The sequence below is a fragment of the Marinobacter gudaonensis genome (assembly GCF_900115175.1).
Taxonomy (GTDB): Bacteria; Pseudomonadota; Gammaproteobacteria; order Pseudomonadales; family Oleiphilaceae; genus Marinobacter; species Marinobacter gudaonensis.
The window spans coordinates 631,059-861,744 of record NZ_FOYV01000001.1 but is presented as its reverse complement, the minus strand read 5'-3'; the positions used below and the strand labels follow the sequence as shown (position 1 = coordinate 861,744).

General features: G+C 59.8%; 201 protein-coding genes, 8 tRNA genes and 2 pseudogenes (2 of these 211 only partly in view). 127 read left to right on the top strand and 84 right to left on the bottom strand.

Annotated elements, in window-relative coordinates; translation table 11 throughout:
- From BM344_RS03905 to BM344_RS03895, 3 genes are all read right to left on the bottom strand, one after another.
- Positions 1–206, bottom strand: partial view of an NAD(P)H-dependent flavin oxidoreductase gene (locus BM344_RS03905; protein WP_091986247.1) — the 5' portion only. Its footprint begins 820 nt before the window's first position; only the first 206 of its 1,026 coding nucleotides appear in the window; it begins with the start codon at positions 204–206; the stop codon falls past the left edge of the window.
- A 35-nt stretch (positions 207–241) separates the two neighbouring features.
- Positions 242–865: an HPP family protein gene (locus tag BM344_RS03900; protein WP_091986244.1), complete on the bottom strand. Its 624-nt coding sequence runs from the start codon at positions 863–865 to the stop codon at positions 242–244.
- 97 nt (positions 866–962) lie between these two features.
- Positions 963–1,427: an acyl-CoA thioesterase gene (locus tag BM344_RS03895; RefSeq protein WP_091986243.1), complete on the bottom strand. Its 465-nt coding sequence runs from the start codon at positions 1,425–1,427 to the stop codon at positions 963–965.
- 169 nt (positions 1,428–1,596) lie between these two features.
- Between BM344_RS03895 and BM344_RS03890 the strand changes: the two genes are divergently transcribed.
- Positions 1,597–2,400: an SDR family oxidoreductase gene (locus BM344_RS03890; RefSeq protein ID WP_091986241.1), complete on the top strand. Its 804-nt coding sequence runs from the start codon at positions 1,597–1,599 to the stop codon at positions 2,398–2,400.
- Positions 2,401–2,466: 66 nt separating this feature from the next.
- The gene (locus BM344_RS03885) at positions 2,467–3,381 is read left to right on the top strand and encodes an AEC family transporter (protein WP_091986238.1); all 915 of its coding nucleotides are present in this window, start codon (positions 2,467–2,469) and stop codon (positions 3,379–3,381) included.
- Here BM344_RS03885 and BM344_RS03880 read toward each other — a convergent pair.
- The gene (locus BM344_RS03880; RefSeq protein ID WP_091986236.1) at positions 3,334–4,344 is read right to left on the bottom strand and encodes a zinc ABC transporter substrate-binding protein; all 1,011 of its coding nucleotides are present in this window, start codon (positions 4,342–4,344) and stop codon (positions 3,334–3,336) included. The genes BM344_RS03885 and BM344_RS03880 overlap by 48 nt on opposite strands.
- Positions 4,345–4,467: 123 nt before the next feature.
- Between BM344_RS03880 and gltX the strand changes: the two genes are divergently transcribed.
- The 3 genes from gltX (at position 4,468) to BM344_RS03865 (ending at position 6,224) form a co-directional block, all read left to right on the top strand.
- On the top strand, positions 4,468–5,949 hold the full coding sequence (gltX, locus tag BM344_RS03875) for a glutamate--tRNA ligase (protein ID WP_091986233.1): 1,482 nt from the start codon (positions 4,468–4,470) through the stop codon (positions 5,947–5,949).
- A gap of 116 nt (positions 5,950–6,065) precedes the next feature.
- A tRNA-Ala gene (locus BM344_RS03870) sits at positions 6,066–6,141 on the top strand.
- A gap of 7 nt (positions 6,142–6,148) precedes the next feature.
- Positions 6,149–6,224: transfer RNA gene (locus tag BM344_RS03865), tRNA-Glu, on the top strand.
- A gap of 109 nt (positions 6,225–6,333) precedes the next feature.
- On the opposite strand, the gene BM344_RS03860 is transcribed toward BM344_RS03865, so the two are convergent.
- Positions 6,334–7,185, bottom strand: coding sequence for a 6-carboxytetrahydropterin synthase (locus BM344_RS03860; protein ID WP_091986231.1), 852 nt, complete (start codon positions 7,183–7,185; stop codon positions 6,334–6,336).
- Between the two features lie 55 nt (positions 7,186–7,240).
- Here BM344_RS03860 and BM344_RS03855 point away from each other — a divergent pair, with 55 nt between their 5' ends.
- A complete protein-coding gene (locus tag BM344_RS03855) occupies positions 7,241–7,966 on the top strand; it encodes a nucleotidyltransferase family protein (RefSeq protein ID WP_091986229.1) in 726 nt (241 codons plus the stop codon).
- On the opposite strand, the gene BM344_RS03850 is transcribed toward BM344_RS03855, so the two are convergent.
- The 3 genes from BM344_RS03850 to BM344_RS03840 form a co-directional block, all read right to left on the bottom strand.
- The gene (locus BM344_RS03850) at positions 7,926–9,017 is read right to left on the bottom strand and encodes a response regulator (RefSeq protein ID WP_091986227.1); all 1,092 of its coding nucleotides are present in this window, start codon (positions 9,015–9,017) and stop codon (positions 7,926–7,928) included. The genes BM344_RS03855 and BM344_RS03850 overlap by 41 nt on opposite strands.
- Before the next feature lie 53 nt (positions 9,018–9,070).
- Entirely contained in the window at positions 9,071–10,435 is a 1,365-nt protein-coding gene (locus BM344_RS03845) for an MORN repeat-containing protein (RefSeq protein WP_091986225.1), read from the bottom strand.
- A 113-nt stretch (positions 10,436–10,548) separates the two neighbouring features.
- Positions 10,549–11,010, bottom strand: a complete 462-nt coding sequence (locus BM344_RS03840; RefSeq protein WP_091986223.1) for a hypothetical protein — start codon at positions 11,008–11,010, stop codon at positions 10,549–10,551.
- Between the two features lie 100 nt (positions 11,011–11,110).
- On the opposite strand from BM344_RS03840, the gene BM344_RS03835 reads away from it, so the two are divergent.
- A complete protein-coding gene (locus tag BM344_RS03835; RefSeq protein ID WP_091986221.1) occupies positions 11,111–14,035 on the top strand; it encodes an insulinase family protein in 2,925 nt (974 codons plus the stop codon).
- A gap of 58 nt (positions 14,036–14,093) precedes the next feature.
- Here the strand turns inward: BM344_RS03835 and ppsR are convergent, their stop codons facing one another.
- Positions 14,094–14,909, bottom strand: a complete 816-nt coding sequence (ppsR, locus tag BM344_RS03830; RefSeq protein WP_091986219.1) for a posphoenolpyruvate synthetase regulatory kinase/phosphorylase PpsR — start codon at positions 14,907–14,909, stop codon at positions 14,094–14,096.
- 158 nt (positions 14,910–15,067) lie between these two features.
- On the opposite strand from ppsR, the gene ppsA reads away from it, so the two are divergent.
- Entirely contained in the window at positions 15,068–17,440 is a 2,373-nt protein-coding gene (gene ppsA / locus BM344_RS03825; RefSeq protein ID WP_091986216.1) for a phosphoenolpyruvate synthase, read from the top strand.
- Positions 17,441–17,470: 30 nt separating this feature from the next.
- Positions 17,471–17,950 (top strand): ribonuclease E activity regulator RraA, encoded by a 480-nt coding sequence (gene rraA / locus BM344_RS03820; protein WP_091990775.1) that lies wholly within the window; start codon positions 17,471–17,473, stop codon positions 17,948–17,950.
- Between the two features lie 55 nt (positions 17,951–18,005).
- Here rraA and BM344_RS03815 read toward each other — a convergent pair whose 3' ends face one another.
- The 3 genes from BM344_RS03815 to BM344_RS03805 form a co-directional block, all read right to left on the bottom strand.
- Positions 18,006–18,296 (bottom strand): PilZ domain-containing protein, encoded by a 291-nt coding sequence (locus BM344_RS03815; RefSeq protein ID WP_091986215.1) that lies wholly within the window; start codon positions 18,294–18,296, stop codon positions 18,006–18,008.
- 4 nt (positions 18,297–18,300) lie between these two features.
- Complete coding sequence (locus BM344_RS03810; protein ID WP_091986212.1) at positions 18,301–18,972, bottom strand: TIGR04211 family SH3 domain-containing protein; 672 nt, start codon at positions 18,970–18,972, stop codon at positions 18,301–18,303.
- A gap of 121 nt (positions 18,973–19,093) precedes the next feature.
- Positions 19,094–19,393 carry a YciI family protein gene (locus tag BM344_RS03805; RefSeq protein WP_091986211.1) on the bottom strand — a complete coding sequence of 100 codons (300 nt, stop codon included), beginning with the start codon at positions 19,391–19,393 and terminating at the stop codon, positions 19,094–19,096.
- Between the two features lie 151 nt (positions 19,394–19,544).
- Here BM344_RS03805 and BM344_RS03800 point away from each other — a divergent pair, with 151 nt between their 5' ends.
- Entirely contained in the window at positions 19,545–20,399 is an 855-nt protein-coding gene (locus tag BM344_RS03800) for a PHP domain-containing protein (RefSeq protein ID WP_228143547.1), read from the top strand.
- On the opposite strand, the gene BM344_RS03795 is transcribed toward BM344_RS03800, so the two are convergent.
- Both BM344_RS03795 and rne read right to left on the bottom strand, forming a co-directional pair.
- Positions 20,396–20,938: a YecA/YgfB family protein gene (locus BM344_RS03795; protein ID WP_091986206.1), complete on the bottom strand. Its 543-nt coding sequence runs from the start codon at positions 20,936–20,938 to the stop codon at positions 20,396–20,398. The two genes, BM344_RS03800 and BM344_RS03795, sit on opposite strands and share 4 nt — an antisense overlap.
- Positions 20,939–20,941: 3 nt before the next feature.
- Complete coding sequence (rne, locus tag BM344_RS03790; RefSeq protein ID WP_091986204.1) at positions 20,942–24,160, bottom strand: ribonuclease E; 3,219 nt, start codon at positions 24,158–24,160, stop codon at positions 20,942–20,944.
- 606 nt (positions 24,161–24,766) lie between these two features.
- Here rne and rluC point away from each other — a divergent pair.
- The 3 genes from rluC (at position 24,767) to BM344_RS03775 (ending at position 27,598) form a co-directional block, all read left to right on the top strand.
- Positions 24,767–25,828 carry a 23S rRNA pseudouridine(955/2504/2580) synthase RluC gene (rluC, locus tag BM344_RS03785; protein ID WP_091986203.1) on the top strand — a complete coding sequence of 354 codons (1,062 nt, stop codon included), beginning with the start codon at positions 24,767–24,769 and terminating at the stop codon, positions 25,826–25,828.
- Positions 25,825–26,472, top strand: coding sequence for an HAD family hydrolase (locus BM344_RS03780; protein WP_091986200.1), 648 nt, complete (start codon positions 25,825–25,827; stop codon positions 26,470–26,472). The genes rluC and BM344_RS03780 overlap by 4 nt, the downstream gene beginning before the upstream one ends.
- Before the next feature lie 76 nt (positions 26,473–26,548).
- Positions 26,549–27,598, top strand: a complete 1,050-nt coding sequence (locus BM344_RS03775) for a S49 family peptidase (RefSeq protein WP_091986198.1) — start codon at positions 26,549–26,551, stop codon at positions 27,596–27,598.
- Here the strand turns inward: BM344_RS03775 and BM344_RS03770 are convergent.
- On the bottom strand, positions 27,595–28,212 hold the full coding sequence (locus BM344_RS03770; RefSeq protein ID WP_091986197.1) for a Maf family protein: 618 nt from the start codon (positions 28,210–28,212) through the stop codon (positions 27,595–27,597). The two genes, BM344_RS03775 and BM344_RS03770, sit on opposite strands and share 4 nt — an antisense overlap.
- Before the next feature lie 140 nt (positions 28,213–28,352).
- Here BM344_RS03770 and BM344_RS03765 point away from each other — a divergent pair, with 140 nt between their 5' ends.
- From BM344_RS03765 to BM344_RS03690, 16 genes are all read left to right on the top strand, one after another.
- Positions 28,353–28,907, top strand: coding sequence for a YceD family protein (locus BM344_RS03765; protein WP_091986195.1), 555 nt, complete (start codon positions 28,353–28,355; stop codon positions 28,905–28,907).
- 100 nt (positions 28,908–29,007) lie between these two features.
- On the top strand, positions 29,008–29,187 hold the full coding sequence (rpmF, locus tag BM344_RS03760) for a 50S ribosomal protein L32 (protein ID WP_008174968.1): 180 nt from the start codon (positions 29,008–29,010) through the stop codon (positions 29,185–29,187).
- Positions 29,188–29,230: 43 nt separating this feature from the next.
- Complete coding sequence (gene plsX / locus BM344_RS03755) at positions 29,231–30,232, top strand: phosphate acyltransferase PlsX (protein ID WP_375193498.1); 1,002 nt, start codon at positions 29,231–29,233, stop codon at positions 30,230–30,232.
- Positions 30,233–30,348: 116 nt separating this feature from the next.
- Complete coding sequence (gene fabD / locus BM344_RS03750) at positions 30,349–31,287, top strand: ACP S-malonyltransferase (protein WP_091986191.1); 939 nt, start codon at positions 30,349–30,351, stop codon at positions 31,285–31,287.
- Between the two features lie 18 nt (positions 31,288–31,305).
- Positions 31,306–32,049: a 3-oxoacyl-ACP reductase FabG gene (gene fabG / locus BM344_RS03745; RefSeq protein WP_091986189.1), complete on the top strand. Its 744-nt coding sequence runs from the start codon at positions 31,306–31,308 to the stop codon at positions 32,047–32,049.
- A 134-nt stretch (positions 32,050–32,183) separates the two neighbouring features.
- On the top strand, positions 32,184–32,417 hold the full coding sequence (gene acpP / locus BM344_RS03740) for an acyl carrier protein (protein ID WP_008174976.1): 234 nt from the start codon (positions 32,184–32,186) through the stop codon (positions 32,415–32,417).
- 130 nt (positions 32,418–32,547) lie between these two features.
- Positions 32,548–33,795 carry a beta-ketoacyl-ACP synthase II gene (gene fabF / locus BM344_RS03735; protein ID WP_091986186.1) on the top strand — a complete coding sequence of 416 codons (1,248 nt, stop codon included), beginning with the start codon at positions 32,548–32,550 and terminating at the stop codon, positions 33,793–33,795.
- 7 nt (positions 33,796–33,802) lie between these two features.
- Entirely contained in the window at positions 33,803–34,618 is an 816-nt protein-coding gene (pabC, locus tag BM344_RS03730; RefSeq protein ID WP_091986184.1) for an aminodeoxychorismate lyase, read from the top strand.
- Positions 34,619–34,622: 4 nt separating this feature from the next.
- Positions 34,623–35,699, top strand: a complete 1,077-nt coding sequence (mltG, locus tag BM344_RS03725; protein WP_091986182.1) for an endolytic transglycosylase MltG — start codon at positions 34,623–34,625, stop codon at positions 35,697–35,699.
- Positions 35,696–36,325 (top strand): dTMP kinase, encoded by a 630-nt coding sequence (tmk, locus tag BM344_RS03720; protein WP_091986179.1) that lies wholly within the window; start codon positions 35,696–35,698, stop codon positions 36,323–36,325. The genes mltG and tmk overlap by 4 nt, the downstream gene beginning before the upstream one ends.
- A 92-nt stretch (positions 36,326–36,417) precedes the next feature.
- Positions 36,418–37,197: an AraC family transcriptional regulator gene (locus tag BM344_RS03715; RefSeq protein ID WP_091986178.1), complete on the top strand. Its 780-nt coding sequence runs from the start codon at positions 36,418–36,420 to the stop codon at positions 37,195–37,197.
- A gap of 222 nt (positions 37,198–37,419) precedes the next feature.
- Positions 37,420–38,910 (top strand): sodium/proline symporter PutP, encoded by a 1,491-nt coding sequence (gene putP, locus BM344_RS03710; protein ID WP_091986175.1) that lies wholly within the window; start codon positions 37,420–37,422, stop codon positions 38,908–38,910.
- Positions 38,911–39,153: 243 nt separating this feature from the next.
- On the top strand, positions 39,154–40,161 hold the full coding sequence (locus tag BM344_RS03705; RefSeq protein ID WP_091986174.1) for a TAXI family TRAP transporter solute-binding subunit: 1,008 nt from the start codon (positions 39,154–39,156) through the stop codon (positions 40,159–40,161).
- A 2-nt stretch (positions 40,162–40,163) separates the two neighbouring features.
- On the top strand, positions 40,164–42,320 hold the full coding sequence (locus BM344_RS03700; protein WP_228143546.1) for a TRAP transporter permease: 2,157 nt from the start codon (positions 40,164–40,166) through the stop codon (positions 42,318–42,320).
- An 11-nt stretch (positions 42,321–42,331) separates the two neighbouring features.
- Positions 42,332–43,084 carry a sulfite exporter TauE/SafE family protein gene (locus tag BM344_RS03695; RefSeq protein ID WP_228143545.1) on the top strand — a complete coding sequence of 251 codons (753 nt, stop codon included), beginning with the start codon at positions 42,332–42,334 and terminating at the stop codon, positions 43,082–43,084.
- A gap of 33 nt (positions 43,085–43,117) precedes the next feature.
- Positions 43,118–44,101 (top strand): zinc-dependent alcohol dehydrogenase family protein, encoded by a 984-nt coding sequence (locus tag BM344_RS03690; RefSeq protein ID WP_228143626.1) that lies wholly within the window; start codon positions 43,118–43,120, stop codon positions 44,099–44,101.
- A 70-nt stretch (positions 44,102–44,171) separates the two neighbouring features.
- Here BM344_RS03690 and BM344_RS03685 read toward each other — a convergent pair whose 3' ends face one another.
- Positions 44,172–46,766 carry a bifunctional aconitate hydratase 2/2-methylisocitrate dehydratase gene (locus tag BM344_RS03685; protein ID WP_091990770.1) on the bottom strand — a complete coding sequence of 865 codons (2,595 nt, stop codon included), beginning with the start codon at positions 46,764–46,766 and terminating at the stop codon, positions 44,172–44,174.
- 258 nt (positions 46,767–47,024) lie between these two features.
- On the opposite strand from BM344_RS03685, the gene miaE reads away from it, so the two are divergent.
- Complete coding sequence (gene miaE, locus BM344_RS03680) at positions 47,025–47,630, top strand: tRNA-(ms[2]io[6]A)-hydroxylase (protein WP_091986167.1); 606 nt, start codon at positions 47,025–47,027, stop codon at positions 47,628–47,630.
- Here the strand turns inward: miaE and BM344_RS03675 are convergent.
- Entirely contained in the window at positions 47,622–48,506 is an 885-nt protein-coding gene (locus tag BM344_RS03675) for a LysR substrate-binding domain-containing protein (RefSeq protein WP_091986165.1), read from the bottom strand. The genes miaE and BM344_RS03675 overlap by 9 nt on opposite strands.
- A gap of 143 nt (positions 48,507–48,649) precedes the next feature.
- On the opposite strand from BM344_RS03675, the gene BM344_RS03670 reads away from it, so the two are divergent.
- The 6 genes from BM344_RS03670 (at position 48,650) to BM344_RS03645 (ending at position 56,392) form a co-directional block, all read left to right on the top strand.
- Positions 48,650–49,420 carry a ferredoxin--NADP reductase gene (locus BM344_RS03670; RefSeq protein ID WP_091986162.1) on the top strand — a complete coding sequence of 257 codons (771 nt, stop codon included), beginning with the start codon at positions 48,650–48,652 and terminating at the stop codon, positions 49,418–49,420.
- Between the two features lie 121 nt (positions 49,421–49,541).
- Entirely contained in the window at positions 49,542–51,944 is a 2,403-nt protein-coding gene (locus BM344_RS17740) for a PQQ-dependent sugar dehydrogenase (protein ID WP_322853410.1), read from the top strand.
- A gap of 254 nt (positions 51,945–52,198) precedes the next feature.
- Positions 52,199–53,230, top strand: coding sequence for an amino acid ABC transporter substrate-binding protein (locus BM344_RS03660; protein WP_407656796.1), 1,032 nt, complete (start codon positions 52,199–52,201; stop codon positions 53,228–53,230).
- A gap of 92 nt (positions 53,231–53,322) precedes the next feature.
- Positions 53,323–54,510, top strand: a complete 1,188-nt coding sequence (locus BM344_RS03655; RefSeq protein ID WP_091986158.1) for an amino acid ABC transporter permease — start codon at positions 53,323–53,325, stop codon at positions 54,508–54,510.
- A complete protein-coding gene (locus BM344_RS03650; RefSeq protein ID WP_091986156.1) occupies positions 54,510–55,595 on the top strand; it encodes an amino acid ABC transporter permease in 1,086 nt (361 codons plus the stop codon). The genes BM344_RS03655 and BM344_RS03650 overlap by 1 nt, the downstream gene beginning before the upstream one ends.
- Positions 55,596–55,606: 11 nt before the next feature.
- Positions 55,607–56,392: an amino acid ABC transporter ATP-binding protein gene (locus tag BM344_RS03645; protein WP_208603371.1), complete on the top strand. Its 786-nt coding sequence runs from the start codon at positions 55,607–55,609 to the stop codon at positions 56,390–56,392.
- 39 nt (positions 56,393–56,431) lie between these two features.
- Here BM344_RS03645 and lpxH read toward each other — a convergent pair whose 3' ends face one another.
- Both lpxH and BM344_RS03635 read right to left on the bottom strand, forming a co-directional pair.
- Positions 56,432–57,160, bottom strand: coding sequence for a UDP-2,3-diacylglucosamine diphosphatase (gene lpxH, locus BM344_RS03640; RefSeq protein WP_091986153.1), 729 nt, complete (start codon positions 57,158–57,160; stop codon positions 56,432–56,434).
- Positions 57,157–57,657 (bottom strand): peptidylprolyl isomerase, encoded by a 501-nt coding sequence (locus BM344_RS03635; protein ID WP_091986151.1) that lies wholly within the window; start codon positions 57,655–57,657, stop codon positions 57,157–57,159. The genes lpxH and BM344_RS03635 overlap by 4 nt, the downstream gene beginning before the upstream one ends.
- 146 nt (positions 57,658–57,803) lie before the next feature.
- On the opposite strand from BM344_RS03635, the gene BM344_RS03630 reads away from it, so the two are divergent.
- The 3 genes from BM344_RS03630 (at position 57,804) to BM344_RS03620 (ending at position 63,199) form a co-directional block, all read left to right on the top strand.
- A complete protein-coding gene (locus tag BM344_RS03630) occupies positions 57,804–59,483 on the top strand; it encodes a glutamine--tRNA ligase/YqeY domain fusion protein (protein ID WP_091986149.1) in 1,680 nt (559 codons plus the stop codon).
- On the top strand, positions 59,480–60,868 hold the full coding sequence (gene cysS / locus BM344_RS03625) for a cysteine--tRNA ligase (RefSeq protein WP_091986147.1): 1,389 nt from the start codon (positions 59,480–59,482) through the stop codon (positions 60,866–60,868). The genes BM344_RS03630 and cysS overlap by 4 nt, the downstream gene beginning before the upstream one ends.
- A 150-nt stretch (positions 60,869–61,018) precedes the next feature.
- Positions 61,019–63,199 (top strand): malate synthase G, encoded by a 2,181-nt coding sequence (locus BM344_RS03620; RefSeq protein WP_091986144.1) that lies wholly within the window; start codon positions 61,019–61,021, stop codon positions 63,197–63,199.
- 83 nt (positions 63,200–63,282) lie between these two features.
- Here the strand turns inward: BM344_RS03620 and folD are convergent, their stop codons facing one another.
- Positions 63,283–64,140: a bifunctional methylenetetrahydrofolate dehydrogenase/methenyltetrahydrofolate cyclohydrolase FolD gene (folD, locus tag BM344_RS03615; protein ID WP_091986142.1), complete on the bottom strand. Its 858-nt coding sequence runs from the start codon at positions 64,138–64,140 to the stop codon at positions 63,283–63,285.
- Between the two features lie 226 nt (positions 64,141–64,366).
- Between folD and BM344_RS03610 the strand changes: the two genes are divergently transcribed.
- The 10 genes from BM344_RS03610 (at position 64,367) to BM344_RS03565 (ending at position 73,713) form a co-directional block, all read left to right on the top strand.
- Positions 64,367–64,443, top strand: a tRNA-Pro gene (locus BM344_RS03610).
- Between the two features lie 72 nt (positions 64,444–64,515).
- Positions 64,516–64,592: transfer RNA gene (locus BM344_RS03605), tRNA-Arg, on the top strand.
- A 96-nt stretch (positions 64,593–64,688) separates the two neighbouring features.
- A tRNA-His gene (locus tag BM344_RS03600) sits at positions 64,689–64,764 on the top strand.
- Positions 64,765–64,843: 79 nt separating this feature from the next.
- Positions 64,844–64,928 (top strand) — tRNA-Leu (locus BM344_RS03595).
- Positions 64,929–65,144: 216 nt separating this feature from the next.
- Positions 65,145–66,449: a trigger factor gene (tig, locus tag BM344_RS03590; protein ID WP_091986140.1), complete on the top strand. Its 1,305-nt coding sequence runs from the start codon at positions 65,145–65,147 to the stop codon at positions 66,447–66,449.
- A gap of 169 nt (positions 66,450–66,618) precedes the next feature.
- Complete coding sequence (gene clpP / locus BM344_RS03585) at positions 66,619–67,254, top strand: ATP-dependent Clp endopeptidase proteolytic subunit ClpP (protein WP_091986137.1); 636 nt, start codon at positions 66,619–66,621, stop codon at positions 67,252–67,254.
- Between the two features lie 77 nt (positions 67,255–67,331).
- Positions 67,332–68,615, top strand: a complete 1,284-nt coding sequence (gene clpX, locus BM344_RS03580; RefSeq protein ID WP_091986136.1) for an ATP-dependent Clp protease ATP-binding subunit ClpX — start codon at positions 67,332–67,334, stop codon at positions 68,613–68,615.
- A 165-nt stretch (positions 68,616–68,780) separates the two neighbouring features.
- A complete protein-coding gene (gene lon / locus BM344_RS03575; RefSeq protein WP_091986133.1) occupies positions 68,781–71,198 on the top strand; it encodes an endopeptidase La in 2,418 nt (805 codons plus the stop codon).
- Positions 71,199–71,436: 238 nt separating this feature from the next.
- Positions 71,437–71,709, top strand: a complete 273-nt coding sequence (locus BM344_RS03570) for an HU family DNA-binding protein (RefSeq protein ID WP_008174603.1) — start codon at positions 71,437–71,439, stop codon at positions 71,707–71,709.
- A 156-nt stretch (positions 71,710–71,865) separates the two neighbouring features.
- Positions 71,866–73,713 (top strand): SurA N-terminal domain-containing protein, encoded by a 1,848-nt coding sequence (locus BM344_RS03565; protein ID WP_091986131.1) that lies wholly within the window; start codon positions 71,866–71,868, stop codon positions 73,711–73,713.
- Between the two features lie 49 nt (positions 73,714–73,762).
- On the opposite strand, the gene BM344_RS03560 is transcribed toward BM344_RS03565, so the two are convergent.
- The 4 genes from BM344_RS03560 to BM344_RS03545 all read right to left on the bottom strand — a co-directional run bounded on the left by BM344_RS03560 (position 73,763) and on the right by BM344_RS03545 (position 80,106).
- Positions 73,763–74,191 carry a hypothetical protein gene (locus tag BM344_RS03560; protein WP_091986129.1) on the bottom strand — a complete coding sequence of 143 codons (429 nt, stop codon included), beginning with the start codon at positions 74,189–74,191 and terminating at the stop codon, positions 73,763–73,765.
- Positions 74,192–74,258: 67 nt separating this feature from the next.
- Complete coding sequence (gene pulA, locus BM344_RS03555) at positions 74,259–77,414, bottom strand: pullulanase-type alpha-1,6-glucosidase (RefSeq protein ID WP_091986127.1); 3,156 nt, start codon at positions 77,412–77,414, stop codon at positions 74,259–74,261.
- Between the two features lie 218 nt (positions 77,415–77,632).
- The gene (locus BM344_RS03550) at positions 77,633–78,958 is read right to left on the bottom strand and encodes a carbohydrate porin (protein ID WP_091990762.1); all 1,326 of its coding nucleotides are present in this window, start codon (positions 78,956–78,958) and stop codon (positions 77,633–77,635) included.
- A 275-nt stretch (positions 78,959–79,233) separates the two neighbouring features.
- On the bottom strand, positions 79,234–80,106 hold the full coding sequence (locus BM344_RS03545; protein ID WP_091986124.1) for a MurR/RpiR family transcriptional regulator: 873 nt from the start codon (positions 80,104–80,106) through the stop codon (positions 79,234–79,236).
- Positions 80,107–80,315: 209 nt separating this feature from the next.
- Here BM344_RS03545 and zwf point away from each other — a divergent pair, with 209 nt between their 5' ends.
- From zwf to BM344_RS03530, 3 genes are read left to right on the top strand one after another with little or no spacing between them, the layout of a single operon-like run.
- Positions 80,316–81,791: a glucose-6-phosphate dehydrogenase gene (zwf, locus tag BM344_RS03540; protein ID WP_091986122.1), complete on the top strand. Its 1,476-nt coding sequence runs from the start codon at positions 80,316–80,318 to the stop codon at positions 81,789–81,791.
- A complete protein-coding gene (gene pgl, locus BM344_RS03535) occupies positions 81,784–82,497 on the top strand; it encodes a 6-phosphogluconolactonase (protein ID WP_091990759.1) in 714 nt (237 codons plus the stop codon). The genes zwf and pgl overlap by 8 nt, the downstream gene beginning before the upstream one ends.
- Before the next feature lie 30 nt (positions 82,498–82,527).
- A complete protein-coding gene (locus BM344_RS03530) occupies positions 82,528–83,175 on the top strand; it encodes a bifunctional 4-hydroxy-2-oxoglutarate aldolase/2-dehydro-3-deoxy-phosphogluconate aldolase (protein ID WP_091986120.1) in 648 nt (215 codons plus the stop codon).
- A 535-nt stretch (positions 83,176–83,710) separates the two neighbouring features.
- On the opposite strand, the gene pyk is transcribed toward BM344_RS03530, so the two are convergent.
- Together pyk and gap are read right to left on the bottom strand one after the other, a co-directional pair.
- Positions 83,711–85,159 (bottom strand): pyruvate kinase, encoded by a 1,449-nt coding sequence (pyk, locus tag BM344_RS03525; protein WP_091986118.1) that lies wholly within the window; start codon positions 85,157–85,159, stop codon positions 83,711–83,713.
- Between the two features lie 29 nt (positions 85,160–85,188).
- The gene (gene gap / locus BM344_RS03520; RefSeq protein ID WP_091986116.1) at positions 85,189–86,193 is read right to left on the bottom strand and encodes a type I glyceraldehyde-3-phosphate dehydrogenase; all 1,005 of its coding nucleotides are present in this window, start codon (positions 86,191–86,193) and stop codon (positions 85,189–85,191) included.
- A gap of 169 nt (positions 86,194–86,362) precedes the next feature.
- Here gap and edd point away from each other — a divergent pair, with 169 nt between their 5' ends.
- The gene (edd, locus tag BM344_RS03515) at positions 86,363–88,183 is read left to right on the top strand and encodes a phosphogluconate dehydratase (RefSeq protein WP_091990756.1); all 1,821 of its coding nucleotides are present in this window, start codon (positions 86,363–86,365) and stop codon (positions 88,181–88,183) included.
- Positions 88,180–89,145, top strand: a complete 966-nt coding sequence (locus tag BM344_RS03510) for a glucokinase (protein WP_091986114.1) — start codon at positions 88,180–88,182, stop codon at positions 89,143–89,145. The genes edd and BM344_RS03510 overlap by 4 nt, the downstream gene beginning before the upstream one ends.
- Before the next feature lie 7 nt (positions 89,146–89,152).
- On the opposite strand, the gene BM344_RS03505 is transcribed toward BM344_RS03510, so the two are convergent.
- Positions 89,153–89,893: a nitroreductase family protein gene (locus BM344_RS03505; protein WP_091986111.1), complete on the bottom strand. Its 741-nt coding sequence runs from the start codon at positions 89,891–89,893 to the stop codon at positions 89,153–89,155.
- Positions 89,894–89,985: 92 nt separating this feature from the next.
- On the opposite strand from BM344_RS03505, the gene BM344_RS03500 reads away from it, so the two are divergent.
- The gene (locus BM344_RS03500; RefSeq protein ID WP_091986109.1) at positions 89,986–90,597 is read left to right on the top strand and encodes a uracil-DNA glycosylase family protein; all 612 of its coding nucleotides are present in this window, start codon (positions 89,986–89,988) and stop codon (positions 90,595–90,597) included.
- On the opposite strand, the gene BM344_RS03495 is transcribed toward BM344_RS03500, so the two are convergent.
- The gene (locus tag BM344_RS03495; protein ID WP_139229623.1) at positions 90,594–92,345 is read right to left on the bottom strand and encodes an ABC transporter substrate-binding protein; all 1,752 of its coding nucleotides are present in this window, start codon (positions 92,343–92,345) and stop codon (positions 90,594–90,596) included. The two genes, BM344_RS03500 and BM344_RS03495, sit on opposite strands and share 4 nt — an antisense overlap.
- A 343-nt stretch (positions 92,346–92,688) precedes the next feature.
- Between BM344_RS03495 and BM344_RS03490 the strand changes: the two genes are divergently transcribed.
- Positions 92,689–93,816 carry a porin family protein gene (locus BM344_RS03490; RefSeq protein ID WP_091986105.1) on the top strand — a complete coding sequence of 376 codons (1,128 nt, stop codon included), beginning with the start codon at positions 92,689–92,691 and terminating at the stop codon, positions 93,814–93,816.
- Between the two features lie 294 nt (positions 93,817–94,110).
- On the opposite strand, the gene glpD is transcribed toward BM344_RS03490, so the two are convergent.
- Together glpD and BM344_RS03480 are read right to left on the bottom strand one after the other, a co-directional pair.
- Entirely contained in the window at positions 94,111–95,640 is a 1,530-nt protein-coding gene (gene glpD, locus BM344_RS03485; RefSeq protein ID WP_091986102.1) for a glycerol-3-phosphate dehydrogenase, read from the bottom strand.
- A gap of 194 nt (positions 95,641–95,834) precedes the next feature.
- Positions 95,835–96,593, bottom strand: coding sequence for a DeoR/GlpR family transcriptional regulator (locus BM344_RS03480; RefSeq protein WP_091986100.1), 759 nt, complete (start codon positions 96,591–96,593; stop codon positions 95,835–95,837).
- 205 nt (positions 96,594–96,798) lie between these two features.
- On the opposite strand from BM344_RS03480, the gene glpK reads away from it, so the two are divergent.
- Positions 96,799–98,271: a glycerol kinase GlpK gene (gene glpK / locus BM344_RS03475; protein ID WP_091986098.1), complete on the top strand. Its 1,473-nt coding sequence runs from the start codon at positions 96,799–96,801 to the stop codon at positions 98,269–98,271.
- Positions 98,272–98,309: 38 nt separating this feature from the next.
- Here glpK and BM344_RS03470 read toward each other — a convergent pair whose 3' ends face one another.
- Positions 98,310–100,187, bottom strand: coding sequence for a sigma-54-dependent Fis family transcriptional regulator (locus tag BM344_RS03470; protein WP_091986095.1), 1,878 nt, complete (start codon positions 100,185–100,187; stop codon positions 98,310–98,312).
- A 332-nt stretch (positions 100,188–100,519) separates the two neighbouring features.
- Here BM344_RS03470 and BM344_RS03465 point away from each other — a divergent pair, with 332 nt between their 5' ends.
- From BM344_RS03465 to tpiA, 9 genes are all read left to right on the top strand, one after another.
- The gene (locus tag BM344_RS03465) at positions 100,520–101,614 is read left to right on the top strand and encodes an ABC transporter ATP-binding protein (protein WP_091986093.1); all 1,095 of its coding nucleotides are present in this window, start codon (positions 100,520–100,522) and stop codon (positions 101,612–101,614) included.
- The gene (locus BM344_RS03460; RefSeq protein ID WP_091986090.1) at positions 101,614–102,714 is read left to right on the top strand and encodes an ABC transporter ATP-binding protein; all 1,101 of its coding nucleotides are present in this window, start codon (positions 101,614–101,616) and stop codon (positions 102,712–102,714) included. Before BM344_RS03465 ends, BM344_RS03460 begins: the two co-directional genes overlap by 1 nt.
- The gene (locus BM344_RS03455) at positions 102,714–103,580 is read left to right on the top strand and encodes a carbohydrate ABC transporter permease (protein ID WP_091986089.1); all 867 of its coding nucleotides are present in this window, start codon (positions 102,714–102,716) and stop codon (positions 103,578–103,580) included. Before BM344_RS03460 ends, BM344_RS03455 begins: the two co-directional genes overlap by 1 nt.
- Before the next feature lie 10 nt (positions 103,581–103,590).
- Complete coding sequence (locus tag BM344_RS03450) at positions 103,591–104,397, top strand: carbohydrate ABC transporter permease (RefSeq protein ID WP_091986086.1); 807 nt, start codon at positions 103,591–103,593, stop codon at positions 104,395–104,397.
- A gap of 12 nt (positions 104,398–104,409) precedes the next feature.
- Positions 104,410–104,685, top strand: coding sequence for a DUF2160 domain-containing protein (locus BM344_RS03445; RefSeq protein ID WP_091986084.1), 276 nt, complete (start codon positions 104,410–104,412; stop codon positions 104,683–104,685).
- A gap of 224 nt (positions 104,686–104,909) precedes the next feature.
- Positions 104,910–106,652 carry an ABC transporter substrate-binding protein gene (locus tag BM344_RS03440; RefSeq protein WP_091986083.1) on the top strand — a complete coding sequence of 581 codons (1,743 nt, stop codon included), beginning with the start codon at positions 104,910–104,912 and terminating at the stop codon, positions 106,650–106,652.
- A gap of 211 nt (positions 106,653–106,863) precedes the next feature.
- On the top strand, positions 106,864–108,855 hold the full coding sequence (locus tag BM344_RS03435; RefSeq protein WP_091986081.1) for a methyl-accepting chemotaxis protein: 1,992 nt from the start codon (positions 106,864–106,866) through the stop codon (positions 108,853–108,855).
- Positions 108,856–109,019: 164 nt separating this feature from the next.
- Positions 109,020–110,321 carry a phosphopyruvate hydratase gene (eno, locus tag BM344_RS03430; protein WP_091986078.1) on the top strand — a complete coding sequence of 434 codons (1,302 nt, stop codon included), beginning with the start codon at positions 109,020–109,022 and terminating at the stop codon, positions 110,319–110,321.
- A 22-nt stretch (positions 110,322–110,343) separates the two neighbouring features.
- Positions 110,344–111,150 carry a triose-phosphate isomerase gene (gene tpiA, locus BM344_RS03425; RefSeq protein WP_091986076.1) on the top strand — a complete coding sequence of 269 codons (807 nt, stop codon included), beginning with the start codon at positions 110,344–110,346 and terminating at the stop codon, positions 111,148–111,150.
- A 53-nt stretch (positions 111,151–111,203) separates the two neighbouring features.
- Here the strand turns inward: tpiA and BM344_RS03420 are convergent, their stop codons facing one another.
- The 3 genes from BM344_RS03420 to BM344_RS03410 form a co-directional block, all read right to left on the bottom strand.
- On the bottom strand, positions 111,204–112,454 hold the full coding sequence (locus tag BM344_RS03420; protein WP_091986075.1) for a substrate-binding protein: 1,251 nt from the start codon (positions 112,452–112,454) through the stop codon (positions 111,204–111,206).
- 161 nt (positions 112,455–112,615) lie between these two features.
- On the bottom strand, positions 112,616–113,494 hold the full coding sequence (locus BM344_RS03415; protein WP_228143544.1) for an aldo/keto reductase: 879 nt from the start codon (positions 113,492–113,494) through the stop codon (positions 112,616–112,618).
- A 6-nt stretch (positions 113,495–113,500) separates the two neighbouring features.
- Positions 113,501–115,360 carry an alpha-amylase gene (locus tag BM344_RS03410; protein WP_091986072.1) on the bottom strand — a complete coding sequence of 620 codons (1,860 nt, stop codon included), beginning with the start codon at positions 115,358–115,360 and terminating at the stop codon, positions 113,501–113,503.
- A 263-nt stretch (positions 115,361–115,623) separates the two neighbouring features.
- On the opposite strand from BM344_RS03410, the gene malE reads away from it, so the two are divergent.
- From malE to malG, 3 genes are all read left to right on the top strand, one after another.
- Positions 115,624–116,823, top strand: coding sequence for a maltose/maltodextrin ABC transporter substrate-binding protein MalE (gene malE, locus BM344_RS03405; protein WP_091986069.1), 1,200 nt, complete (start codon positions 115,624–115,626; stop codon positions 116,821–116,823).
- A 157-nt stretch (positions 116,824–116,980) separates the two neighbouring features.
- Entirely contained in the window at positions 116,981–118,474 is a 1,494-nt protein-coding gene (gene malF, locus BM344_RS03400) for a maltose ABC transporter permease MalF (protein WP_091986067.1), read from the top strand.
- Between the two features lie 10 nt (positions 118,475–118,484).
- Positions 118,485–119,375, top strand: a complete 891-nt coding sequence (malG, locus tag BM344_RS03395) for a maltose ABC transporter permease MalG (RefSeq protein WP_091986064.1) — start codon at positions 118,485–118,487, stop codon at positions 119,373–119,375.
- A gap of 258 nt (positions 119,376–119,633) precedes the next feature.
- Here malG and malK read toward each other — a convergent pair whose 3' ends face one another.
- The 3 genes from malK to BM344_RS03380 form a co-directional block, all read right to left on the bottom strand.
- Positions 119,634–120,749 (bottom strand): maltose/maltodextrin ABC transporter ATP-binding protein MalK, encoded by a 1,116-nt coding sequence (malK, locus tag BM344_RS03390; protein ID WP_091986061.1) that lies wholly within the window; start codon positions 120,747–120,749, stop codon positions 119,634–119,636.
- Between the two features lie 32 nt (positions 120,750–120,781).
- Positions 120,782–122,395: an alpha-glucosidase gene (locus tag BM344_RS03385; protein WP_091986060.1), complete on the bottom strand. Its 1,614-nt coding sequence runs from the start codon at positions 122,393–122,395 to the stop codon at positions 120,782–120,784.
- 254 nt (positions 122,396–122,649) lie between these two features.
- The gene (locus BM344_RS03380) at positions 122,650–124,017 is read right to left on the bottom strand and encodes a sodium:solute symporter family transporter (RefSeq protein WP_091986057.1); all 1,368 of its coding nucleotides are present in this window, start codon (positions 124,015–124,017) and stop codon (positions 122,650–122,652) included.
- Between the two features lie 177 nt (positions 124,018–124,194).
- Here BM344_RS03380 and BM344_RS03375 point away from each other — a divergent pair, with 177 nt between their 5' ends.
- From BM344_RS03375 to BM344_RS03350, 6 genes are all read left to right on the top strand, one after another.
- Complete coding sequence (locus BM344_RS03375; protein ID WP_091986056.1) at positions 124,195–124,515, top strand: TraR/DksA family transcriptional regulator; 321 nt, start codon at positions 124,195–124,197, stop codon at positions 124,513–124,515.
- Positions 124,516–124,628: 113 nt separating this feature from the next.
- Positions 124,629–125,273 carry an ABC transporter ATP-binding protein gene (locus BM344_RS03370; protein WP_228143543.1) on the top strand — a complete coding sequence of 215 codons (645 nt, stop codon included), beginning with the start codon at positions 124,629–124,631 and terminating at the stop codon, positions 125,271–125,273.
- A 21-nt stretch (positions 125,274–125,294) separates the two neighbouring features.
- Positions 125,295–127,661, top strand: coding sequence for an ABC transporter permease (locus BM344_RS03365; protein WP_091986052.1), 2,367 nt, complete (start codon positions 125,295–125,297; stop codon positions 127,659–127,661).
- Positions 127,662–127,686: 25 nt separating this feature from the next.
- Positions 127,687–128,892 (top strand): efflux RND transporter periplasmic adaptor subunit, encoded by a 1,206-nt coding sequence (locus BM344_RS03360; RefSeq protein ID WP_091986049.1) that lies wholly within the window; start codon positions 127,687–127,689, stop codon positions 128,890–128,892.
- Positions 128,893–129,009: 117 nt separating this feature from the next.
- On the top strand, positions 129,010–130,779 hold the full coding sequence (locus tag BM344_RS03355) for an N-acyl-D-amino-acid deacylase family protein (protein WP_091986046.1): 1,770 nt from the start codon (positions 129,010–129,012) through the stop codon (positions 130,777–130,779).
- On the top strand, positions 130,780–131,412 hold the full coding sequence (locus BM344_RS03350) for a DUF2238 domain-containing protein (protein ID WP_091986043.1): 633 nt from the start codon (positions 130,780–130,782) through the stop codon (positions 131,410–131,412).
- Positions 131,413–131,446: 34 nt separating this feature from the next.
- On the opposite strand, the gene malT is transcribed toward BM344_RS03350, so the two are convergent.
- Positions 131,447–134,203 (bottom strand): HTH-type transcriptional regulator MalT, encoded by a 2,757-nt coding sequence (gene malT / locus BM344_RS03345; protein WP_091986041.1) that lies wholly within the window; start codon positions 134,201–134,203, stop codon positions 131,447–131,449.
- Positions 134,204–134,452: 249 nt separating this feature from the next.
- Here malT and BM344_RS03340 point away from each other — a divergent pair, with 249 nt between their 5' ends.
- The 4 genes from BM344_RS03340 to BM344_RS03325 are packed head-to-tail and all read left to right on the top strand — an operon-like array spanning position 134,453 to position 139,071.
- On the top strand, positions 134,453–135,253 hold the full coding sequence (locus BM344_RS03340; RefSeq protein WP_091986039.1) for a C39 family peptidase: 801 nt from the start codon (positions 134,453–134,455) through the stop codon (positions 135,251–135,253).
- A gap of 54 nt (positions 135,254–135,307) precedes the next feature.
- Entirely contained in the window at positions 135,308–136,318 is a 1,011-nt protein-coding gene (locus tag BM344_RS03335; RefSeq protein ID WP_091986037.1) for a flagellar protein FilC, read from the top strand.
- A gap of 38 nt (positions 136,319–136,356) precedes the next feature.
- Complete coding sequence (locus BM344_RS03330) at positions 136,357–137,982, top strand: OmpP1/FadL family transporter (protein WP_091986034.1); 1,626 nt, start codon at positions 136,357–136,359, stop codon at positions 137,980–137,982.
- A gap of 33 nt (positions 137,983–138,015) precedes the next feature.
- Positions 138,016–139,071, top strand: a complete 1,056-nt coding sequence (locus tag BM344_RS03325; RefSeq protein WP_228143542.1) for a MalM family protein — start codon at positions 138,016–138,018, stop codon at positions 139,069–139,071.
- Between the two features lie 4 nt (positions 139,072–139,075).
- Here the strand turns inward: BM344_RS03325 and BM344_RS03320 are convergent, their stop codons facing one another.
- From BM344_RS03320 to BM344_RS03310, 3 genes are read right to left on the bottom strand one after another with little or no spacing between them, the layout of a single operon-like run.
- A complete protein-coding gene (locus tag BM344_RS03320; protein ID WP_091986029.1) occupies positions 139,076–140,110 on the bottom strand; it encodes a polysaccharide deacetylase family protein in 1,035 nt (344 codons plus the stop codon).
- A 58-nt stretch (positions 140,111–140,168) separates the two neighbouring features.
- Positions 140,169–140,843: a DNA-J related domain-containing protein gene (locus BM344_RS03315; protein ID WP_091986026.1), complete on the bottom strand. Its 675-nt coding sequence runs from the start codon at positions 140,841–140,843 to the stop codon at positions 140,169–140,171.
- A 19-nt stretch (positions 140,844–140,862) separates the two neighbouring features.
- Positions 140,863–141,507: a TetR/AcrR family transcriptional regulator gene (locus tag BM344_RS03310; RefSeq protein ID WP_091986024.1), complete on the bottom strand. Its 645-nt coding sequence runs from the start codon at positions 141,505–141,507 to the stop codon at positions 140,863–140,865.
- Positions 141,508–141,579: 72 nt separating this feature from the next.
- Here BM344_RS03310 and ttcA point away from each other — a divergent pair, with 72 nt between their 5' ends.
- Positions 141,580–142,506, top strand: coding sequence for a tRNA 2-thiocytidine(32) synthetase TtcA (gene ttcA / locus BM344_RS03305; RefSeq protein ID WP_091986022.1), 927 nt, complete (start codon positions 141,580–141,582; stop codon positions 142,504–142,506).
- A gap of 4 nt (positions 142,507–142,510) precedes the next feature.
- Here ttcA and BM344_RS03300 read toward each other — a convergent pair whose 3' ends face one another.
- The 9 genes from BM344_RS03300 to ccoN form a co-directional block, all read right to left on the bottom strand.
- Complete coding sequence (locus tag BM344_RS03300) at positions 142,511–143,200, bottom strand: sulfite exporter TauE/SafE family protein (RefSeq protein WP_091986020.1); 690 nt, start codon at positions 143,198–143,200, stop codon at positions 142,511–142,513.
- Complete coding sequence (gene ccoS / locus BM344_RS03295; RefSeq protein WP_091986017.1) at positions 143,197–143,454, bottom strand: cbb3-type cytochrome oxidase assembly protein CcoS; 258 nt, start codon at positions 143,452–143,454, stop codon at positions 143,197–143,199. The genes BM344_RS03300 and ccoS overlap by 4 nt, the downstream gene beginning before the upstream one ends.
- A gap of 37 nt (positions 143,455–143,491) precedes the next feature.
- Positions 143,492–145,939, bottom strand: coding sequence for a heavy metal translocating P-type ATPase (locus BM344_RS03290; protein ID WP_091986015.1), 2,448 nt, complete (start codon positions 145,937–145,939; stop codon positions 143,492–143,494).
- Complete coding sequence (locus tag BM344_RS03285; protein ID WP_091986012.1) at positions 145,936–146,451, bottom strand: FixH family protein; 516 nt, start codon at positions 146,449–146,451, stop codon at positions 145,936–145,938. The genes BM344_RS03290 and BM344_RS03285 overlap by 4 nt, the downstream gene beginning before the upstream one ends.
- A 44-nt stretch (positions 146,452–146,495) precedes the next feature.
- On the bottom strand, positions 146,496–147,926 hold the full coding sequence (ccoG, locus tag BM344_RS03280) for a cytochrome c oxidase accessory protein CcoG (protein WP_091986010.1): 1,431 nt from the start codon (positions 147,924–147,926) through the stop codon (positions 146,496–146,498).
- Positions 147,927–148,052: 126 nt separating this feature from the next.
- Positions 148,053–148,943 carry a cytochrome-c oxidase, cbb3-type subunit III gene (gene ccoP / locus BM344_RS03275; RefSeq protein WP_091986008.1) on the bottom strand — a complete coding sequence of 297 codons (891 nt, stop codon included), beginning with the start codon at positions 148,941–148,943 and terminating at the stop codon, positions 148,053–148,055.
- Positions 148,940–149,125: a cbb3-type cytochrome oxidase subunit 3 gene (locus BM344_RS03270; protein WP_091986005.1), complete on the bottom strand. Its 186-nt coding sequence runs from the start codon at positions 149,123–149,125 to the stop codon at positions 148,940–148,942. The genes ccoP and BM344_RS03270 overlap by 4 nt, the downstream gene beginning before the upstream one ends.
- Before the next feature lie 4 nt (positions 149,126–149,129).
- Positions 149,130–149,738: a cytochrome-c oxidase, cbb3-type subunit II gene (ccoO, locus tag BM344_RS03265; RefSeq protein WP_091986003.1), complete on the bottom strand. Its 609-nt coding sequence runs from the start codon at positions 149,736–149,738 to the stop codon at positions 149,130–149,132.
- A gap of 15 nt (positions 149,739–149,753) precedes the next feature.
- Positions 149,754–151,184 carry a cytochrome-c oxidase, cbb3-type subunit I gene (ccoN, locus tag BM344_RS03260; RefSeq protein WP_091986001.1) on the bottom strand — a complete coding sequence of 477 codons (1,431 nt, stop codon included), beginning with the start codon at positions 151,182–151,184 and terminating at the stop codon, positions 149,754–149,756.
- 221 nt (positions 151,185–151,405) lie between these two features.
- Here ccoN and BM344_RS03255 point away from each other — a divergent pair, with 221 nt between their 5' ends.
- On the top strand, positions 151,406–152,053 hold the full coding sequence (locus BM344_RS03255; protein WP_091990751.1) for an alpha/beta family hydrolase: 648 nt from the start codon (positions 151,406–151,408) through the stop codon (positions 152,051–152,053).
- Here BM344_RS03255 and BM344_RS03250 read toward each other — a convergent pair.
- Complete coding sequence (locus BM344_RS03250; protein ID WP_091985999.1) at positions 152,023–153,897, bottom strand: sensor domain-containing diguanylate cyclase; 1,875 nt, start codon at positions 153,895–153,897, stop codon at positions 152,023–152,025. The genes BM344_RS03255 and BM344_RS03250 overlap by 31 nt on opposite strands.
- 113 nt (positions 153,898–154,010) lie before the next feature.
- Here BM344_RS03250 and rlmM point away from each other — a divergent pair, with 113 nt between their 5' ends.
- Positions 154,011–155,087 carry a 23S rRNA (cytidine(2498)-2'-O)-methyltransferase RlmM gene (gene rlmM / locus BM344_RS03245; RefSeq protein WP_091985996.1) on the top strand — a complete coding sequence of 359 codons (1,077 nt, stop codon included), beginning with the start codon at positions 154,011–154,013 and terminating at the stop codon, positions 155,085–155,087.
- On the opposite strand, the gene BM344_RS03240 is transcribed toward rlmM, so the two are convergent.
- Positions 155,084–155,374 carry an antibiotic biosynthesis monooxygenase family protein gene (locus BM344_RS03240; protein ID WP_091985995.1) on the bottom strand — a complete coding sequence of 97 codons (291 nt, stop codon included), beginning with the start codon at positions 155,372–155,374 and terminating at the stop codon, positions 155,084–155,086. The genes rlmM and BM344_RS03240 overlap by 4 nt on opposite strands.
- A gap of 86 nt (positions 155,375–155,460) precedes the next feature.
- Between BM344_RS03240 and tusA the strand changes: the two genes are divergently transcribed.
- A complete protein-coding gene (gene tusA, locus BM344_RS03235) occupies positions 155,461–155,700 on the top strand; it encodes a sulfurtransferase TusA (protein WP_091985992.1) in 240 nt (79 codons plus the stop codon).
- Here tusA and dsbD read toward each other — a convergent pair.
- Positions 155,697–157,556 (bottom strand): protein-disulfide reductase DsbD, encoded by a 1,860-nt coding sequence (gene dsbD, locus BM344_RS03230; RefSeq protein ID WP_091985990.1) that lies wholly within the window; start codon positions 157,554–157,556, stop codon positions 155,697–155,699. The genes tusA and dsbD overlap by 4 nt on opposite strands.
- A gap of 155 nt (positions 157,557–157,711) precedes the next feature.
- On the opposite strand from dsbD, the gene BM344_RS03225 reads away from it, so the two are divergent.
- Genes BM344_RS03225 through pdxB form a run of 3 tightly spaced genes read left to right on the top strand, consistent with a single transcriptional unit; the run spans position 157,712 to position 160,731 of the window.
- Positions 157,712–158,266, top strand: a complete 555-nt coding sequence (locus BM344_RS03225; protein WP_322853408.1) for an elongation factor P hydroxylase — start codon at positions 157,712–157,714, stop codon at positions 158,264–158,266.
- A 6-nt stretch (positions 158,267–158,272) separates the two neighbouring features.
- A complete protein-coding gene (locus BM344_RS03220) occupies positions 158,273–159,550 on the top strand; it encodes a DEAD/DEAH box helicase (protein WP_091985986.1) in 1,278 nt (425 codons plus the stop codon).
- 17 nt (positions 159,551–159,567) lie between these two features.
- Positions 159,568–160,731 (top strand): 4-phosphoerythronate dehydrogenase PdxB, encoded by a 1,164-nt coding sequence (gene pdxB, locus BM344_RS03215; protein ID WP_091985984.1) that lies wholly within the window; start codon positions 159,568–159,570, stop codon positions 160,729–160,731.
- 68 nt (positions 160,732–160,799) lie between these two features.
- On the opposite strand, the gene htpX is transcribed toward pdxB, so the two are convergent.
- The 3 genes from htpX to BM344_RS03200 all read right to left on the bottom strand — a co-directional run bounded on the left by htpX (position 160,800) and on the right by BM344_RS03200 (position 163,473).
- On the bottom strand, positions 160,800–161,681 hold the full coding sequence (htpX, locus tag BM344_RS03210; protein ID WP_091985981.1) for a protease HtpX: 882 nt from the start codon (positions 161,679–161,681) through the stop codon (positions 160,800–160,802).
- 95 nt (positions 161,682–161,776) lie between these two features.
- On the bottom strand, positions 161,777–162,247 hold the full coding sequence (locus BM344_RS03205) for a hypothetical protein (protein WP_091985980.1): 471 nt from the start codon (positions 162,245–162,247) through the stop codon (positions 161,777–161,779).
- 11 nt (positions 162,248–162,258) lie between these two features.
- Positions 162,259–163,473, bottom strand: a complete 1,215-nt coding sequence (locus BM344_RS03200) for a pyridoxal phosphate-dependent aminotransferase (RefSeq protein WP_091985977.1) — start codon at positions 163,471–163,473, stop codon at positions 162,259–162,261.
- Positions 163,474–163,737: 264 nt separating this feature from the next.
- Between BM344_RS03200 and BM344_RS03195 the strand changes: the two genes are divergently transcribed.
- A complete protein-coding gene (locus BM344_RS03195; RefSeq protein ID WP_091990749.1) occupies positions 163,738–164,229 on the top strand; it encodes a glutathione peroxidase in 492 nt (163 codons plus the stop codon).
- A 21-nt stretch (positions 164,230–164,250) separates the two neighbouring features.
- On the opposite strand, the gene BM344_RS03190 is transcribed toward BM344_RS03195, so the two are convergent.
- Both BM344_RS03190 and BM344_RS03185 read right to left on the bottom strand, forming a co-directional pair.
- Positions 164,251–166,602 (bottom strand): hybrid sensor histidine kinase/response regulator, encoded by a 2,352-nt coding sequence (locus BM344_RS03190; protein WP_208603370.1) that lies wholly within the window; start codon positions 166,600–166,602, stop codon positions 164,251–164,253.
- A 53-nt stretch (positions 166,603–166,655) separates the two neighbouring features.
- Positions 166,656–167,429, bottom strand: a complete 774-nt coding sequence (locus BM344_RS03185; RefSeq protein WP_091985975.1) for a hypothetical protein — start codon at positions 167,427–167,429, stop codon at positions 166,656–166,658.
- Between the two features lie 238 nt (positions 167,430–167,667).
- Between BM344_RS03185 and BM344_RS03180 the strand changes: the two genes are divergently transcribed.
- Positions 167,668–168,678 carry a LysR family transcriptional regulator gene (locus tag BM344_RS03180; protein WP_091985972.1) on the top strand — a complete coding sequence of 337 codons (1,011 nt, stop codon included), beginning with the start codon at positions 167,668–167,670 and terminating at the stop codon, positions 168,676–168,678.
- On the opposite strand, the gene BM344_RS03175 is transcribed toward BM344_RS03180, so the two are convergent.
- The 8 genes from BM344_RS03175 to BM344_RS17735 form a co-directional block, all read right to left on the bottom strand.
- Complete coding sequence (locus BM344_RS03175; RefSeq protein WP_091985919.1) at positions 168,667–169,632, bottom strand: GNAT family N-acetyltransferase; 966 nt, start codon at positions 169,630–169,632, stop codon at positions 168,667–168,669. The two genes, BM344_RS03180 and BM344_RS03175, sit on opposite strands and share 12 nt — an antisense overlap.
- Positions 169,633–169,656: 24 nt before the next feature.
- Positions 169,657–170,808 carry a cupin domain-containing protein gene (locus BM344_RS03170; protein ID WP_091985917.1) on the bottom strand — a complete coding sequence of 384 codons (1,152 nt, stop codon included), beginning with the start codon at positions 170,806–170,808 and terminating at the stop codon, positions 169,657–169,659.
- Between the two features lie 16 nt (positions 170,809–170,824).
- Positions 170,825–172,192 (bottom strand): adenylosuccinate lyase, encoded by a 1,368-nt coding sequence (gene purB, locus BM344_RS03165; RefSeq protein ID WP_091985916.1) that lies wholly within the window; start codon positions 172,190–172,192, stop codon positions 170,825–170,827.
- 103 nt (positions 172,193–172,295) lie between these two features.
- The gene (gene hflD, locus BM344_RS03160; RefSeq protein ID WP_091985913.1) at positions 172,296–172,940 is read right to left on the bottom strand and encodes a high frequency lysogenization protein HflD; all 645 of its coding nucleotides are present in this window, start codon (positions 172,938–172,940) and stop codon (positions 172,296–172,298) included.
- On the bottom strand, positions 172,937–174,121 hold the full coding sequence (gene mnmA / locus BM344_RS03155) for a tRNA 2-thiouridine(34) synthase MnmA (protein WP_139229622.1): 1,185 nt from the start codon (positions 174,119–174,121) through the stop codon (positions 172,937–172,939). Before mnmA ends, hflD begins: the two co-directional genes overlap by 4 nt.
- Before the next feature lie 68 nt (positions 174,122–174,189).
- Complete coding sequence (locus tag BM344_RS03150; RefSeq protein WP_091985911.1) at positions 174,190–174,648, bottom strand: NUDIX hydrolase; 459 nt, start codon at positions 174,646–174,648, stop codon at positions 174,190–174,192.
- Positions 174,645–175,262: a pseudouridine synthase gene (locus tag BM344_RS03145; RefSeq protein ID WP_091985909.1), complete on the bottom strand. Its 618-nt coding sequence runs from the start codon at positions 175,260–175,262 to the stop codon at positions 174,645–174,647. Before BM344_RS03145 ends, BM344_RS03150 begins: the two co-directional genes overlap by 4 nt.
- Positions 175,263–175,415: 153 nt before the next feature.
- Complete coding sequence (locus tag BM344_RS17735) at positions 175,416–175,721, bottom strand: cold shock domain-containing protein (protein WP_091985906.1); 306 nt, start codon at positions 175,719–175,721, stop codon at positions 175,416–175,418.
- A gap of 325 nt (positions 175,722–176,046) precedes the next feature.
- On the opposite strand from BM344_RS17735, the gene clpS reads away from it, so the two are divergent.
- Both clpS and clpA read left to right on the top strand, forming a co-directional pair.
- Positions 176,047–176,406 (top strand): ATP-dependent Clp protease adapter ClpS, encoded by a 360-nt coding sequence (clpS, locus tag BM344_RS03135; RefSeq protein WP_091990741.1) that lies wholly within the window; start codon positions 176,047–176,049, stop codon positions 176,404–176,406.
- A gap of 18 nt (positions 176,407–176,424) precedes the next feature.
- Entirely contained in the window at positions 176,425–178,695 is a 2,271-nt protein-coding gene (clpA, locus tag BM344_RS03130) for an ATP-dependent Clp protease ATP-binding subunit ClpA (RefSeq protein ID WP_091985903.1), read from the top strand.
- 110 nt (positions 178,696–178,805) lie between these two features.
- On the opposite strand, the gene infA is transcribed toward clpA, so the two are convergent.
- From infA to BM344_RS03085, 9 genes are all read right to left on the bottom strand, one after another.
- On the bottom strand, positions 178,806–179,024 hold the full coding sequence (gene infA / locus BM344_RS03125) for a translation initiation factor IF-1 (protein WP_014421226.1): 219 nt from the start codon (positions 179,022–179,024) through the stop codon (positions 178,806–178,808).
- Positions 179,025–179,133: 109 nt separating this feature from the next.
- Positions 179,134–179,841, bottom strand: a complete 708-nt coding sequence (locus BM344_RS03120) for an arginyltransferase (protein WP_091985900.1) — start codon at positions 179,839–179,841, stop codon at positions 179,134–179,136.
- Positions 179,842–180,555 carry a leucyl/phenylalanyl-tRNA--protein transferase gene (gene aat / locus BM344_RS03115; RefSeq protein ID WP_091985897.1) on the bottom strand — a complete coding sequence of 238 codons (714 nt, stop codon included), beginning with the start codon at positions 180,553–180,555 and terminating at the stop codon, positions 179,842–179,844.
- A gap of 205 nt (positions 180,556–180,760) precedes the next feature.
- A complete protein-coding gene (gene trxB, locus BM344_RS03110) occupies positions 180,761–181,714 on the bottom strand; it encodes a thioredoxin-disulfide reductase (RefSeq protein WP_091985895.1) in 954 nt (317 codons plus the stop codon).
- Between the two features lie 172 nt (positions 181,715–181,886).
- A complete protein-coding gene (locus BM344_RS03105; RefSeq protein WP_091985892.1) occupies positions 181,887–182,798 on the bottom strand; it encodes an AAA family ATPase in 912 nt (303 codons plus the stop codon).
- A 7-nt stretch (positions 182,799–182,805) separates the two neighbouring features.
- Positions 182,806–183,729: a carbon-nitrogen hydrolase gene (locus BM344_RS03100; protein WP_091985889.1), complete on the bottom strand. Its 924-nt coding sequence runs from the start codon at positions 183,727–183,729 to the stop codon at positions 182,806–182,808.
- Complete coding sequence (locus tag BM344_RS03095) at positions 183,729–184,778, bottom strand: agmatine deiminase family protein (RefSeq protein WP_167363206.1); 1,050 nt, start codon at positions 184,776–184,778, stop codon at positions 183,729–183,731. Before BM344_RS03095 ends, BM344_RS03100 begins: the two co-directional genes overlap by 1 nt.
- A 101-nt stretch (positions 184,779–184,879) precedes the next feature.
- Positions 184,880–185,182: a hypothetical protein gene (locus BM344_RS03090; RefSeq protein WP_091985884.1), complete on the bottom strand. Its 303-nt coding sequence runs from the start codon at positions 185,180–185,182 to the stop codon at positions 184,880–184,882.
- Between the two features lie 95 nt (positions 185,183–185,277).
- Complete coding sequence (locus BM344_RS03085) at positions 185,278–185,865, bottom strand: PilZ domain-containing protein (RefSeq protein WP_091985881.1); 588 nt, start codon at positions 185,863–185,865, stop codon at positions 185,278–185,280.
- 148 nt (positions 185,866–186,013) lie between these two features.
- Between BM344_RS03085 and BM344_RS03080 the strand changes: the two genes are divergently transcribed.
- A complete protein-coding gene (locus BM344_RS03080; protein WP_091985878.1) occupies positions 186,014–187,255 on the top strand; it encodes a lipoprotein-releasing ABC transporter permease subunit in 1,242 nt (413 codons plus the stop codon).
- Positions 187,256–187,268: 13 nt separating this feature from the next.
- Positions 187,269–187,958: an ABC transporter ATP-binding protein gene (locus BM344_RS03075; protein WP_091985875.1), complete on the top strand. Its 690-nt coding sequence runs from the start codon at positions 187,269–187,271 to the stop codon at positions 187,956–187,958.
- Here the strand turns inward: BM344_RS03075 and BM344_RS03070 are convergent.
- The gene (locus tag BM344_RS03070; protein ID WP_091985873.1) at positions 187,946–188,491 is read right to left on the bottom strand and encodes a DUF2062 domain-containing protein; all 546 of its coding nucleotides are present in this window, start codon (positions 188,489–188,491) and stop codon (positions 187,946–187,948) included. The two genes, BM344_RS03075 and BM344_RS03070, sit on opposite strands and share 13 nt — an antisense overlap.
- Before the next feature lie 81 nt (positions 188,492–188,572).
- On the opposite strand from BM344_RS03070, the gene BM344_RS03065 reads away from it, so the two are divergent.
- The 9 genes and pseudogenes from BM344_RS03065 to murB all read left to right on the top strand — a co-directional run bounded on the left by BM344_RS03065 (position 188,573) and on the right by murB (position 197,492).
- Positions 188,573–191,017, top strand: coding sequence for a DNA internalization-related competence protein ComEC/Rec2 (locus BM344_RS03065; protein ID WP_228143540.1), 2,445 nt, complete (start codon positions 188,573–188,575; stop codon positions 191,015–191,017).
- 74 nt (positions 191,018–191,091) lie between these two features.
- Positions 191,092–191,718: a MotA/TolQ/ExbB proton channel family protein gene (locus BM344_RS03060; RefSeq protein ID WP_008169179.1), complete on the top strand. Its 627-nt coding sequence runs from the start codon at positions 191,092–191,094 to the stop codon at positions 191,716–191,718.
- 5 nt (positions 191,719–191,723) lie between these two features.
- Positions 191,724–192,149 carry an ExbD/TolR family protein gene (locus BM344_RS03055; RefSeq protein WP_091985870.1) on the top strand — a complete coding sequence of 142 codons (426 nt, stop codon included), beginning with the start codon at positions 191,724–191,726 and terminating at the stop codon, positions 192,147–192,149.
- A complete protein-coding gene (gene msbA / locus BM344_RS03050) occupies positions 192,146–193,924 on the top strand; it encodes a lipid A export permease/ATP-binding protein MsbA (protein ID WP_091985867.1) in 1,779 nt (592 codons plus the stop codon). Before BM344_RS03055 ends, msbA begins: the two co-directional genes overlap by 4 nt.
- Positions 193,921–194,967 carry a tetraacyldisaccharide 4'-kinase gene (gene lpxK, locus BM344_RS03045; protein WP_091985865.1) on the top strand — a complete coding sequence of 349 codons (1,047 nt, stop codon included), beginning with the start codon at positions 193,921–193,923 and terminating at the stop codon, positions 194,965–194,967. The genes msbA and lpxK overlap by 4 nt, the downstream gene beginning before the upstream one ends.
- Positions 194,968–194,982: 15 nt before the next feature.
- Positions 194,983–195,171: a Trm112 family protein gene (locus BM344_RS03040; RefSeq protein ID WP_091985862.1), complete on the top strand. Its 189-nt coding sequence runs from the start codon at positions 194,983–194,985 to the stop codon at positions 195,169–195,171.
- 24 nt (positions 195,172–195,195) lie between these two features.
- Positions 195,196–195,975, top strand: a pseudogene (kdsB, locus tag BM344_RS17540) (3-deoxy-manno-octulosonate cytidylyltransferase); the annotation flags it as partial.
- Positions 195,961–196,461, top strand: a complete 501-nt coding sequence (locus BM344_RS17590; RefSeq protein ID WP_208603406.1) for a low molecular weight protein-tyrosine-phosphatase — start codon at positions 195,961–195,963, stop codon at positions 196,459–196,461. The pseudogene kdsB and the gene BM344_RS17590, both read left to right, overlap by 15 nt.
- On the top strand, positions 196,458–197,492 hold the full coding sequence (murB, locus tag BM344_RS03030) for a UDP-N-acetylmuramate dehydrogenase (RefSeq protein WP_091985856.1): 1,035 nt from the start codon (positions 196,458–196,460) through the stop codon (positions 197,490–197,492). The genes BM344_RS17590 and murB overlap by 4 nt, the downstream gene beginning before the upstream one ends.
- Positions 197,493–197,505: 13 nt before the next feature.
- Here the strand turns inward: murB and BM344_RS03025 are convergent, their stop codons facing one another.
- Positions 197,506–199,239: a proline--tRNA ligase gene (locus tag BM344_RS03025; protein ID WP_091985853.1), complete on the bottom strand. Its 1,734-nt coding sequence runs from the start codon at positions 199,237–199,239 to the stop codon at positions 197,506–197,508.
- A 111-nt stretch (positions 199,240–199,350) separates the two neighbouring features.
- Positions 199,351–199,848 carry an Lrp/AsnC family transcriptional regulator gene (locus BM344_RS03020; protein WP_091985851.1) on the bottom strand — a complete coding sequence of 166 codons (498 nt, stop codon included), beginning with the start codon at positions 199,846–199,848 and terminating at the stop codon, positions 199,351–199,353.
- Between the two features lie 145 nt (positions 199,849–199,993).
- Between BM344_RS03020 and leuA the strand changes: the two genes are divergently transcribed.
- Complete coding sequence (gene leuA, locus BM344_RS03015) at positions 199,994–201,688, top strand: 2-isopropylmalate synthase (protein WP_091985848.1); 1,695 nt, start codon at positions 199,994–199,996, stop codon at positions 201,686–201,688.
- Between the two features lie 95 nt (positions 201,689–201,783).
- Here the strand turns inward: leuA and BM344_RS03010 are convergent, their stop codons facing one another.
- From BM344_RS03010 to xseA, 3 genes and pseudogenes are all read right to left on the bottom strand, one after another.
- Positions 201,784–201,993 carry a cold-shock protein gene (locus BM344_RS03010; protein ID WP_091985846.1) on the bottom strand — a complete coding sequence of 70 codons (210 nt, stop codon included), beginning with the start codon at positions 201,991–201,993 and terminating at the stop codon, positions 201,784–201,786.
- A gap of 332 nt (positions 201,994–202,325) precedes the next feature.
- Positions 202,326–204,212, bottom strand: a pseudogene (locus BM344_RS03005) (propionyl-CoA synthetase); the annotation flags it as partial.
- Positions 204,213–204,289: 77 nt separating this feature from the next.
- Positions 204,290–205,681, bottom strand: a complete 1,392-nt coding sequence (xseA, locus tag BM344_RS03000) for an exodeoxyribonuclease VII large subunit (RefSeq protein ID WP_091985840.1) — start codon at positions 205,679–205,681, stop codon at positions 204,290–204,292.
- Between the two features lie 192 nt (positions 205,682–205,873).
- On the opposite strand from xseA, the gene guaB reads away from it, so the two are divergent.
- The 6 genes from guaB to BM344_RS02970 all read left to right on the top strand — a co-directional run bounded on the left by guaB (position 205,874) and on the right by BM344_RS02970 (position 212,349).
- A complete protein-coding gene (gene guaB / locus BM344_RS02995; RefSeq protein WP_091985838.1) occupies positions 205,874–207,337 on the top strand; it encodes an IMP dehydrogenase in 1,464 nt (487 codons plus the stop codon).
- 62 nt (positions 207,338–207,399) lie between these two features.
- Positions 207,400–208,977 (top strand): glutamine-hydrolyzing GMP synthase, encoded by a 1,578-nt coding sequence (gene guaA / locus BM344_RS02990; RefSeq protein ID WP_091985836.1) that lies wholly within the window; start codon positions 207,400–207,402, stop codon positions 208,975–208,977.
- A gap of 20 nt (positions 208,978–208,997) precedes the next feature.
- On the top strand, positions 208,998–209,498 hold the full coding sequence (gene tadA, locus BM344_RS02985; RefSeq protein WP_091985834.1) for a tRNA adenosine(34) deaminase TadA: 501 nt from the start codon (positions 208,998–209,000) through the stop codon (positions 209,496–209,498).
- Between the two features lie 8 nt (positions 209,499–209,506).
- Complete coding sequence (galE, locus tag BM344_RS02980) at positions 209,507–210,502, top strand: UDP-glucose 4-epimerase GalE (RefSeq protein ID WP_091985831.1); 996 nt, start codon at positions 209,507–209,509, stop codon at positions 210,500–210,502.
- 54 nt (positions 210,503–210,556) lie between these two features.
- Positions 210,557–211,900 (top strand): UDP-glucose dehydrogenase family protein, encoded by a 1,344-nt coding sequence (locus BM344_RS02975; RefSeq protein WP_091985829.1) that lies wholly within the window; start codon positions 210,557–210,559, stop codon positions 211,898–211,900.
- A 14-nt stretch (positions 211,901–211,914) separates the two neighbouring features.
- The gene (locus BM344_RS02970) at positions 211,915–212,349 is read left to right on the top strand and encodes an HIT domain-containing protein (RefSeq protein WP_091985827.1); all 435 of its coding nucleotides are present in this window, start codon (positions 211,915–211,917) and stop codon (positions 212,347–212,349) included.
- A gap of 151 nt (positions 212,350–212,500) precedes the next feature.
- Here BM344_RS02970 and fabR read toward each other — a convergent pair whose 3' ends face one another.
- On the bottom strand, positions 212,501–213,121 hold the full coding sequence (gene fabR / locus BM344_RS02965) for an HTH-type transcriptional repressor FabR (RefSeq protein ID WP_091985826.1): 621 nt from the start codon (positions 213,119–213,121) through the stop codon (positions 212,501–212,503).
- Between the two features lie 336 nt (positions 213,122–213,457).
- On the opposite strand from fabR, the gene aspS reads away from it, so the two are divergent.
- The 15 genes from aspS to nadA all read left to right on the top strand — a co-directional run bounded on the left by aspS (position 213,458) and on the right by nadA (position 225,403).
- Positions 213,458–215,257 (top strand): aspartate--tRNA ligase, encoded by a 1,800-nt coding sequence (aspS, locus tag BM344_RS02960; protein ID WP_091985824.1) that lies wholly within the window; start codon positions 213,458–213,460, stop codon positions 215,255–215,257.
- 57 nt (positions 215,258–215,314) lie between these two features.
- Positions 215,315–216,058 (top strand): YebC/PmpR family DNA-binding transcriptional regulator, encoded by a 744-nt coding sequence (locus BM344_RS02955; RefSeq protein WP_091985821.1) that lies wholly within the window; start codon positions 215,315–215,317, stop codon positions 216,056–216,058.
- Positions 216,059–216,076: 18 nt separating this feature from the next.
- Positions 216,077–216,604: a crossover junction endodeoxyribonuclease RuvC gene (gene ruvC / locus BM344_RS02950; RefSeq protein ID WP_091985819.1), complete on the top strand. Its 528-nt coding sequence runs from the start codon at positions 216,077–216,079 to the stop codon at positions 216,602–216,604.
- Between the two features lie 30 nt (positions 216,605–216,634).
- Positions 216,635–217,264 carry a Holliday junction branch migration protein RuvA gene (gene ruvA / locus BM344_RS02945; RefSeq protein WP_091985817.1) on the top strand — a complete coding sequence of 210 codons (630 nt, stop codon included), beginning with the start codon at positions 216,635–216,637 and terminating at the stop codon, positions 217,262–217,264.
- 125 nt (positions 217,265–217,389) lie between these two features.
- Positions 217,390–218,421 (top strand): Holliday junction branch migration DNA helicase RuvB, encoded by a 1,032-nt coding sequence (gene ruvB, locus BM344_RS02940; protein WP_091990736.1) that lies wholly within the window; start codon positions 217,390–217,392, stop codon positions 218,419–218,421.
- Entirely contained in the window at positions 218,414–218,875 is a 462-nt protein-coding gene (gene ybgC / locus BM344_RS02935; RefSeq protein WP_091985814.1) for a tol-pal system-associated acyl-CoA thioesterase, read from the top strand. The genes ruvB and ybgC overlap by 8 nt, the downstream gene beginning before the upstream one ends.
- Positions 218,876–218,878: 3 nt before the next feature.
- On the top strand, positions 218,879–219,568 hold the full coding sequence (gene tolQ, locus BM344_RS02930; RefSeq protein ID WP_091985811.1) for a protein TolQ: 690 nt from the start codon (positions 218,879–218,881) through the stop codon (positions 219,566–219,568).
- A gap of 34 nt (positions 219,569–219,602) precedes the next feature.
- Positions 219,603–220,049, top strand: coding sequence for a protein TolR (gene tolR / locus BM344_RS02925; protein WP_091985809.1), 447 nt, complete (start codon positions 219,603–219,605; stop codon positions 220,047–220,049).
- 79 nt (positions 220,050–220,128) lie between these two features.
- Positions 220,129–221,130, top strand: coding sequence for a cell envelope integrity protein TolA (gene tolA / locus BM344_RS02920; protein ID WP_091990734.1), 1,002 nt, complete (start codon positions 220,129–220,131; stop codon positions 221,128–221,130).
- A 16-nt stretch (positions 221,131–221,146) separates the two neighbouring features.
- Positions 221,147–222,460, top strand: coding sequence for a Tol-Pal system beta propeller repeat protein TolB (gene tolB / locus BM344_RS02915; protein ID WP_091990732.1), 1,314 nt, complete (start codon positions 221,147–221,149; stop codon positions 222,458–222,460).
- Between the two features lie 67 nt (positions 222,461–222,527).
- Positions 222,528–223,097 carry a peptidoglycan-associated lipoprotein Pal gene (pal, locus tag BM344_RS02910; protein WP_091985806.1) on the top strand — a complete coding sequence of 190 codons (570 nt, stop codon included), beginning with the start codon at positions 222,528–222,530 and terminating at the stop codon, positions 223,095–223,097.
- 16 nt (positions 223,098–223,113) lie between these two features.
- Positions 223,114–223,854 carry a tol-pal system protein YbgF gene (gene ybgF, locus BM344_RS02905; RefSeq protein WP_091985803.1) on the top strand — a complete coding sequence of 247 codons (741 nt, stop codon included), beginning with the start codon at positions 223,114–223,116 and terminating at the stop codon, positions 223,852–223,854.
- Between the two features lie 81 nt (positions 223,855–223,935).
- Positions 223,936–224,011, top strand: a tRNA-Lys gene (locus BM344_RS02900).
- Between the two features lie 68 nt (positions 224,012–224,079).
- Positions 224,080–224,155, top strand: a tRNA-Lys gene (locus tag BM344_RS02895).
- 186 nt (positions 224,156–224,341) lie between these two features.
- The gene (gene nadA, locus BM344_RS02890) at positions 224,342–225,403 is read left to right on the top strand and encodes a quinolinate synthase NadA (protein ID WP_091985801.1); all 1,062 of its coding nucleotides are present in this window, start codon (positions 224,342–224,344) and stop codon (positions 225,401–225,403) included.
- 7 nt (positions 225,404–225,410) lie between these two features.
- Here the strand turns inward: nadA and BM344_RS02885 are convergent, their stop codons facing one another.
- Positions 225,411–226,889 carry a M48 family metalloprotease gene (locus tag BM344_RS02885; protein WP_091990729.1) on the bottom strand — a complete coding sequence of 493 codons (1,479 nt, stop codon included), beginning with the start codon at positions 226,887–226,889 and terminating at the stop codon, positions 225,411–225,413.
- Between the two features lie 168 nt (positions 226,890–227,057).
- Between BM344_RS02885 and BM344_RS02880 the strand changes: the two genes are divergently transcribed.
- Both BM344_RS02880 and BM344_RS02875 read left to right on the top strand, forming a co-directional pair.
- Complete coding sequence (locus BM344_RS02880; protein ID WP_091985798.1) at positions 227,058–227,288, top strand: sulfurtransferase TusA family protein; 231 nt, start codon at positions 227,058–227,060, stop codon at positions 227,286–227,288.
- A 13-nt stretch (positions 227,289–227,301) separates the two neighbouring features.
- Positions 227,302–228,387 carry an AI-2E family transporter gene (locus BM344_RS02875; RefSeq protein ID WP_091985796.1) on the top strand — a complete coding sequence of 362 codons (1,086 nt, stop codon included), beginning with the start codon at positions 227,302–227,304 and terminating at the stop codon, positions 228,385–228,387.
- A 32-nt stretch (positions 228,388–228,419) separates the two neighbouring features.
- Here BM344_RS02875 and BM344_RS02870 read toward each other — a convergent pair whose 3' ends face one another.
- Positions 228,420–228,887, bottom strand: coding sequence for a peroxiredoxin (locus BM344_RS02870; RefSeq protein ID WP_091985794.1), 468 nt, complete (start codon positions 228,885–228,887; stop codon positions 228,420–228,422).
- 74 nt (positions 228,888–228,961) lie between these two features.
- Between BM344_RS02870 and dapA the strand changes: the two genes are divergently transcribed.
- Positions 228,962–229,840, top strand: a complete 879-nt coding sequence (gene dapA, locus BM344_RS02865) for a 4-hydroxy-tetrahydrodipicolinate synthase (protein WP_091985791.1) — start codon at positions 228,962–228,964, stop codon at positions 229,838–229,840.
- Between the two features lie 68 nt (positions 229,841–229,908).
- Positions 229,909–230,686, top strand: partial view of an outer membrane protein assembly factor BamC gene (gene bamC, locus BM344_RS02860; RefSeq protein WP_228143537.1) — the 5' portion only. The gene runs 305 nt beyond the window's last position; the window shows 778 of its 1,083 coding nt (coding positions 1–778); it begins with the start codon at positions 229,909–229,911; the stop codon falls past the right edge of the window.

Sequence of the window (230,686 nt, the reverse complement as noted above, 5' to 3'; positions counted from 1 at the left end):
TGGGCGAAGAAGTTGACGTTAAATGGGCGCCCGGTGGCTGCTTTCAATGTTTCAAGTTCAGCGCGCAGGGCATCGGCGCCAAGCATGGCGCAAGGGAGAGAACCCAAGCCGCCTGCGTTCGAGACCGCCGCGGCCAGCCTGTGGTCCTGAACACCCGCCATGGGCGCCTGGATAACTGGTAGCTCTGTTCCGAAAAAATCACTCATGGCCTCGTCTCCTCATTGGCCCTGCTATTCCATCCTCACGGCAAAGATACCGTCGTAGCCGGTGCCGTTGGTCGGGTCGACCAGACCGGATAAGGAATGCCGGCAAGCCGGTTCATTATAAAGGCATGAACGAGAAGCAAACCAACGCCGGCCATCAGTATAGGCAGTTGGGCCGGGTCGGGCATCAACCCCAGGGACACAATCAGTGCCGTCGCGCCCGCAGGTGGGTGGGCCACTCGCAGCAACACCATCAGGCACCCCGTCAGCCCCAGCGAGAGCGACGCGGCACCCACGCGTGCCAGGTCGACACCCGTGACAAAGGCGGAAGGGTGGTGCTGCAGGCCAAACAGGTACAGGCTCAGTAGCCCCGCCAACGCCCCGATCAGGTGGCCGCACAGTGTGTTTCTTGGTGACGCCGGCTGGGCAAGAGGAACATAGAACAGGATAAAGGCCGTAGCGCCCAGGGATGGAAAGATAAAGGCTTCCTGGGTGACCAGGGCAACAAAGGAGACCAGCGCAATGCTCAAACCACCGTTGATCAGATTGAATACGGCCATCACCGTGGTTCGGCTGTAACGGTTTGCCAATCGCTCGAGATGTAAGGTCCGGACCAGTCCCCGGACCAGTTGCCAGCGCAGTTGCTCGTTCCGTAATCCCATAACCGGTTATGCCCTGATTTGGTGCAGTGAAAGGCGGGCGATCCTAATCAATGAGTAAAATCAAGGCAAACCGGTATTTTCGATAACCCTAAACGATTCAGGGCAGTCCGTCCTCGCCCGCGTGGCTGATCAGAACGCCGGGCGCGCCTTGCTCGAGCCGAGCCCGGATAGAATCCGGAACGGCCAGCTTGGACATGCTCGAAGGCCGGATCATCACATCGGTGATCGAGGAATCCGCGATGAACTGGCCGTCACTGTATCGGTAAAACTCCAGGTGCAGGGTGAACGAGGTGTTCCCGATCCGCCCGGTGCGCACCCGGGCTTCCAGAACATCATCAAACCGGGCCGGCGCTTTCCAGTTCACGGTAAAACTCACCACCTGAAAGTCCAGGTCCTGATCCAGCAGGCGCTGATAGTCCCCGAACAGTACCCGAATGTATTCGTTAACGGCGATGTCTACAAAGTCCCCGTAGCGGGCATTGAAGACCACGCCCTGGGCGTCGCACTCGCCGTAGCGCACGCGGAAGCGGAATCTGAAGGGTGTGCTCGGTTGCTGATTCATGTGGACACTCTTTACATCGCTGATTACATCGCTGAAAAACGGCGCTCTTCTGAGTGGTCGCTCGAAGCGCGTTGACTCTCCGACACGACGGGTCGGTCATCGCGGACAAAGGTTTTGGAGCTCGGTCCGACTATTATTCTGGGTAACTCCTGAACCCCAGGGCGAAAGTATGTCCCAAATTTATCCAACGACCAAAGAAGTGGCCCACATCTTCATCACCGGCGGCGCCAGTGGCATCGGCCTCCAGCTCGCCCGTGACTATGCGGGCTCTGGCTGTGCAGTTACCCTGTTTGATATCCAGCCCACCCAAGGTGCGGTCGCCGAGCTTTCAGCCATCCCCGAAGCGGGACCGGTGCGGGCGTTCGCCATGGACGTCTGTGACCCCGCACAGGTTCGCAAAGTCATCGCCGAGGCTGCGGCGGAGCAGGGGCCGGATCTGGTCATTCACTGTGCAGGCATCTGCATCGCAGCGCCCTTTGAGGAGATTAGTGATGAGGCCTACACGCGACTGATCAATATCAACCTGCTGGGTTCCCGGCACGTGGCCGCGGCAGTGTTGCCATATCTGCAGTCCGGCTCCCAACTGGCATTCGTGGCGTCCATCGCCGGGTTGCTGGGGTGTTACGGATATTCGGCATACTGCGCCGCCAAATACGGCGTAGTGGGTCTGGCCGAGGTTTTGCGTATCGAGTTGGCGCCCCGTGGCATTGCTGTGTCTCTGGTCTGTCCGCCGGAGGTCGAGACGCCGCTGGTGGTTGAAGAGCGCAAGAACCGTCCCAAACAGACTGAAACTCTGAAGTTGATGGCAGGTACACTGCCGGTGGAATATGCCGTTGAGCAGATTCGTCGTGGCATCGACCGGCGACGGTTTCTGATCATTCCAGGCAAGCGGGCACGGTTGCTCTGGTTCACCAATAAGCTGCTCCCGGGGAGCCTGACGCGCCGGCTGACGGATTTTCTGGTCAGCCGTTGATCCTATAGCAGCAGGGCAGGCCTGCGAGTAGACTGGCGCCTGTTTCCCCGGATTGGAGTAGTAGCGATGCCACTGATGGTCCAGGCCCTGTTGCCGGTGTTTGTCCTGATCATGTTGGGGCACTTGTTCCGGCGTCTGGATTTTCCGGGAGGCGATTTCTGGCCCCAGGCGGAGCGTTTTACCTATTATGTGCTCTTTCCGGCCATGCTGGTGTTCAAGCTGGGGCAGGCTCGATTGCCGGTGTCTGCCTACGGCGATATTGCTGTGCTGATAGTAGCCATGCTCTTGAGCATGACATTGGTATTGGTGCTGGCGCAGTGGATCTGGCGCTGGCAGGGGCCTGTGTTCTCGTCAGTTTATCAGGGGGCGATCCGGTTCAACTCCTACGTGGGGCTGGCGGCAGGCGGTATGCTTCTGGGCGATCAGGGGCTCTCTCTCACCGCCATTGCGGTGGCCATTATGGTGCCGCTGCTGAACCTGCTGTGCATACTCATGTTCTCGCTGGTGGCCTCAGACGGCCCGGTTCGGCTTGGGCCAGTGCTTCGGGCTATCATCACCAACCCGCTCATTGTGGGATCTGTGGTGGGGGTTATCTGGAGTTTCTTCGAGTTCGGTTTCCATCCGCTGCTCGCCGGCATTCTGGAACCCCTGAGCAACCTGGCATTGCCCATGGGGCTGATGACGGTTGGGGCCGGGCTGCAATTGAAGGCGCTTCGCGGTGCTTCCATGCCCTTTATCGTGTCCTCGGTGTTGAAGCTGGTGGCGTTCCCGCTGATGACGGCCGGGCTGGCCTGGATGTTGGGGCTCGACGGCCTGATGGTTCAGGTCGCGGTGCTTCTTTCGGCGCTGCCTACGGCCACCTCGGCGTATATCCTGGCGCGCCAGCTGGGAGGCGATGCCCCCCTGATGGCGGGCATCATCAGCGGCCAGACCTTACTGGCGATTGCCTCCATTCCCCTGATGTTGAGTATTCTCTGGTAGGCATTTGAGCACGGCGTCGACGATGCGTTGCTGGAACTGGTTGTAGCCGTCCGCTGACACCGCCACGTCCGTGGCCAGGGGGTCCCAGGTGCTGAAGGTGACATTCAGGCCCTGGGTGATCGAACGCCACCATTGGCGATTGAACTGGGGCTCGGTGAGCAGGCAGGGATGATTGGCCTTGCGCAGCTTGTCCTGCACCCCGGCGATATGGCGTGCGCCGGGAGAAAGCTCTGGATTGAGGGTGAGGACGCCGTCCAGCTGCAGATCGTAATGCCCGGCGAACCGGTTGAAGGCGTTGTGGTAGGCAAACAGGCTGATCTCGTGGGCGGGTGCCAACTGCCTGCGGATTGTTCCGTCCATTTCCCGCACGCTGTCCGTGAAACGCGCCAGGTTGCTGTCCAGCGCACGAGTGTCCACGCCTTCAAGCGCTGACAGGGTCTGGTGGATGGTCCGCGCCATCTCAATGGCCAGTTCCGGATCAAGCCAGATGTGCGGATCTTCGCCGTCCCCGTGGTTGTGGCCGTCGTCGTGTGCCGGCGCATCGTGGCCGTGATCGTCATCACCAGCGTGGTCCGCGTGCTCGCGGTGGGTGTTGTCGTGGTCGTCGTGCCCGTGTCCATCGTCCTCAGTAATCGTCTGGTCTGGGACCATGAGGGCCACAGCCCGGTGCCGGAACTCCTTTCCGGAAACCAGTCGACTCAGGAATGTTTCCATTTCCGGCCCCACCCAGAAGATCACCTCTGCTTCCTCGAGCGCCCGGCGTTCGGACGGCTTCATGCTGTAGGTGTGCGGGCTTGAGCCGGGTGGTACCAGGGTGGTGGACTGCATGTCGTCCGTGGCCACGGCGCGAACGATCAGTTCGACCGGTTTGATGGAGGCGACGATCTGAATGGCTGCCTGTGAGGCGTTGCTGAACGCCAGGGCGCCAAACGCCAGGCTGATGGCTTTTAGGGAAACGCGCATGGGCACTGAGTCCTGTGTCTGAAAAGTAATGTTATAATATAACAAATATGAGGGTCATGCGAAAGTGGGCGATGGCCGGTATAATGCGTGCCTTTTAACGGCCACTGATTTCAGGAAGGTTTCATGACTGTACGTACCCGAATTGCTCCGTCACCCACCGGTGATCCTCACGTTGGTACCGCCTACGTGGCCCTGTTTAATCTTTGTTTCGCCCGCCAGCACGGTGGCCAGTTTATTCTTCGGATTGAAGACACTGACCAGGCCCGGAGCACCGCCGAATCCGAACAGGATATTTTGAAGGCGTTGCGCTGGCTGGGCCTGAACTGGGACGAAGGTCCCGATGTCGGTGGCCCCCACGGTCCGTATCGCCAGTCTGAGCGCAAGCATTCCTATCGCCAGTATGCCGAAGACCTGGTAACGGCGGGCCATGCCTTCTATTGCTTCCGTACGCCTGAAGAGCTCGAGGCCATTCGCGAGGAACGCAAGGCCCAGGGACTCAACCCCGGTATAAAGGGCGACCTGGAGTTGCCGGAAGAGGAGGTGAAGCGTCGTCTGGATGCGGGCGAGGCCTACGTGATCCGGATGAAGGTGCCTGATGAAGGTGTCTGCGAAATCGACGACATGCTCCGCGGCACCATCGAGATCGACTGGGCTCAGGTGGATTGCCAGATCCTGCTCAAGTCTGACGGCATGCCCACCTATCACCTGGCCAACGTGGTTGACGATCACCTGATGGGCATCACTCACGTGCTGAGGGGTGAGGAGTGGATCAACTCCGCCCCCAAGCACAAGCTTCTGTACCAGTATTTTGGCTGGGACATGCCGGTGCTGTGCCACTTGCCGCTGCTGCGCAATCCCGACAAGAGCAAGCTGTCCAAGCGCAAGAACCCTACCAGCATCAACTTCTACGAGCGGATGGGTTTCCTGCCGGAGGCGGTCACCAACTATCTGGGCCGGATGGGTTGGTCCATGCCCGACGAACGGGAGAAATTCACCCTGGATGAAATGATCGAGAACTTCGACATTCAGCGTGTTTCCCTGGGCGGCCCGGTGTTTGATGTCGAGAAGCTTCGCTGGCTGAACGGCCAGTGGCTGCGTGACGAGCTGAGCGAAGAACAGTTCATCGAGCGCATGCGCCAGTGGTGGTTCAATGAAGATGCCCTCCGGGCCCTGGTGCCGCATATCAAGGGTCGGGCGGAAGTGTTCTCCGATGTGGCACCCATGGCCCAGTTCATGTTCTCCGGCATGCTCAACCTCAAGCCCGAGGATTTTGCCCACAACAAACTGGACGAAGCCCAGATCAAGCGGGTGTTGCAGTTCACTCTCTGGAGGCTGGAGGCTCAGCGCCACTGGAGCAAGGACACCATCTTTGCCGACATCAAGGCGCTGGCCAAGGCCATGGATCTGAAGATGGGGGATTTCATGTTCGCCATCTTCGTGGCGATTGCCGGAACACCCAACTCCTGGTCGGTGATGGACTCCATGGCCCTGCTGGGACCCGATATGACCCGCTCGCGACTGCGGCACGCGCTGGACGTGATGGGTGGGTTCTCCAAGAAGGAAACCAAGAAAGTGGAAAAGGAATACGCCGCACTGGGCGCGTAATAACCGGTTTGGCGAAGAAGTAATCGATCTGGACAGGGACGTTCAGAAAACTGAAAAAAAGTGTGTTCAAAAGGTTGACGCCCATAGGGCGGATCCTTAATATACGCAGCCGTTGAGGGGCCATAGCTCAGCTGGGAGAGCGCAACACTGGCAGTGTTGAGGTCAGCGGTTCGATCCCGCTTGGCTCCACCAATTTCTAGTCCCCTTCGTCTAGTGGCCTAGGACTCCGCCCTTTCACGGCGGCAACAGGGGTTCGAACCCCCTAGGGGACGCCAATACGGCTTGACGGTTTAGTCCACCGGTAAGCCATCAAAAAAACCGCCTTCGTGGCGGTTTTTTTGTGTCTGTCTGATTGATTCCGGGAAGGGAGAGGTGCGCCCTTCGTCAGCGGATGGCAATTGCCCCTTTGCCCACTCCCTCAAAAGCCTTCACACGGATACTGTCGGTCGGGAATTCCACCTTCAGCTTGTCCGCCATGTGAGCGGCAATGAGTTCCACGGTGGTGTCCGTATCCAGCATGTACACCCGCTCTTCCGGAAGAACGAGTGCAAATTCGCCCTGATTGGCTTCGTACTCGAAGGTGACATACCGAACACCGTCTTCGCCCACGTGACGACGCACCACGTCTTCTTCAGAACCGACGTAGATGTCCCGCCACAGGGTCGCCCAGCGGCGCTCCAGGTCGTAATCGCGATGGCCGTTTCGATCAATCCGGATCGGTGAGCGGTGGCCGTGGGCGATGCGCTGGCAATTGCCCAGATGCTTTTTGAGTCCGTGCACGTAGTGATAGTAGGCACCATCTATCTCCTCTTCGCGGAGATTGATTTCCACCGACGTCACGTTGGCGGGAAGTACGGCTTTGATTTCCCGCTCGAGCAATTCTGCAACCGCCGAAGGTACTACACGGTCCGCGGATAGCCAGACAATGGCCTCATCCGGGGAACGGTGAAGGATCTCGCTGCCGTCGGTGAGGGCCCAGGAAAAGGTGTCTGGCTTCTCCTCGTTCCAGGACAGCCCCTGATACCCGCGGGGAATCACCAGCCGGTGGTCAACCCGCTCATCAATGACCCGTTTGATGGTGCGTTTCACGTTACTGAAATCGAACACCATGCCCTGTTCGTCCAGCTCACCACCGAGCACCACATCCGCAATCCAGCTTTCACCCACCAGGCCCCGGGTCGGGTCAAGGTAGGCAAAATCGATAACGGTCAGGTTGTCTACAAACAGATGGTTCATCAAATTTCCGGCGGGTATGGTTGATTGATGGGCGGATTCTAGCAAAAATCACCGAATACAGCAGTCTGGCAAACGGCCAGAGCCTCATTTCTTTTGGACCATCGGAACTGTCATTCTGAACCTCGTCAGGCGCAGCCAAAATCACCAATTCCCGGCACTGGTTCTGGCGGCCGGCGCCGCGCGCCGGTTCGGGCGCCCGAAGGCGTTGTTGCCGCTGGGTTCCGATCGGGCATCCCAACAGCATGCCGGCAATCGCACCCTGCTCGATGCTGCGATTGCGCAGGGGCGGATGCTCAGTTCTGATGTCAGGGTGTTATGCGGTGCCTGGTACCCTCTGATCCGGTTTCGTGGCTATCGACAACCGTCGGCGTGGCTGCGGGTGCCGGAGTGGCATGAGGGGCTCTCGGCGTCGCTGCAGGCGGGTTTGCGCAGTGTCGGGCCGCAGGCCAGGGGCGTGTTTGTGCTGGTGGCAGACCAGCCGCTGCTGGATCTGAACGCGCTGGCAGCCTTGGGCGAGGCGGCCCGCTGTTTTCCGGATCAGCCCATCGCCGCGGATTATGGCGACCGGCCGGGCGTTCCTGCCTACTTGCCACGGTGGCTTTGGCCGTTGGTGATGGATCTTGAGGGGGACCGGGGTGCGGGTGGCCTGCTGGCGGAAGTGCAGGCGACCCGGGTCGTGATCCCGGGGGTTCACGAGGACGTGGATACCCCCGGGGATTGGTTGAGGGTCAAGGCACTACTCAGCCAAACAGGCCGGAAAGCCAGGCAATCCCGACGCTGAAAATGCCGAGGCTGACGGCCAGGCCGATCGTGTAAACCCGTGACGAGGCGGAGCGCTGCTGCGCCACGAACAGATCGATGGTGCGCTGGGCGATGTCTTCAGCGGTTTCCCTAGAGATCTCGTGTGCCTGTTGAATGGCTTCGGATTGCAGCGTTTGCCAGAACTCCGTGTCTATGGTCTGAACGCTGGTGATGTGGTCTTTGAGTTCAGCCATGTGTTCGCTGGTAAACCCGGAGTTCTTCTTCAGTTCCTTTCTCAGGGTGGCCAGTTCGCTGCCGAGGTTGAGATTGACCTCGGCGGCGACATCATCCCTGAGATTGCGAGTGCGTTCTTCCACGGTCTGTGTCAGTGCCTGCAGGCGTTCCTCGATGGCAGACTCCTGTTTGCTTCGGGTTTCGTCGAGGGCGCGCTTGAGGTGGTCAAACTGTTCGTCGAACAGGGAGCTGAGTAGCTCGTGCAGACGGTTGTTGATGTGGGTTTTTACTGCCGAACGGGCAATCTGCTCGATCAGTTCACTGGTCAGGGGCACCACGCTGGACTGGGTAGTCTCACGCCCAAGAGCATCGGAGGGTTTGGGGGAAAGTTCCACCGAGGCGTCCCCAGGAACGTTCAGCCAGTCATCCTGCTCGGCCGGTTGCGGGCTCTGGGCCGGTGGTTCAGGCAGGTTGCCACTGGTTACGTCGCTGGCAAGCTGGTCCAGCACTTCCATAAGCCCTTGGGTTTGCGGCGGTTTGGTAAGAATATTGTACACCCCGAAATTTTTTGCCTCTTCCATAAAGGTCGAGGACTTCTTGGAGGTGCACATGATGATCGGTATGCCGGCGGTTTCCGGGTTGCCCTTGATCGCCTTGGTGGCCTCCACGCCGTTCATTCCGGGCATCAGGTGATCCATGAAAATAACGTCCGGGCGGCCATGACTGTTCAGGAAGTCCAGTGCCTCTTCCGCCGAACCCGCCATGTTGACTTCCATGTCACGACTCTCCAGCAGTTTGCTCAGTGCAAAGCGTGCCACTTTGGAGTCATCGACCAGCAGAGCGTTTTTGATCGCCATGTCACTACCTCAATCGTTTACTGCAAACGCGTGTGTCATCGGGCTGTGAATGTCTACCAGCCTTCCAGTGTCGGGCACTCGGTGGCCCGGTAGCTCTTGTCCCGATAACAGACGCCGGGCTCGGTGGTGCGGGCAGTGAAAATCTCCCCTGCCGCGGTGGTCAGGCGCACCTGGCCGTAGGGCTCTCCGTGTCGGAATGTGGCTTCGATGGAACTGCCATTTGGGTTCTTGATCAACCCCTTGCCGTGGAACTTGCCCTCAATGTACTGACCCTCGTACTTCTTGCCGTTGGCGAAGACTTCGGAGCCGGAGCCATGGAACGCCCCGTTGGAAAATTCGCCCTCGTAATGGCGGCCGTCAGGGTAGGTAAGGGTGCCGTTGCCATGGAATTCGTCGTTGCGAAAGCCACCGACATACAACATGCCGTCGGCGGTGGTCAGGGAGCCGTGGCCGTTGAGCTGGCCGCTCTGCCAGTGGCCCGTGAGTATGTCGCCGTTGGCGAGGGTTAGAGTTCCCTTGCCATTGAATTGATTGTCCTGGAAGTCTCCGGAATAGCGGGCGCCGTCGGCACTGCGCCAGACGCCCTCGCCATGACGCTTGCCGCCGGACCACTCGCCCTCGTAGCGGCTGCCGTCCGGGTACCAGGCGGTGCCGTCGCCATCGAACTCGCCGTCGACAAAATGGCCCTCGTAACGCAGGCCGTCGGAATTCTCGTAAGTGCCGTCCCCGGTCTTCACGCCGCCGATCCAGGTGCCGTCCCGGAAGTTAACCGTGGTGTAGGCTTCCAGCTCACCAACCAGCGTCATTTCGCGGCCGGCTTCCAGGGTGACCTTGCGGGACCAGGACCGGTAGCCATCCTTGGAAATGGTGACGTCGTAGTCGCCGGGCTCCAACTCCAGATCCAGGCGGGTAGCGCCATAGGTCTTGCCATTGATGGTGACCTGGTCGCCCACCACGTTGGATCGAAGCACCAACGTGCCCGTGGTTGGGGGTGCCGGCGTTGGTTTGTTCCGGGCCTGTGGAGCAGGAGCGGCATCCATGCGGGCGGTCATGGCGCTGTGCGGCTCGGCGACCGCAAGCATCTGCGGATCTTCCGACATCGGGGCAATGGTAAACGGTGCGTTGGCAGGGCTCTCGTCAATGTCTGTAGAGGCAGTTTCGTCACGGGCGCCAGGATCTGCCCTGGAAATCACGCTGGCCGTGGCCGGGGCATCCCTCTGGGGTTTCGTGCTCGTTACCGGAGCAGGATTGGTTGCTTCGGACGGTACCTCTGTGGCGGTGGCAACGGCTTGCGCAACAGGTGGCGAATCAAGGGTTTCCGTTAGCCGAAACTCATCACGTACCGACGCAAACCCGGCCGTAACCAGCAGCATGAGCGCGAGGGCGTTGATGAACAGAAGCGGTCTGAAATCGACCATGGAGAAACCCCTTGATCCTGCATTCTGGAATTCTGTCTACCGCTTCATCTTAACCAGTGATTGCAACCTTATGTAACAGAAAGTGTCCGGAGTTAACGAGAATGCAGGCCAAATCACACTTTGTCCGGAAGCTGGTCATGGTTGAGCTGCTCCCATGATCTCATGTACACGTCGGCTTCGTATTGATAGGGCGATCGGAACGGGGTGAGGACAAAATCAAACACCAGGAAGAAAAAGCCGATGGACGCCCATGCGATCACCAGCGTACTGATGGTGGTGGCCTGAACTTCCGGATTGGAGTTGACGAACTCCTGCAGCAGTGGAATGAGATCTGAAGCCATCACCACCGGGTTGAAACTGGCCAGAACGAAGGGCACCCAGAAGGCGATGAAGACTGGGAAAAACCCGAACGACCACAGCAGACGGCGCAGCAGGTAAACGGCAACTTCGCGCCAGAACCGCTGTCGTATTTCCGGCACCTTGCGGATGCGTTCGAGGTAGCGGCGGCGCTCTGCCCAGTAGGCGGCAACTTCCGGGGCATCAATGGCCCTCGATTCGGGTGCGGGTGTGGTCATGGGTGGGCAGGGTACCTTCTGGCTACTCGACGGGTGCATGATAATCGATACTACGTGTTACCCTACAATTCTCCAATTGTTTAAAGACAGGATAGATTGAATGGCTGCAGTGATCGACAACGCAATTCATCCGGCCTTTGAGAAGCTTCGCAGTCACCGGATCGACACCCTCAACCTTGAGGTCGAGGAGTATCGCCACAAGAAAACCGGGGCCCGGCACCTGCACCTGGCGGCCGACAACGATGAGAATGTGTTCTTCGTTGCGCTTCGGACCTTCCCGATGGATTCCACTGGCGTTGCCCACATCCTGGAGCACACGGCGCTGTGTGGCAGTGAGCGTTACCCCGTGCGGGATCCGTTCTTCATGATGATCCGCCGGTCGCTGAACACGTTCATGAACGCCTTCACCAGCAGCGACTGGACTGCCTATCCCTTTGCCAGCATGAACCGGAAGGATTTCGACAACCTGTTGTCGGTGTACCTTGATTCGGTGTTCTTCTCGAAGCTGGATCCGCTGGACTTTGCCCAGGAGGGGCATCGCCTGGAGTTCGACAAGCCGGAGGATCCGTCCACGGATCTGGTCTACCGGGGCGTTGTCTATAACGAAATGAAGGGCGCCATGAGCTCGGCCACCTCTCAGCTCTGGCAGAACCTGAGCAGCCACCTGTTCCCGACAACCACGTATCACTACAACAGCGGTGGCGAGCCCGATCACATTGTGGATCTCAGCTATGAGGATCTGGTCAGTTTCTACCGCCATCACTATCACCCGAGCAATGCGATTTTTGCCACCTACGGCAACATCCCGGCCCGGGAGCACCACGAGAAGTTCGAGGAGTTGGCGCTCAAGCGTTTTGACCGTCTTGATATCGAGCTCCCGGTGCGGGACGAGAAGCGCCTGTTCGCGCCGGTGCGCGTCGAGCAGGGTTATGCGGTGAACGAAGGCGAGGGCACCGAGAACAAGACCCACATAGTGGTGGGCTGGCTGCTCGGACACAGCTTTGATCTCCAGGAAAATCTGGAAGGCCAGCTGCTCTCTGCGGTGCTTCTGGAAAACAGTGCATCGCCTCTGATGCGTGCCCTGGAAACCACCGATCTGGGCCATGCGCCATCGCCCATGTGCGGCCTTGAGGATTCCAACCGGGAAATGACCTTCGTCTGCGGCATCGAAGGCAGCGAGCCGGAAAAGCAGAAAGATCTGGAAGCCCTGATTGAATCCACGCTGCTGAATGTGGTGGAGGAGGGCGTCAGCGAAGAACGGCTGGAGGCGATCCTGCACCAGTTGGAATTGCACCAGCGCGAAATTGCCGGCGACAGCTTCCCCTATGGCCTGCAACTGATCATGAGCGCCATCGCGCCGATGGTGCATGGCGGCGATCCTGTGGAGCTGCTGGACCTGGAGCCCGTTCTGGCGAATCTGCGCGAGAAAATTCGTGACCCGCAGTACGTGCCGGACCTGATCCGTCGCAAACTGCTCGAAAACCCGCACCGGGTCACGCTGACCCTGCGTCCGGACGAAAAACTGGAGCACCGCCGGCAGGCGGCGATTCGGGAAGCCCTGGCCCGTCGCAAGGCCGAGCTGACCGAAGACGAAGTCCGGATGATTGTTGAGCGCGCTCGTGCCCTGGAAGAACGCCAGATGCGCAAGGACGACGACTCCATTCTGCCGAAGGTGGACCTGTCGGACGTCCCGCTACAGATGCCCGAACCCGAGGGCCGTTACGACGGCGACATTGCCGCCACGGTCTACGCTCGGGGCACCAACGGCCTGGTCTACGAGCAGGTGGTGGTGCCCATGCCGGCGCTCACCGAGGAAGAGCTGCTGCTGGTGCCGTACTACACGACGCTGATCTCCGAGGTGGGCTGTGGGGAGCTGGATTACCTGCAGATGCAGGACCGGATTTCCGCGGAATCCGGCGGTATCGGTGCGTCGTTCAGTGCCAAGGGCCGCATAGACGATGTTCAGGACCTCTCCGGGTACATCATATTCAACGGCAAGGCCTTGGCCCGGAACCGCAGCGCCCTGACCAGGCTACTTCGGGATGTCTGCTCCGGCGCCCGCTTTGACGAGCATGAGCGGATTCGCGAGATCATTGCCCAGATTCGCGCCCGTCGCGAACAGGCGGTGACCGGCAGTGGTCATGCTCTGGCCATGGGCGCGGCGTCACAGGGCATGAGCCCGGGCGCCTGGCTGTCCTTCCGTCTGGGCGGGCTGGCCGGTATCAAGGGCACCAAGGAGCTGGATCGGGCGCTAAAGGATGCCGGTGAGCTGGCGGCTCTATGCGACAAGCTGGCGGCGCTGCATGACAAGATCCGCCATCAGGCCCGCGAGTTCCTGGTGATTGGTGAAGAGGAGCAGCTGCCGGCCATGGTGGACGACCTCAAGTCCGCCTGGGGTGACGTGCCTGGTGTTTCTGCGTCTGCCTGGAAGATGGATCCGGTCAACTACACCACCCGTCAGGCATGGCTTACCTCAACGCAGGTGAACTTCTGCGCCAAGGCTTACAATACCGTGCCCGTGGATCACCCCGACGCCGCGGCGCTGACTGTGCTGGGTGGTTTCCTTCGTAACGGTTACCTGCACAGAGCCATCCGCGAGAAGGGCGGTGCCTATGGCGGCGGCGCCGGCCAGGACAGTGTGAACGGTACCTTCCGGTTCTTCTCCTACCGGGATCCGAGGCTGGAGGACACGCTGGCGGATTTTGACAAGGCCCTGGAGTGGTTGCAGTCCAATGAGCACGATTATCAGGAGCTGGAAGAATCCATCCTGGGTGTCATTGGTCAGTTGGACCGGCCTCGCTCACCGGCTGGCGCTGCCCGGCACGCTTTCCACAACAAGCTGTTCGGTCGCACGCCGGAGCAACGCGCCCGCTTCCGCGAGCGGGTGTTGTCGGTGACGCTTGACGACCTCAAACGTGTGGCCAGCACCTGGCTGGTGCCGGAAAAAGCCAGCACGGCTGTGGTCACCAGTCCGGAGAACCGGGCCAGGGCGGAAGCGCTTGGCCTGGACATTGAAGAGCTGTAGCAGGCTCAGGGCCGGCTGATTTCGTCAGCCGGCCCTGTTTCACATTACCTCGTTCCGTTCAACGATTGCGCTTCAGTCCTGTGGTCACCATGATCCGCGTGGAAATCTCCTCAATGGAGTAGGCGGTAGTGTTCAGGTAGGGAATCCGCTCACGCCTGTACATCAGTTCGATCTCCTCAATCTCATGCATGCACTGCTGGATGGAAGAATACCGTGAGTTGGGTCGGCGTTCGTTGCGGATGGTGGCCAGACGTTCGGGGTCGATGGTGAGGCCGAAAATCTTCTCTTTATGCGGCTTCAGCGCCGTCGGCATCTGCTGGTCCGCCAGATCTTCCTCGGTAATCGGGTAGTTCGCCGCCTTGATGCCGTATTGCAGGGCAAGATACAGGCAGGTGGGTGTCTTTCCGCTACGGGAAGCACCCACCAGTATCAGGTCGGCCTCATCGTAATGCCGCGTGCGGGCGCCGTCGTCGTTGTCCAGCGCGAAATTCACCGCGTTGATGCGCCGCTCGTAGCTGCCTTCGTTGTTGATCGCGTGGGACTTGCCGACGGAATAGGACGACGAGGATTGCAGCTCCTGTTCCAGCGGATTGAGAAAGGTCCCGAAAATATCCACCATAAAGCCGTCAGCCGTGGCAATGATGTCCCGGATGTCGCTGTTTACGATGGTGTCGAAGACCAGCGGCCTTGCGCCGTCCACCTCGGCGGCCTTGGTAATCCGCTTGACCATCTCCCGGGCTTTGTCCTCGTCGTCAATATAGGGAACGGTGATCCGCTCGAACTCGATCTTTTCAAATTGGGCCAGAAGGCTGTGCCCGAGGGCCTCGGCAGTGAGGCCTGTGCCGTCAGAAATGAAGAAAGCGGTGCGTTTCATGCTGTGAAGTCCAGTTCCTTTGTGCCCTAGGTAATTTCCGCAGGTTACAGTATCATACACGCCAAGTTCGAGACTCCGCAGTGGATATTGCCTGCTTTGCCGCTCTATATCGCTGGCCCGGTTTGCTCTTCGCTACACAGATTCAAGGGAGACGTGCTTTGGAAGATTACATTATTTGGTTTGATCACCTGGGAATGTCCGATGTTGATCGGGTGGGCGGCAAGAACGCCTCTCTCGGCGAAATGATCAGTAATCTCGCCAACGCAGGTGTTACCGTTCCGGGTGGTTTTGCCACCACGGCACACGCCTATCGTGAATTCCTCGCCACCGATGGACTCAAGGAGCGCATCGACAACGCGCTGGACGTTCTGGACATCAACGACGTTAACGAGTTGGCCCGGGTCGGCGCGCAGGTCCGGCAGTGGATTGTTGATACCCCGTTCCCTGACGTCCTCGAGAACGCCCTGAAAGAAGCCTTTGCCAAGCTCCAGGACGGTAACGAGCACATGGCCGTTGCCGTGCGATCCTCGGCTACCGCCGAGGACCTGCCGGACGCTTCCTTTGCTGGCCAGCAGGAAACTTTCCTGAACGTTGTTGGCCTTGAGCAGGTGCGTACGTCGGTCAAGGAGGTGTTTGCCTCCCTGTTCAACGACCGTGCCATTTCCTACCGGGTGCACCACGGCTTCGATCACAAGATGGTGGCGCTGTCGGCCGGTATCCAGAAGATGGTACGCAGTGAAACCGCCGCCAGCGGCGTAATGTTCACCCTGGACACCGAGTCCGGCTTCCGCGACGTGGTCTTTGTCACCGCCTCCTACGGCCTCGGTGAGACGGTGGTGCAGGGTGCGGTGAACCCCGATGAATTCTACGTGCACAAGCCGACGCTTGAAGCCGGGCGCCCGGCGGTGCTGCGCCGCAACCTGGGCAGCAAGGCCATCAAGATGGTTTACCACACCAGCCCGGGCGAGGGTGAGTTTGTGGAAACCGTGAAGGTTGAGCAGGACGACCGCAACCGCTTCTGCATCACCGATGCCGAGGTGGAAGACCTGGCCCGTCAGGCCATGATCATCGAGAAGCATTACCAGCGCCCGATGGACATCGAGTGGGCCAAAGACGGCGATGACGGCAAGATCTACATCGTTCAGGCCCGGCCCGAAACGGTGAAGAGCCGGGCAGCGGCCAACGTCATGGAGCGCTATCTGCTCAAGGAAACCGGCAAGGTGCTGGTGGAAGGCCGCAGTATCGGCCACAAGATTGGCAGTGGCCCGGTGAAGATCATCACCAGTATCAAGGAAATGGACCGGGTGCAGGCGGGCGACGTGCTGGTAACCGACATGACCGACCCGGACTGGGAACCGGTCATGAAGCGGGCGTCTGCCATCGTGACCGATCGCGGCGGCCGTACCTGCCACGCGGCGATCATTGCCCGTGAACTGGGTATTCCGGCGGTGGTTGGCTGTGGCGATGCCACCGAGCTACTGAAGGACGGCCAGGAAGTGACGGTATCCTGTGCCGAGGGTGACACCGGCATGATCTACGAAGGCGCCCTGGATTTCGAACTGCGCGAGAACACCGTGGACTCCATGCCCAACATCCCGTTCAAGATCATGATGAACGTGGGCAACCCGGACCGCGCCTTTGATTTCCAGGCCCTGCCGAACGAAGGGGTTGGCCTGGCCCGCCTGGAGTTCATTATCAACCGGATGATTGGCGTGCACCCCAAAGCGCTGTTGAACTTCGACGGCCTGCCGCGGGACATCAAGCAAACCGTCGAGAAGCGGATCTCCGGCTACAGTTCACCGGTAGATTTCTATGTCGACAAGCTGGTGGAGGGTATCTCCACCCTGGCTGCCGCTTTCGCACCCAAGAAGGTGATCGTGCGGCTGTCGGACTTTAAATCCAACGAGTACGCCAACCTGATTGGCGGCACCCTGTACGAACCGGACGAGGAAAACCCGATGCTCGGTTTCCGTGGTGCGTCCCGGTATATTTCCGAGACCTTCCGGGACTGCTTTGAGCTGGAGTGCCGTGCCTTGCAGAAGGTCCGCAACGAGATGGGCCTGACCAATGTCGAGGTTATGGTGCCGTTCGTGCGTACAGTAGGTGAGGCAGAGCAGGTGGTGAACCTGCTGGCGGAGAACGGCCTGAAGCGTGGCGACAATGGACTGCGCGTGATCATGATGTGCGAACTGCCGGCGAACGCCCTGCTGGCGGACGAGTTCCTCGAACACTTCGACGGCTTCTCCATCGGCTCCAACGATCTGACTCAGCTGACTCTGGGCCTGGATAGGGATTCCGGCATCATCGCGCACCTGTTTGACGAGCGTAATGAGGCCGTCAAGGTGCTGTTGTCCAACGCTATTCAGGCCTGCAAGAAAGCCGGCAAGTACATCGGCATCTGTGGCCAGGGTCCATCCGATCATCCGGATCTGGCGAAATGGCTGATGGAGCAGGGTATTGATACCGTCTCCCTGAACCCGGATTCGGTGCTGGATACCTGGTTCTTCCTGGCCGACGAAAAGATCGACTGAGTTCATTTGCAGGAAAAGGAGAGCAGCAACGTGACCAAGATTATTACCCCGGATCTGTGTGACGAATATCCGGAAGTGCAGGTGGTTGAGCCGGGCTTCAATAACTATGGTGGCAACAAGGCGTTTGGCGGCGAAATCGTGACCGTAAAATGCTTTGAAGACAACTCCGTGGTAAAGGAGCAGGTTGGTCAGCCCGGCAACGGCCGTGTGATGGTCGTGGACGGTGGCGCCTCAAAGCGCCACGCGCTGCTCGGTGACATGCTGGCCGAGAAAGCCGCTAACAATGGTTGGGCCGGCCTGATCATTTACGGTTGTGTACGCGACGTCGACGAGATCGGCAATACCGCTTTGGGCGTCCAGGCGCTGGGTACGCACCCGAGGAAGAGCGAGAAGCGTGGGCTGGGCGACCTGAACGTGCCAGTCACTTTCCACGGTGTGACGTTTCATCCGGGCCACTACGTTTACGCCGACAACAACGGCATCATCGTTTCCGAGAAGCCGCTGGTCTGAGCGATTTCCGCAATCCGGAAACAGAAGCGGCGGCCACTGGCCGCCGCTTTTCGTTTCAGCGAGTGACTTCGCTGATGTTCGTGCCAAGCAGGAATCCGTCTCCCTCGGGCTCACAGCGGATCACCTCACAGACGGTTTCCAGGGGAGGAAACTGGTCACTGCTGGGATGGAGAACGGTCCTGAGTTCCTCACCAGGCGCAATTTCACGGTCCACATACAATTGCATGCCGGTGGCGCTCAGGTCTCGGCACACGCCCCTGAACTGATTGCCCTGACTGTCAGTGATCTCGATCTCAGAGTTCACCTGCATGCGGTGAAAATCACGTTTTTCCGAATAGTCCTTCATGGCATCAGGCCCAGTTGTCGGTCTTTCTTGTTGGTTTGAGCATCGGGATAATCAGCGCTAACAGCACGCCGCCCAGCACCAGGCCAGCTCCCAGCAGCATGAAATCATACTCTTTACTGGCTTCAAGCCGTTCGTTCTCGGCCGTCAGCACTTCGAGGTCGTTACGGATTCGCTGATTTTCCTCCCGAAGCTCCCGGTTACGGCGCTCCAGGTTGATGGAGTCCGCCGCGATGCTCTTGATCCGCTGGAGCTCTTCCTGAAGCTCCTGGGACTTGTTGGAGAGCGAATTCTCGGCGCTCTCGAGGGCATTACGCTCGTTGACCACCTCGCTCAACTGTTCTTTGACCCGGGCAAGTTCTGCGCGGGTATCCTCGAGCTGGCGATTAGCGGTCCTCAGCTGATCGGCGGCGATGGGCGTCTCGCTCAGATATTGGCTGGACACCCAGCCTTCCGTGCCTTTCGGCGTGCGCACGAGTGTATAGCCGGAATCGGAGGTTTCCAGCACCTCCAGAGGGGTACCGCTTGGCACGGCGTTTTCGATAATGCGGAACTGGGAACCGGCACCCGACCTGACAGGGAGATACAACTGGTCGTCGACCCAGACGGTCTTGGCCTGGGCCACGGCGACGGACGATACGGTTAGCAGAGCAATGATGGCAAGGCGAAAAAGCGTCACTGGTTACGTTCCCTGAAATCTGCAATTGAAATCGGAGCCTGATTAAAGGCGCAATTCTGTCACAGATGTCGCCCTGTGCAAGCGGGCCACCATTACAATCCGCTCATGCGGGCGCCGGTAATCACGGCAGCACGGCCTTGAACGGTTTCACGGTGACTTTCTCGTAAACGCCGGCTTCCACATAGGGGTCCGCATCGGCCCAGGCCCGGGCGTCTTCGAGCGAGTCGAATTCAGCAATCACGAGACTACCTGTGAAACCTGCATCACCTGGCTCAGGCGTGTCCAGGGCGGGGTGCGGGCCGGCAACCAGCAGGCGCCCCTCTGCTTTCAACGATTGCAGGCGTTCGATGTGAGCGGGTCGGGCAGGCTGTCGCAGTGGCAGGCTGTTCTCGACATCTTCACTGATAATCGCGTAGTACATTCAGCTCTCCGAAAAGACATTCTGTAAAAGCTACAAGGAATCGATCAGCGGTCGTGCGGTAAAGAGATGGCTGGTAGACTGCAAGGACAGGCTACATTATCGATACGCCACTGATTCAGGATGTTACGTGACTATACCGCAAGACCGGGTTTTGTGCATTGATCTGCATTGCCACAGCACCGCATCGGATGGTGCGTTGTCGCCGGCCGCGCTGGTGGCCCGAGCGGCGGAACAAGGTGTTACTCACCTGGCGCTGACCGATCACGATACCATCACCGGACTGTCCGAAGCGGCTTCCGCCGCCAGGAAACATGATATCCAGCTGATTCCGGGGACGGAGCTATCCTGCCTCTGGAAGAGCCGCACTATTCACGTCGTCGGGCTCGACTTTGACCCGGCCGACCCCGGGCTACTGGCGGCGCTGGAGCAGCAGAACGACAACCGCTGGTCACGGGCACGGATGATCGCCTGTCGGCTGGAAAAGCTGGCGGTGCCGGACCTTTTGGACCGTGCGACCGTAAAGGCCGGCGGCGACGTTCCGGGAAGACCCCACTTTGCAGAGGTTCTGATAGAGCAGGGCGTGGTGCGTAACGCGGCTCAGGCGTTCAAACGCTATCTGGGCACAGGCAAGGCGGGGGATGTAAAAGCCTATTGGCCGGAATTGTCGGAAGTTGTTAACTGGATCAACGCTGCGGGTGGGATTGCGGTACTTGCTCATCCGCGCAAATACCAGCTGACGGCCACAAAGCTGCGGGAACTTACGGCCGATTTTCGCAGGGCAGGGGGACGAGCACTGGAGGTGTCCACCTCCGGCCAGTCAAGCGGAGACCTCGGTTTCCTTGCAGAGTTATGCCGGAAAGAAAAACTGATGGCATCCCAGGGAAGCGATTTTCACTTTCCCGGAGCGCCTTGGTGCGAATTGGGGCGTATCATGAAAATGCCAGACGGGCTTGCACCGGTCTGGCAGAGTTTCAGGCATCCTGTTCTGGAAGCGGCGTCGGCTTAATCCGGCGCGTGGAAGAGCAGGTAAAGGTCGGTCAGCGCGTCCGGGATGGCGTCGGCCATCTGCCGGGACAGCTTCTCGCTGTTACGAACCTTCTGGAAGTCCTCGTCGTCAAATAACCCGGACAGCGTCAGCATGGGCACCATCAGATCCGCGGTCTCCTCCTCGCTCGCGGCCTGAAGCCACTCTTCCTCATGCGCAAGGAAGGTGTCTACAAAGCCCGCGCACCAGTTTTCCAGTGCATTCATCGGGTCACCGTCCTCCGGCTCCGGGAGTTCGAGCGCCTGGCCCATGTCCAGGGCATGAGCCATGTCACGTGCTAATTGCTCGGCGCAGCGCTGGAACACCGGCGGTATGCCGGCGTCGGGGACATCGTCTGTCCCCGTTGCCAACCGGAAGATCTCTTCAGCATCCAGTCCGGTGGGGCCGACCACGCTGGCGCAGACAACCCCGTGGAAGCCGAAGAAGTCCAGGGCGTCATCGCCCCACGGTTCGGCGAAAAGAATGTCTTCCAGCGCTTCAATGTCGGCGTTCGATAACATAGGTCAGTTGCTCCCGGCCTTTTTGGCTTCTTCCGCCGCTCTCTGGCGTTTGCGCACTTCACGCGGGTCATTGTAGGCCCGTCCCGGAGTGACGGGTACGTCCGCAGCCGGTGCTTCGGAAGCCGTGGGCTCTGCTGTCTTCGCCGGCTCGGCTTTGGTCTCGGCGGCTTTTTCAGGTTCAGGCGCCTTGCTGGGTTTCGCCGGCTCAGCCTGGTTTGCTTTGGGTGCCTCGTCCGCCGGCCTGGCAGGACTCTCCGCCTTGGCAGGCTGCTGCTCGGCAGCAGGTGCAGGTTTCGAGGAAGGCTTTGCATTCTCAGCGCCGGTTTTGGCCGGAGCGGCTTCTTTGCCTGACGACGGCTGTTGCTCGGCTGACGGCTCTTTACCCGCTGAAGGCCCTTTATCCGCCGAAGGCTCTTGCCCGACGGCAGGCTTTTGGTCTGCCGAAGGTTTTTTCTCTTCTGACGGCTTACGATCGCTCGCCGGCTTCTGCTCGGCCAATGGCTGGGTCTGCGCTGAGGGCTCTTTATCGGCCGAAGGCGCTTTACCTGCTGAGGGCTCTTTACCAGCTGAGGGCTCTTCACCAGCTGAGGGCTCTTTACCAGCAGAAGATTCCTTACCAGTTGAAGGTTCTGCCTGAGCTGACGGCTCTTTGTCTTTTGCCGGTGCTTTTTCGGCCGACTGGCCCTCGGCTTCGGCTACCTTCTCGTCGGTCTTGGGCGTTGACGTCTCGGTGGCTTCCTGGCGCTTGGGCTCCGGCTTTTCGGTTTTTTCAGTCTTGGGCTCGGGCTTGTTGCCGGAGGTGGCACTCTCTTTCTGAGGCTGTTCCACCTTGCCTTCGACCTTTTCCGGCGCCTTCTGGGCGGCCACCTGCTGTGACGGCTCGTTCCTCAGCTCCTGTTTGTTATCGTCCCGGCCATTCTCGGGCTGGGTGTCCTTCTGGTGCTTCTCGCTGCGGGCCGCCTTGCGGTCTGCCGGAGTGGACGCCGGAGCTTCAGAGGGGGAGCCATCGCGGTTACGCTGACGACGGGGCTTGCGACGCTTGTCGTCGGGGCCGGACTTGTCGGCGGCGCCGGATTTCGCAGCGCTGTCCTGCTGCGCCTGGTCCTTTTGCTCGCGGTTGTCTTTCTGGTCCCTGGACGGCTTGTTGCGACCACGGCCCTGGTTGTCGCGACGATTGTCACGACGGTTGTCAGAACCTTTGTTGTCGCCGCCTTTACCGTCATTACGGTTGTCCGAGCCCTTGTTATCAGAGCTCTTGTTATCAGATCCCTGGCGATTCTGGTTGCCGCGATTCTGGTCGTCGTTGCGACCACGCCCGCGGTTGCGGTTGTCGTCGCCGCGGCCCTGCTGGCCACCCTGGCGCCGGTCGTTACCACTGCGGTTGCCGCCGGAGCGCTGGTCTTCGCCACGGGCAACCCGGGACTTGCGACGGTCCTGGCGACCCTGGTTACGGCGGTCGTCGCGCTGGTTGCGGCCCTGGTCCTGCTGCTCGCCCTGGGTCTGCTCTTCGCCGTTGAAGAAACCGGCAATCTTGCGCCCCAGCCGGCGGAACAGGCCTTCTTCCGGCTCTGTTGTTTCCTCGGCCTTGGTGGCGGCCGGTACCGGAGCTGGTGCGCTCGGACGAATGGCCTTGACGGCCGCCTGTTCGCGAACCGGTTTTTCCGCCGGCGGTGCCTCGAAGATTTCCTCTTCGCGCTCGCTGTATTCCTGGGCCACCTGGTGGCTGGCGATGTGCTCGGGCGTGGTTTCGTCCTGGCGCATCCGGATGATTTCGAAATGCGGTGTTTCCATGTGTGGAACCGGAACCACCACAATGTTTACTTCCTGGCGGGCCTCGATGTCAGCCAGCTGCTTGCGCTTTTCGTTGAGCAGGAAGGTGGCCACGGACACAGGCACCACCGCCCGGACTTCGCCGGTCTTGTCTTTCGAGGATTCCTCGTAGATCAGGCGCATGATGCTCAGCGCCAGGGATTCAATACCACGGATGGTGCCCTGGCCTTCACAACGGGGGCACACCTCGCTGCGTGTTTCACCCAGCGAGGGGCGCAGGCGCTGGCGGGACATCTCCAGCAGGCCAAACCGGGAAATCTTGCCAACCTGAACTCGGGCCCGGTCGATTTCCAGGGCCTCGCGCATCTTCTGTTCAACTTCGCGCTGGTGCTTGGCCGGCGTCATGTCGATGAAGTCGATGACGATCAGGCCACCCATATCCCGCAGACGCAGTTGGCGGGCAATCTCCTCAGCCGCCTCCAGGTTGGTCTGCAGCGCCGTCTCCTCGATGTCCTGGCCCTTGGTGGCCCGGGAGGAGTTGATATCGATTGAAACCAGGGCTTCGGTGGGGTCGATCACGATGGAGCCGCCGGACGGCAACTTCACTTCGCGCTGGAAGGCGGTTTCGATCTGGCCTTCAATCTGGTAGCGGCTGAACAGCGGGATTTCGTCCTTGTACAGCTTGATCTTGTTTTCGAAGGTCGGCATGACTGCGCGCACAAAGGTCAGGACGTCCTCGTAAACGCCATTGGCGTCGATCAGAACCTCACCGATGTCCTGGCGAAGGTAATCGCGGACGGCGCGGATAATGACGTTGCTTTCCTGGTGGATGAGGAAGGGCGCCTTGCGCTCGCCGGCGGCCTGGGTAATGGCTTCCCAGAACTGGACCAGGTAGTCCAGGTCCCACTGCAGTTCTTCGGTGGTGCGGCCGATCCCGGCCGTGCGCACGATGATACCCATTGATTTGGGTACCTGGACATCGTTCATCGCCTCTTTGAGCTGGGCCCGCTCATCGCCCTCGATGCGGCGGGAGATACCGCCGGCTCGCGCGTTGTTGGGCATCAGCACCAGGTAACGGCCTGCCAGGGAGATAAAGGTGGTGAGCGCCGCGCCTTTGTTGCCACGCTCTTCCTTGTCAACCTGGATGATGACTTCCTGGCCTTCGGAGACCACATCCTTGATATTGATCTTGCCCTCGATCTGGCCCGGGGACTTCTTGAAGTATTCTTTGGAAATTTCCTTCAGCGGCAGGAAGCCATGGCGCTCTGCGCCGAAATCGACAAAGGCGGCCTCGAGGCTGGGCTCGACTCGGGTAATACGGCCTTTGTAGATGTTGGCTTTCTTTTGCTCGCGGGAGCTGGATTCAATATCAAGGTCGAACAGACGCTGGCCATCGACCAGGGCAACGCGCAACTCCTCGGGGTGAGTTGCATTGATGAGCATTCTCTTCATGGAAAGAAATCGTTCCTGTCGTTTAAATTGACAGAAAACCGGAGGGGTTCGCACCAGCGAAGCGGAATGTGCGTGCCGCGGGCCCCGTCACATCAGGGGCGGACCGGCGGCCAGACGAATCAGACCCTTTCGGGGATTGATCCTTTTGGTCTGAGACCAACGCCGACGGTCCGGCTGCCTGTAGGCAGGGAGAGGTCGTGTAAGGTTCGTGTCTGTTGACGCATGTTATCCGATGTCAGGTTCACTCAGGTGCCTGGGTCTCACGTCGTATTCGTATGCTGGACGGCCCGGCCCTGGGTGGCAATGATTCTTCGCGATGTCGCCCGCGGTTTTCCGCGTGTTTTCCATCTCCCGGGTACAGGCAACAGTCTTGCAGGGATCTCTTGCAGTGATCTGGCCTGGTCCTCCGGGAGTTCTTCTCTCGCCGTTCCCGGTAATGATTGGGTGCCCGGCGTTCAAACTCTCGAATAGTGTCGGTATACTTCTGCCGCTCCGGCTTCTGACGTGAGTTGGTCAGGCCGTAGACAAACGGCAGAGCACGCCGGAATATAACAGTATTCAGACGGTCGTTCAATCCTGTATTCAAATCGCCACTTAAGGTTCTGCATGTCCCCCAAATCCAGGCGCCCGAACTCGCCAGCATCCGGCGCTGATAAGCCCTCCGTCACTTCCCGGCCAAAGGGCTCCGGCGCTCCTGTTCAAAGCGGGGAGGTTCGTCAGGGCGTTCAATGGGTCACGGTTGACGAAGACAACGAGGGGCAGCGCCTGGATAACTTTCTCCTGGCCCAGTTGCGTGGTGTGCCCAAAAGCATTATCTACCGGGTGGTTCGCAAGGGAGAGGTTCGCGTCAACAAGGGTCGGGTCCGGCCTGATACGCGCCTCAAGGCAGGGGACCAGGTCCGGATTCCGCCGGTGACCCGAAAGCAGAAGCCGGAAACCGTGGCGCCGGGGCCCCGCGTGCAGGGGGTGATGGAAGCGGCCGTGGTGTTCGAGAACGATCAGATGCTGGTGGTCAACAAGCCCTCCGGTATTGCGGTGCATGGTGGTAGCGGTTTGAGCTTCGGGCTCATCGAGGTGCTGCGCTCGGCGCGGCCATCGGCCAGATTCCTTGAACTGGTGCATCGTCTTGATCGGGACACTTCGGGGTTGGTGATGGTCGCCAAGAAGCGCTCGGCCCTGCGCTTCCTGCAGGAGGAGTTGCGTCGCAAACAGATTCGAAAGATCTATCATGCGCTAGTGTCTGGTGACTGGCCCGACGGGGTGGACCGGGTGGATGCGCCGTTACTCCGTTATGAAATGCCGAACGGTGAGCGCAGGGTCAGGGTCGACGACACTGGCAAAGCATCTCTGACCACCTTTCGCTGTCTGGCCCGATATCAGGGCTACAGTCTTGTGGAGGCCTCGCCCGTTACCGGGCGCACCCACCAGATCCGGGTACACAGCGCCCAGGTGGGTCATCCGATTGCGGGCGACGACAAGTATATGGATGATGTCAGCCTCAAAGCGTTCCGGGCGTTTGGTGGGCAGCGCCTGATGCTGCATGCCCGCGTCCTTGAATTCACATTGCCGGTTTCGGGCGAGTCCATGCGGCTGGAGGCGCCCTATGACGAAGCATTCAACAGCGTGCTTGAGAAGCTCGAAGCGCGTTCGAAAGGGACCAGAACATGAACGTCAGAGTGGTGATTTTTGACTGGGACGGGACCCTGGTGGACTCGGTCGAGCACATTGCCGACAGTCTGCACCAGGCAGCGACCGATCTGGGGTATCCGGCCCTTGAGCGGGAAGCATACCGGGACATTATTGGTCTCGGTATGGTGGAGGCGCTGGAGAAGTTGTATCCGGGCATCAGTCGGGAAGAGATGAACCGGATCCGCGAAGGCTATGCTGGCTATTTCTTCAAGAAGGTGACTACGCCGCAGAACGTCTTTGAGGGTATGGCGGATGTGGTTGCAGATCTTCGCAGCGCGGGCCGGCAATGTTCGGTTGCCACTGGCAAGAGTCGCCGTGGGCTGGATTCAGCGCTGGTGTCCAGTGGTCTGGGGAGTCATTTCGAGATCACCCGGTGCGCGGATGAAACCCGTTCCAAGCCCGATCCGACCATGCTCAGGGAAATTCTGCAGTTCTATGGCATCGAGCCCGAGGATGCCGTGATGATTGGTGATACCCGCTACGACCTGGAGATGGCCAGGCGCATTGGCATGCCCTCCATTGGCGTTGAATGGGGTGTCCACAAGCGCGATGTGCTGGGCGACTATGATCCTCACGCCATCGTCGAATCCGTACCCGAACTACGGAAAGTCTTGGGGCTGTGAGGTTGCCTTGCCGTCAGACGGCTGGCCGCCGGGTCGACGGTTGTTAAGGGTCGAGTGTTGTTAACAGGATGCACGCATGAGTGACTGGGAATCGGACAAGCCCGCAGACTGGGGCGACAAGCCTGTCGAACCGGGAAGTGAGAAGGAAAGCAAGCCGCTGTTCGGGCGCAAGTCGCCGAACCTGCCGCCGGAGTCCGGCCGCGACTGGCGACTGATCGAAAAACTGGTGATGTCGCTGCAGGCCGAGCAGCGCCGCAGTCGTCGTTGGGGGATCTTTTTCAAGCTGCTGACCTTCGGCTACCTGTTCGCGCTGCTGTTCATGCTGCGGTTTCCGCTGGGCGAATCCATGGACGCCGTCACCGGTAAGCACACGGCCCTGGTGGAAATCAGCGGCACCATTGCCGCCGATGAGTTGGCCAGTGCCGACAATATTGTCGGTTCCCTGCGCAGCGCCTTTGAGGAAGAGCAGTCCGTGGCTGTGATTCTGAGGATCAACAGTCCCGGCGGAAGTCCGGTGCAGGCCGGTTATGTCTACGACGAGATCCAACGCCTTCGCGAAGACTATCCCGACAAAAAGGTCTATGCGGTGATTTCAGACATCGGGGCCTCCGGCGCCTACTACATTGCCGCTGCGGCCGATGAGATCTACGCGAATCGGGCCAGTCTGGTCGGTTCGATTGGTGTGGTCTCGGGCGGCTTTGGATTTACCGGTGTGATGGACAAGGTTGGTGTGGATCGTCGCTTGTACACCGCCGGCGAGAACAAGGCGTTCCTGGATCCTTTCTCACCGGTCAACGAGGACGAGGTGCAGTTCTGGGAGAGTGTTCTGGAAAGCACTCACGAACAATTTATCGAGGCGGTGAAGCAGGGCCGAGGTGATCGCCTGGCTGATGACGAGCGCCTGTTCAGCGGTCTGGTGTGGAGTGGTGAGCAGGCGGTAGAGCTGGGTCTGGTAGACGGCCTCGGCAGCGCATCTCATGTGGCCCGCCAGATCATCGGTCAGGAAGAGTTGGTGGATTACAGTCGTCGCAAATCGCCCTTCCAGGACATCGTCGATCAACTGGGCGTGGCTTTTGGTGAAGGTTTTGCCAGCCAGATGATCGAGTCTCGCCTGGAGCTGCGCTAACGGGCGATCGCTGCTGGCCGGTCTTCGAGCAGAGGGTTACGGCCCCAGCGGCGAAGCAGCTCATTCAGGGCGATCAGTGGCAGACCAATGAGGGAGTTGGGGTCGCGGCCTTCAAGGGCGTCGAACAGGGTGATACCCAGTCCCTCCATCTTGAAGCTTCCGGCACAGTCGTAAGGTTGCTCCCGCCTCAGGTAGGCCTCGATTTCCCGGTCGGAGAGCTTCCGGAATCTTACCTGGTAGGGCTCGCAAAGGCGCTCAAGCTTTCCCGAATCGGCGTCCAGAAGGGCAAGGCCTGTCAGGAACAGCACCGGATGTCCACTGCTCAGGCGCAGCTGTTCTGCCGCCCGTTCATGGTTCCCCGGCTTGGTGAGTATTGTGCCGTCCGGCAGGCAGGCAATCTGATCCGATCCGATAATCCAGTGTCCGGGGAAGCGGTCTGCCAGTGCCCGGGCCTTGGATTCGGCCAGTCGCAGTGCCAGCGCTTCTCCGGTTTCGCCGTCCAGCGGGGACTCGTCAACGTTCGGGCTGGCACTGGTGAACGGAAGTTCCAGGCGTTGTAACAGGTCCCGCCGGTAAGGTGATGACGAGGCCAGCAGGAGTGGCTTGTAATTCATGGGGCGGGTTCCTTTTGATGACGGCCTTGGCAAACATTCGCGGTCGTTATCGTAAATTACACCTATCTGTCCGGAAAGCCCCGCCAAAAAGCAACGAAGTCTTTGACAGCCGAGGGCTGCGCCCCTAAAATTGCGCGCCTATGTCAAACGCGTCACTCGCCGAGCTGCCCAAATCTGTTGATCCTTACAGGTTGGCGGAAAATAACAGCACACTGGAGGGAATGGTTCCCCTCAGCGGGCTTGGTCGTTTCCGCGAAGCGGTTCTCGGGCTACCGGAAGGCGCCCAGTGCCGGGTCAGGCTCGCGTTCACAATGGACGGAGAGCGTCGACGGATGGTGAAGGGCGAGTTGGAGGCCCCGGTGCAGCTGGAGTGCCAGCGATGCCTGGGTCCTATGGAAGCGACGCTGAGTTCCAGCTTCGTGCTTGGTCTTGTGACCAGCGACGAACAGGCGCAGCAGTTGCCCAGAGAGCTGGAGCCGTTTCTGACCGAAGATTTCAGTGCAGATCTCTGGTCGATGGTCGAAGACGAGCTGCTTCTGGTATTGCCGGCGTTTCCGCTCCATGGGCGGAGTGATTGTCCCGCAAGGGAGACGCTTGAAACCTTCGAGCCGAAAGGCGAGGCGGCAGAGCCAGCGAGGAAATCCGGCGACAATCCGTTCAGTGTTCTGGCGGATCTGAAAAAGACGAAGCATTAGGAGGGTGTCTGCCCGGGGTTCACGGCAGGCATCGAATCCAGGAATACAGGCCGCCCTCCGGGTGGCACAACGTTTACGATAACAGGTCAGGAGCATAACCATGGCTGTACAGCAAAACCGCAAGACCCGTTCCAAGCGTGGCATGCGCCGTTCCCACGATGCACTGAGCGCTGCTGCTCTGAGCACTGACGCAACTACCGGTGAAGTTCATCGCCGTCACCACGTGTCTCCGGACGGTTTCTACCGTGGCAAGCAGGTAATCGAAGCGCGCGACGAGTAAGTTCGTTGCCCTTATGAGCCGCCCGGAATCAGATGGCAGAACGGTGAAACCCGTCACCATCGCGATTGACGCCATGAGTGGCGACCGCGGGGCGGCCGTGGTGGTTGCGGCATCGCTTCAGGCGGTGCGCGAAAACGAAGCCTTGAGCATCATTCTGGTAGGTATCCGGAGTGAGCTTGAGGCTTTGTTGCGTGAGGGGCACGCCAGAATCCGTATTGTGGAAGCCGCGGATGTGGTGCGCATGAACGAGCGTCCCTCCCACGCCCTCCGTCACAAAAAGAATTCCTCCATGGCCATCGCGCTGGCGCTTGTTCGGGATGGCGAAGCCCAGGGGTGTGTCAGCGCCGGTAATACCGGTGCACTGATGGCCTTTGGTCGCAGCCTGATACGGATGTATCCGGGCATCGAGCGGCCGGCCATTGCCAAGCTGATTCCCTCGCTCAGAGGGCGCTGCCATGTCCTGGATCTCGGCGCCAACGTGGATTCCACGGCCGAGAATCTCTACCAGTATGCTTTGATGGGGTCGCTGATGGCGTCGGCGATCTGCCGCCAGGCTGAGCCCCGCGTTGCCTTGCTGAACGTGGGTGAAGAAGAGATCAAGGGCAATGAACAGGTTCGGCTGGCCTCGCACATGCTCGCGCAGTGCGACTCCATCAACTATATCGGCTATGTAGAAGGCAGCGACCTCTTCCGGGATGTGGCCGATGTGGTTGTGTGCGACGGCTTCGTTGGCAACATTGCGTTGAAAACCGGTGAGGGCGTCGCCGGTCTGCTGATTGAATTGATGGAGCAGGCGTTCACCCGCAATCTTTACGGTCGACTGGTAGGTCTGCTGGCCAGACCAATTATAGGCCGGCTTCTGCAACTGATGGACCCCTCCCGCCACAACGGTGCCAGTCTCCTGGGTCTTCAGGGGGTAGTGATCAAAAGCCACGGCAACGCCAACGAGCGCGCGATGCTGTCCGCCATCCGTCAGGCGGTTCGGGAGGTGGAACTGGAAGTCCCCCGTCGCATTAATGAGCGTCTTGACGATCTCATGCTCTGATTCCCTCCCTGAGACTAAAGTCTGTCGCGGTTCTGCGAATCATTCGCGGATAATTGGCCTAACTTGTACTATTGGCTAATCTCACGTAACCCCTCAATGACGATAAGATTCCGCTTATGAAATCAGCCTTTATTTTTCCCGGACAAGGGTCACAATCGGTCGGCATGCTTTCGGCGGCCGCTGAAGCCTGGCCGATCATCGACCGCACTTTCGCTGAAGCCTCCAACGTGCTTGGGTACGATCTCTGGCAGGTCTGCCAGAAAGGCCCTGCCGAGGAACTCAACCAAACCGCCGTTACCCAGCCTGCATTGCTGACAGCCAGTGTGGCGCTTTGGCGTCAATGGCTTGTGGCGGGAGGCGGCAAACCGGATTTTGTTGCCGGCCATAGTCTTGGCGAGTATAGCGCCCTGGTCGCTGCCGAAAGCCTCGACTTTGTTGAAGCGGTGAAATTGGTTCGTCTTCGTGGCGAGTTGATGCAGGACGCTGTCCCGGCTGGCCAAGGCAAAATGGCCGCGATCCTCGGTCTTGAGGATGACGATGTGATTGCGGCCTGTGAGCATGCGGCCGAGGGTGACGTGGTGTCGGCGGTCAATTTCAATGCGCCGGGCCAGGTTGTTATTGCCGGCTCCGCGGCCGCTGTCGATCGCGCGGTCAAGGCCTGCAAAGAGAAGGGTGCCCGGAAGGCCATGCCACTTCCGGTCAGCGTTCCTTCCCACTGCGCCCTGATGAAAGGTGCAGCCGAGGAACTGGCCAAGGCGCTGGACGAGGTTCGCTTTAACGACGCTGTCATCCCGGTTATACAGAATGTTAACGCCGCAGCCGAGACGGAATCGGCTAGACTGAAGGCCAACCTGCTGAAACAACTCTATTCCCCGGTGCTCTGGACCGATTCTGTTCGAGCCCTTGTCAACAGTGGCGTGGAAGTGGCCGTGGAATGTGGAACTGGCAAGGTACTGGCCGGACTGGTCAAGCGCATTGACCGTTCTCTGGCGGTGCACAGCATCGAAGATCCGGATTCTCTGGCCAAGGCGTTGGACGCCTTCAGCCAGTCCTGAAACGAAAGGGAGTGATTCATGTCTCTTGAAGGTAAGACGGCTCTGGTAACAGGCGCTACCCGCGGCATTGGCAAGGCCATTGCGCGGGCGCTCGCCGAACAGGGCGCTGAAGTGATTGGCACTGCCACCAGCGCAGCCGGCGCAGAGACCATCACCAAGGACCTGCAGTCGGGCGGGTTCAAGGGCTACGGTATGGTCATGGATGTTGCCGACCCCGCGAGTATTGAGGCCGGCCTGAAGGAATTGACGGACAAATCCGGCGCGCCGCTGATTCTGGTCAACAACGCTGGTATCACCCGGGACAACCTGTTGATGCGTCTCAAAGACGACGACTGGTCTGCGGTTCTGGAAACCAATCTGTCGAGCGTCTACCGTACCAGCAAAGCGGTGCTACGGGGCATGGCCAAGGCGAAATGGGGCCGCATCATAAATATCAGTTCCGTGGTTGCCGGTATGGGCAATCCCGGGCAGGGCAATTACTGCGCGGCCAAGGCCGGTGTCGAGGGCTTTACCCGCAGTCTTGCCAAGGAAATGTCGAACCGGGGCATCACCGCAAACTGTGTGGCGCCCGGTTTTATCGACACGGATATGACGAAAAAACTGGACGACAAGCAGCGTGAGGCTATGCTGGAAATCATACCTGCGGGTCGTCTCGGTGAGCCGGAAGAAGTTGCCGCTGTGGTGGCGTTTCTGGCATCGGATGCAGCCGGTTACGTGACGGGTGAAACCATCAATGTGAACGGCGGGATGTACATGGGATAGCCCCCGAACCGGGGGCTGTGCGCAACTCCTTGTCGCACAACATGTTTGACAGAGTCCCTGCTTGTTTGCAGGTAGGGTTTAAACTAAACTGGCAGCACGAAAGTTGCTTGGTTGACACACAAAGTGAGGACATTATGAGTACAGTTGAAGAGCGCGTGAAGAAGATCGTTTGTGAACAGTTGGGCGTTAAAGAGTCCGAAGTTCAGAACTCATCTTCTTTTGTAGAGGATCTTGGCGCTGACTCACTGGACACCGTTGAGCTGGTCATGGCACTGGAAGAGGAATTTGAAACCGAGATTCCTGACGAGGAAGCCGAGAAGCTGACGAGTGTTCAGGACGCGATCGACTACATCGTCGCGCACACCTGATACTCTGCATTCAAGCAAGCCAGGCAAAAAGCCGTCCTTGTGAAATAGCGAGGGACGGCTTTTTTATTGCCTGGAAATCCGGTTCAATCTTCCTTCGGTTACACACGGACAAGATCAGGTGCAAGGGGTTATGACCAAACGGCGAGTTGTCATTACAGGCATGGGCATGCTGTCTCCACTGGGAAACGATGTGGCATCGTCCTGGGAAGGGGTGAAAGCGGGACGCAGCGGGATCGGAATGATCGACCGTTTTGACGCATCGGGCTACAACACCCGCATTGGCGGGGCAGTTCGGGACCTCGACATGGAGCCCTATCTGTCTGCCAAGGACGCCAGAAAGCTCGACGCTTTCATTCATTACGGTCTGATTGCCGCCCAGCAGGCAGTGGACCACAGCGGTCTGGCGTCGTTCGACGAACTGGACAGGGAGCGGGTAGGTATTGCCATTGGTTCCGGGATTGGCGGCCTGGAGTACATCGAAAAGAGCGTGATCACCATGGATAATTCCGGACCCCGGAAGGTGTCACCGTTCTTTGTGCCGGCCTCGGTCATCAACATGATCTCCGGGAACGCAGCGATCCGCTTCGGCTACCGCGGTCCCAACATTGCCATTGTGACGGCCTGTACCACCGGCACCCATAACATCGGCTATGCCGCCCGTACCATTGCTTACGGCGATGCCGACGTTATGCTTGCCGGCGGTTCCGAAATGGCCACCACCCGCACTGGAATGGCTGCGTTTTCCGCAGCCCGGGCCTTGTCGACCCGTAACGACGAGCCGGAAAAGGCCAGTCGGCCTTGGGACCGGGATCGGGATGGTTTTGTCCTGAGTGACGGCGCCGGGGTGGTTGTGCTTGAGGAGCTCGAACATGCGCGTCGTCGTGGTGCCACCATCTATGGGGAGCTGGTTGGCTTCGGAATGAGTGACGACGCCCACCACATCACGGCTCCCCCGGAAGACGGTGAGGGCGCTGCCCGGTCCATGGCCAATGCTCTCCGGGACGCCGGTCTGAAGGCTGAAGAGGTCGATTACATCAACGCCCATGGCACATCCACCCAGGTTGGGGATGTTGCGGAAGTGGCGGCGGTAAGGAAGGTGTTCGGCAGTCATGCTGACAAACTGGCCATGAGCAGCACCAAGTCCATGACCGGTCATCTGTTGGGTGCCGCCGGGGCGGTTGAGGCCATTTTCTCGGTGCTGGCCATACAGGACGGCGTGCTTCCGCCCACGATCAATCTGGATAACCCCGACGAGGGCTGCGACCTGGACCTGGTTGCCCACACCAGTCGCACTGCAGACGTTCGCGTGGCGTTGTCGAATTCCTTTGGATTCGGTGGTACCAACGGAACCCTGATCTTCCGCCGCTTCGAGGACTGAACAACTCGTGTTCCGTCTTATCTGGGCCGATGAAAGCGGCCTGCCGGCTGATGACCGGGGAGCAGCCTACGGTGACGGTCTCTTCGAAACCATCCGGATGGAGAGGCAGCAGGGGGTGCTGTTGTCTCGACACCTTGAGCGGATGGTCAGGGACGCCCGACGTCTGGGAATTTCGGTAGCCCACCGTGATCTGGCAAGGGTCTGTTCGGAGGCCGTTGAGCGCCTCCATTCCAGGTATGGGGGAGGCTGGGTGCTCAAGCTGGTGCTCACGCGGGGCAGTGGGGGTCGGGGTTATCGGCCCGACTCTGCGATGCTGCCCAACCTGATGGTGCAGTCGTCTCCGCTGCCGCCAACCCCGGAGCCTGAGGGCGTAGTTGTCGACTTTTCACGCATTCCCCTGACCGTCAACCCCCTGCTTGCAGGCATCAAGTCCCTGGGGCGTCTCGAACAGGTGATGGCGGCGGCAGAAATCACCGATCCATTGTTTGAGGTGATCATGTCAGACCGGGACGGGCATCTGGTCGAGGGAACCCGTACCAATATCCTGCTTCGCCATAACGACACCTGGGTGACGCCGCCAACGGCCAGCCTCGCGGTTGCCGGCGTCCTCCGGCAGTGGCTGCTCGAGCGGCTAAGGTACCGGGGTGAACCGGTGGTGGAGCGGCCGGTCACCACAGACGATGTGTTGGGGCGGGAATGCCAGGGCTTTTTCCTTCTCAACAGTGTGCTCGGAGTGGTTCCCGTTCGCACAATTGCTGGACACGATTTGCCTGTGGACAGCGGACTTGCGACAATCTTCAATCCTCTCGAAATACTGGAATAATCGTTTGATCAAGAAGTTACTGCTTGCCTGCGTCAGTGTCGCGGTGCTGGCCGCGGCCGGAACCGGTCTTTGGGTGTGGCAGGGGCTCCAGAGCCTCGAACGCCCGGTAGCGCTGGAAGAACCCGTGCTGTTTAACGTTCCCCAGGGCGCCACTTTCAGTGAGGTTGCTGGCCGGCTGGAAGCCGAAGGCCTGGTGCCGGACCGACTTTGGCTCAGGGTATTCGGTCGTCTTTACCCGCAGCAGTCGGTGATCAAGGCCGGAGACTATGAGTTTCTCGATGGCATGAGCCCCAGAGAGATGGTGAAGATCATGGTCTCGGGCGATACCAAGCACTGGTACGTGCAGTTTATCGAGGGCTGGACCTTCCGTGACATGCGTCAGGCCCTTGCCCGCGCCGACCGACTGAACAAAGTGACCACTGACTGGACGGATGAGCAGATCATGTCGGCGGTCGGTGCCGAGGGTGAGCATCCTGAGGGTCGGTTCTTCCCGGATACCTACGCGTACACGAGCAGCGGGTCGGACCTCGAGCTGCTCAAGCGGGCTTTCATTCGCATGGAGCAGGTTCTGGCCGAGGAGTGGGCGGCACGGGAAGAGGGGCTGCCCTATGACTCACCCTACGAAGCGTTGATCATGGCGTCAATCGTAGAACGTGAGACAGGAGCGCCGCACGAGCGTGAGCAGGTTGCGGGAGTGTTCGTCCGTCGCCTTCAGAAGGGCATGCGCCTGCAGACCGATCCGACCGTGATCTATGGCATGGGAGACAGCTACCAGGGCCGGATCGGTCGACGGGATCTGCGCACCTACACCCCCTACAACACCTACCGGATCGACGGGTTGCCGCCTACACCCATCGCCCTGCCGGGCCGGGAAGCCATACACGCTGCCCTTCACCCTGACGACGGAGACGCGCTCTATTTCGTGGCCCGTGGTGATGGCACCCACAAATTTTCGCGCACGTTGGCTGAGCATCAGAAAGCGGTGCGCGAGTTCCAGCTCAATCGGCGTGACGACTATCGCTCGTCCCCGGCACCCGAGGAAGCGGCTTCCGAGGATAAGGAAAAAGGGGGCGCCGGATGAATCAGCGAGGACTGTTCATTACCTTTGAAGGTACCGAGGGCGTTGGCAAGTCGACCCAGCTGGCCAACGCTGCCAGTACGCTTCGCAGCGCTGGCGTGGACGTACTCGTCACCCGGGAACCGGGTGGTACGCCGATGGCTGAGGCTATTCGTGAGCTGCTCCTGGCGCCCAGAGACGAAGCGGTTCATGAGACCACCGAGCTTCTGCTGATGTTTGCCGCCCGTGCCCAGCACTTGCATACCCGGATTCTGCCGGCCCTGGACAGGGGGCAGTGGGTACTCTGCGACCGGTTTACCGATGCCACTTTCGCCTACCAGGGAGGCGGTCGCGGCGTGTCTTCGGAGCGCATTGCACTGCTTGAAACACTGGTGCAGGGCAGCGTACGTCCGGATCATGTCATTCTCCTGGATGCACCGGTGGAAACCGGCATGGCCCGAGCCCGGAACCGTGGCGAGCTGGACCGGTTCGAGCAGGAGGATCTCGCGTTTTTCCAGCGGATACGGGATACCTATCGCCAGCGAGCCGCAGACGCGCCCGACCGGTATCAGGTAATCGACGCAAACCGTCCACTCGAGCAGGTGTCGTCTGACGTTTCCGGGTTTTTCTCCCGTATTGCCGGAATTTGAGGATTTCCCGGCCGATTTTGCCCACTTCCGTGCACTTTTTTTAATGTTCTGCTTTAATTGATGTACATTCTCAGTTAACAGCCGGCAGTTACATGGTTAACGCAAAGCTCCTGAAACTTCCCATTGCTGCCCATCGGCACCGGCATGAGCATCACCAGATTGTCGTCGGGGTTCGGGGAGAAGCTGAACTGAGCGTCGATGGCACCGGCGCGTTGCTGGATACCTGGCAGGCCATCTTTGTACCCACCGAGGCACGCCACGACTACTGCGGCAATGCCGGTAACCACGTTCTTGTTATCAACCTCGACCCCCTGGCACCTGCCATCAATACGCCGGCCCATGCAGACTATGAACGCATGATGCGGGTGTTCGAGAAGCCCCGCACCCTGCACATGGACAGTCGCCTTCAGAGCCTGGTTCAGTTCACTGCCAGTGAATTCAACCGCGCCCCCGAAAACACCACGCTCCAGCAGCATCTGGCTGCCAGCGTCCTCTACTGCATGGCCGACAGAATCGCCGGAGGCCAGGCCCTGTCTTCCAATCGTCATGGCGTCAGCCCTGAGGCTATCCGGTCCTTTATCCTGAACAACCTGCATCGGAAGATTACGGTTGAAGACATGGCGGGTAAGGCGTGTCTCAGTGTCAGCAGGTTCCACGAAGTGTTCCGGGAAGCGGCAGGCATCACGCCTCACCAGTTTCTTCTGCACACGAGGCTGGACCAGGCCGCCCAACTTCTTGCTACCACCTCTTTGACCGTTTCCGAAATCAGTTACCGAACCGGGTTCTCGTCCCAGAGTGCCCTGACCAATGCGTTGCGCAAATACAAGGGAACGACACCCTCAAGGCTTCAGGCGGGCAAGCGAGCCGCTTGAGGCGGGGTTTAGATCGCCAGTCCCGTAGGATTGTGTAAAAGAATCGTAGGATTTCGTAAGCCCGAAAAAGAAGGTGGTACTAACGTATAGCGCTTGGATCTCCCGCTCCAGATTGGACGGAAATCAGGTAAACAAGAAGAACAGTGCAGCCTGTTGGCTTCCCGGCCAGCACTGTGCTTGGCGAGCGGATCGCAATCCGACTCATTAAACCGGAGGAGCTCTATGGCTATTGGTGTTTGGATAAGTCTCTTTGCGTATTTTGCGCTCATGATCGCCATCGGCATTTTTGCCATGCGTCGATCAACGTCGTCATCCGAGGATTACATGCTCGGTGGTCGGGCCCTGAGTCCGAAGGTGGCAGCCTTATCTGCCGGTGCTTCCGACATGAGTGGCTGGTTGTTGTTGGGTCTTCCCGGTGCGTTGTTCGTGTCCGGTCTGGGATCTGCGTGGATTGGTATCGGCCTGCTGGTGGGTGCCTTTTTCAACTGGGTGCTGGTGGCGCCGCGTCTGCGGGAGCAGACGGTGCACTACGGCAATGCCATTACCATCCCGTCGTTTCTTGCCAACCGTTTTCCGACCAAGGCACTGTCGCTGCGAACGGTGTCTGCCATCGTAATTGTCGTGTTCTTTGCGGTCTACACCGCCTCTGGACTGGTTGCTGGTGGCAAGCTGTTTGAAAGCGCGTTTGCCGGTATTTTCAATTTTGGCGGTCTGAGTGACTACGCGGCCGGTATCATCATCACCCTGGGTGTGGTTCTGGCGTATACCGTCGTCGGTGGCTTCCTTGCGGTGAGCATGACCGACTTCGTGCAAGGCTGCATCATGATGCTGGCGCTGGTGATCATGCCCGCGGTGGTGCTGTTCGGCGAGGGCGGCGGTGGATTCGCCCAGGCGTCCCAGACGCTTAACGAAGTGGACCCGACGCTGCTGTCATGGACGGAAGGACTCACGTTCATTGGCTGGCTGTCGGCGGTCACCTGGGGCCTTGGCTATTTCGGTCAGCCGCACATCATTGTCCGCTTCATGGCGATCCGTACCCTGAAGGATGTGCCTGTTGCCCGGAACATTGGTATGAGCTGGATGCTGATCTCACTGGTGGGTGCGATTTCACTGGGTATTTTCGGTCGGGCCTACGCGGTAAGGAACGGCATGGATATCGCTGACCCGGAAACCATCTTCATTATCCTTTCTGATTTGCTGTTCCATCCGCTGATTACCGGTTTCCTCTATGCCGCGCTGCTGGCAGCGGTGATGAGTACCATTTCCAGTCAGTTGCTGGTGTCTTCTTCGTCGTTGACGGAGGATTTCTATCGACTGTTCCTGCGTAAGGAGGCTACCGACCGGGAGTGCGTGACTGTCGGCCGGGTGTGCGTTCTGCTGGTGGGTCTGGTGGCAGCCGTAATCGCTTCCGATCCCGATTCGCAGGTGCTGGCCCTGGTCAGTAACGCCTGGGCGGGCTTCGGCGCAGCCTTCGGTCCGCTGATCATTCTGTCCCTGATGTGGCCGCGCACCAACGGTGCTGGTGCGGTAGCCGGCCTTGTGGTGGGTGCAGTAACTGTCATGATCTGGATCTCCCTTGGTTGGAACGCCGAGTTCATGGGTGGTCCGGGTGTGTATGAGATCATCCCGGGCTTCATTGCCGCCTGGATTGCCATCATGGTAGTCAGTCTGGTTACCGAGGACGCTGGCGAATATCAGGCGATTAGCCGGTAACCAAGCGGTTATCTGGTGTCGGATTCCGGCATCAGAAGCCTGTTGACGCTATCGGTGTCATCGAAAAACCCCCGCCCACAGGGCGGGGGTTTTCTCGTTTACGGAGGGCGGTTGCGAGTACTCATGATATAGCCAATGGTCGCAATAGAGAGATTTTTGCTGGTAGCGGTCCGGACCAGGCGCTACATTTATTGCCGTTAGCTCTGGGCTACAAAAAAAATAACGGCGAGAGGACAAAGAGTTATGAAAACCAATTGGTTTGTGAAATCAACCCTGGGGGCGCTGACGGCAACCCTCGTCTCGTTTTCTTCGGCGGTGCACGCCGAAGGCAATTATGTGATGGGCACTGCAACGACCGGCGGTACCTACTATCCCGTGGGCGTTGCCATCTCCACGCTGGTGAAGGTGAAGCTCGAGCCCCAGACCAACATTTCTGTGTCGGCCATCAGTTCGGCGGGTTCCGGTGAAAACCTGAAGCTGATGGACGAAGGACAGATCCAGTTTGGCATTCTCCAGGGCCTGTACGGCGCCTACGCCTGGAACGGTACCGGTCCGGTACCGAAGGCCTACAAGAATCTGCGCTCGGTTTCGATGCTCTGGCAGAACGTTGAGCATTTCGTGGTTCGCAACAACATGGTGGAAAGCGGCACGATTTCCGATATGACCAACCTGTATGGCGAGAGTTTCTCCATTGGTGCCCGCAACTCGGGAACAGAGGGCTCTGGCCGCTTCATCCTGGGCAAACTGGGCGTTGATCTGGAGCAGGTGGACATCGCTTACCTGGGCTATGGTCCCAGCGCCGATGCCATGCAGAATGGCAACATTGACGGCATGAATATTCCCGCCGGTGTTCCCGCATCGGCTGTGACCCGGGCCTACGCCAACCTGGGCGACGAGATTACCACTCTGAACTTCACGGCTGACCAGCTGGCCCAGGTAAACAGCGATTTTGAACTCTGGACGCCGTACACCATTCCAGCGGGCACCTATCCGAACCAGGAAGCGGACATCAACACCATTGCCCAACCGAATATCCTCGCAGTGCGCGCGGACGTTCCGGAGGAAGATGTGTATCAGATCACCAAGACGATCTACGCCAATCTTCCCTTCCTGAACAATATCCACCCGGCCACCAAGGCCATGGCACTTGAGAAGGCCATCGCGGGTCTTCCCATGCCCCTGCACCCGGGCGCTGTCCGCTTCTATCGTGAGCAGGGTCTGACCATTCCTGAGCGACTGATTGCGGAATAGGCGTGGCCAACTCACCCGACAGCGGATCTCCGGAGGGAATCAAAGGGATCCGCGACGAGAGTGCCAATGGCTCCTCAGAACGGATTGATCACCGGCTTCTCGGGCCGGTGATCTTTGTGATCGCTGTTGCCACCTCGTTGATTCATCTCTACTTCAACACCGTCTCCACCCTGTCGGAGCTGTGGACCTCCGCGCTTCATTTCGGGCTGTTCGGGCTTATCTGCGCGCTGACCACACCCATGTTCCAGATGCGCTCGCCCGGCGGGCAGCGGCTAGTTCTCGGGGTGGATGTTGTTCTGGGGCTCACGGCTCTGGGATGCGCCGCCTATCTGATCCTGTTTGAGAGTGCGCTCTACCAGCGCGGCGTTAACTTCAACACTGCCGACTGGGTGGTTTCCATTGCTTCCGTCCTGCTGATCCTTGAGTTCGCACGACGGACGGTTGGCTGGTTCATTCCGGTGCTTTGTATTGCGGCGCTGTCCTACGTGGCCTGGTGGGGGCAATACGTGGATGGCATTTTCAACTTCCCTGGGCTGACCTGGGAGACGGTGCTTTTCCGCTCATACCTCGGTGGTCAGGGCATGTTGGGGTCCATTGCCCGTATATCCTGGACCTACGTTTTCATGTTCATCCTGTTCGGGGCGTTTCTGGTGAAGTCCGGGGCAGGGGACTTCATTATTGAACTGGCCCGCTGCGCCGCGGGGCGGTTCACCGGCGGCCCGGGATTTGTGGCGGTATTTTCCTCGGGCCTGATGGGGTCCGTGTCCGGTTCCAGTGTCGCCAACACGGTATCCACCGGTGTGATTACCATTCCACTGATGCGCAAAGCTGGTTTCCCGGCGCGCTTCGCCGCCGGCATCGAGGCGGCAGCGTCTACCGGGGGGCAGTTGATGCCTCCGGTCATGGGCGCCGGCGCGTTCATCATGGCTTCGTACACCCAGGTGTCCTACCTCACGATTATTTCGGTCGCCGCGCTGCCGGCCTTGCTGTATTTCCTTTCGGTGGCGATGTTCGTGCGAATCGAGGCCAAGCGCAGCCATGCGGTCAAGCTGGAGGATGACAATTCGCCCTCATTGATGACCGTATTGAAAGACGGATGGCACTTCCTGTTACCGCTTTTTGTACTTGTGGGTGCCCTGGTGTACGGTTTCACGCCCACCTATGCCGCCGGCATCGCCATCCTGTCGGTGATCGTGGCATCCTGGCTCTCGAGCAAGCCCATGGGCGCGAAGGACATACTCGAGGCGCTGATGACGGGGGCCCGGAATATCACCACCACCGCCATCCTGCTTATTACGGTGGGCCTGATCGTGATGGTGGTTTCGACCACTGGCATCGGCAATACCTTTTCGATCATGATCACCGATTGGGCGGGTGGCAGCCTGCTGGTAACCATTGTGCTGGTGGCGCTGGCATCGCTCATTCTCGGGATGGGTCTGCCGGTGACCGCGGCGTACATTGTGCTGGCAACTCTCTCGGCACCGGCCATTTACCAGCTGATTGCCCAGAGCCAACTGCTCGATCTGATCATGAGCGGCAATCTGCCGGAGCAGGCCAGGTCCATTTTCATGCTGGTGGCGCCGGACAAGATGGAGTTGCTCGGAGCGCCTATGGACCGGGCGACCGCAACCCAGCTCCTGGCACTGGTGCCCGACACCTTCAGTACCCAGCTACTGGAGCAGGCGCTCTCGCCAGCCACTCTGTCGATGGCGCTGGTGGCGGCGCATATGATTATTTTCTGGCTGTCCCAGGACTCCAACGTTACTCCGCCAGTCTGCCTGACCGCGTTTGCGGCCGCCGCCATTGCCGGTACGCCGCAGATGCGCACAGGCTTCACGGCCTGGAAACTGGCCAAGGGGTTGTACATCGTTCCGCTGCTGTTCGCCTATTCACCGCTGATCACCGGCGACTTCGAACAGATGCTGACGGTCTTTTGTTTTGCCCTGTTCGGCATTTACGCCATCGTAGCCGGTCTCGAGGGGTATCTGGAACATCCGCTGCATCCGGTCGTTCGGCTGCTTATGTTCCCAGTGGGACTGCTCATGCTCTGGCCCCATGGTCAGCTTCTTCTGGACCTGGCAGGCCTGGCACTGTTTGTCGTCGCCTTCGTCTGGAGCAGTCGCCAGGGGCGCCGGCCCCCTGCGCTGGCGGCTGAATAACGGAATCCCCCATGACGTTGACTCTCTATGAGGTTTTGGCACTCCTGGCGCTCGGTGGCGTCGCCGGCTTTATCAATGTTCTCTCTGCCGGCGGTTCCATGTTGACCCTGCCGTTGCTGATGTTCCTGGGGTTGCCTCCCCAGGTGGCGAACGGCACCAACCGGGTAGCCATCACCCTGCAGAGCATTACCGCGGTGGGCAGCTTCTACCGGATGGGTCATGGCAACCTGATGGTCAGCCTTTATTTGGCCGTGCCCGCCATTCTGGGCTCACTGCTCGGAGCCTGGATTGCCAGTGGCGTGCCGGATGCCGTGTTCGAAGCGGTTCTGATCACGGCGATGATCGGCGCCTCGGTATTCATGCTGCTGCCCCAGCCGTCGCTTGATACCCGACCACTGACCACGGAGCGACTGACGCCTGTGGTCTATCTGGCGATGTTTTTTGTCGGGATGTACGGGGGCTTCATCCAGGTCGGCGTGGGGGTGCTGTTCATCGTGGTGCTGTACCACATGCTCAAGATCGACCTGCGCCAGGTGAATGTGCTCAAGGTGGCTATTGTTCTGCCCTTTACCGTTGCGGCACTGCTGGTATTCGCCATTAACGATCAGGTTCGCTGGGGCATGGGGCTGACTCTGGCGGCAGGCAATGTCACCGGTGCCTTTATCGCCACCCGGGTAAACATGAGCAAACAGGGCGCTCGATGGGTGAAGATTATTACCCTGATCATGGTGGCCGCCATACTGGTGAGACTGATTTTCTATTGATAGGCAACTGATGAGGTGCAAACTGTGAAAGCGATGGTTATTGAACAGTTCGGGGGACCGGAAGTGTTCGTTGAGCGCGAGGTGGAGACCCCGGAGCCGGCCGAGGGGCAGGTCCGCATCAAGGTCGTTGCTTCGAGCGTCAATCCCCTTGAAACCAAGATCCGCTCGGGCCTCGTCAAAACCGGTCCCGCCATGCCCGCCATTCTCAATGGCGATGTGTCGGGCATCGTCGACAAGGTGGGGCCCGGCGTTACCGGATTTGCCGAGGGTGATGAGGTGTTTGGTTGTGCCGGCGGGGTTGGCCAGTGGCAGGGCGCGCTGGCGGACTACATGGTTGCAGATGTGCGACTGCTGACACGGCGAACGCCTGCCATTACCCTGCCTTTGAATGAATGCGCCGCCGTGCCCCTGGTGTTCCTGACGGCCTGGAGCGCTCTGGTGGATCGTGCTCAGCTTCAGCCCGGGGAACATGCTCTGATTCACGCAGGTACCGGTGGCGTCGGCCATATGGCCATCCAGATTGCCAAATACCTGGGCGCGCGGGTCGCCACCACAGTATCCAGCGAGGCGAAGGCCGAGGAGGCCCGTCGTCTGGGTGCCGATGACATCATTTTCTACAAGGACGAGTCGGTAGAGGAGTACCGGCAGCGGCTGACCGACGGGAAGGGCTTCAGTCTGGTGTTCGACACGGTTGGTGGCAAAAACCTGGATCGCACCATTGAGGCCGCCGGGGTCAACGGCCGGATGTGCTCCATCAATACCCGCTCAAGCCATGATCTCACCCAGATGCACGCCAAGAGTCTGACCCTGCACGTGATCTTCCGCTCGATATCCCTGCTGCACGGCGTTGGCATGGACGACCAGCCAAGACTCTTGCAGGCCATGCAGGATCTGCTGGAGCAGGGTAAGGTGCGGCCGCTGATCGACAGCCAGCGGTTCCGGTTTACCGAGATTGGCGCAGCTCATCGCCACCTGGAATCGGGACAGGCCATGGGCAAGATCCTGCTGGAACGCTAGCCCTCCAGAAACGAAAAACGCCAGCCCGGAGGCTGGCGTTTTCATGAAGTCATACCCTTGAGGGCGGTGCTCAGGCCACGTTGGCCTCAGACGCCTTCTTGGTGTAATCCTCCATCTGGTCGAAGTTGAGATACTTGTAGATCTCTTTCGACATGCTGTTCAGGTCCTTGGCGTACTCCATGTATTCTGCCGGAGAGGGCAGTTTGCCCAGAACCGCACCTACTGCCGCCAGTTCCGCAGAGGTCAGGTACACGTTGGCACCATCGCCCAGGCGGTTCGGGAAGTTACGGGTGGAGGTAGACAGGACGGTCGACTTCGGTGCGACCCGCGCCTGGTTACCCATGCACAGGGAGCAGCCCGGCATCTCGGTGCGCACACCGGCGGTGCCGTAGGTGTTGAAGTAGCCTTCTTCCATCAGCTGCTGCTGGTCCATCTTGGTGGGCGGAGACATCCACAGACGGGTGCTCAGCGGGCCCTTGTGCTGTTCCAGCAGCTTGCCTGCGGCACGGAAGTGACCGATGTTGGTCATGCATGAGCCAATGAACACTTCGTCCACCTTGTCGCCAGCCACTTCGGACAGGAACTTGGCGTCGTCCGGATCGTTCGGGCAGCACACGATCGGCTCCTTGATGTCGGCCAGATCGATCTCGATCACGTGGGCGTACTCGGCGTCTTTATCGGCGCGCATCAGCTTGGGATCGGCGAGCCACTCTTCCATCTGCTGGGCGCGACGCTCCAGGGTACGCGGATCGCCGTAACCTTCGGCAATCATCCAGCGCAGCATCACGATGTTGGAGCGCAGGTATTCGGCAACGGACTCTTCGGACAGGTTGATGGTGCAACCGGCGGCGGAGCGCTCGGCGGAGGCGTCAGACAGCTCGAACGCCTGCTCGACGGTGAGGTGCTCCAGACCTTCGATTTCCAGGATGCGACCGGAGAATTCGTTGATCTTGCCTTTCTTCTCAACGGTCAGCATACCCTGCTTGATGCCGTACAGCGGGATGGCGTGTACCAGGTCACGCAGGGTGATACCCGGCTGCATCTCGCCCTTGAAGCGCACCAGCACCGATTCCGGCATGTCCAGCGGCATAACACCAGTGGCAGCGGCAAAGGCGACCAGACCGGAACCGGCCGGGAAGGAGATGCCCATCGGGAAACGGGTGTGGGAGTCACCACCGGTACCCACGGTGTCCGGCAGCAGCATGCGGTTCAGCCAGGAGTGGATGATGCCGTCGCCCGGACGCAGGGAGACACCGCCACGGGTACGGATGAAGTCCGGCATGGTGTGCTGCATTTCCACGTCAACCGGCTTCGGATAGGCGGCGGTGTGACAGAAGGACTGCATCACCAGGTCAGCCTGGAAACCCAGACACGCCAGGTCTTTCAGCTCGTCACGGGTCATCGGGCCGGTGGTGTCCTGGGAACCGACGGTGGTCATGTGCGGCTCGCAGTAGGTGTTCGGACGAACGCCTTTGCCTTCCGGCAGGCCACAGGCCTTGCCAACCATCTTCTGGGCCAGGGTGAAGCCCTTGTCGCCGGCTTCCGGATCCTTGGGCAGACGGAAGATGTCGGTGGCGCCCAGGCCCAGGGCCTGACGGGCCTTGTTGGTCAGGCCACGACCGATGATCAGCGGGATACGACCGCCGGCCTGCACTTCGTCCAGGATCACGTCAGACTTGAACTTGAACTCGGAGATGGTCTCGCCGGCTTCGTTCAGGATCTTGCCTTCGTACGGACGGATTTCGATGACATCGCCCATGTTCATGTCGTCGACCGGGGCTTCGAAGACCAGGGCGCCGGCGTCTTCCATGGTGTTGAAGAAGATCGGAGCCACCTTGCTACCGATACAGACACCACCGGCACGCTTGTTCGGTACACCCGGGATGTCTTCACCGAAGAACCACAGAACAGAGTTGGTGGCGGACTTACGGGACGAACCGGTACCGACCACGTCACCGACAAAGGCAACCGGCAGGCCTTTGGATTTGATTTCGTCGATCTGGCTCATCGGGCCGGTTACACCGGGCTCTTCCGGCTTCAGGCCGTCACGCTCCATTTTGTAGGCAGCGCGGGCGTGCAGGGGGATGTCCGGGCGGGACCAGGCGTCCGGGGCCGGGGACAGATCGTCGGTGTTGGTTTCGCCGGTCACCTTGAACACGACCATTTTGGTGCTCTCGGGAACCTTCTTCTTGTTGGTGAACCACTCGGCGTTGGCCCAGGATTCAACAACCGCTTTGGCGACGGCGTTGCCGGCGTCCATTTTTTCCTTCACATCGTTGAAGGCGTCGAACATCAGCAGGGTCTTCTTGAGCTGCTCACCGGCCAGTTCGGCCAACTCGCTGTTGTCCAGCAGCTCGACCAGAGTCGCGATGTTGTAGCCGCCCTGCATCATGCCCAGCAGCTTAACGGCGTACTCCTTGCTGACCAGCGGGGAGGAGGCTTCGCCCTTTACCACGGCGGTCAGGAACGCGGCTTTGACGTAAGCTGCCTCGTCAACGCCCGGCGGAATGCGGTTTTCCAGCAGGTAAACCAGGGTTTCTTCCTCGCCCGCGGGCGGGTTCTTCAGCAGTTCCACCAGAGCTGCGGTCTGCTCGGCATTCAGGGGCTTGGGAGGAATACCCAGGGCTTCACGTTCGGCAACGTGCTCACGATAGGCTTCTAACACGATATGGACCCTCATCAGTTGGTATGTCCCGCATCCGTGGGCACGGGGCCCGGCGGGAGTTTTGTGGCGAAAAGGCCGCAGGAGCCTCTGAATAAGGCCTCAAATCACCGATGGGGTTTCAGGATTTATTCAGAGACTCCTTGATCTGGCGCTGCATTCTATAGGAAAGCCCTTATAAAGTTAAGTTGGACAGTGGTCGGACCAATCTGCTATGTGCGGTATACTCCCCGGCTTTCATTCAGCGAACCGATCAACCCTATGAACGCGGCCCTGCAAGACATTCACGATTTCCTGCCCTGCCCAACGCCCAGGCAGTGGATCAACAACGCCCTGGAAAATCAGGAGCTGATGCTGATCGATCATGCCCATTGCGAAAAAAAGGCGGCCTCCACTGCGCTGAGCCTGATGTACCGGTATGTCGATAACACCGACCTGCTCAACAAGATGTCCCGGCTGGCCAGGGAAGAGCTCCGGCATTTTGAGCAGGTGCTGGCGATCATGAAGAAGCGTGGCGTGGAATACGGCCACCTCACACCCTCACGTTATGCGGCAGGTCTGAGGCAGGAGGTGCGTTCGGAAGATCCGGGGCGCCTGGTGGACGTTCTGGTGGTCGGGGCGATTATTGAAGCACGCTCCTGCGAGCGCTTTGCGGCACTGGCGCCGCACCTCGATGACACGCTCGCGGGGTTCTACACCAGCCTGCTGAAATCCGAGGCCCGACACTACCGGGATTACCTGACGCTCGCCGAGCAGGCGGCCGGCGAGCCAGTGGCGGGACGTGTGGCCCGTTTCCTCGAGCTGGAGCGGGAACTGATTGAGGCGCCGGATTCCGAGTTCCGGTTTCATAGCGGGCCGTTAGCCTAGGTTCCGGCAGAGGTCGATCCAGGCGTCAATCCCGGCGCTCCGGTATTTCTGTTTGTGCAGAATGAAGTAGAACTGGCGGTCGAAACGGCGGTGCTCGGGTACCGACAGCGGTACCAGGCTGCCACGTCGGAACGCATCGGCCAGCACTACTTCGGACAGGCAGCCGATACCCAGATCGGCTTCAACAGCGCGCTTGATGGCTTCCGTGTGTTCCAGCTCAAGCAGTACGTTCAGATCCGGGAGCAGGCCGTGCATGCCCCGCTCAAAGCTCTGACGGGTACCGGACCCCGGTTCCCGCATGATCCAGGTGGCCTCCACCAGATCCTCATCGGTCAGTGAACCCTTTGCAGCCAGGGGGTGAGTGGGAGAGCAGAAAACCACCAGCTCATCACCTCGCCAGGGTATCACCTCCAGCTCGGGCGATTGCAGCTCCCCTTCGATCAACCCGATGTCCAGCTCGAAATCCTTGACCCGCCGGGCGATGGTGCTGGTGTTCGCCACTTCCAGCGACACCCGTGGATGGGTAGGGGTATTCATGTATTGGGCCATGACACCCACGGCCAGATAGTTTCCGATAGTCAGGGTGGCGCCCACCTTCAGGGCACCCACTTCGGTGTGTTTACTGAGGGCCTGCTCCAGTTCGTTGGCCTGGGCGAGCACCGCTTCCACTTTCGGCCGGTACAGGCGGCCCAGTTCATTGAGCTGGAGGCGTTTGCCCACCCGATCGAACAGCTGGATGTCGAACTGGCTTTCAAGCTCTTTCAGGGCGCTGCTGGCCGCTGACTGCGACATGGCAAGGGAATCCGCGGCCCGGGTGATGTTCTGGAAATGGGCCGCTGCGAGAAACACCTCCAGCTGTCGGAAACTGTATTTCATAACAATTCGCTCTATATCGGCTCACTCGAATAAGGTTATGAGAATATCCCATTTTCCCGATAGGTTAATGCCGGGTTACACTAGACGCAATCTGAAATTGAAACTGTCGCCGTAAGAGCGCAACGAACAGGCAAGAGGTTTACATGAGCAACCTGATCAAAGAGAAAGTGACCAGCGTCCATCACTGGAACGATACCCTGTTCAGCTTTACCACGAGCCGGGACCCCGGGTTTCGTTTCAAGAACGGCCATTTTGTCATGATTGGCCTGGAAACCGACGGCAAGCCGCTGATGCGCGCCTATAGTATCGCCAGCGCCAACTACGAAGAGGAACTGGAGTTCTTCTCGATCAAGGTACAGGACGGCCCGCTGACGTCACGTCTGCAAAAAATCCAGGTGGGCGATGAAATCCTGGTGAGCCGCAAGCCGACCGGCACCCTGATTCTCGATAACCTTCTGCCGGGCAAGAATCTCTGGTTGATCAGCACAGGCACCGGCCTTGCGCCCTTCATGAGCATTATCAAGGATCCGGAGGTGTACGAGGCCTTCGACAAAGTGATCCTGACCCATGGCGTTCGGTACGTATCCGAGCTGGCATACCAGAAGGAGATCGAAGAGCTGCCGGAAAATGAGTACTTTGGCGACATGGTCAAGGGCAAGCTGGTGTACTACCCGACCGTTACCCGCGAAGAATTCCGTAACCAGGGCCGACTGACCGATGCAATGGAGACCGGCAAGATCACCCGGGATCTGGGTCTGCCGGAATTTGATCCAGAGAACGACCGCTTCATGATCTGCGGCAGCCCGAGCATGCTCAAGGACACCTGCGCCATCCTGAACGACATGGGCTTTGAAGAGGCCCGTGGTGGCAAGATGGGGCACTATGTGATTGAGCGGGCTTTTGTGGAACAGTAAGCGGGTTTCTCGCGAGGCATAAGCCGTAATCAAAAACCGGAGCGTGATGCTCCGGTTTTTTTATGCTTGTATGGATGGCGCGGGCCTTGGGGCGGTCAACCTGCACTGATGGCGACACAGCGTGTACCGGCGGAAAGACGAAAAGGAGGTGTTGGTGGTGGTGAAGAAAATGGGCTTGCGGATAAGGACGGTCATCATCGCATTCCTGGTCGCATTGGTGGCCGGCACACTGGTCGGAACAGTGGTCCAGACGCAGTTCAACCTGCTGGCATTGCAGAATCTTGGGGTAGCCATCAGTCTCGAGGCGCGCTGGACCGCCACGTTGCATGACCTGCTGCATTTTGCTCCGCTGTATGCGGCCCTGTTTGGCACCAGCTTCCTGTTGTTCCAGGCCATTGCCGCACTTGTACTCACCCGGCTTCCCGGGTGGATGCTCAAGCCGGGGCACGGCGTCGCCGGGGCGGCCGGTCTGTGGGCCGCTTTCGCAATCACCAATGCGCTGCTGCCGATGCCGACTCTGATTGCCGCAACACGCTCCGTTACTGGTTTGTTGGTCATGTTGCTCACGGCTGCGTGGGCAGGGTGGCTGTTCGCCAGGCTGGCCGCAACCAATCGTGCCAACCGGACAGGCACCGTGACTCCGGTTGTTGCCGGTGTGCTGTTGCTGGGTAGCTTGGGGTTTACGGAAACTGTCCGTGCTCAGAGTGCCGTTGATGACTACCAGGTGGAAACTGTGGCCTCCGGTCTGGAACACCCCTGGTCCGTTGCCTTTCTCCCGGATGGCGGTGCCCTGGTGACCGAGAGAGCAGGGCGGCTACGCCAGATCACGCCGGAAGGTCAACTGGTGAATGCGCCAATCAAGGGTGTGCCGCCGGTGTTCAACAGTGCCCAGGCAGGCTTGTTTGACGTGGTGCTTTCGCCGGATTTTGCCAATGATCATCGGATTTTCCTGGCCTATGCCTGCGGCACCGAAGCGGCCTATCATCTGTGCGTTGCCAGCGCACAGTTGCAGCGTGACCAGCTTACCGAGGTGGTTGAGATCTTTCGCGCCAGGCCCGCCAAGGAAGGCAGTGCCCATTACGGTGGCCGGATGGTATGGCTGCCGGACGACACCCTTATCGTCACGCTAGGTGATGGTTTTGATTACCGGGAACAGGCCCAGAAACTGTCGAGTCATCTGGGTAAGATCATCCGGCTGAATCCGGACGGCTCGGTACCGGCGGATAATCCGTTTGTCGGTCGCGACGATGCCCTTCCGGAAATATACAGTTTCGGTCACAGGAATGTTCAGGGTCTGGTTTACGATGCCCGGGAAGACCTGTTGCTAGCTCACGAGCATGGCCCTCGGGGCGGGGATGAAATCAATGTGATCGAACCGGGCCAGAACTATGGATGGCCCGTCATTACCTATGGTATCGACTACACCGGGGCGATGATCACGCCGTACACGGCGCGGGAAGGCATGAAGCAGCCGCTCCTGCAGTGGACTCCATCGATTGCGCCCTCGGGCATGACACGCTATCGGGGCCACCTGTTTCCCGAGTGGCAGGGCGACCTGCTGGTAGGCGCCCTCGCGGCCAGGAATGTTCATCGGGTGACGCTGAACGGCTTGCGGGCGAACGACGCCGGCATTCTTTTTGGAAAGCTGGATGCGCGCATTCGGGATGTGGCCACCGGGCCCGATGGCGCACTTTATCTGTTGACGGACAGTTCCGACGGCAAGCTGCTGCGGATCACACCTATGGCAGGGAGCGACGCTGTGTCTTCTGAAGTCGAGCTGGTACTTTCGCCGGAACAGCTCGATTGGATTGGTGAGCAGATTTTCCGGAACGAATGCGCCGGGCAAACCCGGTGCCTGGTTCACTGGAACGCCGGGGAGGCCTTTCCTTCCCTGGGTATCGGGCATTTCATCTGGTACCCGGCCGGAGTCGAAGGCCGGTTTGTGGAGAGCTTCCCCGCCCTGGTAGATTTCATGCGTCGGCGCAACGTCGAACTGCCGGAGTCGCTGGCTGAACTGCGCCCGTTTGATGCGCCCTGGGCCGACCGTGACGCTTTTCTGCAGGTATCGGATTCCGCGAGCGTTGAGGATCTTCGTGCATTTCTGATGAAGACCCGGGCCGTCCAGACGGAATTTATCTATCACCGGGCCAGGGAGTCCCTGAGCCGGGTTATTGGCGCTGCCCCGGAGTCGAAAACGGACGTGGTGACGGCGCGCGTGGCTGCTCTCAGCGAGACGCCCGGCGGTGTCTATGCTCTGATCGACTATGTCAATTTCAAGGGGGAGGGGTTGGCCGAGTCCGAGCGCTACAACGGCGAGGGCTGGGGCCTTTTGCAGGTGTTGCTGGCCATGTCTGGCCATCCGGCCGATACCGCGCTGGATCAGTTCCGGGAGGCGGCGGCCCGTGTGCTTACCCGCAGGGCAGACAATGCCGAGGCGCCCATCGAGAGAGAACGTTGGCTACCGGGTTGGCTCAAGCGTGTTGAAACCTACGTGGAGCCCGCTTCTAGGGTCATTCCGGAATAAAATCCCGAAAAAAACTGGTTGTTTTTCCGAACTTTGATCTACCTTTATAGGGCACTGGCCCCGAGGTCGCTTCGTTTGGGAGCGTCCGGGCGCAGGCTGGCACTGTCTGAGTGCAAATTATCGACTCACCGGGCGCCAGAACTTTCTGGACGAACTCAGTGCTGGATAAAAACAATATAAATCAATTGGTTGTGATTGGTGGCTCGCAAATTGCTGAGCCAGCATGTTGCAAAAACCAACAGATGTTCGGAGAAATGACAATGAGAAAGACGAAATCGATTGCCCTGGGGATTGCTCTGGCTGTAGGCGCACTGGGTGCAACCAGCTCAATGGCCGCTACCACGCTCGAGAATGTGAAATCGAAAGGTCACCTGCAGTGTGGTGTTACCACTGGCCTGCCGGGTTTCTCACAGCCAGATGATAAAGGCAATTGGACCGGGATCGATGTAGACACTTGCCGGGCCGTCGCAGCCGCAATTTTTGGCGACGCCTCTGCCGTTGAATTTACGCCTTTGACTGCCAAGGAGCGCTTTACCGCATTGCAGTCCGGCGAGATCGACATGCTCTCCCGTAATACCACCTGGACTCTGACCCGTGATGCGTCCCTGGGCCTGAACTTTGCCGGCGTAAACTATTACGATGGCCAGGGCTTCCTGATCAAGAAGAACCTTGGGGTAACCGATGCCACCCAGCTGGATGGCGCATCCGTGTGTATCCAGGCGGGTACCACCACCGAGCTCAACCTGTCTGACTACTTCCGTGCCAAAGGCATGGAGTTCAAGCCGATCGTCTTCGATACGTCCGAGCAAACCGTTCAGGGTTTCTCTGCCGGTCGTTGCGACGTGCTGACGTCTGACCGTTCACAGCTGGCAGCCCTGCGCTCCAAGCTGCAGGATCCGAGCGCCGCCGTCATTCTGCCCAACACCATTTCCAAGGAGCCGCTGGGTCCGGTGGTGCGCCAGGGCGATGACCAGTGGTTCAACATCGTCAAATGGGTTCTGTTCACCCAGATTAACGCCGAGGAGCTGGGCGTGACCAGTGCCAACGTCGATGACATGCTGAAATCCGATAACCCGAACATCCAGCGCCTGCTCGGCACGGATGGTGACATGGGCGCCAAGCTTGGTCTGCCGGCGGATTATGGCCACAAGATCGTGAAGCAGGTGGGCAACTACGGCGAAATGTATGACCGCAACGTGGGTCCGGACACCCCGCTCGGCCTGGACCGCGGCATCAATGCCCTCTGGACCGAAGGCGGCATCATGTATGCGCCGCCGGTTCGCTAAGACCTGAAAGCACGCAGGCGCGCCCCGTCCGACGGGGCGCGCTACGCACTCTCTGATGAGGTAATTTGCAGGGACGCTTTTCGGGACATTCCATGAAAAAACAAACTAACGCCACAAAGCCAGCGGCGCCCAAGCCCTGGTACGATCCTCGCGTACGATCACTGTTTTTCCAGGTTGTTGCCATTGCCCTGGTCTTCTGGGCCGGCTGGACTCTGGTCGATAACACCCTTGCCAACATGGAGAGCAGGGGTATCAGTACAGGTTTCGGATTCCTCGATGAGACCGCCGGATTCGGCATCATCATGAGCCTGATACCCTACGATGCCACCATGAGCTACGGCAGGACCTTCTGGGTGGGTCTGACCAATACCCTCCTTGTATCTGCTCTCGGTATCGTCGCCGCCACCATTCTAGGTTTCATCATCGGTGTGGCCCGGCTGTCGAGCAACTGGCTGGTGGCCAAGGTGTCACTGGTCTACATCGAAGTCATCCGTAACATTCCGCTTCTGCTCCAGATTTTCTTCTGGTATTTCGCAGTTTTGGGTGCGCTGCCCTCGCCAAGACAAAGTATTGATGTCGGCGGCACGGTGTTCCTCAACAACCGGGGCCTCTACGTGCCGGAGCCGCTCACTCAGGACGGTTTCGGCGTGGTCTGGCTGGCTCTTCTGGTGGCCATTGCCGCGGTGGTCGGCATCCGCATCTGGGCCAAAAAGCGGCAGCTGGCGACCGGGGAGATCTTTCCAACCTTCAAGGTAGGGGTCGCCATCCTGGTGGTATTGCCCGCGGTGGCCTATTTTGCCGCGGGCAGTCCGCTGCAGTGGGAAATGCCGGAACTTCGGGGCTTCAACTTTGGCGGTGGCATTACCATCATCCCTGAGTTGGCCGCGTTGTGGCTGGCGTTGTCCCTGTATACCGCCAGTTTCATAGCCGAGATCGTGCGCTCCGGCATCCTGTCGGTGAGCAAGGGGCAAACCGAAGCGGCCAAGGCCCTGGGGCTGCCCAACGGTCTCACTCTCCGTCTGGTGGTTATCCCCCAGGCCATGCGGGTGATCATTCCGCCGCTCACCAGTCAGTACCTGAACCTGACCAAGAACTCCTCGCTGGCAACGGCGATCGGCTATCCGGATCTGGTGGCCGTGTTCATGGGAACCACCCTGAACCAGACCGGCCAGGCGGTGGAGGTGGTGGCCATTACCATGGCGGTGTACCTCACCATCAGTCTGACAATCTCCCTGTTCATGAATATCTACAACCGGGCCGTGGCGATTAAGGAGCGATGATGGCTGAGTCAACCATGAAACCACCCAAGAAGGCTCTCAGTCCGGTCAAGTGGATGCGGGAGCATCTGTTCTCTACCTGGTACAACACCCTGTTGACCGTTGCCGTGGGTTATCTGCTGGTAACCAGCATCGGCCCCCTGGTGAACTGGGTGTTCCTCGAGGCCAACTTTACTGGCCAGGATGCCAGTGACTGTACCGGGGCAGGGGCCTGCTGGCTGTTTATCAGCCAACGCCTGAATTTCTTCATTTACGGCTTCTACCCCGACGAACTGCAGTGGCGGGTGAACGTGATGTTCATCCTGCTGGCCCTGGCCTTCGTGCCGCAGTTCATAGAACGGTTCCCGGGGCGCAAATGGCTGGGCATCTTCGGGATGACCGGTCTGCCGGTGATCGGATATTTCCTGATACCGGGCGGGACCTTCGGCCTGGAAGTGGTCGAGAGTACCAAATGGGGCGGCCTGATGCTGACCCTGATCCTGGCGTACATCGGTATCCTTGCCTCACTGCCTATCGGAATACTGCTCGCTCTCGGGCGTCGATCCGAGATGCCGATTATCCGCGGTCTGAGCGTGGTGTTCATCGAGGTCTGGCGGGCGGTGCCGCTGATCACGGTACTGTTCATGGCTTCGGTGATGTTACCGCTGTTCCTGCCTGAAGGGGTCAACTTCGAGAAACTGGCCCGGGCTTTGATTGGCATCACACTCTGGCAGTCGGCCTATATGGCCGAGGTAATCCGCGGCGGTTTGCAGGCCATCCCGCGGGGGCAGTACGAGGCCGCAGACGCACTGGGGCTCGGATACTGGCGCAAAATGGGCCTGGTCATCCTGCCACAGGCACTGAAAATGGTGATCCCGGGCATCGTGAATACCTTTATATCACTGTTCAAGGACACCACGCTGGTCCTGATCATCGGCCTGTTCGATGTGCTCGGTACCGTGCAGTCCACGGTGACTGATCCGGCCTGGCAGAACGTTGCCATTGAAGGCTATGTGTTCGTGGCTTTCTGCTTCTGGATTTTCTGTTTCGGAATTTCCCGCTACAGCCAGAACCTTGAACGCAAACTCGACACCGGTCACAAAACCTGATGGGTAACCCAATGACAGAACAAACCCAAACCTCTGATACACAACCCTCCGTCGGCAACAAGCCGGACATCATCCGGGTGGAAGGCATGCACAAGTGGTACGGGGATTTCCACGTACTGAAGGACCTGAACCTGACGGTCGCCCAGGGCGAACGAATCGTCATCTGCGGGCCTTCCGGATCCGGCAAGTCCACGTTCATTCGCTGCATTAACCGGCTGGAAGAGCACCAGCAAGGCAAGATTATCGTGGACGGCGTGGAGTTAACGGACGATGTGCGCCACATTGATACAGTGCGCAGGGAAGTAGGTATGGTGTTTCAGCACTTCAACCTGTTTCCGCATCTCACTGTTCTCGAGAACTGTTGCCTGTCGCCGATCTGGGTACGCAAGGTTCCGCGCAAGGAAGCCGAGGCAACGGCCATGGAGTATCTGGAACGAGTGAAGATTCCCGATCAGGCCCGGAAATATCCCGGACAGTTGTCCGGCGGCCAGCAGCAGCGGGTGGCCATTGCCCGGGCCCTTTGCATGAAACCGAAGATCATGCTCTTTGATGAGCCCACATCGGCGCTGGATCCGGAGATGATCAAGGAGGTGCTCGATGTCATGATCGAGTTGGCCGGCAGCGGCATGACCATGCTCTGTGTAACCCACGAGATGGGGTTTGCCAAGACCGTGGCTGACCGCGTGATCTTCATGGACGGTGGCGAGATTGTTGAGGAGGCGCCGCCCCACGAGTTCTTCAACAATCCGCAGGAAGCGAGAACGCAGAAGTTTCTCAAGCAGATTCTGGCGCACTGAGGCCAGAAGTCGAAAAAGCCGGGGCTGTCCCGGCTTTTTTCATTTCAGCGGCTGCTTTTTCAGTGCCGGCTCCTCGTTGGGGCGAGCCTCCAGCCACCAGACATTCTGGTCCCAGTCACCCAGGACAATCCGCCGCGCCGGTTGCCCGTTGGCGGTGAGTTCGTGCACCGCTGGTCGGTGGGTATGACCATGGATCAGCCTCTGGACGCCGTACCGCTCCATGTCCTTGACCACCTCTTCCGGGGTGACATCCATGATGAACTCTTCCTTGCCCTGATTCTTCGCCATGCTGATTTCCCGAAGCTGACGGGCCATCTGCTGGCGGTCCTTCAGGGGGCGCTGCAGGATCATCTGCTGCCACTGGGGGTTGCGCATGTTGGCCCGGAACTTCTGGTACTCCACATCGGCGGTGCACAGGCTGTCGCCGTGCATCAGCAGGGTGGGGGTGCCGTATAGATCGATAACGGTCGGGTCGTCCAGCAGGGTGGCTCCGGCTCGGGCACAGAAGTCCTCTCCGATCAGGAAGTCGCGGTTGCCGTGCATGAGGAACAGGCGGGTACCACTGTCGCTGAGCTGGCGCAGGGCGCCCGCCACCTGCTCCTGCAGTGGGGTGCGTTCGTCATCGCCAATCCAGGCCTCGAAGAAATCCCCCAGAATGTAGAGGCTTTCAGCGCCTGCCGCCTTCTCTTCCAGAAAGGTCAGGAAGGCCCCGGTAATGTCCGGGCGCGACTCCTCGAGATGCAGGTCGGAAATAAACAGCGTGGTCACGCGTCCTCCAGAACCTCGGCTTTCTCGATGACCACATCGTCGGCCGGTACGTCCTGATGGCCGGCGCGCATGGTGGTGCGGACCGCGCGAATGGCATTGACTGTATCCATGCCTTCGACCACTTTGCCGAATACGCAGTAGCCCCAGCCTTCCGCGTTCTTGGCGGTGTGGTCCAGGAAACCGTTGTTCTCTACGTTAATGAAGAACTGTGCAGTGGCCGAGTGCGGATCCATGGTCCGGGCCATGGCGATGGTGCCCTGCATGTTGCTCAGGCCGTTGTCGGCCTCGTTCTGGATGGGTTCGCGAGTCTTGCGTGGGGTCATGCCCGGCTCAAAGCCGCCGCCCTGAATCATGAAGTTGCTGATGACGCGATGGAAGATGAGGCCGTCGTAAAAGCCGTCGCGGACGTACTGTTCAAAGTTTTTCGCGGTTTCCGGAGCCTTGTCGTAATCCAGTTCCAGCTTGATGTCGCCAAGATTGGTCGTCAGCAGAATCATCAGGGTTTCCTGTTCAGAGGTGTTTGAAAAGATGGGTTGTGTCAAAACCCGTATTGTACTGAAGAGTTTGCCGCGATGCATGAGTCCGGAAAGGATTTGTGAGTATAATAGACGGTTTAAGATTCACCCCTTTTAACAGAGATTGTATGAGCGCCGAGTCGAAGAAAGCCCATAACTTCATCCAGAGCCTGATCGAGGACGCCATCGCCGGCGGTGAGCATACCGGCAAGGTGGTGACCCGTTTTCCACCGGAGCCCAACGGCTATCTGCACATTGGCCACGCCAAGTCGATCTGCCTCAATTTCGGAATTGCCGAAACCTTTTCGGGCGAGTGCAACCTGCGCTTTGACGACACCAACCCGGAGAAGGAAAACCAGGAATACATTGACGCGATCAAGCAGGACGTAGAGTGGCTCGGCTACGAGTGGGCCGGCGATGTGCGGTACGCCTCTGACTACTTTGACGCCCTGTACGATTTTGCCGAGGAGCTGATCGAGCGGGACAAGGCCTACGTCTGTGCACTGTCTGCCGACGAGATGGCGGAATACCGTGGCAGTCTGAAAGAGCCGGGTCGCAACAGCCCCTACCGGGATCGCCCGGTGGAGGAAAGCCTGAAGCTGTTCCGGGAGATGCGCGACGGAAAGTTTCAGAATGGTGAGCTGGTGCTGCGGGCGAAGATCGACATGGCGTCCCCGAACATCAACCTGCGCGATCCAATTCTCTACCGGATTCGCTACGCCGACCACCACCAGACGGGCAACAAGTGGTGCATCTACCCGATGTACGACTACACCCACCCAATTTCGGACGCCCTGGAGGGGATCACCCACTCCCTGTGCACTCTCGAGTTTGAGGATCACCGGCCACTCTACGACTGGGTTCTGGACAACATTTCCGTGCCCTGTCATCCCAGGCAGATCGAGTTCGCGCGCCTGAACCTGAACTACACCATCACCTCCAAGCGCAAGCTCAAGCGCCTGGTGGATGAGGGGGTTGTCGACGGCTGGAACGATCCACGCATGCCCACCATTTCCGGTATGCGGCGTCGCGGCTACACGCCTGAATCGATCCGTAATTTCTGCGACATGATCGGTGTGAACAAAGCCGGCGGAACGGTCGATGTGGGCATGCTCGAGCACGCCATCCGTGAGGACCTGAACAACCGGGCGCCCCGTGCCATGTGTGTGATGCGTCCGCTCAAGGTGACGCTGATCAACTATCCAGCGGACCAGACCGAAACCCTGAGTCTGCCGGTACATCCGCAAAATCCGGACATGGGCGAGCGGGAAGTGACCTGGAGCCAGACCCTGTTCATCGACCGCGAAGACTTCGAGGTGGATCCGCCCCGCAAGTGGAAGCGGCTGGCGCCGGATCAGGCGGTGCGCCTGCGGGGTGGCTATGTGATGACCTGCCGGGAAATCATCCGGGACGACAGCGGCGAGATTGTTGAGCTCAAGTGCCAATACGATCCGGCTACCCTGGGCGTGAACCCCGAGGGCTACAAGCCGAACGGTGTGATTCACTGGGTCTCCGCGACCGACAGCGTTGAGACCGATATCAACGTCTACGACCGTCTGTTTAACCACGAATCCCCGGACAGCGACAAGGACGGGGATTTCATGGACCATCTGAATCCCGAATCCCTGGTCGTCCTGCGCGGTGCCCGCGTCGAGAAGAGCCTGGCTAAGCCCCGCACCGATCTGCCGTATCAGTTCGAGCGGGAAGGCTATTTCTACTGCGATCAGGAGCAGACGGCGGCCACCGGTCGGCCGGTGTTCAATCGCACCGTGACGCTGCGCGACTCCTGGGGCAAGGGGGGCAAATGATCCGGATTCACAACACCCTGACCCAGCAGAAGGAAGAGTTTCGGCCCATCGAGCCCGGCAAGGTGCGGATGTATGTGTGCGGAATGACGGTGTACGACTACTGCCACCTGGGGCATGCCCGGGTACTGGTGGCGTTCGATGTGATCACCCGTTATTTGCGTCATCGGGGCTACGAGGTGCACTACGTTCGCAACATCACCGATATCGACGACAAAATCCTGCGCCGCGCCGACGACAACGGCGAGCCTTACACCGAGCTCACCGAGCGTATGATTCGCGCTATGCATGAAGACGAGGCCCGTCTGGGTGTGCTGTCGCCTGATGAGGAGCCCCGGGCAACCGCGTACATCGACGAAATCATCGCCATGATCCACAAGCTGATCGCCAGCGGCCACGCCTATGCGGCGGACAACGGCGACGTGTATTTTGCCGTGGACTCGTTCGATGGCTACGGCAAGCTGAGCAAGAAAAAGCTTGAAGACCTGCTGGCCGGTGCCCGGGTCGATGTGCAGGAAGCCAAGCGCAGTCCCGCGGACTTTGCGTTGTGGAAGGCGGCGAAAGAAGGGGAGGTCAGTTGGCCATCGCCCTGGGGCGAGGGTCGCCCTGGCTGGCACATCGAGTGCTCTGCCATGTCCACCTGCTGCCTGGGCGACACCTTCGACATCCATGGTGGCGGCCCGGACCTGCTGTTCCCGCACCATGAGAACGAGATCGCACAGTCCGAGTGCGCCACCGGCCATACCTTCGTGAACACCTGGATGCACGCCGGCGCCATTCGCGTGAACAAGGAGAAGATGTCCAAGTCCCTGGGCAACTTCTTCACCATCCGGGAGATCATGGAGAAGTACCCGGCCGAGGTGGTCCGCTACTTCCTGGTGTCGAGCCATTACCGCAGCCAGGTGGATTATTCCGAGGACAACCTGGCCGAAGCCGGTCGCACCCTGACACGGCTTTACCATGCGCTGCGGGGTGTCGTGCCGGCAAAGGCGGCCGACGTTCCCGAGGGCGAGCACGATGTGCGTTTCGCCGAGGCCATGGATGACGATTTCAACACCGCCGGCGCCATTGCCGTGCTCCATGCCGTGGCCAATGAGATCAACCAGTTCCGTCGCGACGGTCGGGAAGACGACGCCAAACGCAGCGCCGCAGTGCTGGTGCGACTGGGTGGTGTGCTGGGGCTGCTACAGCAGGACCCGGAGGCTTTCTTCAAGGCCGGCGGCAGTGCCGAGCTCTCCGCCGAGGAGATCGAGGCGATGATCCAGGCCCGGGCCGACGCCCGCAAGGCGAAAGACTTTGCCGAGGCGGATCGCATTCGGGATGCGCTTGCGGAAAAGGGCATCATCCTGGATGACTCCCGGGAAGGCACGAGCTGGCGCAAGGCCTGACTGGCGTGCCAGAGCGCTTGGTCTGACCAGTTTTATGCTCACGGGCATGATCTTGTAAGGATTTTCCCTTACAATGCGGCGCTCAAATTAGAATGCCCTCTCGTTCGTCAGAAGAGGGAGTCGGGAAACAACCCACTGAGGCAGACAACGATGACAGAACGCGTACAAATCGGCGGCATTCAGGTCGCCAAGAATCTGTATGATTTCGTGAACAACGAGGCGATTCCGGGCACCGGAGTTGATGCCGACAAATTCTGGGCCGAGTTCGACAAGATCGTGAACGAGCTGGCGCCGCGTAACCGCGAACTGCTGGCCAAGCGCGACGCGATCCAGGAAAAGATGGACAGCTGGAACCGCGATCACAAGGGCCAGAAGATTGACATGGCCGAATACAAGGCGTTCCTGAAGGACATCGGCTACCTGGTGGATGAGCCTGCGGAGTTCAAGATCTCCACCTCGAACGTGGATCCGGAAGTGGCCACCCAGGCCGGTCCGCAGCTGGTGGTTCCAATCATGAACGCCCGCTTCGCCCTGAATGCGGCCAACGCCCGCTGGGGTAGCCTGTATGACGCGCTCTATGGCACCGACGCCATCTCCGAAGAAGGCGGTGCTGACAAAGGCCCGGGCTATAACCCGGTTCGTGGTGCCAAGGTCATCGAGTGGGCCCGCAACCTGCTGGACAGCTCCGCGCCGCTGGCGTCCGGAAGCCACAAGGATGCCGCCAAATACCTGGTCGAGGGTGGCAAACTCTTGGTCAAGCTGCAGAATGGTGAGACCACTGGCCTGAAAGACGAAGCCGGCTTTGTGGGCTATACCGGCGCTGCCGACGCCCCCACCGGCGTGCTGCTGGTTAAGAACGGCATGCACTTCGAGATCCAGATCGACGCCAGCCATCCCATCGGCAAGAGTGACGGCGCCAACGTCAAGGACGTATTGATGGAGTCTGCCCTGACCACCATCATGGACTGCGAAGACTCCGTTGCCGCGGTTGATGCCGATGACAAGGCGCTGGCCTACCGCAACTGGCTCGGCCTGATGAAGGGTGACCTGGAAGAGACCTTCGAGAAGGGCGGCAAGCAACTGACCCGCAAGATGAACGCCGACCGCGTCTACACCGCCGCTGACGGCAGCGAGATGGCGCTGAAGGGGCGCAGCCTGATGTTCATCCGGAACGTTGGTCACCTGATGACCAACCCGGCCATCCTCCTGAAAGACGGCAACGAGATCCCCGAGGGGTTGATGGACGGACTGATCACCTCTCTGATTGCCATCCATGATCTCAAGGGCAACAGCCAGTTCCAGAACAGCACCAAGGGCTCAATGTACATCGTGAAGCCCAAGCAGCATGGTCCGGAAGAAGTGGCCTTCACCAACGAGTTCTTTGGTCGTGTTGAGGATGCTCTTGGTCTGCCGCGCTACACCCTGAAGGTCGGCATCATGGACGAGGAGCGTCGCACCACCGTCAACCTGAAGTCGTGCATCCACGCGGCGAAAGAGCGCGCGGTATTCATTAACACCGGTTTCCTGGACCGTACTGGCGACGAAATCCACACCTCCATGGAGCTGGGACCGTTTATCCGCAAAGGCCCCATGAAACAGGCGACCTGGATCAACGCTTACGAGCAGTGGAACGTGGATATCGGCCTTGAGACTGGTTTCTCCGGCGTTGCCCAGATTGGTAAGGGCATGTGGGCCATGCCAGACCTCATGGCCGGCATGCTGGAGGCCAAGATCGGTCATCCGAAATCCGGTGCCAACACCGCCTGGGTTCCGTCGCCGACCGCCGCTACCCTGCACGCTACCCATTACCACCAGGTAAACGTGTTTGATGTCCAGAAAGAGTTGTCCAAGCGTCAGCGTGCGGCCCTTGAGGACATCCTGACCGTGCCGGTGATGGACGACCCGTCCTCCATGAGCGCAGAGGAAATCCAGCAGGAGCTGGACAACAACGCGCAGGGTATCCTCGGCTACGTGGTGCGCTGGATCGACCAGGGTGTCGGTTGTTCCAAGGTTCCGGACATCAACAACGTGGGTCTGATGGAAGACCGTGCCACCCTACGGATCTCCTCTCAATTGCTGGCCAACTGGCTGCGTCATGGCATCTGCACCGAGGCGCAGATTGAAGAGACCATGAAGCGGATGGCGGCGGTTGTGGACAAGCAGAACGCCGGGGATCCGGCCTATCGCAACATGGCGCCGAACTTCGATGACAGCGTTGCCTTCGAAGCAGCCATGGCGCTGGTTCTGAAGGGCTGCGAGCAGCCAAACGGCTACACCGAGCCGCTGCTGCACGCCTATCGCCTGAAGGCCAAGGCCAAGTTCGGGCAGTAAACCCGGGCCATCAAAAAACCCCGCCTCGGCGGGGTTTTTTGTGTCTGGTTGGATCAGGCAAAGCCGTAACCCAACGCTTTGACTCAGTCCTTGTGCAGCACGTCCGCTGCGTACAGGGTGTTCTGCAACAGTGTGGCAATGGTCATCGGGCCCACGCCGCCGGGCACCGGCGTGATGTAGGCCGCCCGTTCCGCCGCCATTGCGAAATCCACGTCGCCATGCAGTTTACCGTCGTCCATGCGGTTGATCCCGACATCAATCACAGTGGCTCCGGGCTTGACCCATTCTCCCTTGATCAACCCCGGTTTGCCGGCGGCCGCCACCAGGATGTCGGCTTCTGACACGAATTTTGGCAGGTCTGGCGTAAATCGATGGCAAACCGTCGTGGTGGCGCCCTTGAGCAGAAGCTCCATACTCATGGGGCGGCCGACAATGTTGGAGGCGCCGACAATGACCGCGTGCTGACCCTTATAGGGTGTAGCGATGCTGTCGAGCAGGGTGATGATACCCGCCGGTGTGCAGGGTCTAAGTGTTGGTTTGCGCTGCATCAGCCGGCCAATGTTGTAGGGGTGGAATCCGTCCACGTCCTTGTCGGGCCGTATCTTGACCAGAATGGGGTCGGCATCCAGATGGCGGGGCAGGGGCAACTGAACCAGAATGCCGTCGACGGCGGGATTCTCGTTCAGTTCATCGATCAGTGCTTCCAGTGCCTCCTGGGAGGTGTCTTCCGGCAGGTCGTAGGACAGGGACAGGATTCCGGCCTGCTCGCAGGCCTTGCGCTTGTTGCCCACGTAAACGTGTGAGGCGGGATCGTTGCCGACCAGTACCACAGCCAGGCCGGGCGCGCGCAGCCCCTGCTGCCGACGGGCTTCCACGCCGGCGGCAACCTGCTGTCTAACCTCGGCGGCAATCTCTTTTCCGTTGATCAGTTTGGCGGTCATGTCTCGTCTTTTCGGTTGGACATCAAAAAATGAAGGCCGGGCATTGTCTCATGCTTCCGGCGTAACTCCAATTCGCGGGCCGGGGCCAGCGCCGGAACTTTCCTCGCCCCGACCGGTCAGCTTACTTGCCCGCATAGGGGGAAATTGGAAATCCGTGTTGACGGAGCACGCCGGCGCCGGTAATATGCGCGCCAACTTTGCTGAGGCACTTGTTGTTCGGTTGAAACGGGGTATAGCGCAGTCTGGTAGCGCGCCTGCTTTGGGAGCAGGATGTCGGGAGTTCGAATCTCTCTACCCCGACCACTTACTGTCCGAGTCCGTATTCCGGACACATTCGAGCAGGAGTGGTGGACAGCCAGGTGGGCGAACGGTCAAGCGCCCGTAGCTCAGCTGGATAGAGCATCCGCCTTCTAAGCGGATGGTCGCAGGTTCGAGTCCTGCCGGGCGCGCCATTAAACGCTGGCACCCGCGCCGGAGCGACCGTAACCAGCAAAGTTGAAAGCCTCACGTTGTTGCGTGTTGCTTGAGGAAAGGCAAGTCCCTATGTGGTGGACGTAGCTCAGTTGGTAGAGCTCAGGATTGTGACTCCTGCGGTCGAGGGTTCGAACCCCTTCGTCCACCCCACTTTTCCCTCTTGTTTGATTCCGCGTGTGATGAATCCATTGATGACAGGCTGGTCATCAGGCAATCTTCATCCTGTTGTGCGCGAGTGGCGGAACTGGTAGACGCGCTGGATTTAGGTTCCAGTGGGGCAACCCGTGAGAGTTCGAGTCTCTCCTCGCGCACCACCCCTTTCTTTTTCGTGTTGTGCCCCCATATTCGAGGCCAGACCCGCGGGTCGTCGCTGACGTTGGCCAATGCCGCGCAGAGTGATTCTCTCGGCGGGCCAAAGCATGATAAACTACCGGCTTTTAATTTTCGGTCCTTTTGCGGGCAGGTCCCCGTAACCGGACTTTTAGTATTAATTTCATTCACCTACAGAATCTGTAATTTGAGGATCTTCCATGCAAGTGTCTGTTGAAACGACCTCCAACATCGAGCGTCGCATGACGATTGGTGTGCCCGCCCAGGAAATCGACCAGGCGGTCCAGAAACGCCTGCAGGAAACCGCGCGTACCGTTCGTCTTAACGGTTTCCGTCCGGGTAAGGTGCCCATGAGCGTGGTGAAGCGTCGTTTCGGTGACAGTGTTCGTCAGGAAGTTGTGGGCGAGGTCATGCGCGACAACTACATCAAGGCACTGCAGGAGCAGGACATCAATCCGGCGGGTTGGCCGAAGTTCGAGCCGAAAACCATGGAAGAGGGCAAGGATCTGGAATTCGTTGCCACTTTCGAAGTACTGCCGGAAATCGAGCTGGGCGACCTGAGCAAGATCTCCGTTGAGAAGCTTACCTCCGAGATCACCGACAAAGACGTCGACAACATGATCGACAACCTGCGTAGGCAGCAGGCCACCATGAAGGAAGTCAAGCGCAAGTCCAAGAACAAGGACGTGCTGACCATTGACTTCAAGGGCTTCATCGACGGCGAGGAGTTCGAGGGCGGTGCCGCCGAAGGTCATCGTCTGACCCTCGGTTCCGGCCAGATGATTCCGGGCTTCGAGAAAGCCATTCAGGGCGGCAAGGCCGGTGAGGACATGGAAATTGAGGTGACCTTCCCGGAGGATTACCACAACGAGGAGCTGGCGGGTAAGCCGGCCAAGTTCGAGATCAAGATCCACAAGGTGGAAGAGCCCCAGTTGCCAGAGCTGGATTCCGAATTCTTCAAGAAGTTCGGAATCGACGCCGAGGACGAGGCTGCGTTCCGCGAAGAAGTGAAAAAGAACATGGAGCGTGAGCTCAAGCAGGCCATCTCCAACAAGGTCAAGAACGACGTGGTTGACGGACTGGTGGAGAACACCGAGCTGGACGTTCCGGCTGCTCTGGTCGATCAGGAAATCGATCGCCTGCGTCAGGATGCGGTTCAGCGCTTCGGTGGCCAGGTTGACTTCCAGCAGCTGCCCAAGGAGATCTTCGAAGAGCAGGCCAAGCGCCGCGTGAAGACAGGCCTGCTGTTCCAGGAAGTGGTCAAGCAGAACGACCTGAAGGCCGACCCGGCGAAGGTAGACGAGAAGATCCAGGAAATCGCTTCTACGTATGAACAGCCTGAGGAAGTGGTCGCGCACTTCAACAGCAACCCCGAGCAGAAGGCTCAGATCGAGTCCTCTGTGCTGGAGGATGCGGTTGTTGACCACGTGCTGGCCCAGGCCAAGGTCAAGGAAAAGAAGGTTAAATACGAAGAGGCCGTACAGGCAGGTCAGCCGCAGCGCTGAGTTGCCGCGGGGGCGGATTTTCCGCGCCCGAGCGCCGTCCCATGAAACAGCCGGCATGTCCGGCTGTTTTCATCTGGGGCCGCTGCTGGCAAAGTATCGGATGCAACACGAGTGAAACTGCCGTGGCTCATGGCCACGACCCATTGTCCATAAGGAGTTCAGGCGCATCATGACGCAGAAACCAATTGATGGTCCCGCAATGGTTACCAATTCCGGGCTGGTACCGATCGTTATCGAGCAGACAGCCCGCGGTGAGCGGTCGTTCGACATCTACTCCCGCCTGCTCAAGGAGCGGGTAATCTTTCTGGTGGGCCCGGTTGAAGACCACATGGCGAACCTGATTGTGGCGCAGCTCCTGTTCCTGGAGTCGGAGAACCCCGACAAGGACATTCACCTTTACATCAATAGCCCGGGCGGTTCGGTGACTGCCGGCATGTCGATCTACGACACAATGCAGTTTATCAAGCCTGACGTGGCTACCCTGTGTGTTGGACAGGCCGCCAGTATGGGCGCCTTCCTTCTGGCTGGTGGCGCTGCCGGCAAGCGGGCGTGTCTGCCCAATTCGCGGGTCATGATTCACCAGCCGCTGGGCGGCTATCAGGGCCAGGCGACGGATATCGAGATCCACACCCGTGAGATCCTGAAGATCCGTCACACCCTGAACTCCATTCTGGCCCACCACACCGGGCAGGATCTGGACACCATCGCCAAGGATACTGATCGTGATAACTTCATGGATCCGACCCAGGCGAAAGAGTACGGGCTGATCGATTCAATACTTGATAAGCGCGTACCGAATAAATAATACTGGAAGTAATCGCATCATATTTCGCCGGCGTAATGCAGGTATGACGCCGGCAGAACGAGATCAGAGGTATTTCAATGGCAGATGAAAGAAACGGCAGGGGCGACGATAACGGCAAGTTGCTCTACTGCTCGTTTTGCGGAAAGAGCCAGCATGAAGTCCGTAAGCTCATTGCAGGGCCCTCGGTGTTCATCTGCGACGAGTGCGTCGACCTGTGCAACGATATTATCCGGGAAGAAATCCAGGAAAATGCCCAGGAAGAGCCGAGCGATCGCCTCCCGACGCCGTCCGAAATCCGGCACACTCTGGATGAGTATGTGATTGGCCAGGATCGCGCCAAGGTCGTTTTGTCGGTGGCGGTCTACAACCATTACAAGCGTCTGCGCTATGGCGAAGGCAAGGGCGATGTCGAGCTCGGCAAGAGCAACATCCTGCTCATCGGGCCCACCGGCAGCGGCAAGACCCTGCTGGCGGAAACCTTGGCGCGCATGCTCAACGTGCCCTTTACCATCGCCGACGCCACCACGCTTACCGAAGCGGGTTACGTGGGTGAGGACGTCGAGAATATCATTCAGAAGCTTCTGCAGAAGTGCGATTACGACGTCGACAAGGCCCAACGGGGCATCGTCTACATCGATGAGATCGACAAGATCTCCCGTAAATCGGACAATCCGTCCATTACCCGGGATGTGTCCGGTGAGGGCGTGCAGCAGGCGTTGCTGAAACTGATCGAGGGCACGGTAGCCTCGGTGCCGCCCCAGGGCGGGCGCAAGCACCCCCAGCAGGAGTTCCTGCAGGTGGACACCGGCAATATGCTGTTCATCTGTGGCGGTGCCTTTGCCGGCCTGGACAAGGTGATCCGTGAGCGCACGGAAAAGAACAGCATTGGCTTTTCCGCCTCGGTTGCCAGCCAGGATGATGCCAAGAACACCGGCGACATCATCAAGGATGTGGAAACCGAGGATCTGGTGAAGTATGGCCTGATTCCGGAGTTTGTGGGTCGTCTGCCTGTGGTTGCGACCCTCAACGAACTGGACGAGGAAGCACTGGTACAGATCCTGACCGAGCCCAAGAATTCCCTGACCAAGCAGTACCAGAAGCTGTTTGACATGGAAGGTGTTGAGCTCGATTTCCGGGATGACGCGCTGCGCGCCGTTGCCCGGAAGGCCATGGACCGGAAAACCGGTGCCCGCGGTCTGCGCTCCATCATGGAAGCGACCCTGCTCGACACCATGTATCAGATACCGTCTGAGCATGATGTTACCAAAGTGGTCATCGATGAAAGCGTGATCAGCGGGGACTCCGAACCCTTCAAGATCTATGCAAGCAGTGACCACGCCAAGGCCGTGCCGGAAGATTGAGCCGGCGATTCCTGGTCACACAAAAAAAGGGGCGGCAACGCCCCTTTTTTGCTTTCCTGTATCCCGATATTCCCACCCTGTTTCGTTTGGTAAAAAGATTGCAATTTTTACGGGCGCCCCAATGAAGGGTGATATGCTGAAAGAAATACCGTCAGAGGACTCCCTATGACCCGGATATCCGAAAATACTGTGCAAGAATACCCGCTGCTTCCACTACGTGACGTGGTGGTGTTCCCGCACATGGTGGTCCCGCTGTTTGTGGGCCGTGAAAAATCCATCCAGGCGCTGGAAGCCGCGATGGAAGGAAGCAAAGAGATTCTTCTGGTAGCCCAGAAAGACGCTTCCACCGATGAGCCGGGCCCGAAGGATGTGTTTGGCATGGGAACGCTGGCAACGGTTCTGCAGATGCTCAGGCTGCCTGACGGCACGGTGAAGGTGCTGGTGGAGGGCAACGCCCGCGCCACAATCAGCGATATCACCGAGGGTGAATACCTGTCTGGAAGTGCCATGTTGATGGACGAGGAGGCTCTGCCGGATCGCGAGAAAGACGTCCTGGTGAAGACTTTGATGGACGAGTTCGAGAAGTACGTGAAGCTCTCCAAGAAGGTGCCCTCGGAAGTGTCCAATGCCCTGACCGGTATCGAAGAGCTGGAGCGATTGGCAGACACCATGGCCGCGCACCTGGAAATGCGCATTCCCGAGAAGCAGGAGTTGCTGGAGGCTCTGGATATCCGCAAGCGTGTGGATCTGTTGCTGGGCAAGCTGGACGGCGAGATCGACCTGATTGAGGTTGAGAAGCGCATTCGCGGTCGTGTGAAAAAGCAGATGGAGCGCAGCCAGCGGGAGTACTACCTGAACGAACAGATGAAGGCTATCCAGAAGGAAATGGGTAACCTGGGCGAAGGCAACAACGACTTCGAGGAGCTGGAACAGAAGCTCGAGGAAGCCGGGTTGCCGGAAGAGGCCCGCAAGAAAACCGAAACCGAACTGAACAAGCTCAAGATGATGTCGCCCATGTCGGCGGAGGCCACTGTGGTGCGCGGTTACATCGACTGGATGTTGGCGGTGCCGTGGAAAAAGCGCAGCCGCGTCCGTCATGACATCGAGAAGGCCCGTGAGATTCTCGACCGGGACCACTACGGTCTGGATGAGGTCAAGAAGCGGATCCTGGAGTACCTGGCGGTTCAGAGCCGAGTCAAGAAGGTGAAAGGGCCCGTTCTGTGCCTGGTAGGGCCTCCCGGTGTGGGTAAGACCTCCCTGGGGCAGTCCATTGCCCGGGCCACCAACCGGAAGTACACACGCATGGCCTTGGGCGGCGTGCGTGACGAAGCCGAGATCCGCGGTCATCGCAAAACCTACATCGGCGCACTGCCAGGTAAGCTCCTCCAGAAGCTGTCCAAGGTGGGTGTGAAGAACCCGCTGTTCCTGTTCGATGAAATCGACAAGATGGGCATGGATCACCGTGGCGACCCGGCTTCGGCTCTGCTCGAGGTGCTTGATCCGGAGCAGAACCACACCTTCAACGACCATTACCTGGAGGTTGATTACGACCTCTCTGACGTGATGTTTGTGTGCACATCCAACTCCATGAACATTCCACCGGCGCTGCTGGACCGGATGGAAATCATCCGCATCCCGGGTTATACCGAGGATGAGAAGGTTAACATCGCCCTGCGCTACCTGCTGCCCAAGCAGATCAAGGCCAACGGTCTGCGCAAGGACGAACTGGAGCTGCCCGAGGAGACCCTTAGGGACCTGATCCGCTACTACACTCGCGAGGCCGGCGTGCGCGGGCTTGAACGGGAAATTGCCAAGATCTGCCGGAAGGTGGTGCGGGATCATGTGGAAAGCGGGGACAAGGCCTCCGTGGTTCTGAAGCCCGAGATGCTGGAAGACTATTCCGGGGTCAAGAAGTTCAAGTATGGACTGGCCGAGGAAACCAACCAGATCGGCCAGGTGACCGGACTGGCCTGGACCCAGGTGGGCGGTGAGCTGCTGACCATCGAGACTGCACTCACCCCCGGCAAGGGCCGGGTGGTGAAAACCGGCTCCCTCGGTGATGTCATGCAGGAGTCGATCCAGACCGCCCTGACGGTGGTACGCAGCCGGGCCCCAGGGCTTGGCCTGTCCGACGATTTTCACGAGAAACATGACCTGCACGTGCACGTGCCCGAGGGGGCAACGCCCAAGGATGGTCCCAGTGCCGGCATTGGCATGTGCACGGCGCTGGTATCGGCACTCACCAAGATTCCGGTGCGGGCCGATGTGGCCATGACCGGTGAAATCACTCTGCGTGGTCGTGTCCTGGCCATCGGCGGGCTCAAGGAGAAGCTGCTGGCGGCGCACCGTGGAGGCATCAAGACGGTTCTGATTCCAGACGATAATGTCAGGGATCTCAAGGAGATACCCGAGAACATCAAGGAGTCTCTGGAGATCCGTCCGGTGAAATGGATCGACGAAGTGCTGGACATTGCGCTGGCCTATCCGCCGGAGCCGCGGACCGAAGAGTCGACCACTGAGGCCGGATCCGGTAAACCCCGCGACGACGAGGGTGATGCCTCGGAACGCATAAATACACATTAAAGACTTGATGAGTTGTTGACATGCCAGAGAGCCCGTTGGTATAACTGTTTCGCCGTGAAGCAGCCAATACCAAGGGCTCCCGCGCAGTTAGTGCCTATTCCGATCACCGGTATAAAGCCGCAAGGAATAAGAAAACTGAAGAATGGAATTCTCTGACCGCTTATGCGATAGTCGAGAACGTCCGAGAAAAAACAAACCAACCTATAACATCTTCAACCTGAAATCGAAGGGGTTTAGTGTGAACAAGTCCGAACTTATCGATGCAATTGCAGAGTCCGCAGATATCTCCAAAGCCGCCGCTGGCCGTGCTCTGGATGCCATGACCAACTCCATCACCGGTGCCCTCAAGAAAGGCGATCAGGTCACTCTGATCGGTTTCGGTACCTTCTCCGTTAAAGAGCGTGCCGCTCGTACCGGTCGCAACCCGCAGACTGGTGCCGAGATCAAGATTCCGGCCTCCAAAGTGCCTGGCTTCAAGGCAGGCAAGGCCCTGAAAGACGCCGTTAAGTAACGGTTCTTTCTCAGGTGGTTCCCCTTAACGGGGACCACCCAAGAAGAATTCAAGGCGCATTCCGAACAGGGTGCGCCTTTTTACGTTAGGCCCGTCCACGCCAGCGCGCTGAAACGAATTACACTGAACGACCTTGAACAGGGATTCGGGAGACACATGCTTCAAGACATTCGGGAAAATGCCCAGGGCACGATCGCCAAGATCATCATCGGCCTGCTCATCGTGTCGCTTTCCATCTGGGGAATGGACGCCATTGTTGGCGGTTTCTCCGGAGAGCCGGAAGTGGCCACGGTAAACGGAGAGGACATTACCGAGCGGGAATTCCTCCGGCTGGTCCAGATGGAGAGCCAGCGCCGGCTGTCCAGCATGGAAACCCCGGATCCATCGATGCTAAACGAGGATCAGATTCGTGCGGACGTTCTTGACTCCCTGATTCAGCAACAGGTGCTGATCCAGGACGCGAACGCCCAGGGCCTGGAGCTCAACGACGCGGATATCGATTCTCTGATTACCCAGATGCCCCAGTTCCAGGTAGACGGGCAGTTCAATCGCGACCGGTTTGTGGCTACCGTTCGCAACATGGGCATGGGCGTTGGTGAGTTCCGTGAAGCCATGCGCAAACAGTATGTGGTCAACCAGATACGAGCCGGGATTGCTCAGAGCGGTGTGGTTGCCGATCAGAATGCCCGGCAGTTGCTCCAGATCCAGAACCAGACCCGTACCTTCCGGGTATTGAGCATTCCTGCCACTATGGTGGCGGGCGGTGTTGCGGTGTCCGCCAACGAAGTTCAAACCTTCTATCAGGAGAACTCCGGGCTGTTCCAGCAGCCGGAGCGGGTCGATGCGGCCTATATCACCTTGTCACTGGGTGCCCTGGCAGAAACCATCGACATCACCGACGAGGAAATCCAGGCCTACTATGAGGAACGGGCGGCGGACCTCGCCAGTGAGGAGCGACGCGCGTCCCACATTCTGATTGAAGAAGGGAGCGACGCGGACGAAACCATGGCGACCATTCAGGAGCGCCTGGCAGCTGGCGAGTCCTTCGAAGATCTGGCCCGTGAATACTCAATTGATACTGTATCCGCAGAGGACGGCGGCGATCTTGGCTATGCCGGACGCGGCATCTACGATGAGGCCTTTGAAGAGGCCCTGTTCTCCCTGGAAGAGGGTGAGATCTCCGAGCCGGTACGCAGCTCGTTCGGTGTCCATCTGATCCGTCTGGACGATGTGAGGCAGTCAGAGGTGCCGTCACTGGCGGAAATGGAAGACCAGCTGCGTCGCGAGCTGGCCCGCGACCGAGCCCAGGAGAGGTTTGCCGAGATTCGTTCACAACTTGCCGATTCGGCGTATGCCGCCGATGATCTGGCTGGTCCCGCTGAGGAGCTTGGTCTGGAGGTACGTGAGGCCACCGGGATTACCCGTGATGGCGGCCAGGCACCCTTTGATCATGCCGGGCTGGTGCGCCAGCTGTTCTCCGAAGACGTCCTCGAAGCCGGCTACAACACCGAGCTGATTGACGTGGGAGACAATGTGTCGGTTGTGGCGAGGGTGCGAGAGTACCACCCGGCGGAGCAGCTGCCCCTGGAGGAGGTTCGCGAGGATATCCGGGCCACGCTGACCGCCCGCAAGACCCGGGAGGCTTTGGCCGACCGGGCGGATGCTCTGATCGCTGATCTCGAGGCCGACGGACAGCTTGAAGGCGAGGGAGAGTGGACCCGCTACGAAGCACTGTCACGTAACGCGTCGGACGTGGGTCCGGCGGTTATGCAGCAGGTCTTTTCGATGGCGCGTCCCGAGCAGGGTGATACCGCCTACGCCAAGGCCGTTTCTGATAATGCGGCGTCGGTTATTGCGCTCGAGCAGGTAACTGACGGCGAGGTTGCCGAGGACAGCACCGAACTTGAGCAGTTGCAACAGTTCCTGGCGTCTCTCGAAGGCCAGCGGGAATACGCGGCCTATCAACAGTACCTCAGGAACCGCGCGGAGATCGAGCGGCCCTGAGCTGAGTGAGAGGTTGTTAAAAGCCCGGTGCGATTGCCCGGGCTTTTTGTTATTGGGCTTTCTTGATGTACACCTGCGGTATTTCTCCTCGCGTATCAAAATAGAAGCCGTACACCGCCGTTTCTGGTGGCGTGAAGCGGAAGTTTTCGAACACCGCCGAACAGTTGGCGTTCACCGGTTTGTCCAACTCCACCACCTCGTCCTCTTTTTCGGAAAGATAGCCGCAGTTGGTGCCGCTGCTCCAGTTGGCGTCGCCGAACTTGAATTCGTAAGGCTGGCCGTCTGCCTTGAGCTCAACTTCCGTGCGGTAAAGGCCCGCATCCACTTTCTTCACCTTGTATTCCGGCAAGGCATCCCACCAGGCGAACTGACCCCTGAGGTAAAGGGATTCACTGTAGTCCCGCGCTCCCCCGGTGGAGGCGCAACCGGTGATGGCCAATGCCGAAGCCAGGGCGAGCGTGCTGAGTTTCATGTTCATGGTGTTCTCCTTCATTGTTGTTAAAGCCACCGGTATCGCCGGTGGCGGGTTGTTAAGGTTTCTCCGGTCACCTGGCGAAGACCGCCACAGACAGCGCAGGGACAGTGAAGTCGCCCCCCGAGACGTTTGCGGTGTCACCCGGGGAAGTGTCGGCGGCAACCAGAAACGGGCCAGACAGTGACGTGCTGAGCGTCTGTTCGATGCTACTGGCGTTTATGACCACGACCAGCTCGTCATTGGCCGCATCCAGTTGTGCAAGGCCGCCGGAGCCATCGTCGAGCAGGCTGAACGCAATCACACCCGGGATCTGGCCGGAGCCCGTGTTCAGGAAGGTGAGGCGGTCCTGGACGTCCTGCGCTGTCTGCAGTCGGAAGAGGGCACTGTCACGGCGAACGCTCAGGAGTTCCTGGATCTGGGTATTGGTGTAGGCAATGGCCGAGGGTGTCGGATCGGCGTTGGCACCGGCCGACTGAACCACTTCAGTGATCAGATCCCAGTTGGCGCCATCCTTGTCCTGACGGGGCAGACCACGGTTCCATGCAGAGCCCTGATAGCTGAAGTCCACTTCGTTGTACCAGTCGCCGGAGTCGTAGCTGTCACGTTCCATGGATTTCGAACGCAGCAGTTCCGAGCCCATGTGCAGGAAGGGGATGCCCTGGCTCAGGATCGGTACCGCCAGGCTGACCACGTGCATCTGTGCCCTCTGCTGGGTGGTCGCCGCGTAGTCGGCCTTGTATTGGTTGTTGTCCCACAGGGTCTGGTTGTCGTGCTTGGAAACGTAGTTGATGATTTCCTGGGGATCGGCGGTATAGCCGGCGTTCTGTCCGTTGTAGTCAACCTGGGCGCCGGTGGTCAGCTCATCGTTGGCGGCCTCGAAACTGTAGTCCTTGAGGCTTCCGGCAATGCCGACGCGGATCCAGTCGCTGACCTGCAACAGGCGGGCTTTCTCCTCGGCACTGCCGCTGTTCCGGTCATTGGGGAGGGTGAACAGGCCGTTGCCGAATCCCTGATTGGCGCGGATGGCATCGCCCCCATCGAAGGGCCCGCCGCCGCGGACAGCGTCCCGCAGTCGATCATTGAACGAGCCAATGCCAGTGCCGGCCATGTTGGCCTGGATCGCGTTTACACCCCGTGCGTTGTTGGCCACCTCGCCGAAGTTCCAGGCCTCGCCGTAGAAGTAGGTGTCCGGATCGACCGCCTGCACTGCGGTCAGTGCCCTGTCCAGGTTGGCCAGCATGTGATGCCCCATGAGGTCGAAGCGGAAACCTGAGATCTTGTATTGGTCGGCCCAGGTGACCAGTGAGTCCACCATGAGCTTGTCCATCATGGCGTGCTCACTGGCGGTGTTTTCGCAGCAGGTAGACTGTTCCACCGCGCCGGTTTCCGGATTCTGTCGGTGGTAGTAGCCCGGCACGAGCTTGTCGAGTACCGAGTTGGCGGCCAGGCCGGACGCATTGGTGTGGTTGTAAACCACGTCCATCACCACATTCAGGCCCAGGTTGGTGGCCGCCTGCACCATCTCCCGGAACTCCAGAATCCGTTGCCCACCGTTGGCATCGGAGGCATAGCTACCCTCAGGTACCGTGTAGTGGACCGGATCGTAACCCCAGTTGAAGCTGTCCAGGCCCCGGAACGTGTTGTAGAGCGCCTGGGCATTACCCGTGAGCGGATCGAAGCCCGCCAGGACCTGACGGATCGACTGGCCGCTGGAGCAGAAGGAGGCGTAGGATACGGCTGCCTCATCGGAGAGGTCGCACAGGCGACTGAAGGGATCGTCGATGTCGACGACCTCCGCCGGGTCCTCATTGATGGTGGCGATATCGAAGGCCGGCAGAAGATGCAGGTGGGTCACACCGGCGTCAGCCAGGGATTTCAGGTGTGCTACGCCATCCACGCTGCCGTCTGCCGGCGCCGTAAAGGCGAGGTACTTGCCACGCACGGCTGGGTCCTGGGTTTCATCCGTCGCGCTGAAGTCCCGGATATGGGCCTCGTAGACCACGACGTCCTCGGGCGCGTCAACCGCGGGAGGGGTCATTGAATCCCAGCCGGCCGGCTTGTAATCCGACGCCAGGTCCACGACCTGGGCATACTGGCCGTTGGTGGATAAGCTCAGGGCGTAGGGATCGGACACGAGGGTGGTCTCAATGGCGTCGGTTCGGGGGTGGTAAACCGTCACCTCGTACTGGTAGAACTGCCGGTCGAGCTCGCTGAGGCTGCCCCTGTGGCGCCACACACCGTCGGTTTCGGTCATGGCCACCGGATAGCCGGACAGCAGATGGCCGGAGCCGTCGAAGGCGTGCAGTTTGAGACTCTGGGCTGTCGGTGCCCAGACGGCAAAATCCACGTTGGCGCCATTGATGACGGCACCGAGATCACCACTATAGGCGTACAGATCGTCCAGTACGCCGGGTACCTGAACGCGGGTGGCCAGAACCAGCTCGTCGCTGCTGTTGTAACCGGCCACGACCAGCTGCCCCTTGAGAGCGCTGCGGATCTGGCTGGTGTCCGCCTGCACCTCGAAGGCTGGCCAGCCGCTGAGGTGGGGGAATTTTTCAGCAAGCCCGGAAGCCAGGGTGGTGGCCGACAGGGCAATGGCGTCGCCGCCCTCAAGGGTTTCGTCCGGGCCGACAGCGATGCCGGCACCGGCGTCGTGGCGAAGTTCGAGGCGGGCGAGACTGCCGGCATCCTTGACCACCAACGTGGTTTCGTCCAGCCAGTGGGCCGAAGCGCCGGCAATGGTCACGGCCTCGGCCTCGATCGGAGTCTGCGACAGTTGCTGGCTGCCGCTGAGCGTGAAGATGCGGTTGCCGAGGGCACCAAAATGCCACCGATGGTCCTGGCCGCCAAGATCTTTCTCGTCACCCTTGTGCATAATGAAGTTCAGGCATTCGCCGGCTTCGCGCATGGGAATCAGGTAGTAGGCACCGTACGTGTCGCTGATGCCGTCCGGCAATCTCGGAGTGTTCCACTCCGTGGCAACGCCTTCGGCGAGCCCGTCGCAGCCATCAGCCGGGTTGTTCCACAGATGCAGGCCCCAACCGCTGTAGTTTTCGTCGGTCCGCTTGTAGTAGAGCAGGGCCTCGTTCTCACCGGGCTCCAGCAGCGGGTCCGCCTGGTCACCGCCTCCGCCGGTTGTCGGGTCATCGCTTCCGGAGTTGCAGGCAGTCAGCGCGAGCGACAACGCAAGCACAAGGCCGCCTGCAACCAGTCTTTGTTCAGGCATGGGAAATCCCCTTTTCCATTGTTTTTGTTTGGCTTTGAACCCTTTCGGGCAAATTCATGGTTGCGCGATGGGGTCGCAAGGACATCCTTCGGAAGGGAATTTTTCGGGGCGTAGATACGGTTGTGCCGGGGGAGTAGGAAGGGCACAGACAAGGAAAAAAAGGGGCCGGCATAAAGCCGGCCCAGGAGGTCCAACGAGAGTGTGTGGCGTTTAGAGCCTTACCACCAGGCTTCGATCTGGGCGCCGATCTGGATATCGCCGTCGATACCTTCACCGCCGCGAGCCGATTCGGCTTCATCGCCAAAGAAGGATGCGGCGTAAAGACGGATCACCGGGCGAGCCCAGTATCCGGGGCCAGCCTGCCACTGTTGGGCAATCGCAAACTTGCCAAGGTCTTGTGATTCCGTGAACCAGGGGCGGTCTGTGTCGCTGTAACCGACTTCAATAGCGGTACTCATGACCGGTGACCAGTTGTAGATTGGACGCGCCACAATGCTCAGGCGCTCACCGTCTTTTGCAGATGGATCGTGGGATTCGGCCTGCTCGTAAACGACCGAATGTCCGAGATCCCAGCCCTTACCCAGCTTGATTACGCCGTGGTTGAGTATGCGCCAGCTGGATTCGAAATAACCGGCCACGTTGCCATTGTCCACGCGACCGCCGCTGGCGTTTTCTGCCAGTGCAAAGCCCATGGAGTCAGCGCCGTATTGAATGGCGAACTTGTTGAAGCCGCCCATGACGCCAGAGGAGAGCTCGGCGGTGAAGAAATAGCCGTTTTCATCCTCAATTCCGGCCGCTTCCTGAGCGTCGGTCAGATCGGCCATGGCGTAGATGCCGATCAGCTCAAGGTTGTTCCCGCCAGCCAGAGGGAAGGAATAACGAACATCCACCTTGTTGTTCTGGACGAGATCTTCACCGTCACTGGTGTCGGAGTTGGTGAAGGCCAGGGACAGCTGGCCGGAACCTGCTGTGATGTTCTCGATACCGGCACCATAACCGGCATTGCTGACGTAGAAGAGGTCGAGCTGATGAATGTCTTTACGCTTGTAGAAGCGCTTACCGGCCCAGAGGGTAGCGCCAGGCAGTGATTCGATCACGTTGTTGGCGGAAACATACAGCTGGCGAAGTGCGATATCGCCGCCGCCGTAGGGGTCGGATCGATTAGCGGTGGTTTCCTGGTTGGCGAAGTCGACATTGTTGATGTTGTTGAAGCCGTTCAGGGCCTGGTAGTCATTGCCCTGGCGGTTTGCGCTATAGGCGAGCATGGAGTCGAAACGGAAGGTCTTGCCGTCCTGGCTGAAAAGCTCATCGCCAAGCGCCAATTCCGAGTAGGTATCACACTCATCCGCAAGCCGTCCGACGTAATGGCCGGTGGAGCCGCTGCCGAAACAGGTCTGTTCACCACCGCTGCCGATGTTCGTGGAAACCCCGGCCCGGGCATAGCCATGGAAATCAACGGCAACGGCCGGAGTGGCCAACGCTGCAGCGGTGATGGCGGCGGCCAGGGGAAGTTTGTTCAGCGTAAAGCGCTTTTTGTTTTGCATCATCTGTGTCCTGTGCTTTTTGTGATTTTTAATGCCAGGGAAGCGGAATCTCCGGCTGCCAAAAAGGGTTCAGCATCGGCCGGATCAGGCTTCCGGTTCCCGCGATAGCAGCTTCTGCCAATCAGACATTGGGAAACCGGATTTCATAGTGTTGTAACGTAGGGGTTAGTACATCATCCGCCCCAATAAATTTTGGGGGTGAGTTTTCAGGGGGAGGAGGGGCGTAGGAGGATGAGCCCCTCTGTTAGTCACTTTGCTATCTTTTCCGGAAAGGTTCAGTTGGGCGGAAAACGGGTTGGCTTCAGGCTTTCCTTGATCTTCTTGAGATGCCCGAGGAAATCCGCGCCACGCTTCAGAGTCACGCCGGTCGCCAGAATGTCGATGACGGTCAGATGAATGATCCGCGACGACATGGGCATGTAGACCTCAGTGTCCTCTGGCGCGGTAACGCCGAGCACGACGGTACAGATCTCCGCCAGGGGCGAGTCCGGGTTGGTAATGCCGATGACCGTCGCGCCATTGGCGCGGGCAAGCTGGGCAATGTCGACGGTTTCGCGCGTACGCCCGGTGTAGGAGATAAGCACGATAACGTCGCCAACGTTCGAGCCTGCTGCCACCATCCGCTGCATCAGCGCGTCGTCGTAGGACATGACCGGGATGTTGAAGCGGAAGAACTTGTGCTGGGCATCGAGGGCCACGGAGGCCGAGCCGCCCATGCCAAAGAAGTTGATCTGCTTGGCCTGGATCAGATAATCGATGGCCGTCGCCAGTGCCTTCGGGTCCAGGGCCTGGCGCGCCTTGTCCAGGCTGGCAATGGTACTGAGCATGATCTTGTCGGCGAATTCGGCAACGGTGTCGTCCGGTTCGACGTTCTGGCCGATGTAGGGAGTGCCGGTGGCTATGCTCTGGGCGAGCCGAATCTTGAAGTCCGGGAAGCCGGTCGCCGAAAAACCACGGCAAAACCGGTTCACGGTGGGCTCACTGACGTCTGCGGCCCGGGCCAGGGCGGCTATGCTGTAACGTGTGGCCGCACTGGGGTCCCGAAGAATCGCCTCGGCCACTTTCCGCTCGGATTTGTTGAGGCTGTCCAGCCGGGACTGAATGTCCTCGAGCAGGTTGTCGTCACGGTGCGCCTGGTTCGCGGCCATTAATGCTACTCCCTGAATCATGGGCGGTCTTTGTTGTAAAAACGCGCTGATTATACCGCTTTTTTACCGGTTTTGGGGTAGTAAAAATATCATTAATGTGAGTTTTTTCTTGGAATATTGATTTTTGAATGTCATTATTTGTTTAAAATTACTACATTAGTCCGGCCCTCATCCCATTCGAGGGCTTGCCCACCAGAGAGAAGGAACCAATGGTCAACAAGATCAATACCCGTTGTGACCTGATGCTTTTCGGCGCCCTGGGTGATCTGGCCCAGCGTAAACTGTTTCCGGCCCTGTATCAGCTTGAGCGTGCCAACCTGCTGGCGGATGGCAGTCGAGTACTGGCCATCGCCCGTACCGAAAATGATACCGCCGGTGTTCGAAAACAACTCCTTGAGAAACTGAAACAGTATGTGAAGCCCGAGGAGTTCGATCAGAAGGTGGCGGACGCCTTTCTGTCCAGGGTCGATTACCAGATCCTCGACTTCAATGATCCGGACAAGTTCGGTGTGCTGAATGAGTGGCGGGACGACGCCAATAACGAACTGATTGTGTACATGGCCACGCCCCCGTCCATGTACGGCGTGATCGCCCGTAACCTGCGAGCGGCCAGTTGTTGTACCGAGCAGACCCGGGTGGTGGTGGAAAAGCCCATCGGCCACGATCTCGAGTCCTCGAAAGTAATCAATGATGAGCTGGGCGAGGTCTATAACGAGAACCAGCTGTTCCGCATCGACCACTACCTGGGTAAGGAAACCGTCCAGAACCTGATTGCCCTGCGCTTTGCCAACAACCTGTTCGCGTCACAGTGGGACCAGAACCACATTTCCCACGTGGAGATCACGGTGGCCGAGAGCGTTGGTATCGAGGGCCGATGGGGCTATTTTGACAAAGCCGGCCAGATTCGCGACATGATCCAGAACCACCTGTTGCAGCTGTTGTGCCTGATTGCCATGGATCCGCCATCGGACCTGTCCGCCGACAGCATCCGGGATGAGAAAGTGAAGGTGCTCAAGGCCCTGAAGCGGATTACGCCGGACATGATGGACAGCTACGTGGTGCGTGGCCAGTACACCGCCGGTACCAGCAACGGCAAGCCGGTGCCCGGATATCTGGAAGAAGAGGGCGCCAACAAGGGCAGTGCCACTGAAACCTTTGTGGCCCTGAAGGCCGAAATCGACAACTGGCGCTGGTCCGGGGTCCCGTTCTACATCCGCACCGGCAAGCGCCTGCCCGAGAAGCTGTCGCAGATCATCATTCACTTCAAGCCGGCACCCCATTACATCTTTGATCCGGACCAGAAGCACCTGGCCAACAACAAGCTGATCATCCGCCTGCAGCCGGATGAAGGCATGGCCCTGAAAATCCTGACCAAGGACCAGGGCCTGGACAAGGGCATGCGCCTGCGCCAGGGCCCGCTGGAGCTGACTTTCTCGGAGACGTTTGCCACCGACCGCATACCTGACGCCTACGAGCGTCTGTTGTGGGAGGTGATGAAAGGTAACCAGTACCTGTTTGTGCGCCGGGATGAAGTGGAGTACGCCTGGCGCTGGGTTGACCAGGTAATCCAGAACTGGAAAGACGGCGGCGAGCCACCCAAGCGTTACGCCGCTGGCACCTGGGGGCCGGTTGCCTCTATCGCCATGATTACCCGGGATGGAAGGAGTTGGTATGAAGATGTCTGATCTGCGCCTGCCTGAAGGCGTCGTCGACCGCTCCGGCTCGACTGCCAATGACGTCGCCCTGGCCTTGGCTGACGCGGTTGCCGGCGTTCTCGAAGCCCGCCTGAGGGAGGCGCCAAGGGCCAGCCTGGTGGTGTCCGGGGGCTCGACTCCATTGCCGTTCTTTCAGGCCCTGTCAGGCAAGGCACTGGACTGGAGTCGGGTGGACGTGCTGCTGGCGGACGAGCGCTGGGTGACCGAAGACAGTGACGCCAGCAATACCCGCCTGGTCCGGGAAAATCTGTTGCAGAACAATGCCGCCAGTGCTCGATTTCTTTCCCTCAAGCAGCCGGGGGCAACGCCGGCGGCTGGACTGGAGCGGGTTAGGGCAGAGCTCGCCGACCTCGGGCTGCCCATCGATGTGCTGATCCTGGGCATGGGCAATGACGGCCACACGGCCTCGCTGTTCCCGGACGCGCCGGAGCTTGAGGCTGCCATGGATCCCCAATGCCAGGACATCGTCGCTGCCACCACGCCAGCATCTCAGCCCCAGAAGCGAATCACCCTTACCTGGCCACCGCTGCGTGATGCCCGCTTCACCGCCTTGCATCTGAAAGGTGAGGACAAACTGCATACCCTGGAAAAGGCACTTTCCGATCCGGACCAGGTTCTTGAGATGCCCATCCGCGCGTTCCTCAAGCCCGGCCTGCAGGTATTCTGGAGCCCCTGAATTCGCCCGACTTTTGCTACGGAGAAAACCATGAACCAGTTATCCGACTTCCATCGCGAGCGCGTCAGGGCAGTACTAAATGCTTCCCCCCTGGTGCCTGTCATCGCTATTCATGATCTTGAAGACGCCGTGCCCCTGTGTCGCGCCCTGGTGGATGGCGGCATCAACGTTCTGGAAATCACCCTGCGCACCGAACACGGCTTAAAGGCCATCGAAAAGGTTCGCGAAGCCATCCCCGACGCCTGGGTAGGTGCCGGTACGGTTACCAGCATTGCCCAGTACCGCCAGGTGGAAGCGGCCGGAGCCCAGTTCGTGATCACCCCGGGCGTCACCGAGTCTATCCTGCAGTTCGGCGTGACCTCCGAGGCGCCGCTGCTGCCGGGCATTGCCACCATTTCCGAGATGATGGTGGGCTACAACCTGGGCTACCGCGAATTCAAGTTCTTCCCGGCCGAAGTCGCCGGCGGCATCCCGGCCCTGAAGGCCTTCAACGGCCCCTTCCCGGACGTCACCTTCTGCCCAACCGGCGGCATCCGCCGCAATACCGCGGCAGACTACCTGGCCTTGAGCAATGTCCAGGCCGTCGGCGGCACTTGGCTGACGCCACCTGAGGTGGTAGCCGCCAAGGACTGGGCCCAGATTACCGAGATTGCCCGCGGCAGTCTTGCTGATCTCTGACCCTGGTTGATCGACCGTGTAGCCTGATTCTTGGGAGCTTTCGCCCTTTGGGGCACGGCTTCCGGGAAACGCTACGAGCACATCCCTGTGCGCTTGGCGCTGGCCATCCATGGCCAGCGACATTCCCGGAAGCCGTGCCCCAAAGGGCTTCTTAAATCTCACGATATATCAAGTGGCGTTTTGGATGTTCTGGCGCTGCCGGGTGATCCCACTGTCAGCCAAGCGGGTGAGCAGAGGGCTATTCTTCGGCATCGCAAATTCGGTTGTAGCGGGTCGACGAAACGCTTCTCGCTAATCTAAAGACATTCTTGGTATTCGAAAAACTGTCACGCCGAGCTAACTGAAAGCATGGAAGGAGGGAGTGGGGTATCCCTTTCCAAAAATGTCTGTGGCCAGGGATGGCCACAGCCAAGCGCACATGGATGTGCTCGTGGCGGTCTTTGGAAAGGGGAACCCCACTGCCGCCCGGCACAGACCTTCAGGCTACAAGGTCAAACACCAGACGACTGCGGGCTTTAGTAACAAACAAAAAGAGTCAGCGAATATCCGACCCAACGCGAACAATCTTCATGGTGTTGGTGCCACCCTGGGCATTCACATAATCGCCCTTGGTGATCACCACCAGATCGCCATCCTTCACCGCCCCACGACTCACCAGCTCCGAGACCGCCAGTGAGTTGGTCCGCTCATTGGGAATCTTGGCCGAATCGAACGGCACCGTCTGCACGCCCCGGAACAGGGCAACCCGGTGCTGTGTGGTGTGGTGCCGGGAGAAGGCGAAGATTGGAAGGCTGGATTTGATGCGGGACATCAGCCGAGGCGTCGCGCCGGTTTCGGTCATGCAGATGATGGCTGACACACCTTCCAGGTGGTTGGCCGCGTACATGGCCGACAGGGCGATGGCTTCGTCAACGGCTTCCATGCTTTCGTGGATGCGGTGCTTGGACTGGTGCATGGACGGATGTTTCTCCGCGCCCAGGCAGATGCGCACCATGGCCTCCACCGCCTCTTTCGGGTAATCGCCCACGGCGGTTTCAGCGGAGAGCATCACCGCGTCGGTGTAGTCCATCACAGCATTGGCTACGTCCGACACCTCGGCACGGGTGGGCATCGGGCTGGTGATCATGGATTCCATCATCTGGGTGGCGGTGATCACCGCGCGATTCAGCACCCGGGCACGGGAAATGATGTGTTTCTGAACGCCTACAAGCTCGGCGTCGCCGATTTCCACCGCCAGGTCGCCCCGAGCCACCATGACGGCATCCGAGGCTTCGATCACGGCGTCCAGGGCTGCCACGTCGTGGGCCAGTTCTGCGCGTTCGATCTTGGCCACCAGTCCGGCGTTGGAGCCGGCATCGCGCAGCAGGCGGCGGGCAATGTGCATATCCTCGGCAGTGCGCACAAACGAAACGGCAACATAGTCAGCGCCCAGCTTGGCGGCGGTAACGATGTCCTGCTTGTCCTTTTCGGTCAGCGCCTCGGCGGAAAGGCCGCCACCGCGCTTGTTCAGGCCCTTGTTGTTGGACAGGGGGCCGCCGATGAGCACGGTGGAGGTGATGCTGTGGTCGTCTACCGACTGCACTTCCATTTCGATGCGGCCGTCGTCCAGTACCAGGATGTCGCCGGGTTTGACGTCGTCAATCAACTGCTCGTAGTCGATGCCGACACGCTCTTCGGTGCCGGCTTCCTTATCCATGGCGGCATCCAGCACGAAGGTCTGGCCGGCATTGAGGGTGACCTTGTTCTCAGCAAAGCGAGCGATTCGCAGCTTCGGGCCCTGCAGATCGGCCAGCAGGGCAACAAAGCGGCCCTGGGCGGCCGCCGCTTCCCGTACCCGTTGGGCGCGGCCAATATGTTCCTCCGCGCTGCCATGGGAAAAATTCAGCCGGGTGACATCAACGCCCGCGCCGATGATGGCGGCGAGGGACTCTGGCGAGTCGGTGGCTGGGCCGAGGGTGGCGACAATTTTGGTACGCCTGAGCATGGTTGTTGTCCTTTGGTTCTTCAAAATGATCACTGACCGGCCTGGATCAGGGCGATGGCGTTGTCCAGCATGCGGTTCGAGAAGCCCCACTCATTGTCGTACCAGGCCATGACCTTTACGTGACGGCCCAGAACGCGGGTGTGATTGGCATCGAATACGCTTGAAAGTGCGTTGTGGTTGAAATCCACGCTGACCAGCTTTTCGATATTGTAGCCCAGAACCGGGTTGGCTTCGGCCGCCGCTTTCACCGCCTGGTTCACTTCCTCCACGGTGGTGTCGCGCTTGGCAATAAAACCGAAATCCACCAGGGACACATTGATGGTAGGTACCCGGACGGCCAGGCCATCAAGCTTGCCGTTGAGTTCCGGAATCACCTTGCCAATGGCAGCAGCAGCGCCGGTCTTGGTAGGGATCATCGACTGGGTGGCGGAGCGGGCGCGATAGAGGTCCGAATGGTAAACGTCGCTGAGCTTCTGGTCGTTGGTGTAGGAGTGGATGGTGGTCATCAGGCCGCTTTCGATGCCGATTGCGTTATGCAGCGCTTCAACCACCGGTGCCAGGCAGTTGGTGGTGCAGGAGGCGTTGGAAATGATCTGGTGGTCGGAGGTCAGGGTGTTGTGATTAACACCGTATACCACCATGGCATCGGCATCGGGGCTCGGTGCCGAAATGATGACTTTCCGGGCGCCGGCGGTCAGGTGCGCCGCGGCCTTGTCGCGCTTGGTGAACAGGCCGGTGCACTCGAACACCACGTCAACCTTGTGATCTTTCCAGGGCAGTTCCTCGGGGTTGCGCAGGGCGGTTATGGCAATGCGGTCACCGTTAACGGTCAGAGATTCAGCGTCGTGGCTGACGTCGGCATCAAATCGGCCGTGAACACTGTCATACTTGAGCAGGTGAGCGTTGGTTTCGGCATCGCCCAGGTCGTTGATGGCCACGACTTGAAGCTGGTTCCGGTAGTTATTTTCATATAACGCCCGGAGCACATTGCGGCCGATGCGGCCAAAACCGTTGATTGCGATACGGATAGTCATCGTTCGACTCCTCATTTGATTGTTTTTTGTTCGATCAATCTGTCTGATGTAGTAAATATAACAACAAAAAAAGAAGAAATGAACGAGTCAACGGTGGAAATACCAAAAAAAGGAAGTAAAATTACGTCTAAAAACGATCACTCTAATAATGTACGCAATGGAGCCCACCATGCACCCGACCGTCGACAAGGTTACCCAGCGAATCATCGAGCGTAGTCGCCCCACCCGGCAGGACTACCTCAACCGCATGAACGCCCTGAAAGCCCAGTCTCCCCATCGCAGCTCACTGTCCTGCGGCAACCTGGCCCATGGCTTTGCGGCCTGTAATCAGGGCGATAAAGACACCCTGAAGTTCATGAACAAGTCCAACGTGGCCATTGTGACCGCCTACAACGATATGCTTTCGGCCCATCAGCCCTATGAAAAGTTCCCGGACCAGATTCGCGAGGCAGCGCGGGGCATGGGGTCGGTGGCCCAGGTGGCGGGCGGTACGCCGGCCATGTGCGACGGCGTTACCCAGGGTCAGCCCGGCATGGAGCTATCGCTTTTCTCCCGGGACACCATCGCCATGAGTACCGCGGTTGCGCTCAGTCACAACATGTTCGATGCCACGCTGCTGCTCGGTATCTGTGACAAGATCGTGCCCGGACTACTGATTGGCTCCCTGAGCTTTGGCTATCTGCCCACGATCCTGGTACCGGCAGGGCCCATGCCATCGGGCCTGCCGAACAAGGAAAAGCAGCGGATTCGCCAGCTGTACGCCGAGGGCAAAGTGGGCAAGGAGGAGTTGCTCGAGGCCGAGAGCAAGTCCTACCACAGCCCGGGCACCTGCACCTTCTACGGCACCGCCAACAGCAACCAGCTGCTGGTCGAGGTCATGGGGCTGCACCTGCCAGGCGCCGCCTTCGTGAACCCGAATACACCGCTGCGTGACCAGCTCACCCGGGCGGCCACCGAGCAGGTCATCAAGCTCTCCAAGCCCCACGGCGGCGAGCTGGGTCTGGGCGACATGGTGGATGAGAAGAGCATTGTTAACGCCCTGGTGGCGCTGCTGGTGACCGGTGGGTCCACCAACCACACCATCCACTGGATCGCAATCGCCCGGGCGGCCGGCATCATTATCGACTGGAACGACTACGCCGAGCTGTCCTCGGTGGTGCCCTCGATGACTCGCATTTACCCCAACGGCCAGGAGGATGTGAATGCCTTCCACGAGGCCGGCGGCACACCGTTCCTGATCCGGGAGCTGCTCAATGGCGGCTTCCTGCATAACGATGTGAACACCGTGGCCGGTTACGGACTTGAGCGCTACACCGAAATGCCGGAGCTGGACGGGGACCGGTTGGTCTGGAAGCCGGCGCCCGAAAAAAGCCTGCGTCCGGATGTGTTGAGCACCGTTACCGAACCTTTCGCGCCCGACGGTGGGCTGCGCGTGCTTGACGGCAATCTGGGCCGAGGCGTGATCAAGGTCTCTGCCGTGGCACCGGAACACCGTACCGTCGAGGCGCCAGCGGTGGTGTTCAACGACCAGAACGAGCTCAAGGCCGCGTTTGAGTCCGGCGACCTGGACCGGGACTGCATCGTGATTGTGCGCTTTCAGGGGCCCAAGAGTAACGGCATGCCCGAGCTGCACAAGCTCACGCCCTATCTTGGCGTGTTGCAGGACCGTGGGTTCAAGGTCGGCCTGGTGACAGACGGCCGCATGTCCGGGGCGTCCGGCAAGGTGCCGGCGGCCATCCATGTGTATCCGGAAGCGCTCGATGGCGGCCCGCTTGCCCGGGTTCGCAACGGTGACCTGGTGCGCCTGGATGCCGGGTCCGGTGAATTGTCGGTGCAGGTGGATGAACAGGAATTTGCCAGCCGCGAGTCGGAAAAAGCCGATCTGAACGGGTATCATCACGGTTACGGTCGGGAGCTGTTCGGCTGGATGCGCCGTGCCGCCAGCAACCCCGAGGAAGGTGCCAGCTTTTTCTGGAATCACGACGCATGACCACAACTCATTACTCGCTGGTGGGCGACATCGGCGGTACCAACGCCCGGCTGGCCCTGGTAGAGCAGGGCAGCGTGCAGCCGCAGGCCATCGAGATTCTGCCCTGTGGCGATTACGACAATCTGGACGATGCGGTGCGGGATTATCTCGCCCGGGTGGGCGTATCCGAGGTGGGCGAGGCCTGCCTGGCGGTTGCCTCGCCGGTCCGCGGCACCCAGGTGCGCATGACCAACAACCACTGGCGATTCGATACTGAAGAGGTGCGCGCACAGTTCGGCTGGTCTGCGTTCAAGGTGATCAATGATTTCACCGCTATGGCTCTGGGCGTTCCCCACGTGTCTGACGCGCACCTGGTTCATGTCTGTGGTGGCCCGGGCGACGGCCAGCGGCCCAGACTGGTGATTGGTCCGGGCACGGGCCTGGGCGTTTCCGGGCTTGTTCCCATCAAGAATGGCTGGGTGCCCCTGATGACCGAAGGTGGCCACGTGGATTTTGCGCCCACCGACGACACCGAAATGGCCGTGCTGCGAATTCTCAAGGCCAGGTTCGGGCGGGTGTCCGTGGAGCGGATCCTGTGCGGCCAGGGCCTTTTGAACCTTTATCAGGCCCACGCGGAGATCCAGGGTGTGGCGGCGCCTCTGGATGCGCCCGAGAAGATCACCGCCGCGGCGGTCGCGAATACCGACTCGCTGGCTCGCCACACGCTCCGTCATTTCTGCGAGCTGCTCGGCCGGGTGGCCGGGAATGGCGTGCTGACCCTGGGTAGCACCGGCGGTGTTTACCTGTGCGGAGGCATTCTGCCCCGGTTCCTGGATTTCTTCCTGGAGAGTCCGTTCCAGAGCGGGTTCGAAGACAAGGGCAGAATGCGCCCGTTGCTGGAATTCACGCCGGTTTATGTGGTCACTGAGCCATACACGGGCCTGCTGGGGGCCGCCGAGGCGCTGGCCAACCCCGAAGTATGAGGGCCTGTTACAGGTAGTGCACCAGCTGGCGTTGATCGAACCGGTACTGGCGGTTGTAAACGCCATTTTCGGCACGACGACCGGCGGCGACCACCATGGTAACCAGGCCCTTGGCGGGCAATTTGATCAGTTTGCGTACCCGGCATTCGTCGAATCCCTCCATCGGGCAGGAATCGAAGCCGTGAGCCCGCAACGCCAGCATCAGATTCTGGGCCGCCAGCGCGGTTGACTTGGTAGCCCAGATTTTCATTTCGCAGTGTGAGTAGGGGCCCCGCGGCACTGGCCGAGTGAGTCCAACAGCCAGGCCGGCCGCCTTCTTGGCCAGACCCAGAACGCCCAGCGGGCCCTGGTTGTAATGAATCGGAGCTACCTTGCGGTAATACTTCTCGACGATAGGTGGCATGGTCTCTTCAGGCCAGTCCTTGAGCGCCTGGCGGGCGTGATCGCGCCAGGAATCGGGCCGCGCCACCACCACAATCAGCACAGCGGCGGATTTTGCGGCATTCTGGCCCAGGCAGGCGTGGGCCACCTTGGCCTTCAGCTCCGGCGTTTGCACCACATAGAACTCCCAGGGCTGGAGGTTGCTGGAGTTGGGCGCCAATGTCGCCAGCTCCAGGCAGTCCTCGAGCACCTGCTCGGGAATGGGGTCGTCGGTAAACCGGCGGATGGATCGGCGCGAACGGACGACTTTGCGGAATTCCTCAACGTCGATCTCCGGAAGGCTGGTCGGGCCGGCTTTTGCGTTCATGGTGCGTCCTCGGGTGCTTGTTACGAGAGAGAAGTGCTCCTATCGTTACGGGATTCGCGAGATGATGCAATCGCCGGGGAAGCCAATAACTGATGACTGATGAGCTTGCACACCTTAGCTTTGATCAACTGGTCCGCCGGGTGCGGGCCTGCACGATCTGCGCGGACTATCTGCCCCTGGGCCCCAGGCCGGTCATCCAGATGGCCGAAAGCGCCCGTATTCTCGTGGTAGGGCAGGCCCCGGGCCGACGCGTGCACGAAACCGGGCTGCCGTTCAACGACCCCAGCGGCGATCGGCTCCGACAATGGATGGGCGTTACCCGCGATACGTTTTATGACGAACAGAAGATGGCCATCCTGCCTATGGGTTTCTGTTATCCGGGGACCGGCAAATCCGGTGATCTGCCGCCCAGACCCGAGTGCGCCCCGGCCTGGCGGCAGGCGCTGCTGGATCGCTTACCCAACATTGCGCTGACCCTGGTCATCGGCCAGTACGCCCACGCCTGGCACCTGCCCGGACCGCGGCGATCGGTCACAGAGTCGGTTCGGCAGTGGCGGGATCACTGGCCCGCCGTGTTGCCCATGCCTCACCCCAGCCCAAGGAACAATCTCTGGTTACGACGTAATCCCTGGTTTGAGGCAGACGTAATCCCGGCACTGCAGGAGCGGGTGGCGCAATTACTGGAGCCGGGCGAGGACGATTAGCCCCCGGCCACTTCCCACTGCTTCAGCAGGTCCTCGTAGCGAATGGTGACGCCTTTGGGCTTTTCGTTGGCAAGCCTTGGCTTAGGGGCGCCAGGTTGAGCCAGCCACCACTCGGCTCCCCGCACGTCGGCTCCTTCCGCCATCTTCGGCCCACAGTCACCGGCCAGAAAGTTGCGCTCGATGACCGAGAGTGTGCGGTCCTGGGCGGCAGCCAGGTTGTCCAGCGCCTGCTGAGGGCTCACCTTGCCGGTTACGGCGTCTGCGATGTTGGGCCACCAGAGCTTGGCGAGGCGCGGGTAGTCCGGCACGTTAACCCCGGTTGGAGACCAGGCAAGCCGCGCCGGGCTGCGGTAAAACTCTACCAGCCCGCCCAGGGCCGGTGCCTTCTGCTGCATTTGTGGGGACTCCAGGTCGGACAGACGGATCGGAGTCAGTCCATACAGCGTTTTCTGCAGCGAGACCGTTCTTGCCACCGTGAACTGAGCATACAACCAGGCCGCTTTCTGGCGTTCTGCGCCCATGGCGCGGGGTATGGTCCAGGCACCCACGTCCTGGTAGCCCAGCTTCATGCCGTCCTCCCAGTAGGCCCCGCGCGGGGAGGGCGCCATGCGCCATTTTGGCGTGCCATCCTCGTTAACCACTGGCAGTCCCTCACGGGTCATATCGGAGGTAAACGCCGTGTACCAGAAGATCTGTTGTGCAACCTGACCTTGTGCCGGAACGGGACCGGCCTCGGAGAAAGTCATGTCGCGGGCTTCAGGTGGAGCAAATCGATCAAGCCAGTCAATGTATTTCTCGAGGGCGTAGACTGCGGCCGGGCTATTGGTGGCGCCACCGCGACTGACCGAAGACCCGACCGGATGGCAGCCCTCCATGCGAATGCCCCATTCGTCCACGGGAAGCCCGTTGGGAATGCCCTTGTCGCCAGCGCCGGCCATGGAGAACCAGGCATCGGTAAAACGCCAGCCAAGTGACGGGTCCCGTTTGCCGTAGTCCATGTGGCCGTAAACACGCTGGCCGTCGATTTCGCGCACGTGCACGCTGAAAAACTCTGCAATGTCCTCGTAGGCCGACCAGTTGACCGGCACGCCCAGCTCGTAGCCATAGCGCTCCCGGAACTGTGCTCGCAACTCGGGACGCTGGAACCAGTCGTATCGGAACCAGTACAGGTTGGCGAACTGCTGGTCTGGCAGCTGGTAGAGCTTACCGTCCGGGCCGGTCACAAAGTCCAGGCCAATAAAATCCTCAAGCGCGAGACTCGGCAGCGTAAACGCCTTGCCTTCGCCTTCCATGTAATCGCTCAGCGCGAGCGCCCAGCCGCTGCGGGCATGGGTCCCGATCATGTCGGAGTCATTCACGAACGCATCATAGCGACCCTTGGCCGCCATGATGCGCTGCAGGTTGATCTGCCGGATAACTTCACCCTCCGGCTTGCGGTCATGGGTAACGGCAATGCCGGTCAGTTGGGAGAAGGCCGGCGCCAGAACCTCTGCTTCGTAATTATGGGTTGGCAATTGTTCAGACAGGACCGAAATTTCCTGCCCCTGCAGGTCGCTGGCGGCATGGGCAAACCAGGCCAGTTCTTCGGCCTGTTCTTCGGGTGACAGGGTGGAGTCAGGGAAGTGATCGGTCACCAGTGAGCGAACGAGTGATTGCTTTTCCGGAGACAGTGCGTCAAACAGAGGGCCCGCCGACGCGGTGCGACCTGACAGGAGCGCCAGGATCACCAGCACAGTGAATGTTTTCATGATCGCCTCTTGTTTTTGTTGGTTTTCGTACAAAAACCGATCATAGAGCTCGTCAAAAGGTTCGTCAACGAAAAAAACTAATGATCAATTCAGTGTTATAAAATTCATTAAAAACAGATAGATAAATTGTCTCTCTTGGTTTTCGGAAATACTGAAATCCGACTAAACGAAAATTTTTTCGATCATAAACTTTTCATTTGGGGTGTTCGGAGTTAGATTTGTTCTGTTTCGAACTGATTAATCTTCGAACGAAAACGGAGGGCAGTTCGTTAACGACGCCGACCCTCGGCTCTGGTGCTGGCGGTCGGCGTGAGTCAAGCGCTAACAAAAACAGGAAGCTACCATGATCGAAAACAACAAAGTCCCAATGTCGTCCAACAACCGCTCTTTCCGAAAGGCGCCCCTGGCGGTCGCGCTGCTCTTGGCTGCAGGCGTTGCCACGCCGGCCATGGCCGAGGTTTCCCTCGAATCCGACAATGGTTGGAAGGTAGGCTTCAACGGCCATATTCCGATCTTTGCCGTGTTCGGAAACTATGATGAGCCTACCGACGAAGACTCCTTCACAATCACGACCGGCTTCAATCCGGCGACTCTTCAGACCAACATCTACGCACCGACCCAGAACGGTCTGCAGGTATCCGGTCACTTCCAGATGAACGCTGACATTGCCCCCGGAGACGCGGAGGCCAATTTCCGCAGCCGGGTGTCCGAAATTGCTGTTGCTGGTGATTTTGGTACGGTGAACATCGGTAAAGGCTTTGGTATCTATGGCGTGCCAGCCATTGGCGACAATGGCAGCGGACTGGGTGTGGGCCTGATTGGCGGACCGGACCAGGTTGCCGCCACAGCGGGTCGTATCGGCAACGGCTATTTCTACGCCAACTTCACCCCGCGGGTGATGTACACCTCCAACGATCTGGGTGGGCTGCAGTTCAAGGTCGGCCTGTTCAGCCCGTCGAAAGTGGACGGTGTGGCCGATGCGGAATACACGATGCCCCGGATTGAAGCCAATGTCGTTTACTCCGGCAGCAACTTCTCTCTGTGGTCGAGTGGCTTCACGCAGGACGTCGACTCCAAAACCGGTGCTTTTGAGGACTACACCATGTCTGGTGTCGACTTCGGCGGTTCGGTTTCGGTGGGTGATCTGACGGTTCGTGGTAACTACGGCATTACTCAGGGCACAGGTAACTATGTCTATGCTGCGCGCCTCGATCCAAACGAGGAAGACGCCAGCCAGTGGTACGTTGAGACCACCTACAAGATCAACCGCACTACCCTGGGTGTGAGCTACGGCGAGGGTGAAGACGACTTCGTTGCCGGTGATGGCGACGACACCGATCTGACCATGCTGTTTGCCCGGTATGCGGCAACGGACAACCTGACGCTGATGGCCGAGTACACCACGCTGGGTACCGGCAACGGAGAAGGTGAGTACGACGCAATCATCTTTGGTTCGCAGCTGACGTTCTGATTGTGATGATCTGGGGCTAGCGCCCTGGAAACTCGAAGCCAAAAAGGTTGAGGTTAATGCCTCAACCTTTTTTTTTGAGATTCCGAGAATGTCTGGGAAGGCAGGCGGAGGCCCCTCCTAAAACCGTGCGGAGCCATGGATGGCGGAGCCGAGCGTACAGGGATGTATTTACAGCGTGTTTTGGGAGGGGCCTCCGCCTGCCTGACTTCTCCAAGGCCTGGAATCCAGGGTGATATACCGAAAAAAGCTCCGGGCGGAGATCATCCGGCCGGAGCAAAGATGCCTGAGAGAGCATCAGGCGCTGTGGTGGAGAGCGGTTCTGTGAGTCTGGGGCGTGACCGTTTTCATCAGGTAACGGTCGAGGGCTTCGACATCGGACTCCGAGGCGTACAAGCCCTGTTTGGTCCGGCGCCAGAGAATATCCTCGGAGGTCATGGCCCATTCGTTGCGTACCAGGTAGTCAACCTCCCGTTCATAGAGTGTGCCAGCGAAGTGCATACCCAGGTCTTCCATGGCGTTGCAATCCCTTAGGAGATCGTAGCTGCTGGTGCCGTAGGTGCGAACGTAGCGTTCAATCACCTTCTGATCCAGCCAGGGAAAATCTCGCTTCAGAGTAGCCTCTAGTGCCTCGTGGTTGGAGAAATCGCCACCGGGCAGCACGCCGGTCTTGGTCCAGCGCCCACCGGCTTCCGGGAAGAACTGGCACAGTTTGTCGGTGGCGGCCTCGGCCAGTTTGCGATAGGTCGTGATCTTGCCGCCGAATACCGAAATCAGCGGCGCCTTGCCTTTCTCGCTGTTCACCTCGAAGGAGTAGTCCCTCGAGGCCTTCTGGGCATTTTCTTCCTCGTCATCCATAAGGGGGCGGACCCCGCTGTAGGACCAGACCACATCCGACGGCGCCAGTTGGCGCTTGAAGTGGGAGTTCACGATGTTCAGCAGGTAATCCGTTTCCTCGGGGGAGATTTTCGCCTTTTTCGGATCACCCTCGTAATCCACGTCTGTGGTGCCCACGAGGGAGAACTCGTCCTCGTAAGGAATTACGAACACAATCCGCTCATCCTCGTTCTGCAGGATGTAGGCCTCATCGCCCTTGTTCAGTCGTGGCACCACAATGTGGCTGCCCTTGACCATGCGGATCATCTTGGGCGCCGGCATGGACAGAGTCTCGCCGAACAGTTTGCTGACCCAGGGGCCCGAGGCATTGACGATTGCCTTGGCCGTAACAGTGGTCTCGCGCTCGCCGGTCATGTCACGCAGGGTGATCTTCCAGTGTTTGTTGCCCTGTTCCGCCTTGACGCACTTGGTGCGGGTGCGGATCTGCGCGCCGAACTGTTGTGCCTTTTTCGCGGTCAACACCACCAGCCTGGCGTCATCTACCCAGCCATCCGAGTATTCGAAGCCTTTGGTGATATCCGGTTTCAGGGGGTCCGAGCTGTCGAAACGGATCGAACGGGAGCCCGGGAGAATTTCTCGCTTGGCCAGATGATCGTAAAGGAACAGGCCGGTGCGGATCATCCAGGCAGGGCGCAAGTGAGGGCGGTGGGGCAGGCGGAAGCGCATGGGCCACATGATGTGCGGAGAGTTCCGCAACAATGATTCCCGCTCGGCCAGGGCTTCCCGTACCAGGCGGAATTCGTAGTGCTCCAGGTACCGCAGGCCGCCGTGAATCAGCTTGCTGCTGCTCGATGAGGTAGCCGATGCGAGGTCGTTCATTTCGCACAGGAGGACTTTCAGTCCCCGTCCTGCTGCATCCATCGCAATGCCGGTGCCGTTGACTCCACCGCCAACGACAACAACGTCAAACTGGTCGTGCTCCATAGTCATTGTTGGTCATCTCCTGACGACAATTTGGATAAGACGCATGGTTCTTTCGCGCGCGTCTAGAAGTTCTTAACGCGGTCTGTCTATCATTATGCGAAAGGCACGGATATTCGTAAAGGAAAAATTAGAAAAAAAGCGAAAATATGTAGGCGGTCACATTTTCGAAAAGGGAGGAAGTCGAAAAAAACGCTGTCAGATCAGACGAGGTGCAGCTGAACGTTGTGTTCGGTAAGGAGTTGGCGAATTTCCACCGGAGGCTGCTGGTCGGTAAACACGTGGTCGGCCTGGGTGATGCTGCCCAGCCGGACCATGGCGTTGCGGCCGAATTTGGAGTGGTCGGCGGCGAGCAGCACCTGCTGGGAGTTGGCGATGATGGCCTGCGCGACCCGCACTTCACGGTAGTCGAAGTCCAGCAGCGAGCCGTCGTTGTGGATACCGCTAATGCCGATGATGCCAAAGTCCATTTTGAACTGGTTGATGAAATCCCGGGTAGCTTCGCCAACGATACCGCCGTCCCGGTTGCGCACCTCCCCGCCGGCGATGATCACATGGAAGTCTTCCTTGGCGGAGAGTATGGAGGCAACGTGCAGGTTGTTGGTAACCACCTGCAGATTGTTCTTTTCCAGTAACGCCTTGGCGATGGTTTCGGTGGTGGTGCCGATGTTGATGAACATGGAGGAGTTATCGGGGATCATCTCTACCAGAGCTTCGGCAATGCGTTCCTTGGCCTCCAGGTCCATGATCTTGCGCGCCTGGTAGGCGGTATTGACCGTGCTGGAGTCAATGCCCGCGCCGCCATGGTGCCGGCGGAGTTTTTTCTGTTTGGCCAGCTCGTTGAGGTCTCTTCGGATCGTCTGCGGCGTGACTTTGAACTGGTCCACCAGCTGTTCTGTGGTCACAAATCCATTCTGCTGGATCAGCTCCATGATCAGATCCTGTCGACGACGCTGTGCCATTCAAACCCCCTGTGCTTGAGTGATCGTTCTCATTCGAAATGCTGCATTGGCGAAAATATTCTGAAGTTTAGTTGTTTTCAGCGGCTTATGCAGCTCTTTTGGTGCGCCTCTGCCCTTCGATGCGCGATTATCGTGAAAATGACTTGGCTTTGATGTTCAAAAAAGTAAAAATGCGAAAAAATAAGAAAGCGAGGTCGAACCAACCATGAGCCAATACATACTTTCCATCGATCAGGGCACCACCAGTTCCCGCGCCATCCTCTTTGACCTGCAGGGCAACATACACGCCACCCGTCAGCAGGAATTCCCCCAGCAGTTCCCCGCCAGTGGCTGGGTGGAGCACGACCCGGAGGCTATCTGGTCCTCGGTAACGCAGACCTGCGATGCGGTGATGTCCGAAGAGTGCGGGGAGCGGGGTGAGGTGGTCGCTGTGGGCATTACCAACCAGCGCGAAACCACCCTGGTCTGGGACCGCAAGACCGGCGAGCCGGTTTACAACGCCATAGTTTGGCAGGATCGCCGTACCGCCTCCTACTGTGAATCACTCAAGGCCGAGGGCCTGGAATCCTGGGTCAACGGGAAAACCGGCCTGCTGATCGATCCCTATTTCTCCGCGACCAAGATCCGCTGGATCCTGGACAATGTCGCGGGCGTGCGCGAACGTGCTGAACGCGGTGAGCTGGCTTTTGGAACTGTCGACAGCTTCCTGCTATGGCGACTGACCGGAGGACGGGAGCACCGCACCGATGCCACAAACGCCAGTCGTACCCTGCTGTTCAATATCCATTCCCAGAAATGGGACCCCGAGTTGCTGGAGCTGTTCGGAATTCCGGAGTCCCTGCTGCCTGAGGTTATGGACTCGGCAGACGACTTTGGTCAGATCACCCACGGCGGCGCTCTCAACGGCACCTCCGTGCTGGGCATTGCCGGCGATCAGCAGGCTGCGCTGTTCGGCCAGACTTGTTTCGGGATCGGCATGGCAAAGAGCACCTACGGTACCGGCTGTTTCCTCATGCTCAATACCGGCGACAAAGCCCTGCAGTCCAAACACCGGCTACTGACCACCGTGGCCTATCGGGTGAATGGCAAGCCCACCTACGCCCTGGAAGGCAGTATTTTCATTGCCGGTGCCACCATTCAGTGGTTGCGAGATGGCCTTCAGCTCATCCGGGACGCCTGTGAGACCGAGCCGCTGGCCGAGGGTACGCCGGTGGATCACGGTGTCTACCTGGTGCCGGCGTTTACCGGCCTGGGCGCGCCCTATTGGGACCCCAATGCACGTGGCGCCATCTTCGGTCTCACGAGGGATACCGGTATCAAAGAGATCGTGACGGCTGGTTTGCAGTCAGTATGCTACCAGACCAAGGATCTGCAGAAGGCCATGGAGAAGGACGGCATTCGTCCCGTTACCCTCAGGGTTGATGGGGGCATGGTGGCCAATAACTGGGTACTGCAGTTCCTGGCCGACATCCTGGGAGCGCGGGTGGACCGGCCTTCGCTGGTGGAGACTACCGCGCTTGGTGCCGCCTATCTGGCCGGCCTGAAAGCCGGTGTCTACAGCTCTCTGGAACAACTCTCCGACCTGTGGCGCTGCAATCGTAGCTTTGAGCCGGTGATGTCCAAGGAGCACCGGGACAGCCTGTACGAGGGCTGGATTCAGGCAGTTCAGAAACTGTAAGGACTGGCTGCGTTCATCCCGCGCTGCGGGAACCGGGGTCAGCGAACGCCCAGTTCCCGCAGGCGCTTGTAAAGAGTGTTTCGACTGATGGCCAGTTCTCGGGCCGCCTGCGAGATGTTGCCCGTGCACTTGTGGTAAACCTGAAGAGTTCGCGCCAGCGGGTCTGCTGACTGCGTGCCGTTCGCAGGATCCACGGTATCGGGGGCGGGTTCCGGCGTATCTTCAACAGCACTGGCTTCAAACTCGGCCAGGAAATCTTCCGGCAGGTGCCAGATCTGTATGTCCTCTCCGTCTGCGATCGCGATTGCAACCCGCAGAACATTCACCAGTTGCCGGATGTTGCCTGGCCAGGGGTGATTCTCGAGAGCGGAGAGTACGCGGGGCGACAAGGCATCGCTCTGGCCAGGATCCCGGTGCCGATCGTAGATGGCCTGAATCAACTGACGTCGGTCGGCCCGGTGCCGGAGAGCGGGGAGTTCCACGCACAGGCCGTTGATCCGGTAATACAGATCGGCCCGGAATTCTCCATGGTCGATGCGGGTGGCAAGCGGGCGGTTGGTCGCGGTGACCAGCAGAATGTCCACCGGGACGCTCTCGGTGGAGCCAACGGGAGTCACCACTCTTTCCTGCAGCACCCGCAGCAGTCGGGACTGTGCCGATAGCGGCATTTCGCCGATCTCGTCCAGAAACAGAATGCCCTTGTGGGCTTTGCGGATAAAGCCGACGGAACCTTGGGCCCGGGCGCCGGTGAAGGCGCCGGCTTCGTACCCGAACAACTCCGATTCCACCAGCTCCGGCGGTATCGCCGCACAGTTCACGGCCACCAGGGGCTGGTCCCTGCGCTGTGAGGCACGGTGCAGAGCCTTCACCAGTACTTCCTTGCCGACGCCGGTCTCTCCGGTAATCAGCACCGGAACCCCCCGCTGCAGAACCTTAAGGCTTTGGCTGGCACAGCGTTTAACCGCTGAATCCCCGTATTCCAGTCGCGTGATGTCTAGCGGCTGGCTGGCGGGCTGATCTGTCGGCAGCGGCGCCGGAGCGCCCTGGGGTTTGGTGCCGGGCACGTTGGCGGGTCGCCGGACCCGGGCGTACAGCCTGACCCTGCTGCGGGTAGTCAGCTGCAGGGGTTCGGTGTCCGGATGCCCAAGAATGTGGTTGCGGTGTGTCGTGAACAACTCATCAAGCCGGCTATTGGCGGTCGCGGTTGCAAGCAGCTGGTCCGCCCGCTGATTGCTGGCAATCACATAGCCGGCATCGTCGCAAACGAGAATTCCCGACCAGGGGCTATCGAAGTTGTCCGCTGTTGTGTTGAGCGTAATCTGGAAATGGTCCGTTCCGAACTGGCGACTGATCAGTCGGTTTTCCACCGACTGCGAAAGCAGCCGGACCATGCCCAGGGTGTGGGCCTGTGGCAGATAGGCGTCACTGAACACGCTCAGCACGCCGGCAATCTGTTTGTGGGCGTCAAAAATCGGGGCGGCGGACCCAATGATACTGCGATTGGATTTCAGAAAGTGTTCGTTGCGCTGGATCTGTACGGGGGCGCTGATGGCAATGGCGGTGCCGATGGCGTTGGTGCCGCAATTCTGTTCCTGCCAGTTCGCGCCCGGCCGGAACCAGGGTTTCAGTCGCGCCTCGGTAATGCGCTCATCGCCCCAGCTGTTCAGCACCGTGGCGTGCTGATCTGCCAGCAATATCAGGCAGCGGCTGTTGGACAGAACGTTCCGGTAGTAAGGCAGCACTTCGGCCTCGGTCACCGAGAGCAGTTCCTCGTATTTTCGTGTGATTTCCTCTAGACGGACCGGTTCCGGGCAGAGTGGGGTGGGCTCGTGATCCTGGTCGAGCCCCCAGGCAATGCAGCGATTCCAGGAATTGGCGATAACGTCGCGATCGTCCGAATATTCGTTTCTATCCATTAGCAAACACTCGACTGTTCGTTTGTTGTTCTGGGGAACGTCCCTGTGAAAAAACAGGCCCAACCGCTCTGGATTGTTGCTCAATGATCTGTGCAATTGGTGTTCACGTCAATGTTCAATTTGAACAAAGTATTGCTAAACGAACATTTTAATTTTCGAATAAGAAATAATCCGTTTCGGAAAAAAGTATATATTTCAGTATTATAGGTAAGAGTACCTATGTCAGGTGTGGATCTGGTACGGGCTTTGCGTACAAAGATTCGAAATCGAATTTCCAGGGCCCCATTGAGTGGGCCCGGAGTGCGTTTCCACAAGAACAAAAAGGAAAACCTATGTCCTTAACACTGGAAAACATTTCCCGTGCTGTCGACGGTGTCGACTATATACGGGATGCCAGCCTCACCTTCGAGGCAGGTTCCTTTAATGTTCTGCTCGGCCGGACACTGGCCGGAAAAACTTCACTGATGCGTCTGATGGCCGGTCTGGACAAGCCTGACACCGGTCGGCTGATCTACAACGGAACAGACGTAACAGGGCAGAGCGTTCAGGACCGCAATATCTCGATGATCTACCAGCAGTTCATCAATTATCCCAATCTCACGGTGTACGAGAACATCGCCTCGCCGCTGCGTCTGGCAAAGATGGCGGAATCCGAGATCGATCGGCGGGTCAAGGAAACGGCCGCCATGCTCCGGATCGACCCGCTGCTCAAACGTTACCCGCTGGAACTGTCCGGCGGCCAGCAACAGCGCACGGCCATGGCTCGGGCCCTGGTGAAAGACGCCACCCTGGTTCTGTTCGACGAGCCCCTGGTGAACCTGGACTACAAGCTCCGGGAAGAATTGCGGGCCGAACTGCGGGATCTGTTCCGGGAGCGCCAGTGCATTGCGGTGTATGCGACCACGGAAGCGAATGAAGCGCTGGCCCTGGGTGGTACCACCACGCTCCTGCACGAGGGTGGAGTGGTACAGACCGGGCCGGTCATGGACGTTTACCGCGCGCCTGTGAACACACTCGCTGCGCAGTTGTTCAGTGAACCGCCCATGAACATGATCCGCGGTCGGGTTTCAGAAACCGAAGTGACTTTCGACGAGTATTCCCATCACGCTCTTACCAAGGAACTGTCGAAGCTCACCCCGGGTGATTACTGGTTCGGTATCCGTCCCAGCCACATTGGCCTGGTGCCCACCGGGGACGACGATCTGGAAATGTCCATGGAGGTGGAGCTGAGTGATATCAGTGGCTCGGAAACCTTCATGCACGTGGAGAACAGCCATTTCGAGATGGTGCTCCAGCTCATGGGCGTGCACCAGTATCACACGGGCGCTCCCATCAAGGTGTACCTGCCCATCAACAAGCTGTTTGTGTTTGATAGCAACGAGCAACTGGTGCACACGCCGGCCCGGGTTGCAGGAGGATCTCAGTAATGGCTGAAATTCAGTTGAAATCACTTGCCCACAGCTATGTGAGCGCGCCAACGGGACCTGACGATTACGCCATCCGTCAACTGGACCATGTCTGGCACAAGGGCGGCGCCTACGCCCTTCTCGGGCCCTCCGGCTGCGGTAAAAGCACCATGCTGAACATCATTTCCGGTCTGGTTCAGCCCTCGGAGGGGGATGTCCTGTTCGACGGCAAACGCGTGAATGAGCTGTCGCCCCGGGACCGCAACATCGCTCAGGTGTTCCAGTTCCCGGTTATCTACGACTCCATGACGGTCTTCGATAACCTCGCGTTTCCTCTGAAGAACAACAAGATACCGGCGTCCAAGATCAAGGCTCGAGTGCACGAGATCGCCGAGGTTCTGGAAATCGAGGACAAGCTCTACAAGAAAGCCAAGAACCTCACCGCTGACGAAAAGCAAAAGGTGTCGATGGGACGGGGTCTGGTGCGAGAGGACGTGTCGGCCATCCTGTTCGACGAGCCGCTTACGGTCATCGATCCGCAGCTGAAGTGGAAGCTGCGGCGCAAGCTTAAGCAGATTCACGAACAGTTCGACATCACCATGGTGTACGTGACCCACGACCAGCTGGAGGCGTCCACCTTCGCAGACAAGATTGCGGTGATGTACGGCGGCCAGATTGTTCAGTTTGGCACGCCCACAGAGCTGTTCGAACGGCCGAACCACACCTTTGTCGGCTTTTTCATCGGCAGTCCGGGCATGAACCTCATTGAGGTCCAGCGCTGCCCTCGCGGAGTCTGCTTCGGCAGCATCGTGGTGCCCCTGGACAGCTGGAAGGTGGAAGCGCTCCAGCGCCTGAAGTCCGGCAATATCAAGATCGGTATCCGCCCGGAGTTTGTGGAAATCTCGGCGCAGCCCTCCGATGAAACCTTCGAAGCCGAAGTCCGGGATGTTGAAGACCTGGGCACCTACAAGATCGTGACTGTTCAACTGGGACCGGAGATCCTGAAAGTCCGCCAGAACGAGGATTTCTCGGCCGACATCGGCTCCCGGGTGCATCTGTCATTCCCAAGTCAGTGGCTGATGCTTTACGTGGACGAGTTTCTGATCAAGGAGCAAGAATAATGACCAAGACTCCCAATAACCGTGCCTGGTGGCTGGTACTGCCGGTCTTCGTGCTGGTGGCCTTTTCGGCCCTTATCCCCCTGATGACTGTTGTGAACTATTCGGTGCAGGACATCTTCGGGCCCGGCAGTGCCTACTATGTGGGCACGGAGTGGTTCGAGATCATTCTCCATGACGAGCGACTGCAGGAGTCGCTGATCCGGCAGTTCATTTTCTCCGGTGCGGTTCTGCTGATCCAGATCCCGCTTGGCATTGGTGTTGCGCTGATGATGCCCAAGTCCGGCATCAAGGCGTCCCTGGCGCTGATCCTGCTGGCGATTCCGCTGCTGATTCCCTGGAACGTGGTGGGCACCATCTGGCAGATCTTCGGTCGTGGCGACATTGGCCTGTTCGGTTGGGCCCTGAATTCACTGGGTTTTGACTACAACTACACCGGGGACACCCTCGATGCGTGGCTAACGGTGTTGCTGATGGATGTCTGGCACTGGACCCCGCTGGTGGCGTTGCTCTGTTACTCCGGGCTTCGGGCCATTCCGGAGGCGTTCTACCAGGCTGCGGAGATAGACCGCGCCTCCCGGTGGGCGGTGTTCCGTTACATCCAGCTCCCCCGCCTCAAGAACGTGCTGATCATCGCCGTGCTGTTGCGGTTCATGGACAGTTTCATGATCTACACCGAGCCCTTTGTGCTGACCGGGGGCGGTCCGGGCAGCTCTACCACCTTTTTGAGCCAGACCCTGACCACCATGGCCATAGGCCAGTTCGACCTGGGGCGTGCGGCCGCGTTTTCACTGATCTACTTCCTGATTGTGCTGCTGATCTCATGGCTGTTCTTTACCGCCATCACTGCCGCCGATAAAGAAAAATAAGGAGACTGTGATGAAACAGACACGATCCAAGAACCTGGGAATCACGATTTTTATCGTGCTCCTGCTGACCCCGATCTACTGGCTTCTGAACATGTCGTTCAAAACCAACCAGGAGATCCTGAGCGGCCTGACTCTGTGGCCGGAAAAGTTCACCTTCGACAACTATGCGGTCATCTTCACCGACCCGAGCTGGTACAACGGCTACATCAACTCGATGATCTACGTGTCCATGAACGTGGTGATTACCCTGTTGGTGGCTTTGCCGGCTGCCTACGCCTTCAGCCGGTACAAGTTCATTGGCGACAAGCACCTGTTCTTCTGGCTGCTGAGTAACCGTATGGCACCGCCGGCGGTGTTCCTGCTGCCATTCTTCCAGCTGTATTCGTCCATCGGCCTGTTTGACACCCACATTGCGGTGGCCCTGGCGCACTGTCTGTTCAACGTGCCTCTGGCGGTGTGGATCCTGGAAGGGTTTATGTCCGGTGTGCCTCGCGAATACGATGAGATGGCCTACATTGATGGTTACAGCTTCCCGCGCTTTTTCGTGAAGATTTTCCTGCCGATGATCCGGTCCGGCATCGGGGTGACGGCCTTCTTTGCCTTCATGTTCTCCTGGGTCGAACTTCTGCTGGCGCGCACCCTGACGTCGGTGGACGCCCAGCCCATTGGAGCGATCATGACCCGAACCGTCGGGGCCAGTGGAATAGACTGGGGCGTACTGGCTGCGGCCGGCGTACTGACTATTATTCCCGGCATTCTGGTGATCTGGTTCGTCCGCAACCATGTTGCCACCGGCTTCGCCCTCGGACGCGTATAAAGGAGAAACAACATGCTTGCGTGGATGAACTGGACACCGACGGTGGCGATTTTCTTCGCCGTTATCGCAACCATTCTTGCGATCATGACCGTTTACGAAATTGTGTCGCCCTGTGTGGAGCGTAAAGGCTTCCTGCCCATATCGACCACACGTGGCGATCGCCTGTTTATCGGCCTGTTGTCGGCCGCTTATATCCACCTGACCTTCCTGGCGGTCACTGATGTCACGCTCTGGATTGCCCTGGCCGTCTCGGTGGTCTGGCTGCTCGTGCTGCTTCGGTGGGGGTGATTGGAAAGGGCGGCCGGAGGTTGTGTTAAATCGAACATCCGGCCGCAAAAAAACCGATAAAATTGCTTGTAATGATTTCGAAAACGAACTATTTTTTAGTGAATGATCGGAATCGATCATTGATCGGTTCCGGACTCAACGGATAGCGACCCGAAAGCGCTATGAAACCGGAACGGAACACCCGGTGATTCGTTCCACTCAAAACAAGACGAACGAGGTTGGATATGTTCAAGAACAATAAATATCCCCAAACCCTGTTTCTGAGCGCCGCGATCGGTGCGGCGGGACTGGGTTTGAGCCTGCAGGTCAGCGCGGATCAGTATACTGAGGCGGCTGAAAAGTGGGTGAATCAGGAGTTCAAGCGGTCAACCCTGACCAAAGAACAGCAGATGGAGGAAATGAAGTGGTTTATCGAAGCGGCGAAAGAGTTTCGCGGCATGGATATCAACGTCGTTTCTGAAACCATTGCCACCCACGAGTACGAATCCAACGTTCTCGCCAAAGCGTTCTCCGAGATCACGGGTATCAACCTGACCCACACGCTGATCCAGGAAGGCGACGTGATCGAGAAGCTGCAGACCCAGATGCAGTCAGGCCGGAATATCTACGACGGCTGGGTGAACGACTCTGATCTGATTGGTACCCACTTCCGGTACGGCAAGGTATTCCCGGTTGAGGACATCATGAAGGGCGAGGGCAAGGACCTCACGCTCCCGACCCTGGACCTGGACGATTTTATCGGTCTGGACTTTACCACTGGCCCGGACGGCAAGCTTTACCAGCTGCCGGATCAGCAGTTTGCCAACCTCTACTGGTTCCGCGCCGACTGGTTCGAGCGTGAGGACCTGAAAAAGCAGTTCAAGGACATCTACGGCTATGAGCTGGGTGTGCCGGTGAACTGGTCCGCGTACGAGGACATCGCCGAGTTCTTCTCCGTGCACGTGAAGGAAATCGATGGCAAGCGCGTCTACGGTCACATGGATTACGGCAAGAAAGATCCGTCCCTCGGTTGGCGTTTCACTGACGCCTGGTTCTCCATGGCCGGTGCCGGTGACAAAGGCCTGCCTAACGGTTTGCCGGTGGACGAGTGGGGCATTCGGGTTGAGGAATGTCATCCGGTCGGCGCCAGCGTCAGCCGGGGTGGTGCCACCAATGGTCCCGCCGCCGTGTATGCAACCACCAAATATGTTGACTGGCTGGAGCAGTACGCGCCGCCCGAAGCTCAGGGTATGACCTTCTCCGAGGCCGGCCCGGTACCCGCTCAAGGCAACATTGCCCAGCAGATCTTCTGGTACACCGCCTTTACTGCCAGCATGATCAAGGATGGGCTGCCGGTGGTGAACGAGGACGGCACACCCAAGTGGCGTATGGCTCCGTCTCCCCGTGGTCCCTACTGGGAAGAGGGCATGAAGCTGGGCTATCAGGATGTGGGTTCCTGGACCTTCATGAAGTCCACGCCGCAGAAGCGTCGTCTGGCTGCATGGCTGTATGCCCAGTTCACCGTGTCCAAGACGGTATCCCTGGAAAAGACCATCGCTGGCCTGACGCCGATTCGCGAGTCCGATATCGAATCTGAGGCGATGACTGAAATGGCGCCGAAACTCGGTGGTCTGGTTGAGTTTTACCGCAGCCCGGCCCGGGTCCAGTGGTCTCCGACAGGCACCAACGTGCCCGATTACCCCAAGCTGGCGCAGCTGTGGTGGCAGTATATCGCCCAGGCAGCCAGCGGCGAGGCAACCCCGCAGAAAGCCCTCGACGGTCTGGCGGAAGCACAGGACCGCGTGATGGAGCGCCTGCAGCGGGCCAATGTTCAGGAAACCTGTGGTCCCAAGCTGAACGAGCCGCGTGACCCACAGTACTGGCTGGACCAGCCGGGTGCACCCAAGCCCAAACTGGCCAACGAGAAGCCCCAGGGCAAGACCGTTGCCTATGACGAGCTGTTGAAAACCTGGGAGCAGGCCCGCTAAGGCGCTGTTTCCCTGAAGAGCAATGCCTGCCGTAACAGGACCCGTTGGTTACGGCAGGCAGAGCACCGTTGTCACGGTGGGTTTTGGCCGGTTGCTTATAGTTCCCCCCCTTTCAAGCATTTCAAGGAAGCCCCTCCCGGGGTGACCCTGCCGGCCCTTTTTCCGCCGTTTTCCCCGCTTCAGCGTCCCGCTGGCGGGAAGGGGTCTAACAATGACAAAAATTTCCGTGATCCACCGTTTGTATGCGGGCTTTGGCCTGCTGTGCCTGATCATTGTGTGCTGGGGTGCATTCAATATCGGCATCATGTCGTCCTTCTCGGAAACGACGGACAAACTCACATCGGATGTGTTCCCACTAAGCCGATTGATTCAGGAAATGGAGGCCCACCGGTCAGAGGCCGGCAAAATCGTCGTTGAAACTGCTTCTGCCGAAGACCAGTCCTCGCTGGAAGACAGATCCAGAAAGCTGACCGGTGCGCTCGACGCGCTGGAGAGGCGACTGTCCGAGTTTTCCGAAAATGAGGAAAGGCTGCAGTCCGCCAAGGTTCTTGCCCTGTCTGAACTCGCCGCCCTGAGATCCGCGTCGGAACAGCTGGTCTCACTGCGGGGGCAGGTACTGGCAGTTTCCGAGTCGGTAAACAGCGGCCTGAGCGAATTCCTGGCCAATAATGCGGAAATCAAGCGTTTGCTGGTAAGGGAAGGAACCGAACCGGCAGGGCGTGACATTTACATTCGAGATTTGTTCACAACCGTAATGGAAAACCTGGCGAACATCGAACTGCTCATCATGCAGATGGTGAGTACTGAAGATGCTCGCAAACTGGGCGCTATCGTTGAGAACCTGAGATTCAATACCCAGACCATCGAGCAGGATATTTCGGCACTGGTGGAAGAGGTTCCACGGCTGGAAGCGCTGCCGGCGTTGGTTCAGTCGTTCCTGTCTGCGGTCAACGACCAGAGCGGCATCATCAGCCAGTTCTCTGGCTATCGGCAGACTCGCCTTGAATTAGACCAGGCAGCCACGCAAGCGGAGGAGAGTCTGTCGAAACTGGCTTCGGTTCTCGATGACGCCGGGTTAAATGTTGCAGAACGCGCCAGTGCCTCGGTGTTCGCCCTCGATGAAACGGCCCGCAGCTCGGAGTCCATGGTGTACGGTTTGCTGCCGGCGGTTATGGTGCTCGCCGTCATCACCTCATTCCTGCTGGGTCGGATGATCAGTCGTCCACTTCAGGCCACTCAGGAACACCTGGCGGCCATGGCGAAGGGCGACTACTCGCGAACTCTGGACTTTCCGGCGCGCGGCGAGTTCATTCATCTTAAGGCATCGGTCAATCAGCTGTCTGAAGCGATGGCGACCGTGCTTGGCAGTCTTCAGCAGGCCGGATCGGACATCTCCATCATTGCCTCCGGCAATGCGCGTTTTGCCCGGGACTTCAACGAGCACATCCGCTCGCAGTCTGACGAGCTCGGTGCCATCGCCGCTGCCATGACCCAGATGGAGGCGTCTGCCCGGGAGGTGGCCGGCTCGGTGCGGGAAACCCACGGACTAGTGGGTGAGGTCAACGGGCAGGTAGCCGATAACCGGTCAGCGGCTGAGCGTGGCATGGACTGTGTCGCGGGTCTGGAAAACCAGGCCGAACAGACCGCCAGAAAGCTGCGCCAGCTTGAGCAGGCGTCGCTGGATATTGGCCGGATTACCCAGGCCATCGACGACATTGCCAACCAGACCAATCTGTTGGCGCTGAACGCGGCCATCGAATCGGCCCGCGCCGGAGAGGCCGGGCGGGGGTTTGCCGTGGTGGCCGATGAGGTGCGGGGGCTGGCACAGAAGACAACCGAAAGCACGGACACCATTCGAGGCCTGGTGGAGGATCTGCAGCGTGAAGCGTCGGAATCGGTGCAGTCGATGGACCACAGTGTGGAACAGTTGCGATCGGTCCGGGAAGTGATGGAGAGCGTGTCCGAAAACGCTGACCGTATTGGCGTGGCCATGGCCCGGATCCAACAGGGCGCGGAGCACATTCGCCATGGTATGGATGAGCAGGAAAGTGTCAGTCAGTCTGTGGCACAGCAGGTTGGTGACATCAGCAGCGAGGCGGCCCAGAGCCTGGAAAGTATCGATGAGCTGGTCACCACCTGCGATCGCCTGGAGGATTCGGTTACCAGTATTGAAACACTGATGGCCCGTTTCCGGATTCACTGAGCGTTAAACCGTCGCTAAGGATTGTTTGTTTGCATATAACAAACTGGTCTGAAGCGGCGGCTTTTTTGGGTTGATAATGTTCGTTTACGAATATTAATATCGATTTAAATGTTCGTAAAACAAATAACTAGTTCGAAAACAACAATGATGTAGCAGGAATAACTATGGAACGCATTCAATCAATCAGGGCCCGGGAAATTCTGGACTCCCGGGGATTCCCCACAGTGGAAGTGGACGTTGAACTGAGAAATGGCGTCCTGGGGCAGGGTCGTGTGCCCTCCGGTGCTTCCACCGGAACCCGGGAGGCCCTGGAGAAGCGTGACGGTGATGCCGGCCGCTACAACGGCAAGGGCGTCCTGCAGGCGGTGCAGGCCGTTAATGAGACGATTGCGCCGGCACTGACTGGCCGTGTGATTTTTGATCAGCTGGTCATGGATCGACTGATGTGCGAAATGGATGGCACCCCCAACAAGGCGCGATTCGGGGCAAACGCCATACTGGCAGTGTCGCTGGCCATTGCCAATGCCGGGGCGAATTACCGCCAGCAGCCGCTTTACCGTTACCTGGCAGAACTCTACGGCTGCAACGGGCCAAGCATTTTGCCGGTGCCCATGATGAACATCATCAATGGCGGCGCCCACGCCGATAACAATGTTGATATCCAGGAATTCATGATCCAGCCGGTGGGCGCGCCGAGTTACAGCGAAGCGCTCCGTATGGGCGTTGAGACCTTCCACGCCCTGAAATCCCTGCTTCGAAAGAACGGGTTGTCTACCGCGGTGGGCGACGAGGGCGGATTCGCACCGGATCTTCGCTCCAGCGAGGAGGCCCTCGACCTGATCCTGGCGGCCGTGGAAAAAGCCGGTTACCGGCCCGGCTCAGACGTGGTTCTGGCTCTGGACTGCGCGGCCTCGGAATTTTTCGAGAACGGCCATTACCATCTGAAGGGCGCGGGCCAGCAGTACACCTCCGAAGGCTTCTCGGATTATCTGTTGGACCTGGCCATGCGCTACCCCATTGCCTCCATTGAGGACGGTATGGATGAGAGCGACTGGGACGGCTGGAAGCTGCTGACAGAGAAACTCGGGGAGCGGGTGCAGCTGGTTGGCGACGACCTCTTCGTTACCAACACCGCCATTATTTCGGAAGGCATCCGCAAGGGCATCGCAAACTCCGTACTGATCAAATTCAACCAGATCGGCACCCTCACGGAAACCTTCGACGCCATCGGCATGGCCCAGGATGCCGGCTACACCACAGTGATCTCCCACCGCAGCGGGGAAACCGAGGATACCTTCATCTCCGACCTGGCGGTGGCCACGAGGTCCGGTCAGATCAAGACCGGCTCGCTGTGCCGATCCGACCGGGTGGCCAAGTACAACCGCCTGTTGCGCATCGAGCAGGACCTGGGCGCACACGCGTTCTACCCCGGCGTTGGTGCCATCCGCTGTGCCCTCGATACCTGATACCGCTTCCCGGAGAGATGTCATGAGAAAACCCATCCTGATTGGAAACTGGAAGATGAACGGCAGCCTGCAGGCGAACCAGGCACTGATGGTGCGGGTGCTGCCCCGGCTACGGATGTTCCGGAAATCGATTGATCTGGCCGTATGCCCGCCGTTTCCCTATCTTTTCCAGGTGCGGGATCTGTTGGGCTATACCGGCATCATGCTGGGTGCCCAGAATGCCTCCGCCTTTGTTTCGGGCGCCTATACCGGGGAGGTCAGCGCCACCATGCTCCAGGAAATGGGCTGTCGCTACGCACTGGTGGGACACTCTGAGCGTCGCGCCCTGTTTGGCGAAAGCAACCAGGAAGTGGCGGCCCGCTACCGTTCGGTGCAGTCGGTGGGACTGACTCCGGTACTCTGTGTTGGCGAAACCCTGGAGGAGCGTGAGTCCGACCAGACTGCGCTGGTCATTGAGCAGCAGTTGCAGGCGGTGATAGACGAAGTGGGTCTGACCGCCATGGCCAGCGGTATCGTGGCCTACGAGCCAGTATGGGCTATCGGCACCGGTCGCACCGCCACGCCGGAGCAGGTGTCGGCGGTTCACCAGCAAATCCGCCGGTTCTTCGCCAGGAGCGCGCCGGAAGCCGCGGAGGACATCAGCCAGACCGTCAGGATCATCTATGGGGGCAGTGTGAAGGCGGGCAACGCCTACGAGCTGTTCAGTCTGGCCGATGTGGATGGCGGGCTGATCGGCGGCGCGTCCCTGCACGCCGATGAGTTCGGAACCATTGCCGGAGCGCTCGCAGAAGCGTCCGGCATTCTTGAAGGGGAGTGTGAAACAGACTGACCGAATCGGCGGTCAGTCCTCAGGGAACACCGGGCGGCCCCGGATTCGGGGCCTCACAGCTGAAGCGGCTTGCCGGCCTCCCGGCGTCTGGCTTCCCACTCTTCCCGTGTCTGGGCGGCTTCGTCGCCCGACATGGAGTCGATGATGCTGAAGTAGTCCGAGCTGTATTCGTCTGCCACCACGGTATTCCGGGGCTTGATCTTGACCACGTAGACCGTTTGCACGTTCTGGTGGTCAAACGCGCGCCAGTACTGCTCGTCTTTCAGGAAGCTGTAGCGGTGGCCTTCGAGGGCCCGGATCACGCTGGCGGTGTTGGTGGTACCTGCCCGTTCTACGGCGTCCTTGTACTGGTACACGATGCTGTAGGCGGAGGCAGCCGCGGTGGACGGGCGCATCTCGTAGCGTTCCGAGAAGGCTTCCACGAACGCTTTGCCGCGCGGGTAGTTACGCTCGTAGGGCAGGTTCCATACCCAGGGCGAACCACCCACGATGCCCTCCATGATGGTGGGGCCTACCTGTCTGGCCATGCCCAGGGTCAGGTTGGGCACCACAATCTGCATTTTCTCGGTCAGGCCCATTTCATAGGCAACGTTCAGCGCACGAACCATGTCGTCGCCAAACAGCACCATCATCAGCACCTTGGCGCCGCTGGCCTCGGCTTTTTCCAGGGCCTCCCGGAAGTCGGTAATCAGGGCCCGGGGGAAGGGGGTTTTTACGCCCTGGTGGCGGGTGGTGTCCTCGGTGCCCGAGAATTTGCGGACGGACTCCTCTACCGACCAGCCCCAGGTGTAGTCGGCGGTAATGTAGAAATAATCATCGTTGGCGTGGTTGGTGGTCAGGTACTGGCTGAGTGCCTTGGCGGTCATCCAGGCGTTGTAGGGTTCCCGGAACATGTGGGAGTGGCCCTCGGCGCCGGTGGTGGCGTTGGAATAGGTGAGGGTACCGAAATAAATCCGGTCCCTGTCACGCGCGGCCTTGCCCGAGGCAATGGCGACCGCGCTTGAAACCCCACCGAACACCATCTGTACGCCTTCACGGTCGATCAGCTCGGCGGTGTTCTTTGCGCCCCGGGCGGGCTCGCCACGGGTATTGCGGATAACCAGTTCCACCTGACGGCCCAGGATGCCGCCCGCCTTGTTGATTTCGTCCACCGCCAGGAAGGCGCCAAGGCGCTGCTGCAACCCCTGATCCTTATAGCGGCCGGTTTGCGGGTAATTGAGTCCAATTTTCAGGGTTTCGGCAGACACCGTGGTGGTTGCGAGCAACAGCAGGAACGCAGAAAAGAGCACTTTTCTGATGGTCATTCGGGTTGGCCTCCGGACGTGCAGCGCCAAAGGGCAAAGGCGCCGGTTTTTTTGGTTATTTGTTGAGCGCCTAAGTGTCGGCAGTCCGGAGCCAGGCAACAATGGGACTAAAGTTGAAGTTTGGGTAACAATTTGTAGGTTGGTGAACGCTGTCCCAGCCTTCACGCGACCGGCATCTTGCGCATGGCTTCGAGCAGCGCAAACCACAGGGGTCGCGGCAGCCGGGCCTTGCTGCCTTTGAGCGCTGCCTGCATCCGGTCTGCACGGAGCGAGCCCAGCACTGGTATAGGCGCTCCGGGAATCTGACGCAGCCAGGCGATGGCAAGCCCGGTTTCGCACAGCCCGGTTTCAGCCCGGACGGCCTCCAGCAGGGGCGCAGGCAGGGCATCAGGCAAGGTGCCGCCAGCCAGCGGTGACCACGCCAGCCACCGAAGACCGTCGCACAGATGGGCTTCCAGGGTGCCGTCGAACAGAGGGGCGGTGTGGCTCAGTGAGAGTTCGCTCTGGTTGCACACCAGGGGCAATCCGGTGTTCTGTTTGAGCCAGCGCCACTGCTCAGGCAAAAAATTGGAGACGCCAATATGGCGAATCTTGCCGGCGCTGACCGCCCGCTCCAGGCAGGCCAACAGCGCGTCCGCCTCGAGTAGCGGATCAGGCCGGTGAATCAGGAACGTATCAACCTGTTCAACCCTCAAGCGGGCCAGGGAAGCGTCGATGGCCCCGGTCACGTGGTCGGCTTCGGCCCGGTAGTGCTTGGTGTGCCAACCGGAAGAGTCGCGGTGGGCGGGCACAATACCGGTCTTGGTGATGATGCGCAGACGGTCTCGCAACGCCGGCGCGGCCGCCAGCGCATCACCGAAGAGTCGTTCGCACTCCCCGTCGCCATAGATATCGGCGTGATCGAAGGTATCCACACCTTCGTCCAGGCGCTGCTCAATCCAGGCCGCGAGATCGGCGGGCCGACAGAGATCAGGGTGGTCGTGCAGACGCATCATCCCGGCAATCAGAGGGGTCTCCCCCAGGAAATCCGAATAGCTCATGGTCGCTCACTTCTGTCCGAAGGCGATGATCACCTTGTCATCACCCTGAGTTCTTGAAAACACATAGGGCTGCTGGCTGATCAGCTCGTGTTTGCCGGCACCCACGGCCGGGTGGCGCTCCCGGAACTGCCCGAGTGCTCGCCAGTGCTGAAGGATGTCGCTCACCTCTTTGCTCTCAATGGCTGCCCAGTTCATGTCGGAGCGGGTGCCCTGGTGAGGGTCCGAGCCGGTCGCACCGAACGGGCGCCCGGATTCGTCGCCGTAGAACACCTGGACCGCGCCGGGGGTCAGCATCAGGGCAGCCGCGGCCCGCTTCTGCAATACCGGGTCGTTGTTGGCGATCTGGCTGAACAGTTTCGTATCGTGGGAGGAAATATAGCTCAGCACGTTGAACGGGTCCTTCCCGTTCAGGCGCTGCGCGTAGTCGCTGTAGACCGGTTCCATGGCCGGCAGGCAGGCAGCACCGGCCCGGGCCTCTTCCTGCAGGTCGAAGTTGATGACGGCGTCGAATCCGGCATCGAAATAGGCACTCTTGCGCACGGAGTGGGGGAACACTTCTGCCACCATCCAGAAGTCTTCGGCAGGCAGGGCGGCCTGCGGGTTCCGGCTGCGATAGTCGTCCAGCGCTGCCTGGGCGGCCTGCTTGAGTTCCAGCCAGGCCTCCGGTTCCACGTGCTTGGCGGTGTCTACCCGGAAGCCATCCACGCCGAATTCCCGTACCCAGTCGGTCAGCCAGGTAATCAGGTAGTCCCGGACCGTGGCGTTCTCCAGCTTGGTGCTGCGTGAGGTCTCCTTGTTCTGCAGGAAGATTGGCAGATCCACGGGTTCGCTGGCTTCGGTCTTGAAATCCGGCAGGAAGGCGAGGGAGCCGCGCTTTTCATCAATGGCGGCGTTGGGTGGCGTATCGTAATCGGCAATGCCGGCTCGAACCCAGTCCTTGCCCCACCAGCGGCGCCAGTCCGGGTGGTCGTAATCGATAAAGGCATGGTAGGCGTGGAAATTCTCCCAGGACTCCGGCCGCCAGTCACCCCAATGCTCCGGCAGGTGCTTCTCGAAGCCCTGGTACAGCGAGCCAAAATCGAAGGTCTGCATGTCTTGCAGGGTGCTGTAACCCGGGTGGTTCATGACGACGTCCATCACCACGCGAATGCCGCGTTCGTGGGCTTCGTTCACCAGGGCCCGAAACTCTTCCCGGGTGCCGAAGTTGGCGTCTGGCACGGTGAAATCGAGGGCATAGTAGCCATGGTAGGCGTAGTGCTGGAAGTCGCCACGGTCGCCGCCGCCGACCCAGCCGTGCATCTGCTCGAACGGCGGTGTAATCCAGAGTGCGTTCACTCCCAGGGACTTGAGGTAGTCCAGCTTCTCGGTGAGGCCGACGAAGTCGCCGCCATGGAAGGTGCCTATCTCTTTTTTGCCATCCGGCTTCCGCCCGTAGTTGAGATCGTTGCCGGTGGTGCCGTTGGCAAAACGGTCGGTTACCGCAAAGTAAACGGTGGCGCCGGCCCAGGTGAACTGTCCGGTGGTGGCTTCAGCCTCTTCAAGCAGAACCAGCCCCTCGGCACTGGCACCGGGGGTTAACGTTACCGTGCCACCGCTCACCCTGGCGGTTTGTCCGGTGTAGAAATCGCGAACCAGGGTGCCGTCCCGGAAGGTTGAGCCCACCGGAATCGTCATTTCGGCTGACGTCGCCTCACAGAATCCCTTGGTATCATTGACCGAAGGCGGTCCTGCTACCGGCATCGGGGTTTGTGCATCAGCGCCCGGACCTGAGGCACAACCCGCAACCAGCAGGGCAGTCGCAAGGCCGGCGTACAGACGGTAACGGCCGGGGCGGAGGTTGAGGCACTGGGGAATGAGGCGTGGCATAGGGGGCGCTCCTGTTCGGTTTTTCATTCTTGTGGGTGCCATCTGAACAGACTCCGCCCCGGGGTGGTAGACGGAATTTTCTACGCCTGACTACTCCCCTCTACTACGCCTCGGTGATTGAAATAAGGGGTGATGCGTAGTCGCGACATTTGTCACACAGTGCCAATACTCGCAAAAGAAACCTTTGCGTTCGGTCCGGCCCAACCACCTCGCGACTGGCCGGAAAACAACAATAAGGCAAGAACACACAGAGGAATGACCTGATGAATCGTCGAACTTTTATCCGCAGTACCCTCGCCGCGTCCGTTATTGCTGCCACCTTCGGCGCCGCTGCGCCGGCCCATGCCGAGATCGAGGAAGGCAAGCTGGTTGTCTGGATTAATGGTGACAAGGGATACGATGGCCTGCAGCAGGTGGGTGACTGGTTTACCGAGGAAACCGGAATCCCGGTCGAAGTCGCCCATCCCGACAGCGCAACCGACAAGTTCCAGCAGTCCGCCGCCACCGGCAACGGCCCCGACATCTTTATCTGGGCCCATGACCGATTCGGCGAGTGGGCCCAGAGTGGCATCATCTCCGAGATCAAGCCTTCCCAGGAGGTCATCGACGCCAACTACGATTTCACCTGGGATGCCGTTACCGTGGACGGCAAGAAGTACGGTTACCCGATGGCCGTGGAATCCATCGGCCTGATCTACAACAAGGATCTGCTGCCGGAGCCGCCGGCGTCGTTCGAAGAAATTCCCGCCATTCACAAGGAACTGGCCAAAGACGGCAAACGGGCCATCCTGTGGGACTACAACAACACCTACTTCACCTGGCCCATGCTGGCCGCTGCCGGCGGCTACATCTTCGGTGAGAACGCCGACGGCACGGTGGATGTCTCCGACACCGGCGTGAACACCGAGGGTGCCATCAAGGGCGCGAAAACTCTGACCATGCTCATTGAGGAAGGCGTGATGCCACGCGGTGCTGATTACAGCGCCATGGAAGCCAGCTTCAACAAGGGCGAGACCGCAATGATGATTAACGGTCCCTGGGCCTGGGGTAACCTTGAGAAAAGCGGCATCGATTTTGGCGTTGCCACACTGCCAACGGTGGCGGGCGAACCCAGCAAGCCGATGGTGGGTGTGATGGCGGCAACGCTGAATTCCGCCAGCCCCAACAAGGACCTGGCCGTTGAGTTCCTGGAAAACTATGCGCTGTCGGTAAAGGGCCTGAAGATGGTCAACAGCGACGTTCCTCTGGGGGCCGTGGCCAACAAGGCGTTCATGGAGGAGTTGTCCTCGAACCCGAACATCAAGGCAACCTTCGAGAACGCCCAGCTGGGTGAACCCATGCCCAACGTTCCCGCCATGGGTGCGTTCTGGTCGTCCATGGGGCCGGCCCTGCAGAACATCACCTCTGGCCGCCAGTCTGTTGAAGACGCCCTGAACGCGGCGGCCCAGCGGATTACCCGCTGATAGGCTCCTGATCGCCAGCCGGGTGCGCGTCATCCGGCTGGCGGCACCCGGACCTGTGTGACACCCGACGGTCGCCCCTGTGGCGACGGTCTATAGCGGGCTGACTACAATGATAACGGATACCTTGTCCTCCTCCGGTTTTGAAAGCAGACCTACCATGACCCGAGTCTTTCTTAAGTGGGGCGCGCTGGCGGTACTTGTCGCCGCGGCGCTCTATCTGATCCTGGCCCTGTACGTGCAGCGTGAATTTGTATTCGCCATGCTGTTCCTGGTGCTGACCGCCTCTGCGGTAGCGGTTTTCGTGAGCAAGAGGCTCTACGCACACCGCTACATATTTCCGGCCATTGCCGGCATGGGCCTGTTCGTAATCTTTCCACTGATGTACACGGTGGGCATCGGTTTTACCAACTACAGTGCCAGCAACCTGCTGAGCTTCGAGCAGGTGAAAGACAACCTGTTAAGCCGCAGCTACCAGTCTGAATCCGTACGCTACGACTTCGATGCCTACGAGACGCCGGAAGGCTACGTGTTGTACCTCGAAGGTCAGCACCAGAACCTGGTGACCCCGCCGATCAACCTGGCTGCCGGCGAAACCCGTGCTCCGCTGTTTCCGGCGACCTCGGTTCCGGAGGGGCAGCCGCTTCAGATTCGCGATGTCATCAAATTGCGCAAGGAGCTGGCGGGCCTGAAGCTGATCACCGATGACAACCGGGAGCTCAGCCAGGCTTCTTTGCGCTCTTTTGCGGCCATCCATCCGCAGTTCACGTTGCATGAAAACGGCACCCTGACCAATCAGCAAACCGGCGTGACCTATTTCCCCGACCACGACATCGGATTCTACGTCAGCCCGGACGGCGAAAAGCTGGTACCCGGCTGGACGGTGAATATCGGCTGGGACAACTACCTCAAGGTGGTGACTGACCCGTCGATCCGTGGGCCGTTTTTCCAGATCTTCGTCTGGACGCTGACGTTTGCGGTGGCCACCGTTGTGTTTACACTGGCTCTGGGCCTGCTGCTCGCCAATCTGCTGCAATGGGACCAGATCCGTGGCAAGGGCTTTTATCGAACCATGCTGATCCTGCCGTACGCGGTACCGGCCTTTATTTCGATACTGGTGTTCAAGGGGCTGTTCAATCAGAACTTCGGCGAGATCAACCTGGTGCTGGAGGGTCTGTTCGGCATCCGCCCGGACTGGTTCAGCGATCCGGCGCTTGCCCGCACCATGATCCTGATCGTGAATACCTGGCTGGGCTACCCCTACATGATGCTGCTGTGCATGGGTCTGCTGCAGGCCATCCCCCGGGACCTGTACGAGGCCTCGGCCATGGACGGGGCAGGGCCGGTGAACAACCTGTTCAATATTACCCTGCCGCTGATCATCAAGCCGCTGATGCCGTTGCTGATTGCCAGCTTCGCGTTCAATTTCAACAACTTTGTCCTGATTGCACTGCTCACCGGGGGCGCTCCGGATATCATCGGTGCCAGCACCCCGGCCGGTACCACCGACTTGCTGGTGAGCTACACCTACCGCATTGCGTTCCAGGACTCTGGGCAGAATTTTGGTCTGGCTGCCGCCATTGCCACCGCAATCTTCCTGGTGGTCGGGGCGTTGTCTCTGATCAATCTCAAGCTGTCCAAGATCAAGGTATAAGGAGCTTTCTATGGCCATGGTTGAACCCCGCTCCACTAAATACCGCGTGCTGGCATCCCACCTCGGGATGCTGGCGTTCATCGCGATCATCCTGTTTCCGCTGCTGATGGTGATTTCCATCTCGTTCCGCAGTGGTAACTTCGCCTCCGGCAGTCTGCTGCCGGAAAATCCCTCGCTTGAGCACTGGTATCTGGCGCTCGGCATTCCCTACACGGGGGAGAATGGCGTGACCATACAGCCACCGTTCCCGGTGCTGTTGTGGCTCTGGAACTCCATCAAGATTGCCGTGATATCGGCGGTGCTGATCCTGGCGCTGTCCACCACCAGTGCCTATGCCTTCGCCCGCATGCGGTTCGCCGGCAAGGGCTTCGTGCTCAAGTCGATGCTCATCTTCCAGATGTTCCCGCCGGTGCTGTCGCTGGTGGCCCTGTATGCCCTGTTTGACCAGATCGGTAACCACGTGAGCTGGCTGGGCCTGAACACCCACGGTGCCGTGATCGTGGCGTCGCTCGGCGGCATGGCGTTGCATATCTGGACCATCAAGGGCTATTTCGATTCCATCGATCGTTCCCTGGAGGAGGCGGCCATTGTGGATGGCGCGACCACCTGGCAGGCGTTCCGGTACATCCTGTTGCCCTTGTCCGTGCCCATTCTGGTGGTGGTGTTCATCCTGGCGTTCATCATGACCATCATGGAATACCCGATGGCCTCCATTCTGCTGGTGGACACCGACAAGCTGACCCTCGCCGTAGGTGCCCAGCAATACCTGTATGAGCAGAACTATCTGTGGGGCGACTTCGCGGCAGCAGCGGTGCTCTCGGGCCTGCCCATTACCGTGATTTTCCTCTACTGCCAGAAGTGGATTGTCGGTGGTCTCACCGCCGGTGGCGTCAAGGGATGACGCAGTCGTTGTTCCCGGGGCTTCTCTGAAGTCTCCTCCCGGGCCGCAGCGGAAGATCCCGTGCGGCCCTTACGCGAGTACGGCGTCTTCCAGCGTTAGCTTTCGCGACCCGGTCAGGTTACTTTCCCCCCAACTGACCGGGCTTTTTTTTGCCCATAAAAAAGGCCGGTACGTGACAGAACCGGCCAAAGGAGTAACCCCTCAAGGGGGGCGACAGATCGAAAAAAATGAGGGGCCGGCGGCCCCTCGGGGATAGGGTCAGAAGTCGATGCAGGGCTCGCGGTAGAGGCGGGGGCAGGCGGTGCCGTCCTGGCGGAACAGGTGGCACTTGTTGGCGTTCATTCCCAGGGTCATGCGAGTGCCTTCCTGCACCGGGTTGCTGCCATCGGTGCGCATGGTAAGCACGCCTTCCACGTTGTTCACATCCAGGTGTACGAGGGTCTGGTAACCCAGCCGCTCTACCACGTGCACTTCGCCTTGCAGGTACATGTCGGCTTCCTGGCCCTCGGTGAGGTGCTCGGGGCGGATGCCCAGGGTGACGGTATCGCCTTCGGTAAGCCCATTGCCGTTTACCGGGAGCTCCAGCCTGTGATCGCCGGGCAGTACCACGGTGACCGCCTGGGCACTGGCAGCGGCCACCGCGCAGTCGATGAAGTTCATCTTCGGAGAGCCAATGAAGCCCGCTACGAACCGGGTTGCCGGGTAATGATAGAGCTCCATGGGCTTGCCCACCTGGGCGATAGAGCCGTTGTCCAGGGCGACAATCTTGTCGGCCATGGTCATGGCTTCCACCTGGTCGTGGGTCACGTAGATCATGGTGGCGCCAAGGCGCTTGTGCAGTCGCGAGATCTCAATGCGCATCTGCACCCGCAGGGAGGCGTCCAGATTCGACAGAGGCTCGTCGAACAGGAACACTTCCGGTTCACGGACGATGGTGCGGCCAATGGCCACCCGCTGGCGCTGGCCGCCGGACAGGTCCTTCGGCTTGCGCTCGAGGAGTTTGTCGAGCTGCAGCAGATTGGCGGCATCTCGCACCCGCCGGTCGATTTCTGCCTTGTTGGTTTTCGCCAGTTTCAGGCCGAAGGCCATGTTCTCGGCCACGTCCATGTGCGGATAGAGGGCGTAGGACTGGAACACCATGCCCACTTCCCGTTCTTTCGGGGGCAGGTCATTGACCCGGTCGTTGCCGATGTACATGTCGCCGGAGGTAATGTCTTCCAGCCCCGCGATCATTCGCAGCAGTGTGGATTTGCCACAGCCCGAAGGCCCGACAAACACCACAAATTCTCCGTCCTGGATGTCCAGGTTCACGTTTCGGGTTACCTGGGCTTCGTCGTAGCTTTTACAGATGTTGCGTAAAGTGACGCTGGCCATAGTTCTCGTCTTCTTGTTGGGTCAATAAGGTCTCAGAGCCGGGCGATGTCCACGCCCCAGGGTCCGAGGGTCAGTTCTTTGCCGTGCCACTGGCCGCCCACGAAATCCGGGGTGTCCGGCTCGGAGATGCCGGCGCCGGGCATGGCAATGGTGATGGGGCTGTCACTGAGGTTCAGGGCGACCATCAGGGTCTGGCCATCCAGGCTGCGGGTGTAGACCAGCGTGCTCTTCGGGCTTTTACTGAACTCAATGTCGCCCTTCAGCAGTACCGGCTGTTGTTTCCGCCAGCCCAGGAAGGCCCGGTAGGCGGCCAGCACGGAATTGTCTTCGGCGTGCTGGATCGCCACCGCGGCGTTATAGTGATCATCATAAACCGGCAACCAGGGCCGTGCATCGGAGAAGCCTGCGTGGGACTCCTGGTGATGCCAGACCATGGGCGTACGGCAGCCATCGCGGCCCTTGTATTCGGGCCAGAAATTGATGCCGTAAGGATCCACCAGGTCTTCGTAGCGCAGTTCGGCTTCGGTCAGCCCCAGCTCCTCGCCCTGATAGATGCAGACGCTGCCACGCAGGGTGAGCAACATGGCCATGTAGGCCTTCAGCTGCTGTTCGGACTGGGCGTTCCAGCGGGTGGCAACCCGGGCCACATCGTGGTTACCGATGGCCCAGCAGGGCCAGCCGTCGGTGAGCTTGCCCTCAATGGTGTTGACGGTTTTGTGGAAAAACTCGGCGCCATGCTGCTCGGTAAGCAGGTCGAAGGAATAGGCCATGTGCAGCTTGTCACCGCCGCTGGTGTAGTCGGCCATGGTCTGCAGGGAGTTATCGTCGCCGATTTCACCCACGGTGGTGGTGCCCGGGTACTCATCCAACAGGGCCCGGAGGCGCTTCAGGAAATCGATGTTCTCGGGCCGGGTCTTGTCGAACTTGTGGAACTGGTAGGCGTAGGGGTTTTCCTTGCGCACACCGATGGAGCCTTCGGCCACCGCGTTGCTGGCCGGGTTGTCTCGCAACCGGGTGTCGTGGAAACAGAAGTTGATGGCATCCAGGCGGAAGCCGTCTACGCCCCGATCCAGCCAGAACTTCACATCCGACAGCACCTGAGCCTGCACCTCCGGGTTGTGGAAGTTCAGGTCTGGCTGGCTGGTGAGAAAATTGTGCAGATAATACTGCTTGCGACGGCTGTCCCAGGCCCAGGCTGAACCGCCGAATACCGACAGCCAGTTGTTCGGAGGCGTGCCGTCGGCTTTCGGATCGGCCCATACGTACCAGTCGGCTTTCGGGTTGTCCCGGCTGGCGCGGCTCTCGACAAACCAGGGGTGCTGGTCTGACGAGTGGCTCAGCACCTGGTCAATCATGATCTTCAGATCGCGCTTATGGGCCTCGGCGATCAGCTCGTCGAAATCCTCAAGCGTGCCGAAGATCGGGTCCACGTTACGGTAGTCAGACACGTCGTAGCCAAAGTCCTTCATCGGCGAGGTGAAGAAGGGCGATAGCCAGATGGCATCCACGTTCAGGCTGGCAATGTAGTCCAGCTTTGCGGTGACGCCCGGTAGGTCGCCGATGCCGTCGCCGTTGGAGTCGTAAAAACTGCGTGGATAAACTTGGTAGATGACGGCGCCACGCCACCAGTCCGGGTTCTTGATCATGTAGCCTCGCTTGTTAAACCGGCGGTAAAGATTATTTTTCTTGAAAGTGGTAGGAAAACTACCCAACTAGACTTGAGTCATACTGCGGCCGGCGGCGTTGCCGTTCATCCTCCTGCGCTACTTTTTGTTGGCGTAGTCGGGGGGAGGAGGGGGGCGTAGGAGGGGGGAGACCGGAGCCGCCCCCCCCCGGAGAGGGGGCGCGCACGGGTTGAGGGCAGTGACTATGCGGATGTCAACGAGACGGGCCGGGCCCGTTATTGCTTCTTCGGGAACAGGCCAGCCGAGACAACGCTGACCAGTCCGGAGCCCACCAGCGCCCCAACGAACGGCATCAGCGTCGGGATGCCCCCCGGGAAACTGGCAGCCTGGAGCCCTGTCGCGAGGCTACCGCCGGCCATCCAGCCGGGCAGGATGGCACCCGCGACTCCTGCCAGGCAGCCCAGAATGGCGGCACGGGTGGTCATCCGGCCCCACAGCCCCATCAGCACTGGCAGAATGGCCGTGGCACACAGCAGGTCGGCGATCAGGAACAGGCGCAGCACCGAAATGCCCTGCAAGGCCACCAGAACCACCGGAATCATCAGCAGCACGATAAACCAGCGGGCGCTGATGATGGACAACCCTCGTTTCTCCGTTACCGCCAGGGAGGCGAGGGCATTCTGAAGGGTGTCCACGGATGAGGCCACCAATGTGATCGCCAGGATCAGGGCCGGCAATGCCAGCCAGGCCGGCGCATCGGACAGCAGTGCAAAAAAGGGAATGGGCGGGGTGCCGAGATCGGCGCCGCTCATTGCGGCCATAATGCCGAGGCCACCGACCACCGCTACCACGCCAATGGTGACGACGCCGCCGAGCAATGCACCCCGGCTGAGCGCATCAGTATCCCGGGCCGACCACAGCCGCTGCCAGTAGCCCTGATGGAACAGGTTGGCGGCGGTTACGGCAATCACCAGTGTGAGTGCAACACCCAGGGCGGAGGATGTGGGAATGTCCGGCAGGGCCGCCGGCGCCGTGTCTGGCAATTTGCCAAGGGCCACGACACTGACAATGGCCAGCAGGCCAATCAACAACACCGCCTGCCACTGATCGGTGACAATGCTTGCCCGGAGGCCACCTACGGCCGTGTAGATCAGGGTGGTGACGGCAACGCCGATGACCACGATCCCGCCATCAACGCCTGAGAGCAGCGATGTGATGGCGCCAATGGCGGTGAGTTCGGCGGTCAGGAAGCACAGCATGTAAAGCACGGAAATCAGGGAAACATAGTGGCGAACGCCTCGCCCGTAACAGGCATCCGCAAACTCTCCGATGCTACGGCCCTGCGGCAGGAAGCGCCGGATGGCGGGACCGCAGAACGCGAAAACGATGAACGGCAGGGCTGCTCCGAGGGCATAGCCGGCCAACGCCACCGGGCCTACCAGTGCGCCTACCTCGGGCGGTGCAAACAGGATCCAGCCGCCCATTCCCGAGGCGAGGAACGACAGCCCCAGAGCCCTGGCGCCCTGGCTGTTCCGGGCGGTGACATAGTCATCGAGGCCGCCGTCGGCGAACCGGGCCCTGAGCCCCAGCCAGGCAAACAGGATCATGGCAGCCGCGATGGCCGCGAACGTGGTGTACAACATCAGGTGATTCTCCGCCGGGAATGGAAATAACGCTGTCGCAATAGTGCCATAACGGCAGTATTCGGGCGAGACTCAGACCGTTGCCGCGTTTTTGACAGGCATCAATTCAGGGTTCAGCTTATGCTTTACTGTAGGCACATGGGTTATCCGGACTACCCGGACGACAGGAGAGGCACTATGACGAACCGGAAATCGGAACTGGAGACGCTGCGGGCAGACCTTACCGCCCGGCTGTCCCGCTATGAGGCGCACCAGCATCGCACCGACGGCGCCCTGGACAAGGACTTCGAGGAGCAGGCCACCCAGACCCAGAATGACGAAGTGGTGGATTCGCTGGAAACCGAGACCCGGGCCGAGCTCGCCCAGATCGAACGGGCCCTGGCGCGGATCGAAAACGGCGTGGGCGACGAGTGTGAGTCCTGCGGTGAACCGATTGACCCGCGCCGTCTGCAGGTGCTTCCCTATACCACCGTCTGTGTGGATTGCGCGGACGACTGAGGCCGTTCATGGTGCCAGGGAAGGTTGGGAAAGTGGGGGAGTCGATCGGGAGGGAGCCACCGGTCTTCCAGACTCGGGGGCTTAGCAAAATCTACCGCCAGGGAGAACTGGAGGTGCATGCCCTCAGAGGTGTGGACCTGGATCTTTATGGTGGTGAGCTGGTGGTCATGCTCGGTGCGTCCGGCTCGGGAAAGTCCACACTGCTCAACATACTCGGTGGGCTGGACGTGCCCACCTCCGGCAAGGTTCGTTATCGTGACATGGATCTCAGTACGGCCGGCGACCGTGAGCTGACCCGCTACCGTCGACAACACGTGGGCTTCGTGTTCCAGTTCTACAACCTGATTCCCAGTCTTACCGCCCTGGAGAACGTGGCTGCCGTCACGGAAATCTCCATCAGCCCCATGGCGCCCGAAGAAGCACTGACTCTCGTGGGGTTGCAGTCCCGTATGGACCATTTCCCGGCCCAGCTCTCCGGCGGGGAGCAGCAGCGTGTTGCCATAGCGCGGGCCATTGCCAAACGGCCGGCGGTGCTGCTGTGCGATGAGCCAACAGGCGCACTCGATTCGGCCACGGGTGTGGTGGTACTGGAGGCCCTGGAGAAAGCCAACCGCGAGACTGGCACTACTACGGTGATCATCACCCACAACGCGTCTATCGCAGCGATGGCTGACCGGGTGATCACCCTCTCTGACGGCACGATCAGTGGCGAGCACCATAATGAACAGCGCCAGAACCCCCGAACACTGTCCTGGTAGATTGCCCGGGAGGGAGGGGTGATGGAGAGGGCGCTGAACATCAAGCTCAGGCGCGAACTCTGGCAGATGCGCGGTCAGGTGCTGGCCATTGCCCTGGTTATTGCCGGCGGTGTCGCTGTGTGCGTGATGTCTCTTGTGAACTATTCCTCCCTGAGTGCGACCCGCGCTGATTATTACCAGCAGCACCAGTTTGCCGAGGTATTCGTGTCGGTAAAGCGGGCGCCTTTGAACGTGCTGAGGGAGATCCGGCGGCTGCCAGGGGTGGCCCGGGTGGAGGATCGGGTGGAGGGCTCTGCCAAACTGGAGATGCCGGGGTTTTCCGATCCGGTGTCGGCGCGGTTGGTGTCGGTCCCCTCCACTGGCCAACCGGGAATCAACCGCCTGTTTATCCGGCAAGGCCGATTGCCGGAGGCGGGGCGGGCCCGAGAGGTCGCCGTCATTGGCAGCTTTGCCGAGGCTCACCGGCTGTCCCTGGGGGACCGCTTTTTCGCAATCATCAATGGCCGCCGCCAGCAGCTGGTGCTCACCGGCATTGTTGAGTCTCCGGAGTTCATTTACGTGCTGCCACCGGGCGGCATGCTGCCGGACTACCAGCGTTTTGGCGTGCTCTGGATGAACCGGGACGTGCTGGCTCCGGCTTTTGACATGGACGGTGCGTTAAACAGTCTCGTTGTGACGCTCAGGCGGGGTAATACCCTTGAAACTGTGATCGATGCCCTCGACCGGGTCCTGGAACCCTACGGGACCACAGGAGCCTACGGGCGCGCCGACCAATTCTCTCACCGGTTCCTGAATGATGAGCTGAACCAGCTGAAAACCATGGCCACGGTGTTTCCCCTGATCTTCATGTCCGTGGCCATGTTTCTCCTGAACGTGGTGATTGGTCGTCTGATCGGCACCCAACGGGACATCATTGCCGTGCTCAAGGCCTTTGGCTACGGCAATCGTGAGATTGCCTGGCATTACAGCAAGCTGGTTATGGTCATTGCCGTGCTGGGCCTGCTGCTGGGGATGGTCCTGGGTCTCTGGCTGGGCAGGGCCCTGGGTGAGCTGTATATGGATTACTATCGGTTTCCCGGGTTGCTATTCCGTATTCAGCCGGCCTGGCTGCTGGCGATCGCTGCCCTGACCCTGCTGGTTGCCTGGGGCGGCGCCTGGCGGTCGATCCGCCACGCAGCTGCATTGCCCCCCGCAGAAGCCATGCGACCGGAGGGGCCGGCCCGGTACCATCTGTCGGTTCTGGAGCGCGTGTTGCGCCGGACGTGGTTCTCCCAGCCATCGCGCATGATCCTGCGCCAACTGTCCCGCCGGCCGGGGCGGACGGCGTTGTCGGTTGGCGGTATCGCCATGGCCACGGCCATCGTGCTGGTGGGTAATTTCCAGTTTGATTCGGTCTCGGTCATGGTGCACACGCAGTTTGCTCGGGTCCAGCAGCAGGATCTCGCCGCTGCCTTCATTGATCCGGTCAATGCCAGTGCGCTTTTTGGTCTTCAGCGACAGCCAGGCATCCGCTACGTGGAGGGCCGGCGTGTGGTACCGGTGCGGCTTGTGTTCGGTCACCGCCAGTGGCGCAGCGCCATTACTGGGATTCCTTCACAGGCCCAACTGCAATTTGTGATCGATGAAAACCTGCAGCCAGTTACTCTGCCGGTGGCCGGACTGTTGCTGACGGATTATCTGGCGGCCGAGCTCGGTGTCCGCCCGGGGGAAAGCATTCAGGTACAACTGCTGGAGGGGGACCGCAGGACTGTCGCGGTACCGGTCACCGGCATCTCCAGCGAGTTTGTGGGCGTCGGCGCTTACATGCGCCTGGAGGCGCTGAATCGTATCCTGGGAGATGGGCCACTGGTTAATCAGGCCATGATCAATCTGGAGCCGGCGCTGGCCTCATCGGTTTACGACCGCCTCCGGGAAACGCCTGCCGTTCTGGGTATCAGCATACGCCAGGCGATGCTGGACAGTTTCTACGACACCCTGGCGCGAACCTTTCTTACGTTCACCTTCTTTAACAGCCTGATGGGCGGAATCATTGCCTTCGGGGTTGTTTACAATACCATCCGGATTTCGCTGGCGGAGAAAGGGCGCGAGCTGGCGAGCTTGCGGGTTCTGGGGTACACCCATAACGAAGTCGCCCATATCCTGTTGGGCGAAGTGGCGCTGCTGATCGTGGTAGGCATTCCTCTCGGATGGTTTGCGGGACAGGGGCTGGCGGTGCTGATCATCACCGCCATGCAAACCGAGCTCTACCGGGTGCCTTTGATTATCACCGGCCAGACGCTGTCGGTTTCTGCCCTGGTTGTGGTGGTTTCGGCCCTGGCGTCGGGGCTGGTAGCGTGGCGGCGCCTGCGGGCGCTGGATCTGGTCGCGGTATTGAAAACGCGGGAATAAACCTCCGTGTATCAGGGAGTGGGGCATGGGAAAAACGCGGATATCGAGTAAATGGCTGTTCTGGGGCCTATTGGCGGGGCTGGCGCTGGCAACGCTGCTATTCACCTTGCGCCCGGACCCGGTGTGGGTGGATCTCGCCTCCGTCACCCGCGGGCCTCTGGAAGTCACCATCACCGAAGAAGGCAGGACCCGGGTTCGGGACCGGTACCTGGTGTCGTCGCCGGTGGCCGGCTATCTGCATCGGGTATTGCTGGAGGTGGGCGATCCGGTGATTCCTGGCGAACTGCTGACCGAGGTGGACCCGATGCCAGCGGCAACCCTCGATGCGCGCAGCCGGGCAGAGGCGGAGGCGAGGGTCGAGTCCGCCCGGTCAGCACTCAATTCCACCCGCCAGAAAGTGGCCGCCGCACAGGCCGAGGCAGACCTTGCTGCGCGGGAACTGGCGCGACTCCAGGTGCTCAGCCCCGAGAACTTCGTGTCTGACGAGCGTCTGCAGCAGGCCCGGGCTGCGGCGGACAGGGCCCAGGCAATTCTGCGGTCGGCCCGGTTTGATGAAGAAGTGATGGCCCATGAGCTGGCGGCGGCCCGGACTCGACTGGACGTGTCGGCGGCCCGGGCATCCGGCAATGGTTCGGTGGAGCGTGTGCCGGTGCGTTCCCCCGTGAACGGGTCGGTGTTGGCCGTTGTCCGGAAGAGCGAAGGGGTGATTCAGGCCGGTGAGGCCATCCTGGAGCTGGGTGATCCCGGCGCCCTGGAGGTGGTGGTTGACGTGCTCAGTTTTGACGCGGTCAATCTCAGCCCGGGTATGACGGCAAGATTGACCGGGTGGGGCGGAGATCCTCTGGAGGCGGTGGTTCGTCGGGTGGAACCGGTGGGCTTTGAGGACGTCTCGGCTCTGGGCGTGGAAGAGCGGCGGGTTCAGGTGGTCGCCGATCTCGTCAGCCCCCCGGGCGCCTGGCAAAGCCTTGGTGATGGTTATCGGGTAGACGCCGAGTTTCTGCTCTGGCGTGCCGACGATGTGGTACAGGTACCGGAATCGGCGGTCTTCCGCACCGACGGCCACAGCCAGGTGTTCCGGGTGGTGGAGGATCGGGCCATTCTGACAACGGTTGCCACTGGCCGAAGCAACGGCTTCTATACCGTTATCCAGGAGGGACTCGAGCCCGGCGACCAGGTAGTGCGGCACCCGGATCGACAGCTTGAGGACGGCAGCCGGGTGCGCATTCGCTAAACAGCGGCCTTGAGCGTTTTCGCCAACCGGAACGGCAGGAAATGTTGCCATGGGCTGGCTAGACTGAAGCTTCAGAACAACAACAGCATCAGACCAATAACAAGGAAGCCCGACACCGTGGACCTGTTCGATACCCTTATTGTTGGCGGCCGCTATTTCGATGGGACCGGCGAACCTTCCCGAATGACCCATGTGGGTATCAAAGATGGGAAAGTTACCCGCCTGTTTGACGAGGAACCCGATCACGCCCTGGCCCGCGAGGTGATTGATGCCCGAGGTTGCTGGGTCACACCGGGTTTTCTGGACACCCATACCCATTACGATGCCGAGCTGCTGGTGTCGCCTTCGCTCTCGGAGTCAGTGCGACACGGCGTAACGACGGTGCTCATTGGCAGTTGTTCGCTCAGCATGGTGTGTTCTGAGGCCGAGGATGCCTCGGACATATTCACCCGTGTAGAGACCGTGCCCCGGGAAAAGGTCCTGCCCATACTTCAAGAGTACAAAACCTGGCGCTCGCCCCGGGAGTGGGTTGAGTTTGTGGATCGCCATCCCCTGGGGCCCAACGTAATCAGTTTCCTGGGGCACAGCGACTTGCGCACGGCCGTGATGGGGCTGCACCGGGCCACCGACCGCGCGGTCACGCCAACCGAAGCGGAGCAGGCCCGAATGGAGGGTTTGCTGGAGGAAGCCCTGCAGGAAGGCTTCCTCGGCCTGTCGACCATGTGCCTGAAGTGGGACAAGGTGGACGGTGATCGTGAATGGTCCAAGAGCCTGCCGAGCACCTACGCCCGCTGGCGGGAGGTCAGCCGCCTGAACCGGATACTGCGGCGCTACGGCCGGGTGCATCAGGGCGCACCCAACGCCGCCAATCCGCTCCAGGTGACCCAGTACCTGAGGGAAACCCTGGGCTGGCTGCGCCGGCCCCTCAAGACCACCCTGATTGCCATGATCGACCTCAAGGGCAACCCGACCGTGCGGCCCATGGCCAGCCTGGTGGGCTGGCTGGCCAACACCCTGGGCGGAAACTTCCGCTGGCAGTTGTTGCCAACACCCTTTACCGTCTACGCCGATGGCATGGACATTGTGCTGTTCGAGGAGTTCGGTGCCGGCGAGATGGCGCTGGATATCCGCGACCAGTTGGAGCGAAACGAACTGCTCAAAGACGAGCAATACCGGCGCAACTTCCGGAAGTTCTACAAGGAGAAACTGTCGCCGCGGGTCTGGCAGCGGGATTTCGGCGATGCGGTGATTCTCGGGTGTCCGGACGCGTCCGTGGTTGGCCGCAACTTTGCCGAGCTAGCCGCGGAGCGGGGTGTTCATGTGGTGGATTTCTTCCTGGACATGGTCGTGGCCCATGGCCGTGCGCTGCGCTGGTACACCACCGTGGGTAATCACCGGCAGGACCGGCTCAGGAAAATGGTGAATCACCCGGGCGCGCTGATCACCTTCTCCGATGCCGGTGCCCACCTCCGGAACATGGCGTTCTACAACCTGCCCCTGCGCTTTCTCAAACTGGTGCGCGACAGCCATGAGGAAGGCACGCCGGTGATGTCACTGGAGCGCGCGGTGCATCGCCTCACCGGCGAGCAGGCGGACTGGCTGGGCATCGACGCGGGCCACCTGAGAGTGGGTGACCGGGCCGATGTCGCCGTGCTGGACCCCCGCGGGCTGGACCAGGATCTGGAGCGAGTGGAATGGGCGGAAATGCAGAATTTCGGTCTTGAGCGCATGGTCAATCGGGTACCCGGCTGTGTGAGGCATGTGTTGATCAACGGGCGTAAGGCGGTTATCGAGGGTGAGATTGAACCGGATCTGGGCCGCACTGTGGGTTTCGGTCGCTTTCTGCGCGCCGGAGACAGGAAAGCGACAGCAACAGAAGGCATGTGAATGAGTAACAGACTGGCCCCCCTGGCCTGGGTTGTCGCCTTTCTGGCGGTTTTTCTCTGGTCTGGCATTGGTCCCCGGGACCGGATGACCTGGGTACTGGAAGTATTGCCTGCCGTGATCGGTTTTGGTCTGGTAATCTGGTGCTATTTTCGCTACCCGCTTACCCCGCTTGTGTATCAGTTGATCCTGATACACGCGGTCATCCTGATGGTCGGCGGTCACTACACCTATGCCGAGGTGCCGGCCTTTGACTGGTTCCGGGACTGGTTCGGCTGGCAGCGTAACAATTACGACAAATTGGGGCACTTTGCCCAGGGCTTCGTGCCGGCCGTAATCGCCCGCGAGCTGGTGATCCGCTTCGGGGTGTTTGCGCGCCGGGGCTGGCGGTCTTTCTTTATCGTGTGTTTCTGCCTGGCCCTGAGCGCCTTCTACGAACTGATCGAATGGTGGGTGGCACTTCTGAGCGAAGAGGCTGCAGAGTCGTTCTTGGGCACCCAGGGCTATGTCTGGGACACCCAGTCCGACATGGCCTGGGCTCTGTCCGGTGCCATTCTTGCCCTGGTAGTGCTGGGTCGGATGCATGACCGCCAGCTCCGCTCGCTCACACCGGGCGACCCTGCAACCGGGAGGTGACGGGGCCTCCACGGAATGGAAGCCTGACGCCGCGCTAGTCCCCCTGAATCTTGCTCAGCAGGTCCTTGGCCAGTTCGATCGCCTCCGAGCGATGGCTGATGTTCTGCTTCTGATACAGGCTGCGTATGTGGGTCTTGACCGTGGTCGAGGCCACCTTCAGGTGTTCGGCAATCTGGTCGTTGGAGAGGCCGGCGTGAATCAGGCTGAGAATTTGCCATTCCCGGCGGGTAAGCGGCGAGGTCCGGATCAGCTCGGGCACATCAGGGCGATCAATGATGTCCTGGATGATGGCCTCGTCCAGAGAAATCCGGATCGCCCGGCTGAAATCCCGTTGCTGCTGCGCCAGCTGGATCAGGCGCTCGGCCCGTTGGAGCTCCATTCCTTCAATCGCCTGTTCGTTGATCAGCGCCTTGAGCAGAACGATCAGCTCCTTGCCGAGGCGCAGAAAACTGCCCACCGCGCCTGTGGTGCTGGCCAGCTCCAGCGCGGTTTTCATGTGGCTCAAGGCCGTGTCGCGATCATCGAGCTGCCAATACAGATAAGCCAGGGCAATGTGGTTGCGGTTCAGGTCGGTTTTCAGACCGAACTCGCCGGCCACCGACGTCAGCGCTTCCAGCAGGGGACGGGCAAGCTCGAACTGGCCAAGACTGATCAGTGCCCGGGCCTGGTTGCGGCCATTGCACTGGTAGAAGTGGTTGGTGGCGGCCACCGGGTCGCAGTGAGGGGCGATGGTTAGCCAACGTTGGATGGCGTCGCGGTCGCGCACGGCGTCCCAGTAGGAGAGCATGGTGGCGTGGGCGTTGGCGACCCAGTCCAGGTGGTAGTCACTGGAGGCCAGCATCTTCTGGATCTTGGCAATATAGTCGGCGCACAGGCTCTGCCTGCCGCGGGCCTGGGCCACCTTGGCCAGGGAAGTGTAACTCTGCACATACCAGCGTTCGCCCTGGGCCTCGAGAATTTCGATGCCCTGGAGGGCGCAGCGTTCAGCGCTCTCCAGATGGTGCCACTCCCACATGATCTGGCTGCGAATCCGGAACAGGAATTCCAGGATCGGCAGATGGTTCAGGTGGTTTTCCTCGGCGTACTGGAAAGCGCGTTCCTGGATGTTGTAGGCCTTCTGCAACAGCCCCATGGCAACGCTGATCTCACTTTGCTGGCACAGGGCCCAGAGCACGTTCTGGTGTGCCTGGTGGGCGCGGGCCAGGTGTTCGGTGTCCTGCATCCGCGCCAGCGCTTCTTCCAGTTCACCTTTCACGAACAGTGCCTCGCCGATCACCGAGGCCGCGGCCACCCGCGAGGTTGGCAGGTAGCGGGCTTCCTGTTCGATGGCTTCTCGGGCGAGAACCAGGGCTCGATCGCCGTCCCCGTAGTTCATGGCCACTTGTGCCCGGATCGCGCTGAATTCGCCATGCACGGCCCGCTGGGTGTCCTGGCTCATGGAGGCTTGAAGCCGGGCTTCCGCTGCCGAGAGCCAGTTCTCAACTTCATCGAACTTGTACTGGCCCTGGGCCACCCAGGCTCGCAGCAGGGTCAGCGTGGGGTCATCGGCAATGATCTCCTGGGGCAGGGTGTCCAGGCAGCGTTGCAGCAGGCTGAACTGGCCCTCGGTGAAGAACTTGCGACCATGAAGGGTCAGAACCCGGGTGATGCGTTCCGGATCTTCCGCAGCAATCGCGTGCTTGGCGCCCTCTTCCGCATGGTTGAGCTCCAGCCAGGCATCGGTCGCCCGCTGGTGAAGGTCGCGCTGATTCTCGCGGGTGGTACAGGTGAGTAGATGGCGCAGGTACACCGAAAAGAGAGGGTGGTACCGGAACCAGAGAGCGGAGTTGTCCACCGGAGTAATGAACAGCCCCATGGAAAGCAGGCTGCTGAGCAGCGCCTGGCCGTCGGTGTCGTCCATCACCCGCATCACCATGCCGGCATTAAACCGGTCCAGGATGCTCGTGCGCATCAGGAACCGCCGTTGCTGATCGGTCAGATCGTTGCCGAGCAGTTCGTCGAAGTAGTCAAAGATGTTCTGATTGCCGTGTTCCAGCTGATCCACGAACTCACTGAACTCGATGCTGGTGGCAGAAGAAGCTGACAACAACTGGAGAGCTGAGATCCAGCCTTCGACCCGGCGCACCGCTCGTTCTATATCTTCCCGCGAGACCTCGAACGGCAGTCTGGCCTGCAGATAGTGCTGGGCCTCGTCCGGGGTGAATCCGAGATGGCGGCTGGTGATCTCCGAGAGCCTGCCTTGCATCCTCAATTGAGCCACGCCTACCGGCGGAACGGTGCGGCTGACCAGAACCAGAGTGAGATAGCCCGGAAGGTGCCTGAGCAGGAAACGCAGTGCGTCGTGGATGTCTGGATTGCTGATCAGGTGGTAATCGTCCAGCACAAGGTACAGAGGCTGGTCGTCCTGGGGCAGCGCCGCCAGCAAATCGGTCAGAAAGGCTTCGAGATGTGCGTAACCCTGCTGCTGGAGGCCGTTAAGCACATCCACGCACGCGCCATCCGTGGCCCCGTTCAGGGCGTTGGCCAGGTAGCCGGCAAACCGAGCCGGGTCGTTGTCCCCGGATTCCAGCCGGAACCAGGCTGACCGGGCCTCAAGCGTCGCCAACCGTTCGGCCATGGTGGTGGTCTTGCCGTAGCCGGCCGGCGCGTGCACCAGAAGCAGGCTGACCGGTTCCAGGCCGTGGAGCAGGTCGTTGAACTTCTCTCTGGGCAACAGGGCTGGAGGCGGCACCGGGCTCTGGTTCTTGGCGGCGATAAAGGTGATCTGTCCCGGATTCAGTGTTGTTGTCATCAGGATCTACGTCAGGAAGTGAACGGTCTGGATAAGTGTTGATACCGGCTTTGGGTTCTATCGTCAACTGTTGCCACTGGCCCGGATGGTGTCTTGAACCAGTTCTCAAAAGCGGTGTGCATCCCGGCGGTTGCTGCCACAGATTTGAGGCACAGTTATCTTTCAGGCGCTGGTGATTTCGGTATCTTACCGTAACAACGTGTAACCCGGCGCTAGTCGGGGCCAATAAAAACAGGACGTTCGACTGACATGCTGCTGGTGCTCGCTGGATCCCTTCTCACATTCACCATGGTGCAGGAAGCCACCGTTGTGGAGCCGTTCGAGAAGAACACCATTGTTATCGAGCAGGATGTCGACGCCAGTCCGGTAGAGCTGAGACTGGATGCGCGGGTAGAGCCTCTGGTGGAGCAGAAGTATCGGAACATTGTCCGCCAGGCCTACGACTACAGCTGTGGCAGTGCCGCGCTGACCACGGTGCTGAATTTCTACCTGGGGCGAACCCTGTCGGAACGTCAGGTGATGGAAGGCTTGCTGCATTACGGCGAGAGTGAGCGCATTGTTGAGCGTCGCGCCTTTTCGATGCTCGACATGAAGCGATTGGTGACGGCCCTTGGCTATCCGTCTGGTGGATTCCGCGCCACCATCGATGACCTCAAGGACCTGGACCATCCGGCCATCGTTCCTATTCACCACGCCGGGTTCAAGCATTTCGTGGTGCTGCGCACTATCCGCGACGGTCGGGCCTATGTGGCCGATCCCTCGGTCGGAAACATTTCCTTCACGCTGGCGCAGTTTGAAGAGAAGTGGGACGACAACGTTCTGTTCATTGTGTTCCCGGGCAGTGACAAACCGCTTGATAACCTCGAGCTCAAGGAAGAGGACCTTCGCTTTGTGGATGATCAGACAATGACCCTCCTGGCGCTGGAGCGGATACCGGCATTTCACGAGGCCACCGAAAGGCGCATCCAGAATCTGCTGGAACGGCAGAAGAACAACCCCGACGGCAGTGTCGAGAACACCCGAAAACAGCTGCACTACCGCCGGAACTAATCTTCCGGGGCTACCCCGGGTCAGGACTGAGACAAATAAAATAAGGGAGTCAGGATGAATCGTTGGTTTGTGCGAGGTTTTATCCTTGTTTCCACGGCAGGTCTGCTTCCGGGTATGACCCTGGCGCAGGAAGGCAGTGTAGACCAGGCCCGCGAGGCACTGGCGAAGCAGGAGGGCGACGAAGATGCGTCCCAGCAGCTTGAGGAAGTGTTCCAGGCAGCCGAGAAGAATTACTCGCTGCAGAAAAAAGGCTCCCATTCGCTGAACTACTCGTTCGATTACTCCTATACCGCAGACCAGCGTCTTGATCTGGCCATTACCAATGGTTCGGTGCGCAATCTGGATGTGGTCCCATCGGCGACCCACAACTTCACCAACGCGTTCTCCTACGATTACGGTCTGCTGGATAACCTGACCGTGGGCACCCGGATTCCACTGGTGGTGAAGTACGATACCCAGGATGAGTTGACGGTTTACGATTTTGGCGACATTTCCTTCACCGGGCGCTGGCAGCCCTTCGCCTATGTCCCGGGCAAGATGTCGACAACGCTGTTTGGCACCCTGACGACCAAGACCGGTGTCAGCCCCTACGAAATTGACATACAGGAGCAGCTGTCCACCGGCAGCGGTTACTACTCCATCGGCGGTGGCGCAAGCCTGTCGAAAGTGCTGGATCCGGTGGTGGTGTTCGGTTCGGTCAGCGCTACCTATAACCTCCCGGCGGAGGATCTCCAGCAGGTACGCGGAGCGCGCCTTCTGGAAGAAGTGGATCCCGGCTTCGGCCTCTCTGGCTCTGCCGGCTTTGCCTACTCCCTGTCCTACGATATTTCGCTGAGTATTTCGGCCCAGCTGAGTTACAGCGATGAAACCGTGCTGACCTTTTCCAACGGCGACCAGGCGGTGGCGCAGGACCAGATGACCGGTTTCCTGAGCATGTCTCTGGGTACTCGGGTGAGTGACACGACCATCATTAATACCAGCCTGGGTATCGGCCTCACCGAAGACGCGCCGGACTTCTCGCTGGGCGTCTCCCTGCCCATCAATTTCTCCGGACTCAAAGAGTGATTGGTGTCGTTCGCGATCAACGGGAAGGGAAGCTTTTCATGGCACAGAACAGCCACAACCGGCAGATTCTCGCGGCCCTGATCGCCACCACCATCTCGTGTGGTGCCCAGGCTCAGCTGGCTCAGAACCTGACCATCCACCCCAAGGCCCTGGCCCTCGGCAATGCGGTGACGGCCGATCCGCCAGGGCTGATGGCCATCCATTACAACCCTGCCGGTCTGACCAAGCTCGAGGGTCGTCAGCTTGAAGTCAACCTGATGAGCGTCTACCTCGATATCGACGCCGATTTCACCGCTCCGGAAGGCTATGAAATTTTCGGAATCGACGGTCTTGAGATTGATCCGCTGACCGGAAAACAGCGGGATCCGGTAGCCAATACCCACAGCCACACCAACAATGTGGCCCTGTACATCCCCGGCTATGGCATTCTGCGGGCTCCGCCGGGGCCGGCCGTGGCGCCATCGGCGGGGGTCAGCATCAATCCGCCCGGCTCCAAGCTCACCTTTGGTAACGCCTTTTACCTGCCACTTGCGGCCGGCTTCTATCGGGACAAGGACGACCCCGGTCGCTATCAGCCGCAGGCTACTGCCCTGCAGAGAACCACCTACCTGTCGCCCACCGTCGGTTACGAGATCAACGACGAATGGTCCGTGGGGGCGGGGATTCACCTGTCCCACATGGGTATTGCCGCCGATCAGTACATGCGGGCCCCGAATATGCTGCTGGGCGTGGCGGAGATTCTGCAGGATGCCTTCAACTGCGAAAGCGGTGATGAGCCGCTGCAGCCGTGGCTGGCGCTGTGTGGGGGCAATGTGGGCCCCTGGGACGACATCGGTGCCCTGAACATCAACGTGCAGGAGACCCTGTCGCCCACTTATGCCCTGGGCGTGATGTGGGAGCCAACGGACTGGTTCAGCTGGGGGGCGAGCTACACCTCCGAAGCCGAAATGAACATGAAGGGCACCTTCGAGATCCAGTACACCGATGACTGGTCCGGCTTCTGGCAGAGCGTCAACGGCTCCGTTCTGGGGGCCATCACCTCGGCCATCCTCAGTCTGCCGTCCGGCGCGCCGAGGGAGGCCGGGAACGTCAGCATGGATCTGGTGTACCCGCAGCATTTCCAGACTGGTATCAGTGTGGATGTGCATCCCAAGCTCACCCTGAATGCGGACATTGGCTGGACCGACTACAAACAGTGGGACGCCTTCGTGTTCCGGTTCGACCGCAACCTGGAATTCCTCAATGCGGCCCGTATCCTGTCACCGGATAACGCAACCCCCAATACCCTCAGGTTGCCCCTGGGCTTCAAGAGCCAGTGGAACTGGGCCTTCGGCATGGAATTCCACGCCTCCTCCCGACTGGATCTGCGGGCTGGTGTCGAGATCCGTGATTCGGTCATTCCGGACGACCAGCGGCAGGTCATGGCGCCCTTCGGTGGCGCCAACCTCTACAGCGTCGGCATGGGTTACAAGTGGGACAAGGACACTGAGATCGACATGAACCTGAGTTACCTGCATTCCATTGAGTCCATTCCTGCCGACACCAGCTGTAACGTAAACTGCGACAATATCACCAACATCATCTACAACCCCTACGCCGGGCTGGATATCAAGACGTCGTTGAGGGTTGTCATGGCGGGGCTCAGTTTCCGAACCAAATTCTGAGGTCCGTTACCGTCCGGGGAGATGCAAACCGTCGTGACCGAAGCCGCGAGACTGAAACCGCTATGCATCCTGTTTGCTGCTGTTCTGGCCGGCTGCCAGCTGGGCGGGTCGACGGTCTCGGAACGGGAAGGTTATTTCACCTGGGTTGATGAGCAGGGCAGGGTCCGTTACTCGCCCATCGTGGAAGGCAGCTCCGGAGAGGCCGAGGACGAAAAAACGGCGCAAACTGCCAACAGGCCGGATGCCGCCGAACAGGGTTCGGGGAAAAACAGACCCCCATCTTCGGCGCTTGAAGAAGAAACCGAATACACCCTGGAGAATTACCCGGACGCCGAGCAACTGGCCCGTGATGGCTATGTTCGCCCGGGTGAGCGCCAACCCTACTTTACCTGGCGAGATGCCCAGGGCAATGTCCGGGTCAGCTACTACCGGCCGGATACCCGCCCAGAGGGTGAGAAAGGCCGGTCCGAGCCGCCGGTGCAGCTTACCGAGGCCAGCGTCTACCACCGGCAATCGGAAGCAACAACTTCTCAGTCCCCACCCGCAGGTGAGCCCGAGGCCTTTGCCATTCTCGGCATCGACTCCGGTGGGCCGGGTTTTCTCCAGCGTTTTACCGACACTTGCTGCGACTCACTGGACGCGGGCTATGAGCAATGGCAGCCGGATCGGGAGTTCGGCATCAGTCTGGATCAGGATTCGCCCAGACATGACTTTCTCACTGGAAACAGCCGGTACCAGTTAATCCAACTGCCGGCGCCCGGGGCAGGTGGAGACGCGTTCCTGTTCCGCCTGCGCTCTTACGTCAGGAACGGCGTGTTCGTGCCTTCGGTGGTATTTCTGGATGACCAGCGGCAACCGCTGCGCCTGGTTACCGATCTGGTGATGGCGTTCACCCCCGAGAACTGGCATCGCCGGGGTTTTCTGGAAGCCGTCATTCCGGCCTTTCCGGGACGGGGAGAACGATGGCTGCTGGTACTGACCAGGTCGGAGGACCTGGCCGGCCAGACAGTGATCGAGACCGGGGCCGGCCCCAAGAAAATTCCCCATGTTCCGGTGGGCGAAATCGGTTTGGAGGAACTGGAGCCCTGACGGCTCAGTCTTCCGGTTGGCTCAGGTCCAGCCATTGCTGGGAAAGCCAGTAATACCGGCCGTTGCCGGCGGGATGGGTACAGTTGTAGCGAAAGCGCCGGCTGTCAAAGCCGCCGGGTGCCGTCACCCGTACGGTGCCATCGATCACCTCGAAATCTATCCGCCCTTTGCCTGAGGCAAAACAGGTCAGGCGGCTCGCATCCATCGCATCCACCAGCGGGAATTCGAGTGTGGGCGGGTTCTTCGACATCACGCCATCGGGCAGCTTACCGGTGTCAATCGGAAACGCCTTGCTGGTGAGTTTGGTTTCCAGGCTGCCCAGTTGGCCGTAAGCGTTGGCCATGGGGAAGCGGGGTAGTCGGGTGGTTGCGGTTTTCGGGCCAATGGCGCCGGATTGTTGTCCGAAACCGTACCATTCGCGTTTTGCAATCTCCTGCTCAAGGCCCTCATCGAATTCGCCGTAGGGATAGGCAAACATTGGCGCGGGGTCTTCGAGCTGGCTTTCCAGGGCTTCCTGGGCTTCATCCAGGCTCTGTGTAATCCGCTTCTGCCAGGCCTCGAGGGATTCATCGGGCTTGCGGGCCAGGTGTCCGTGGTCGGCGCTGTGGTTGGCGATGGTGACCCCCGGCCGGGTGGCCAGTTCGCGAATCTGATCCCAGGTCATGTAGCCCCGGCCGCCAACGGCATCGGTGTTGACAAAAATGGTGTAGGGATAATCACGCTCGGCCAGCATGGGGGCAGCCTGGTGGAAAACAGAGTCGTAGGCATCGTCAAAGGTAATAGCAATCCGGTTTTCCTCGGGCTGGTTGCCGTTCCGGGTGTTGCGGGTGCCTTCGAGAAGGGGCACCACCTCGAGCCCAAGGTCGTCAATCATGTCCAGCTGTTTGCGAAACAGCGACACCGACGTGGTCGTCGCCGGCGGCGTGCTGTCACTCACATGGTGATACTGGAGCACCACGAGATCGGCCCTCGCGGCCGCGCTGACGGTAAGAAGGATGGCCGCAGCCGCAAGCGGACTCAACAAGGCTTTCATTGGCATGGATCTCCTGTTTTTCATCACGTTTTTTCCGAGTCTTGCATGGGTGGCTGGCGGTGGTTCAGGCGCCGTTACGAAAATGAGCCTTCAGAACCGCAAACGCCTGGTTCAGGTGCTGGATGGTCTCGGTGTTGCCGCCACGATCGGGGTGCGCGTGCATCACCGCCCGGCGGAACCGTTGTTTAACCGTCGGGAAGTCTGCCGGCACCGACTCGAAGCCCAGGATCTCGGCTGCCGCCCTGGTTTCCGAGGGCGCTGGGCACTGGCCGGGAACGCCTGCCCAGAAATCATCCATCATCTGGTGGATTGCTTCCTCGGGCAACCGGTACTGCGAGAGGTCCAGGTAGAACTCCCGGAGGCTGTCGACATCGCCCGGAGGTCCGCCGCCACCCACCACGGACTGTCGCTCAAGGCGGATATTGAGGGGCGAGATGTGAACGGACTCTCCGCCCTCCGACATCTGATCCCGCAGTCGATAAAGTACGTGGAACAGCAGGAAGTGGACGGGATAAAGCCGCTCCGGTTCGTTGAACACAACCTCTCCCAACAGCTCCCAGGGCGGCCGTTGCAGCGCCTTGATCAGGGACAATTCGCTGATGCCCGAGGGCGTGGCCCTGAGCTCGTGTTCAACCGCCACCAGCAGGTGAGCAATCTGCTGTTCCAGATGGTGGTCGGTAGCCGCCGGCCCCGGGCCGGCGGAGATTTGATTAGGGGCGGGCTTGGTCATGGGTTTCATGGTAGGGAAGTCTCGCCATTCAGGAAAGTCCGGCCAGCTCCGGCAGGCCCCCCAGGAACAGGCGGGTTGAGAATCGAGTGGCGTTTACCGCCTCGTCGTCGGCGGACCCTGGGTCACCCTGGGCCCTTTTGGCGAGGGCCAGGCTGGTTTCCCAGGCCACGCCGAAGAACGCGGCACACAGGTATTCCCGATCGATAGGAGGAAGCAGCTCACGATCCATGGCGGCCCGCACATCGTCCTCCAGGGATTGCATGGTCAGGCCCACGATATCCGCCCCGAAAAGCTCCCTCAGCGCCCGCTCATTGCGGTGGGCCAGCTCGTAGACCAGAGGGTCCCGGGCGGTGGCCTGGTAGAGTGCCAGGTAGGCGAAGTGGATGAAATCCTCGGTTGATGCTGCGGCCCGCCGGTGCCGGGTCAGGTTGCTGTTGAGCCGGGTCAGGAAATCGGTCAGCAGGGCGGCGAAGATATCCTGCTTGCTCGAGAAGTAGTTGTAGAAGGTGCCGGCGGCCAGGTGGGTTCTGCGCACAATATCCCGGATGGTGGTCTGCTCGTAGCCCTGTTCCCGGAAGCATTCTCTGGCTGCATGAAGAATGGCCTTGCGGTTGCGTATGCGGTTCCGCTCCCGTTTGCCGGAGGCTCCGTCGTTCCCTTCTAACCTATCCATGTTGGTAACCTGTCCCTTGATCCATGTGACGCGTATAATCGTCGCTCCATTTCCCCTGTGAACGACGTTGGTATGTCCGAAGCTATAATCGCCAGTTCCGAACCATCCCTCAACTCTGACCCTAACACTGAGCGCGACCGCCGTCAGAAACTGGAGTTGAACAAGCTGCAGAAACGTCTGCGCCGCGAAGTCGGTCAGGCGATTGCCGATTTCTCGATGATTGAAGCCGGCGACAAGGTCATGTGCTGCCTCAGCGGCGGCAAGGATTCCTACGCGATGCTCGATATTCTGCTGAATTTGCAGAAGAGCGCGCCGGTGGACTTCGAGCTGATCGCTGTCAACCTCGACCAGAAGCAACCAGGCTTTCCGGAAGAGGTTCTGCCGGAGTACCTGTCGGCGCTGGGCATCGAGTATCACATCATCGAGAAAGACACCTACAGCATTGTTAAGGAAAAAGTGCCGGAAGGGAAGACTACCTGCGGTTTGTGCTCTCGCCTACGTCGCGGAATTCTCTACAATTTTGCAGAAGAGCACGGGGTCACCAAGATTGCACTCGGCCATCACCGGGATGACCTCCTGGAAACCCTGTTCCTGAACATGTTCTACGGTGGCAAGCTAAAATCCATGCCGCCGGTGCTGCACAGCGACGATGGACGCAACACGGTAATCCGGCCGCTGGCTTACAGCCGGGAGAAGGATATTGCCCGGTATGCCGCGTTGCGTGAATTCCCCATCATTCCGTGCAACCTGTGCGGTTCTCAGGAAAACCTGCAGCGACAGGTAATCAAGGACATGTTCAAGTCCTGGGACAAGCAGCACCCGGGTCGGCTCGAAACCATGTTTCGGGCCATGTGCAATGTGGAACCGTCCCATCTGGCTGATACCGATCTCTACGATTTCCGGGAAGGCAGGCGGCTTGGGGGCAAACGCCAGGCGGTACAGACAGCAGAACCAGAGGCGGCTCCGGACTTCGGGCGTCTGGATGTGCTGAATATCTAGTTGATCAGTGGCCGCCCAGCCCTGTGAAAGGCAGCGTCCACAGGCCGAACAGGATGAGCAGGCCGCCGGTCACTTTGCGGAACATCTGGTTACCCTGTAGTCCCCGGACCCAGCCGGCAGCGTAGCCAGTTGCCAGCATGGAAGGCAGGGTGCCGAGCCCGAAAAACAGCATGGTCAGTGCCGCCGAACCCACCGTTGGTTGGAGGGCGGCCCAACCCAGGGTGCTGTAGATCAGTCCGCAGGGCAACCAGCCCCACAGCGCGCCCAGTAGAACCGCCTGGCCGCCGTGATTTACCGGCAGCAGCCGACGGGTCAGAGGAGAAAGCTTGGCCCAGATCGGCGCGCCCAGCCTTTCCACATGGCGAATGCCTTGCCACCACTGGCCCATGGACAGTCCCATGAAGATCAGCAGGGCGCCCGCCAGGGTGCGCAATACCAGGCCGGCCTCCTGCCATTGATTCGCGGCCGACGTGCTGGCCACGGCCACAAGGGCTGCAATCAGGCAGTAGCTGCCAATTCTGCCGGTATTGAACGCCAGCAGCATCATCGTCTGGCGAAACCGGAAACCCCGCCCCACCGGCAGCGCCATGGACAGGGACGCACTGATCCCGCCACACATGCCCAGGCAGTGGGTGCTGCCGAGCAGGCCAATCATGAACGCGCTCGGATAACTGAGGTAGAGGTCCGGATTCATCCTGTGCGATGGTCGTCCCTGTCCGGGGCGTCCTTCCGGACATCTTCATCGGTACTTTGCTCCTCGGTGTTGCCTGCTTTGGCGTCCGTCCTTGCTTCCGGCGGAATTTTGTCCTTGTCGTCGTCGTAGAGGATGCGGTGGGCAGGACCTTCCAGATCGTCGTACTGGCCGTTCTTGACCGCCCAGGAGAAAAGCACGATGCCCACGGTTACCAGAATGAGCATCAGCGGAACCAGGAACATGACGATTTGCACGGTGAACTCCCGAGGAACAGACTTTGAAATTACGGTATCAGGACAGCGCCTCGACGCCAACCGGAGGTTTGTCGGGATGCGCCCGCCCTCGGGTCCTGCCGAGCCTTAGAGCATTCAGCACCACCACCAGAGAGCTCAATGACATGCCAATGGCAGCCAGCCAGGGCGGCACCATGCCGGCGGCGGCCAGGGGCAGCGCACAGACGTTGTAACCCAGGGCCCACCAGAGATTCTGCCGGATGATAGCGCGGGTCTGACGGCTGGTCTGCAGGGCTTCCACCAGCTGCAGCAGCTGACCGTTGAGGAGCACGGCGTCGGCTTTGAGTTGGGTCAGGTCCGACGCCGACCCCATCGCAACGGAAATGCCCGCTCCGGCCATGGAGGGCAGATCGTTCAGGCCATCACCCACCATCATGATCTGCCGGCCTTCGGCCTTGAGCCTTTCCAGGACAGACAGTTTGTCTTCTGGCGATGCCTGGCCTATGGCCTCATCAATGCCCAGTCGCTCTGCGATCAATGCCACGTGTCCGGACCGGTCGCCGCTCAGCAACAGGGTCCGGATGCCGGCTGCCTGTAATGTTTCGATGGCCGCGCGAGCATCGTCCCGGGGCTGGTCATCAAGCGTGAAACAGGCCAGCCATTCCCGGTTCGACGCCAGCCACACCGTCATACCTTGCTGTTGAACGATTTCTGGCGCGGGTGCCGAGACTCGCTCGGCAACAAACCCCTGGTGCCCGATGAACACCTCGGTGTCACCGAACAGGCCGGAGAGGCCCCCTCCCAGGTGATTCTCCACGTTCTCGACACTCGCTGCCCGCCGATGCCGGAAAACCTTCGCAATCGGGTGCTCTGAATGAGCTTCCAGCCCGGCGGCCAGCGCCAGACAGGTCTTCTCGTCCAGGCTGCCGGTGATCCGGGTGGCCACCAGGGTCAGTTCGCCCCGGGTCAGGGTTCCGGTTTTATCGAACACTACGGTATCGATACTGTTCATGGACTCGAGGGTGTGTCCCCGTGTCGGCAGAAATCCGAGTCGCCGGAGCCTCACCGTGGCCGAGGTGATGGCCGTTGGTGTGGCCAGTGAGAGCGCGCAGGGGCAAGTGACCACCAGCACCGACAGCGTGATGTCGAAGGCATTATCGGCGCCGGCCCACCACCAGCCAATCCAGACCACCGGCGCCAGGATCAGCACGCGGCCAACGAACTTGCCCGCCATCCGGTCGGCCATCCGGGCAATGCGGGGCTTTTCAGACTGTACCCGGTCTAGTATGCGCAGAATGCCTGACAGCCGGGTCTGGGCACCCGCCTGCTCCACCCGGATGTCGAGGGGATGCTCGCCGTTGATGCTGCCGGCATGAACCCGGTCTCCCGGGTGACGGGTTTCGGGCAGATACTCGCCGGTCAGCGCAGCTTCGTTCAGGGTGGAGTGGCCACTCAGGATTTGGCCGTCCACAGGCAGGGTCTCCCCCGGGCGGACGCGGATAACGTCGCCGGGTCGGACGTTGTGCGCTGGCACAACATCGGTTGAATCGCCGGTGACCAGGGTGGCCACCGATGGCTGGAAACCTGCCAGGGCATTGCCCGTCAGGCCAGCACGGTACCGTGCCTGGAGCTCGATGTAGCGGCCGAGCAACAGGAAAAAGGTGAACATGCACACGGACTCGAAGTAGACCTCGTCGCCCCCCACAACCGTGACCCAGGCGCTCGCCAGGTAGGCGAGCCCGATGGCAATGGCGACCGGAACGTCCATGGTCAGGTGGCGGCTGAGGATGTCGCGTTTGGCGTTCCGGAAAAACGGACGGGCGCTGTAGAACACTACGGGTGTTGCAACCAGCAGGCTGAACCATCGAAAGAAACTGACAAAGCCGGGTGACAGGTCGTTGACCAGTTCGAAGTACAGCGGGAAGGCCAGCATCATGCTCTGGAACGAGCCAATACCGGCAACCGCAACGCGAATCAGCATGGAACGCTGTTCCGCTTTCAGGGTCTGTTCAGCCTCATCGGCCTGATAGGGTCGGGCAGAGTACCCCAATTGCTGGATGGCGATCAGCAGGTCACTGAGACGGGCCTGGTCCGGAGCCCACACCAGCCTTGCCCGCTGCGTGGTGTGGTTGACTGAAAACGACACCACACCCGGCTGCTGGGCCATGTGGTTTTCAAGCAGCCAGATGCACGCTGCGCAGGTGATGCCACCGATCAGTAGCTGAGCTTCCTGGCCGCCTTTTACCGGCGACACGAAGGACTCCTGAACCAGCGGATGGTCCAGTTCCCGCAGTCGGTTTACCTCGGCTGTCGTCAGCGTCTTGGGAGTAACCGCGTTTCGGGTCCGGATGTCGTAAAAGCCGGTCAGACCTTCCTGGTGAATGGTCAGACACACGGCCTTGCAGCCCTGACAGCAGAAATGTCGCGTACTGCCGTCAAGCTCAAGGGTAATCGGGGGCTCGCCGTCCGCCGGCTCACCGCAATGGAAGCAATCCGGGCTGGTCAACCTTGGGCCGACTCCCCGGCCTTGACCGTTATTCCATTTTCCGCCGGCAACAGGGCTTCGCCCTTCAAACGCCACTCATTGGCAGGGCCGCGAAGGTCGTAGTACCAGCGCCCATCAATGTCTTCCAGCAGTTTGCCGGCAAAGCGGCCCGGTTCGATTCGTTGAAACTGGATGGTGCGGTCCTTATCCGACAGGGTCGGGTGGAACAGGTTGAGGATCAGATAGGGAAAGTCCGCCGGTCCGTTGGTGGTGTCCAGGTCGACGATGACATTCCGGTCCCGGAAATCGATGTGGGCGGTCATGCCCAGATCCACGGCCTTCTGGTCACGGGCGATAGACATGTTGATACCTCGACCCTCTTTCGACCAGTCATCAGTGACCATCGCATTTTCAGTGTTGATAGCGATGGTTATGGCGATGGCGCAGTAAATGATCGAGGCGCCTGGAAAGATCAGCAAAAACCAGAACCAGGGCTGGCGGTACCAGGGACTTACCGGTGTTTCTTCAGTCATAGATCAGCATCTCGTGTCGTTTCTGGTCCAGGCCGTGGCAGGTATCAGCGGGTTGGACCAACGAATCGGCTTTCAGTTTCAACAACCAGGGAGGCATCCGTCTCGGATTGCGCCCTGAATCGGATCTCGTTGTTTGACTGGTTGATGGAGTCCGGCGGGACATCCACAACCGTAGGCAACGATCGGTTCTCTCCGCTTTCAACGGTGACCGTGGTATTGGTCAGAATGCGTATGTCCGGGAGCCCGCTGACAGACACATTAAAGGTCTGCGGAACTTCGGTCATGTTGGCAATCTTGAGCGTGTAGGAGTTTTCAATTCGCCCCTCGCCGTTAAAGCTGTACAGCGCACCGCGGTCCCTGAGCGCGTCCAACTGGGCAGGTACCCGGGTTGCGATGGTGAAAATAATCGCGCCTATCATCAGCAGCAGAACGGCACCGTAGCCGAAGGTTCTCGGGCGCAGCAGCCTGGAGGGCTTGCCCTCAAGCTCGTTTTCGGTGGTGTAGCGAATCAGCCCCCGTGGGTACTCCATCTTGTCCATGATCTCGTCACAGGCGTCGATGCATAGGGCACAGCCAATGCATTCGTACTGAAGCCCGTCGCGAATATCGATGCCGGTGGGGCACACCTGCACGCATTGCCCACAGTCGATGCAGTCGCCCAGGCCCACCTCTGATGGATCCGTACCCTTTTTCCGACCGCCGCGGGGCTCACCCCGATTGGGATCGTAGGAAACCACCCGGGTGTTGGGGTCGAACATGACCGACTGAAAGCGGGCGTAGGGACACATGTACAGACATACCTGCTCGCGCATCCAGCCTGCGTTGAGGTAGGTGGCCGCGGTAAAGAAAGCGACCCAGAAGTAGGCCCAGCCATTGGCCTGGAGCGTGAACAGATCGGCAAGCAACTCACGGATGGGATAGAAGTAGCCAACGAAAGTCAGGCCGGTTGCCAAGGCGATCAAGAGCCAGACCGTGTGCTTGGCGGATTTCTTGAAGATCTTGGCGCCGGAACTGGGTGATTTGTCCAGCTTCATTCGTTTGTTACGGCTACCTTCAATCCGCTCTTCCACCCACATGAAAATAAAGGTCCAGACCGTTTGCGGGCAGGTATAGCCGCACCAGACCCGGCCAAACAGAGTGGTGATAAAAAACAGCCCGAAGGCGCAGATGATCAGCATGCCGGACAGCAGGAAAAAGTCCTTCGGAAAGAAGGTCATGCCGTACAGGTGAAATTCCCGGGCCGGGAGGTCGAAATGAATGAGCGGCTGGCCGTCCAGGGTCAACCAGACAAACAGAAAATACATGCCCATCAGCAGCGTGAGGCTGACGTTGCGGATACGCTGGAAAAAGCCCTTGACCTCTTTGACGTAGATCTTCTTGCGGCTTGCGTAAAGTTCGACGGTTCCGGATTTGTTGTTTTTGTCGGAGGGGTCAGAGGATGGGTCAATCTGCTTGACCGGAATCTCACTGCTCATCGTTACCTCCAGGGGAAGGGTGTTACGAGGCGGCAGGCCATTGGCGTGCTGATCCTTTCAAGCCTGTACCCGACGTGCAGGTACAGGGTTGAAAAGACCGGGCCGGGGCAAGCCCGGCCGGTAGATTCAGTTTGACAGGCTGTACACGTACGCTGCCAGAATCTGAATCTGGTCGTCCGAGAGGCGGCCACTCTGCGCCGGCATCTGGTTCTGACGACCGTTCATGACGGTTTCTTTGATCCACTCGTAGGTGGAGCCGTAGAGCCAGGTGTTATCGGTCAGATTGGGCGCACCCATGGCCTGGTTACCCTTGCCGTCGGGACCGTGACAGGCAACACAGGCCTGGGCAAACACGGCTTCGCCGGCTTTGGCGGCTTCGGCATCCTTCTCACGACCACTGAAGCTCAGCACGTAGTTGACCACCTGGTCCACCTGCTCGTTGGTCATGCTGGGCATGGTGCCTTTGGCGGGCATGTTGCCCATGCGACCGTTGTGCAGGGTCTCCAGGATGGCGTCCGGTGTTCCGCCGTACAGCCAGTCGTCGTCCGTCAGGTTGGGAAAGCCCACCTGGCCGCGAGCAGCGGAGCCATGGCACACCGCGCAGTTGTTGGCGAACAGGCGCTGGCCGATTTTCATGGCATCGCCGTTTTCGGCAAGCTGTGGAACCGGTGTCTCACCGTACTGGGCGTAGATTTCCCCGTACTTTTCCTCTGCCTCTGCAACCTCTGCCTCCCACTGGTTGGCCGAAGACCAGCCCAGAATACCCTGGAAGTTCCCGAGGCCCGGGTACAGAACCAGATACCCGAGCGAGAAAATACAGGTGGCGAGGAACAGGTAGAACCACCACTTGGGCAGGGGGTTATCGTATTCTTCGATGCCGTCAAACGAGTGGCCCGTTGTGCGTTCGGTCTCGACATCGGTGGACTGGCTCTTGCGGGTTGCCCACAGAAGCCACATACAGCCGAATATGGTACCGAGCACGATCACACTGATCCAGAGGCTCCAAAAGGTACTCATTGTTTCTTCTCCGTTTTTTCCTGTTCGAGCGTACGCTTTTCCACTTCGTCATCGTCGAAGGGCAGGTGAGCCGCCTCGTCGTTGGCTTTCTTGCGGCGGGCGCTGTACGCCCACCAGACGATACCGAGAAAAGCCGCCATTACGAGAAGCGTGTGAATTCCGCGTAACTCATTGATATCCATCGGTTCACCGTTTTTCTGAAATCACTGTACCCAGCTGTTGCAGGTACGCGACCAGAGCCTCGATTTCAAACTTGCCTTCCACCTGAGCAGAGGCCTCTGCGATCTGCTCGTCGGTGTAGGGAACGCCCAGGGTCTGCAGCGTTTCCATCTTGGCAGCGGTCTTGGTGTGATCTACCCGGTCTTCGAACAGCCAGGGGAATGCCGGCATGTTGGACTCGGGGACAACACTGCGCGGATCGTACAGGTGCTGGCGCTGCCAGGCATCGGAGTATCGACCGCCTACTCGGGCCAGATCCGGACCGGTACGCTTGGAGCCCCACAGGAACGGGCGGTCATAGACGAACTCGCCCGCAACGGAGTAGTGGCCATACCGCTCGGTCTCGGCCCGGAAGGGACGGATCTGCTGGGTATGACACACGTGGCAGCCCTCGCGGATGTAAATATCCCGGCCTTCCAGTTCGAGGGCGGAGAGAGGCTCGAGGCCTTCCACCGGCTCGTTGGTTTCTTTCAGGAAGAACAGGGGGACAACCTCCACCAGGAAGCCACCACTGATGGTCAGGATGATCAGAACGATCATCAGACCGAGGTTTTTCTCGACTACTTCATGTTTCATCTGATCTCTCTCCCGTTACGCCGGCTGGGTCGCCGCGTTATCCTGCGCTACTGCTTCTTTCTGGCGTACGGTCATGTACACGTTGTAGGCCATAACAAGCATGCCGCTCAGGAAGATCGCGCCACCGATAAACCGCACGAGGTAGCCCGGGTAGGAGGCTTCAAGTGCCTCAACAAAGCTGTAGGTCAGGGTGCCGTCTTCGTTGACCGCACGCCACATCAGGCCCTGCATAATTCCATTCACCCACATGGCAACGATATACAGGACGGTGCCCACGGTGGCCAGCCAGAAGTGCACGTTGATCAGGCTGGTGCTGTACATGGCCTGCAGGCCCCAGAGCTTGGGAATGAGGTGGTAGACCGCCCCGATGCTGATCATGGCAACCCAGCCAAGAGCACCGGAATGAACGTGACCAATGGTCCAGTCGGTGTTGTGCGACAGGGCATTCACGGTCTTGATGGCCATCATCGGGCCTTCGAAGGTGGACATGCCGTAGAACGACAGGGACACCACCAGGAAGCGCAGAATCGGATCGGTACGCAGTTTGTGCCAGGCGCCCGAGAGGGTCATCATGCCGTTGATCATACCGCCCCAGGACGGTGCGAGCAGGATCAGTGACATTACCATGCCTGCGGTCTGAGCCCAGTCTGGAAGTGCAGAGTAGTGCAGATGGTGACCACCTGCCCAGACGTAGGTCGCGATCAGCGCCCAGAAGTGAACAATCGACAGGCGGTATGAGTAAATGGGACGGTTGGCCTGCTTCGGTACGAAGTAGTACATCATGCCCAGGAAGCCGGCGGTCAGGAAGAAGCCTACCGCGTTGTGGCCCCACCACCACTGCATCATGGCGTCGGTGACGCCGGCGTAGGCAGAGTAGGACTTGAACGCACCGGCGGGCAGCGCCAGGTTGTTACCGATGTGAAGAACCGCCACGGTAATGATGAAACCACCGTAGAACCAGTTGGCAACGTAGATATGCGGGCTGCTGCGCTTCATGACGGTGCCGAAGAACACCAACGCGTAGGTTACCCAGACAACCGCGATGGCGATATCGATAGGCCATTCGAGTTCGGCGTACTCCTTGGAGGAGGTCAAACCCTGAGGCAAGGTGAGAATGGCGGCAATCATGATGGCCTGCCAGCCCCAGAACGTAAATGCGGCCAGGCTGTCAGAAATCAGCCTCGCCTGACAGGTCCTCTGGACAACGTAGTAGGACGTGGCAAACAATGCCGAGCCCCCGAAGCCGAAGATAACCAGGTTGGTATGCAAGGGACGAAGACGGCCAAAGTGCGTCCAGGGCAAATCCAGGTTCATTGAGGGCCACACGAGCTGGGATGCGATCAACACGCCCATGCCCATGCCAACAATGCCCCAGACCAACGTCATGATGGCGAACTGTCTCACCACCTTGTAGTTGTAAGTCAGGTTTGCATTTACTGTGCTCATAGCCTTACCAATGGGTTTAGAGTGGGGAATTATGCGGGCGCAAGTATGGAGAAACGATTAGCGGTTTGCAATGACTCAGGTCAACTCCTGACATCCGTCAAATGCGCCCAAATCAGCAACATGGCTTCCTTTATACTGCGTTCGTTGGAGTTGTTTCAGCGGTTGGAAAATGTGTTGCTGGAACTGCAATGATAGTCGCTTGAACCAACGAGGTGAATTTTGTGCCGCTGATTACGACCAAAGGCTATAAAAATACGCCGGACGTAGTAGTAATTCTTGCCCATGGCGCCGGTGCGCCAGCCGATTCTCCGTTCATGGAAGGTCTGTCCGACAAGCTCTTTGGCCAGGGTATTGACGTTGTACGTTTCGAATTTCCCTACATGGAGAAGCGCCGGACCGACGGCAAGAAACGCCCGCCAGACCGACAACCGGTTTTATTGTCGCATTTTTCCGATGTTCTGGACCGGGTTCGTCAGGAGGTGGGCGAACAGTGCCGGATTCTGGTCGGCGGAAAATCCATGGGCGGTCGCATGGCGAGCGTGCTGGCCAGCGAATGTCGGGGCATGGATGGCGTGGTATGTTTTGGTTATCCGTTTCACCCACCAGGCAAGCCCGATCGATGGCGCATCGAGCATTTCGCCGCGCTCACGGTGCCGACTCTGGTGGTGCAGGGAACCCGGGACCCGTTCGGGCGCAGGGAGGAAGTTGAGGGCCGTCGCGAAGCCTTGGGCAATGTGCGGATGCACTGGCTCGAGGGTGGCAACCATGACTTTCAGCCGCTGAAAAGCCAACCGGACACCCAGGAAACGCTGTTGGCTTCAGCGGCCTTCGCCACTCGTCATTTTGTCGATGAATGCCTGGGAGGCTGAGTGCTCTGCTCCCGGTCTGTCCCGGACATCATCACCCTGTTTCGGCCGGCGTGCTTGGCCCGATAAAGCGCCTGATCGGCCCGGTCGAACAGATGGCCCTGATCTTCGCCGCTCTCCAGGGTGGCAATCCCGGCACTCAGTGTGATTCTCACGTCGGAGCCATCGGGGGCAGGGATGGGGGTTTCGGCGAGGTCCTCCAGCAGGGCAACGCATACCTTGAGCGCGCCGGCGGCATCGGTTCCCGGTAGCAGCAGGGCAAACTCTTCCCCGCCGAAACGAATGGCTACATCCCTTGGGCGCTTCACGTGCCGGGTCAGTACCTCGGCGATGAACTGCAGGCAGGTATCGCCGAATCCATGGCCCCAGGTGTCATTGATGGATTTGAAGTGATCGGCGTCCACGAGAGCCAGCGCCAGAGGCTGGCCGCTTCGGCGAGCTTCGCCACAAAGTTCGGGCAGTATGTTGTCGAGGTAACGGCGGTTGTGGAGCCCGGTCAGCGCATCATTCAGGCTGAGTGATGACAATTTGCGGTTGGCTTTCTCAAGCTCTCGCATGGTGTTGCGCAGTTGTGCCGTTCGCTCGTGCACCTTGAATTCCAGTTCGGTGCGGGCATTGTGCTCCACGTCGAGCAGTTTCTGATTCAGGAGGCGCCAGCGCTGCACCATGGCGTAATTGAGCAGAATGACCTGGCCGCCCACCGCCACCTGCATCATGGCTTCCCGCGCCAGGAAATCGGTCAGGTAACCAAACGCGGCCAGTGCGTAGATCAGCCCGCCAACCAGCATGATCAGCCAGGCCAGCAGATACCAGGTGGCCGGTTGGTAACCCTGTCGCCAGCGTACCGCGGCAATCACGAACAAGGAGGCGATCACCGCAAGTGCCAGCGCGGTATTGAGCAGAATGCTCTTGTTATAGGGCAGCACCACGGACAGAACCAGCAAGCCGATACACAACCAGGCTTCGCCACTCAGGACCTTCGCAGACACAGTGCCCCTTTCCACTTCCAGAAAGGAGCGCCCGAACATGAGCATGGCCAGGGCGCACAGCGCCAGTGACAGTGGAATCGACATGTTGGCGAAGCCGGGACTGTCCGGCCAGAAATACTGGTTGGCGAACCCGCCCATGGCAAAGAGGAAGAGTCCGAGCGCCGCCAGATAAAATGCGTTGTAGAAGTAGGAGGTGGTGCCGGCGCTGAAAAACAGCAGCAGATTGAATACCGCAAAAACCAGCAGGGCACCGTAGAAGAGCCCGTGGGTGAGGGTTAAGTGGTTGCTACCGGCAATCACCTCTTCGGCGGTTTCCAGGCTCAGGGGCACATTGAGCGCGCCGTTGCTGTGTACCCGCAACGTCAGCGACCGGGATTCGCCGGCATCCAGCGTGACGGGGAACAGAAAATGGCGGTAGTCTACGGGCCGGTCACTGAACGGACGCTGATCTCCGGTCACGAGGCGCTGTGTAGTATCATTCCCGTCCTGCCAGAGGGTGACTTCGTCCAGCAGCGGATACCCCAGTTTCAGATACCAGGCGGCCCGTTCGCTCCCGAAATTGGCGATGTGCAGGTGAACCCAATAAATGGAGCGGGTGTGGCTGAACACCAGATCCCGACCGTTGGCCGGTGTCCAGTCCATATCGGCCGGCAACTGGCCGGGGTCCGAAGCGTCGTGACTGGGAGTGCCGGGCGGTGCGCTGTGGTAGCACACGTACTGCATCAGCGTGGCGCGGGCGTCCGGATTACTGGCGTCCAGCGTTGCACAGCCCGACCGAGCAGACCCGGAATCCGGCAGGGCCAGGGCGGGAAGCAGCCAGAGGCTGAAAAGGGCGATCAGGCGTGCGGAGCGGAACATTCAGGGATTCCTGGGCAGTGTAAGTCGGCAAGTGTAGCCAGAGAATACAAACGACGCTGTTAAACAGTTTGAAATTTCGTGGGTTGGCGGCAGCCCCGTAAAAAAGGTGAGGCATGGACCAGATACTTCTGTTCTGTCGGCCCGGTTTCGAAACCGAGGCCGGCAGGGAAATGACCGACAGGGCCTCCGAAAAGGGGATGTTTGGCTATTTCGAGCCGGAAGCAGACCAGGGGCGGGTGCGGTACTTCGTATCGCCGCCGGCCAGGGCCGAGGACATCATGGCTAGCCTGCCGCTGGACGAGCTGGTATTCGTGAGAGATTGGATGGTTGTGTTGGGTGCACTGCCACTGCCGGCCAATGATCGGGTAGGCGCCGTTATTTCGGGATTGCGTTCCCTGAATCTTGGTTGGCCGGGCTGCGCCCGGCTCGAAATCCGGGTACCGGAGAACAATGCCGACCGGGATCTTGGCAATTTTGCCCGTAAATGGGTGTCGCCCCTGTCGCGGGGATTGCGAGGCGCGGGCCTTCTTAAATCCGATCAGAATGCCCCGGCTCCAGCCCGCATGGAGGTGTTTCTTCCAGACTTTGAAACGGCGTTGGTGGGCTACAGCCTTGCGGAAAACCGGGCTCGTTATGTGGGCGGGATTCCCCGCCTGCGGTTACCCGCCTCGGCACCAAGCCGGTCTGCGCTGAAACTGGAGGAAGCCTGGAAGGTGTTCCTGCCCGAGGGCCGGGAACTCGACTACCTGGGTGGCGGCAAGAAGGCGGCCGATCTGGGCGCTGCGCCTGGTGGCTGGACCTGGCAACTGGTCCGGCAGGGCATGATGGTAACCGCGGTGGATAACGGCCCGATGAACGATGAGCTCATGGCCAGCGGGCAGGTTGAGCACGTGGAGGCGGACGGCTTTTCCTGGCGCCCGAAACGGGGCATCGACTGGATGGTCTGCGACATCGTCGACCAGCCCCGGAAAACCGCCCGGCTGGCCGTCACCTGGCTGGGTGAGGGATTGTGCCGCTACGCCCTGTTCAATCTCAAGTTGCCGATGAAAAAGCGCTATGAAGAATGGCTGATTTGCCGTGACATACTTGAGAGTGGTCTGGAAGCGACCGGAGTGAACGCTCGCCTGAGGGCGCGCCACCTGTATCATGATCGCGAGGAGATCACCTGCTTTATTGAACGAATCGGTTAGAATGCGCTCTGCTCAAGAACGGTGATGTGTTCTTCCTGATCCATCATCGGAGCCAGTTCCAGCATAAGCTCCCGGCGTTCTTCAGAGTGCAGCCAGCGGTCCCAATCCGCTTCGGACCGCCAGTTGGCCAGGGTAATGCGATGGTTCTTGTCGTGGGCGTCGATCAGGGTTTCACCAGAAATGAATCCGGGTGCACTGACGGCTTGTTGAAGAACCTTGCGCGAACGTTCCTCGTATGCTGACTCCAGTGACTCGGCAATGTGGCGCTCGATCAATACCCGAATCATGGTAAACCTCCAAGCATGTTAACGGTCCTACTAACGAATTTAGCAGAAAACTCAGAGAAATCAGGTTGATTAACAGGAGATCCAGAGTGGAAGCATCGGAATTTGACGCAGAGTTGGACGCCCGGGGGCTGTTCTGTCCCGAGCCTGTGATGATGCTGCATAACCGGATTAACGATGTGCAGCCGGGCGGCATCCTTCGGGTGGTGGCTACGGATCCCTCCACCACGCGGGACATCCCCCGGTTCTGCCAGTTCCTCGGCCACGAACTGGTTGAACAGCTGGAGCAGGACGACCTGTTTGTCTACCTGATACGCAGGGGGAGCTAGACGCTTTCGGCCAGTCGCCGAAGGTGGTTGAGAAACTGCTCGCGATCCATTTCCCCCAGGATCCGGTATTCCGGGAGTTCCTTGCCGCCTCGAGCGTAGAAAAGGATGGCCGGAGGACCGAACAGGCCGAGCTCGTCGAGAAGTGCCTGCTGAGCGGGGGTGTTGTCGGTCATATCAATTTGTAGCAGCGTATAGGGGGCCAGGGCCTGAATGACGTCCGGTTTGCTGAATACGTTGCGTTCCATCACCTTGCACGAAATACACCAGTCAGCGTAGAAATCGAGCATCACTGGCTGACCCTCAAAACTGGCCTGCCGAAGCATGGCCCGGACCTGTGCGGGATCTTCCACTCGGCGGAAGGGCGCATGGTCGGCCGCGGCGGAGGCCACTGTGCCACTGGCTGTGCTGGCTACGGTAAAGGGTGCCAGGGGTCTCAGGGGATCGCTGGCGCCACCCACAGCGCCTGCCAGAAGCGCCAGGCCATAGGCAAATAGCACCAGCCCCAGCCCTTTCCGTGTTCTCTCCCAGCCGGCCCTGGCGGCATCGAACGCGCCCAGTTGCACGCCGGTGATGGCCACCAACAGGCCCCACAACACCAGTGCCACCCAACCTGGCACCAGCCGTTCAACCAGCCAGATAGCGACGGCCAGCAGCATCACTCCGTAGAAATGCTTTACCGCTGTCATCCAGTGCCCGGTCGTGGGCAGCAGCTTCCGGCCTCCCACCGCCACCAGGATCAGGGGTATACCCATGCCCAGGCCGAGTGCGAACAGCGCGATGCCGCCAATGACGGCATCCTGGGTTGTTGAGATATACAGCAGGCTGCCGGCCAGGGGCGCGGATACGCAGGGAGATACAATCAGTGCCGACAGAGCGCCAATGCCAAACAGGCTGGCCACGCGGCCTCCGGTCAGGCGATGGCTGGCATCGTTCAGTGGCTCCCGGATGAACCGCGGCAACTGGATTTCAAAAAGATCAAACATTGAGAGCGCGAAAATCACGAACAGCAGGGCGAAGGTGCCCAGGACCCAGGGTGACTGTAACTGAGCCTGCAGGTTAAAGCTTGCGCCCAGCAGTCCGGTGAGAACACCCGCAGCGGCGTAGGTCAGCGCCATGCCCAGCACATAGCTACCGGACAGCATCAGGGCCTGACCAGTGGTTCGGGTGTTACGGCCCGAAACCAGGGAGGAGATGATGGGCACCATCGGCAGCACGCAGGGCGTGAAGGTCAGGCCGAGGCCCAGCAGCAGAAACACGCCCGCGATCACCACTGTGGACTGGCGAGACAGAAAGCCGGCAAGACCGGTGGCGGTCTCGGTGTCGACGGTGCCCCGGTTACCGCTATCCTTTTGGGGGGCGGCTGCGCCAAAGTCGGCGCTGTTACCGCTGCCGGGATAGAAGAGCACCTCTCGCGTTTGCGGCGGGTAGCAGAGACCGGCTTCGGCGCAGCCCTGATAAGTCACTTGAAGCACGGCTTCCTTGACGCCGTCGGGCAGAGTGACGGGCACGCGGGCTTGCACCGGTTCGTAGAAGACCGTGCTTTTGCCGAAATATTCATCCTCGGTTTCGGTGCCGGTCACCGAGAATGCCGGCTCGCCAAGGACAACCCCCTTATCGTCGGTGGCAATACTGATCCGCTCCTGATAGAGGTAGTGCCCCGGGGTTATGTCCCATTCCAGAACCACGCCATCGGCTGTTGACGTGAAATCGAAGGGCAGGGCCTCGTCGACCGGGAGGAACTCGCCGCTCTGGCCTCCGAACAGGCTGCCACCGCTGCTGCCGAGCGCCCAGACGGGAGTCGTTGTCGATAACATAACGGTTAGCAGGAGTGTCAGGGACAGGGGATTGGCCATCATCGTTGAGCGGTTTTCCTGTTGGTGTCTGATCGGCGCGCCGGGCCGCGTTGAATCGTGCAGTGGACACAGAGGCCGGGTCAAAGTTCCCTCTGGTATTGGGGGCGTTAAAGTCGCACAATAGCCCACCAATGAATCACAGCCCGAATGATCTTATCATGCTGTTCAATGACCTGTTCCGGGAAGCCTACCGGACGGTACTGGTCAAAGGCAGCGATGAACCTGAATATCTGCCCGCCAGCGAACCAGAAGGCTTCGCCAGGGTGGTTTTTGCCCATGGCTATTATGCCAGTGCTTTGCATGAAATCAGCCACTGGTGTATTGCTGGTGAACATCGGCGCACACTTCACGATTACGGTTACTGGTACTGTCCGGATGGCCGCACCCCGGAGCAGCAGCAGGCCTTTGAAGCAGTGGAAGTGAAGCCGCAGGCAATCGAATGGCTGTTCGCCCTTGCCGCCGGATTCCGTTTCCACATCAGTCTGGATAACCTTAGCGGTGGCGGGGCTGCCCAGGAAGCGCGATTTCGGGAAAACGTCTGCAGTCAGGCAGGCAGGTACCTTGAAAACGGGCTCCCCGCTCGAGCACAACGCTTTTTTGAGGCGTTGGTCGCATTTTATGGCACCGGAGCCACCCTGAAAACCCGTTGGCGCGAAGATGTCCGGCGGATTGCACCATCGACTTCTGAATCAGCATTACCTCAGGAAAACTAGGACTCTATGACATCTGACCCAAAACATACCGGCGATCTGAGATTCAGCGACCTGAACCTCGACAAGCGACTGCTGGATGCCATTACCGCCATTGGTTTCGAGTACTGCACACCCATCCAGGCTGAGACCTTGCCCTGGACGCTGGCCTGCGAGGACCTGATCGGTCAGGCCCAGACCGGCACCGGCAAGACGGCCGCGTTCCTGATCACCGCCATTCAGAGCCTGCTCGAAACGCCGGTACCGGAGAAGGATCGTTTCGCATCAGAGCCCCGGGTACTGGCGCTGGCGCCGACCCGCGAGCTGGCCATGCAGATCGCCAAGGACGCCGAGCAGCTGTGCCAGTACACCGGTCACAACGTGGTCACGGTGGTAGGCGGTATGAACTACGACAAACAGCGCGACCAGTTGCAGAACGAGATCGTGGATATTCTGGTGGCCACGCCGGGCCGGCTGATTGATTTCCTCGGTTCCCAGGATGTGTTCCTGGATCAGCTGGACATTCTTATCCTGGACGAAGCGGATCGCATGCTGGACATGGGGTTCATCCCGGATGTGAAGCGTATTATCCGCAAATGCACCGCCAAGGAAGAGCGCCAGACCTTGCTGTTCAGTGCCACCTTTAACCAGGATGTCCTGAACCTGGCCTCGATGTGGACGCAAAACGCGGAGTTTGTGGAAATCGAGCCGGAGCAGAAAACCGCGGAACGGGTGGATCAGACGGTGTACCTGGTGGCCGACGACGAGAAGCTCACGGTGCTGGTGAATTACCTGAAGCGCCCGGAAGTGGAGAAAGCCATTGTGTTCGCGAACCGCCGCGACCAGTGCCGGGATCTTGAGGAAGACCTGAAGAACCAGGGCGTGAAGGTGGCCCTGATGTCCGGTGAGATTGCCCAGAACAAACGCCTGAAAACCCTGGATCAGTTCAAGAAAGGCAGCATTCAGGTGTTGGTGGCCACCGATGTGGCCGGCCGGGGCATTCACGTTAACGGCGTGACCCACGTATTCAACTATAATCTGCCGGATAACGCGGAGGACTATGTCCATCGAATCGGCCGTACTGGCCGGGCCGGCAAGCACGGGGTGTCCGTGAGCTTTGCCAGTGAGGACGACTCGTTTGCCCTGCCGGCCATCGAGTCCTACATCAGCCAGAAGCTGAAGACGGCAGTTCCGGATGAGGCTCTGATGACGGCCATGGACAACCCGCCGATCACCCGTAAACGTGGGCGTCGGCCCCAGGGAGGTCGCGGGCAGGGCGGACGCAACCCGCGCCAGCGCAGGAACTGACAGGACCGGGCTTTACTATGTTGATCGTAGCTGACGAGAACATACCCCTGCTGGATTCTTTCTTCGGTGACATTGGCGAGATTCGCCGTGTTTCCGGCCGTTCCATGACAGCGAGCGACGTCCGGGATGCTGATGCCCTTCTGGTGCGTTCGGTCACCCGCGTCAACCGGGAGCTTTTGGAGGGCAGCCGAGTTCGTTTTGTGGGCACTGCCACGATAGGCACCGATCATGTCGACCTGCCGTGGCTCGAAGGGGCCGGTATCCGGTTCTCGGCTGCCCCTGGCTGCAACGCCAACAGTGTCGCTGAGTATGTGCTGTCGGTAATTTCCCTGCACGCGGAAAAGCAGGGGCTGGAAGACTGGACCAACCTCAGTGTCGGTATTGTCGGCGTGGGCAATGTCGGCAGTGAGCTGGCCCGCAAACTGGAGCGTTTGGGCTTTGAGGTTCGGCTCTGTGATCCACCGAGGGCAGAGCTGGAAGAGTCCCGGCAAGAGCCTGGCGAAAACTTCGTGACGCTGGCCGATACGCTTCAATGCGATGTGGTCTCGCTGCATACGCCGCTCACTCGTGATGGCAGCCACCCCACCTTCCATATGATCGGTCAACAAGAACTCGCAGAGCTGAGCGCCGGGCAGCTTCTGATCAATGCCGGCCGGGGCGAGGTAATTGACTCATCTGCGTTGCTGGAGCGGCTGGCGCAGGGTAACTCACCGACGGTTGCGCTTGATGTCTGGGAGCAGGAGCCAAGGATCAACCCCGAACTGGTGGATCGCGTCTGGCTGGCAACTCCCCATATCGCCGGTTACAGCCTGGAAGGCAAGGTTCAGGGCACGGAGATGATCTACCAGGCCCTGAGTCAGTTCCTGGGTTTGCCGATCCGGAAGAAGGCTGGGCAGTTTCTGCCGGAACCCGCCCTGAGCAAGCTATCGTTCACCAGTTCCGCCGACGAAGAGGATGCCATTCGCATTGCCCTGCGGGCCTGTTACGACCCACGCCGGGACGATGCCCGACTGCGGCATGCCATGGACGGAGCACCCGCAGAGCGGGGCCCGGCGTTTGACCGGCTCCGGCGGGACTACCCGGTACGGCGGGAATGCTCGAGCGTGAAGATCCAGTTGAAGGGCACCAGCAAATCGCTGCAGGACAGCTTCAGGGCCATCGGGTTCAAACTGAAGATCTGATAACGGTTGGGTCTGCAGAAAAAAGCCGGGGTGAGTGCCCCGGCTTTTCTGTTTCAGGCTTTTCTGTTTCAGAGCTTGGCGCTCTGGAGGGCCTGAATGCGGTCTTCCAGCGGAGGGTGGGTCATGAACAGGGCGCTCAGGCCGCCACGGGCGCCCCGATTGATGCCGAACGCCTGGAGAGTGTCTGGCATCTGGTCCGGCACCTCGCTTTCCTGCTTCAGACGGGCCAGAGCGCTGATCATGGCGGTGCGCCCGGCCAACTGCGCACCCGCGATATCGGCGCGATACTCCCGCCGCCGGGAGAACCAGAACACGATGGTGCTTGCGAGGATGCCCAGCACAATTTCGGCGACGATACTTACCGCAAAGAAGCCCAGGCCGTGGCCGCTCTCGTTTTTGAACACTACCCGGTCGACAAAGGACCCGATTACCCGAGAGGCAAAAATCACAAAGGTGTTCACCACGCCCTGAATCAGGGCCAGGGTTACCATATCGCCGTTGGCAACATGGCCAATCTCATGCCCCAGCACTGCCCGGATTTCGTCCTTGTTGAACCGTTGCAGCAGGCCTTCACTGACGGCTACCAGCGCATCATTCTTGTTCCAGCCGGTGGCAAAGGCATTTGACTGTGAGGCCGGGAAGATGGCTACCTCGGGCATCTTGATACCGGCGTTCCGTGAAAGATCCGCTACCGTATCTACCAACCAGCGTTCGGCTGGCGTTCTCGGAGATTCGATCACCCGGGCGCGTGTGCTCCATTTGGCCATGGGCTTGGAGATGAATAGCGACACCAGGGCGCCGGCGAAACCGAACACGGCCGCGAACGCCAGCAATGAGCCATACTCGATTCCATTCTGGGCCAGGTAGCTGTCCACACCCAGCAGCCGCAGCGTGAAGCTGGCGACAATGATGACGGCAAGGTTGGTTGCCAGAAACAGCAGAATACGCATGTTTGCTTCCCGATCAGTTTGTCACAGAGGAAAAAACCGTTTCTCAGACCGATATATGTGGCCGCGGTTCAATCAATCAACAGGCTTACGCCGATTTAATGAACGGGCCTGTCCGCGAAAAAGGTGGCTTGCATGGCCTGGCTAATGCGCCCGGAGTGGCCACTTTTTAGGGCGGTGCGGATCAGGTGTATGTGTGTGGAGAGATCTTCCTGAACGGAAGGAGGCAAGGTGTCGGAGGAGCCCGCCTGGAGCTGCCCGAGCGCGTGCACCAGCGTTTGTGGCGCCGGTGAACTCAACCGGATAAAGGCCTCTCGGGTCAGCACAGCCTGGTCGAGGGCTTCCTGTCGGATGGTGTCGACATAGCGGATCAGGCCTTCCTCCGCCAGCCACAGGAGCGCGCCGAAACAGGCCATATGCCGCTTGCTGTGGAGCCCGAATTCATCGGGCTCGTCTGGGCCGGCGATGTCTTCAACGAACACATTGATGCGCCGCGGGAAGGCGCCGTAGAGCTGAACCAGGGCGATGGCAGCGTCTTTGTAGAACTCCTCCACGTGGATATCCGCCATTACTGCCTCCGTTACTGCTGGTATTGCGCCAGGAAGTTGCCGAGCCGACCCATGGCGTCTTCGAGGGTGTCTTCCCGGGGCAGGAAAACGACACGCAGGTGCTGCTTGTCGTCGATGTTGAAGGCTGAGCCCTGCACCAGGAGTATCTTTTCCTGCAGCAGCAAGTCCAGCACCAGTTTCTCATCGTTCACGATGGGGAAGTGCTTCGGGTCAAGCTTCGGAAACAGGTAAAGCGCCCCCTGGGGTTTCACGCAGCTTACCCCGGGAATATCATTCAGCATTCGCCACGCTGTTTCCCGTTGTTCGAACAGGCGACCGCCGGGGGCCACCAGGTCATTGATCGACTGGTAGCCGCCAAGGGCCGTCTGAATGGCCAACTGGGCCGGAACGTTCGCGCACAGGCGCATGTTGGAGAGCATGTCGATGCCCTCGATGAGGTCCCTGGCGCGGTGCTTGGCGCCGCTGATGATCATCCACCCGGAGCGGTAGCCGGCCGCACGGTAGTTCTTGGACAGACCGTTGTAGGTGAAGAACAGCACGTCGTCGGCAAGCGATGCCGTAGAGACATGTTCGGTGCCGTCGTACAGGATCTTGTCGTAGATCTCGTCGGAGAGAATAATGAGATTGTGCTGGCGGGCCAGTTCAATGACCTGCTCCAGAAGTTCCGTTGAGTAGACCGCCCCGGTCGGGTTGTTGGGGTTGATCAGCACAATCGCCCGGGTCCGGCGGGTAATCTTCTTGCGGATGTCCTCGATATCCGGAAACCAGTTCTGCTGCTCGTCACACCGGTAGTGAACCGGCTTGCCGCTGGACAGCGTAACGGCGGCGGTCCACAGCGGATAATCGGGCGCCGGAATCAGCACCTCGTCGCCGGTGTTGAGCATGGCCTGCATGGTCATGACGATCAGTTCGCTCACACCGTTGCCAAGGAAAATATCGTCGATGTCGACCTTGTCGATGCCTCGCTGCTGGCAATAGTGCATCACTGCCTTGCGGGCGGAGAAGAGCCCTTTGGATTCTACGTATCCCTGGGCCAGGTGCATGTTGTAGATGACGTCCTGCTGGATTTCCTCAGGGACATCCAGTTCGAAAGCCGCCGGATTGCCAATGTTCAGTTTCAGGACTCGATGGCCTTCCTCTTCCAGGCGCCGGGCCTCACGCAGAACCACGCCACGTATCTCATAGCACACGTTATCCAGCTTGGCGGATTTGTAGTAGTTCTGCATGAATCGGGGTTTCCTTAGTCCGGGATTGCAAAGTGGCAACGGCCATGCCGACAGGCCTGGTTAGAGGCTTCCCTATTCTAGCGGAGCGAATCGCGGCGGCAACAGGGGAATAATGATGAATTGTGGCGTGTTGAGGCAGATTTAGCGTTGAAAGCTTACCCGATTTTGAGAAATGGTGCCCAGAGGGCTCACCATGACATGGTTTTTGAGGCCGAATCGGCGACAATGGGACGCAATTCACCCACCCCTGTTGAGGAGCAGCAGATGGCCGGAACAACGGTTTACGATTTCACGGCAAAGGACATCAAGGGCACAGAGCGCAGTCTGTCGGATTACAAGGGCAAGGTGTTGTTGATCGTCAACACCGCCAGCAAATGTGGATTTACACCGCAGTTCGAGGGACTTCAGGCCCTTCATACCGAGCTTGGAGAGCGCGGATTCGAGGTGCTCGGGTTTCCCTGCAACCAGTTCCTGAGCCAGGATCCAGGTAACGACGACGCTATCAGCCAGTTCTGTAGCCTGAACTATGGCGTGGATTTTCCGATGTTTTCCAAGATTGAAGTGAACGGCGACGGCGCCCATCCGCTGTTTCAGTTCCTCAAGCGCGAAGCCAAGGGTCTGATGGGTTCCGAGAAGGTTAAATGGAATTTCACCAAGTTCCTCGTGGGACCGGACGGCCGCGTAGTACGGCGTTATCCGCCTACCACCAAGCCTGAAGACATTCGCAAGGATATCGAGAAGTTGTTGCCGGCGTGAACCCGTCCGCGTCGAGGGAGCTCAGGGGGTGTCCGAATGGCTGCTTTGCGGCCCCGGGCGCCAGCGGTTGATGGCTTCCCTGAGCTCTTCGCGTCGGTAAGGCTTGGTGATGTAATCGTTCATGCCGGATGCCAGGCAGTCTTCACGGTCGCCCTGCATAACATTGGCTGTCACCGCAATAATCGGTAGATCTTTCCACTCGGGATTCTCCCGGATTCGACGCGTTGCCTCATAGCCATCCATAACGGGCATCTGGCAATCCATCAGAACCAGATCATAGTGCTTCGTGGCCAGCGCCTCGATGGCTTTCAGGCCATTCTCGGCATGGTCCGTTTCATGTCCGAGCTTTTTCAGCAGGCTGCTGGCAACCATCTGGTTAACCTGGTTGTCCTCAACCAGGAGAATCGACAGAGCCCCTCCACCGTCGGGTGTCTCGAGTACCGGCGTGCCCGTTGAATTTTCAACGTTCGTTTGCGCCAGTCCCGCAGCGCGATTGAGGCATCGATACAGATCCTCCCGCCGCAGTGGCAGAGACAGCAACTGGTACCGATGGCTGGCGGGCGACAGTGTGCCACTGTCGTCCGCCAGAATGACGCCGGGGCCCGGCCAGCTTTCCGCGAAGGCGAGGGCCTCAGTGTCTTGCGCGGTCGCCGTGGCAAGCAGCAGTCCGTCCTGATGGCGGCTGGCTCCACGGATGGGAAGGCCCCAGTGGCGCAGCAGGGCCTCAATGGCCGGGCGATGCGGATTGTCCGGGGGAATCGCCATGGCGATTCCCAAGGCTTGCAAAGCCGGGTCGATCGGCAATGGGGCAGGCCCGGTCTCGGGGTCCTGGACTGGCAGGGGCAGGGTAACGGTGAAGTGAGTTCCGGCGCCCTCTTTGGAGTCCACCAGAATCTGGCCATGCATGCGCTCCACGAGCTGCCGGCACAGAGTCAGGCCGAGTCCGGTGCCACCGTAAAGACGGGTAGTATCGGCGTCTGCCTGGGAGAAGGGCGAGAAAATCCGATGCAGTCCCTCTCTTGACATGCCAATGCCGGTATCGACCACGTCGATCCGGAGGCTGCCGCCAGAACGGCCCACCCGGATTTTTACGCTGCCCTCATCCGTGAATTTGATGGCGTTGCTCATCAGATTGTTGAGGACCTGCCGCAGACGGGTGGGGTCGCCGAGGAAGTGTTCGGGCAGGTTAGGGTCAATGTCGGATACCAGCTGTATCTTCTTGCGTCTCGCCTGCTGCGCGTGCAGGGTTGCGCACTCTTCGACCAGGTGTCGCACGCTGAAGGGGATGTTTTCGAGGCTCAGTTTGCCGGCTTCAACTTTGGAAATGTCCAGGATGTCGTTGAGCAGTCCCAGCAGACTTTCGCCGGCATTGAGGGCAATCTCCAGACGATTGCGCTGGGCGGGGTCCAGTTCCCCTTCCAGGGCCAGCCCAAGCATGCCCAGAACGCCGTTCAGCGGCGTACGAATCTCATGGCTCATGCTGGCCAGGAAGTTGGCCCGGGCCCGCGCCCGTCGAACCGCGTCTTCCTTGGCTTTGACCAGAGCCCGGTTACCCCGTTGCAGTGCCTCGTTCTTCTCGGATATCTCCCGCGTCCGGTCTTCCACCTCCTGCTCCAGCTGGGTGGAATAGTTCTTCATGGCGCTCTCGGCGGTGCGCAACTGCGCCAAACTGGAATCAATGGTTTCAAGATGCTGGTTGATGATGCTCACCATGGTGCCGATTTCATCGTGCCGATGGTTTGCCGGGATCGGCAACCGGACCTTTTCTGGTGAGCTCGCGCGAACCTGGCTGAGCGCGCTGATGACATTGAGCATGGGTCGGGTCAGTACGAAATAGAAGATCATCAGCAATGCCGCTGACAGGATCAGGCTCTTGAGCAGGCCGCTGATCAGGGTGTAACCGGCCCTCTGCAAAAACTGCGCCCCGTAGTGATAGGTGTCTATGGTCACGATCAGGTGTCCGAGGGGCAGGTCTTCGAGCTGCGGTACCTGCAGCTCCTGGCGAAAAACGCGGTCTGAACCAAACAGCAGGTCGCTGACCCAGCGATAGGAAGAGGCAGGGCTGCTTTTGCTGGAAGCGGCCATGGTGCCACCGTCGTTGTCGATGATGCGGGCGTCGATGGTGGCCGGGTGGCGGAGCAGTCCGTCGAGCAGTTCCTCAGCGAGGCGAACGTCGATGTTGTAGGCGATCTGGGAGGCCGGGCTGTAGCTGATGTCGATCAGCGCGTGGATTTCCTTTTCCATGGATTCCTCGGCACTGAAGTAGTCCAGGGTAATCTGGACGATGTTCAGCACCAGGCCCAGCGCCATGGCAACCAGTACCGTGTCGCGGGTCAGTCGATAGGAAAGTCGTTGCTGAAAGCCCTTCTTCACGGGTGTGCACTGTCCCTGTTGTCGGGCCCGTTGTCATGACCCGGTGGGTGGCTTCAGTCGTCGTAATCGGCCTTTTTCTTCCACTCGTCGTCGTGGAGGAAGGTGTCCCATTCGCGATCCAGTTTTGATTGCGAGTCAGCGTGCTGGCTTTCCTGGCCCTCGGCACTGAGCGCTTCCAGCTCCTTGATGCGAGTCCGGAAGCTCTTGACCGCTTTCATGGCCAGGGGGTTGTCCCGGGATTTGCCCATTTCCGTGCTGGCCAGATGGTAGGCATGAATGGCCTTGCGAATCTGGTTCTGGCGGACGTAATCCCTGGCCTGGAAAACGTGCAGGTCGGCGTGGGTCTTGTGTACCAGGAACAGCACATATTTCAGATTCTTTTTGGCAGTGGCCGCGTCCAGGCGCCCGCTTTTATGCATGGTTTCGATCATCTTGAACAGATTCTGAAGCAGTTCTTTGACATAGTTGGACTTTTCGGGCGAATCGATCTTCACCGGGGTGGTGCTGTCCCGTTTCTCAAGGACCTGCTGCTTCATCTCAGCCGCCGATTCCTGCCATTGCCGCACCGGCAGGTTGGATTTAAGACTGGCGAGCTCTGCGCAGGCCTCTTCCATCCGCTTTATCAGCAACAGCTTTAGGTCGGGCGTCAGATACTGTCCCGGGATTTCGGACAGAAGACGATAGGCGCGATGGTAGGCATCCTCTTGCGCCGTGATCTTGCGAGCCCGCTCAATTCGCGCTCTCTCACGCATCTGGCTGAGCACGATTATGACAATCGAGACGGTAACGACAGCCGCCAGTACAAGGACAATCGTAGTAGTATCCATTTTGTCAGTTACGACTCCGGCTTCAGGATCAAGGGATGGCAGCCATGCGAACCGCCCGAAAACTCACGATAGTATTCAGCAACTGACGAAAAGACTAGCAGAAATACGACATTAGATCCTTTTCCGAATGTGAACGGAGATGCTGGTGAATTGATATCGTGAATCACGGGTGTCATGTATATTGTTATCGTAAATAAAAGCCCGGAAATCCTGTTTTATCTGCGTTTCGGAGTGAACTGTGGACATATCCCGCGTTGACCTTAACCTCCTTGTGTATCTGGATGTGCTGCTGCGGGAGCGGAATGTGACCAAGGCGGCAAACCATCTGGGGATCACTCAGCCGGCCATGAGTAACGGGTTGCGACGCTTGAGGGATCTGTTCAGCGATCCACTGCTGGTGCGCACCAGTGAGGGCATGAGCGCCACTGAGCGCGCGCGGGAACTGCAACCGCTGGTCCGGGGCATTCTTTCCGACATCGAGCAGGCGGTGCAGGAAAAGACGCCGTTCTCGGCCCTGGAGAGCCAGCGGGTGTTCCGGATCATGGCCAGTGATTACGCCGAATCCTGCCTGATGCCGCGAGTACTGCGCCGTATTCGCCAGGAAGCTCCCCAGGTGACCCTCGACGTGCTCACGCCGAGCGATGTCAGTTTCCTCGACGTTGAGCAGGGGCGGCTCGACATGGCGATCAACCGGTTTGACAAGATTCCCCAGTCCTTTCATCAGAAAACGCTCTGGACAGAATATTTTGCCTGCCTGATGAACGCCCGGAACCCGTTGCTGCGAGAGCCCTTCACGCTCGACACCTATCTGGACGCCAGCCATATCTGGGTGAGCAAGACCGGATTCGGCGTGGGCGTTGGTGTCAATCCCAAGGATGTCCAGCGGCTGGGCTGGGTGGATGAGGCCTTGTCGCGCATGGGCCGAAAACGGCAGATCTCGGTCTTTACCCGCCACTATCAGGTGGCCATGCTCCTGGCGGAACAGCACGACCTGATCGCCACACTGCCGTCGCGGGCAGCCTGGCTGCAGAAGGATAACCCCAATCTCGTGGTTAAGGTGCCCCCGTTCGAGATTCCGCCGTTCGAGCTGAAGATGGCGTGGAGTCCACTGCTTCAGCACAATGCAGACCATCAATGGTTGCGCAAACTGATCGCAGAGGTCGCCAGTGAAGTGGATACCGAGTTTGCGCCTTTCGGCACACGGTTCGAGGCCCCGGAAGCGCCCCAGGCTCACCACTCAGAGCGGTAGTTCGCGTAGCTCCACGGAAGGCCGGGCAGCGTCCCACATGCGCTGGAAATCCTCGGACAGCAGCTTCACACGACCACCGTCGGAAAACTTGGCAAACCCTTCCGGCTTGTCGAAGTCGTGGCGGTAAACCACACCCTCCCTGTCCACCAGGGCGAATGGCTGATTGGCCACCGGATAGTCGGTGTTGACCAGTCGCAGCTCCATCCGGCTGGGCAGTCGCCGCATCAGTTCCACCAGCCGATGTCGACGCTTCACCAGAGGCTTGTCGTCGTGGATCAGCAGACGTACTTCGCTGAGTCGATGGCGCCGGGCGAGTGTGGAAATCAATTCACGAAACCGGTGACGGTCGTACAGGTCGTGTGACAGCAGGCGATCATACAGCCAGATCCGCTGGCCCGCCTGGCCTACAACTGAGTCCATGAGGGCAACCAGTCGATGTTCGCTGTTGAACAACCAGGAATCGCTGTCCATGCCCAGGATCATCGGGTGGTCCACGGTTGTCAGCGCCTGCGCGGCCAGTTCCGGCGCCAGGCAACGCATGTCGTAGTGGGGTATGCCGGCGTCGTCATACACGTCTGAACAGACGTGGAAGCCGGAGCGCTGGTAGAAGGGGATGGCGTGTTCCTGGGCTGAGAGCCGGAGCTCCGAGAAGCGGCCGGCGGATTCCTGAATCAGGTGGCGAAGCAGCGCCTCGCCAATGCCGCTTCCCCGATGTTCTGGCAGGATTGCCATTCGGCCAATGTGGCCGGTTTCCTCGAGCGTCGAGAACAATCGGGCAACGCCTGCCGGGGTGTTGTCCGGGAGCACTGCCAGGTAATGGTCGGCAATCTCATCGGTCTGATCCCACTCAAGCTCGGGCGGCACCTTCTGTTCGCGGATGAATACGCGCTCGCGGATGTCCCGCACGGAGGCGGGCGCCAGTTGCCAGCTGTATTTTCGGAAACGGATGTCCATGGTGCAGCCTGACAGGAATCGGTTCTATTCGAAGTACACCGAGCCCTGATTGTAGAGCGTGGTCAGAAGCCCGAGCAACGCGGCGTCGTCGGCAAACCCTGCCAACGCTTCCATGTCGATGCGCGCGCCAGCGCAGAGCAGGGGCGCCAGAGGGCGGGCATCGCCCCTCAGCAGGAACTGCTCGCCGTCCACAAACAGTGCCGTTTCAGCATCGAATTCGTAGTAGGCAAAGCGCGAGCCCTCGTTCCAGCGCATCTGCTCGCCAGCCCGGATGGCCTCGGCAAGATCGCCGGCGTCTGCGGGCTCCTCGGCCGGAACGACGATGTCCAGGCTCTTGGGGGCTGTTGAGTACTGCCCAAACCACAGGGCCAGCTGGAGGCGGTCGCCGAGTTTCTCGCGTATGACCGCTTCCAGCCGGGAAACCACCTCCGGTCCGATTGTTCCGGGATTATCCTGCACCTGAAGATCGGGGTCGTTCAGGTGGTCAGCCGCATCCGAGTGGCTACACAGGAAGTCGGTAAAGCCCGTCAGAACGTCGTCCACGGTGGGCGCACGGAAACCGATAGACAGGGTGATGCAGTCGTCTTCCGCTACACCGTGGTGGCCGATGCCCGGCGGCAGATACAGCATGTCGCCGGGTGCCAGGGTCACGGTTTCCTCGCCATCCCAACTGCTCAGGATGCGCAACGGTGTGCCTTCCACCCGTGGTGAGGTGTGGTCACAGTGGCCGCCAAAGGTCCAGCGCCGATGGCCCTGGGCCTGCAGCAGGAAGACGTCGTACTGGTCGTAGTGGGGGCCGACGCTGCCGCCTTTGGGGGCGTAGCTGGCCATGATGTCGTCCAGCCGCCAGTTGGGTACAAACCGGAAATGCTCCAGCAGATCGGCGATCTCCGGTACCCAGTGGTCCAGGCCCTGTACCAGAAGGGTCCAGTCCTGCTCGGGCAATTCGCTGAAGCGATCCGGGGCGAAGGGGCCGTTGTGCAGCTGCCAGGGCTTGCCCTGGTCATTCTCGATCACGATCCGGGATTCCACGCCTTCCTCGCAGGCCAGGCCGGCAAGCTCATCGGCGCTGACCGGGCACTGGAAGCCGGGAAAGGCCTGCCGGATCACCAGCGGTTTTTTCTGCCAGTAGTCCCGCAGAAATTCGGTGGCTGTGAGTCCGCCAAGCAGTTCCATGGATCGTCTCCGGTTATCAGATGTTCTGTGCCTGATCGACGGCATTACCGATGTAGCGTCCGGGCGTTAGCGCCATCAGTTCGGCCTTGGCCTGGTCCGGTATGTCGAGGCTTTCCACGAAAGTCTTGATCACTTCCGGTGTCATTGCCTTGCCCCGGGTCAACGCCTTGAGCTTTTCGTAGGGTTTCTCGATGTTGTAGCGGCGCATGACGGTCTGGATGGGCTCGGCAAGCACTTCCCAGGCGTGGTCAAGATCCTCATCGAGACGCGCCGGGTTGATTTCGAGCTTACCCAGGCCCTTCAGCGTGGCTTCATAGGCGATCAGGCTGTGGGCGAAACCGACGCCGAGGTTGCGCAGCACCGTGGAATCGGTCAGATCCCGCTGCCAGCGGGAGATCGGCAGTTTGGCCGAGAGATGACTGAACAGGGCGTTGGCGATGCCCAGGTTGCCCTCGGAGTTCTCGAAATCGATCGGGTTGACCTTGTGGGGCATGGTGGATGAGCCGACTTCGCCTTCCACGGTTTTCTGCTTGAAGTAACCCAAAGAGATATAGCCCCAGATATCGCGGTCCAGATCGATCAGAATGGTGTTGAACCGGGCGATGGCGTCGTAGAGTTCGGCGATATAGTCGTGGGGTTCAATCTGGGTGGTGTAGGGGTTCCAGTTGAGCCCGAGACTCTCGATGAATTCCTGGGCATTCAGGGCCCAGTCGATGTTCGGGTAGGCAGAAAGGTGAGCGTTGTAATTTCCCACGGCCCCATTGATCTTGCCCAGCAGTTCCACGCCTCGGATCTGGATCGCCTGGCGGCGCAGACGGTAGACCACGTTGGCCAGCTCCTTGCCCACGGTGGTCGGTGATGCCGTCTGGCCGTGGGTGCGGGAGAGCATCGGTTGCTGGGCGTGATCGTGGGACAGCTGCGCGAGCTTGTCGATGATCCGGTCCATGGCTGGCAGCAAACCGTGGTCAAGGCCTTCACGGAGCATGAGCGCGTGGGACAGGTTGTTGATGTCCTCGGAGGTGCAGGCAAAGTGCACGAACTCGGTTACCGCGTGCAGTTCAGGCACCTCGGCAATCTTTTCTTTGATGAAGTACTCCACCGCCTTTACATCGTGATTGGTGGTGCGTTCGATCTCCTTGATGCGCTCGGCGTCCTCGAGGCTGAAACCGCTCACCAGTCGGTCCAGCACGGTGTTGGCTTCAGTCGAGAAGGCAGGCACTTCCGGGATGTCGGGGTGAGCAGCCAGTTTCTGCAACCAGCGGATCTCGACGGTAACGCGGTTCCTGATCAGGCCATATTCACTGAAAATTTCACGGAAGACGCTGACTTTGCTGCCATAGCGTCCATCGACCGGGGAAATGGCGGTCAGGGCGGTGAGTTCCATCGAAAACCTCTCAAAGTGATCAAACAGTCGGTCAAAAGAAAATCAGGAGCGCTATGATACACCAGCACCGGCGTCGATTCAGCGTTGCTGGGGTCTGTATAGGTCAGTGATACAGCGTGTTGTTCGCTTCCTCGGCCAGCTCACGGGCCAGGGTAATCACCTTTTTCCGGGAGAAGATCAACTGCCAGCGGCGCCCGCCGGTCTGGCGCCAGAGCACGGCTGAGCGGATGCCTGCGAGAAGCAGTGCCCGCACCTTGGCAGCGTTCTCTTCCCGCTGAAGGATGGAGGGATTGCCGCTGACCTGAATACGCATCCGGAAGGTGCTGATGGTGTCCGAATAGACCGAGCCCAGATTGCTGATGAGGTTCGGGTGGGTATACCCGAAGTGGTTCGCTGTATGCCGGGCCTGGTCGATCCGGCTACCGATCACATCCAGCATGTCCGAACGTCGGTTCAGCTTGGACTCCAGGTGGATGAGGTTGAGTGCGTAACGCAGCACCTCGATGTCCTGCTGGCGACTTTGCTGGCTGAGTACCGACGACAGGGTCACCAGGCCTTCGCGAATGTCGCGTAGCTCGCCGCCGAAGACGTCCAGTGTGTTGGCCGGGTTGGTGGCGAACAACGAGCGCAGGGAAGTTTCGAGGCTCGCTTCGTTGCACTGACCGTTGTGGGCAATCTGCTGAACCAGATTGGCTGCCTGGAATACCCCGGCCAGGGCCAGTGTCTGATCTTTCAGGGAGCGACTCATGCGGGCGTACCCCGGAGAGCGTCGGTCAGGCGGGCAGGTTGCGGTGAGTCGTCTCGCCAGGTTTCCTCGATAACGCCGCCACCCAGGCATATCTCACCCTCATAGAACACCACCGACTGTCCGGGGGTGACCGCCCGCTGGGCGTCGTCAAACACCACTTTTACGCCATTGTGGAGCACGGTCACGAGACAGTCCTGGTCGGGCTGGCGGTAACGGGTCTTGGCCTTGCACCGGAATTCCGTTGCGGGTGGCTCTCCCGCAACCCAGTCAATGGGCCCGGACACGAGGCCACGGGAAAACAGTAATGGGTGCTGCTTACCTTGCACAGCTATCAGCACATTCCGCTCCAGATCCTTCTCGGCGACATACCAGGGGTCGTCCCCGAATTCGCTCAGGCCACCAATCCCAAGGCCCTGGCGCTGTCCGATGGTGTGGTACATGAGACCCTGGTGCCTGCCGATTTTACGACCATCCGGGGTTTCAATGTCGCCAGGCTGGGCGGGAAGGTACTGTTTGAGAAAGTCCCGGAACTTGCGTTCGCCAATAAAGCAGATACCCGTGGAATCCTTTTTGTCGTGGGTGACGAAGCCCTGCTGCTCGGCAATCCGGCGCACTTCCGGTTTTTCAAGTTCACCCACGGGAAACAGCGTACGGGCAATGCGGTCGCCGGACACTGCATGCAGGAAGTAGCTCTGGTCCTTGTTGGGATCCAGGCCTTTGAGCAGCTGCGCTTTGCCCTGCGCGCCAGGTACGGGCCGCTGGCGGGCATAGTGGCCGGTAGCAATAAAGTCGGCACCCAGGGTTACAGCATAATCCAGGAACGCACGGAATTTCACTTCCTTGTTGCACAGAATGTCGGGATTCGGCGTGCGGCCCGCCTGGTATTCCGACAGGAAATGCTCAAACACCCGGTCCCAATACTCGGCGGCGAAGCTGGCCGTATGCAGTTTGATGCCGATGGCGTCGGCAACGGCCTGGGCATCAGCCAGGTCGGTCATGGCGGTGCAGTACTCGGTACCGTCGTCCTCGTCCCAGTTCTTCATGAACAGGCCTTCGACCTGATAGCCCTGGTCTTTCAGCAGCCAGGCAGCTACGGACGAATCCACACCGCCAGACATACCGACGATGACACGGGTGTGGGCAGGATCTGTGGCAAAAGTTGTATCGGATGCCTGGCTCATGAGTGTTTCGGTGCTTTCTGCGTAAATACGTGGTCGCTACTTTCTGAAAGGGGCGGATTCTAGCACTTTTAAGGTGTCTGCGTCTGCCGGTCGACCACCACCTCAAGGGGGTATCGGCGGCCACTTCGGTAATCCTCTATGCAGCGAAGCACCAGAGGGCTGCGTAACTTGCGACCGAGCGCCCGGATCTCGTCGAGACTCAGCCAGTGGGCGGCAATGATGCCATCGTCCAGCCGGTCGGTAACGCGCTCCCGGGCGAGGGCCGCGTAGCAGAACCGGTAGTAGGTCACCCCGTTGGCCGGCGCCTTGTAGGTGTAGATTCCCAGAAAATGGGCCGGCTCCACGCGCCACCCGGTTTCCTCGAGGGTTTCCCGACGCACGGCATCGAGAATGGCTTCGTCTTCCTCAATGTGGCCCGCCGGCTGATTGTAGACAACTCGCCCGTTACTTCGTTCCTCCACCATAAGGAATCGCCCGGATTCGTCTTCAACCACCACGGCAACGGTGGCATGGGGTGTCCAGGTCATGATCGTTTTCTCCCGGTTCGTGCCCCAGGGCGGGGTCTGTTTCTGGCAGGTGAGGGCAGGTTGACCGTGACCGTTCTGAAGTCCCCGGGGGCCAGCCCTTCCAGGGACCAGTCACCAATGCGATAGCGGATCAGTCTCAGAGTGGGAAACCCCACCGCCGCCGTCATGCGCCGCACCTGACGGTTCCTGCCTTCCGTGATGGTCAGTTCAATCCAGCTCTCCGGCACCGATTCCCGGAAACGCACAGGTGGTACCCGGGGCCAGACTGCAGGCTCAGGGATTCTTTTCACCTTGGCCGGTCGGGTAACCCCGTCCTTGAGGGGCACGCCCTGCGCAAGCTGGGTTAACGCGTGGTCGGTAATCTCGCCTTCAACCTGGACCCAGTAGGTTTTTGCCATCTTCAGCGCCGGGGAGGCAATTCGGTGTTGCAACGCCCCCTCGGAGGTCAGCAGGAGCAATCCCTCAGAATCGTAATCCAGTCGGCCGGCGGGGTAGATTCCGGGGATGTCCAGATAATCGCTGAGGGTGGCTCGGGCTTTCTCACCGTCCTCGCTCCGGTCGGTGAACTGGCTGAGCACTTGAAAGGGTTTGTTGAATAGAACCAGTTCTGCCATGTTGGGTCGTGTTTCAGAGAGGTTGCCGTATCGTCATCTGGCGAAGGGTACTGCAATGTGGTGCGTGCGCAAAGGGAGAGCGGTTTCTGGCACAGAAAAGACCAGGCCCACCGGTGGGGCCGGTGGGGCGGGAAAACGATCGTTCAGCCGGGTTCAGGCGTTTACGGCGCGGGGCGGATAGCCGTCCCGGTCTGAGGCCTGATCTGCCGACTTGGTGGCGGTGTCGTCACCCGACGGCGCTTTCTTCACGGGTTGCTCGTCCGGGACAATGTTGACCGCATGAATGCCCTTGTCACTGGGCTTTTTGTCGAAGGTAACGGCCTGGCCGGCTTTCAGGGTCTTGTAGCCGTCCATCTGAACTGACGAAAAATGTGCAAACAGATCATCACTGCAGCCATCTTCGATGATGAATCCGTACCCTTTGGCATTGTTGAACCACTTGACCTTGCCTCTTGGCATGATGAACTCCCCTGTTCTTTTGCTGTCTTTCTTCTTGTTGGTGTTTGCCTATCGGCCGTCGCACCGGCGGTCCGAGTCCTGTTCGCTGGATCTGTTACAGAAGCCTTGCATGGATTTACATTATTTTACAATGCAACTTTACTTTCGGCCAATCACTGCACCGAGTCAATAGTTTCTGCACCCGGAATGTGTGGTTGAACGCGGTCCGGAAACGGTATCATGCTCGTATTGATAAATAGTGCACGCCGGGTGAGCGACTTCGCTTGAAAACCCGGGACCTGACAACCACATTTAGGCAAGGACACCGAGTAACCGGTAAAGAATGATGCGAACTATCGAAAATTCTCTACTAATATTCAATCAGGGGGAGGACGAACAACCGGGGCGACAGGATGACCTCAGTGTTGCTCCCGAGAAGCCTGCTCTCAAGCGCCCTGCGCGCTACCGGGTGGTGCTACTGAACGATGACTACACGCCCATGGATTTTGTGGTGGATGTGTTGATGAAATTCTTCGGAATGAACGAAGAAAAGGCGACGCAGGTGATGCTGCTCGTCCATACACAGGGAAAGGCTGTATGCGGGGTTTATACCCGGGACATCGCGGAAACAAAGGCGGCACAGGTGAACCAGTATTCCTCGGAATGCGAACATCCGCTCCTTTGCGAGATTGAACGTGCGGACTGACAGACGTTGGGGTGGCCCATGCTGAGCAAAGATCTAGAAATTACGCTGAACACGGCCTTCAAGAATGCCCGGGACAAGCGTCATGAGTTCATGACTGTGGAGCATTTGTTGCTGGCCCTGCTGGATAACGAATCGGCGGTGGGCGTCCTGAAAGCCTGTGGTGCAGATCTCAAGAGACTTCAGGAAGAGCTGGTCGAGTTCGTCGATTCCACAACACCGCTGATTCCGAGCAATGACAGCGAGCGGGAGACCCAGCCGACCCTGGGGTTCCAGAGGGTGCTGCAACGCGCGGTATTCCATGTACAGTCCTCCGGCAAGAAAGAGGTGACCGGCGCCAATGTGCTTGTCGCCATCTTCAGCGAGCAGGAGAGCCAGGCTGTCTACGTGCTGAAAAAGCAGAGTATTGCCCGGATCGACGTGGTCAACTTTGTGTCCCACGGCATTTCCAGGGTGCAGGGCGCCGAAGATCCTGAAAGTCACGAGCAGGCGTCTCACGAGGAAGCCGGAGAAGAGGGTGGCCAGTCCCGGCCGCTGGAAAGTTACGCCACCAACCTCAATGAGCAGGCCCGGCAGGGACGGATAGATCCCCTGATTGGCCGGGAGCACGAGGTTGAACGGGTGGTGCAGATTCTGGTGCGCCGACGCAAGAACAACCCTCTGCTGGTGGGCGAGGCCGGTGTTGGTAAAACCGCCATCGCCGAGGGCCTTGCCAAGCGGATTGTCGATGGCCAGGTACCCGAGATTATTTCCGACGCGGTGGTCTATTCGCTGGACCTGGGCGCACTGCTGGCCGGTACCAAGTACCGCGGTGATTTCGAGAAACGGCTCAAGGGCCTTCTCGCTGAGCTCAAGAAAGAGAACCACGCAATCCTGTTCATCGATGAAATCCACACCATCATTGGTGCGGGATCGGCTTCGGGCGGCGTGATGGACGCATCCAACCTGCTCAAGCCGATGCTCAGTTCCGGCGAGATCCGGTGCATTGGCTCCACCACTTTCCAGGAGTTTCGCGGCATCTTCGAGAAAGACAGCGCCCTGGCGCGTCGTTTCCAGAAGATCGATGTGAATGAGCCGAGCGTTGAGGACACCTACCAGATCCTCAAGGGCCTAAAGCCCAGCTTCGAGAAGCACCATGATCTCAAGTACACCGACAAGGCCCTGAGAGTGGCGGCGGAACTGGCGGACCGGTACATCACCGACCGCCACCTGCCGGACAAAGCCATTGATGTTATCGATGAGGCCGGCGCGCGCCAGCGCCTGCAGCCGGAGAACAAGCGGCGCAAGACCATCGACGTGACGGACATCGAGGATGTGGTGGCGAATATCGCCCGGATTCCGCCGAAGAACGTGTCCACCAGCGACAAGGACCTGCTGCGGAACCTGGAGCGGGATCTCAAGATGGTGGTGTTCGGCCAGGATCCGGCCATCGAGTCCCTGTCCACGGCCATCAAGCTGGCCCGTGCCGGCCTGAAGGCGCCGGAGAAACCCGAAGGCGCGTTCCTGTTTGCCGGTCCGACCGGTGTCGGCAAGACCGAGGTGACCAAGCAGTTGGCCAAGGTGCTGGGCATCGAGCTGGTACGTTTCGACATGTCCGAGTACATGGAACGGCACACCGTGTCACGGCTCATTGGTGCGCCTCCGGGCTATGTGGGCTACGACCAGGGCGGCCTGCTGACCGAGGCGGTCAACAAGCACCCGCACTGTGTGCTGCTGCTGGATGAGATCGAGAAGGCGCACCCTGAGGTCTTCAACCTGCTGCTGCAGGTTATGGATCACGGCACGCTGACCGACAACAATGGCCGCAAGGCAGATTTCCGCCATGTGATCCTGGTGATGACCACCAACGCCGGTGCCGAGAGCATGGCCCGTCGTTCCATTGGTTTCAGCGAGCAGGACCACAGCACCGACGGTATGGAGATCATCAGCAAGACCTTTACGCCGGAGTTCCGCAATCGTCTGGACGGTATCATCCAGTTCGGCGATCTGCAGAAGGACACCATCACTCACGTGGTGGACAAGTTCCTCACCGAGCTGCAGGCTCAGCTGGACGAGAAGCATGTGGTTCTGCATGTGGACGATGCCGCCAAGGCCTGGCTGGCAGAGAAGGGCTACGATGTCACCATGGGTGCCCGGCCGATGTCCCGGCTCATCCAGGACAAGATCAAGCGGCCTCTGGCCGAGCAGATCCTGTTCGGGCGACTGTCCGAGAAGGGTGGGGATGTCTACATCCACCTGCGCGAAGACGAGCTGGTGTTCGAGTACGAGGACGAGCCAGCCGAGGCGGTCTGACGCCTTCGGCCGATGTGTCGAAAACAAAAACCGCTGTCCGGCTTGCCGGCAGCGGTTTTTTTTGGCCAACAAAAAAGCCCCGGAGGGGCCTTTTCAGATGTCTTGGCGGCTTAGCGGGCGCGGTACACAATGCGGCCCTTGCTCAGGTCGTAGGGAGTCAGCTCAACCTTGACCTTGTCGCCGGTCAGGATGCGGATATAGTTCTTGCGCATCTTGCCGGAGATATGAGCGGTTACAACATGGCCGTTGCTCAGCTCAACCCGGAACATGGTGTTTGGAAGCGTATCGATAATAACGCCTTCCATTTCAATGACATCTGATTTCGCCATTCAGTAGAAACCTCGCTTGGAAATGCTTCTCGTGATTTTAAATTGCGCAATTCTGCCTGATTTGTCCGCGTTTGGCAAAGTCAGGGAGGGCGCGGTGTGAACCGGAACGTTAAACCAGCTCGCGCCAGTGGCCGTCGTGAAGGGCCTGGATTGGCCGGAAGCGGGTTTTGTAGTTCATCTTCCGGCACTGCTTGATCCAATAGCCGAGGTAGAGGTGAGGCAGGCCTCGTCGTTTGGCTTCCTCTATCTGCCAGAGAATCGCGTAGGTACCCAGGCTTCGGTCTTCCATATCCGGATCAAACACGGTGTAGATGGCCGAGAGCCCGTCGTCCAGCAGATCCACCGCCGCGAGGCCTACCAGCCGGTTGTCCAGGTGAATTTCAAGGAAACAGGAATCGGTGGCGCCCTCCACCAGAAACGACGTGAATTGTTCCCTTGAGGGTGGGTACATGTCGCCGTCCTGATGGCGCTCCTCGATATAGCGAGCGTAAAGCTGGTAGTAGCGTTCTGCAAACACCGCCGGCACCAGTCTGCACTGCAGATCGGCATTCTTTTTCAACACCCGGCGCTGGCTGCGGTCGGATTTGAAATCGTCTACTTTCAGGCGTACCGGAATACAGGCGTCGCACTGTTCGCAGTGGGGCCGGTAATAGTGGGAACCGCTGCGACGAAACCCGAGCGCAGTCAGTTGGCTGTAAAGTTTCTTGTCGATATGAGCCCGGGGATCCACGAACATGGTGGTGGCTTCTCGGTCTGGCAGGTAACTGCAATCGTGGGGCGGTGTCGCGAAGAACACCAGTGTTCTGAGATTGCTCATTTACTCCTCCGGCCCGGGCCATTGCCAGTGGAAGGTCCAGTCGGTCTGATCAGGGGTCTGATCAACACTCATCCTGAGTATAGATAAAAACTCCTCCCTGGGAATAGTCCGGGCACCCATGGTCAGCAAGTGCCGGCTCTCTACCTGGCAGTCCATGATCCGATATCCCCAGCACTTCAGCTGTTGGGCCAGGTGAACCATCAGCACCTTTGAGGCGTTGGTTTCCAGGGAAAACATGGATTCTCCGAAGAAGCACCGTCCAATTGCGAGCCCGTACATGCCGCCGGCAAGCTCTCCGCGCCGGTTCCAGATTTCGATGGAGTGGGCCACGCCCATTCTGTGCAGCTGGGAATAGCTGGCAATCATGTCTTCGGTGATCCAGGTGCCTTCGGCCCGGGTGGAGGCGCAGAGGCGGATGATCCGACCGAACGCCTGGTCAGCCGTTACCTGGAATCGGCGCTGGTTGAGGGTACGGCGCAGGCTGCGGGACACGTGAATCTCGCTCGGGAACAGCACACACCGTGGGTTGGGGGACCACCAGAGGATGGGTTGGTCGTCGCTGTACCAGGGGAAGATGCCATTGCGGTAGGCCAGGATCAGTCGGTCGGTGGAGAGGTCGCCGCCGAGGGCGAGCAGGCCGTCCGGGTCGTCTAGGGCTTCATTGGCCGGGGGGAACCAGAGTTGGTCGGGGTCTAGCCAGGGTAGTGAGGTCATCCTTCTCCGGTTTTTACTGCCGAGTTCGCGTTGATCTTGATGCTATCGGGCCGGGGAGTCGCGACCGGGACGACCCACCTTCTAAAACACGCCGTGAATACGTCCTTGTAGGCTTGGCTCCGCCATCCATGGCTCCGCATAGTTTTAGAAGGCGGCTCCTCCCGGCCTCGATCAGCTTCCGAAGTGCCTTCCCAAAAAGATTAGATCACTCCTGCTGATCCAGAAACTTTTCCGCGTCCAGGGCAGCCATGCAGCCGAAGCCAGCAGAGGTAACCGCCTGTCGGTACACGTGGTCAGCCACATCGCCAGCGGCAAACACGCCGGGAACGCTGCTCTGGGTGGCCATGCCTTCGAGGCCGGAGCGGATGCGGATGTAGCCGTTTTCCATGTCCAGCTGGCCCTGGAACAGGTCAGTGTTCGGTTTGTGGCCGATGGCGATGAATACGCCCGCCAGGTCGATTTCCTGGGTGGCGCCGTCTTTGGTGCTCTTGATACGCATGCCGGTAACGCCGGTGCCGTCGCCGAGGACTTCATCCAGGGTGTGGTCCCAGACGATCCGCACGTTGCCGTTTTTCGCTTTCTCGAACAATTTGTCCTGGAGGATCTTTTCGGCGCGCAGGCTGTCGCGGCGGTGTACCAGGGTGACTTCGTCGGCGATGTTGGAGAGGTACAGGGCCTCTTCAACGGCGGTGTTGCCGCCGCCGATGACCGCGACTTTCTGCTTCTTGTAGAAGAAGCCGTCGCAGGTGGCGCAGGCAGAGACGCCCTGGCCCTTGAAGCGCTCTTCGGATTCGAGGCCGAGGTACATGGCGGAGGCGCCGGTGGCGATAATCAGGGCGTCGCAGGTGTATTCGCCGCCATCACCCTTGAGGCGAAACGGGCGGCTGCGAAGGTCGGCTTCGTTGATGGTGTCGTAAACGATGGTGGTTTCAAAGCGCTCGGCATGCTTGAGCATGCGCTGCATCAGTTCCGGACCCTGTACCCCGTCATTGTCGCCGGGCCAGTTGTCCACGTCAGTGGTGGTGGTGAGCTGGCCACCGACTTCGATTCCGGTAATCAGGGTGGGGTTCAGGTTGGCACGGGCAGCGTAGACGGCTGCGGTGTAGCCGGCGGGGCCGGATCCCAGGATGATCAGTCGGGAATGTTTGGTGTCGCTCATTGAAGATTCTCTCACTGAATAGAACGGTATCCTGACGGGCCCGGTGGCCGGGCCAGACGCTTTGAACAAGGGATGAAAGGCTAACATGAAAGTGGCGGCGTGCCATTCGTTTTGGCCAATTCCGCTTATAAAACCTTGCTATTTGCTCAGGCCCGGGAGCACCGGATTAGGTTTATTCGAGCACGGAAACCGAGGCCAGGAGCTGACGGACGCGCTCGGCACTTTTGCCGGATTCGCCTTGCTCCAGCCGGTGTTCGGCGACGGACGGGAATACGGCCTGAATGTCATCTGGCAGCACGTGGTGCCGTCCCTGCATCAATGCCCAGGCTTTGGCGGCCCGCAGCAGGCCCAGGCCGGCCCGTGGAGAAAGGCCATAGAGCAATCCGGGCACTCTGCGGCTTTGCTCAAGCAGCCGCTGGACGTAATCTAGCAGGGCGGGGCTGGCAGTCACGCGGCTCACCGCGTCCTGTAGCGTTTTCAGGTCTTCCTGGCTGAGCAGTTTGGCAAGCTTTTCGGTCATCACCCGCCGGTCCTCACCTTCCAGCAGCTCACGTTCGGCCCTTGGGTCGGGGTAGCCCAGACGCAGTCGCATCAGGAACCGGTCAAGCTGGGACTCCGGCAGCGGATAAGTGCCGCCCTGTTCGATCGGGTTCTGGGTGGCAATCACGAAGAACGGTTGCGGCAGTGGGCGAGTTTCCCCCTCAATGGAGACCTGGCGCTCCTCCATGGCCTCGAGCAGGGCGCTCTGGGTCCGCGGGGAGGCCCGGTTGATCTCGTCTGCCAACACCACTTGGGCAAAAATTGGCCCCGGGTGGAACACCAGGTTGCCGGCTTCCTTCTCGTACATGGAGTAGCCCAGTACGTCGGCGGGCAAGAGGTCGTTGGTGAACTGGATGCGCTGGTAGCTCAGCCCCATGACCTTGGCCAGGGCATGGGAAAGCGTGGTCTTGCCCATCCCCGGAATGTCTTCGATCAGAAGGTGGCCCTTCGCCAGAAGGCCGCAGAGCGCCAGTCGAACCTGCTGGTCCTTGCCCAGGAGTATCTGGTTGAGTTCATCGACTACGGTATCTACCAGTTTTTTCATCCCGGGTTCAGTCCCTCACACGTTTCAGAAGATCGCCGTATGCATCGATGCGGCGATCCCTGAAATACGGCCAGATGCGGCGAATCGATTCACTGCGGTTGCGATCCACGGTTACGGCCAGGATGCATTCGGACTGATCATCGCCCCGGGCCAGGAATTCGCCCTGGGGCCCACAGATGAAACTGTTGCCCCAGAAGCGGATGCCATCGCTCTGGCTTGAGGGGTCGGGTTCAATGCCAACACGGTTGGGCGCCACTACGGGCAGGTTGTTGGCCACGGCGTGGCCACGCTGAACCGTGACCCAGGCCTCGAGCTGGCGGGCCTGTTCCTCGGGATCATCGGTTACGTCCCAACCGATGGCGGTGGGATAGATCAGTATCTCGGCACCGGCCAGCGCCATCAGCCGGGCGGCTTCCGGGTACCACTGGTCCCAGCACACCAGTACGCCCAGGCGACCCACCGAGGTATCGATGGGGGTGAAGCCGCTGTGACCATCGTTGAAGGTGGCATCACCGGGTGTGAAATAGAATTTTTCGTAGAAACCCGGGTCGTCGGGGATGTGCATTTTTCGGTAGAGCCCGGCGATGGAGCCGTCTTTCTCGAACACAACGGCGGTGTTGTGGTACACGCCGTTCATTCGACGTTCAAATATGGAGCCGACTAGAACGATGTCCAGCTCTCTCGCCAGGTCCGACAGCCGCTGGCTGGTGGGCCCGGGGATTGGTTCGGCAAGCTCAAATACCGAGGTGTCTTCGGTCTGGCAGAAATACAGGGTGGCGTGCAGTTCCTGGAGAACCACCAGCTGCGCCCCCCCCTTTGCGGCCTCCCGTACCAGTTTCTCGGAGGCCGCCAGGCTGGCGGCCTTGTCGCTGCTGCAGGCCTGCTGGATGGCGGCAATGTGAAGCTGGCTGCTGGCTGCAGTATGGCTCATCAGGTAACTACTCCTGCGGGAATTTGCATGGTGACACAGTGCAGGCTGCCGTGCTGCTGGATCAAGGCGCGACAGTTAATGGGCACGATTTTCCGGTCCGGAAAGATACCGGTCATGATGGCGATGGCTTCGTCGTCCTGCGCCACTCCGTACACCGGAAACAGCACGGCGTCATTGATGATCAGGAAATTCGCGTAAGTGGCCGGAAGTCTGTGGCCTTCGTCGTCGTGGATGGCGTCCGGCCAGGGCAGGGCTGTCAGCCGGTACAGCGAGCCGTCCGCCTGGCGGAATTCCTGAAGTTCTTCTTCCATGGCGGCCAGGGCACTGTAGTGTTCATCTGCGACATCGGGGCAGGATACGTAGCAGATGTGGTCTGGTGCGCAGAACCGCGCCAGGGTATCGATGTGGCTATCGGTGTCATCGCCGGCGAGGTAGCCGTGGTTCAGCCAGAGGATACGGTCGGCCCCCAGAACCTCTGACAGCAATTGCTCTATGGCAGTCCTGTCCAGTGCCGGGTTGCGACTGGGTGTGAGCAGACATTCGGAGGTGGTAAGCAGAGTGCCCAGACCGTCTGACTCTATGGAGCCACCTTCCAGGACAAATTCCACCGGTTGCATGGGCGTTTTGCCAAACACCCCGGCCCCGGCCAGGTGGCTGTTGAGAGCATCATCCTTTTCGAACGGGAACTTGCCGCCCCAGGCGTTGAACCGGAAATCCAGCAGTACCGGAACGCCACCGTCCGTCACCGTGATTGGCCCATGGTCCCGTGCCCAGGTATCGTTCGCCGGTGCGGGCACCGTGCGGACCCGGCCCGGCAATCCGTTCTCTTCAGCGTAACGGTTCAGGTCTCTCTCCAGGGCCTGAAGACGCACCACGTGTTCACAACTGATGACCAGGTGTTCGTGGCGCAGCACCGCGCGCGCTATGTCTTCGAAAACGGGCTCCACCTCGGCCAGGCAGTCGGCCCAATCGGTACCTGGATGCGGCCAGGTCAGCAGGACGGCACTCTGGGGTGCCCATTCCGCAGGCAACAGTCGTGGGCTTGTCACTTTAAAGCACCTTGAATCGAAAAGACGCCATTCTAACCAACACTTGGCTGCTGGTCAGGGCCGGGGAGTTGAAATTTGTATCTGTCACCGCCGCGGGCTATTCAGCGGTTGGGCTTCAGCACCGTGTGGATGACCCGATCGCCCTCGAAGTAGACGACGAAGGTCTGGTAGTGCCACTGGCTGATGGGCGGCTGGCCCACAGGACCCTGGACTTCCATGGGGGCACCCCAGGCAGCCCGGACCGAGGCCTGGGTGGCGCCGTGCCGCGGCAGGTCTGCCTGCTTGCGATCAGCCTGGCTGCCAACAGGCACCCGAACCTCTTCCGCCAGGGCGGACGCCACCGGTGTAAAGATCAGTGCAGAGCCGACGGTGAGCGCGCCAAGAAGGGTTCTGTACTTTCTCATTATTGGATCTCCATGAAAGCTGGTGTCCGTTGGGGGACATGAATAAAGCGTAATATCCGAAAAAGACTAACAAAAGTCACCCGTTTTTCCCCAGTTTAGCCTTTTTGTCGTTGCCGAATCTGCCACCGCATCACATGTCTTGCGATCTGCTGACGGTCACTGTCGTCCAGATGCACAAATTCAGTATGAACCCTTGTGCCGCCTGAGGCATCGGGCACAACCTCGAGTACCTCTGCGATGGCTTGGGGTTGGAACAGGTCGGGAGGGAGGGTCATGCGCACAGCCATCCGGTCGCCCGGTTGCCACGCTGGAGTGCGGCTGAAAAATGACAGCCCACCTTCGCTCAGGGTGACGTCCTGCCAGTCGTCCGGTTGCAACGGATTTTGCTCAAAGGCCATAATGCGCGCAAGCGTATCCAGCTTGCCGTTCAGGGATTTGATCAGTCCGGTAAGCAGCCGGTCCCGCTCGGCAAGGCTGGCCAGATGGGACTTAACGTCCTGGTCCAGCCGCCTGAATTCGGCTTTCAGGCTCTCGAGGTGGTCGCCGTCGAAAACGTCGCTGTCCAGCGGGGTGTCAGGCGCCAGCTTGCGGATCTCCAGGCCGATCCGGTCTTCAATGCGAAAAAAGTCCCTGCGTTCGGCGGCATAGCCGGCCGGTTTGCCGGGATTATCAGATGACTGCATCTGGGCTCCAGGAGACTGAATTTTCTATTGGTACAGAACAGTTTAGCAGCTTCCCACGATGGTGGAACGCCGCCTTCAAGGCGGGCCAGAGAAACCTCGGGGATCCACAGATGATGACAGTCCGGAAGTAGGCAACAGGCACCGCTCAATGTTCAGACCACTATCATTTTACATCGGCTTGCGCTACACCGCGGCCAAGCGCCGGAATCACTTTATTTCGTTCATTTCCCTGACCTCCATGATTGGCCTCATGCTGGGCGTGGCCGTACTGATCATCGTATTGTCGGTGATGAACGGCTTCGATCGGGAATTGAAACAACGCATTCTGGGTATGGTGCCCCATGCCACGATTCAGGGCGTGGGTCCCCTCGATGATTGGCAGGCCCTGGATGCCCGGGTCGAGTCACATCCCCGAGTGCTGGCTGCGGCACCCTATATCCAGGGCCAGGGCATGGTAACCGGAGGCGGGAATGTTCGGGGCGTTCTGCTGAACGGTATTCTGCCCGAGCAGGAGCGGACGGTCTCGATCATCGAGAACCATATGACCGAGGGCAGGCTGGATGACCTGGTCTCCGGCGAGTTCGGCATCATTATTGGTCGGCTGATGGCGGCCAGCCTCCGTCTGGAGGTGGGTGATCGCGTAACCGTTGTGTTGCCCGAGGCTTCGGTGACACCGGCCGGGGTCTTGCCAAGGCTCAAGCGCTTTACCGTGAAGGGTATCTTCAGCGTTGGCGCGGAGCTGGATGGCAACTACACCCTCATTCACATGGATGATGCCGCCAAGCTGATGCGTACCGACGGCAAGGCGGAGGGTGTTCGTCTTCTGGTGGATGACCTGTTCGCGGCGCCGAGGGTCGCCACCGAGGCGGCACGGGAGCTGGAAGGCCGGTATTACGTATCGGACTGGACCCGCACCCATGGCAACCTTTTCCAGGCCATTCGCATGGAGAAAACCATGATCGGTTTGCTGCTCATGTTCATCGTGGCCGTTGCCGCGTTCAACATCGTGTCCACGCTGGTGATGGTGGTCACTGACAAAACGGGCGATATCGCCATCCTGCGCACAATGGGAGCAACGCCGGGCCGGATCATGCGGATCTTTATCGTGCAGGGGGCGGTGATCGGAGTGTTCGGCACCATCATTGGCACCGCATTGGGTGTGTTTGGTGCCATCAATATCAGCGCCTTTATCTCGTGGCTGGAGGGCGTGCTTGGTCACCAGTTCCTGAATGCAGACGTGTATTTCATCAGTTACCTGCCATCGCAGTTGCAATGGCAGGACGTCGCTATCATCAGTGGCGCCGGTCTGGCCATGAGTCTTCTGGCGACCATCTACCCCGCCTGGCGGGCGTCAAGGGTCGATCCGGCGGAGGCGCTGCGCTATGAGTAAGGAATCTTCAGCCATGACCGATGCTCCGCTGGTGATTGACTGCCGTCAGGTCACCCGCACCTATAACGAAGGGCCGGAAAAACTGACCATATTTGCCGATATTTCACTGGAAGTGGCGGCTGGGGAAACGGTGGCGATTGTGGGTAGCAGTGGTGCCGGCAAGACCACGCTGCTCAATCTTCTGGGCGGCCTGGACCGGCCTTCGTCCGGTCAGATTTCCATCTGTGGACAGGACATGAGCCGTCTGTCTGAAGCAGCGCGAGCCCGGTTCCGGAATCGTCATCTGGGATTTGTATACCAGTTCCACCATCTGTTGCCGGAATTTCCGGCACTGGAAAACGTCATGATGCCCTGTGTGCTGGGCGGGATGTCAGTGGTCCAGGCCCGGGAAAAAGCCAGGACTTTGTTGGGGCAGGTGGGGCTCGCTGAACGTTTGTCACACAAACCCGGAGAGCTCTCGGGTGGCGAGCGCCAGCGGGTGGCGATTGCCAGAGCCCTGGTGAATGAGCCGGACTGCGTTCTGATGGATGAGCCCACCGGCAATCTGGATGAGCACACCGGTGAGGGCGTGCAGGCATTGATCGAATCCCTGCGGGACCAGCTTGGCATCGCGTTTGTGATGGTTACCCACGACATGAGGATGGCCCGAAGCCTGGGGAGGGTGTTGCGGCTTGAGCAGGGGCGCCTGATTCAGGAGATCTGATCGGCCGCCCGTCGGCGCTGTCGCCGCCTGGTCCGCCGCACCTGCCAGTCGGACCGGATTTTCCGGCGCCAGAGGTATTGGATGATCAGGTAGGCAAGACAGGCGGAAACGGTTGCAACAATCAATGACCCGAGATACAGGGGAATGCCAATGTCGAGCAGGCGCTCGCTGATCCATGACCAGGACAGCTGGAACTCGAAACTGAGTAACGGACGATCCAGTGCCCAGGCGCCCACCTTGTAGTTGAAGTAGAAGATCGGTGGCATGGTCACCGGATTGCTGATCCACACCAGCACCACGGACAGGGGTAGGTTGGCATTGAACCAGATGGCGAATCCGGCTGCTGCCAGCATCTGGAAGGGCATGGGGATAAAGCAGAACCAGATGCCCACGAGAAATGCCCGGGCCACGCTATGACGATTGATGTGCCAGAGGTTGGGTTCATGAAGGATATCGCCCAGAAAGCTCAGCGATTGCATCGCCTGCACTTTCTCCGGTGAGGGCAGATAGCGTTTCATGAACTTCTTCGGCATGTGAAGTTCTGCCTTTAAATGGGGTTGTAAGGCCGGCACATCGGATGTTGCCGGTGAACGTGACAAAAAGGAGGACATGGATTGTCCGGAACGATCAACCGTCCGCCTGGCGTTGAAGGCGCGGGCGGCCTCGCGGTTTTGGGTGTCATCACCTTCTCTTTTGGCGTTATCTTACTGTATTGGTTGTCGATACTGCCACCTCCCGAATACGTGCTTGCCACTATCGTGGCGCTGGGCCTACTGGCTTTGTTATGGCCGTCCGCCACGGCACGCCGTTTTGCGGTAGCGGCGCTGGGCGTTCTGCTAGGTCTCGGATGGGCCTCCTGGCACGCACGGGACCGGCTGTCGGAGGTATTGCCTTCGGTCCTTGAGGGTGAGGCGGTGGAGGTATCCGGCTACCTGTGTGACATACCATCGTCGGGCAGCTTCCGAAGCCTGCGTTTCAGTTTCTGTGTGACAGAGTGGCATGGTTTGCCCCGACGATTCGAGAGCCGGGTGTCATCAGGTCAACTTCCGGCTCTGCTCAGGCTGGCCTGGTATGGACATGCGGGCGAACGCCTCCCCGGCCACAAGCTGCGCTTGAAAGTCGTTCTCAAACGCCCGCACGGCAACCTGAATCCGGCGGGCTTCCGCTATGAAGACTGGCTGTTCCGCAAAGGCTATCGCGCCACCGGCTCGGTGCGAGATGCCCAGAGCAACCCCTCCGTAGTCTGTTCCCTTAACTGCCGATATCGGAAAGTCCATCTCGAGCTTAACGAGTGGGTGGAGGGCCGATTTGGCGGTGCCCGGCAGTTTCCCCTGATTGCTTCCCTGTTGACCGGGCACCGGGGCCATCTGACGGACAATCATTGGGACACGCTCAAGGCGACGGGGACGATTCATCTGGTCGCGATCTCGGGATTGCACCTCGGGTTGGTGGCGGTTGGCGCCGGCTTTGTCGGCAGACGGCTGGTCCTGGTGATGCCCACCCGCCGCCTTGACCAGCACCTTGAACGCCAACTGGTCTTCGTACTGGTATCGGTAAGTTGCCTGGCCTACGCCCTGGCCGCTGGCTTTACTGTACCGACCCGCCGGGCACTGGTGATGGTGGTCGTTGGCGGCTGGCTTCTGCTTCTGGGGCGCCAGGCGCCGGTTTGGCGAACCTTCCTTTTAGCCCTGGCCGTGGTTCTGCTGCTGGATCCCTTCTCACCGCTGGATCAGGGCTTCTGGTTGTCTTTCATGGCGGTTGCGGTGCTGATCGCCGCTTTTGCTTCCCGTCTTGGCGGTTCCGGCTGGCTGGCGGGTTTGCTGGTGGCGCAGGTGGCCGTGTTTGCGGGCCTCTGGCCGATCCTTGCCAGCTTTGGTCAGAGTCAGCCCCTGGCCGGCCTGATTGCAAATCTTGTAGCCATCCCATGGCTGGCTCTTGTCGTAATGCCGGTGTTGATTGCCGGAGGATTGCTGACGGCCCTGTTTCCGCCGGCGGCGCAGGTCCTCTTGCCACTGCTTGACTGGTTGTTGGGCGCTCTGTGGCGAGGATTGACCTGGCTGGCCGAACAGCCGTTTCCCGAAATGCAACATTCGGCTGGGGAATTGGCCGTTGCCGCGGTTCTGGTTCCCTTTCTTGTGCTGCTTCCGTTTCGGTGGTTTCGCCTGGTCGGGGCGATATTGGTGGTGGCCTGGTTGGCACTGGGGCCTGTGCAATCCCAGCGCAACGACCAAGCAGTCTCGCCGGAGGTGTGGGTTTGGGACGTCGGGCAGGGCCTGTCGGTGTTGGTCCGGTCTGGGCGGCACGTGCTTTTGTATGATACCGGGCCCGCAGTACCAGGCGTGTTTTCGGCAGTGCAATCCACCCTGTTACCAAATCTTGAGGCCATGGGCATCCGACGCATTGATACGCTGGTGATCAGCCATGCCGATAATGATCATGCCGGCGGTCTGGAAGAGTTGGCGGCTAAAATACCGGTGGGGCAGGTAATTGCTGGCGAAGTGGCGGAAGTAGAGGGCCGCCTGCCGGGTTTATTGGTGCAGCCCTGCCGGACTGGTCGCGCGAGCCTGGGTGACCTGGAGGTCGAATTCTGGCAGGCCAGTGGTCCGGTTGAAGGCAACGACGCCTCCTGCGTGGTGCGGATCTTCCACCCTGCGTCGGCCACCGAATGGCTGCTGCCCGGGGATATAAGCGAGGACATCGAGCGTCTATTCCTGCAAGGCATGGCCGAGCGGTCGGTGGTGGGGCCCAGGCCCATCAACAGGATACTGGTGGCGCCGCACCACGGCAGCAAGACTTCGTCCTCCGAGCCGTGGGTAGAAACTATTCGCCCGCACTGGGTGATTTACACCGCCGGCTACCGCCATCGGTATGGTCATCCGCACCCAACGGTGACGGCCCGATACCGGGCAAAAGGAGCCTCCGCTATCAATACCGCCTGTTCCGGTGGTTTACGCATGACCATTGAGGCTAACCGGTTGGTGATAAAGGAAATGAGGCACCAGGCGCCGTTCTGGATCGGGAGCCCCGGCCTGGCCCGTGAGCAATGTAGAATACCGTGACATTCCGGGTGTGGCCTCCACCGGCAGCTATGCTAAAGTAGCGCGGCTTGCAAATAATCAGGGAGACCCCAAGCGTGTTCGAGCTGTTGAAAGCCGGTGGCATTCTGATGGTGCCAATCGTTGCCTGTTCCATCCTGGCGCTTGCCATCATTCTGGAGCGTTTCTGGACACTCCGCGCCTCCAGGGTGGCCCCTCCCCAGACCATCAATGAGTTGTGGCGCTGGATCAAGAAGAAAGAGCTCAATGGTCGGAAGCTGAAAGCACTCCAGGGGTCTTCGCCTCTGGGCCGTATTCTGGCGGGAGGCCTGCTGAACGCCAAGCACGGCCGTGAGATCATGAAAGAGAGTATCGAACACGAGGCAAGCCAGGTGATCCACGACCTGGAGCGCTTCCTCAACCCGCTGGGTACGGTGGCCACGATTACTCCGCTACTGGGTTTGCTGGGTACCGTTATTGGCATGATCAAGGTCTTTGCGGAGATCCAGCTGGCCGGCGTCGGCAATGCCGGTAACCTGGCCGGTGGCATCTCCGAGGCGCTGATCACCACGGCGGCTGGCCTGAGCGTGGCCATTCCTGCACTGATCTGTCATCGCTACTTTATCCGTCGTGTGGATGAACTGGTGGTGGGCATGGAGCAAGAGGCCATCAAGCTGGTGGAGGTTGTTCACGGTGACCGCGAAATCGACGTGGAAGGAGCCTGAACCCCGTGAAGTTCAAGCGCCAGAGAAGCCAGGAAGTCGGGGTTGACCTGACACCACTCATCGATGTGGTGTTCCTGCTGCTGATTTTTTTCATGGTGTCGACCACCTTCACCCGTGAAAGCCACCTTCAGATCGAACTGCCCGAGGCCAGTGGCGAGCCGGCCCAGGCCTCCGAGGTGAAGCAGATTGATGTGGTCATCAATGCCGAAGGCCAGTACACCCTGAACGACCGCACCCTGGTGAACAACCGTCGCGAGACCCTGGAGCGGGGCGTGCGGGAGCTTGCCGAGGGCAACAATTCGCTCCCCTTCATCATCACCGCCGACGCCCGAACGCCTCATGAATTCGTCGTTCGTGCCATGGATGTGGCTGGTCGCCTGGGCTTTGCCAAGCTGAGCATCACCACCGAGCGGGAGGCAGAGAGCCAGTGAGGGCAAACGAGCCACTTCCCGAGCCCCCGGCCACGGTGCCGGCGGGCAGTTGGGACACCTACAAGCGCCTGCTGACCTACGTTAAACCCTTTTTGCTGGCATTCTCTCTCGCCGTGCTTGGCAACATTATCTACGCGGCAGCTTCCACCGGAATGGCGGCAGCCATGGAGTACGTCATTGCAGCCATTGAGAACCCCACCGATCAGAACCGCCTGTTGCTGACCCTGGTGATCGTCGGAGTGTTTGCCTTTCGCGGCCTGGGCACCTTTCTCAGCCAGTATTTCATCGGGTATGTGGGCCGACAGGTGATCAATGCCCTGCGCAACGATGTGTTTGATCGCCTCATGACGCTGCCGTCGCGCTATTTTGACGACAACGCCGCGGGCCGACTGGTCTCCAAACTGACTTTTAACGTCGAGCAGGTGGCCGAGGCCACCACCAACGCCATTACCATTACCCTGCGGGAAGGTCTGACCATCCTCGGCCTGTTGGGCTACATGTTCTACACCAACTGGAAGCTCACCCTGATATTCCTGGCCGTTGGGCCCCTGATAGGGGCAGTGGTCAGCTACGCCAGCAAACGGTTCCGTCGGATCAGCCAGCGCATCCAGGGGTCCATGGGCGATATCACCCATGTTGCGTCGGAGTCCATTACCGGCTATCGGGTAGTGCGCACCTTCGGGGGTGAGGACTATGAGCGGGAACGGTTCCAGAAGGTCAACGACAAAAACCTCCAGCAAAGCCTGAAGATGGCCTCAACCCAGGCGATCAGCGTTCCCGTGATTCAGGTGCTGGTGGCCATCGCGATAGCCGGATTGGTCTGGATGATGCTGGCGCCCGAGATTCGGGGCGAGATGACGACGGGCCAGTTGGTGGCCTTTATTACCGCAGCAACCACCATGGCGAAGCCTATTCGCCAGGTGACCTCGGTGCACGCCAAGATCCAGAAAGGGGTGGCTGCGGCGTACGATGTGTTTGAAACCATCGATGAGAAACCGGAGCCGGACCCGGGAACCTACGCGCCGAACCGCGTGAACGGTGACATCGAGTTTGATGACGTCGCTTTCCGTTATCGCGACCAGCTCGACAACGTTCTTGAGGGCATCTCGCTCGACATCCCCTCAGGGCAGAGTGTGGCCCTGGTTGGTCGCTCCGGCAGCGGCAAGTCCACCCTGGTCAGCCTGCTGCCCCGTTTCTATGAGTTCACCGGTGGGGATATCCGCATTGATGGTCATTCCCTGCGGGAGTTCTCCCTCAAAGCGCTCAGGGCGCAGATCGCCCTGGTCACCCAGAACGTGGTGCTGTTCAACGATACCATTGCCGCCAACATTGCCTACGGAGCCCTGCGGGGTTGTACCCGTGAGGAAATCCGTGAGGCTGCGGCCAAGGCGCACGCCCTGGAATTCATCGATCGCATGCCGGAAGGCCTGGATACGGTGATCGGGGATAACGGCGTCATGCTCTCCGGCGGTCAGCGGCAGCGGCTGGCCATTGCCAGGGCCCTCCTCAAGGATGCTCCGATCCTCATTCTGGATGAGGCCACCTCGGCCCTGGATACCGAGTCCGAGCGCCATATCCAGGAAGCCCTGGAAACCGTCATGCAGGGCCGCACCACACTGGTCATTGCCCATCGTCTGTCAACGATTGAAAAGGCCGACCGTATTCTGGTGATGGAGAACGGCCGTATTGTCGAATCGGGTCGACACGACGAACTGCTTGCCTCGGGTGGTGCTTACGCCCAGCTGCATCAGATGCAGTTCAGCGAGCAGTCATGAATTTTACCCCCGTGGCTGCAAGCTCCCTGGTGGAACGCCTCTGGTATGGGGAAGGTCGCCCGCTGCGTTTTCTGGCCCCCCTGGCCTGGTTGTACCGGACCATTGCGGAGCACCGGCGTAGGGCCGCCTGGCAGGCACGTGAGGCGAGCTTGCCTGTCCCGGTTGTGGTGGTGGGCAACATCACTGCGGGCGGCACAGGAAAATCGCCCCTGACAGCCTGGCTGGTGTCGGAGTTGGCCTCCGCCGGCTGGCAGCCGGTGATCCTCAGTCGGGGTTATGGCGGCAAAGCCGGTCAATACCCACTGGAGGTTGACGGCACGAGCGCACCTTCGGAGGCGGGTGACGAGCCTGTCATGCTCGCGGCCAGTACCGGGTGCCCGGTGGTGGTCGACCCGGACCGACGGCGGGCCGCAGATCATGCCCTGGCCAGAAAGCTGGGCAACGTGCTGGTGTGCGACGATGGGCTTCAACACTACCGGCTGCCCCGGGATCTGGAGATTGCCGTGTTCGACCAGCGGCGAGGCGTTGGTAACGGCGCCCTGATTCCGGTCGGTCCGCTTCGCGAGCCGGTAACGCGGCTTGATTCGGTGGATTTTGTTATCGTTAATGGAGCGCAGCCCCTGGCTCGGCCTATGGGCGAGTTTGCCGGCTTTGAGCATGAAGCGATCCATGGCATGGCTCTGGCGCCGACCGCCCTGGTCAACCTTCGGTCCAATGAATCTCGGCCCGTCGAAGATCTCCGTGGCCGGACGGTGAGGGCGGTGGCGGGTATCGGTAACCCGGAGCGGTTTTTCGAGACACTCCGGGGCCTGGGTGCCGAGGTGCTTGAATCGGCATTTCCGGACCATCACCACTTCCGTGAGGCGGACCTGGTGGCCGAGGGTGCAGAGCTGATTGTTATGACGGCCAAGGACGCGGTCAAATGCCGGGCATTCGCTCCCGAAAATGCCTGGAGCCTGCTGGTGGAGGCCCGGTTGTCTGGTGAGTTCCGGGAGGCCTTCCTGGACCGCGTACGGCACTGTTCTGAGCAGATTATTTCCTGAGAGTGAGCAAGCACGATGGACAAGAAACTATTAGCGATGCTGGCCTGCCCGGTCTGCAAGGGCGACCTCAAGCTCAACGAGGCCCGAACCGAGTTGATCTGTTACCAGGATGCCATGGCTTTCCCTATCCGTGAGGGTATTCCGGTGATGCTGGCGGCCGAGGCAAGAACGCTGTCCACTGACGAGCGCCTTCACAAGCGTTGAGTTCAAAAATACAGGGTTGATGTGATGTCTTTTACCGTTGTTATTCCCGCCCGGTATGCCTCCAGCCGGTTGCCTGGAAAGCCGCTGGCGGACATCGCCGGAAAACCCATGATCCAACACGTCTGCGAGCGTGCCGGTGAAAGCCGTGCGGCGCGCGTGGTGGTGGCCACCGACGATGAGCGGGTTCGCGACGCCTGCGAGCGGTTTGGGGCCGAGGTCGTAATGACCTCGCCAAACCATGCAAGCGGGACTGATCGTCTTGAGGAAGTGGCCCGGCGGCTGGCATTCGAACCCGACCACCGGGTGATCAACGTGCAGGGCGACGAACCCCTGATTCCCCCTGAGCTGATCAATCAGGTGGCGGATAACCTTGAGTTCCATCCTGAGGCGGCGATTGCCACCCTGTGTGAGCGGATCCACGATCCGGCCCAGGTGTTCAATCCGAACGTCGTCAAAGTGGTGTTTGACCACCAGGGTATGGCCCATTATTTCAGTCGGGCACCCATACCCTGGGCCCGCGACCAGTGGAACGAGGGCAACCCCCTGGCCGGAGCCGACGTATCCCTCCCCGAACACACCGGTTATTTCCGCCATATCGGCATCTACGGCTACCGGGCCTCGGTTCTGGCTGATTTTGTTACCTGGGCCCCGGCCCCGATTGAAATAACCGAGTCACTCGAGCAGCTGCGAGCGCTGTACAATGGCGCCCGAATCCATGTGGACATTGCGGCCACCAACCCGCCCGGCGGAGTCGATACCCAGGCGGACCTGGACAAGTTGAGAGAGTGGATGGAGAAAAGGGGGCGCGTGGCTGAGCAACCGATAAAGGTACTTTTTGTCTGCCTTGGCAATATCTGTCGGTCTCCCAGCGCCGAGGGGGTGTTCCGGTCGCTGGTAGACGAGGCCGGCCTGACGGACACCATCGAGATTGACTCCTGCGGCACCGGCAACTGGCACGTGGGAAAAAGCCCGGACGCCCGGGCCCAGGACGCAGCACGGCGCCGGGGTATCGATATCAGCGGGCTCAGGGCGCGCCAGATTCACGAGGGCGATCTCGATCACTTCGACTATGTGCTGGTGATGGATCGTCAGAACCTGGCCGATGTCACCGACCTTTGGCATCAGAACGGCGGAACCCGCCCGGCCCTGTTCCTGGAATACGGCAGTTCCGGCCATTCGGAGGTGCCTGACCCCTATTACGGTGGCCACGAAGGTTTCGAGAGGGTACTGGACCTGATTGAGGAAGCCGGCCAGGGACTACTGGCGGATATCAGGGGGCGTCTGGCTTGAGCCTTGGGCCCGGAATTCGTGAGAACGTCGAGCTTGAGGCGCTGAATTCGCTTCATGTCGAGGCCGTCGCGCGTTTTTATGTGGAGGTCGCCAGCGCCGATGAGCTGGCCAATGCCCTGGTATGGGCCGATTCCCACGGGCATGAGGTGCTCATCCTCGGCGGTGGCAGCAATCTGGTGTTTGCCGGCAATTTCTCCGGCCTGGTCGTGCGAGTGGCGATTCTCGGGCGCCACTGGGAGCAGATTGAAGAGGGTAGCGCGACGCTGGTTCTGGGTGCCGGGGAAAACTGGCACGAGGCGGTTGTCTACGCCGCCCGGGCAGGCTATCGGGGCATCGAGAACCTGGCGCTGATCCCGGGCACCGCAGGAGCCGCGCCGGTTCAGAACATTGGTGCCTACGGTGTGGAGCTCTGCGATACGCTGCAGTCAGTGTCAGCTTTGGACCGCACCACCGGCAAGCAGGTCACCCTGGCCACTGCCGAGTGTCGGTTTGCCTACCGGGACAGCCTCTTCAAGCGGTCACCGGGCCGATATGTCATCACCGAAATCCGTCTCAGACTATCGCGCACCCGGCCGCTGGTTCTGGGCTACCGGGACCTCGAGGAATACCTGGGGCCCGTGGACGCGGATCGTATGGAGCCGATGGCGGTGGCCGAAGCCGTTATGGCGATTCGGCGGCGCAAGCTGCCGGACCCAGAGATCCTTCCCAACGCGGGTAGCTTTTTCAAGAACCCGGTGGTCGACACCGCCCAGTTCGAGGTCCTGAAAGCCCGTTACCCTGACATCGCGGCCTATCCCCAGGCCGAAGGCGTCAAGCTGGCCGCAGCCTGGTTGATTGATCAGAGTGGTTGGAAAGGGTACCGGAATGCCCGGGTTGGCGTTCATAACCGACAAGCACTGGTTCTTATTAACCATTCTGGCGGCACCGGGCGGGATATTCTGGCGCTGGCGGAAACCATCCGGGGCTCCGTCCAGGAACGCTTTGGCGTGACCCTGGAAATGGAGCCCGGAATCGTTGGCGCTCTGGCCTGAAGACCTCTCTGGCTTAGAGACCTTTTCTGGGTGAGGCATTAACCAGGAAGGGCAGCGCCTCGGCCACCGGAACATCCTGTTTTTCCTCGTCCCGGCGTCCCTTGTACTCGAGGGTGCCGGCAGCCAGGCCGCGATCAGACACCACAAAGCGGTGCGGGATACCAATCAGTTCCATATCGGCAAATTTCACGCCCGGGCGTTCGTTGCGGTCGTCCAGCAGTACATCGTAGCCCGCCTGGCGCAGCTGCTCGTACAGCTTCTCGCCCGCCTCGGCTACTGTCGGAGACTTGTGGGCGTTCAGGGTAACAATGGCCACCTGGAAGGGGGCGATCGCATCCGGCCAGATGATGCCTTTGTCGTCGTGGTTCTGCTCAATGGACGCTGCCACAATGCGGGAAACGCCAATGCCGTAGCAGCCCATGTCCATGACCACACTTTTGCCGTTCTCATCCAGCACGGTGGCATTCATGGCGGTACTGTACTTGTTGCCGAGCTTGAAGATGTGGCCCACTTCGATGCCACGGCGGATCTCGAGGGTGCCCTTGCCGTCTGGGCTCGGGTCGCCTTCCACCACGTTACGCAGGTCTTCGACCCGGTCAATGGCAACGTCACGCTCCCAGTTGACCCCGGTGAGGTGGTAGCCGTCGCGGTTGGCGCCGCAGACAAAGTCTGCCAGGTGCGCGGCGCTGCGATCCACAATCACGGGCACGGGCAGGTTGACCGGGCCGATGGAGCCGGCTTTGCAGCCCACCGCCTTTTCGATCTCTTCATCGGTGGCCATGGTCAGCGGCTCGGCAACACCGGCCAGATTTTCCGCCTTGATCTCGTTCAGGGTGTGGTCGCCGCGAAGAACCAGCGCCACCAGGCCGGCTTGCCCGCTTTCATCCGCCTCTCCCTTTACCAGGAGGGTCTTCACGGTGCGGGTCGCGTCAATGCCCAGGAAAGTGGCGACGGCCTCAATGGTGCGCTGATCCGGCGTTGCCACGTCCTGCATGGATTCACCAGGCGCCGGGCGTTCACCGGCCGGAGCGACCGCTTCGGCCTTCTCGATGTTGGCGGCATAGTCGCTGTCGGTGCTGAATACGATGTCGTCCTCGCCGGACGAGGCGAGCACGTGAAACTCGTGGGAGGCGCTGCCGCCGATGGCGCCGGAATCCGCCTGAACCGGACGATACTCGAGGCCCAGGCGATCGAAGATGGCGCAATAGGTGCGGTGCATGACCTGGTAGGTCTCATCCAGGGACTCCGCGTTCAGGTGGAAGGAATAGGCATCCTTCATGATGAACTCCCGTGCCCGCATTACCCCGAATCTGGGCCGCCGCTCATCGCGAAACTTGGTCTGGATCTGGTAGAAGTTCGCGGGCAGCTCCTTGTAGCTTTTGAGCTCGTTGCGGATCAGGTCGGTAATGACTTCCTCGTGCGTGGGTCCAAAGCAGAAGTCGCGACCGTGCCGGTCGTTCATGCGCAGCAGCTCGCCACCATACTGGGTCCAACGCCCGGACTCCTGCCACAGTTCGGCGGGCTGGACCGCCGGCATCAGCACTTCCTGCGCGCCGCTCTTGTCCATCTCTTCCCGCACAATCCGCTCGACCTTGCGCAGGGTACGAAGCCCCATCGGCAGCCAGGTGTAGAGGCCGGCGGCCAGTTTCCGGATCATCCCGGCCCTGAGCATCAGCTGATGACTGATAATCTCGGCATCGGCCGGCGTTTCTTTCTGGGTGGCAATCAGGTAGCGGCTTGCTCGCATCGTGTTTTCCGTTTGTCAGTTGGCATTCAACTCTGAGTGGCCCGTATTGTACGGAGCCTGTCCAGGAAGGTACAGATGGCAAGCGGAGTCAGCCGGCGTTCAGGTACCCGCTCAGGACAGATAGCCCAGGGGCAGGGCGGTACTGTCGATCACCCGGCGCAGCACAAAGCTGGAATGCACACCGCTCACACCCTGAATCCGGGTAATGCGGTTGAGTAGAAAATGGTGATAGTGGTCCATGTCCGGTACCACCACCTTGAGCATGTAGTCGGCGTCCTGGCCGGTAATCAGGTAGCATTCCTGAACCTCTGGATACTCGGCCACTTGTTCCTCAAAGGCGGCAAAACGCTCGGGTGTGTGCCGGTCCATGCCGATGAGGATGATGGCGGTCAGGGATAGCCCCAGCTTCTTGTGGTCCAGGATCGTCACGGTACGGACAATGATGCCCGCTTCCTGCAGGGCGCGAACCCGGCGCAGGCAGGGCGAGGGGGAAAGGCCGACTTTTTCCGCCAGTTCCTGGTTGGTCAGCGACCCGTCTTTCTGCACCTGGGCAAGAATTTTCCGGTCAAGATTGTCTATCTTAACGAGTGTTTTCTGGTTTGATGGCATAGAGTGTCCTGAAATGGAGGAGTCGGGCAATTTTGTATCAATAAAATAGCCTTTACTGGATTATTTCGCAATCAAATACCGTTTTCTTTGCGTTAAGCTGTAGGCATTGAGTATTTCATCCGGAAAACCGCAAGGAATCACCATCATGGCGTTCGATCACCGCAAATACGTTGCGTTCAAACCCGTTGCCAAAACCGACCGTCGCTGGCCGGACAGGGTCATCGAGAAAGCACCGACCTTCTGTGCGGTGGACCTTCGCGATGGCAACCAGGCACTGGTAAAGCCCATGACGGTGGCACAGAAGCAGCGGATGTTCGATTTGCTGGTAAAGCTGGGCTTCAAGGAGATCGAAATCGGATTTCCCGCAGCCAGTCAGCCGGACTTTGATTTCTGCCGGAAGCTGATTGAGGAGAACCGGATACCGGAGGACGTCAAAATCCAGGTGCTGACCCAGGCACGACCGGAACTGATAGAGCGCACATATGAGGCGCTGGCGGGCGCCCGCAAGGCCATTGTGCACGTCTACAACTCAACCTCGACCGTGCAGCGTGAACAGGTCTTTGGTCTGGACCGTGACGGCATCCGTGACATCGCCGTAAATGGCGCGAAGCTCGTGAAAGAGATTGCCGCCCGCCACCCGGAAACCGAGTGGACCTTCCAATACTCCCCGGAGAGCTTCACCGGCACCGAGCTGGATTTTGCGGCCGAGGTGATCGACGCGGTCAGCGATGTCTGGGGGCCCGAGGAAGGCCAACCGATGATCATCAATCTGCCGGCCACCGTGGAAATGGCGACCCCGAATATTTTCGCTGACCAGATCGAGTGGATCTGCGACAACATCAAGCGTCGGGAGCACATCAGTATCAGTGTCCATACCCATAACGACCGCGGCTGTGCAGTGGCGGCCGCCGAACTGGCAGTGATGGCCGGCGCCGACCGGGTGGAAGGTACACTGATGGGTAACGGCGAGCGCACCGGCAACATGGACCTGGTGACCATGGCCATGAACCTCTACTCCCAGGGCATTGACCCGACCCTGGACCTGTCCGGTATGGCAGAGATCACCGAAGTGGTCGAAGCCTGCACGGAAATCTCGACGCATCCGCGCCATCCCTACGCCGGCGAGCTGGTGTTCACCGCTTTTTCCGGCAGCCATCAGGATGCCATCCGCAAGTGCCTGGCGCGCCGCAAGGAGAGCGACGTCTGGAACGTGGCCTACCTGCCCATCGATCCGTTCGACGTTGGCCGACGCTACGAGGAAGTGGTGCGCATCAACAGTCAGTCGGGTAAGGGTGGTGTGGCCTACGTGCTGGAACGGGACTACGACATCAGCCTGCCGCGCTGGCTGCAGATTGAATTCAGCAAGGTGGTGCAGCGAGAGGCGGAGACCAATGGCGGCGAGATCGACTCCCTCACCATTCACCGGCTGTTCGAAGAGCGCTACCTCAAGGTGCATGCGGACTGGGCCCTGACCTCCTACGACCTGCACCGGGATGAGGACGGCGTGCGGGCGGAAGTGGTGGTTGGTCGAGAGGCCCGCCCGATTCGCCTGGAAGGGCGCGGTCTGGGTGCCGTGGAGGCAGTGTCAGAAGCATTGGAGCAGAGGTTTGGCATTACCATTGCCGTAGAGGCGTACGACGAGTTTGCCCTGGGTGAGGGCACCAATGCTAACGCTTTGGCCTGTATTCGCCTGAACGCCAACGGTCGTTTGTGCAGCGCTGCTGCGTTGGCGGAGGACACCACGTCGGCGACACTGCAGGCGCTGTTCTCGGCGGTGGCTCAGGCGGTGGGCGCCGAGATGCCGGTTGCCTCCAGGGCGGCCGAGACCGAGGGGGCCTGATAACCGGGGCCCAGAAACGACACAAGCCGGCAAATTGCCGGCTTGTTGGTTTTCCGATGCCCGTGAGGGGCAAAGGGCAGAAACCTGACCCTGGCTCAGACCGGGGTTACGTTTTCCGCCTGGGGACCTTTCGGGCCCTGGGTTACCGTGAACTGTACCTGCTGACCTTCGGTCAGGGTACGGAAGCCACTGGCATTGATTGCACTGTAGTGAACAAAGACGTCACTGCCACCGTCCTGGGCGATAAAGCCAAAGCCTTTGGACTCGTTAAACCACTTCACGTGGCCAGTTTTAGTTTCGGACATTGATCTTTCCTGTCTTCCTGTAATTTGCCCTCACGGGACCTTCAATACGCCTTGGGAAACACCCAAAGGCGAATGATTGCTGAGAAATACCAGAGAGTACTGAGGGAAGGGGCAACGAAGAGCACTTGGGCAGGACGTTGTAACGCATTCACCAAATACCGCTGTATTTTCACAGCAATTTCAGTATAGACCGACTTTGGGGGGCGTCAACGAAATTTTTGCACCGGCGATGCAGGTTTTAAAATCGCTCAAAAACAACGGCTTGTGGCCCATAATATCGAACGGCCCGGCCCGTTGAGAGGGTCGGGCGGGCCGTCGATCGGGCGCTGACGTCAGCGGCGGAACTGCTGACTGATTTCTTCCAGGATCGCGGGATCGTCGATGGTGCTGGGAACGGTATAATCCTCGCCATCGGCAATCTGGCGAATGACCCGCCGCAGAATCTTCCCGGACCGCGTCTTGGGCAGCCTTTCGACCACCAGAGCGCGCCGGAAGCAGGCAATGGCGCCAATCCGGTCGCGCACCATCTCCACCAGCTCATCTTCGAGCTCATCGTGATTGATGGTTGCGCCATCCTTGATCAGAACCAGGCCCACGGGCACCTGACCCTTCATGTCGTCCTGGGCCCCAACCACGCAGCATTCCGCGACCGCCGGATGGGAAGCAACCACCTCTTCCATCTCTCCGGTCGACAGCCGGTGGCCTGCCACGTTGATGACGTCGTCTGTCCGGCCCATAACAAACACGTAGCCGTCCTCATCGATAAAGCCACCGTCTCCCGAGCTGTAGAAGCCGGGAATCGGTTCAAGGTAGGTGCGCCGGAAACGCTCGTCGTCGCCCCAGACGGTCATCATGCAGCCGGGCGGCAGGGGAAGCTTGACGGCAATCTGGCCCTGCTCGCCGGCTGGCATCTGGCTGCCGCTGGCGTCGACTACCTGGACATCAAAGCCGGGAGAGGGAAACGTGGCCGAGCCCGGTTTGGTGGCCATCAGTTCAATGCCCACCGGGTTGCAGCAGATGGCCCACCCGGTTTCAGTCTGCCACCAGTGATCGAGCACGGGCAGCCCGGTGTGTTCCTTGAGCCATTCGTAGGTGGCCGGATCCAGGCGTTCGCCGGCGAGGAACAGGCGTTTCAGGGAGCTGATGTCGTAGCGCGACAGCTGGTCGGCTTCCGGATCTTCCTTGCGCACGGCCCGGAAAGCGGTCGGTGCGGTAAACAGCATGTTCACCTTGTGATCCTGGACCACGCGCCAGAATGCGCCGGCGTCGGGTGTTTTAACCGGTTTGCCCTCGTACAGGATGCTGGTGCAGCCCGCGAACAAGGGGGCGTAAACGATGTAACTGTGTCCGACCACCCAGCCAACATCGGAGGCGGCCCAGTAGACATCGCCAGGCTTTGCGTCGTAGACCAGTTTCATGCTGTAGTTCAGAGCCACGGCATGACCGCCGTTGTCCCTGACCACACCCTTTGGTTTGCCGGTAGTGCCGGAGGTGTAGAGGATATAGAGTGGATCGGTGGCTTTCACCGGCACCGGGTCCACAGGCCGTGCGACGGCCATCAGCTCCTGCCAGTCGTGATCCCGGCCGGTCTGAAGGCTGGCCTGAACCTGCGGTCGCTGAAACACAATGCAGGTTTCGGGCTTGTGCCGGGCCTGTTCGATCGCCTTGTCCACCAGCGGTTTGTACTCGATCACCCGGGCCACTTCGATGCCACAGGAGGCGGTGATCACGGCTTTCGGGGTCGCATCGTCGATACGGACGGCCAGCTCGTGGGCAGCGAAGCCTCCGAAAACCACGGAATGGATGGCACCAATCCTGGCGCAGGCGAGCATGGCCATGACCGCCTCGGGGATCATGGGCATGTAGATGATGACCCTGTCACCCTTGGTAATGCCCCGGTCCGCCAGGGCGCCGGCGACCCGCGCCACTTCGGTGGTCAGTTCGTTATAGGTATAAGAGCGCTGGTTTCCGGTGACGGGGGAATCATAGATCAGGGCCTTCTGATCACCCCGGCCCGCGCGTATGTTGGCATCCAGGGCGACATCACAGGAGTTGAGGGTGCCGTCCGGGAACCACTGTCCATGGCCGTTGTCGGTTGGTTTCCAGATGGTTTTCGGCGGCTCAATCCAGTCGATCCGGTCGGCCTGTTCGCGCCAGAAATCTTCCGGATTGTCGATCGAACGCCGAAATTCTGAGTGGTAGTCCATACATTCCACCTCATCCTGCCTATTGTTGTTGTAATGCGTTTTCTCACAACTTTAGGCCGTTTGAGCGCACGGACTAGTAGACCATAGGCTTAGTCTGGCGGGTTTGTGGTCATGCATTTGACGGAGATCACTTCCGCCGTTATTTCGCCGCTGGCGACCCGGGCAGATACCCGCTCGCCAGGTGCAACCTCCTCGGCCTCACGCACGATGTCGCCGTCTCCGTTGCGGACGATGGCATAGCCCCGGCCGAGCGTGGCCAGTGGGCTCACCACGTGGAGCGTCTGCGCCGAGTGCTCAAGGCTGCGACGACGGTATTTGAGGCTTTGCCCGATGGCATCCGTCAAGCGTTCCCCGAGTCGCTGCACAGCTTCCTGGCCTGCCACGAGTTGGCGACGGGGAGATTGCATGAACAGGCGTTGATGCAGATGCTCTGATGTTACGCCCGCGCTTCCGAGGCGCTGGCGGATGGCCTTGTTAAGCCGGAGCTCCAGGTCATCCATGCGCTGGGCCTTTTCCAGTAGTTCCCGTCTGGGATCCCTCAGGCGGGCAGCCAGATGGTCCAGGCGGGTGCCCAGACGCTTGAGGTTGAGGTTGAAGGCATTGGCCAGGCGCACTCCGCGCTCGTCGAGCTGCTTCAGCCAGGTGGACTGGTCGGGCGAGATTTTTTCGGCCGCCGCCGACGGCGTGGGGGCTCGCAGGTCGGCGACGAAATCGGCGATCGTCACGTCCACCTCGTGGCCCACGGCGCTGACCGTAGGAATGGTGCAGTCCGCAATGGCCCGGGCAACCGCCTCTTCGTTGAAGCACCACAGATCCTCGAGGGAGCCGCCGCCCCGGCCTATGATGAGCACATCGGCGACCCCGTGATGCTCTGCCGAGGCAATGGCTCGGACAATCTCTGCCGTGGCCGCCTTGCCCTGAACGGCTGTGGGGTAGAGTGTCACCGGGATGGCAGGGCAGCGCCTGGCGAGCACCGTGAGGATGTCGTGGATAGCCGCACCCGTGGGCGAAGTCACCACGCCGATGTGGCGGGGCAGAGCCGGTATGGGCTTCTTCCGGGCCTGCTCGAACAGGCCTTCGGCCAGCAGTTTGCGCTTGAGCTCCTCGAATGCCTGTTGCAACTCCCCGAGGCCCGCGGGTTCCAGATGCTCGACGATGATCTGGAAGTCGCCCCGGTTCTCGTAGAGCGTCACCTTGCCACGAATCCGTATCTGGTCTCCTTCCTTCGGCAGGGTGCGAATACGCTGGTTCATACCGCGGAACATCGCGCAACGAACCTGGCATTTGCGGTCTTTGAGAGAGAAGTACCAGTGGCCTGAGGATGGGCGGGAAAAACCGGACAGTTCTCCCTCTACCCACACCTGCATGAAGCTGGACTCCAGAAGGTGTCTGGCCTGGTGGTTCAGCTCGCTGACGCTCAATGCCCGGGGACGGGTATCCTGCATGGGGGAGGTCACCGGTCCTGCTCCATCGTTATACATACGCAATAGCCGAAAAATGGGAGGTTAAAAATAGCGGAATTTCAAAAAGATGCAATCGAACCTTCAAAACTGTGCGGTTTACTGTCCCCGAGCACACCTTTATAATAGATCGATTAAGGATTTTGCTCTGCTGTGCCGCCGCAGGCATGGCATGGAAATTCCAAACTTAGCACGTTCAAAAGGCGGATCCCAATGCTGCGAATTGCCGAAGAAGCCCTCACATTCGATGACGTTCTGCTGGTTCCCGGTTACTCGGAAGTGCTCCCTCACCAGGTCAGTCTGCAGACCCAGCTGACCAAGGGTATCACGCTCAATATTCCCCTGCTGTCTTCCGCGATGGACACGGTAACCGAATCGGAACTGGCCATTGCCATGGCTCAGGAAGGCGGAATCGGCATCATGCACAAGAACATGACGGTGGAGCAACAGGCCGCAGCGGTTCGCAAGGTCAAGAAATTCGAGAGTGGCGTGGTGAAGGACCCGATCACCGTTTCCCCGGACACCACCGTGCGGGAACTGGTGGATATCACCATGGCCAACAGCATCTCCGGTCTGCCTGTGGTGGATGGTCACGACCTCGTAGGGATCGTGACTGGTCGTGATATCCGCTTCGAGAGTCGCATGGAAACGTTGGTACGGGACATCATGACGCCCAAGGAGAAGCTGGTTACCGTCCGTGAGGGTGCCAGCCTTGATGACGTCAAAGAACTTCTGCACCGGCACCGGATCGAAAAAGTGCTGGTGGTCAACGACAATTTCGAGCTGCGCGGCCTGATTACAGTCAAGGACATCCAGAAGGCCAAGGATTACCCGCTGGCCTGCAAGGACGATCAGGGTCGACTGCGCGTTGGCGCCGCGGTCAGCACCGGCGGCGACACCGAGGCCCGCGTCCGCGCACTGGCTGAAGCGGGCGTCGACGTTATCGTCGTTGATACCGCTCATGGCCATTCCCGTGGTGTGATCGATCGCGTGCGCTGGATCAAGGAAAACTATCCGGACGTTCAGGTCATCGGCGGCAACATTGCGACCTCCCACGCGGCTCTTGCTCTTGCGGATGCGGGAGCCGACGCAGTGAAGGTCGGAATTGGTCCCGGCTCCATCTGTACTACTCGTATCGTTGCGGGTATCGGTGTGCCCCAGATTTCCGCGGTTTCCAACGTGGCGGCGGCGCTGAAGGATCGTGGTGTGCCGTTGATCGCTGATGGTGGCATCCGGTTCTCCGGTGATATTGCCAAGGCGATTGCCGCCGGCGCCCACAGCGTCATGATCGGTAGCCTGCTGGCGGGTACCGATGAAGCACCTGGCGAAGTGGAACTGTTCCAGGGCCGCAGCTACAAGGCCTACCGTGGCATGGGGTCGATTGGTGCCATGGGGCAGGGCTCCAGTGACCGTTACTTCCAGGACGCCAGCAAAGGTATCGAAAAGCTTGTTCCGGAGGGTATCGAAGGTCGCGTGGCCTGCAAGGGTCCGATGCGCAACATCGTTCATCAGCTGGTGGGCGGCCTGCGGGCGGCCATGGGTTACACCGGAAGCGCCACCATGGAGGAGATGCGCACCAAGCCGGAATTTGTACGCATCACCAACGCCGGCATGCGTGAAAGCCACGTTCACGATGTGACGATCACCAAAGAAGCGCCCAACTACCGTATCGGTTAATTACTGCCAGACCAGACGCGGCCCCAGGAGGGCCGCGTTGTTTATTCAGCTCCGAGGATTCCATGGCCCAGAACATTCACGATCACCGTATCCTGATTCTTGATTTCGGTTCCCAGTACACCCAGTTGATTGCGCGCAGAGTTCGGGAAATCGGCGTTTACTGCGAGATCAAGGCGTTCGATATCAGCGATGAGGAGCTCAACGAATTCAATCCCAAGGGGATTGTGCTGGCCGGTGGACCTGAGTCGGTTACCCAGCTGGGCGGCCCCCGGGCCCCTGAAGGCCTGTTTGATCGCAACATCCCGATTCTGGGCATCTGTTACGGCATGCAGACCATGGCCGAGCAGCTCGGAGGCCGGGTGGCCAGTTCCGAGAAGCGTGAGTTTGGCTACGCCCAGGTGAAGGTTCGGGCCAAGGGGCCGTTGCTGGCAGACATCACGGATCACCTGACACCGGCCGGCGAGTCCCTGCTGGATGTGTGGATGAGTCATGGCGACAAAGTGGTGGCCATGCCCGAGGGTTTCGAACTTCTGGCGTCTACCGAGAGCGCGCCCATCGCGGCCATGCAGGACGTCAGCCGCAACCTCTACGGCGTACAGTTCCACCCGGAGGTGACTCACACACTCCAGGGCAAGCGCATTCTTGAACACTTCGTCCTCAACATCTGCCAGTGCGAGGCACTGTGGACGCCGGCGAAGATCGTCGATGATGCCGTACAGCAGATTCGCGATCAGGTAGGCGGCGACAAAGTGCTGCTGGGTCTTTCCGGGGGCGTGGACTCCTCGGTAACCGCGGCGCTACTGCATCGGGCCATCGGCGACCAGCTTACCTGCGTCTTCGTGGACAACGGCCTGCTGCGCCTGCACGAGGGCGATCAGGTCATGGACATGTTTGCCAGCAACATGGGTGTCAAGGTTATCCGCGTGGATGCGGAAGACCTGTTCCTGTCCAAACTCAAGGGCATCAGCGATCCTGAGCAGAAGCGCAAGATCATCGGCAACACCTTCATCGATGTGTTCGATGACGAGGCGGCCAACATCAAGGACGTGAACTGGCTGGCCCAGGGCACCATCTACCCGGACGTGATCGAATCAGCCGCGTCCAAAACCGGCAAGGCCCACGTGATCAAGTCGCATCACAACGTCGGCGGGCTGCCGGAAACCATGAAAATGAAACTGGTAGAGCCTCTGCGTGAGCTGTTCAAGGACGAGGTGCGCCGGATCGGTCTTGAGTTGGGACTGCCCTACGACATGGTATACCGGCACCCGTTCCCAGGGCCGGGCCTGGGTGTGCGAATTCTCGGTGAGGTGAAAAAGGAGTACGCCGATATCCTGCGCCGGGCCGATGCCATCTTCCTTGAAGAGCTGCATCGTGCCGACCTGTACCACAAGACCAGCCAGGCGTTTGCCGTGTTCCTGCCGGTCAAGTCCGTGGGTGTGGTTGGTGATGCGCGCCGCTATGAATACGTGGTCGCCCTGAGGGCGGTCGAAACCATCGATTTTATGACAGCGCGCTGGGCGCACCTCCCGTACGAGCTGCTGGAAACGGTATCCAATCGAATCATCAATGAAATCACCGGTGTCTCCCGGGTCACCTACGATGTGTCCTCCAAGCCACCGGCAACGATCGAGTGGGAATAACGGCCAGGTAAGCCTGCCCGATGACTGACATATCAGCCGAAGACGAGCGCTGGATGCGGCGGGCGCTGGCACTGGCCGACGAAGCCGCTGGCAAAGGCGAGGTGCCAGTTGGGGCAGTCGTAGTGCTGGACGGCAGGGAAATTGGCGCCGGCTTCAACGCACCGATTTCTGGCTGCGATCCCACGGCCCACGCCGAGATTCGCGCCCTGCGCGACGCCGGCGCCAGGGTTGGTAACTATCGGCTGCCGGGCGCCACGCTTTACGTTACGCTGGAGCCCTGTACCATGTGCGTGGGTGCTATCGTCCATGCCCGGATCAGTCGACTGGTTTACGGTGCGTCGGAACCCAAGGCTGGTGCGGTGGAGTCTGCCAGGCGCACGCTCGAAGAGCCGCACCTGAACTGGCAGGTGGAACCTACCGGTGGCGTATTGGCCGACCAGTGCAGCCAGACCATCAGCGCGTTTTTCAGTCGGCGTCGGGCGGAAATCCGGCGGCGCCAGCAACCTTCAGGGAAGGAGTAGACACACCGATGAAAGTCCTGGTTACCGGCGGTGCCGGTTATATCGGCAGCCACGTGGTGCGCCAGCTTGGCGAAGCCGGGCACGACATTGTGGTTTTCGACAATCTGTCCACCGGCTATCGATGGGCGGTTACCGCCGGTGAACTGGTGGTCGGGGATCTGGCCGATGAGGCCGCCATTGAAGCTCTGTTCTCCCGTCACCAATTCGAGGCCGTGCTGCATTTTGCGGCCAACATCGTGGTGCCGGAGTCGGTCGCCAATCCCCTGAAATACTACGGCAATAACACCCGCAACACCCTGAACCTGCTGAAAGCCGTACAGGCCCATGGCGTGCCCTATATGGTGTTTTCCTCCACGGCGGCCGTGTACGGGATGCCTGAGCAGACCGTGCTCACCGAAGACCTGCCGCTTGCGCCGATCAATCCGTACGGCGCCTCCAAAATGATGAGTGAGCGGATGATCATGGACCTGGCGGCGGCGTCAGACCTCAACTACGTGATCCTGAGGTACTTCAACGTTGCCGGTGCCAATCCGGACGGTCTGCTGGGGCAGGCAACGCCAGAAGCCACTCATCTGATCAAGGTGGCATGCGAGTGCGTGACCGACCAGCGCGAAGGCATGAGCGTGTTCGGCACCGATTACGATACCCGGGATGGCACCTGCATTCGCGATTACATCCATGTGGAGGACCTGGCCAAGGCCCACGTGATGGCCCTTGACTACATGGCCAAGGGCGGCAGCTCGAAGGTGCTGAACTGTGGCTATGGTCGTGGATTCACGGTTCGTGAAGTAATCGATGTGGTCAAGCGGAAATCCGGCGTCGACTTCCCCGTCACCGAAACCGCGCGAAGAGCCGGCGATCCGGAGGCACTGATGGCGGACAATACTCGCATTCGGGAGACCCTGGGCTGGACCCCGGATTACGACGACCTGGATACAATTGTGGGTACTGCACTGGCCTGGGAAGCGCTCTGGCAAAAGAAAAAGGCCGGACACAACGAGTGACTTGCTGACCCTCAGCACCATCTTACTGTCTGACTCGCTATCGGGATTTAAAGGATGAAAATAACGATTTTTGGTACCGGATACGTGGGCCTGGTCACCGGCGCCTGCCTGGCGGATGTGGGCCACCACGTTCTGTGCATGGATGTTGATCAGGTCAAGATCGACAAGCTTAAGAACGGACAGATTCCCATCTACGAACCTGGCCTTGAGACCATTGTGAAGCATACGGTCGAGGCGGGGCGTCTCGCCTTCACCACGGACACCGAGGAAGCGGTGCGCCACGGTACATTGCAGTTTATAGCCGTGGGCACGCCCCCGGATGAAGACGGCTCTGCGGATCTCCAGTACGTGACCGCCGTGGCCCGGGCCATCGGCCAGCACATGGCGGACTACAAGGTGGTGGTAGACAAGTCGACGGTTCCGGTCGGCACTGGCGACCGGGTGAGGGCAGCCGTACGTGCCGAGCTCGACCGCCGGGGCCTGGAGCTGGATTTTGACGTGGTCTCCAACCCGGAGTTCCTCAAGGAAGGCGCTGCCATCAACGATTTCATGAAGCCGGACCGGATCATCGTCGGCACTGACAGCGATCGCGCCGCGGAGCTGCTGCGTGAGGTTTACTACCCGTTCAACCGTAACCATGACCGCATGATCTTCATGGACCTGCGATCCGCCGAGCTGACCAAGTACGCCGCTAACTCAATGCTCGCCACCAAGATCAGTTTCATGAACGAGATTGCCAATCTGGCAGAGCGCCTGGGTGCCGATATCGAAGCGGTCCGTCGCGGCATCGGTTCTGATCCCCGCATCGGCTACCACTTCATTTACCCGGGTTGCGGCTACGGTGGTTCCTGCTTCCCCAAGGATGTTCAGGCCCTTGCGCGCACCGCCAGTGATTGCGGTTACGAGGCGCGGCTGCTCAATGCCGTGGAATCCGTGAACTATGCCCAGAAGCACGTGCTGTTTGACAAGATCAGCCACTACTTTGGTGGCGAGTTGAACGGCAAGGTCGTGGCGCTCTGGGGGCTTGCCTTCAAGCCCAATACCGATGATATGCGTGAAGCCTCCTCCAGAACGCTGATGGAAGATCTCTGGAAGGCGGGCGCCACGGTGCAGGCCTTTGATCCGGAAGCCATGGAAGAGACTCAGCGGCTGTATCCGGACCAGGCCGGGCTGACACTGTGCGGCACCAAGGAGCAGGCGCTCAAGGGAGCGGACGTGCTGGCAATCTGTACCGAATGGAAGGAATTCCGTTCCCCGGACTTCCAGTCCATCGCGGCGGCACTGCAGGAGCCCGTGGTGTTCGACGGCCGCAACCTGTACGAGCCGGAAATGCTGGAGCGTTACGGTCTGATCTACTACGCCATCGGCCGGGGCCGCAACCAGTTTCACGCGGTTTAACAGCCGGAGGTTTTATGCCCAGATCAACGGAATTCCGACTTCACGAACGGCTTCAGGCGGACACCCTCCAGTTGGGTTCGACGCCGCTCTGCGAGATCCGGCTGATGAACGACCGGACCTGGCCCTGGGTGCTGTTGGTGCCGGCAAGGCCGGGCATACGTGAAATCTACCAGTTGCCTGAGCAGGATCAGTACCAGTTGCTGAGGGAGTCATCGGTTCTGAGTGAGGCCATGATGGACGTGTTTGGCGGGCACAAGATAAACGTGGCCGCCCTCGGTAACATGGTGCCGCAGCTCCACCTTCATCACATTGTGCGCTTCGAGGGTGACCCGGCGTGGCCGGGCCCGGTATGGGGGAAACAGGCGCCGGTGGCTTACACGGACGAAGGTCTGGCTGAGGTACGGGTGCGTCTGGAACCTGTGCTGTCCCGCCTGCGGTCGGGCAGCTGAAAGGGCAAATCTGGCCCGGGCATAAAAAAGCCCGCCAGTGGGGCGGGCACAATGCTGCCGTATCAGGCAACGACTCAACAATAGGAAGTGTATCGTCTTCCACTGCCTGACACGGGGCTTGTCCAGAAAGGTTCCAAAAAAATCTACAGATTCATCGCACCTGGCGAGACGCCATGGTCTGTGAGCCCACCAGAATCATTCGCAGTTCGGCCTTCAGCTTGGCTTTGAGCTCTTCCCGCTCCCTCGGGGTGCAGTCCAGTGCCTCGGCCCCTTGATTGAACACCAGCGTTACCATGGCTTCGGCCACCAGTTTGGGATCGGAAAGCGGTTTGTTCTGCTCGTCCGCGAAGCGCTTGAGGTCGTCGGCAAGCTCGGTGGCAAAGTGGTCGATCTCGGCCTTCACCGCGGTTCGGAAAGGTTTGGACACCCCGGTGCGTTCACGGAGCATGAGCCGGAACAGGTTGGCGTTGTTGCCCAGATATTCCATGAAGGTGTCCACCGAGGTGGAGATGGCGCTGCCGTCCCGGGCAATTCGCTTGCGGGCCTGGCGCATCAGCTGGCGCAGGGCAACGCCCCCTTCGTCCACCAGGGCCAGGCCAAGCTCATCCAGCTCGGCAAAATGACGATAAAAAGAGGTTGGAGCAATCCCGGCCTCACGGGCCACTTCCCGCAAGCTGAGGCTGCCAAAGCCCCGGTCGGCACTCAGCTGCGAAAGCGCTGCATCCATCAACGCCCGCCGGGTTTTCAGTTTCTGCTCCGCTCTGGTCGCCAAGGTAAAACTCCGTGCCTGTGCCGTTTAAAATCAGCATTCTAGCTGCCCGGACTACGTCAGTCACCCTGGCCGCCAATTTACCCGGTTGCACGCCTGATTTTCGGGGTAATTGTGTTTATAATGGGCGGCTTTTCCGCTATGGTCGCTGACATTTACAAGCGGCCTCAGAGTGGGTGCAAGCAAGCCGGTGGGGATGGCTTTCCGAAACACGCTGTGAATACGTCCGTGTACGCTCGGCTCCGCCATCCATGGCTCCGCACGGTTTCGGAAAGCCATCCCCACCAGCTTGCCCAGACGCCACGACTAAACGAACACATTCAGAACACGGGAACCGGTATGCGCAGTCATTATTGCGGTGGGATCAACGAATCCCACATCGATCAGGAAGTCACACTTTGCGGATGGGTCCACCGCCGCCGTGATCATGGTGGGGTTATCTTCCTGGATCTGCGGGATCGGGACGGCATGTCTCAGGTGGTGGTTGATCCTGACACCCCCGAGAGCTTTGCGCTGGCAGAGAAGGTGCGCAGCGAATTCGTCATCAAGGTGACTGGTCGTGTGCGTCGTCGCCCCGCCGGCACCGAGAACAACAACATGCCGACCGGGCAGGTTGAATTGCTGGGCAAGGAACTGGCCATCCTCAATGCTGCCGCCACGCCTCCGTTCCCGCTGGATGAACACGTGGATGTTGGCGAGGACGTTCGTCTGCGCTACCGCTTTGTCGATCTGCGCCGGCCGGAAATGCTCAACCGGCTTCGCTTCCGGTCCCGGGTCACCAGCTACATCCGTAACTTTTTGGACAGCCGCGGCTTTATGGACGTGGAAACGCCCATTCTGACCCGGGCCACCCCGGAAGGTGCCCGTGACTACCTGGTGCCCAGCCGTACCCATGAAGGCTCTTTTTTCGCCCTGCCGCAGTCCCCGCAGCTGTTCAAGCAGTTGCTGATGGTGTCCGGCGTTGATCGCTATTACCAGATTGCCAAGTGTTTCCGGGACGAAGACCTGCGAGCCGACCGGCAGCCCGAATTTACCCAGGTGGACATCGAGGCGTCCTTCATTGACGAAGAAACCCTGATGAACCTGAACGAGGACATGGTGCGCTCCTTGTTCAAGGATGTGCTGGATGTGGAGCTGCCGGAATTCCCGCGTATGCCTTACGCCGAAGCCATGCGCCGTTACGGCAGTGATAAACCGGACCTGCGGATCCCACTGGAACTGCTGGATGTGGGTGACCTGGTCGAAAACGTCGACTTCAAGGTGTTCGCCGGCCCCGCCAGAGATCCCAAGGGCCGTGTGGCGGCCCTGCGTGTGCCGAAAGGCAGTGAGCTGACCCGCAAGCAGATTGATGACTACACAAAGTTTGTGGGCATCTATGGCGCCAAGGGTCTGGCCTATATCAAGGTGAACGAGTTGGCCAAGGGCGTGGAAGGCCTGCAGTCGCCCATCGTCAAGTTCCTGGGTGATGATGTCGCCATGGCGATGATGGAGCGGGTCGGCGCAGAAGATGGTGACATCGTGTTCTTTGGTGCCGACAAAGCCACCGTGGTGAACGAAGCCCTGGGTGCCCTGCGCATCAAGGTCGGCCACGATCTGGACATGCTTACCTCAGAGTGGGCGCCCATGTGGGTGGTGGACTTCCCGATGTTCGAAGAGTTGCCGGATGGCAGCCTGACTGCTATTCATCACCCGTTCACGGCACCCTCGTGCAGCCCGGAAGAGCTCGCAGCGGATCCGGCCAATTCATTGTCCCGGGCCTATGACATGGTGCTGAACGGCACCGAGCTGGGCGGTGGCTCCATCCGTATCCACAACGAAAAAATGCAGGAAGCGGTGTTCCGTATCCTGGGCATTGGTGAGGAGGAAGCCCGCGCCAAGTTCGGATTCCTGCTGGACGCGCTCAAGTTCGGTTGTCCGCCGCACGGTGGCCTGGCCTTCGGCCTCGACCGTCTGGTGATGCTGATGACCGGCGCCACCTCCATTCGCGATGTCATTGCCTTCCCGAAAACCCAGAGTGCCACCTGTCTGATGACCCAGGCGCCGGGTGAGGTAGACGAGAAGCAGCTTCGCGAGTTGCACATTCGCCTGCGCCGTTCGGCGAAAGCGGCAGACGGCAACAAGGCTGAGGGCACCGAGTAAATTCTGGGAGCCGGGAGCGGGCCCGAACCGCTCCCCGGACGATGGACGGAGGTTCGCATGGCTGGTCACAGCAAATGGGCCAACATCAAGCACCGCAAGGCGGCACAGGACGCCAAGCGGGGCAAGATCTTCACCAAAATCATCCGGGAACTGACCGTTGCCGCCCGTCTTGGCGGCGGCGATCCCAACGACAATCCACGTCTGCGGGCCGTGGTCGACAAGGCTCTGACTGCGAACATGAAGAAAGACACCATCGAGCGGGCGATTGAGCGCGGCGCCGGCGGTGGTGACGACAGCAACTACGAAGAGCTGACATACGAAGGATACGGTCCAGGCGGCGTAGCCGTGTTTGTCGAGGCCATGACCGACAACAAAAACCGTACCGTTGCCGAAGTTCGTCACGCCTTCAACAAGTTTGGCGGTAACCTCGGCACCGATGGGTCGGTAGCCTATCTTTTCAGCAAGCAGGGCATCATCAGCTACAGTCCCGAAACCGACGGTGACCGACTCATGGAAGCGGCCCTGGAGGCGGGCGCCGAAGATCTGCAGGAGCAGGAAGATGGCTCCTATGAGATTGTCACCACGCCGGAAGAGTACCTGGATGTGAAGGAAACATTGACCGGGGCCGGGCTGATCCCGGATAACGCCGAGGTGACCATGGTACCGTCCACCCGGGTTGAACTGGATCGGGACGGCGCCGAAACCACCCTCAAGCTGATCGACATGCTCGAGGATCTGGACGACGTCCAGAACGTGTATCACAACGCCGATATCTCCGCAGAGATCATGGAGTCGCTGTGACCGTACAGGTTTACTGACGTGGCAATCATCCTGGGTGTCGATCCCGGCTCACGGATTACCGGCTATGGCATTATCCGGGCCGAGGGCCGTTTGATCGAGTACATCGACAGCGGTTGCATCCGGGTTGGCGAAAAACCCATGGCCGAACGCCTGCAGACCATATTTCAGAGCCTTGCCACATTGATTGGCGAATACCGGCCCGAGCAGTTCGCCATCGAGCAGGTGTTCATGGCGCGCAATCCGGACTCCGCTCTCAAGCTTGGCCAGGCCCGGGGCGCGGCGATTGTCAGCGCCGCCAACAGTGGCCTGGCAGTACACGAGTATTCGGCAAGGCAGGTAAAGCAGGCGGTAGTTGGCAAGGGCGGGGCAGACAAGACCCAGGTGCAACACATGGTGCAGGCGCTGCTGTCCCTTTCACGCAAGCCCCAGGCTGACGCTGCCGATGCTCTCGCGATTGCCCTGTGCCACGCCCACATGAGTCAGAGCATACTCAAGGTGGCCAGCGGGTCTGGCAAGGTCCGAAGTGGTCGTGTGCGGCAACCATAAACTGCTTATCCAAGGCAAAGGAGAGGTCTCTTGATTGGTCGTATCCGAGGTGTACTCGTTGAGAAAGCTCCCGGGCAGGCGCTGGTTGAATGCGCCGGCCTCGGTTACGAAGTCGATATTCCCTACACCACCTTCTTCCACCTGCCCGAAACCGGGCAGGAAGTCACCCTTCACACTCACTTTGCGGTTCGTGAGGATGCCCAGAGCCTTTACGGCTTCGCATCCCGACTCGACCGCGACCTGTTCCGCCTGCTGATCAGGGTGAACGGGGTAGGGCCGAAACTTGCCGTGGGTATTCTCTCCGGGCTTGATGCCCAACAGTTCATTCGCTGCGTTGAAAGCCGCGACTCAGCGTCGCTGGTCAAGCTGCCTGGCGTCGGCAAGAAAACCGCCGAGCGGCTTCTTATTGAAATGGCAGACCGGATAGGGCAACTTGAAGGGCAATTTGTGCCAATGTCGCCGGAAGCGGCGGGTGCGGGCCAACAGCCGGAGATCGCTGGGTCCCGCGGGGCTTCAGCCACCGAGGAAGCCGAGGCGGCCCTGATCGCGCTAGGGTACAAACCCCAGGAAGCCGCCAAGGCGATCAGTAAGGTGGCGGAAGAGGGCATGAGCAGTGAAACCCTCATTCGTCTGGCACTGCGAAACATGATCCCGGCCTGACGCTACCTGTCGCGAATCTGTAGAGAGCGTAACGTGACACCCGAATAGCCCTTTGTACAATTGGGGCAAGCTGTAATTCAGGGGTAGTCGGGCACGATGTTGATTCCCAACCAATGGGTGATGCCATGATTGAATCCGACCGGTTGATTTCGGCCCGGGCCGGTGAATACGAGGAAGTCCAGGACAGGGCCATCCGGCCGACGCTGTTGAAGGAATACGTGGGTCAGCCAACGGTCCGGGAGCAGATGGATATCTTCATCTCTGCGGCCCGTGGGCGCCAGGAGGCCCTGGACCACGTGCTGATCTTCGGGCCGCCCGGCCTGGGTAAAACCACGCTTGCGAACATCATCGCCAACGAGATGGGTGTGTCCATCAAGACCACCTCGGGCCCGGTTCTCGAGAAAGCCGGTGACCTGGCGGCCATGCTGACCAACCTGGAGGAGGGCGATGTTCTCTTCATTGACGAGATCCATCGCCTGAGTGCCGCAGTGGAGGAGGTCCTCTACCCGGCCATGGAAGATTACCAGTTGGACATCATGATCGGCGAGGGGCCGGCCGCCCGTTCGATCAAGCTCGATCTGCCCCCCTTCACCCTGGTTGGTGCCACTACCCGGGCCGGTCTGCTTACCTCGCCCCTGCGCGACCGTTTCGGGATCGTCCAGCGGCTGGAGTTCTACAACACCGCAGATCTGACCAGCATCATCATGCGCTCGGCGCGCTTGTCGTCGGTGGCGGTCGACGAGGCCGGGGCCTTCGAGATTGCCCGACGTTCCCGGGGAACGCCACGAATTGCCAACCGGCTGTTGCGCCGGGTTCGCGATTTTGCCGAAGTCCGGTCCGATGGTCACATCAGTGCCGACATTGCAGACCAGGCGCTGAACATGCTGAAGGTGGACAACCAGGGTTTCGATCACATGGACCGGCGCCTTCTGCTGGCCATGATTGAAAAGTTTGATGGCGGCCCGGTCGGTGTCGAAAGTCTTGCCGCTGCCATCAGTGAAGAGCGTGGCACCATTGAAGATGTTCTGGAACCCTTTCTGATCCAGCAGGGTTACATGGTGCGAACGCCCCGCGGACGCATGGTGACATCGAACGCCTACCAGCATTTCGGTGTGGTGCCGCCCAGGTCGGGCAGGGAGGAGGACCTCTTTGGCTGATCAGTCACCAGGCGCGCGCTTTGAATTGCCGGTGAGGGTGTACATTGAGGACACCGATGCCGGCGGCATCGTATTTCACGCCAAGTACCTGCATTACATGGAGCGGGCGCGCACCGAATGGGTACGCAGTTGCGGCGTCAGCCTGCGTGCAGGTCTGGCAGACAATATCAGCTATGTGGTGCAGCGGCTGACCCTGCATTACGCGGTGCCGGCCAAGCTGGACGACGAGCTGCTGGTGACCGCAGAACCGGTGGGTTTCGGCCGGGTGTGGATGGATTTCCGGCAGCGGGTCCTGCGGGCCGGCGACCGGACACTGTTGTGCGATGGACATGTGCGGGTTGCCTGTATCGCCCTGGACAGCGGGCGTCCCCGTCGGCTGCCCGACAGCATGCAGGCGTTGTTGGCCGACAATGCGCGGCCTGAAAACACGAATAACCGAGCGAGCCAGGAGTAAGAAGTGGATTCAGAACTTTCAGTCTGGTACCTGATTGCAAATGCCGGGGTTCTTGTGCAGCTGGTGATGCTGCTGTTACTCCTGGCGTCCGTGATTTCCTGGGCCCTGATCTTCCAGCGCCTGCAGGTGTTCCGGAAAGCCCGGCAGGCACAGCTGGCCTTTGAGGAGCGTTTCTGGTCGGGCATGGATCTCGGGCAATTGTACCGTGAGGTGAATGCCGATCCGACACCCTTCTCAGGCATGGAATCGCTGTTTCGTGCCGGCTTCAAGGAGTTTTCCAGGCTTCGTCAGCAGAGCCGCGACGCGGATGCTGTCATGGAAGGCACCCAGCGCGCCATGCGGGTGGCCTTCTCCCGCGAGCAGGAGCGACTGGAAACGCACCTGCCATTTCTCGCAACGGTGGGTTCTACCAGTCCTTATATCGGTCTGTTTGGCACGGTCTGGGGCATTATGAACTCCTTCCGGGGGCTGGCCCAGGTGCAGCAGGCGACCCTGGCAACGGTAGCCCCTGGTATTTCCGAGGCACTGATTGCCACCGCCATGGGTCTGTTCGCGGCCATTCCGGCAGTGATTGCCTACAACCGCTTCTCCGCTATGTCGGACGCACTGCTCAAGAATTACGAAACCTTTGCCGACGAGTTCTCCAGCATCCTGCATCGTCGGGTGCATCAGAGTGAGAAGGGCGCTGCCTGATGGGGCAGGGGAACAGGGTCAGGAGTAAAACCGTATGAAAGGCATGGGTATGATGCCCCAGCATAAGCGCAAGCCAATGTCGGAAATCAACGTGGTTCCGTACATTGATGTCATGCTGGTGCTGCTGGTTATTTTCATGGTTACGGCACCGATGCTGACGCAGGGTGTGAAGGTGGATTTGCCGGAGACCACGTCAGATCCGATCCAGCCCGACAAGAACGTTGAGTCGATCATCGTCTCGGTGGACGCCAATGGCGCCTACTACGTGGAGGTGGGTGACGAGGGCAGTGATCCGATGTCGCTCGGGGAGCTTCGTGACCGGGTTGCGAAGATTCTGTCACAGCGGACCTCCAGCGAAATTCTGGTGCGTGGAGACGAGCATGTGGAATACGGCACGGTGGTTCGACTCATGGCCGAGCTGCAGGGGGCCGGAGCGAGCAGCATCGGTCTGATTACAGAATCACCCGGGAACGAAAAGTGACAGCGGTGCGGGCGGGGTTTTTGTGAAAGATCACCAGCGCGAGGTCATGACAACCGGACAGCCACCCTGGAAATCACCGGTGGCGATATCGGTGACCCTGCACTTGCTCGTTCTGGGGGTCGCTCTGGCGGGCTGGTCCTGGACCAGTCCGGACCATGAACCCCCGCCCAGGAGCATTGCGGCCCGGCTGATCACCCAGCAGGAGCCCGAGCCAAGCCCGGTTCTGGAACCGAACAATGAGCAGCAGCGTGAGGATGAACGCAAGGCCGAGGAGCAGCGCAAGGAGCAGGAGGCCGAGCGCAAGCGTCAAGAAGAGGAGGCGCGCCGCATTGCCGAACAGAAACGGCAGGAGGAACTGAAGCGGCAGGAAGAGAAGAAACGCCTGGAACAGCAGAAAGAGCGAGAGCGCCAGGAAGCCGAGGCGAAGGCCCGTGAGGCGGCCAAAGCGAAAGCCGAGGAAGCCGCGCGTCAAAAGGCGGAAGCCGAGGCCAAGGAGCGTGCCCGCCAGAAGGCGGAGGAAGAGAAGCGACGTCAGGAAGAGGCTCGACGCAAGGCTGAAGAGGAAAAGCGGCGTCAGGAAGAGCAGCGCCAACGGGAAGAAGCGGAGCGCAAACGGCAGGAGGAACTGGCGCGCCAGGAAGCCGAGCGAAAACGGCTGGAAGCGGAGCGCAAGCTGCGGGAGCAGCAGCTCGAGGCGCAGGCGGAGGCCGCTCGGCAGGCCCGCGAAGCGGAAGCCCGCCGGCAGCAGGAAGCAGCCGCAGCGAAGGCCAGGGAGGCGCAAATGCTCTCTGAGAGTGAGAAATATCAGGCGCTGATCCGGGAACGATTGAGTCAGGCCTGGTATCCGCCCTCATCGGCCACGGAAGAGATGACGGCCCGGCTTCAGATTACCCTTCTGCCCACCGGTGAACTGGCAGGTGTCCGGCTGGTCGGAAGCAGTGGTAATACCGCTTTTGATAATTCTGCGCTCAGCGCGGTGCGCTCCCTGAATCGCTATCCGATTCCGGACAACAGGGACACGTTTGAACGGTATTTCCGACAGTTCACGATTGAGTTCAATCCGCGCAGGATGAACCGATAACGAGATGGATGACACCATGAAGGTTTGGAGTTGGCAGAAACCATTGATAAGCCTGTTCGCCGTACTCGTCCTGGGTCTGGCGACGGTTAGCGGTGCCCGGGCGGAACTGTTGATCCGGATAACCGAAGGCGCCGGATCGGCCATTCCGGTAGCCGTGGTGCCTTTTGCCGAGTCCGGGCAGATGCCCCCGGGCGACAAGGTGAGCAGCATTGTTCAGTCCGATCTGACCATGACCGGAGAATTCCGTACCCTGCCACCGGAAAAAATGCTGAGCCTCCCGTCGAAGCGGGAGGATGTCTTCTTTCGCGACTGGCGTCTGCTGGGCCAGAGGTATGTCCTGGTGGGCAGTCTGACCCGCAGCGCAGATCGGGTTCAGGCCCGCTACGAGCTTTTTGATGTGAACCGCGAGGAGCGGATTCTCGGCGAGACCGCAGCGGCTCCGGTGTCCAACGTCCGGTCTCTGGCGCACCACATCAGCGACAAGGTCTATGAAGCGATCACCGGTGTGCCTGGTGCCTTTTCCACCAAGCTGGCGTACGTAACCCTGGACACCGCCAATGGCAAACCCCGCTATCGTCTGCAGGTCAGTGACGTCGACGGCAAACGGGCGAGGATTCGGCTGGAAAGCCGGGAGCCGATCCTGTCGCCGGCCTGGTCGCCGGATGGTGAGAAGCTGGCTTACGTGTCGTTCGAGACCGGCAAACCGGTGATCTTTGTGCACGAACTCTCGACCGGGAAACGCACCAAGGTAGCGGATTTTCCGGGGCTGAATTCCGCGCCCGCCTGGTCCAATGATGGAGAATCACTGCTCATGACCCTGTCCAAGGACGGGAATGCGGAAATCTATCGCATGGATCTCGCCACCCGACAGTTGACCAAGCTGACCAATCATTGGGCCATTGATACCGAGGCCAGCTGGGACGCCAGCGGAGAGGGCATTTTCTTTACCTCGGACCGGTCCGGCGGGCCGCAGATCTATCACATGGAGACCCCCGGCGCCGAGCCCCGGCGAATTACCTTTGGCAGCCGGTACAACGCCCGCCCGAGGCCGGACAACGAGGGTCGCTATGTCTACTACGTACACCAGCGGGATCGGGCGTTCCACATTGCCCGTACCGATCTGAGAACGGGAGAGGAAACTATCCTTACCCGCACAGAATCTGATGAGTCTCCTAGTCTCGCGCCCAATGGCCGTATGCTGATTTACGCAACGCGTCAGAACGGGACGAACGTGCTCACGGTCATTTCCGCGGACGGCGGCGCTGCCTATAGCCTGCCGGCGTCCGAGGGAGAAGTCCGGGATCCGGCCTGGGGGCCATTGGTTCGGTGATGGTCCGGGACAATGGACCCGGGTCATCCTGTAAAAGTTAACGTCCATCAACTGTAAGGAAGGCATCATGATTTTTTCAGCACAGACCAAGGCATTTGCGCTTCTGCTCTCCGTCGGATTGGTAGCGGGTTGTAGCTCAACTGGTGGTACTCAGGAAGAGGGTGAATACGGCTCCGACGTGGCTGCTATTGATCAGGAAGGCGGTTCCACCGTTTACGGTGGTGAGGGCCAGGATGGCGTGTCCTCCTCGCAACTGAGTGAGGAAGAGCGGATGGCTGCCCGTGAGCAGGCGGAACAGGCGGCGCTGCGTGAAATTACCACGTTCTACTTCGATTTCGACACCGCTGAAATCAAGCCGGAAGCTCGCGACGTGCTGGTGGCCCATGCCCGGTACCTGGCCAATAACCCGGGCCAGAATGTACGCCTGGAAGGCCACGCGGATGAGCGTGGAACCAAGGAATACAACCTGGCCCTGGGTGAGCGCCGTGCCAATGCCGTGCAGCGGTTCCTGATTGTTAATGGCGCTTCACGTGGCCAGATCGAGACCGTAAGCTATGGTGAGGAAAAGCCGGCAGTCATGGGGTCCACAGAAAGCGCCTGGGCCCAGAACCGTCGGGTAGAACTCGTATTCAAGTAAACACACAGGACGCACCATGAGAAAAACGCTCATGGCGACAGTGCTGCTCCCGCTTGCCCTCGGGCAGGCGGGCGCAGCGTTGGCGCAATCCGCCCAGAACACCAGCCCTGCCAGTGGCAACCAGGCCACGGCCGAGTTGTTCTACATGATCCAGCAGTTGCAGGGTGAAGTTCGACGCCTCCAGGGAGAGGTGGAGGAACAGCGCCACCTGATCAGCCGCCTGCAGGAGCAGGGGCGGGATCGCTACATTGATCTGGATCAGCGCATCCTGGAGCTGTCTGAGAAACTGGCATCCCAACCGGCAGAGGCTGCGGCAGCCAGTGGGCCAGCCGCTGCGGGTACCGCGCCCCAGATGAAGGAGTATCGCCAGCCCGGCGCGGAAGAACGCGAGGCCTATGAAAAGATACTCGACCTGATCCGCAATCAGAAGAAATACGATGAGGCGATTACCCGGATTTACGAGTTTATCGACAAGTATCCGGAAGGGGATCTCACCGTGAATGCCTATTATTGGCTGGGTGAGGTGTACCTGGTGAAGCCGCAGCTGGAACAGGCAAAACAGGCATTCACCATCGTTGCAACCAGGTATGCCGATCATCGCAAGGCGCCGGACGCCGTGTATAAGCTCGGCATTACCCAGGACCGGCTCGGCGAAAAACAGGATGCCCGGCGGACCATGAACAAAGTTCTGGAGGATTATCCGTCCAGCAGCGCAGCTGATCTGGCCCGTCGCTATCTGGAATCGGGTAACGGCTGACAGCACGGGTAAAAATGTCCGATATCCGGAAAAAAAGGGGTTGATCAGGCGCCAAAAATCATTACTATATGCGCCTCGTTTGGGTCGTTAGCTCAGTTGGTAGAGCAGTTGGCTTTTAACCAATTGGTCGAAGGTTCGAATCCTTCACGACCCACCAAATACGAAGTGCCGGGTGGGCTGAGTCATTCGGTACGGGTTGGGGCGAAAGCGCCAATCGCCAGTCAGGGGTCGTTAGCTCAGTTGGTAGAGCAGTTGGCTTTTAACCAATTGGTCGAAGGTTCGAATCCTTCACGACCCACCAAATAACGGAAGCCGGCGGTTTCCGTGAAAAAAGAGCCTCCGGGCTCTTTTTTTTTGCGTATATGTTCCCACCTAGGTAAACAAGTATCTGAATGCCCCGGAGTGTCAGGGCGATTTGTTTCAGAATCATTAAAGCCCGGACAGCAATGCTATAATGCCCCGGTTAACGCAACACAGAGATGCAGTAATGACCCGAGCCGAAGACCGTATCCTTGTTCAGGAACATCTGGCCCACGCCGCCGAGCCCAAGCCCCTGAGCGCCAGTGAGAAAGCTGACCTGGAATCCCGAATCAAGGCGGCCCTCAAGGCCCGGGATGCGGTTCTCGTGGCGCACTATTACACCGACCCGGACATTCAGCGTCTGGCCGAGGAGACCGGTGGGTGTGTGGCGGATTCCCTCGAAATGGCCCGCTTCGGCAATCAGCACTCTGCCTCCACAGTGGTGGTGGCTGGTGTCCGGTTCATGGGCGAAACCGCCAAGATCCTTAACCCGGAGAAGCGGGTGCTCATGCCAACCCTCGAGGCTACCTGCTCCCTGGACGTGGGATGCCCTGCGGACGAGTTCGCTGCGTTCTGTGATCAGCACCCCGATCGAACCGTGGTGGTGTACGCCAATACCTCGGCGGCGGTGAAGGCTCGCGCCGACTGGGTGGTAACCTCCAGCTGCGCCCAGGCGATCGTCGAGCATCTTGATGCCCGTGGTGAGAAGATCCTGTGGGCACCCGACAGGCATCTTGGGCATTACGTGCAGAAGACCACCGGTGCTGACATGCTGTTGTGGGACGGCTCCTGCATCGTACACGAAGAGTTCAAGTACCGTGGGCTTGAGGACCTGAAAGCGGTGTATCCGGAGGCCGCTGTGCTGGTGCACCCCGAGTCACCGGATGCCGTGGTGGAAATGGCGGACGTGGTCGGCTCGACCTCGCAGCTGATCCACGCGGTGCAGACCCTTCCCAACGAGCAGTTCATCGTAGCGACTGATAACGGCATCTTCTACAAGATGCAGCAGTTGGCCCCGAACAAGACTCTCATTGAGGCCCCAACAGCGGGTAATGGGGCAACCTGTCGCAGCTGCGCACACTGCCCGTGGATGGCGATGAACGGTCTCGCCAACCTGCTACACGTGCTGGAGCATGGGGATCAGGAAGTTCTGGTGGATACGGCTTTGCGGGAAAAGGCGTTGAAGCCACTGCACCGGATGCTGGACTTTACGGCGAATATGAACCTGAAGGCGGCGGGCAACGCCTGAGGGTGCCTCAACCGTTGTTCCTGGCGTAGAGTCGGCTGGTGATCTCGGCCAGCCGCTCGGTCACGATTTGCCGCTGGGGCGCGCCGGCCGGCAGTTTTTCCTGGGCCTGTCGCAGTTGCCTCTGGGCCGACTCCAGGTCGCCCATGAGCACGTCGTATTCCGCCCGAGCACGGTGAACGCCCACAATATTCCTTGCCATCCCTTCCGCTTCGGCCAGCTTCAGCCAGAGGTGCTCCTGGCCCGGCAATCTGCGGGTCAGTTGTTTCAGATGTTCCGCTGCCGCCGCGCCGTTACCGTCGGCTATCTCGGTCTCCGCCAGCTGGAAGGTGATCGGGTAATTGCCGGGGTTACGTGAAAGTGCGTCCTGAAGGATCGTCCGGGCGTCATCCAACCGTTTCTGAGCCAGGCGTACCTCCGCGAGGGTCACAAGAAAGGTAATTCGACCGGGATTTCTGGCCAGTAGATCATTCAGCAGGTTGGCGGCTTTCTCGTACTGTCGATTGGACAGGTAGGCGACTGCCAGGCCATAGCGAATGGCGTCGTTGCGCTTGGCGTCCTCCCGATCCAGATAGGATTCAAAGGTTTCCACCGCCACATCGGCTGAAGGTGCGTAGTGTACCTGCAGCCTGCTGCGCATCAGGTGGTACTCCTGACCGTCCCGGATGCGTTCGTCAGGGTATTGCTCGGCCCGGTTTCGGGTGTCGGCAACCCGGCTCTGGGTGAGTGGGTGGGTTGAGAGGTATTCCGGCAGCCGGTTCCCCTGCATCCGGTTCTGCCGCATCATGATCTCGAACATCTCGGGCATGCCCCTGGGGTCCATCCCGGCGTTGGCCAATATCTCAAGGCCTACGCGGTCTGCTTCCTGCTCGTGGGCCCGGCTGTACGCCAACATGTTCTGTACCGCCAGTGCCTGGCTGCCAGCGATCGCCGCGATACCGATGTCAGACTGGGTGACCGCTGACAGCACGATGCCGGCGATCATGCCGGCCAGGGTGAGGGGAGCGCTGGTTTCTTGCTGCTCCATGCGCCGGGCAAAATGCCGCTGGCTGAGGTGTGCAAGTTCGTGGGCGAGTACCGAGGCGAACTGCTGTTCCGTTGCGGCGTTGAGGAACAGGCCGCCGTTTACGCCAACGATGCCCCCTGGCACGGCAAAGGCGTTGATCGCCGGACTGTCGATCAGCGCCAGGGTCAGATCCCGGTCCTGCAGAGGGGCGAAGGGTACCAGCCGGTAGGTAATGGCATTCACGTAGTCGTAAACCAGTGGGTCGGTGATGCGTGGCGCCGAGCGACGGATTGATACCATCACCTGTTGGCCAATGTCCGACTCCTGCTGGCCAGCGATCAGGCCGCCGCCACTACCACCGATGCTGGGTAAGCGGCTGTCCTGCTGCGCCTGTGCCGGCAGGGCAGTGCCTGCCAGCATGAGCGCGAGTAGGGCGCTCTTCATCAGTGCCGGAAACGGACGGGTGCGGAAATGTCTTGCCATCATCTGATACAGAATGCCTTTGCCTGGAACTGCCGATTGGACAGCAGCGCATTGTGAAAAGTTCGGGCCCCCGCTTGCAGAGGACATTAATGCAGTACATTATCACTCCCGGCACAATGCCCGCTTGTTAAATTCCCTTACAGTTTGTCCGTATGGTGTGTAATCCCGATGGTTGATCGTGTTCTTGATGCGTCCGGGCTTCGCTGCCCGATGCCGTTGCTGAAAACCAAGCTGGAACTCAACAGTATGGCGCCTGGCGAGGAGCTCGAGGTGATCGCCACCGACGCCGGTTCTGCACGGGACATTCCCGCTTTCCTCGAGTTGTCCGACCATAAGCTCATGAGCAGTTCGGAGTCCGCCGGCCAATACCGGTTTGTGATAAAGTGCGGCGGTCAATGATTCGGAGTTGTCGATGATCAGGACGTTACGTGGTCTTGCCCACAAATATTTCTCGGATGAAGAAGCCGTCATCCTTTTTCTGATACTGGTCACTGGCACCGTCTTTGTGATCTGGTTCGGGGCCATGCTCGCCCCGGCCATTGCCTCCCTGATCGTTGCCTTTATTCTGCAGGGGCTGGTAACCAAGCTCAACCGGCTGGGTGTCCCGGAAACCCTTTCAATCCTGACGGTTTTCCTAGTGTTCCTCGGGGTGTTGGTTGGCTTCCTGTTCGGGCTCCTGCCCCTTATCTGGACCCAGCTCAGCAACCTGGCCGGTGAGGCGCCACGCATTATCCGGGAACTCCAGTCCTACCTGGAACTCTTGCCGGAACAGTACCCCCATCTGATTTCCGGTGAAGCGGTCGCCCAGGTGTACAGCCAGGTGAGTACCGAAGTGGGACACCTGACCCAATGGCTGGTGTCGTTTTCCCTCTCCAGTATTCCCGATCTGGTGGCGCTGCTGATCTACATGGTGCTGGTGCCGATCCTGGTGTTCTTCTTCCTGAAGGACCGGGAGGTGCTGCTGGGGTCCATTGCCCGTTTGCTGCCACCCCAGCGGCCCATGATGCTGCAGATCTGGCACGAGGTGAACCTGCAGTGCGCCAACTATGTTCGCGGCAAGGCGCTGGAGATCCTCATTGTGGGCGGTGCCACCTACATTGCCTTCAAGCTGCTGGGCATGCCGTACGCTGCCCTGCTGGCGCTGCTGGTGGGCCTGAGCGTGGTGATTCCATACATCGGGGCTGCCGTGGTCACCATTCCGGTGGCGGTAATCGCGCTGTTCGCGTTCGGCTGGGGCAGCCATTTTATCTGGGTGATGGTGGTGTATGGCGTAATCCAGGCCCTCGACGGTAACGTTCTGGTACCCATCCTGTTTTCAGAGGTGAACAACCTTCATCCGGTCGCCATCATCGTGGCGGTGCTGTTCTTTGGCGGCATTTGGGGCCTCTGGGGCGTATTTTTTGCGATTCCGCTGGCCACCATGCTGAAGGCGGTTTTTGCGGCCTGGCCTGTCAAGGACGGGGCGTCTGTTCCGGTCGAGACCACGCAAGCGAAGTAACGCCCCCGACCAGACAGCTCAACGGGCGCTCGTCAGAGCGCCCTGACAGCCTCCAGCACCGCCTCGGCATGGCCCTTGACCTTCACGCCGCGCCACTCGGCCCGAAGAATTCCCTCCCTGTCGATCAGGAACGTGCTTCGGTCCACGCCCATGTACTCCTTGCCGTACAGCTTTTTCAGTTTGATGACATCAAACAGCTGACACAGGGCTTCGTCTTTGTCCGAAATCAGGTGGAACGGAAATTCGTGCTTGGCGCGGAAGTTCTCGTGGGCCTTCAGGCCGTCGCGGGATACCCCGAGGATTTCGGTATCCAGTTCCTCGAACTGCTGCATGCGGTCCCGGAAATCCTGGCCTTCGGTGGTGCACCCAGGCGTGTTGTCCTTGGGGTAGAAATAGATCACTACATTACGACCTTTCAGGTCGTCCAGTCGAATGGTCTGGTTTCCCGTGGCCGGTGCTTCAAAATCCGGCACGGGTTTGTTTAACTCAACGGAGGGCATGACATCTCCTTTAATTCCCTTGTGTCAGTTCGTGCCCAACATTACCATATCGGTTTTATTCGGACGGAGCTTTTATGATTACGGGTAGCCTTGTCGCACTGGTCACGCCCATGCATCCAGACGGTGAAATTCACTGGGAAGATCTGGACAAGCTGGTGGACTTTCACCTGGATAACGGTACTCACGGCATTGTTGCCGTCGGAACCACCGGCGAGTCGGCAACGCTGGATCCGGAAGAGCACTGCCGGGTAATTGGCCACATCATCAAGCGGGTCAACGGTCGTATCCCGGTAATCGCCGGCACCGGGGGCAATAGCACCCGCGAAGCGATCGAGCTGACCACCGAAGCCCACAAGCTGGGCGCTGATGCCTGTCTGCTGGTGGTGCCGTACTACAACAAGCCGACCCAGGAAGGCCTTTACCGTCATTTCAAGGCCATTGCCGAAGCCGTCCCGGGCATGAGCCAGATGCTGTACAACGTGCCTGGCCGTACTGCGTGCGACATGCTGAACGAAACCGTTCTGCGCCTGGCCGACATCCCGAATATTGTCGGTATCAAAGACGCCACCGGGAACATCCCCCGGGGTGCCGAGCTCATCCAGGCACTCGAGGGCCGACTTGCCGTGTACTCGGGTGACGACGCCACCGCCGCCGAGCTTATGCTCGCTGGTGCCAAGGGCAATGTGTCAGTGACCGCGAACGTGGCACCTAAAGGCATGTCCCAGCTGTGCGAAGCCGCCATTGCGGGCAACCGTGAGGAGACTGAGCGCCTGAACGAGCTGCTCATGCCGCTGAACCGGAAGCTCTTCCTCGAAGCCAACCCCATTCCGGTGAAATGGGCCCTGCATCGGATGGGTATGATCGGCGAGGGTATTCGCCTGCCGCTCACTCCGTTGAGCGAGAAGTTCCACGGAGAAGTGGAAGATGCCCTCAAGGCCTCAGGTGTACTCTGAGATTGTCCAAACGTTTCCAAGCCCGGAGTCACCTGATGCAGGTTCCAGAGAGAACCGGTAGTACCCTCATGTCAAAGAAATCGTCCTTGATCACGCGCACTGCGGCCGTGTCCGGCTTTCTTCTGCTTACGTCAGTTGCCGGCTGCAGCCTCGTTGAAGACCGCTCGGAGCGGTATGTCAACGCGCCGGAGGGGCAGCCGCTTGAGCTGCCCGAATCCGCTGACAAATCCCGCTTCAGTCAGACAATGCCCATTCGCGATGTGAAGCCCGCGGATGCCAGCCGGATGTACCCGTCCGACATCCCCCGCCCCCCGGACATGACCTCCGACATTCTGGACGAGAACTACGCGATTGAAGAGCTCGACGGACGTGTCTGGCTTTTGGTGAACGACGTGCCCGGCCGGCTTTGGCCAGCGGTCAACAGCTACCTGAGCGATCGTGGTCTCGGTGTCAGTTTTGATAGCCCGCAGCTGGGGCTGCTGCAGACCGAACTGGTGAACTTCAGCAAACGTGCGCGGCAACTGGCGGAGCTGCCAGACAATCCGTCCGCCGGTGAGCAGAAAGTACTGGTGCAGGTCCGGATGGCGCCGGGTGTTCGCCGCAAGACCACCGAGATACAGGTTCGCCGGGTGAACGTCGAGGATCAGCCCGATGAGCTGATTCCCTGGAGCACCATCGCCGAACCCACCGAAGAGGCACTGGCGTTCCAGAAACGGCTGCTGGAAGACATGGGTGACTTCCTGCGCGCCCAGGAAGAAACCAAGGCATTCTCCCGGGCGGCCTCAGGAATGGTGAGCGATCCCCTCGTGAGGCTGATCTCCGAGAACGACGAAGCCGTGGCCATCC

What these genes read in the sequence shown, in the direction of transcription:
- BM344_RS03320 (WP_091986029.1), bottom strand. Translation starts at nt 140,110, where the DNA reads ATGCCAATGAAAGCCTTGTTGAGTCCGCTTGCGGCTGCGGCCATCCTT.
- BM344_RS03310 (WP_091986024.1), bottom strand. Translation starts at nt 141,507, where the DNA reads ATGGATAGGTTAGAAGGGAACGACGGAGCCTCCGGCAAACGGGAGCGG.
- BM344_RS03565 (WP_091986131.1), top strand. Translation starts at nt 71,866, where the DNA reads ATGCTTCAAGACATTCGGGAAAATGCCCAGGGCACGATCGCCAAGATC.
- BM344_RS03270 (WP_091986005.1), bottom strand. Translation starts at nt 149,125, where the DNA reads ATGGATATCAATGAGTTACGCGGAATTCACACGCTTCTCGTAATGGCG.
- BM344_RS03440 (WP_091986083.1), top strand. Translation starts at nt 104,910, where the DNA reads ATGTTCAAGAACAATAAATATCCCCAAACCCTGTTTCTGAGCGCCGCG.
- ccoG (WP_091986010.1), bottom strand. Translation starts at nt 147,926, where the DNA reads ATGAGCAGTGAGATTCCGGTCAAGCAGATTGACCCATCCTCTGACCCC.
- BM344_RS03845 (WP_091986225.1), bottom strand. Translation starts at nt 10,435, where the DNA reads ATGGTCGATTTCAGACCGCTTCTGTTCATCAACGCCCTCGCGCTCATG.
- BM344_RS03250 (WP_091985999.1), bottom strand. Translation starts at nt 153,897, where the DNA reads ATGTTCCGCTCCGCACGCCTGATCGCCCTTTTCAGCCTCTGGCTGCTT.
- BM344_RS03025 (WP_091985853.1), bottom strand. Translation starts at nt 199,239, where the DNA reads ATGCGAGCAAGCCGCTACCTGATTGCCACCCAGAAAGAAACGCCGGCC.
- BM344_RS03040 (WP_091985862.1), top strand. Translation starts at nt 194,983, where the DNA reads ATGGACAAGAAACTATTAGCGATGCTGGCCTGCCCGGTCTGCAAGGGC.
- glpD (WP_091986102.1), bottom strand. Translation starts at nt 95,640, where the DNA reads ATGACTATGGAGCACGACCAGTTTGACGTTGTTGTCGTTGGCGGTGGA.
- galE (WP_091985831.1), top strand. Translation starts at nt 209,507, where the DNA reads ATGAAAGTCCTGGTTACCGGCGGTGCCGGTTATATCGGCAGCCACGTG.
- BM344_RS03145 (WP_091985909.1), bottom strand. Translation starts at nt 175,262, where the DNA reads ATGGCAGAACTGGTTCTATTCAACAAACCCTTTCAAGTGCTCAGCCAG.
- BM344_RS03085 (WP_091985881.1), bottom strand. Translation starts at nt 185,865, where the DNA reads ATGCAGTCATCTGATAATCCCGGCAAACCGGCCGGCTATGCCGCCGAA.
- malF (WP_091986067.1), top strand. Translation starts at nt 116,981, where the DNA reads ATGACCCGAGTCTTTCTTAAGTGGGGCGCGCTGGCGGTACTTGTCGCC.
- BM344_RS03200 (WP_091985977.1), bottom strand. Translation starts at nt 163,473, where the DNA reads ATGCAGAACTACTACAAATCCGCCAAGCTGGATAACGTGTGCTATGAG.
- BM344_RS03805 (WP_091986211.1), bottom strand. Translation starts at nt 19,393, where the DNA reads ATGTACTACGCGATTATCAGTGAAGATGTCGAGAACAGCCTGCCACTG.
- BM344_RS03815 (WP_091986215.1), bottom strand. Translation starts at nt 18,296, where the DNA reads ATGAAGGACTATTCGGAAAAACGTGATTTTCACCGCATGCAGGTGAAC.
- BM344_RS17735 (WP_091985906.1), bottom strand. Translation starts at nt 175,721, where the DNA reads ATGCCAAGAGGCAAGGTCAAGTGGTTCAACAATGCCAAAGGGTACGGA.
- pyk (WP_091986118.1), bottom strand. Translation starts at nt 85,159, where the DNA reads ATGCTCAGGCGTACCAAAATTGTCGCCACCCTCGGCCCAGCCACCGAC.
- malK (WP_091986061.1), bottom strand. Translation starts at nt 120,749, where the DNA reads ATGGCCAGCGTCACTTTACGCAACATCTGTAAAAGCTACGACGAAGCC.
- BM344_RS03445 (WP_091986084.1), top strand. Translation starts at nt 104,410, where the DNA reads ATGCTTGCGTGGATGAACTGGACACCGACGGTGGCGATTTTCTTCGCC.
- BM344_RS03340 (WP_091986039.1), top strand. Translation starts at nt 134,453, where the DNA reads ATGCTGCTGGTGCTCGCTGGATCCCTTCTCACATTCACCATGGTGCAG.
- miaE (WP_091986167.1), top strand. Translation starts at nt 47,025, where the DNA reads ATGAACGCGGCCCTGCAAGACATTCACGATTTCCTGCCCTGCCCAACG.
- clpS (WP_091990741.1), top strand. Translation starts at nt 176,047, where the DNA reads ATGCGAACTATCGAAAATTCTCTACTAATATTCAATCAGGGGGAGGAC.
- BM344_RS03415 (WP_228143544.1), bottom strand. Translation starts at nt 113,494, where the DNA reads ATGAGCTATTCGGATTTCCTGGGGGAGACCCCTCTGATTGCCGGGATG.
- leuA (WP_091985848.1), top strand. Translation starts at nt 199,994, where the DNA reads ATGGCGTTCGATCACCGCAAATACGTTGCGTTCAAACCCGTTGCCAAA.
- guaA (WP_091985836.1), top strand. Translation starts at nt 207,400, where the DNA reads ATGGCCCAGAACATTCACGATCACCGTATCCTGATTCTTGATTTCGGT.
- rluC (WP_091986203.1), top strand. Translation starts at nt 24,767, where the DNA reads ATGTCCCCCAAATCCAGGCGCCCGAACTCGCCAGCATCCGGCGCTGAT.
- BM344_RS03185 (WP_091985975.1), bottom strand. Translation starts at nt 167,429, where the DNA reads ATGGATACTACTACGATTGTCCTTGTACTGGCGGCTGTCGTTACCGTC.
- ccoN (WP_091986001.1), bottom strand. Translation starts at nt 151,184, where the DNA reads ATGAGCACAGTAAATGCAAACCTGACTTACAACTACAAGGTGGTGAGA.
- BM344_RS03890 (WP_091986241.1), top strand. Translation starts at nt 1,597, where the DNA reads ATGTCCCAAATTTATCCAACGACCAAAGAAGTGGCCCACATCTTCATC.
- BM344_RS03205 (WP_091985980.1), bottom strand. Translation starts at nt 162,247, where the DNA reads ATGGCGGATATCCACGTGGAGGAGTTCTACAAAGACGCTGCCATCGCC.
- BM344_RS03705 (WP_091986174.1), top strand. Translation starts at nt 39,154, where the DNA reads ATGAAAACCAATTGGTTTGTGAAATCAACCCTGGGGGCGCTGACGGCA.
- BM344_RS03465 (WP_091986093.1), top strand. Translation starts at nt 100,520, where the DNA reads ATGTCCTTAACACTGGAAAACATTTCCCGTGCTGTCGACGGTGTCGAC.
- gap (WP_091986116.1), bottom strand. Translation starts at nt 86,193, where the DNA reads ATGACTATCCGTATCGCAATCAACGGTTTTGGCCGCATCGGCCGCAAT.
- BM344_RS03650 (WP_091986156.1), top strand. Translation starts at nt 54,510, where the DNA reads ATGGCTGAGTCAACCATGAAACCACCCAAGAAGGCTCTCAGTCCGGTC.
- BM344_RS03100 (WP_091985889.1), bottom strand. Translation starts at nt 183,729, where the DNA reads ATGAGCCATACTGCAGCCAGCAGCCAGCTTCACATTGCCGCCATCCAG.
- BM344_RS03530 (WP_091986120.1), top strand. Translation starts at nt 82,528, where the DNA reads ATGAACCAGTTATCCGACTTCCATCGCGAGCGCGTCAGGGCAGTACTA.
- BM344_RS02975 (WP_091985829.1), top strand. Translation starts at nt 210,557, where the DNA reads ATGAAAATAACGATTTTTGGTACCGGATACGTGGGCCTGGTCACCGGC.
- BM344_RS03510 (WP_091986114.1), top strand. Translation starts at nt 88,180, where the DNA reads ATGACCACAACTCATTACTCGCTGGTGGGCGACATCGGCGGTACCAAC.
- BM344_RS02970 (WP_091985827.1), top strand. Translation starts at nt 211,915, where the DNA reads ATGCCCAGATCAACGGAATTCCGACTTCACGAACGGCTTCAGGCGGAC.
- rlmM (WP_091985996.1), top strand. Translation starts at nt 154,011, where the DNA reads ATGGACCAGATACTTCTGTTCTGTCGGCCCGGTTTCGAAACCGAGGCC.
- BM344_RS03630 (WP_091986149.1), top strand. Translation starts at nt 57,804, where the DNA reads ATGAGCGCCGAGTCGAAGAAAGCCCATAACTTCATCCAGAGCCTGATC.
- BM344_RS03495 (WP_139229623.1), bottom strand. Translation starts at nt 92,345, where the DNA reads ATGAAAACATTCACTGTGCTGGTGATCCTGGCGCTCCTGTCAGGTCGC.
- BM344_RS03655 (WP_091986158.1), top strand. Translation starts at nt 53,323, where the DNA reads ATGAAAAAACAAACTAACGCCACAAAGCCAGCGGCGCCCAAGCCCTGG.
- BM344_RS03455 (WP_091986089.1), top strand. Translation starts at nt 102,714, where the DNA reads ATGACCAAGACTCCCAATAACCGTGCCTGGTGGCTGGTACTGCCGGTC.
- BM344_RS02880 (WP_091985798.1), top strand. Translation starts at nt 227,058, where the DNA reads ATGGTTGATCGTGTTCTTGATGCGTCCGGGCTTCGCTGCCCGATGCCG.
- ybgF (WP_091985803.1), top strand. Translation starts at nt 223,114, where the DNA reads ATGAGAAAAACGCTCATGGCGACAGTGCTGCTCCCGCTTGCCCTCGGG.
- BM344_RS03010 (WP_091985846.1), bottom strand. Translation starts at nt 201,993, where the DNA reads ATGTCCGAAACTAAAACTGGCCACGTGAAGTGGTTTAACGAGTCCAAA.
- gltX (WP_091986233.1), top strand. Translation starts at nt 4,468, where the DNA reads ATGACTGTACGTACCCGAATTGCTCCGTCACCCACCGGTGATCCTCAC.
- BM344_RS03420 (WP_091986075.1), bottom strand. Translation starts at nt 112,454, where the DNA reads ATGACCATCAGAAAAGTGCTCTTTTCTGCGTTCCTGCTGTTGCTCGCA.
- BM344_RS03350 (WP_091986043.1), top strand. Translation starts at nt 130,780, where the DNA reads ATGAGTAACAGACTGGCCCCCCTGGCCTGGGTTGTCGCCTTTCTGGCG.
- BM344_RS03385 (WP_091986060.1), bottom strand. Translation starts at nt 122,395, where the DNA reads ATGATCAAGAACCCGGACTGGTGGCGTGGCGCCGTCATCTACCAAGTT.
- BM344_RS03780 (WP_091986200.1), top strand. Translation starts at nt 25,825, where the DNA reads ATGAACGTCAGAGTGGTGATTTTTGACTGGGACGGGACCCTGGTGGAC.
- ttcA (WP_091986022.1), top strand. Translation starts at nt 141,580, where the DNA reads ATGTCCGAAGCTATAATCGCCAGTTCCGAACCATCCCTCAACTCTGAC.
- tolB (WP_091990732.1), top strand. Translation starts at nt 221,147, where the DNA reads ATGAAGGTTTGGAGTTGGCAGAAACCATTGATAAGCCTGTTCGCCGTA.
- ruvB (WP_091990736.1), top strand. Translation starts at nt 217,390, where the DNA reads ATGATTGAATCCGACCGGTTGATTTCGGCCCGGGCCGGTGAATACGAG.
- tolR (WP_091985809.1), top strand. Translation starts at nt 219,603, where the DNA reads ATGAAAGGCATGGGTATGATGCCCCAGCATAAGCGCAAGCCAATGTCG.
- pal (WP_091985806.1), top strand. Translation starts at nt 222,528, where the DNA reads ATGATTTTTTCAGCACAGACCAAGGCATTTGCGCTTCTGCTCTCCGTC.
- BM344_RS03480 (WP_091986100.1), bottom strand. Translation starts at nt 96,593, where the DNA reads ATGGCACAGCGTCGTCGACAGGATCTGATCATGGAGCTGATCCAGCAG.
- trxB (WP_091985895.1), bottom strand. Translation starts at nt 181,714, where the DNA reads ATGAGCGACACCAAACATTCCCGACTGATCATCCTGGGATCCGGCCCC.
- guaB (WP_091985838.1), top strand. Translation starts at nt 205,874, where the DNA reads ATGCTGCGAATTGCCGAAGAAGCCCTCACATTCGATGACGTTCTGCTG.
- BM344_RS03770 (WP_091986197.1), bottom strand. Translation starts at nt 28,212, where the DNA reads ATGAATTACAAGCCACTCCTGCTGGCCTCGTCATCACCTTACCGGCGG.
- BM344_RS03435 (WP_091986081.1), top strand. Translation starts at nt 106,864, where the DNA reads ATGACAAAAATTTCCGTGATCCACCGTTTGTATGCGGGCTTTGGCCTG.
- BM344_RS03335 (WP_091986037.1), top strand. Translation starts at nt 135,308, where the DNA reads ATGAATCGTTGGTTTGTGCGAGGTTTTATCCTTGTTTCCACGGCAGGT.
- tpiA (WP_091986076.1), top strand. Translation starts at nt 110,344, where the DNA reads ATGAGAAAACCCATCCTGATTGGAAACTGGAAGATGAACGGCAGCCTG.
- fabG (WP_091986189.1), top strand. Translation starts at nt 31,306, where the DNA reads ATGTCTCTTGAAGGTAAGACGGCTCTGGTAACAGGCGCTACCCGCGGC.
- malT (WP_091986041.1), bottom strand. Translation starts at nt 134,203, where the DNA reads ATGACAACAACACTGAATCCGGGACAGATCACCTTTATCGCCGCCAAG.
- tmk (WP_091986179.1), top strand. Translation starts at nt 35,696, where the DNA reads ATGAATCAGCGAGGACTGTTCATTACCTTTGAAGGTACCGAGGGCGTT.
- BM344_RS03470 (WP_091986095.1), bottom strand. Translation starts at nt 100,187, where the DNA reads ATGGATAGAAACGAATATTCGGACGATCGCGACGTTATCGCCAATTCC.
- BM344_RS03775 (WP_091986198.1), top strand. Translation starts at nt 26,549, where the DNA reads ATGAGTGACTGGGAATCGGACAAGCCCGCAGACTGGGGCGACAAGCCT.
- BM344_RS02955 (WP_091985821.1), top strand. Translation starts at nt 215,315, where the DNA reads ATGGCTGGTCACAGCAAATGGGCCAACATCAAGCACCGCAAGGCGGCA.
- BM344_RS03835 (WP_091986221.1), top strand. Translation starts at nt 11,111, where the DNA reads ATGGCTGCAGTGATCGACAACGCAATTCATCCGGCCTTTGAGAAGCTT.
- pgl (WP_091990759.1), top strand. Translation starts at nt 81,784, where the DNA reads ATGTCTGATCTGCGCCTGCCTGAAGGCGTCGTCGACCGCTCCGGCTCG.
- BM344_RS03090 (WP_091985884.1), bottom strand. Translation starts at nt 185,182, where the DNA reads ATGAGAAAGTACAGAACCCTTCTTGGCGCGCTCACCGTCGGCTCTGCA.
- BM344_RS03315 (WP_091986026.1), bottom strand. Translation starts at nt 140,843, where the DNA reads ATGAAACCCATGACCAAGCCCGCCCCTAATCAAATCTCCGCCGGCCCG.
- BM344_RS02885 (WP_091990729.1), bottom strand. Translation starts at nt 226,889, where the DNA reads ATGGCAAGACATTTCCGCACCCGTCCGTTTCCGGCACTGATGAAGAGC.
- folD (WP_091986142.1), bottom strand. Translation starts at nt 64,140, where the DNA reads ATGACCGCCAAACTGATCAACGGAAAAGAGATTGCCGCCGAGGTTAGA.
- hflD (WP_091985913.1), bottom strand. Translation starts at nt 172,940, where the DNA reads ATGAGTCGCTCCCTGAAAGATCAGACACTGGCCCTGGCCGGGGTATTC.
- BM344_RS03880 (WP_091986236.1), bottom strand. Translation starts at nt 4,344, where the DNA reads ATGCGCGTTTCCCTAAAAGCCATCAGCCTGGCGTTTGGCGCCCTGGCG.
- BM344_RS02875 (WP_091985796.1), top strand. Translation starts at nt 227,302, where the DNA reads ATGATCAGGACGTTACGTGGTCTTGCCCACAAATATTTCTCGGATGAA.
- BM344_RS03300 (WP_091986020.1), bottom strand. Translation starts at nt 143,200, where the DNA reads ATGAATCCGGACCTCTACCTCAGTTATCCGAGCGCGTTCATGATTGGC.
- BM344_RS03765 (WP_091986195.1), top strand. Translation starts at nt 28,353, where the DNA reads ATGTCAAACGCGTCACTCGCCGAGCTGCCCAAATCTGTTGATCCTTAC.
- BM344_RS03070 (WP_091985873.1), bottom strand. Translation starts at nt 188,491, where the DNA reads ATGCCGAAGAAGTTCATGAAACGCTATCTGCCCTCACCGGAGAAAGTG.
- BM344_RS03675 (WP_091986165.1), bottom strand. Translation starts at nt 48,506, where the DNA reads ATGAAATACAGTTTCCGACAGCTGGAGGTGTTTCTCGCAGCGGCCCAT.
- BM344_RS03900 (WP_091986244.1), bottom strand. Translation starts at nt 865, where the DNA reads ATGGGATTACGGAACGAGCAACTGCGCTGGCAACTGGTCCGGGGACTG.
- xseA (WP_091985840.1), bottom strand. Translation starts at nt 205,681, where the DNA reads ATGTATAACGATGGAGCAGGACCGGTGACCTCCCCCATGCAGGATACC.
- BM344_RS03330 (WP_091986034.1), top strand. Translation starts at nt 136,357, where the DNA reads ATGGCACAGAACAGCCACAACCGGCAGATTCTCGCGGCCCTGATCGCC.
- BM344_RS03490 (WP_091986105.1), top strand. Translation starts at nt 92,689, where the DNA reads ATGATCGAAAACAACAAAGTCCCAATGTCGTCCAACAACCGCTCTTTC.
- nadA (WP_091985801.1), top strand. Translation starts at nt 224,342, where the DNA reads ATGACCCGAGCCGAAGACCGTATCCTTGTTCAGGAACATCTGGCCCAC.
- lpxK (WP_091985865.1), top strand. Translation starts at nt 193,921, where the DNA reads ATGAATTTTACCCCCGTGGCTGCAAGCTCCCTGGTGGAACGCCTCTGG.
- BM344_RS03450 (WP_091986086.1), top strand. Translation starts at nt 103,591, where the DNA reads ATGAAACAGACACGATCCAAGAACCTGGGAATCACGATTTTTATCGTG.
- BM344_RS03795 (WP_091986206.1), bottom strand. Translation starts at nt 20,938, where the DNA reads ATGTTATCGAACGCCGACATTGAAGCGCTGGAAGACATTCTTTTCGCC.
- dsbD (WP_091985990.1), bottom strand. Translation starts at nt 157,556, where the DNA reads ATGATGGCCAATCCCCTGTCCCTGACACTCCTGCTAACCGTTATGTTA.
- BM344_RS02870 (WP_091985794.1), bottom strand. Translation starts at nt 228,887, where the DNA reads ATGCCCTCCGTTGAGTTAAACAAACCCGTGCCGGATTTTGAAGCACCG.
- BM344_RS03120 (WP_091985900.1), bottom strand. Translation starts at nt 179,841, where the DNA reads ATGAGCAATCTCAGAACACTGGTGTTCTTCGCGACACCGCCCCACGAT.
- eno (WP_091986078.1), top strand. Translation starts at nt 109,020, where the DNA reads ATGGAACGCATTCAATCAATCAGGGCCCGGGAAATTCTGGACTCCCGG.
- BM344_RS03075 (WP_091985875.1), top strand. Translation starts at nt 187,269, where the DNA reads ATGACCGATGCTCCGCTGGTGATTGACTGCCGTCAGGTCACCCGCACC.
- mnmA (WP_139229622.1), bottom strand. Translation starts at nt 174,121, where the DNA reads ATGAGCCAGGCATCCGATACAACTTTTGCCACAGATCCTGCCCACACC.
- BM344_RS17590 (WP_208603406.1), top strand. Translation starts at nt 195,961, where the DNA reads ATGGAGAAAAGGGGGCGCGTGGCTGAGCAACCGATAAAGGTACTTTTT.
- BM344_RS03080 (WP_091985878.1), top strand. Translation starts at nt 186,014, where the DNA reads ATGTTCAGACCACTATCATTTTACATCGGCTTGCGCTACACCGCGGCC.
- BM344_RS03170 (WP_091985917.1), bottom strand. Translation starts at nt 170,808, where the DNA reads ATGGAACTGCTTGGCGGACTCACAGCCACCGAATTTCTGCGGGACTAC.
- htpX (WP_091985981.1), bottom strand. Translation starts at nt 161,681, where the DNA reads ATGCGTATTCTGCTGTTTCTGGCAACCAACCTTGCCGTCATCATTGTC.
- purB (WP_091985916.1), bottom strand. Translation starts at nt 172,192, where the DNA reads ATGGAACTCACCGCCCTGACCGCCATTTCCCCGGTCGATGGACGCTAT.
- BM344_RS03105 (WP_091985892.1), bottom strand. Translation starts at nt 182,798, where the DNA reads ATGAAAAAACTGGTAGATACCGTAGTCGATGAACTCAACCAGATACTC.
- fabF (WP_091986186.1), top strand. Translation starts at nt 32,548, where the DNA reads ATGACCAAACGGCGAGTTGTCATTACAGGCATGGGCATGCTGTCTCCA.
- BM344_RS03020 (WP_091985851.1), bottom strand. Translation starts at nt 199,848, where the DNA reads ATGCCATCAAACCAGAAAACACTCGTTAAGATAGACAATCTTGACCGG.
- clpA (WP_091985903.1), top strand. Translation starts at nt 176,425, where the DNA reads ATGCTGAGCAAAGATCTAGAAATTACGCTGAACACGGCCTTCAAGAAT.
- tig (WP_091986140.1), top strand. Translation starts at nt 65,145, where the DNA reads ATGCAAGTGTCTGTTGAAACGACCTCCAACATCGAGCGTCGCATGACG.
- rpmF (WP_008174968.1), top strand. Translation starts at nt 29,008, where the DNA reads ATGGCTGTACAGCAAAACCGCAAGACCCGTTCCAAGCGTGGCATGCGC.
- malG (WP_091986064.1), top strand. Translation starts at nt 118,485, where the DNA reads ATGGCCATGGTTGAACCCCGCTCCACTAAATACCGCGTGCTGGCATCC.
- BM344_RS03620 (WP_091986144.1), top strand. Translation starts at nt 61,019, where the DNA reads ATGACAGAACGCGTACAAATCGGCGGCATTCAGGTCGCCAAGAATCTG.
- BM344_RS03645 (WP_208603371.1), top strand. Translation starts at nt 55,607, where the DNA reads ATGACAGAACAAACCCAAACCTCTGATACACAACCCTCCGTCGGCAAC.
- BM344_RS03635 (WP_091986151.1), bottom strand. Translation starts at nt 57,657, where the DNA reads ATGATTCTGCTGACGACCAATCTTGGCGACATCAAGCTGGAACTGGAT.
- BM344_RS03895 (WP_091986243.1), bottom strand. Translation starts at nt 1,427, where the DNA reads ATGAATCAGCAACCGAGCACACCCTTCAGATTCCGCTTCCGCGTGCGC.
- clpP (WP_091986137.1), top strand. Translation starts at nt 66,619, where the DNA reads ATGACGCAGAAACCAATTGATGGTCCCGCAATGGTTACCAATTCCGGG.
- BM344_RS03360 (WP_091986049.1), top strand. Translation starts at nt 127,687, where the DNA reads ATGGGAAAAACGCGGATATCGAGTAAATGGCTGTTCTGGGGCCTATTG.
- BM344_RS03840 (WP_091986223.1), bottom strand. Translation starts at nt 11,010, where the DNA reads ATGACCACACCCGCACCCGAATCGAGGGCCATTGATGCCCCGGAAGTT.
- BM344_RS03695 (WP_228143545.1), top strand. Translation starts at nt 42,332, where the DNA reads ATGACGTTGACTCTCTATGAGGTTTTGGCACTCCTGGCGCTCGGTGGC.
- pdxB (WP_091985984.1), top strand. Translation starts at nt 159,568, where the DNA reads ATGTTGATCGTAGCTGACGAGAACATACCCCTGCTGGATTCTTTCTTC.
- cysS (WP_091986147.1), top strand. Translation starts at nt 59,480, where the DNA reads ATGATCCGGATTCACAACACCCTGACCCAGCAGAAGGAAGAGTTTCGG.
- putP (WP_091986175.1), top strand. Translation starts at nt 37,420, where the DNA reads ATGGCTATTGGTGTTTGGATAAGTCTCTTTGCGTATTTTGCGCTCATG.
- BM344_RS03850 (WP_091986227.1), bottom strand. Translation starts at nt 9,017, where the DNA reads ATGGCGATCAAAAACGCTCTGCTGGTCGATGACTCCAAAGTGGCACGC.
- ccoO (WP_091986003.1), bottom strand. Translation starts at nt 149,738, where the DNA reads ATGAAACATGAAGTAGTCGAGAAAAACCTCGGTCTGATGATCGTTCTG.
- dapA (WP_091985791.1), top strand. Translation starts at nt 228,962, where the DNA reads ATGATTACGGGTAGCCTTGTCGCACTGGTCACGCCCATGCATCCAGAC.
- BM344_RS03410 (WP_091986072.1), bottom strand. Translation starts at nt 115,360, where the DNA reads ATGCCACGCCTCATTCCCCAGTGCCTCAACCTCCGCCCCGGCCGTTAC.
- BM344_RS03715 (WP_091986178.1), top strand. Translation starts at nt 36,418, where the DNA reads ATGGTTAACGCAAAGCTCCTGAAACTTCCCATTGCTGCCCATCGGCAC.
- BM344_RS03375 (WP_091986056.1), top strand. Translation starts at nt 124,195, where the DNA reads ATGACGAACCGGAAATCGGAACTGGAGACGCTGCGGGCAGACCTTACC.
- BM344_RS03660 (WP_407656796.1), top strand. Translation starts at nt 52,199, where the DNA reads ATGACAATGAGAAAGACGAAATCGATTGCCCTGGGGATTGCTCTGGCT.
- BM344_RS03175 (WP_091985919.1), bottom strand. Translation starts at nt 169,632, where the DNA reads ATGGACATCCGTTTCCGAAAATACAGCTGGCAACTGGCGCCCGCCTCC.
- fabD (WP_091986191.1), top strand. Translation starts at nt 30,349, where the DNA reads ATGAAATCAGCCTTTATTTTTCCCGGACAAGGGTCACAATCGGTCGGC.
- ppsR (WP_091986219.1), bottom strand. Translation starts at nt 14,909, where the DNA reads ATGAAACGCACCGCTTTCTTCATTTCTGACGGCACAGGCCTCACTGCC.
- BM344_RS03885 (WP_091986238.1), top strand. Translation starts at nt 2,467, where the DNA reads ATGCCACTGATGGTCCAGGCCCTGTTGCCGGTGTTTGTCCTGATCATG.
- aspS (WP_091985824.1), top strand. Translation starts at nt 213,458, where the DNA reads ATGCGCAGTCATTATTGCGGTGGGATCAACGAATCCCACATCGATCAG.
- BM344_RS03550 (WP_091990762.1), bottom strand. Translation starts at nt 78,958, where the DNA reads ATGCAAAACAAAAAGCGCTTTACGCTGAACAAACTTCCCCTGGCCGCC.
- aat (WP_091985897.1), bottom strand. Translation starts at nt 180,555, where the DNA reads ATGACCTCACTACCCTGGCTAGACCCCGACCAACTCTGGTTCCCCCCG.
- BM344_RS03225 (WP_322853408.1), top strand. Translation starts at nt 157,712, where the DNA reads ATGCTGTTCAATGACCTGTTCCGGGAAGCCTACCGGACGGTACTGGTC.
- lon (WP_091986133.1), top strand. Translation starts at nt 68,781, where the DNA reads ATGACCCGGATATCCGAAAATACTGTGCAAGAATACCCGCTGCTTCCA.
- zwf (WP_091986122.1), top strand. Translation starts at nt 80,316, where the DNA reads ATGGTCAACAAGATCAATACCCGTTGTGACCTGATGCTTTTCGGCGCC.
- infA (WP_014421226.1), bottom strand. Translation starts at nt 179,024, where the DNA reads ATGGCGAAATCAGATGTCATTGAAATGGAAGGCGTTATTATCGATACG.
- glpK (WP_091986098.1), top strand. Translation starts at nt 96,799, where the DNA reads ATGAGCCAATACATACTTTCCATCGATCAGGGCACCACCAGTTCCCGC.
- BM344_RS03365 (WP_091986052.1), top strand. Translation starts at nt 125,295, where the DNA reads ATGGAGAGGGCGCTGAACATCAAGCTCAGGCGCGAACTCTGGCAGATG.
- BM344_RS03545 (WP_091986124.1), bottom strand. Translation starts at nt 80,106, where the DNA reads ATGGCCGCGAACCAGGCGCACCGTGACGACAACCTGCTCGAGGACATT.
- BM344_RS03195 (WP_091990749.1), top strand. Translation starts at nt 163,738, where the DNA reads ATGGCCGGAACAACGGTTTACGATTTCACGGCAAAGGACATCAAGGGC.
- rne (WP_091986204.1), bottom strand. Translation starts at nt 24,160, where the DNA reads ATGAAGAGAATGCTCATCAATGCAACTCACCCCGAGGAGTTGCGCGTT.
- BM344_RS03150 (WP_091985911.1), bottom strand. Translation starts at nt 174,648, where the DNA reads ATGACCTGGACACCCCATGCCACCGTTGCCGTGGTGGTTGAAGACGAA.
- acpP (WP_008174976.1), top strand. Translation starts at nt 32,184, where the DNA reads ATGAGTACAGTTGAAGAGCGCGTGAAGAAGATCGTTTGTGAACAGTTG.
- BM344_RS03240 (WP_091985995.1), bottom strand. Translation starts at nt 155,374, where the DNA reads ATGATTCGGGTATTGATCGAGCGCCACATTGCCGAGTCACTGGAGTCA.
- BM344_RS03380 (WP_091986057.1), bottom strand. Translation starts at nt 124,017, where the DNA reads ATGTTGTACACCACGTTCGCGGCCATCGCGGCTGCCATGATCCTGTTT.
- BM344_RS03505 (WP_091986111.1), bottom strand. Translation starts at nt 89,893, where the DNA reads ATGAACGCAAAAGCCGGCCCGACCAGCCTTCCGGAGATCGACGTTGAG.
- clpX (WP_091986136.1), top strand. Translation starts at nt 67,332, where the DNA reads ATGGCAGATGAAAGAAACGGCAGGGGCGACGATAACGGCAAGTTGCTC.
- pulA (WP_091986127.1), bottom strand. Translation starts at nt 77,414, where the DNA reads ATGCCTGAACAAAGACTGGTTGCAGGCGGCCTTGTGCTTGCGTTGTCG.
- tadA (WP_091985834.1), top strand. Translation starts at nt 208,998, where the DNA reads ATGACTGACATATCAGCCGAAGACGAGCGCTGGATGCGGCGGGCGCTG.
- BM344_RS03285 (WP_091986012.1), bottom strand. Translation starts at nt 146,451, where the DNA reads ATGACTGAAGAAACACCGGTAAGTCCCTGGTACCGCCAGCCCTGGTTC.
- BM344_RS03560 (WP_091986129.1), bottom strand. Translation starts at nt 74,191, where the DNA reads ATGAACATGAAACTCAGCACGCTCGCCCTGGCTTCGGCATTGGCCATC.
- BM344_RS03460 (WP_091986090.1), top strand. Translation starts at nt 101,614, where the DNA reads ATGGCTGAAATTCAGTTGAAATCACTTGCCCACAGCTATGTGAGCGCG.
- BM344_RS03670 (WP_091986162.1), top strand. Translation starts at nt 48,650, where the DNA reads ATGAGCAACCTGATCAAAGAGAAAGTGACCAGCGTCCATCACTGGAAC.
- BM344_RS03690 (WP_228143626.1), top strand. Translation starts at nt 43,118, where the DNA reads ATGGTTATTGAACAGTTCGGGGGACCGGAAGTGTTCGTTGAGCGCGAG.
- BM344_RS03860 (WP_091986231.1), bottom strand. Translation starts at nt 7,185, where the DNA reads ATGAACCATCTGTTTGTAGACAACCTGACCGTTATCGATTTTGCCTAC.
- ccoP (WP_091986008.1), bottom strand. Translation starts at nt 148,943, where the DNA reads ATGAGTACCTTTTGGAGCCTCTGGATCAGTGTGATCGTGCTCGGTACC.
- BM344_RS03500 (WP_091986109.1), top strand. Translation starts at nt 89,986, where the DNA reads ATGACTGATGAGCTTGCACACCTTAGCTTTGATCAACTGGTCCGCCGG.
- BM344_RS03220 (WP_091985986.1), top strand. Translation starts at nt 158,273, where the DNA reads ATGACATCTGACCCAAAACATACCGGCGATCTGAGATTCAGCGACCTG.
- malE (WP_091986069.1), top strand. Translation starts at nt 115,624, where the DNA reads ATGAATCGTCGAACTTTTATCCGCAGTACCCTCGCCGCGTCCGTTATT.
- edd (WP_091990756.1), top strand. Translation starts at nt 86,363, where the DNA reads ATGCACCCGACCGTCGACAAGGTTACCCAGCGAATCATCGAGCGTAGT.